The organism is Serratia ureilytica (assembly GCF_017309605.1).
Taxonomy (GTDB): domain Bacteria; phylum Pseudomonadota; class Gammaproteobacteria; order Enterobacterales; family Enterobacteriaceae; genus Serratia; species Serratia ureilytica.
On sequence record NZ_CP071320.1, the window covers coordinates 172559 to 400626 of the forward strand.

Here is a 228068-nt window from a genome sequence, read left to right on the forward strand (position 1 = left end):
GCCGGTTTTGGGCGAGGCGTAGCCGATGCTCCAGTGCCCCTCGGCGAGATCGGCGGGATGAAGAGGATGGCCGAATTCGCTCAGGTAGGCGGGGCTGGCGCAGTTGATCAGCGCGATATGGCCGAGCGGGCGCATCACCAGGCTGCTGTCGTGCAGATCGCCGACGCGCACCGCGCAGTCGACCCCTTCCTGCACCAGATCGATGGCGCGATCGGCGGAGCCGAGCACCAGCTGCAGATGAGGGTGGCGCCGCAGCAGGCTGGGCAGCGCCGGCGCGATCAGCCGACGGGCGATGCGGCTCGGCACATCGACGCTGAGCCGCCCGGAGGCCTGCCGTTGGCTGGCCTGAAACGACTGATCGATATCTTCCACCTCGGCCAGCAGCGGGCGCAGCCGTTCGAGCAGCTGTTCGCCGTCGGCGGTCAGCCGCACTTGCCGTGTGGTGCGGTGCAGCAGGCGCACGCCCAGCTGCGTTTCCAGTTGCTGAACGGCGGCGGACACCGAGGCGCGCGGCACCTCCAGCGCATGGGCCGCCCGGATAAAGCTGCCCATCTCCGCCACCTGCACGAATACGCGGTATTGATTGAATCTGTCCATCTCGTTGACCTGCTGTTCCTTGGCGCCGTTTCTGACAGAGAGTGTAGCCGCATGGCGCGGTTGCGCGCGAGCAGGTGCGGGGGCGATAGGTGCCCCCGCCGGGTTTATTTGGTGGTGTAGCCGCCGTTGATCAGGATGGTTTGGCCGGTTATCCACCAGCCGTCGCTGACCAGATGACGGATGAACGGCACCACGTCTTCGATATCGGTCAGGCCGGTTTGGCTGAATGGCGACAGCGCCGCCGCCGTCTTGTGGTAGGCCACGGCGTCCGCGCCTTCCGCCGGGTAGAAGAACGGGGTATCCATCGGGCCGGGGCCGACCGCCGTCACGGAGATGCCGCGCTCGCCGAACTCCTTGGCGGCGGCGCGGGTGAAGTGCTCCACCGGCGCTTTGGTGCCGGCGTAAGCGGCGTAGAACGGCGTGAAGGCGCCGAGCAGCGAGGTGACCAGCGTGCAGATTTTGCCGTTGTCGTTAAGGTGCTTACCCGCTTCTTTCAGGAAGAAGAACGCGGTTTTGGCGTTGACCGCAGTCATCTCGTCGTACTCGGCTTCGCTGATGTCGATCAGCGGCTTTTTCAGCACCTTGCCGACGGTATTGATGGCGATATCCGGCTTGCCGACGGCGGCGACAGCATCGGCGAACAGCTTCTCGACCGCGCCCGCCGTGGTCAGATCGGCCTGCAGCGCGACGCCTTGCGCCCCGGCGGCCTGAATGGCGGCGACGGTTTTCTCCGCCTCGGTTTTGGAGGCGGCGCTGTTGTAGTGGATCGCCACCGCTTTGGCGCCTTGCTCAGCCAAATCGCGCGCGATCAGCCCGCCGAGGTTCTTGGCGCCGCCGGCGATCAGGACGGTTTTTCCCTTGATTGAATGGTTTGCCATAACAGTTTCCTTGGATAAGCGTAACGGAAACCTGAGTCTAGCCAGCGTGGGGGGAAAGATCAGCGGCGTGGCGCGGGATAGACTATCCATAAAAACAGCCTAATCGAAAACGGGCGGTTATCGCTTATAACGCCCCGGCAGGTGACTTTTCGGCACAGGGCGGTAAATTTTATCCACTGCTCAGGCCAGTTTGCGTTTCATTAACCTACAATGATGGATATGGGCCTCATCATTTCTCCTCTGAGTAGAACCATGCCGTGCAAATCTCATCGTGCGGTGCGGCAACGTCTTCGGAGGCGGTGGGTTATGGGCGTGGCCCGTGCAGGCAAAAAAAGGGGATGAGAGCGGTAAGCTCCAGCAGAGTATCGGGTAATGAGGTAGGGCGGTTGGACCCGGCGGATGGCCGCGGATAACAACGCCTTGAGGGGGCAATCATGATCAGTACCGTCGCGCTGTTTTGGGCCTTGTGTGTGGTGTGTGTGGTTAACATGGTGCGGTATTACTCTTCTCTGCGCGCGCTGCTGGTGGTATTGCGCGGCTGTGACCCGCTGCTGTACCAATATGTCGACGGCGGGGGTTTCTTTACCGCCCACGGCCAACCCAGCAAGCAGCTGAGGCTGGTGCGTTATATTTTCGCGCAGCGCTATGTCGAGCACCACGATCCGGAGTTTATTCGCCGCTGCGAGCGGGTGCGCGGGCAGTTTATGCTGACTTCGGCCCTGTGCGGCCTGGTGGTCATCTGCCTGATAGCGATGATGATTTGGTATTAATGCCTTTCTGTTTCCCTTGATGCAGGCAAAAAAAAAGGCGACCATGCGGCCGCCTTCCTCATGATGCTTGTCGCTTAGATCAGCTTCAACGCGACCCAATACAGCGCACCGGAAAGCAGAATCGAGATTGGCAGGGTGAGCACCCAAGCCAACAGGATGTTCTTCACGGTTTTGCTCTGCACACCGCCGCCGTCCACGATCATCGTCCCGGCAACCGCCGAAGAGAGAACGTGGGTGGTGGAGACCGGCATGCCGGTATAACTCGCCACGCCGATCGACAGCGCCGCGGTCATCTGGGCCGATACGCCCTGGGCGTAGGTCATGCCTTTCTTGCCGATCTTCTCGCCGATGGTGGTGGCTACGCGTTTCCAGCCCACCATGGTGCCGAGCGACAGCGCCAGCGCGACGGCGACGATGATCCACATCGGCGCGTACTCGACGGTCTGCAGCAGATCCTGACGCAGGTTCTTCAGGAAGCGCTGGTCGGCGGATGAGGTTTCCGGCAGCTTGGCGACTTTATCCGCCGTGTCGGTCACGCACATCAGCAGGCGGCGCAAATGGCTGCGCTGCTCAACCGTCAACTGATCGTAACTTTGCAGGTTGGTCAGCATGCCCTGAGCCAGCTCGATCGCCGGCATGGCGCGCGAACTGTCGCAGTGGAACTCGGCCGGTTTGCCAGGCGTGGCTTCGTCATCCGGGCTTGGCACCAGCGGCGTCAACGACACCGCATGCGACAGCGCGTCGCCGTGCTGCTGGTAATATTGCTGCAGGTGGGTCACGGCGTCACGCGTACGGGTGATGTCATAACCGGTTGCATTCATATTGACCACGAAGCCGGCCGGGGCAACGCCGATCAGCACCAGCATGATAAGGCCGATGCCTTTCTGACCGTCGTTGGCGCCGTGCGAGAAGCTGACGCCAATCGCCGACAGGATCAGCGCGATACGGGTCCAGAACGGCGGCTTGCGTTTGCCGTCGACCTTTTCACGTTCCGCTGGGGTCATGTGGATACGCTGGCGTTTCTTGGTGCCACTCCAATAGCGGCGCAAGGCGAACACCATCACTCCCGCCACCATCATGCCGACCAGCGGCGAGAACAGCAGAGAAAGGAAAATGCCAATCATTTTCGGGACGTTAAGCGCATCCACGACCGAAGTGTGGGTCATCAGGGCGTTGGTTAAACCGACACCGATGATTGCGCCTATCAGCGTATGGGAACTGGACGCCGGCAGACCGAAATACCAGGTGCCGAGGTTCCAGATGATTGCCGCCAACAGCATGGAGAAGACCATGGCTAATCCGTGTGCTGAACTGACGTTCAACAACAGATCGGTAGGCAACAAGTGGACGATGGCGTAAGCAACACTCAAACCGCCGAGCATTACGCCAAGAAAGTTGAACAAACCTGCCATCACGACCGCAAGTTGCGAGCGCATGGCGCGGGTATAAATAACTGTAGCGACCGCATTGGCCGTATCATGAAAACCGTTGATGGCTTCATAAAACAACACGAACAACAATGCGAGAATTAACATCAGGCCGGTATGGAAATCCAGGCCAGCGAACAAATGCAGCATAAGCGTTACGCCAGTTTGTGGACATGAACGCCGCGCATTATCAGTGACAACCGGTGCCGGGGAAAAGGAAAATATGACGTTTTTTTGATTTGGACATGACGAAATGGTGGCGTGTCTATAACAAAAATATGGAATATCAATGCGTTAATCTGCTCTGACCTCTGTAATATTTTCTTACTATGGCGTTGGCGGCGCGGGGGCTTTACAATCTGCCGCCGTGAATTTGGCGGTGACCGGCGGCGAAACGGCGTAATATGGCGCTCTTTTGTCGCGATTGTGGTTTTGATAAGTGAGGCTCAGGTGGAACAGTTTGATGTCGTAGTGATTGGGGCGGGCGCCGCCGGCATGTTTTGCGCCGCGCAGGCGGGGCAACTCGGTTGCCGCGTGTTGCTGCTCGACAACGGCAAAAAACCGGGCCGCAAGATCCTGATGTCCGGCGGCGGGCGCTGCAACTTCACCAACATGTACGCCGAACCGGCGGCCTATCTGTCGAACAACCCGCATTTTTGCAAGTCGGCGCTGGCGCGCTACACCCAGTGGGACTTCATCGATCTGATCAACCGTTACGGCATCGCCTACCATGAAAAAACGCTGGGGCAGCTGTTCTGCGACGATTCGGCGCAGCAGGTGGTGGATCTGCTGGTCAAAGAGTGCGAGCTGGGCCAGGTGACGATGCGCCTGCGCAGCGAAGTGCTGGGCGTGGAGAAAACCGAGAACGGCTACGCGCTGGCGCTGAATGGCGAAAAAGTAAGTGCTCGCTCACTTGTGGTGGCCAGCGGCGGATTATCCATGCCGGGGCTGGGCGCCTCGCCGTTCGGTTACAAGCTGGCGGAGCAGTTCGGCCTCAGGGTGCTGCCGACGCGCGCCGGGCTGGTGCCGTTTACCCTGCATAAGCCGCTGCTGGAGCATGTGCAAACGCTGTCCGGCGTGTCGGTGCCGGCGGTGATCACCGCCGAGAACGGCGTCAGCTTCCGTGAAAGCATCCTGTTCACCCATCGCGGCCTGTCCGGCCCGGCGGTATTGCAGCTGTCCAGCTACTGGCAACCGGGTGAGTATGTGAGCATTAACTTACTTCCTGAGCTGGATCTGGCGGGCTTCCTTGATGAACAGCGCCTGCAGCACCCGAACCAAAGCCTGAAAAACACCCTGGCGCTGCACTTGCCGAAGCGGCTGGTGGAATGCTTGCAGACCCTGGGACAATTGCCGGAGGCGACGCTGAAGCAGCTGAATGCGCCGCAGCAGGCGGCGCTGGTGGATCTGTTGCAGAACTGGCGCGTGCAGCCGAACGGCACCGAGGGTTATCGCACGGCGGAGGTGACGCTCGGCGGCGTCGACACCAACGAACTTTCTTCCAAGACGATGGAAGCCCACAAGGCGCCGGGGCTCTATTTTATCGGCGAAGTGGTGGACGTGACCGGGTGGCTGGGCGGTTACAACTTCCAGTGGGCCTGGAGCTCGGCCTGGGCCTGCGCCCAGGCGCTGGCGGCGCAGGGGCGGTAAAACGCCGCTTGGCCTTGAAACGCGCCGGGTCACATCGACCCGGCATTGAGCTGACTCATTAATTTAATTTTAGTATCGCCGTCGAGAAAACTCGCCTCCAGCGCCTGTCGGTTGCTGCGGTTAAAATCGTCATCCTGCCAGCCGAAGGCGTCATGCAACAGCTGGTACTCCTTGTTCAGCGTGGTATCGACGACGGTGCGCGCATCGGTATTCACGTTTAGCCGCACCCCCCACTTTTTGAGCCGATCTATCGGATGATCGTCGATGCTGTCGAACAAATTGCAGGTGAGATTGCAGCTGGGGCAGATCTCGAGCAGGACGCCGGTGGCTACCAGGCGCTCGACGAGCGCAGGGTCCTCGATGCTTCTGACGCCGTGGCCGATGCGTGACACCTGCAGCCTATCTAGCGTCTCCCGCACGCTGTCGGGGCCTTTCGCCTCACCGGCGTGGGCGATGACGTTGCCGCCGGCGGCACGCACGGCGCGAAAGGCCGCCACATGGTGGGTCAGCGGGTAACGCGCTTCATCGGCGGCCAAATCCAGCGCCACCACGCCGCTTCCCTGATAATCGATAACCAGCTTCGCCGTTTGCAGGCTGGCGGCCGCGTCGAAATGCCGCAGCGTGCATAGGATAAGCCCGGCGGCGATGCCGTAAGCCCGCGAGGCGTTATGCATGGCCGCCAGCACCGTCTCGACCACCGCTTCACCGCTTAACCCCAGCCGGGTATGCAGCAGCGGCGCGAAGCGCAGCTCGGCATAGATGACATTATCCGCCGCCAACTGCGCGAATAAGTCCTCGACGGCCAGCGTTATCGCCTGGCTTGTCTGCAATAGATCTATTTGCGGCGCTATCTTGCTTAGAAAGTCCCCCAGATCGGCGCATCGTTTCGGCGCGACAAATTGCCGATTAAATGCCGTTCTGGTTATTTGCGGGTCGACCTTTTTTAAATAGTGGTAGCTTAAACAGGTATCCAAATGGACGTGTAATTCCACTTTCTTCAATTTTCTTGGATCGAATTTCATGCGGGTCACTTATTTCATTAACGGCTGAGATAACAACGAGAACAGTTTTTCTTTAAACAGGCCGGGCTTAATGCGGGTAATCACGCGCGCATTGGCCGGTTCGCCGGTAAGCTGAGTGGAATCGATGACGTAATGGCCGTAAGACCTCTCACTTTTATATTCTACCCATGAATACGCCTCCAGACTGGTCTCGACGATATCCGGATAGAGCGCCACCGCCATGGTGGTCGGATCGGGCAAATCAAACCCTTTGCGTTCGGTGCGCCGTGCGTTGAACGCCATCAGCGCGCGATTGCAGCGCACGGCAAAGCGTCCCAGTTCGCCGAGGTTATTCAATCGTTCTATATCGCGTTCGTCGATAAACGCTTCCCCCATGCCGATCTCCCAGCCGACGAGAGTGAGCGGCAGCCCGGCAGTGAGCACCAGATGCGCAGCCTCGGCGTCGGCGTAAAAATTAAATTCGGCCAGCGGGGTGATATTGCCTGGCGTCAGTCCGGAACCGCCCATGACATACACGCGCTTCACTTTTTCGGCCAGCGCGGGCGCTTTCAGCACCGCCATCGCGAGATTGGTCAGCGGCCCCAGGGTGACGATTTCCAGCTCGCCCTTGAGCCGTGCGGCGCAGTCGATGATGGCGTCCACGGCATGAACGGGTTCTACGGCCAAGCGTGGGGTCGGCAAGGCCATGTCGCCCATGCCGTCTTCACCGTGAATATGGTGCGAGTGATAGCGCGTGCGAAACAGTGGTTTCGCCATGCCGGCGTAAACCGGAGGAGCATAGGTTCCCGCTTTTTCCACGCAAATGAGCGCATTTTTGACGCAGTGTTCTAGCGGGCAGTTTCCGGCGACCGCGGTGATCGCTTCCACTTTCACGCCAGGTTCGCGCAACGCCATCAGCAGCGCAACGGCATCGTCGGAAGCGGTATCGGTGTCTATCAGAATGTGTCGCATGGCAATCTCCTCGTAGGGGGTACGGAGAAAATACCCAGGCGGCCCAAGGCAAAAAAGGTCAGATGTCCTTTTTCGTTCTGAAGCGCGTCGGCTATGCTGAACGCAGTCGAAAGCGAGGAGGCAAGACGTTTAAGGATGAACCTTGGGAGTGAATCGCCTTGAAAACGGTCGGTGACAGCAAGCTAAAAGAAGCGTTCATTGAGGTTCACGATCTGCAAACGGCGCTTTCGCCCACGCTGCTCGCCGCACTGCGCCTGGTGAGCGTCGAAGCCGGCGAATACCTGGTGACGCAAAGCGATCGTTTGACCCACCTGTTTTTTCTCGTGCAGGGAAAATTGCAGGTTGAGAATTTTGATGTGAATGGCGCGCACATTGTCTTTTCCTTCGAAACGGATTTCTCGGTAATTGGCGATCTGGAGCTGTTCTCCCAGGCGCAGCGCACGCTGTTCAGCACCGTGCAGGCGGTGACCGACGCGCTGCTCCTCGCGGCACCGATAGAGGTCATCAACAATCACGCCCTGAGCGACCCGGCGTTTCTCACCTTTATCTGCCGGCAATTGAGCAATAAGCTGCTGCATTCCTCCTTGCTGCATGCGAACGGCGTTTTGACGGCGGAATATAAACTGCGAAAATTTTTATTATTCAAGATAAAGAGCGAAGGGGAATTGATTGAGCTGGAAAACCGGGAGGCGCTGGCGGCGAGATTGGGCATCTCCGTCAGACAGCTGAGCCGCGCGTTGGCGCAGCTCGCGGCGGAAGGCATCATTCAGTTTAAAAACAAATCACTGCGGGTGACGGATCGCCAACGGCTGTCTGCTATCGAAGGTAACCAAAGCGGTTAATCGAGCGCCGGCCCTTTCAATTCCACGCGATTGCCGTCCGGATCGCTGAAATAGATGGACGGCCCGTCGCCTTCCGCGCCGTAGCGCGATTCGGCGGGATCCGCGTCGATCCCCTGCGATCGCAGGTAGGTCAGCAACGCGTCTTCGTTGAACGGATCGATGCGCAGGCAAAAGTGATCGACGTTCTGCTGTCTGGCATCGGGCGGCATGCCGCCTTTTCTTCCTAGCATGCCGTTGACGTCCACCAGATCGATCATGGAGGCGCCGGTGCGCAGGTGCACCAGCCCCAAATCCGGCCGCTGTTTGGCGATATCACAACCGATGACCTGGGTATAAAAACGCAGGCTGTTCTGCATATCGCGCACGCGCAGAACCACATGATCCAACTGTTGCAGGTTGAAAGGGCGCACGGTCATCTCCTCAAATGAACATCTCCTTTACAGCATAAGCGGCGATGGCGGATTTATCCTGTTTCGCGGCGTTGCCGCTTCGCGCGGCCAAACCAAAAAAAAACGGCCGATGGGTGTAGCCATCGGCCGTGGGGCTTGAGTGTTCAAGCGTTAACGAGGGAAGTTACCGCTCAGCGCATCCAGGCCGCCCTGGTAGATGCCGCTGAACAGGGCGATGGCCTCGTCGTCACTGATGTTGACCGGCGTGAAGCTGCCCGACCATTCCACGCGCGCCACGTTGGCGTCGTCGGTGGCGTGCACTGACAGGGTGGACAGGTAATTCACCACCGGGAACGGCGCCTGCATGATGGAGTAGCTGTAGCTGCGTTGACGGTTATCGAACGCTTCCAGCCGCTCGATGACGGTGCCGCCGTCGGCGGTGGTCAAAGTGCGCACGCGGCCGCCTTGCGAAATGACGCTTTTCGGAATGAACGGCAGCCAGTCAGGCAGGGCATCGAAGCCGCCGATCAGTTGCCATACGGTGTCGGCGGATGCCGGGATGTCCATTGAGACGGATGTAGTAGCCATTTTCTTTCTCTCTCTCTTAATATCGGTTTCGGGTACAGGGTTACATTGCCAGCGTATCTACGACGCCGCCGTCGACGCGCAGCGCCGCGCCGGTGGTGGCCGAAGACAGCGGAGACGCGAGGTAAACGGCCAGGTTGGCCACTTCATCGACGTCCGCCGCGCGCTGAATGATGGAGCTTGGGCGTTCGGTTTTAACGAACTCGTCGGCCTGATCGCGGGCGCTGCGACCGGATTTGGCCGCCGCATCCGCCAGCATGTCTTGCAGGCCTTCGGTAAAGGTCGGCCCCGGCAGGATGGCGTTGACCGTCACGCCGGTGCCGGCGAGGCGTTTCGCCAGGCCGTGGGACACCGCCAGGTTGGCGCTTTTGGTGACGCCGTAGTTGATCATGTCCGCCGGGATGGCGACGCCGGATTCGGACGACACGAAAATAATGCGTCCCCAACCCTGCTCGGTCATGCTCTGCGCATAGTGGCGCGCCAGCCGCACGCCCGAGAGGACGTTGACGTTATAGAAGTGCATCCACTCGCTGTCGGGCACGGTAAAGAAGTCGTTATCGTTGAAAATGCCCAGGTTGTTGATCAGCACGTCGGCTTTCGGTTCCGCGGCGAACAGGGTAGCAGCCCCGTGTTCCGTCCCGAGATCCGCGACCACGCCGCGCACCTGCGCGCCGGGCACGTTGGCGCTGATGTCGGCGATGGCGTTATCGACCCCGGCTTTCTGACGGCCGACGATCACCACGGTGGCGCCCGTTTTGGCGAGCCCGCGCGCGATGCCGAGGCCGATGCCGGAGGTGGAGCCGCTGACGACGGCGACTTTGCCTGAAAGATCCAGTTTCATCATGTATCTCATCGAGTTAATGGGGGTAATGGGGCCATGCGGCCCCATAAAACTTAACGAATCGGCAGCGGCGCGTTGTCGGCCACCAGTTTCTGACGGCGCATTTCGGCCCAGAATTCAGCCGGGATAACGGCGTCCAGCGCGGCCAGATCTTCGGCCATGCGGCCAGGGCGGCTCGAACCGGGGATCACGGCGGCGACCGCCGGGTTAGCCAGCGAGAACTGCAGCGCGGCGGCTTTGACGTCGACCTGGAAGCGAGCGGCGATCGCTTTGATTTGCGCCACTTTCGCCAGCACCGCCGGGGATGCTTTCTGGTATTCGTAGTGCTCGCCACCGGCCAGCACGCCGGAGTTGTAAGGGCCGCCGACGACGATGTCGACGTTGCTCGCCAGGGCTTCCGGCATCAAACGTTGCAGCGCGCGTTCATGATCCAGCAGGCTGTAACGGCCGGCCAGCAGGAAGGCGTCCGGCTGCGTTTCGCTCAGGCCCAGCGCCAGTTCGCAAGGCTCGACGCGGTTGACGCCGAGGCCCCAGGCCTTGATCACCCCTTCTTCACGCAGACGGGTCAGCGCGCGGAAAGCGCCGGTGCGGGCGATGTTGAACTGTTCAATCCAGTTGTCGCCGTAGAAATCCTGGGCCGGATCGTGGATCCAGACGATATCCAGGCGGTCGGTTTTCAGGCGCTTCAGGCTGTCTTCGATGGAACGCAGCGTGGCGTCGGCGGAGTAGTCGTTGACTATTTTGTTCTTCAAGCCGTGTTCGAACAAACCGCCTTTCTCGCCCAGATCGCGGGCGGAAGTGTCTTCTTCTTCGTCCAGCATGATGCGGCCCACTTTGGTGCTCAGCACATACTCATCGCGTGGGTAGTGCGACAGCACTTCACCCATGCGGATTTCCGACAGGCCGGAACCGTAGAGCGGCGCGGTGTCGAAGTAGCGGATGCCCAGATCCCAGGCGCCGCTGACGGTGGCTTGCACGTCGTCTTGCGGGATGTTGCGGAACATATTGCCGAGCGGTGCGCCGCCCAAACCGATCTTGCCGGGTAAAATATTTCTGATGCTCATGTCAGGTCCTCAATACGTTATCTTTTCAGGGAAATTGGGGGGCGCACAGTGCGTCTGCCCCGTCACGAGGCTAAAGATAGCGTGGCAAGTTGTGACTTGATAGGACATAATTTGTCTAAGTTAAGTCCTTTGAGGTCTCACATGATCGATTTACGTCAGTTGAAATACTTCGTCGCGGTGGCGGAAGAGGAGCACGTCGGCCGCGCTGCCGAACGGCTGCACATTTCCCAGTCGCCGCTGAGCCGGCAGATTTCCCAGCTTGAGGAACGTCTCGGATTGATGCTGTTTGAGCGCAATCAGCAGCGCATTCGCCTGACCGCTGACGGCCAGACGTTTCTGGCCGAAACCCGCGCGCTGTTGACGCACGCCAACCGGCTCGAATCGCTCGGACGCCGCCTGGGGCGGGGTGAAGACGGTGGGCTGTGCATCGGCTATATCGAAAATGCGATGCACTCCGGCGTCTTGTCGAACGCCTTGCGGTCGCTGCGGGTGTCCCGGCCGGATGTGCACATCGTGCTTTACAGCCAGCCTTCTTCCATGCAGTTGGAAGGGCTGCGGCAGCGTAGCCTGGACGTGGCGCTGGTCAATACGGCGCCGGATCGCGACGATCAGGATTTGGACTATACGCAGGTGTTGGACGATCGCATGTTGCTGGCCCTGCCGCAGACGCATCCGCTGGCGGACAGGGAAACGCTGCAGCCGGCGGATCTCACCGATCAGGCCTGGATCTCGGTGATCCACAAAGAGGATGCCCATTCGCGCGACGATTTCGTGGCGGCCTGCGTGAAGGCCGGGTTCGATCCGGATATTCGGCTGGAAGCGGGCGAGCCGCTGACGGCGCTGGGGCTGGTCGCCGCCGGGTTGGGGATGACGCTGATCCAGCACAGCCTGCGGCATAACGCGCCGCAGGGCGTGGTGCTGCGCGAGCTGCCCTGGATGCAATACACCACGCAGCTGTGGGCAGTGTGGCACAAGGCCAACCTGCGCCCGCTGGTCACCCACTTTCGCGAAGTGATGTCGGCCGGGCCGGCCTGCCACTGATCGCGCGGCGGCGTCCGGCCCGGATGGCGCCCACTACGGCGCAGCGCGCAGGGCCGCGACGATCGCCGCCAGGTCGGCGCGCTGCTCGTCTGCCAGCGCGGGCTGCGCCTGCGCGGCATTCTCCGCCAGCAGGGTTTGCAGGCCGATCAGCCAGTCATAAATATAAAACGCGGTATTCTTGGTCGGCGTCGGCGCCAGCCGGGTTAGCCGCTGCTGGCCACTCCAGTCCACCGCCGGCTGCGGCGGCGGGGTAAAGATCGGCTGGCCGGGATTGACGCGGCTCTCGGGGCGCGTGGCCGTGTCGCGCCGCTGGAAGCCGAGCCAGGCGACGAAGTCGCCCAGTAGCGCCAGCGCCTGGCTGATCTGCCGATCTTCACCCTGTTCCGGCAAGCTCCCGGCGCACAGCGCGCGCTCCAGTTCGTCGTCGAGCCGCAGGCGGCAGGCGGCGCCGATCAGCGCATCGACCAGCAGTTCGAGGTGCGGCCTGTCGACGCCGAGCAGATCCAGCAACCGGCGGCTGTCAGGCAGCGCGCGCAGATGGTTGACCCAGTCGGCGAAGATCCGCGCGGCGAAAGGCGATGCGGGCTGCTCGCCGGGCGCCGCAGGGTCTTGCGCACCGAACAGATCGATATCCAGCCCAAACGGCGAAGTCGGCGTCGTCTGGGACGGCGTCGTATGCTGCTGTTGCTGATAAAGCTGGCGCAGCGTATCGCGCTGGGGCAGCAACCGTTCCAGCAGTTCGCCGTGGCGGCCGGCCTGCGCCTGCAACGCGCGCAACAGCTGCTGGGCGCGTTGCTGCGCCGCGTGCGGATCGGAGACGGAGAGCCAGTTGCCGAGCAGGCTTTCCGTCAGTTCGCGCTGCAACTCTTCACGCTGTTCGAGCAAGCGCGCTTGTTTGTGGGCCGGGCGCGCCTGTGCAGCCAGGTAGTTCACCATCCGGCGGCAGTCCTGTTCATCCAGCGCCAGCAGCGTGGCCCAGCTGTCGCCGGGCTCGCCGACCTGACGCTGGACGGCATCGTCGGGCCGCGCTTTGCCTTCCTGACGCAGGTCGAACGGCGTGATCGCCCAGATTAAACCGGGCTTGCGGCGCTGGCGCAGCGCCGGGGTTTCCCCCTGGGTGTGGTTGACCCAATCGGCGAGCGCCTGGCCGACGCGCGCGGTGTCCTGCGGCGTGGCGGCGGCATCGGTCACCAGCAGCAGGCTGGCGTGCAGGCCGTCGGCGCAACGGGCCAGTAAATGGGCGCGCTTCGCCTGCTGCAGACGCTGCGCCGGCTCCGCCTGCGGACAGATGCGGCTGCCGGGCAGGTCGATCAGCGCCACGTCGGCGGGCAAGCCTGCCTGCGTCGTCTGCGGCAGCAGGGTGGTCAATTCTGCGGTCAGCCAGGCCAGATCGCTCAGTGCGATCTCCCGTTCATCGCCGTTTTCGGTCATGACGGCGATCGTGGCGTTTTCCGGTGCGGCGCTTGCGGTCAGCAGCGCCAACGCACGGCGCGGGGCATGAACCCGTCTGCTGCCGTCGAGCGCCTGCAACGCGTGCGCCAGCTGGCGGTAACGCGCCGTCAGCGTCGCTTCCTCTCCCCACAGCGGCGCAAACAGGCGCGCGCGGTCATCGATGCTCAACTGCGGCGCCAGCGTCACCGCCTGCGGCCAGAAGTGCCTGTCGAGCGTGGATTGCTCTTTGTCGCCGTGGCGGCGCAGGCTGTCCCACAGCGCCAGTACGGCATTGCCGTCGAGGCCATCGATGGCGACCGCCTGTCGGTGGCGCGTCAGCGCTTGCAGGTGGTCGGCGATGGCGCGGGCGTCCCAGTCCGGGCGGAAGCCGCTCATCGCGGCGGCGTCAATCGTCATGGCCAACCACTGCGCTTCATCGAGCAAGGCGAGGGCGATCGGATAATCGGCGGGCCCCGCCTCGGCCGCCGTGCAGTAGCGCACCGCGAGCGAAAGGTCCGCGTCGAAGCGCTTCGCGCCGGGCGCCAGCGCCGCCAACAGATGGGCTTTGGCGGCGGCGTTGTGGCCATATAAACCGATGGCGACCTGCGCAGACTGTGTGTTTTCCAACAGTGCGGCGCGGTTATGGCAACGCCGCAAACGCTGTATCAGCCGATCGGCTTCCCGCTCCAGGCGGGCGGAGTGACGGCGTGCGGCGTCCACCCAGTCGATCGCCTGCAAAATGCCGGCGCTGAGCGCGTTATTCGGAGCCGCTGGGGCGAGGGTTTGCGTGTTCATCGTGGGTAAATGCTCCCGCTGTCTATCCAGTAGTGGGTCGCACCGGAGGCGCTGGCAGCCAGGGTATTGAGTTTCAGTTGCAGGTGGTGCGCCGGGACGGGGCTGCCGTCGGCCAGCAGCGCCTGGGCGATCTTGACGCTCTCGGCGCCCTGCTCGGCGCTGGCGGTGATGGCCAGCCGCAGGCCGATCACCGCGTCGCCGGCCAGCTTGCGCGCCAGCTGGGCGTCATTGATGGTCAGCGTATAGAGCGGCGAGGCCGGCCAGCGTTCGTTGTCCAGCTGGCGGAAGCCCAGACGCAGCGGGCCGCGCAGCTGGAAGCTGCCGGCGGGATCGAGCGCGAAATCGGCGCGATCCAGATCGATGTCGCGGTAATAGACGTTATCGTCCGCCAGCATGTTGTTGCCGTCCAGCATGCCCAGATAGCGAATGGTGGAGTAGGGCTGGAAATCGCCGACGTTGAAGTAAAAGCTCTCCAGCCGCAGATCGATCGCCAGCAGGCACAGCATGGCGCCCACGGCAGCGGTGGATTTCGGGTTGTCGATGCGGCCGCGTTTGTTGAATGGGTACCAGCTGCGGGTGTGGTAGCCCTCGAGCGGCAGAATGCGGCTGGCGGGCAGCGGCTGCAGATGGCGCAGCAGCGCCTGCACGCCGGGGAAGCGCGCCGGGCGGCCGGTCAGCAGCAACACGTCGCAGGTGTACAGCGCCACCACTTCGGCCAGCAGGCGCAGACAGCGGCCGATGCCGATGCGATCGGACAAGAAAGCGGCGTGCAGGTCGGCCAGACGGATCACCAGCGGGGTGTGCAGGATATCGAAGGCGTCGCTGTCGGCTTCGCGCTGCACTTCGCCGTTGATAAACGCCAGCACCTGCGGCGTCGGCCGCTGCGGCAGCAGATCGCCGAGGCCGGCGGCGATTTCCGCGCGGCTGTCCAGCGGATCGTACTGCTCATAGGCGGCGAGCAGCGCGCGTCCGGCGGGCATGAAGATCTGCAGCGCGGCCTGTTGACGCAGGGTGGAAAGCCCGTCCATGCGCCCTTCGTTGCCGAACAGTTTGTCCATCAGCGCCGCGGCGGCGTTCACGCCGGCGGCCTCGAAAGCCTGTTGCACGGCGGGCAGAACAAATTGCTGGATGATATCCAGCAGGATGTCGTCGCCGGCGACCTTAAAACCTTCGCGGAACAGCAGGCGCGGGTTGATTTTGATGTTGTTGCCCACGCCGTCATCGAGCGAGTAGTGCGTGATCGCCAGATCGGTGGTGCCGCCGCCGATGTCGATGGAGGCGATGCGCAGCGTTTTTCCGGGCTGTTCACCCGGCGCCAGCGGCCGATCGGGCCGCGCCATGGCGGCGAAGAAGGCGTCGGTGCGGCCGGCGAAGTTCACCTGGGTTTCGTTGTACAGATAGACCATCTGGCCGCAGGTGGCTTCGTCCCACTCGATCTGCACCTGCGGCGCCGGGAAGCGAGTGTGCGCGCCGTCGAACGGCGCATCCTGCGGGTGCCAGCCGAGGGCTTTCCACACCAGCCCGATCGCTTCCTGCATGCGGCGGCGGAAGATCTCCCGCTCCGGCTTCGGCATCGCCGACGGCAGCGTCAGGATGATGGCGCGTAAACGGCGCGGGGCGGCGGCGTTCGGCATGCGGCTGCGCTGGGCGATGCTGTTGATCTGCATCAGCGCCTGCGCCAACAGCTCGCTCAGCATCAGGCTCATCACCGCGCTGCGGCTGTAATGGGCGGCGAACACCGGCAGCCGTTCGGCCGTCGGCAAGGCGGACAGCGGCACGCCCTCGTCGTTGATCAAGGTGGTCAACGGCGCGGCGGCGGCCATCGGCTCGTGCCGCTCGTTGAAGCGCCAGCCGGGCGCATAGCGCTCTTCGTCCCACAGATAGCGGCGCGGGCTGGAGATGCCGGTGGTGCCTTCATGCCCTTCGCGTCGCTGCGCCAATTGCGCGGCTTCACGGCCGATGCGGGTGATGGACGGCCATTGGAAGGCGTCGTCGCGTCCGCTCTGGAAGGACAGATGCGGCTTGCCGAACGCGGCCCGAGAAAACTCCACCCGGCTCTCGAACAGTTCGTTGTAGACGCAGTGCGGTTCGGACAGCGAACGCAGCTGCAGCTCATAGGTTTGCTTCAGGCCGTTGCTCTCTTCCGGATGGTCTTCGACCAGCACGCCGCAGGTGTGAGAATTGCCGACGTCCAGCACCAGATCGACGTCGATCGCCGGCTGTTGCAGCGTCGCCGCCGCCATTTTTATCTGCGGCACCGTCAGCTGATGGCCGAGCATGTGCAACAGGTTGAGGTAGTGCGCCTGATACTCGAAGGTTTTCAGCCCGGCGTTGATCTCCGCCTCGGCGCGCTGTTCCCGCTCGGCGGCGCGCTGGCTGAACGCCTCGCACAGCCAGCCATCCACCCAGGTAAGATCGAGGAACTCGCCCAGTTCGTGGTTACGGTGCGCCAGCGCGAAGCTCAGATCGGCGCCGAGATCGCTCTCGCCCGGCGCCAGCGCTTCCTGGCCGGGCACGGCGGCGCGGGTATCGAAGGCCAGCACCACCCGCAGCAGGTTGCCGTCCTGATCCGGTTCATCCAGTTGCACCACCTGCAGGCGAGCCCAGTTATCCGGGCCCGACAAAAATATCCCCGAGGCGGTATAGCGCAAGAACGGCAACGGCAGCCAGAGCTTATCCAGCAGGCGCAGCGACTGCTGCAGCGGGTAGCTGAACTCCGGCCGCACCACTTCGGCGGCTTGCCCGCCCTCGGCCGGCAGCTGATATTTGCCGCTCTCGGCCTCCCATTGCAGGCGCAACAGCGGGCCGCTGGCGGTCTTGCGCACGAATTTGCCGGGAAACTCGGCGTCCAGCCGCGGGGTCAGGGCAAAGTCCATAAACTGAATGCCGCTGTCCTGAATCAGCGTAATGCCGTGTTTGTAGTCCGTAAGGGGTGCCAGCATCATTTACTCTCGCGCTTGAACGTCATGGGATAGGTGGTGTCCGCATCGTAGCGGCCGGTGCATTCCGCGGTCCCGGTCTCGCCCTGGCGGCAGACGATTTCCGGGATCTGGTAGCGGCTGCCGTCGCTGCAGCGCGCTTTGGTGCGGCTGTTGATCACCAGATTGCCGGACTGCATCAGCCCGGCCTCGACCGCCACCCGGCAGGTGACGCCGTCGCCGTAGGCGATGACAGCGCTGCCTTTGCCCGCGTTCAGGCGGTATTGCAGGCTGGGGCGCTTGCCGGTGATCGGATCTTTCAGCGCCACCGTGGCGCGCCATTTGCCGTTAAGGAAACGGGTGGAGCCGGCCTTCACCGCCTCGGGCGGCAGCACCAGCGCATTTTTGTCCGCCGGCTGCGGGATGATCGGCGCCGGGGGCGGCGGCATCAGCGTGGCGTGCGCCAGCGGCAAGCGCAGCTCAGGCAACGGCGCGGCGGTTTTTTCCGGCGGTGCCGGATGGCGCACCTCAGCCGGCATCGCCGGTTGCGGCGGCGGTGAGCGGTGCAGCCAGGCGGCCAGCGCCGCGCTGCCTAGCAGCAGTACCGGCAACAACCACAGCGCGTGGCGTCGACGCGGGCGAACAACGGCGGGGGATTCGGCGTGCGCCGTCGGGGCGGGCACCGGTTCAGGCTCGGCGGCCGGGGGCGGTTTTACCGGTTCGACAACGGCCGGTTTGCGCGGCGCGGCGGCGATCGGCGCCGGTTTTTCCACTTCCGATTCGAGCGGGCGCAGGCAGGCTAACGGATCGTCCGGGCTCTGCGCCTGCGGTTTGATAAAGCCCCAAAAGGTCAGCACCGGTCGGTCGTCTACCAAGTAGACGTGGTTGGGATCGGGAATATGCATCGCTTTGGCCAGCAGCGCGCCGAACAGGCGGTGGCTGGGATGAGCGGTCGCCTGGGTCTGCTCCGTCAGGCTGCGGAAGGTCGCCAGACAGTGTTCCAGGTGGCGCACCGCCTGCGCGCGCTGGGCGTCGCTGGCCGCCAGCCAGGAGGTGACCTTGCCCGGGAAGGGCGCATACCAGTCGATGCGGGTGCCGCTTTCGTTCGGCTGGGGGATCGCCAGACAGTCGGCGGCCTGCGGCTGCCGGCGAAGACGCAGGGTTTCCCGCAGCTGCTGCGCGCAGGCGTAGATCGGTTGCCCGTTCTCGCCTAAAGCGAGCACATCATCCAAACTGCCACTGCGTAAGAAGGGTTTCACCACGGCACCGCACCTTGTCCTGTTCTGCAAAAACGCATAAAAGTCCATGATACCCCGCAGGCAGTGCCGTCAAACGGCCAAGGACAGCCCGAAAAACGCCCTTCTCTGGCGTTAGCGGCGCGCTTTGGCAACCGGCACAGTGAAAATCTCGCTATCTGGACCTGTCTGTGAACCGCTTTATCTGAAAAATAGAACGCAGCCCCGGCAAGCGACGCCGGGGAACGATGTTCTCTTTCACTATGACCTCGCCTCGCGGGTTGCCGATTTCGGTATGCCTCAGGCGTGCGGAGCATTCGCATGATGGACAGTCAGTCTGAAAAAACGCTTGTTGTTACCCCTGCTCATCCCGCCGTCGGGCATTCGGCTCAGGGCTGGATGAACGGTTTCCTCGGCATGATTATCTTCAGCGGCTCGTTGCCCGCCACCCGGGTGGCGGTGCTGGAGCTCGATCCGCTGTTTCTGACGGCGATCAGGGCGGCGATCGCCGCTTTGCTGGCCCTGTGCGCGCTGCGGATCACTCGCCAGGCGCGGCCGACGCGGGCCGATTTGCCGCCGTTGCTGTTTGTAGCGCTCGGCGTGGTCATCGGTTTTCCGCTGCTGACGGCGCTGGCGCTGCAGCACACCACCTCGGCGCATTCGCTGGTGTATATCGGCCTGCTGCCGCTGGCGACCGCCGGTTTTGGCGTCTTGCGCGGCGGTGAGCGCCCCAAGCCCGCTTTTTGGGCTTTTTCGGGCATTGGCGCCGCGCTGGTGGGGGCGTTCGCGCTGAGCCAGGGGAGCGGCGGCGCCTGGCAGGGAGATGCGCTGATGGTCGGCGCGGTGCTGCTGTGCGGTTTGGGTTATGCCGAAGGCGCGGTGCTGTCGCGCCGGATCGGCGGCTGGCAGGTGATCTCCTGGGCGCTGGTGGCGGCGTTGCCGTTGACGCTGGCGGCCGCATGGTGGGCGGCGCCGGCCGCTTGGCCCGTCGTCAGCGGCGCCGCCTGGCTGTCGCTGGCTTACGTCTCGGTGTTCAGCATGTGGATCGGCTTTATCTTCTGGTATCGCGGCCTGGCGCAGGGCGGCATCGCCGCCGTCGGGCAATTGCAGCTGCTGCAGCCGTTCTTCGGCCTGGCGCTGGCGGGCTGGCTGCTGCAGGAAACCGTCCAGCCGATGATGATCGCCGTGATGGCCGGCGTGGTGGTTTGCGTGTTCGGCGCCAAGCGCTTTTCTCGCTAGGCCCCGTTGCGGGCGCAGGTGCGGATCACCTCGCCGAGTCGTTCTACCGCCTGCTGCACCTGGCGGTCATCGTAACCGCCCAACCCCAGCACCAGACCCGGCTCACCGTGGCCGGGCGCATACATCGGCGATACCGCCCGCAGCGCCAATCCGGCTTCGTTGGCCTGCTGGGCGACCTGCACGTCGTCGAGATCTTTCCTCAGCCACAGCACCATGTGCATGCCCTGATCGCAGGGCTGCACCCTCCCCAATTCGGCCGGGATGCGCGCGTTGATCGCCTCGATCAGCACCCGGCGTTTCTCGGCGTAGACGCCGCGCATTTTGCGGATATGCCGGTCGAGATACCCTTCGGCGATAAAGGCGGCCAGTACGTGTTGATCTGCGCTGGGCGGGTGACGATCCATCAGGATCCGGGCGCCGCAAAAGGCGTCGACCAGCGGCGGCGGCACGATGGCGTAACCCAATCGCAGCGAAGGGAACAGCACCTTGCTGAAGGTGCCGAGATAGAGCGTCCGCTCGGGCGCCAACCCTTGCAGCGAAGGGAACGGGTGGCCGGCGTAGCGCATCTCGCTGTCGTAATCGTCTTCCACGATCCAGGCCTGCCGTTCTCTGGCCCAGGCCAGCAGGGCGCTTCTTTTCGCCATGCTCATCGGCATGCCCAGCGGATATTGATGAGACGGCGTGACAAAAGCGGCTCGGGCGTCGGCGGCCAGGCGCACGCCGGCGGCGACGTCGATGCCGTCGTCGGCGACAGGCACTCTGATCATGTGTCGATCGCGAAACAGGCTGTTAAAAAGGGCGGTGATGCCGGCGTAGGCGGGGTCCTCGACCCAGGCGCTGTCGCCGGCGTCCAACAGGATCTGCGCGGCCAGATACAGTCCCTGCTGGGTGCCGGCGGTGATGAGGATTTGCTGCGGCGTGCAGTTTACCGAGCGGGAACGGCGCACATAATCGCAGATGGCTTCGCGCAGCGGCAGGGCGCCCAACGGATCGCCATAGCCGGATGGGGCGCCGGGGCCGCGCGCCCGGATGCGGTTGCCGAGCCGCCGCCAGATATCGTCGGGCGCGGTATCGCCGATCGGGACCGACACGGTGAATGGCACCGACGGCAGCGCCCGCACCTGGGCGGCAAAACGCGCCAGATGCTGCGCCTGTGAAGAAAGCGGCACGGCTGTGGCCGGAGCGGTTTGCACCGTGGCGTGTGGCGTGCGGCGCGGCGCCTGATAGTGGGCGACCCGGGTGCCGGAGCCGGGCTGCGGTTCAAGAAAGCCTTCCGCCGTCAGCTGAGCAAACGCCTCCAATACCGTGCCGCGCGCCAGATTCAGCGCCGCCGACAGCCGGCGCGTCGAAGGCAGCAGATCGCCCGCTTTCAGATCGCCTTTGTGGATGGCCCGGCGCAGTGCCTGCGCCAGTTGGTGGCTTAGCTGCCCCGCCTGGCGGTCAATCTCGCCGAGGGCGGGGACGTCAACGACTTGGGCTGTTCTGGGCATGCATTCCGGCTCGCTGTGCAGTGCAAAAATGAGTATTCAGAGTAAACCACTCTGTCGGCACTCGCGAGTCCGTTGTCAGTCAACTCAGCCCGCGCTGATTCAGCAGCACCTTATTCAGCTCGCTGTTTTTACGCACGTTGAGCTTGCGCATCGCCGAACGCTTATGGGCGCTGATGGTTTTCTGGCTGCGCTGCAGCAGGCCGGCGATGCTGCAGGCGGACATGCCGCTGCTCATCAAACCCAGCACCTTTTTCTCGCAGTGGCTGAGCGCGGCGATGCGGCAAGCCTGGCATTTCCACTGGCCGGCGGCGTGCAGCGCCACCCACGGATGCAGGATGAACTTTTCCAACGCCATCTGCAGCTTGAGGCGAATGGCGTAGGCCGAATCGCGCCGATGGATGCTGAACAGCGGCGGCAGGTTTTTCACCTGTTGCTGGGTCGCGTCGTCGAGGATCAGCAGGGTCAGCTGCCGCTGGCGCGGAACGCCGTGAGGGCTTTGATAACAACAGGCGCAGCCCCAGCGCTCTTCCGGCGTGCGGAACACGATTTCGATGTTATCCAACGCCTGCAGCGCCAGCGGCGAGAACTGCGGGTACCGGCGGTGGCATTCGTTCAGGGAGTGCAGATAGTCCTGCAGCAGCAGACGCAGCCCCTGCTGGTAGAAGTTATCGCTGTCGAACAGCGTGAAGCGAATATCTGGCATGGGTGACTCCTTAAAAAGCCGTGGCGCCGCGCCGGAGCAAACGGTGACGGCCCATCGCCGGCGTTCGCGCGCCGGTCGTTTTCCTGATTTCCCTGGGACGGTGCGAGGCTTATTGGTACGCCAGCACAAAATTGGCGATGGACGTGAATTCGCCTTCGGTAATGCTTTGGTTTTGAATCGCGCTGGGCCGCCCTTGCACATAGGCGGTGAAGTTCAGGCTGTTGGGGCCGTTTTGCAGCGCGACGGCGCTGGTGGCCTTATTCAAATCGATGTCTGCGCCCTGATGATCGAACAGGGCGATGGCGGCGCCGTTCGCGCCGTTGTTGATCGCCAGCTTGCCCGGCATCTCTCCGTCTTCGGTGCCGCTGAAGGTCACGCTGACGGATTTGAACACCGTGGTCTTGCAGTCGGTCAGCTTGATGCTGAACGGCACCGGCGTGGTATGGCCGTAGCGGTACAGGGTTTTGACGATCACCGTGCCCATCTCCACCAGCTGATCGGCGGACTGCGGTTCGATATTGCACGGCCGGCTCACCACGGTGCCGTGGAACTGCACCGGCGCGCCGATAAGCTCGGTGTTCGCCGCCGCCGGCATGGCGGCAAACCACCAGGACGCGCAGCTGAGCAGCGCTAAAGCGCGTAGACGCATTTTCCGTTCCTCCCTCGGTTACTGGAATGCCGCCACGATGGTGGCCGACGCGTTGAATTCCCCTTCGCCGATCTCCGCGCCGCCGTTGGCGAACGGCGCCGCCACCAGGTTCCAGGAGCCGCCGTTGCCGATGTTCGGCACCGGGTAAAACTCGTTCGGAATGACCAACTGGCCGTTGTGCGTCAGCCGGATGCCGAGATCGTTCTTGTCGGTTTTGAACACCTCGTTGCTGAAGGCGGCCGCCGTGCCCGACACCGCCAGCTTGATGTTCAGCGTGCCGTCCTCGAAGCTGCCGCCCTCGCACTGGAAGCGCACCGGAATGCTTTGCGGATAGTTCGAGCCGTTGAGATCGCTGCCGCCGATCTCGCCGAACTCCACGTTGATCAGCTGGCCTTCGTTCACCACGCATTTATCCGGCACGTAAAGGATCGCGGACTGGATAAACACCTGCGCCATCGGATTGGGGCCGAAACCGCCGTCGGTCGAGCCGAGGCGGCCGAACATCTCGATGATCTGCCGATCGTTAATCTCGACGCCGTTGATGATCTTTTTGCGCACCCGGAAGGTGATGCGGCCTTTTGAACCGCTTTCATAGTTGTTGACCTGCACATAGGGCGGTGAGCAACTGTGATTGGGATACTCGTTGGATTCGTTGTAAAAAGGCACCGTGACATAGGCCTTCTTATTACCTGCAATCCACACTTCGGCTTTTAAATCCAGGAAGTCGTTCAACTGCAAGAAGCCGTTGCCGTAGTCAGAGGGGGGCAGCGCCGAATCCGACTTGTAAAAGTGCGGGCTTCGGGGGATCGGCGTATCGCAGTAGGCCTTGCCGGTATAGGTACCGCCTAATGAATAGGGAAACTGTTTGGTGAACCCCACCTGGTTGGTGATGTTGCTTTGATTCAGATCGATATAGAACTGTTTGGGGCCGCCGTCCGGCGTGACGTAGCCGTTGGCCCAGGCGGCGGGGGCCGCCAGCGCGATCGCCAGCGGCAGGCAGAGTTTGGTCAGTTGTGTTTTCATCGCGTTCTCGAGCCTCACAGGTAAATCACCTGAATGTGCGCCACGGCAGCGAACCCGGCCGCCATCACCGCCCGCTGGGTGGATTCCACGCTGGCGCTGAACCACAGGGTGTTGCTACCGGGTTGCAGAATGTAAGGGCGGCTGCGTTGATTCAGCTCCAGCGCCTGGCCTTGTTGGTCTTGCAGCCGCAGGCCGATGCCCTGCACGCCGCCGTTCAGCTTCAGCAGCGATGGGTTATCGACATCGCTTTCGCCGAGAAACACCAGCGTGGCGGCCTGCTCTCCCTGCAGGTAGAGGCGGCCGGCGTCGCCGTTGCGCGGGCCGGCCGGGTTATCCGCCAGCGCGCGCGCGCCCAGCAGGCAGTTGCGGAACGAGAGGCGAAAACGCACCGGCGCGCTGCGATCGCCGGCGTTGCGGAAGTCGCGTGCGCTGACGTCGCCCAGATCGACGGATTGATCCCGGCTGTCCGGCGTCAGGCTGCAGGGAGAGCTGAGCAGGCCGCCGTGAAAGCTGACGGTGCCGGTGGTGCCTTCGATCACGCCCAGCGGCGTTGCCGCCATCGCGCCGCCGCCGCACAGCAGTGCGCCGAGCAGCAGCGGGCGCAGTCGATCGGTGAATTCAGCCATGCTGGACCTCCTTATTTTTTCTCGGGCACGGCGGTGCAAACGCCGCCATTGCAGACGAAGCGCAGCTCCGGATGGCCGCCGTAGTCGTTGATGTAGGTGATGACGAAGCTGTTCATGCCGGTCTCTTGCAGCTTGAGGCTTTCGCTGGATTTCGGCTTCAGCATCAGCGGCTGAAAACCGCCGATCGCGCCGCCGCCCTGTTTTTGCGTCTGCCGCGTCATGCCGGTCAGGGTGATGTAAAACGGCGTCGGGTTGTCGACGGTGATGGCGCCGCCGCTTTTACGGAACACCAGCTTTTCCTGCCACACCTGGCCCTTGGGCGCGACGATGGCTTTCGGCCGATAGAACAGTTTGATCTGCGTTTGCAGCGCCAGCTGCATCACGTTGGTTTTGGTGCTTTTCGGCGGAATTTCGCGCAGGTTGAAGTAGAACACCGACTCGCGATCCTGTGGCAGGCGATCCGCCTCCGGCGTCTTGGTGATGCGCACCACGCTGCGCTCGCTTGGTTCCACGCGCTGCAGCGGCGGCAGCACCACCAGCGGCGAGGTGATTTTCTGGTGCTGCTCGTTCTCAAGCCAGGATTGCGCCAGGAAGGGCAGCTCTTTGTTTTCGTTGACGATATTCAGGCTGATCGATTTGGCGTCGCTCACATAAACGGCGCGCGTGCGATCCAGCGATATCGCCGCGTCGGCGGTGGGCAGTACGGCGCTCAGGGCCAGGCCGGCGGCGGTCAGTAGCGTTATCGGGTGTTTGTTCATGTCATCATTTCTCAGCGTTACGGATTACAGGGTGGCGCACGGCAGCAGCAGCTGGTCCAGCGGCTTGGCGGCGCCCGGGATCACGATGCGGCAGCGGCGTTGGCCTTCCCAGGCGACGTCCAGTTTTTCCTCCGGCTGCACGCCGGTCAGGTAAACCGAGCCGCCGTCGTTGACCACCGCGACCTCGCGGCCTTTCTCGCTCAGCACCGCGGCGCCGAACGGCGGTTCGCTGCCGTCCGCGAGGCGAATGGTGGCCAACAGCTTGCTGCCTTTCACCACCTCGAAGTGGCGGTAACCGATGGCGCCTTCGGTCAGCGTGCCTTGCACCACGGCGCGAGTGGCCTCGACGTCGTCCGCCAGCTTGTTGACGTCGATGCGGGTGTCGGTGTTGTAGTAGCTGGTGATGTCGGAAATCACCGCCAGCCCGAAACGGTTGCTGTAGGCGCGGCCGTTGTTGATCGGCACGCCGGCGATGCCGTCGGTGTCGAGCATCATGCGGCTGCCGCCGTTGCTCGAGTTCTGATGCGCCGCGATGCCGTGCCGGGTCGCAGTGAGGCCGCCGCGGAACGAGCCACCGATCGACGAGTAGCTGTCCTGCTGGTAAGAGGCGCTGGCGTTCAGCGAGCCAAACGAGGCGTTGTGGGTGTAGTACCCGCGCGCCAGCGATTTGCCGGACTGATTAAAGCCGCCGCTGACCTGCCAGGTATTGTCCGGATCGCTGTAGTCGTTGTACGACGCGGTCTGCGTGACATCGCCGTTGTTGGTTTGCAGCGCATAACCGACGCGCCGACGGTCGCCGATCGGCACGGTGAAGTTGAGCATCACGCTGTCGTCGGTGCGGCCCTGGTAATAGGTGCGGTAAGCCGACAGCGAGGCGGTGATGTTGCTGATATCGCCGACGCTGAACAGCTTGCTGGCCGACAGCCCGTAACGGTCCTGGGTTCGCGCATCCCAATAGGTCTGGTGCGAGTAGGTCAGGTAGGCGGTGATCGCCTTGGCGCTGTCTTCCGCCATAAAGGTTTTGCTGGCGGTGATGGTATACAGCTCTTTCTGGCGGCCGTTGTAATTCTTGTCGTAATCGCCGTAACGCTCCTGCAGGTACTGCGACATGTTCATGAACTTGCGCTGCGAGAAGCGGTAGCCGGCGAAGGTGATCTGGCTGTTCAGCTCATCGAACCGTTTGGCGTAGTTGAGCTTGAACGACATGCCGCTGGCGGTCGGCTCGCCGGGCAGACGGGCGATCGACTGGGTGACGTCCAGCGACATGGCGCCGAACACGTTCAGATCGCGGCCGAGGCCGAGCGCCCAGGCGTTATAGTCGCCGCCGAGCAGCGCCCCGCCATACAGCGACCAGGCGTTGCTCAGCCCCCAGGAGAAGTCGCTGGCGGAAAACAGCGGGCCCTGGGTGCGGTGGTCGTAGGCCGAGGTTTTGCCGAGCGCCACGTTGTAGCGCACGTAGCCCGGGCGGGTCAGGTACGGAATGGTGGCGGTATCCACCTGGAAGGTCGAGACGGTGCCGTCCTGCTCTTCCACCTTGACGTCCAGCTTGCCGCGCACCGAGCTGTTGAGATCCTGAATGGCGAACGGCCCGGCGGGCACGGTGGTTTCGTACAGCGTGCGGCCTTCCTGCGAGACGGTGATCTTGGCGTTGCTCTTGGCGATGCCGCGCACTTCCGGCGCGTAGCCCTGCAGGTTCGGCGGCAGCATGCGCTCGTCGCTGGCCAGATTGAGGCCGGTGAAGCGATAGGCGTCGAACACCCCGGAGTCGAGATAAATCTCACCCAGCGTCAGCTTGGCGGCCTGCATCGGCAGCGCGCGGTAGGCGTAGATCTGGTTCCAGTCGAAGCCGGTGCTGCGATCGCCGGCCTGCTGATTGTAATTGGCCTGGTAGTCCGCGCGCAGGCGCCAGGGGCCCAGGTTGGCGCCCAGCGTGCCGTAGCTGCTCAGGTTCTGGGCGGTGTTGTTGTTGTGATTCTGCTTGCCTAACTGGCCGCTCAGGTTGTAGTCCAGCAGCAGGCCGGGAATGCCGTCGTCCCACTGCTCGGGCGGCGTCCAGTCGGGATCGGAGTATTTCATCCACGCCTGCGGGATGGTGATCGCCAGCACGCCGCCGCCGATGCGATCGGAGACGGTCGCGCCTTTGATGCCGCGAATGTCGGCGCACTGGTTGTCGTGCCACAGGGTGACTTTTTTGGCCGCTTCTTCTTTCAGCGCCATTTTTTCCACCAGATCAGGCGGCAGGCACACCTGGCTGCCGCTCTTGTTATCCGGCGACGGGAAATACTGAATGCTGCGCTGGGGCAGCGTTTTCTGGTTGATCTTGATGTCCAGCAAATAAGCGCCGGGCATGACGTAGTCGGCATCGGAGAAACGCGAAAGATCCACTTTGCTGCGCTCGCCGATATCCAGGACGTCGGTATTGAATTCCGTGGCGGAAAATGCCGGACGCACCCAGAGGAAAGATAGAATGACGAGAAGAGGTAGGTGTTTCCGTGTCAGTAATGACGTCATAGCATAATCACTCATGGCAAGTCCGCGCCCAATAGCAGGTCATCCGTGCGACCTGAATACGTAATGCTGTGCAGCGCCCGCCGGCGCTAGAGATAAGACAGGGTGAATTTGGCCAGAGAGCTGAAGCCGCCCGCCCGCGCCTTATCGGGATGCAGGCGCAACTGCGCGCCAAAGTGCAGCGTGTTGTCGCCGGCGACGATCTGGTAATCCGCCGTTGTGCTGCCGAGCGGGATCGGGGTGCCGGCATCGGTCAACAGCTCGATAGCCACGCCTTGCGCCTCGCCGTAAACGCCCAGCAGGGAAGGATCCCGGCTGTCGGCGGTGCCGTCGAAGGTGACGTTGGCCGCGCGATAGATGAAGTCAGGCTTCACCTGGCTGGCCAGTTCGCAGTTCACCAGTTTGATCGTGAAATGACGGCGGCTGCCGATCAGCACCGATTGCCCGTCCTGCGAGGCATCGGTCATGGCGATCAGACCGAAATCGACGGTTTGATCCAGGCTGTCGCTGGCGATGCCGCACGGCGTTTCAACGATGGTGCCGCCCAGGCTGACTTTGCCGTGGCCCTGATTTTTCACTGCCGCCGCCGCGCTGCCTACGCTGAGCGCGATGAGCAACAGGCCGCAAAGGCGGATAGTCATGCTGGCGTCTCCCTGTCTTGCCCTGTTCCCTTGCCGCTCTCGTCGGCATGCAATCAAGCGGGGGATGCCCTGAGACATCCCCTGTGGGGTATTACAGGTAAGCCAGGGTGAAGTTGGCCACGCTGGTGAAGTCGCCCGGCACCACGGCGGCGGAGGCGCTGCTGCCCTGCAGGTAAGCGGCGAATTTCAGCGAGTTGTCGCCGTTGTTCAGGCCCTGACCGTCGGTCGCCGTGCCCAGTTCCACTTCCTTGGAGTGCAGGTTGTCGTAGATCACGATGCCGGCGCCGGTTGCCGTGCCGCTCAGGGCCAGCAGTTTGTTGTTGACCGGATCAGGCGTGCCGGTAAAGGTCACCTTGACGTTTTTCATGGTGGAGATGGAGCAATCTTTCAGTTCGATGTTGAAAGGTTGCATGCTGGATTTACCCTGGTTAGCCAGGATGCGGCTGCTGATCTGGCCCATTGGTACGGTTTGGTCAACGGATTCCGGCGCGACGCTGCATGGCGCATCGATAATTTCGCCGGTAAAGGTGACTTTACCGCTGCCCTGATTAGATGCGGCGTGAGCAACAGATGCAGAAGCGAAAGCAATCACGGTTGCCAGCATTAATTTATTCAGTTTCATTTCTCAGGTTCCTGTAGAGAGTTTTTAAATAAAAAGAACAGCACATCTAAATCCCCCGCAGCGGCGGCAACGTCATGTCGCCGGCCGTACGGTTGGAGCCAGATCCTTTTGCTCTGGGCAATACGCCAACATCCGTTATTTATGAGAAATAACGAGATTGGGAAAATCGACAATGGATTTTCTGGTAAATAAAATACGAGTTTTACGTGTGGCGTGTTGCTGGGAATATTCTTGCAAATAATAGTATTGCTTGGAAATAGATTTTATTAAATTAAGTCAAATTCAGAATATAAAACCAAAAGGAAAAAGAAATATATTTGCTTTAAAACCAATAGATCGTATACAAATATTATCCAGTATAAATCACTGTATAAATAACGATATGCGAGATATTAGATCGGGGGAAATAGGCTGATACCTACAATTCGCCATATTGTTTTGCTAATATCGCCCTGAGGCAGCAGATGATGAATTTCCCTTTAGAAACAAAATATAAAACATAATCTATTGTTTTTATTGTTGTTTCGTGGTTTTCTTCTCCTAAGGGATTGGTTTTTTTATTCGTGTTTAGCCCGCGTTTAGGTCTAATTCATTAACAATTAAATAACAATGTCATCGGTAGTGAATTATTCTATCGCACTGCGGTATAGGGATTTTTCACTGCCTAACCCATTTTGATTAATCAAATTAAGGCATGTGCTGTTGCCGTTCGCCACATAATGATGACCTAAGTGACAATTAAAGGATTATAAACGGAATGATAACGATGATTAATGCTTGCGGCGGCCGCCGCACGGTAGTTTCTGCTATATTTTTACTGTCTGTCATGTCGCTGTCAGGCTGCGTGGGCGGTAGCAAGACAAACCTGAATTCCGTGAAAAAACTTTCACAGAACAATCCTAATGATAAATCCGATGAACAACGTATCGCGCTTTGCCAGCAACGGGTTAACTCATTAAAAAATATTAATCCGCAGAGTTACCAAAAACGCATTGCCTATTTTAACGGTCTGCTTTCCAACGCTTCCGGATATGCCGGCGTGCGCGGCAATGTGGATGAAAGCACCCGTAAAGCGATTGATGCTCTTTATCAATATAAAACCGAGAAATTCTGCGCCGACGTTGAACATGAGCTGATGTCCGATCTGTCCAACCGGGTCGAGAATCTGTAGCCATGAAGCGATGCGCGCAAAGATGGGCGATGGGGCTTTGGCTGTTGGCGCTGAGCGGCGCCGTTTGCGCCGCTGACGACGGCATTCCCGCCCTGTTGAAATTTGCCGAACAGCGGCAGGCTCCGCCGGCCGCGCTCAAGGAGGAAACCGCGCGTAAACCGGCGCCCGCACCGGCCGCCAAACCGGCCGCCGTCGCGGGGGCAGACGGCGCTCGTTTAACTTCTCTGAAGCACTCTGTACAACAGCAGGCGGAGAAAATCCGTCAGCTGGAGCGCCAGTTGGCGGCGGCTCAGGCCGCCGCGGCGCCGAAAAGCGAGCGGACCGATGTCGATATTCGGCCGCTGGCCGATGCCCTGAAGGCGTTGCGGCAGGCCGTTGCGCCGTTGCCTGAGGTCACCGCGCTGGCCGCTTCGCTCACGCGGGCCGAACAGCGCAGCGCAAGCTTGACGGCGCAGTTGGCACAGCAACGACAGCGGGTAGACACCTTGCTGGCTGAGCGGCGGCAGGCGGCTGAGGCCCCGGTGCTGGCCAGCGAGGCGGACAAACAGGCGTATGCCGCCGGCGTGTCTCTGGGGCGCGACATTTTGCATCTGCAGCAGGAGAACCGGCGCGCGGGGCTGGAGGCAGACCGGCAGCTTTTGCTGGCCGGCATCGCCGATACCCTGGCCGGGCGGTTGCGGCTGGATGAGGCCGCCATCGACGGCGCGCTGCGCGCGGCTCAGCAGCGTTTGCAGCAGACACAGGCTCCTCCGCTGGACGGCAAGGCCTATCTGGCCGATTTCGCCCGCCAGGAAGGGGTAAAGCGGGATGCACTCGGTTTCTACTACCGGGTGGACTATGCCGGCAGCGGCGCGATCGGCGCCGACGATCGGGTGGATATCGTGGTGCGCGAAAGCCTGACCGACGGCCGGGTGGTCAAAGATATGGAGCTGGCGGGGACAGTGATCTCGCAGCCATTGACGCGCTATCCGCCGCTGTTTCGCGCCGCTATCGAGAAGCTGCAGCGCCACGGCTCGATCACGCTGGCGGTGCCGCCGGCGCTGGCGTACGGCAAGCAGGGCAGCCCGCCGGCGATCCCCCCGAATGCCACCATGATTTACACCCTGCGCATCGCTGACGTGCAGCCGTGAGCGGGGTGCTCAGCAGTAACCACTCAGGAGGAATGCTATGGCCAAGGCGCCGAAAACGTTTGAAAGCAGAAAATCGCTGATGCTGAATGTGTTGCAAGGATTGTGCAGGGAGCGTGTGGAAGGATCTGGGGGCCACCATCCCCCGCCGGAACAGTGGCCGAAGACGCGCGAGCTGGCGGATAAATGCGGCGAAAATATTTATACCACCCGCACCCTGCTGCTGGCGCTGGAAAAGGAGGGCAAGGTTCACTGCACCCACCGCAGCATCAACAATTCTCTCCGCTGGTACAGCTGCGACGAACAGGCAGCGATAAAAAAAGAGTGATTCGACCCTGGCGGTCGCTTTTGACTATTCCTACAGCTAATCATTAATTAAATTTATCATTTGACGGGGCGTTTCGCTCCGTCAATCCTCCCTCTTCGTTCGCTGCCATCCGTACAGGCATTGCTAAGATGTTTTTTGCAGCCATATACTTATCGCTCAGACGGGAACAGGTGTAGGGAGCCGGCATCGTAATGAAGGAAAAGAAAGACATACTGAGATTGGATGATATTCATTATCAAATAGACCGCCAGGTGATCCTGGACTCCGTCTCTTTCACGTTGGGTGAGGGCGAGTTCAAACTGATCACCGGGCCTTCCGGCTGCGGAAAAAGCACGCTGCTGAAAATCATCTCTTCCTTAATGAATCCGACCAGCGGAAGCCTCTATTTTGACGGCCAGGCGATCGACGAGATGTCGCCGGAGGCGTATCGCAAGCAGGTCTCTTATTGCTTCCAGACGCCGGCGCTATTCGGCAATACGGTTTACGACAATCTGGCGCTGCCGTATCAGATCCGCCAGGAACCGCCGGCCGAGCGAAAAATGAAGGCCGATCTGGCGCGTTTCGGCCTGCCGGAGGCGATGCTGACGAAAAGCATCAATGAACTGTCCGGCGGGGAGAAGCAGCGCGTGTCCCTGATCCGCAACCTGCAGTTTATGCCGCGGGTGCTGTTGCTCGATGAGATCACCAGCGCGTTGGACGAGGAAAATAAGCGCAACGTCAACGAAATCGTGCATCAGCTGGTGGCGGAACACCGGCTGGCGGTGCTGTGGGTGACGCACGATACCGAAGAGATAGCGCATGCGGACGAGGTGATCACCCTGCGCGCGCACGGCGCCGAGCCACAGGAGCAACAGCATGAATCAGCATAATATCACCAACGAATCCTTGGGCTTGTCGATGGTGCTGGTGGTGGTCGCCATCCTGATCAGCCACCGGGAAAAGCTGGCGCTGGAAAAGGACATCATCTGGAGCATCTGCCGCGCGGTGGTGCAGCTGATCATCGTCGGCTACGTGCTGAAGTATATTTTCGACCTGGATAACGCCGTTCTCACCGTGTTGATGGTGCTGTTCATCTGCTTTAACGCGGCCTACAACGCCAAGAAACGCAGCAAGTACGTCGAACACGCGTTCGTGACGTCGTTTATCGCCATCACCACCGGCGCGGTGCTGACGCTGGCGGTGCTGGTATTGACCGGCTCCATCGAATTTACGCCGATGCAGGTGATCCCCATCTCCGGGATGATCGCCGGCAACGCCATGGTGGCGGTGGGGCTGTGCTATACCAACCTCGGCCAGCGTTTCAAAAGCGAGCAGCAGAAGATTCAGGAGATGCTCAGCCTGGGGGCGACGCCCAAGTTCGCGTCGGCGGCGCTGATCCGCGACAGCATCCGCGCTTCGCTGATCCCGACCGTCGACTCGGCGAAAACCGTTGGGCTGGTCAGCCTGCCGGGCATGATGTCCGGGCTGATCTTCGCCGGCATCGATCCGGTGAAAGCGATCAAATATCAGATTATGGTGACCTTCATGCTGCTTTCCACCGCCAGCCTGTCGACCATCATCGCCTGCTATCTGGCCTACCGTAAGTTTTACAATGAGCGCCATCAGCTGGTGGTCGGCAACCTGAAGTAACGCCATGAAAAACGGCCTCCGCGGAGGCCGTTTTGTTTACCCTTGCAGCAGGGCGATGCTCTGGCGGATTTCCCGTTCGATATCCGCCTCGCTCCAGCGGTCCAGCTGTGAAGAGAACGGTTCGAAAGCATAGACGCCGGTGTAGCCCAGGCGTTCCAGGTTCTGCACCTGGCGGCGGCTCTCCAGCCGATCGCCCTCGCTCAGCATGATGCGCTCTTCGTCGCTCAGCGCGCTTTTATCCCGCCCGTCCTCCACGCCGGACAGATGCACCAGGCCGATCTGCGCCACCTGGATCTGCGCGTCGAAGTCGGCCTGCGCCACATCGCTCAGATAGTGGTGGAACGTATCGAGCACGATGCGGTACGGCGCGCCCGAGTCGCGGATAAGCGCCTGGGTCAGCAGCGACGATCGCAGCGAGCTGATGCCGAAGCCCAGCGGTTCGACGTATCCCTGTACGCCATAGCGGGCAAACAGCGGCGCCAGCAGCCGCAACGCCGCGAGGGTGTCGTCCCGTTTTTGCTGCTCGCTGCGCGTGTCGTCGGCGCTGCAGTGCGGGCATAGCACCAGCGCCCGGCTGCGGATGGCCTGCGCCTGCGCCAGCATCGCTTCGGCGCGCTGTTGCAGCGCCGCCGGGTCATCCATCAGATTGAACCTGCCGAGGGCGTTGATCGTGACGATCTCGATGCCGTATTGCGCGGCGAGCGCGTTGAGCTGCGCGTCGCTCAGATCGTCGGTCACCTTGCCGCTGGGCATGTCGTTGCGCAGCTCAACTTTGCTGAGCCCGCAGCGTTTCACCAGGCGGAAAAAATTGTCCAGATCGAGATTCGGCGCGATCTTGCGGTTAATGCAGAAGCGGTCCAGCGCAATGTTCATGGGCATGACTCCAGCGGTCAGGGTTGAGAGATCAGGATTTGCCGTTTTCCAGCGGCAGCGGCTTGCCTTCGGGCTGGGATTGGCGGTGGCGTTTGGCCAACACCACCTGCTCCATTTTTTCCAGCGAGACGCCTTTGGTTTCCGGGATATAGCGGCCGATAAACCAGTAGCTGAACAGGCAGCAGGCGGCGAAGATCCACATCGGGAAGGCGCCGTGGAAATGCGAGAACAGGTAAGGGTGATCGTTGATCATCGGGAACGACTGCGACACCGCGAAGTTGGCGACCCACATGCAGCCGACGGCGATGCTCATCCCCTGTGCGCGCATGCGGTTCGGGAAGATCTCCGACACCAGCACCCAGGCGCCGACGCCCCAGGAGAGCGCATAAAACACCATGAAGAACAGCATGCCGAACAGCGCGAAATAGCCGGTGGCCTGGGTGTAGAGCGCGTACGAGGTGAGCAGCAGGCCCGCGATGGCGCCCAGCGTGCCGTAACGCATCAACGGAATGCGGCCCATGCGATCCATCAGCATGGCGCCGATGACCGAACCGACCAGCTGCAGCACGCCGATCCAGATGGTCTGGAACAGCGCTTCCTGCGCGTTTTCGGTGACGGTTTTCAGCACCACCGGCGCGTAGTACATCATCACGTTAACGCCGGTGACCTGTTGCAGCATGGCGATCATACAGCCGACGAACAGGATGAAACGCACCCGCACATCGCCGTAGTTCAGCTTCCGGTGCTGCTGCTGTTGATCCTGCTGCAGCGAGTCTTTGATTTCTTTCAGCAGATTCTGCGCGTGGGCGGCGTTGGAGACTTTGGTCAACATCGCCAGCGCCTGATCGTCGCGGCCCATCATCACGTTCCAGCGCGGCGATTCAGGAATGACGAACACCAGGATGCAGAACAGAATGCAGGGGATCACGCCCGAGGCGAACATCCAGCGCCAGCCCATTTCCACCAGCCAGGCTTCGCTGGCGAGGCTGGCGATTTTGAAGTTGACGTAGAAAATCACGATCTGACCGAAGACGATGGCGAACTGCTGCATGCTGAGCGCCCGCCCGCGCATGTCTTTCGGCGACACTTCCGACATGTACATCGGCGACACGGTGGCGGCGATGCCGACCGCCAGCCCGCCGATGATGCGGTAAATGACGAACCAGGTGAAGGTCGGGGCCAATGCGGCGCCGACGGCGGACACGGTGAACAGCAGCGCCGCCAGCATCAGCGCCTTTTTACGGCCCCAGCGCGCCGCCAGCGGCCCGGCGGCGAAGGCGCCGACCACGCAGCCGATCACCACGTTGGAGACGGCCCAGCCGGTTTCGGCCGGGCTGAGATTGAAATAGGTTTTCAACGCTTCGATCGCGCCGGAGATCACGGCGGTGTCGTAGCCGAACAGAATGCCGCCCAGGGCGGCGATGCCGCAAATTCGCAATATGTAACCGGTATTGTGCTTACGCTGATATGACATGTGTTGCTCCGATTTTTATCCTGGCTTCCGTCCGCACGGTTGGGGTGTCGGGAAGAGGGCGAGCGGAAGGGTGTGAACCGTGCCTGTCATCAAGGCGATGTCGTTGATAAATGCTGGAACAAACAAGAACATTTATTTCATAATTAGTGAATAATGGAATATTGATTTTTAGATCCAGTTCAAAAAAAACCGTCGCGAGCGATCCGGGCGCCTTGGGCGCTCGGAGGGAGGCGGTAACGGCCGCAGGTCAGGCGCAGTGCGGATTTTCTGTAGCAAAGTCAGTGTGCATTAGCGATGGACTCTCCTGCGAAACCGCGCCTTGATTGGCGCGGTAATGAAAGCGCCAACCCGATCGACACCGCAAAATTGCGACCTCACGCACTAAAAACAAATTTTTCAAAACAATTTATTTGAAACTTTTTTTTCAATGAAATAGAGTTTGCTGCATCCGGTCAGGATGTAGCCGGCTTGCCGACGGGGTTTGGCGAGCGGGACGATTAACGCCGCGCCGCCTGCGTGTGGCCAGGCGACAGCGGACTTGAAAAGAGGGCGTGACATGAAAACCGTGGGTAATTTTATTGACGGGCAGGTGTGCCTGAGCAGCAGCAATCAAACCGTCGACGTGCACAACCCGGCCAGCGGGCAGGTTGAGCGGCGCGTCACGCAGAGCACTGCTGCCGAAGTCAAGCAGGCCATCGACGTGGCCCACCGGGCGTTCGCCGACTGGTCGCGCACCACGCCGCTGCGCCGCGCGCGCATCATGTTCAATTTCAAGGCGTTGCTGGAACAGCACCGCGACGAGTTGGCCGAGCTTATCGTCAGTGAGCACGGCAAAGTGTATTCGGATGCGCTGGGCGAACTGACGCGCGGCATGGAAGTGGTCGAATTTGCCTGCGGCATCCCGCATCTGATCAAGGGCGAGTACTCATCTGATGTCGGCAGCGGCGTCGACAGCTTCTCGCTGATGCAGCCGCTGGGCGTGGTGGCGGGCATTACCCCGTTCAACTTCCCGGCGATGGTGCCGATGTGGATGTTCCCCATCGCGCTGGCCTGCGGCAACACCTTTATCCTCAAGCCGCCGGCGCTGGTACCTTCGGCCTCGGTGCGCTTGGCGGAACTGTTGAAGGAAGCCGGTTTGCCGGACGGCGTGTTCAACGTGGTGCACTGCGCCAATGAAGACGCAGCGCAGCTGTGTACCGATCCGCGCATTCAGGCGGTGAGCTTCGTCGGCTCCTCCACCGTGGCGGAACATATCTATACCACCGCCAGCGCGCACGGCAAGCGGGTGCAGGCCTTCGGCGCGGCGAAGAACCAGGCGATCGTCATGCCGGACGCCGATCTGGACGCCACGGTCAACGCGCTGATGGGCGGCGCGTTCGGCTCTGCCGGCGAGCGCTGCATGGCGTTGCCGATCGCCGTGGTGGTTGGTGACGACACTGCCGATAAACTGATCGCCAAACTGAAGCCGCTGATCGCGCAGCTGCGCGTCGGGCCGGGCTTGCAGCAGGGCGGCGAAGAGAATGAAATGGGGCCGCTGGTGTCGTCCGCTCACCAGAAAAAGGTGCTGGGCTACATCGATTTGGGCGTGGAAGAAGGCGCCACCCTGGTGGCCGACGGCCGCAACTATCAGGTGCCGGGCTATCCTGAAGGCTACTACGTCGGCGGCACGCTGTTCGACCATGTGACGCCGAACATGCGCATCTACCGCGAAGAGATTTTCGGGCCGGTGCTGGGCATCGTACGGGTGCCGGACTACCGCACCGCCATCGACACGGTGAACGGCCACGAATTCGGCAACGGCAGCGCCATCTTCACCGGCAGCGGCCACTATGCGCGCCAGTTCGTGCAAGACGTGCAGGCCGGAATGGTCGGCGTCAACGTGCCGGTGCCGGTGCCGATGGCGTTCCACAGCTTCGGCGGCTGGAAGCGCTCGGTGTTCGGCGCGTTGAACGTGCACGGCACCGACGGCGTGCGCTTCTACACGCGCATGAAGACCGCCACCGCGCGCTGGCCGGCCGGGCAGCAGACGGTGTCCGAATTCAGCATGCCGACGCTGGGCTAAGCGCTTTCACACTCAGGCCAGGCCGTTGCTCCTTCGGGGCAACGGCCTTTGCACTGCGAGTTAACAGGAGAATCGAAATGTCTTCACTGCTTGCCAAATGTCAGACGCCGAACGCCGAGGGGCGTATCCAGCACGTGACGCCGGAAAATGCCGGTTGGTGCTATGTCGGCTTTGACGTTTACCGCCTGGCCGCCGGGCAGTCGCTGCAGCTGGAATGCGGCGACAAGGAACTGTGTCTGGTGCTGGTGGCCGGTATCGCCTCCGTCGCCACGCGGCGCGCCGAATACCCGCATATCGGCAAACGCATGAGCCCGTTCGAACGTACGCCGCCTTACGCGGTGTATGTGCCGCACCACGATCGCATCGACGTGCGGGCGGAAACCGATCTGGAGCTGGCGGTGTGCAGCGCGCCCGGCGGCGGCCACCTGCCTTCACGGCTGATCACGCCGGCGGATATCGGCGTGGAGCGGCGCGGCAAGGGGCGCAACCAGCGGCTGGTGCACAACATTCTGCCGGACAGCGAGCCGGCCGACAGTCTGCTGGTGGTGGAGGTTTACACCGACGAGGGCAACACCAGCTCCTACCCGAGCCACAAGCACGATCAAGAAGACTCGCCGGACGAAACCTATCTGGAAGAGACGTACTATCACCGCATTCAGCCGGAGCAAGGGTTCTGCATGCAGCGCGTCTATACCGACGACCGCACGCTCGACGAGTGCATGCCGGCCTACAATCGCGACGTGGTGAAAGTGCCGCGCGGTTATCACCCGGTGGCGACCCTGGCGGGTTACGACAACTATTACCTCAACGTGATGGCCGGGCCGGTGCGGCAGTGGAAGTTCACCTGGGAAAAAGACCACGCCTGGATTAACGGCGACGGCTACCCCGCCGCGCAATAGGCGCTTGAGGCCCGGCTTGCCGGGCTTTTTTGTCAGCTTTACTCGTCCCGGGCGTTATTCAGCGCCAGTGAGACCGCCAGCGTCTGCGCCAGGCACATCGAAGCCACCTGCGAGCGGAATCCGTCCACCTGCGCTTCGCGCACCACGAAACAGACGTCACTGAAGGCGGCCAGCGGGCTGACCTGGCTGTCGGTGATGGCGATCTGCTGCGCGCCGCGCTTGGCGCCCAATTCCACCAGTTCCACCGCCTCGCGGGCGTACGGCGAATAGCTGATGGCGATCACCACGTCCTTCGGTTTCACCATGCTCAGCTGTTCGGTGAACATCCCGCCCAGGCCGTCGATCAGAAACGCGCGGCGCTCCAGATGGCGCAGCGCATAGGTGAGGTAGGAAGCGACGCTAAACGAGCGGCGCAGGCCGATCACGTAGATGTTTTCGGCGTTGTTGAGCAGCTCGACGGCGCGATCCAGCTGCTCGGGGGCGATCTGCATCGCCAGCTGCTGCAGCGCCTGCGCGTTGACCATGGTGAACACGTTGAGAATCTCCGCCGGTTTCTCCGGCGCGACGTTGTCGTCGGTGGAGGTTTGGCGGAACAGGCGCGCGCGCTCGGTATAGTTCACCGTCTCTTCCATCAGATGCTGACGGAACACCTGCTTCATTTCGTTGAAGCCGCTGAAGCCGAAGGCGTTGGCGAAACGGATCAGCGTGGAGGGCGGCACGCTGGCCTGTGCGGCGATGGAGGCAACGGTATCGAAAGCGATGCTGTTACTGTTATCCAAAATGTAGCGCGCCACCTGCTTCAAACGCTTGCTCAGCGTTTCATAACGGTGGCGGATCTCGTCCTGTAACAGCGAAAGTTGAGTTGGGTTGTTCATCCATTCGGCTCGCAGTGGGGTGAAGGCGCATTGGCCTGACGCCTGAAATATTGACAGGGTATTTTAACAGACGGAGCGGAAATTTCATTTCCTCAAAAAGCGATTTATTCGATCGCACATTGCGCGACTTCACAGAAAATGGGCAAAAAAATCCCCTTAAAGCGGCGAAATGGCCTTAAGGGGACGTGAACCTGCTGTTGCTGTCAGTGCGCGCCGCCCGCCTGCGGACGGTACTGGCGCCAGAAACCGATCAGCGTCAGGTATTTTTGTTTCACCTGCTCGATCAGGGCCGCGTCGTCGATTTCCCCCTGTAGCCAGCGGCGCGAAGGTTGGCCGAAAATGGTGCGGCCGACGGCGAAACCTTTCACCCAGCGCGCATCCGCGGCGGCGGCAAAGCCCGCCTTCAGCACCGCCTCCGGGGAGTCGAGCCCCAGGATCAGCACGCCGCGGCAGTCGGGATCGCAGGCGTCGATCAGCGCGCCGACCCGCTGCCAGTTTTCCGCGCTCAGCGGTGGCAGTTTCCACCAGTCCGGCTGAATGCCCAACTGGTAGAAGTGTTCAATCATCTCCAGGTAATAGCGCTCGTCCTTGTCGGCATTGCCGTCCGGCAGGATCACCTCCAGCAGCAGCTCATGGCCGGATTTGCAGCAGCCGCGGTAGACGTCGGCGATCAGCGCATCCTGTTCGCGGCGCAGTTCCGCCGCGTCGTGCGGGTGATAAAACACCAGGCACTTCACCACGTGCTCCTGCGGCCAGTCGATCAATTGCGAGCCGATATTGCCGTGCTCCAGGCGCAGCGGGCGCGAGCTGGGCAGCTCCACCGGCCGGCCGATCCACCATCCCTGGCCGGTGATCTCGTTCAGCGCCGCCTGCCCGTAGGTGGTGTCGGCCAGAATGCCGCTGTTGCCGTTGAGCCCGGCCTGCGCGGCAGCTTGTTGCGCCGCGGTGAGCAGCAAGGTCTTCAGACGCGGGATGCGTTCCTCGCCGACGCCGGCTTCGCGCGCCATGTCCGCCAGCTGCTTGCGGTGATCGAAGGCGAACACGCACAGTTCCGGCCACTGTTGCTTGCGGGTGGTGACCCGGTGCAGGTGGTTCAGGCGCGCGTCGCGGTCCGGGCGCGTGACCTGGTGTTCACGCTGCAGGTAGTCGTCCAGCTCCCGTTTGGTCGGCATGGCCGGCGCGCAGCCGTGGCGCGAGACCACCAATGCGCCGCAGGCGTTGGCGTAGCGGCAGGCCTGATCCCAACCCTCATCGTTCAGATAGCCGCGCAGCAGACCGGACATAAAGGCGTCGCCGGCCCCCAGCACGTTCAGCACCTCCACACGCACGCCGGCGTGCAGCTTCACCTGCGCCCAGTCGTCGGCGATGTCATCTTCGAACACTGAGCAGCCCTGCGCGCCGCGCTTGCACACCAGCGTGGCCGCGGTCGTCCGGCGCACGTTTTTCAGCGCCGTCAGCGTATCGGTGCTGCCGCCGGCGATATGAAATTCCTCTTCGGTGCCGACGATCAGATCGAATTGGTGCAGCACTTCCTGCAGCTCGCGGGTCACCTGTGCCGATTCCACAAAGCGGGTTTCGCCGTCGCCCAGCGACGTCAGCCCCCACAGCACCGGGCGATAATCGATGTCGAGCGCGGTGCGCAAACCGTGGCGGCGCGCGTATTCCAGCGCCTTCAACACGGCGGCGCGGGTGTTCGGGTGCGACAGGTGCGTGCCGGTGATGGCCAGCGCGCGCGCGCTGGCGATGTAGGTTTCGTCGATGTCGTCCGGCGTCAGCGCCATGTCCGCGCAGTTTTCGCGGTAGAAGATCAGCGGGAAGGTTTCCTGATCCTTGATGCCGAGGATCACCAGGCCGGTTAACCGGTGTTTGTCGGTGATCAGACAGCGGGTATCGGCCCCGACGCGCTGCAGCTCTTCACGCAGAAAGCGGCCCATGTGTTCATCGCCGACGCGGGCCAGCATGCCGGATTTCAACCCCTGAATGGCGGTGCCGTAGGCCACGTTGCCGGAAGAGCCGCCGAGGTATTTGGCGAATGTGCCGGCGTCTTCCAGACGCGCGCCGATCTGCTGAGCATAGAAATCGACGGCGATGCGCCCGAGACAAATGACATCAAGCTGTTTTTCTTGTGTAGCCATACCCGTTTCCTTCTGTTTAAGCAAAACTCCGGCGGCGGCCCGAGCGTGGCGCCTTGCAGGAAGAATGGGAACAGTATGGGGAATGAAAATTTCAATTTCAATATGGAATGAAATTTACACCCCAAAAATGTGATGCGTTTAAAACATCGACGGAGGAGCGGAAAAAGCGGATTAAGTCGCCATGAGAGGGTGGCGGAGGGCGTGTGGCAAAGAGGCGCCGGGGCAGGATGAAAGACGGTCGCCCTGCGTGCTGATGGCATTCCCCGGCCGGTGCGCGGCGCTAAGCCGGTAAAGGCCAAACCACGAGATGAAACGGGCTTTTCATCTAATATGCGATCTTTATCGCAAAATGAAATGTTTCTTCTGTAATGTGATTTTATGAAAAATATATTTGTTTATAATCGCTTCACGTTTCAGGTTGTCGACTTCGTGAGCAGCGGGCATCGCCTGCTCAAGATAATAGCTGCCGCCGCGTAACACAAACACGGGATTGTCGGCTCGGCGCGAGCCCTTTCCGGGGCGGCCCTCAATCTAAAGGGTGAGTAAATGGGCAAGATCAGGCTAACCATGGCGCAGGCGCTCGTCAGATTTCTCGATAACCAGTATCTGCTGGCCGACGGGGTGGAAACCAAATTCGTCGCGGGCATTTTCGCGATTTTCGGCCACGGCAACGTACTGGGGTTGGGGCAAGCGCTGGAACAGGATAGTGGCGATCTGCGGGTGCACCAGGGCCGCAACGAACAGGGGATGGCCCACGCGGCGATCGGCTTCGCCAAGCAGAAATTGCGCCGGCAGATTTACGCCTGCACCTCCTCGGTCGGCCCCGGCGCCGCCAATATGATCACCGCCGCGGCTACCGCCACCGCCAACCGCATCCCTTTATTGCTGCTGCCAGGCGACGTTTACGCTTCCCGCCAGCCGGATCCGGTGCTGCAGCAAATCGAACAGTCTTACGATCTCAGCATCAGCACCAACGACGCGTTCCGCGCGGTGAGCAAGTACTGGGACCGTATCGTGCGGCCGGAGCAGCTGATGAGCGCCTGCATCAACGCGATGCGCGTGCTGACCGATCCGGCGGAAACCGGCGCGGTGACGCTGTGTCTGCCGCAGGACGTGCAGGGGGAAGCCTACGACTACCCCGACTATTTCTTCCAAAAACGCGTACACCGGCTCGATCGCCGCCCGGCGACCGATGGCATGTTGGCGGACGCCTTGGCGCTGCTGACGGCCAAACGCAAACCGCTGCTGGTGTGCGGCGGCGGCGTGAAGTACTCGCAGGCCGGGCGGGCGCTGCGCGAATTCGCCGAGCGCTTCGGCATTCCGTTCGCCGAAACCCAGGCCGGCAAAGGCGCGGTGCCGAGCGATCATGAATTCAATCTCGGCGGCATCGGCGAAACCGGCTGCCTGGCGGCCAACACGCTGGCTCGACAGGCCGATCTGGTGATTGGCGTCGGCACCCGTTACACCGATTTCACCACCTCGTCCAAATGGCTGTTCCAACATCCGGACGTCAGCTTCCTCAATATCAACGTCAGCGCCTTTGACGCCGGCAAGCTCGACGGCGTGCAGGTGCTGGCGGACGCCCGCGAGGGCCTGAGCGAACTGAGCGCGCTGCTGGCGCAGGCTGATTATCGCGCCGGCTGGGGCGACGCCATCGCCGCGGCGCGCGGCGCCCAGCGTGAAGAGACCGAGCGGGTTTACGCGGTGGAATACAGCGGCGCAGGCTTTGTGCCGGAAATAGACGATCACCTCGATCGCGAACGGGTGTTCGCCGAATTTATCGCTCAGACCGACTCGGCGATGACGCAAAGCCGGGTGCTGGGGGTGCTGAACCGCGAGCTGCCGCCGGACAGCGTGATTGTCGCCGCCGCCGGCAGCCTGCCGGGCGACCTGCAACGGGTGTGGCACAACCATGGCGAGCACGGTTACCACGTGGAATACGGCTACTCCTGCATGGGGTACGAGGTGAACGCCGCATTGGGGGTCAAGCTGGCCGAGCCGCAGCGCGAGGTGTACGCGATGGTGGGCGACGGCGCCTTCATGATGCTCCATTCCGAGCTGGTCACTTCGATTCAGGAAGGCTGCAAGATCAACGTGGTGCTGTTTGACAACATGACCAACGGCTGCATCAACAACCTGCAGATGGAACACGGCATGGACAGTTACACCACCGAATTCCGCTTCCGCAATCCAGAGGGCGGCAAGCTCGACGGCAAACTGGTGCCGGTCGATTTCGCCATGCTGGCGGCGGCTTACGGCTGCAAAACCTATCGCGTCACCACCGAGCAGCAGCTGCTCGACGCGCTGGCCGACGCCCGCAGGCAAACCGTGTCCACGCTGCTCGACATCAAAGTGCTGCCGAAGACCATGGTGCACAAGTACCTCAGCTGGTGGCGCGTGGGCGGCGCTCAGGTGGCCGACAGCGAGAAAATCGTCGCAGTGGCGCGCAAGCTGCAGGAAAACATCGATAAGGCGCGCGATTACTGATTCGTTTTCGAACACAACACACTTTCCAGAGGGTAGCGAAAATGACTTTGAACATTGGGGTTATCGGCACCGGCGCCATCGGCCGCGATCATATCCGTCGCTGCAGTCAAGTTTTGCAGGGCGCCCGCGTCGTGGCGGTGAACGACATCAATCGCGACAACGCCGCCAAGGCGGTGAACGATCTGCAGCTGGATGCGCGGGTGTATGACAGCGGCCACGATCTGATCAAGGCCGCCGACGTGCAGGCGGTGCTGGTCACCTCCTGGGGGCCGAGTCACGAAGAATTCGTGCTGGCGGCCATCGCCGCCGGCAAACCGGTGTTCTGCGAGAAACCCCTGGCGGTGACCGCGCAGGGCTGCAAAAACATCGTCGATGCCGAAGCGAAGTACGGCAAGCGGCTGGTGCAGGTCGGCTTTATGCGCCCCTATGACCAGGGCTATCGCGCGCTGAAACAGGTGCTGACCAGCGGCCAGATCGGCGAACCGCTGATGTTGCACTGCGCGCACCGCAACCCGACGGTCGGCGAGGCTTACACCACCGATATGGCGATCACCGACACCCTGATCCACGAAATCGACGTGCTGCGCTGGCTGCTCGACGACGACTATGTGTCGGTGCAGGTGGTGTTCCCGCGCAAGAGCCCGAAGGCGTTCCCGCATCTGAAAGATCCGCAGATTGTGCTGTTCGAAACCGCCAAAGGCACCCGCATCGACGTCGAGATTTTCGTCAACTGCCAGTACGGCTACGACATTCAGTGTGAAGTGGTGGGGGAAACCGGCATCGCCAAACTGCCGGAGCCGTCCTCGGTGCAGTTGCGCAGCGGCGCCCGCCTGTCGACCGAAATTCTGACCGACTGGAAGGATCGCTTTATCGACGCCTATGACGTCGAGCTGCAGGGGTTCATCAACGACGTGGCCGCGGGCCAACTGACCGGGCCTTCCGCCTGGGACGGCTACGCCGCCGCCGTGACCGCCGACGCCTGCGTGACGGCCCAGCTCAGCGGCGAGATCGTACCGGTGACCCTGCCGGCGCGCCCGGCGTTTTACAACAAGCCATCGGCTTGAACCCCGTACCCACGATTGCAGAGGAGTGACCATGAAGATCGCTTTTGATGTCGACGTTATCCGGGATTTGGGCGTGACCAAAATGGTTCAGCAGGTGGCGGACTGGGGCTATAAGTACATCGAGCAGTCGCCGCACCCGCAGATCAACCCGTTTTACAAGCATCCGAAGGCCAGCCGCGAAATCATGGCGGAGTATAAAAACGCCCTGAAAGCGACCGGCGTGGAAATATCCTCATTTATCGTGGTGTATCGCTGGTCCGGGCCGGGGGAAGATCGCCGTCAGGCGGCGGTCAAAAACTGGCGACGGATGATCGAAATCGCGGTGGAGATGGGCGTGCAGGTGATCAACACCGAGTTGGCCGGTAACCCCAACGAGCCGGAGATCTGCGAGGAGCTGTGGTATCGCTCGATGGAGGAGCTGCTGCCGATCGTCGAGCGTGAGGGCATCCGTATGGAGATCCAGTCGCATCCGTGGGACTTCTGTGAGCTGAGCAACGAAACCGCCGATCTGGTGAAATCGCTGCGCAGCGACCACGTCAAATACCTCTACAGCGTGCCGCACACCTTCTACTACGACAAGGGGCAGGGCGACGTGGCCGGCATGCTGAAGTACGCCGGGGACGATCTTTCCCACGTGCTGATCGCCGACACCATGAACCACACCAAGCACTGCCGCTATATCGTCAACCCGCCGGGCGTTGACGCCGCGGTGCACCAGCATGTCGGCATCGGCGAAGGCGAGGTGAATTTCGATGCCCTGTTCCAGACGCTGCGCGACATGGAATTCGCCAACCGCAGCTTCAAGGTCGGCGGCGAATCGATCATCTGCACCTCGCTGTTCGGCTATCCGGAAAAGATGCCGAGCCAGGCGGTGGCGACCAGAGAGCGCATCGAAAGAGAGCTGTTGGGCAACTAATCTTATTCGGCTCGCCGGCGGCGTTTGCACCGGCGGCCCTCCAAGGACCGAGGCAGACCATGAATAAAGACAACGTGAAATTGGCCATTGCGCCGATCGGCTGGACCAACGACGATATGCCCGATCTGGGCAAGGAAAACACCTTTCAGCAGTGCGTCAGCGAAATGGCGCTGGCTGGCTTCACCGGCAGCGAAGTGGGCAGCAAATATCCGCGCGATCCGGCGGTGCTGAAGCCGATGCTGGATATTCGCGGCATCCAGATCTGCAACGCCTGGTTCAGCACCTTTTTCGCCGATGGTCAGAAAGACAAAACCATCGATGAATTTATCAACCACATGAATTTCCTGCATGCCATGGGCGCCAGGGTGATCGGCTGTTCTGAACAGAGCAAGAGCATTCAGGGCACCACCAAAGGCGTGTTCGAAGAGAAGCCGTACTTCAGCGATGAAGAGTGGCGGCGGGTGGCCGACGGTTACAACGAGCTGGCGAAGATCGCCGCCGGCAAAGGCATGCAGGTGTGTCTGCATCACCACATGGGCACCGGCATTCAGACCACCGCCGAAATCGATCGCTACATGAGCATGGTCAACGACGACGTCTACCTGCTGTTCGATACCGGCCACGCCTACTATTCGGAAGGCAGCCAGCAGGCGATGATGGCGATCCTGGAGAAGTATCTGCCGCGCATCAACCACGTCCATCTGAAGGACGTGCGCGATGAGGTGGTGGCGGAAGTGAAGGCCAACAAGCTGAGCTTCCTCGACGGCGTGAAGAAGGGCACCTTTACCGTGCCGGGTGATGGCGTGATCGACTTCAGGCCGGTGTTCAAGCTGCTGGACGAGCGCGGTTACAAGGGATGGATGGTGGTGGAAGCCGAGCAGGATCCGGCGCTGGCCAACCCGTTCGAGTATGCTGTGAAAGCGCGCCGCTATATTCGGGAAACCGCCGGCATTTAAGCGGTAAGGGGCAATAAAACTCGAGGGGCGCCGCCAGCGCCCCTTTTTGATGGCGGCGCGTTAGCCGCCGAGCGTTCGCCAGGTGGCAACCTGGCTGCCTGGCCACGGTGTGGCGGCATACACGCCACGGGCGATCGCCCGAGCGAGGGTGTCCGCCGCCAGCGCGCCGATTTGCAGCACCGCCAGTTCGCGGCTGCCCTGTACTTCGCGCTGCCCGGTGGACAGGGCGAACACCACGTCGCCGTCAAACGGGCTGTGCAGCGGGCGAATAGCGCGCGCCATGCCGTCTTGCGCCATGATGGCCACCCGTTTCAACTCCACGCGCGTCAGCGCCAGATCGGTGGCGATGCAGGCCAGGGTGGTGTTCTTTCTGCCGCCCTGCGGCTCTTGCACCATCCAGTCTTCGCCCTGAGCGCGTAGTTGCGCCAGCGCCGCCGCGCCGCCGTTGCCGAATTCACCGTCAATTTCATAGGGCGTCGCCCAGAAGGCGCGGGTGCCGGGCGCTACCACCGCACCCAGGCTGTTGACCGCCACCAGCGCGCCGACGGTAGCGCCGTTGGCGGCGACGATAGACGCCGAACCGAGGCCGCCTTTCAGCTTGCCCATGCCGGTCATGGCGCCGTAGCCGGCGCCGACGGTGCCCAGCGGAAAGTCCAATCCAGCCTTGCCGACCGCGTCGATGCCCAACTGGCGATACGGCGGCGTGAGCTGCCAGTTTTTGTCACCGCCGTTGGCCAGATCGTACAGGCAGGCGGTGGGCACGATCGGGGAGACCGGCACGCCGGGCGCTGGGCGCAGCGCGTAGCCTCGGCCCTGTTGCCCCAGCCAGGCCGCGACGCCGTCCGCCGCCGCCAGGCCGTAAACTGAACCGCCGCTGAACGTCAGCGCATCGATGGTTTGCACCAGATTGTCTTCGCCCAAGGCGTCGGTTTCCCGGGTGGCGGGGCCGCCGCCGCGCACGTCCACGGCGGCCATCGCCGGGCTGTCCGGCAGGATCACCGTCGCGCCGGTGCGCACCCGGCTGTCTTGCGCCACGCCGACCTTCAGGCCCGGCACATCGGTAATCAGGTTGCGGGCGCCAGGGCGCCCGGTGGCGGAAGTTGGCATAGCGGCACCTAATGGGGTGAGGGGAGAGAACATGCCGGCGGCGGCCGTCAAGCCGGCCAGCGCTTGTAAAAAGGTTCGGCGGTTGATGTTAAGGGGCCGGCGCAGCGGCCCCTGCGGGGGGATGAGATCACGCATCTGCGCGTGGCTGCCCGGAGCGCAGACGCGCCATATGGTAGGCATCGACCAGCACGCCGTCGCGCATGGCATAGGCGCGGCTGGTGCCCTCTATCTCAAAGCCGAATTTGCGGTACAGCGCGATGGCCGCCGGGTTATCGGTGAACACCGTCAGTTCGATGCGCTCGATGGCCGCCCAGTTGTCGCACAGGTCGAGCATCGCCTGCATCAGGCGGCTGCCGACGCCTTTACCGTGGTAGCGCGGATCGACGCCGATGCCGAAGGTGGCGACGTGGCGGCGGCGAACGCGCTGATTCAGCATCACAACCAACTGGCCGGCAAGCTGCCCGTCGATGATGGCGGCCAGGTTATGCGTGCCCGGTTCGGGATTGGCGAGGCGTTTCTGCCAGGACTCGACGGACGGTAGCGGGAGCTGCAGCGTATCGCGGTAGACGGGCGTCTGAGAATAAAGATGATGCAGGGCCTGCGCATCCGTTGTTTCCACGTGGCGTATCACGATCTCGCTCATCTTGCTGCTCATCTCGCTGCTCCTGTCGCTTACCGGTTGAATAACCTATGAATTTATCCGTTTACTGCCTTGAGTCAATATTATTTAAACGGGTCAAAAAAAACGCTTTACAGGTGCGAATGATAATGATTATTATTGCGATGCGTTCCGGGGAGGGCATCAACCCTTGATACTCTCGCTGCGAAGGCACGACATTGCTCACATTGCTTCCAGTGTTTACTTAGCCAGCTCGGGTGCTGGCTTTTTTTTTGCCATTTTTCAGCCGTTCCCGCTTTCAACAAATCCGCTGCCCATCCGCCGTTTCATTTCATCGAAATTTTTGAACAGAGGCATGAGTTTTTTACGCTTTCTTATTCTGCTGGCAGGACTAGACTGTAAAAAAACATTGAGGAGAGTTGAATATGATTTATGTACGTAAAGCGGAAGACCGCGGCCACGCCAATCATGGCTGGCTGGATAGCTGGCACACCTTCTCATTTGCCGATTACTACGATCCGAACTTTATGGGGTTCTCGGCGCTGCGGGTGATCAACGAAGATGTGATCGACGCAGGGCAGGGGTTCGGTACTCACCCGCATAAAGACATGGAAATCCTGACCTACGTGCTGAGCGGCACGGTGGAACACCAGGACAGCATGGGCAACAAAGAGCAGATCCAGGCCGGCGAATTCCAGATCATGAGTGCGGGCACCGGCGTGCGTCACTCCGAGTACAACGCCAATCAGGATCGTCCGTTGCACCTGTACCAGATTTGGATCATCCCGGATCAGGTCGGGCTGGAGCCGCGCTACGAACAGCGCATGTTCGACGCGCCGCAGGGCCGTCAGCTGGTGCTGTCGCCGGATGCGCGTGACGGCTCGCTGAAGGTGTTCCAGGACATGACGCTGTCGCGTTGGGCGCTGAATAAAGGTGAGCAGGCGGAATACGCGATCGACGCCGGCCGCCGCATTTGGATCCAGGTGGTGCGCGGCAAGGTCTCGGTCAATGGCCAGGCCGCCGGCATCAGCGACGCGTTTGCGGTGTGGGATGAATCGGCGCTGACGATTCAGGCCGACGAAGAGAGCGAAATCCTGCTGTTCGATCTGCCGCCGGTGTGATTAAGCGGTAAATATCAAGGGCTCACGGTGTGAGCCCTTGAAGTGAGTGATTCGCCTGCCGACGTTGCCTGACTTAATGCCGGCAAAACATATAAAAACAAGGAAAATCAATTTATTGATTTTCGGCTGCTCGTCACAAAGGGGGAGAAACCACGCTTTTTCCCCTTTGTCTGCGTATGAAGGGCTCACGGTGTGAGCCCTTTTTGCGTTGGCCGTCGCATAACCGACAATATCGGCGCGCCGTTTTTTTTGCTAAAATGACTGCCCATTCACGGTTAGTCAGTTCATTGATAATGAAGAAAAAACGGCCGGTACTCCAGGATGTGGCGGACAAGGTGGGCGTGACCAAGATGACGGTGAGCCGTTATCTGCGCAATCCCGACCAGGTTTCCGCCGCCCTGCAGCAAAAAATCGCCGTCGCGCTGGATGAGCTGGGCTACATCCCCAACCGCGCGCCGGACATTCTCTCCAACGCCACCAGCCGGGCGATTGGCGTGCTGTTGCCGTCGCTGACCAACCAGGTGTTCGCCGAAGTGCTGCGCGGCATCGAAAGCGTGACCGACGCGCACAACTACCAGACCATGCTGGCGCACTACGGCTATCTGCCGGAGCGTGAAGAAGAGCGTCTGACCTCGCTGCTGTCTTACAATATCGACGGTTTGATCCTGTCCGAGCGACACCACACGCCGCGCACCCTGAAGATGATCGAGGTGGCGGGCATTCCGGTGGTAGAGCTGATGGACTGCGTCTCGCCGTGCATCGATCTGGCGGTGGGCTTCAACAACTTCGAGGCGGCGCGCCAGATGACGCAGCAAATCATCGCGCACGGCCACCGTCACGTGGTCTACTTCGGCGCCCGTCAGGATGAACGTACTATCATCAAACAACAGGGGTATGAGCAGGCGATGCGTGAATCCGGCCTGGAGCCGTACAGCATCATGACCGCGCGGTCTTCCTCCTATTCCGCCGGCGGCGAGCTGCTGCGCCAGGCGCAGCGCGATTATCCGCAGATCGACAGTATCTTCTGCACCAACGATGACCTGGCGATCGGCGCGGCCTTCGAGTGCCAGCGACAGGGGCTGTCGATCCCGCAGGACATGGCGATCGCCGGTTTCCACGGCCATGACATCGGTCAGGTGATGGTGCCGAAGCTGGCCAGCGTGCTGACCCCGCGCGAGCGCATGGGGCAGATCGGCGCCGAGCGCCTGCTGGCCCGGCTGCGCGGCGAAACGGTGTGCCCGCGCATGGTGGACGTCGGTTTCACCGTGATCCCAGGCGGCAGCATCTGAGCCATTTTAACGTTCTGTTTTAACACCCTTTCTTTTTGCAGCGCGTCCTGAGGCGCGCTGGTTATCCCGCCTGTAAGCCCGCCGCTCGTTGCCGACATAAGTTTGATCTCTGTCCCAGAACGCGAATTTTAGCCGCTTACCCGGTTCCGAGGCTTATGTTGTTACCGGTATCATGATACCGGTAACAACGAGTGGGCGGTCATCTTGCTGCAAGACTGAACCTCTGAATCAACAACACCTACAGCTCTTCTTAAACACCGGGAAAGAGCCTAAAAATAAAACAACCGCACGCTTTACGCCTATCGTAAAGAGAGTCGCGATAAAAGGTTGGAGAAAAACTATGCCATTAGTGATTGTTGCAGGCGGCGTAGCGCTGCTGCTGCTGCTGATGATCCGCTTCAAGCTGAACGGCTTTATCTCTCTGGTTCTGGTTGCTCTGGCGGTCGGGATTGCACAGGGGATGCCGGTCGATAAGGTCATCGGCTCCATCAAGGCCGGCGTGGGCGGCACGCTGGGCAGCCTGGCGCTGATCATGGGCTTCGGCGCCATGCTCGGCAAGCTGCTGGCGGACTGCGGCGGCGCACAGCGCATCGCCACCACGCTGATCGACAAGTTCGGCAGAAAACACATTCAATGGGCGGTGGTGCTGACCGGTTTCACCGTCGGCTTCGCGCTGTTCTACGAAGTGGGCTTCGTGCTGTTGCTGCCGCTGGTGTTCACCATCGCCGCCTCCGCGCGCATTCCGCTGCTGTACGTCGGCGTGCCGATGGCCGCTGCGCTGTCGGTGACTCACGGCTTCCTGCCGCCGCACCCGGGCCCGACCGCTATCGCCACCATCTTCCATGCCGACATGGGTAAAACCCTGTTGTACGGCACGCTGCTGGCGATCCCGACGGTGATCCTGGCCGGCCCGGTCTATGCCCGCTTCCTGAAAGGCATCGACAAGCCGGTGCCGGAAGGCCTGTACAACCCGAAAACCTTTACCGACGCGGAGATGCCGAGCTTTGGCGTCAGCGTCGCCACGTCGCTGGTGCCGGTGATCCTGATGGCGCTGCGCGCGGTGGCTGAAATGGTGTTGCCGAAGGGCCACAGCCTGCTGCGCTTCGCCGAGTTCTTCGGCGACCCGGTGATGGCGACCCTGATCGCCGTGCTGATCGCCATCTTCACCTTCGGCCTGAACCGCGGCCGCACCATGGATGAAGTGATGGGCACCATCACCGACTCGATTAAAATCATCGCCATGATGCTGTTGATCATCGGCGGCGGCGGCGCCTTCAAACAGGTGCTGGTGGACAGCGGCGTCGAGCAGTACATCGCCGGCCTGATGGAAGGCAGCAACGTTTCGCCGATCCTGATGGCCTGGTCGATCGCCGCCGCGCTGCGTCTGGCGCTGGGTTCCGCCACCGTGGCGGCGATCACCGCCGGCGGCATCGTCGCCCCGCTGATCGCCACCACCGGCGTCAGCCCTGAGCTGATGGTGATTGCGGTCGGTTCCGGCAGCGTTATCTTCTCGCACGTTAACGATCCGGGCTTCTGGCTGTTCAAGGAGTACTTCAACCTGAGCATCATGGAAACCATCAAATCCTGGTCGGTGCTGGAAACCATCATCTCGGTGTGCGGCCTGGTGGGCTGCCTGCTGCTGGCGACGGTCGTATAATCGTTATCCGACGCCCTGCGGGGCGTCGGCGTTCCAGAGTATCTTTATCAGTTGGGACGCATTTGGCGCGCTCGCGCCAGTTCCCATAAGGGCATGACACAATGAGTAATCCGCAGAATCACGTATTTATCCTGATGGGGGTGTCCGGCAGCGGTAAATCCGCCGTGGCCAGCGCCGTCGCCCGGGAAGCCGATGCCGCCATGCTGGACGGCGATTATCTGCATCCGCGCGCCAACATCAACAAAATGGCCGCCGGGCATGCGCTGGACGACAACGATCGCGTTCCGTGGCTGGCTGCGCTCAACGACGCCATCTTCGCCATGCAACGCACCAATCCGGTGTCGCTGCTGGTGTGTTCGGCGCTGAAAAAAAGCTATCGCGACCGCCTGCGCGAAGGGAATAGCAACCTGCATTTCCTCTACCTGAAAGGCGACAAAGCGGTGATCGAGGAGCGCCTGAAGCAGCGCAAAGGTCATTTCTTCAAACCGCAGATGCTGGTTTCGCAGTTCGCCACGTTGGAAGAGCCGGGCGAGCAGGAGCCGGATGTGCAAGCGATCGACATCAACCAGCCGCTGGACGGCGTGGTCGCCGATACGCTCGCCTATATTCGCCGCGTTACCGCCCGCTGAGCGCGGGCCGTTGTCGGCGCCGCCAGGCGCCTACAGCTTCATGTAAGCCCGCACGCCGTCCAGGAACATCTGGGTCGACAGCATCACCAGAATCAGCCCCATCAACCGCTCCAGCGCGCTGACGCCTTTGCTGCCCAGCAGGCGCAGGAACAGGTTCGACATCAGCAAAATGGCCGCAGAGAGGCCCCAGGCGATCAACAGCGCCGCCACCAGATGGGGCAGCTGATGTGGATACTGGTGCGACAGCAGCATCAATGCAGCCAGAATCGACGGCCCGGCCACCAGCGGGATCGCCAGCGGCACCAGGAACGGCTCCTCGCCGGCGGACAGCCCGGAGCTGTTTCCTTCCTGCGAGGGGAAAATCATCTTGATGGCGATCAGAAACAGGATGATGCCGCCGGAAATGGAGACGGTTTCGGTGCGCAGGTTGAGGAACGCCAGAATTTTCTCGCCGGCGAACAGGAAGATCAGCATCAGCAGCAGGGCGATCAGCAGCTCGCGAATCAACACCACGCGGCGGCGGCGCGGTTCCAGGTGTTTGAGCACCGACATGAAAATCGGCAGGTTGCCCAGCGGATCCATAATTAAAAACAGCAATACCGTAGCGGAAATCATCTCTGTCATGGTGACCTCGTGATCGGGAAAACGCCTCGGCCTTTTCGGCCGCGTCCTTGCCTATAAGAAGGATTGCTGAGAAATCCCCAGCCATCGAATAAATTCACTTTGCGCCCGCGCCGACATTTTGTAAGGTGAGGAGATATTGCACACAACTCGTTATCACCTAATAAGCCCTTATCCGGGCGGGACACAGATATTATGAAAAACGTTGGTTTCATCGGTTGGCGCGGAATGGTCGGCTCGGTTCTCATGCAACGCATGACGGAAGAGCGCGATTTCGACGCCATTCGCCCGGTCTTTTTCTCCACCTCGCAGCACGGTTCTGCCGCGCCGGCCTTCGGCGGCCAGCAGGGCACGCTGCAGGATGCCTATGACATCGACGCCCTGAGCGCGCTCGATATCATTATTACCTGTCAGGGCGGCGATTATACCAACGAAGTTTACCCTAAGCTGCGCGCCAGCGGTTGGCAGGGTTACTGGATCGACGCGGCCTCGTCGCTGCGCATGCAGGATGACGCCATCATCATTCTGGATCCGGTCAACCACGCGGTGATCCAGCAGGGCCTGGACAAAGGCATCAAAACCTTCGTCGGCGGCAACTGCACCGTCAGCCTAATGCTGATGTCCCTCGGCGGCCTGTTCGCCAACGATCTGGTGGAGTGGGCGTCGGTCGCCACCTACCAGGCGGCCTCCGGCGGCGGCGCTCGCCACATGCGCGAACTGCTGACCCAAATGGGCATGCTGCACGCCGATGTGGCGAAAGAGCTGCAGGATCCAGCCTCCGCCATTCTGGATATCGAACGCAAGGTGACCGAGGCGACCCGCAGCGGCAAACTGCCGACCGACAACTTCGGCGTGCCGCTGGCCGGCAGCCTGATCCCGTGGATCGACAAGCAGCTCGACAACGGCCAGAGCCGCGAAGAGTGGAAAGGCCAGGCGGAGACCAACAAGATCCTCAACACCGGCAGCGTGATCCCGGTCGATGGCCTGTGCGTGCGCGTGGGCGCGCTGCGCTGCCACAGCCAGGCGTTCACCCTGAAGCTGAAAAAAGACGTGTCGCTGCCGGAAATCGAGCAGATGCTGGCGACGCACAACGACTGGGTGCGCGTGATCCCGAACGACCGCGAGCTGACCATGCGCGAACTGACGCCTGCGGCGGTGACCGGCACGCTGAATACGCCGGTCGGCCGTCTGCGCAAGCTGAATATGGGGCCGGAGTACCTGTCGGCGTTCACCGTGGGCGACCAGCTGCTGTGGGGCGCGGCCGAGCCGCTGCGCCGCATGCTGCGCATCCTGCTGTAAACCCGCTCGCCAGTTCATCTGTTGTATTTCAAAGCCCGCTTATTGCGGGCTTTTTCATATGAGCGGAGTCATGTCGGTATGGTCTGAATGTGGTTACAAGTTAATCTTCCCTGTGATATTTATAAGCGCATTGGCAACATAGCGCAGGTATAGGGATATGATTTCCAACGAAGGATTACAGGTCGCGCTTTCACCCGTGCAGCTAGCGGCCGTGATGTCGGATAGCACGGTCACAGAAGGGGAAACCTGGGGTAATCGGCTCATGGGTGGACTGGGTTTAGCGGGGGGAGTCGTCGAACTTCTTGGGGCTGGGGTGATGTGCTATGCGCCTGACCCAACATTGTTAACCAAAGTGGGATGCGTGGTCGTTGGCACTCATAGCATGGATAGCATAAAAACCGCATCAAATCAGATCATTACCGGCCGATCATTGACTACAGACACTTACAAGTCGGCGGTTTTGCTGGCTCAGAGTCTGGGGGCCGACGAAGATATGGCTTACAACGTCGGTTTAACGGTAGATATTGCCGTTCCTTTGGTGTTTGCAACCGCTTTAGGCGCTGTACGCGTGGCTTCCGTTCGGGTGGGGCAATTAAAATTGCTTGAACACGAGTCTATAGCCGGTGCAAAAGGAGGTGGGCACACCATTGCTAAGCATGTTGCTAAAAGTTCAGAAGAGCTGCTGGAGCGCTTGGCAAAGAGTCCTGGTTTACAGTCAGCCTCGACATTTACAGATTTACGTACTGCTGAAGACGCGATTAGTCGGGCGTTGAAAGTGAATAACGCGCTTATTAAGCGCTGGGCGCAACAGCCTACTTCGGCCAACGTGCTTGAACTCACGCATAAGGTGGGTAAGCGGTTGGTTTTGGCTACAGGCAAGGAAGCACAATTCAATTAACGTCCAACAGCGTGCGGGTTGTCTTGCTAAAGAAAATTTACAACGGTAAGCCGTATTACATTTTAACCGCTTACCCCATTATCAGATAAGGGACCCTATGGGCTTTTCAGTCGCTAATCTCGGTACACTTGTGCGTGTTTTTTTTGGGCAAGATTATGATTTATTTGGAGAGTCTGTAGAAGAGATCCTGGCCTCTTATCGGGAGACGGAAAATACCGCGACAGTGAGAAAAACCGTCGATGAAGCACGAGCGTTGCTGGCGCAATATCCTGAGGAACAACAGCTTGAACTTGCTGTTGCTGAACTTGCTGATGGGGAGTTTGCACCAGCGCCATGGGGATACACAGCGCGATCGTTTCTTGAGAAGGTGATCTCTGCTTTGGAATAGGCGATACCTGCTGCTTCTGTACTTTGTTGTAAACCCATACTTCCTGGGGGCTGAGCGCTTTCAGCCCCCTAACGCCTTATTTTCCGCCTTTTTGTTCGCTGCGCGCCGCGTCGGGCAGCGTTATCGCAAGTCTCGTTTCATTGGGCTGTACCCCGCATCTCTTCTCGTCGGCCGCCGCATGCAGATGCCGTCAGGCTGGCAGTTTTCTTAATGAAGAATTTTCCTCACCAATGCCGAGCAGTTTTTAACAGACATTGGCTATGCTTAACGCAGGGGTGAACACTTTTTCACCATGACTGAAATATTTCAAAAAATAAGCATAAAGAGCGAAATTCAGGTCGGCAGAGTAAAGATTGGTCAATAACCGACCGCAATCACGCTTTAGAGTCCGAATGCATTGCATGATGACCAAAACGGCCAAGGAATAACCAACAAGCCGTGCTTAGATCATGCTGTTAATCTAAGGAAGAAGACTATGCCTGTACTTCCCGATCGTGACGTGATTGATCAGATCATCTCCGGCCATTATGCCGATCCCTTTGCTCTGCTTGGCATGCATGCGACCGATAACGGTCTGCAAGTGCGCGCGCTGCTGCCGGACGCCGGCGCAGTCTGGCTGGTGGAACAGCAAACCGGCCGGCGACTGGTGCAGCTGAACTGCGACGATCCGCGCGGTTTCTTCAGCGCCGTGGTGCCGCGGCGAAAAAATCCTTTCCGCTATCAGCTGCAGGTCAGCTGGCGCGATCATCAACAGATCGTCGACGATCCCTACCGGTTCGGCCCGCTGCTGCAGGATATCGACAGTTGGTTATTGGCCGAAGGCACGCATCTGCGCCCCTATGAACGGCTGGGCGCTCACCTCGTCACGCTGGATGGCGTCGACGGCGTCAGCTTTGCGGTCTGGGCGCCCAACGCGCAGCGCGTCTCGGTGGTGGGGGAATTCAACTTCTGGGACGGCCGCCGCCACCCGATGCGTCTGCGGCGTGAGAACGGCATCTGGGAGCTGTTCTTGCCCGGCGTGCGGGCCGGGCAGCTGTACAAATATGAAATCGTCGATTGCTATGGCAATACCCAACTGAAAGCCGATCCTTACGCCTTTGAGGCGCAGATGCGCCCGGATACCGCCTCGCTGGTGGCGCCGCTGCCGGAGGTGGTGCCGTCGACGCCGGCGCGCCGCCGCGCCAACGATTTTGACCAGCCGATCGCCATTTACGAGGTGCATCTCGGCTCATGGCGCCGCCACACCGATAACCACTTTTGGCTCAGCTACGGTGAACTGGCGGTGCAGCTGATCGACTATGTGAAGGACATGGGATTCACCCATATCGAGCTGCTGCCGGTCAACGAGCACCCGTTCGACGGCAGCTGGGGCTACCAGCCGCTGGGGCTGTATGCGCCGACCCGGCGCTTCGGCACGCCGGCCGACTTCAGGGCGTTTGTGGCGGCGGCGCATGAGGCGGGCATCAACGTGATCCTCGACTGGGTGCCGGGGCACTTCCCCAGCGACGCCTACGGCCTGGCGAATTTCGATGGCACTGCGCTGTACGAATACGCCGATCCGCGCGAGGGCTACCATCAGGACTGGAATACGCTGATTTACAACTACGGTCGCCACGAGGTGCGCAACTACCTGGCGGGCAACGCGCTGTATTGGCTGGAGCGCTTCGGCATCGACGCGCTGCGGGTGGATGCGGTGGCGTCGATGATCTATCGCGACTACAGCCGCGCCGACGGCGAGTGGGTGCCGAATTACTACGGCGGCAACGAGAATCTGGAGGCCATCGCCTTCCTGCGTTATACCAACCAGACTATCGGCCAGGCGCAGCCGGGCGCGGTGACGTTGGCGGAGGAATCCACCGACTATCCCGGCGTCACCCTGCCGCCGGACGCCAACGGCCTTGGGTTCCACTACAAATGGAACCTCGGCTGGATGCACGACACGCTCAATTACATGAAGTGCGATCCGGTGCACCGCAAGTATCACCACAACCAGATGACCTTCGGCATGCTGTACGCCTATACCGAGAACTTCGTGTTGCCTATCTCGCACGATGAAGTGGTGCACGGCAAAAAATCGGTCCTCGACCGTATGCCGGGCGACGCCTGGCAGAAATTCGCCAACCTGCGCGCCTATTACGGCTTTATGTGGGCGCATCCGGGCAAGAAGCTGCTGTTTATGGGCTGCGAATTCGCACAGGGGCGCGAGTGGAATTTCGATACCAGCCTCGACTGGCATTTATTGGAAGGGTTGGATAACTGGCATAACGGCGTGCAGCGGCTGGTGCGCGATCTGAACCACTGCTACCGGCAGCAGGCGCCGCTGTACGAGCGCGACTACCGGCCTGACGGCTTCGAGTGGCTGGTGGTCGACGATCACGACAACTCGGTGTTCGCGTTCGCGCGCTACGATTCGCAGGGCAATGAGCTGATCGCCATCAGCAACTTTACCCCGGTGCCGCGCTACCGCTACCGCATCGGCCTCTCGCGCGCCGGTGACTACCGCGAGATCCTCAATACCGATTCGCACCACTATCACGGCAGCAACGCCGGCAATCAGGGGCGGGTCTCTTCCGAAGCGGTCGGCAGCCACGGCCGCGACTTTTCCATCTGCGTAACGCTGCCGCCGCTGGCGACCATTTATCTGCTGCGGGAGGCGCCATGACGGAGCTGACGGCCGGCCTCGCCGCGCCGCTGGGCGCGCATTACGACGGCGAAGGCATCAACTTTACCCTGTACTCGGCGCACGCCGAGCGGGTGGAGCTGTGCCTGTTCGACGGCCAGCAGCGCGAAGTGCGCCTGCCGCTGCCGGCGCGCAGCGGCGATATCTGGCATGGCTACTTACCGGGCGGCAGGCCGGGGCAACGTTACGGTTACCGGGTCTACGGCCCGTTTGACCCGGCGAACGGACAGCGTTTCAACCCCAACAAACTGGCGCTCGATCCGGCCGCGCGCGCGGTGGAAGGGCCGGTGGCGGATCACCCGCACCTGCACGGCGGTTACGAGCAGCCGGACCCGCACGACAGCGCGGAGCTGATGCCGAAGTGCGTGGTGGTGGACGAACAGTATGACTGGCAGGACGATCGCCCGCCTGCCACGCCCTGGGGACAGACGGTGATTTACGAAGCGCACGTGCGCGGCCTGACGCTGCTGCATCCGCAGATCCCGCCGGCGCTGCGCGGCAGCTTCGCCGCATTGGGGCACCCGGCGATGATCGCCCACTTCAAACGCCTCGGCATCACCGCGCTGGAACTGCTGCCGGTGCAGCAACATACCTCCGAACCGCGCCTGCAGCGGTTGGGGCTGATCAACTATTGGGGCTATAACGTGCTGGCGCCCTATGCGCCGGACAACCGCTACGCCAGCCTGAGCACCGATGCCACGCCGCTGAACGAATTCCGCGATGCGGTCAAGGCGCTGCACAAAGCCGGCATCGAGGTGATCCTCGACGTGGTGTTCAACCACAGCGCCGAGCTGGATATGGACGGGCCGATGCTGTCGCTGAGCGGCATCGATAACCTGAGCTACTACTGGCTGACGCCCGAAGGGGACTATGTCAACGACACCGGCTGCGGCAACACGCTGCGGTTGGATCAGCCGCAGGGCGTGGCCTGGGTGATGGATTGCCTGCGTTTTTGGGTGCGGGAGTGCCACGTCGACGGCTTCCGTTTCGATCTGGGCAGCGTGCTCGGCCGCACGCCGGGGTTCGATCGCGATGCGCCGCTGTTCCAGGCGATGCTGGCGGACGATGTGCTGTCGCGCTGCAAGCTGATCGCCGAACCCTGGGACATTGGCCCCGGCGGCTATCAGGTGGGGGCGTTTCCCGGCCGCTTTGCCGAATGGAACGATCATTACCGCGATGACATGCGTCGTTTCTGGCTGCAGAGCGGCGTGTCGCTCGGCCAGTTCGCCCGGCGTTTTGCCGCTTCCAGCGATCTGTATAACCAGCGCGGGCGAGCGCCTTACGCCACCGTCAACATGCTGACCGCCCATGACGGTTTTACCCTGCAAGACGTGGTCAGCTTCAACGAGAAGCACAATCAGCCGAACGGCGAGGGCAACCGCGACGGCAGCGATCGCAATTTCAGCAACAACCACGGCGTGGAAGGCCTGGTCGCCGACGACGCCGTTGTCCAACGCCGCAGGGCCAGCCAACGGGCGATGCTCGCCACGTTGTTGCTGTCCCAGGGAACGCCGATGCTGCTGGCCGGCGATGAACAGGGACACAGCCAGCAGGGGAACAACAATGCCTATTGTCAGGACAACGCCACCACCTGGCTCGACTGGGCCACGGCGGACGACGCGCTGACCGATTACGTCGCGGCGCTGATCGCGCTGCGCCGCCAGATCCCCGCGCTGCAGCAGGACCGTTGGTGGCAGCAGGACGACGGCAGCGTGCAGTGGCTGAACGCGCAAGGTCAGCCGCTCGATGCGCAGCAGTGGGAGCAGGGCGAGCTGCGCATGCAGATCCTGCTGTCGCAGCGCTGGCTGCTGCTGGTCAACGCCACGCCGCAAACGACGGAGATGAGGTTGCCGGAAGGCGATTGGCAGGTTGTCGCCCCGTTCACTCAGGAAGACTCACGGGCGGTATTGCCCGCCTGGCACCAGGCCGCGCGCTCGCTTTGCGTACTGGTACGGAAATAATAAAAGGAGTCCGCTATGGTTAGGTTTGAAAATAAAGACCCCCTGATGTTGGCGCGCCAGCTGCCGATTAAATCCGTAGCGCTGATCCTGGCCGGCGGCCGCGGTTCACGTCTGAAAGATTTGACCTCCACCCGCGCCAAGCCCGCCGTCCACTTTGGCGGCAAATTCCGCATCATCGACTTCGCCTTGTCGAACTGCCTGAACTCCGGCATCCGCCGCATCGGCGTGATCACCCAATACCAGTCGCACACGCTGGTGCAGCACATTCAGCGCGGCTGGTCGTTCCTCAACGAGGAGATGAATGAGTTCGTCGATCTGCTGCCGGCCCAGCAGCGCCTCAGCACCGAGCATTGGTACAAGGGCACCGCCGACGCGGTGTACCAGAACCTGGATATCATCCGTCGCTACGAGGCCGAATACGTGGTGATCCTGGCGGGCGATCACATCTACAAGATGGATTATTCGCGCATGCTGATCGACCACGTCGAGAAGGGCGCTCAGTGCACCGTGGCTTGCCTGCCGGTGCCGCGCAGCGAAGCCGGCGAATTCGGCGTGATGAAGGTGGATGAAAGCGACCGCATCATCGAGTTTCTGGAAAAGCCCGCCGATCCGCCGGCGATGCCGGGCAACCCGGATATGTCGCTGGCCAGCATGGGCATCTATATTTTTAATGCCGCCTACCTGTTCCAACTGCTGGAAGAGGATATGTCGACCCCCGGCTCCAGCCACGATTTCGGCAAGGATCTGATCCCGAAAATCACCGCGCAGCAGGCGGCGTGGGCGCATCCGTTTACCTTGTCCTGCGTGACGTCCAACCCCGACTTGCCGCCTTACTGGCGCGACGTGGGCACGCTGGACGCTTACTGGCGCGCCAATCTCGATCTGGCGTCGGTGACGCCGGAGCTGGACATGTACGACCGCGCCTGGCCGATCCGCACCCACATGGAACCGCTGCCGCCGGCCAAGTTCGTGCAGGATCGCTCCGGTAGCCATGGCATGACCATGAATTCGCTGGTGTCCGGCGGTTGCATCGTCTCGGGCTCGGTGGTGGTGCATTCGGTGCTGTTCCCGCGCGTGCGAGTGAACTCGTTTTGCACCATCGACTCTACCGTATTGTTGCCGGACGTGAACGTCGGCCGTTCCTGCCGCCTGCGGCGCTGCATCATCGACCGCGCCTGCCATATTCCGGAGGGCATGGTGATCGGGGAAAACGCCGATGAGGACAGCAAGCGTTTCTATCGCTCGGAAGGCGGCATCGTGCTGGTGACGCGCGAAATGTTGTCAAAATTGTGAGTTAACGTGGGGGGCAGAACGATAGCCTGCCGCCCGATGAACGGTTCGATGGCTTGCGCAACGCGGCACACATAACAGCGGCAAGCCTGCTTTATTTCTTATCCAGAGGCCTTCGGCCGACTTTCAGGAGTGATAATGCAGGTCTTACACGTATGTTCTGAAATGTTCCCCCTGCTGAAAACGGGCGGACTCGCAGACGTGGTTGGCGCGCTGCCGGCGGCGCAAATCGCCGAAGGCGCCGATGTTCGGGTACTATTGCCCGCTTTCCCTGACGTACGCAACGGCATACCCGACACCGTGCTGGTGGCGGAGATAGACTCGTTCGCCGGCCGTGTCGGCCTGCGTTACGGCACCTACCATGGCGTGGGCATTTACCTGATCGATGCGCCCTGGCTGTATGACCGGCCGGGCAGCCCATACCACGATCAGTCCATGTACGCCTACCCCGACAACCACCGGCGCTTTGCGCTGCTGGGCTGGATGGCCTGCGAGCTGGCCAAGGGGCTGGATCGCTACTGGCGCCCGCAGCTGGTGCATGCCCACGACTGGCATGCCGGCCTGAGCTGCGCCTATCTGGCCGCCAACGGTCACCCGGCGCGTTCGGTGTTCACCGTGCACAACCTGGCCTATCAGGGCCTGTTCTCCGCCCATCACGTGACCGAGCTGTGGCTGCCGGCGTCGTTTTACGATGTCTATGGCCTGGAGTTCTACGGCCAGATGTCGTTCCTCAAGGCCGGGCTGTTTTATGCCGACCACGTGACCGCCGTCAGCCCGACCTATGCGCGCGAGATCACCCGGCCGGAGTTTGGCTACGGCATGGAGGGGCTGCTGCAGGAGCGGCAGCGGCAAGGCAGGTTGAGCGGCATCCTCAACGGCGTGGACGACAAGATTTGGGATCCGGCCCACGACCCGCGGCTGAGCGCCCGCTACGACGCCGACGATCTGAAAAGCAAGGTCAAAAACAAGCTGCATCTGCAAAAGGCCATGGGGCTGAAGGTGGACGAATCGCTGCCGGTGTTCGCGGTGGTGAGCCGATTGACCAGCCAGAAAGGCCTCGATCTGGTGCTGCAGGCGTTGCCCGAATTGCTGGCGCAGGGCGGGCAGTTGGCGCTGCTGGGCGCCGGCGACGCGGTGCTGCAGCAGGCGTTTCTGGCCGCCGCCGCCGACTACCCTGAGCAGGTCGGCGTGCAGATCGGTTATCACGAATCCTTCTCCCACCGCATCATCGGCGGCGCCGACGTCATTCTGGTGCCGAGCCGCTTCGAGCCCTGCGGCCTGACGCAGCTCTACGGCCTGAAATACGGCACGCTGCCGCTGGTGCGCCGCACCGGCGGACTGGCGGACACGGTCGTGGACTGCGCGCTGGAGAACCTGGCCGACGGCACCGCCAGCGGATTCGTGTTCGACGATTGCGACGCTGTCGCGCTGGGCAACGCCATCCGCCGCGCCATGGTGCTGTGGAGCCGGCCGAAACACTGGCGCCACGTTCAGCGCCACGCCATGAGCGTGGACTTCGGCTGGCCGGTGGCGGCGAAAGAGTATTTATCGCTTTATCAACGCTTGTAGTCCGCGATTCGCGTCTCGGGTTGACGCGCGGCGGGCAACCGTAAGGGTAGATTGTCGGGGCGCAGCGTACCGCGCCCATGTTCAGCGGGGCCAGCTATTCCGCGGCGGATGGCTGGGCTCCCCATTAGGGATTAAAAGCCATGACTTCACCGTTTAGTTACACCTCACCTACGGTCAGTGTGGAAGCGCTGAAACATTCCATTGCCTATAAGCTGATGTTTATCGTCGGCAAGGATCCGGCGATCGCCAACCGTCACGACTGGCTCAACGCCGTCCTGTTCGCGGTGCGCGATCGCATGGTGGAGCGCTGGCTGCGCTCCAACCGCGCCCAGCTGTCTCAAGACGTGCGGCAGGTGTATTACCTGTCGATGGAGTTTCTGATCGGCCGCACGTTGTCGAACGCGCTGCTGTCGATGGGCATTTATCAGGACATCGACAACGCGTTGAACGAGATGGGGCTGAACCTGGCGGAGCTGCTGGAGGAAGAGAACGACCCCGGGCTCGGCAACGGCGGTCTGGGCCGGCTGGCGGCCTGCTTCCTCGACTCGCTGGCGACGCTGGCGCTGCCGGGGCGCGGCTATGGCATTCGCTATGAGTACGGCATGTTCAAGCAGAACATCGTCAACGGCCAACAGATGGAATCGCCGGACTACTGGCTGGAGTACGGCAATCCGTGGGAGTTTCCGCGCCATAACACCCGCTACAAGGTGCGCTTCGGCGGCCGCGTGCAGCAGGAGGGGGCCAAGGCCCGCTGGCTGGAGACCGAAGAAATCGTGGCCATCGCCTACGATCAGGTGATCCCCGGTTTCGACACCGACGCCACCAACACGCTGCGGTTGTGGGGCGCGCAGGCCAGTAACGAGATCAACCTCGGCAAGTTCAATCAGGGCGATTACTTCGCGGCGGTGGAAGATAAAAACCATTCGGAGAACGTGTCGCGCGTGCTCTATCCGGACGATTCGACCTCCTCCGGGCGTGAATTGCGCTTGCGACAAGAGTATTTCCTGGTGTCGGCCACGGTACAGGATATTCTCAATCGCCATTGGCTGATGCACAAAACCTTCGACAACCTGGCGGACAAGATCGCCATTCACCTCAACGACACTCACCCGGTGTTGTCGATTCCGGAGCTGATGCACCGGCTGATCGACGAGCACAAGTTCAAGTGGCTCGACGCCTGGGAAGTGGTGGAGCAGGTATTCTCCTACACTAACCACACGCTGATGAGTGAGGCGCTGGAGACCTGGCCGGTGGACATGCTCGGCCGCATCCTGCCGCGCCATCTGCAGCTGATTTTCGAGATCAACGATCACTTCCTCAAAATGGTGCAGGAGGTGGCGCCGGGCGACAACGATCTGCTGGCGCGGGTCTCGATCATCGACGAAACCAACGGCCGTCGGGTGCGCATGGCGTGGCTGGCGGTGGTGGCCAGCCACAAGGTCAACGGCGTTTCCGCTCTGCATTCCGAACTGATGGTGCAGTCGCTGTTCGCCGACTTCGCCCGGCTGTTCCCGACTCGTTTCTGCAACAAAACCAACGGGGTGACGCCGCGTCGTTGGCTGGCGCTGGCCAACCCGCCGTTGGCGGCGGTGCTGGACGACTGCATCGGCCAAACCTGGCGCACCGATCTCAGCCAGCTGAGCGAGATCAAGGCCAACATCGATTACCCGAGCTTCCTGCAGGCGGTGCAGCGCGCCAAGCGGCAGAACAAGGAGCGGCTGGCGCTGTACATCGCCAAAACGCTCAACGTGGTGGTTAACCCGGATGCGCTGTTCGACGTGCAGATCAAACGCATCCACGAGTACAAACGGCAGTTGCTCAACGTGTTGCACGTCATCACGCTGTATAACCGTTTGCTGGCCGACCCTGATATCGAGCGCGTGCCGCGGGTGGTGATCTTCGCCGGCAAGGCGGCCTCGGCCTACTATGCCGCCAAGCAGATCATCCGCCTGATCAACGACGTGGCCAAAGTGATCAACAACGATCCGCGCGTGCATACCCAGTTGAAGGTGGTGTTCATTCCGAACTACGGCGTCAGCCTGGCGCAGATCATCATCCCGGCGGCGGATCTGTCGGAACAGATCTCGCTGGCGGGCACCGAAGCCTCGGGCACCAGCAATATGAAGTTCGCGCTGAACGGCGCGCTGACCATCGGCACGTTGGACGGCGCCAACGTCGAGATGCGCGAGCACGTGGGGGAGGAGAACATCTTTATCTTCGGCAATACCGCCGAGCAGGTCGAGGAACTGCGCCGCAACGGTTACAACCCGCGACAGTACTACGAGCAAGACCCAGAGCTGCATCAGGCGCTGACGCAGATCGCCACCGGCATGTTCAGCCCTGAGGAGCCGAAGCGCTATGGCAATTTGTTCGACTCGCTGGTGAACCTCGGCGACCACTATCAGCTGTTGGCGGATTACCGCAGCTATGTGGACACGCAGGACAAGGTGGACGAGGTGTATCTCAATCAGGACGAGTGGACGCGGCGCGCGGTGCTGAATATCGCCAATATGGGTTACTTCTCATCCGATCGCACCATTCAGGAATATGCGGATGAAATTTGGCACATTAAGCCGGTGAAGCTGTAAAGCGGACAGAAAAAAAGCAAAGGGCCGGATAACCGGCCCTTTTTCGTTACGCTGCGGCTCAGGAAGCCAGCGACAGCGCTTTCGTTTTCGCGTGTTCCGCCAGCCAGGCTTTCACGCGCGCCTGCTGCGCTTCGTCCAGCCACATGCCCAGCTTGGTGCGGCGCCAGATAGCGTCGTCCAGCTCCACGACCCACTCTTTCTCGGTCAGGTAGCGCAGTTCGGCTTCATACAGACCGTGGCCGAAATCTTCGCCCAGATCGGCGAGGCCGTTGGCGCCGGCCAGGATCAGCTCGCTCTGGCTGCCGTAGGTGCGGGCATAGCGGCGCGCCAGGGCTTCCGGCAGCCAGCCGTGCGCACGGCGCAGTTTGGCCGCGTAACCGTCGCGGTCGCCGTCGATGTCACCGCCCGGCAGCGTGGCGTTTTTGGTCCACGCCGGGCCGCAGCCTGGGTAGTAGTGGGCCAGTTTTTCCATCGCATGTTCGGCCAGCTTGCGGTAGGTGGTCAGCTTGCCGCCGAAGACCGACAGCAGCGGCGCCTTGCCTTGCTCGTCGTGCACGTCCAGCGTGTAATCGCGGGTGATCGCCTGCGGTGAATCGGATTCGTCGTCGCACAGCGGACGCACGCCGGAGTAAGTCCAGACGATGTCGTCGCGGCCCAGCTGCTTCTTGAAGTGATCGTTGTACACTTTCAGCAGATAAGCGATTTCGTTCTCGTCGATCTTCACGTCTTTCGGATCGCCTTTGTACTCCACGTCGGTGGTGCCGATGATGGAGAACTCGTCATTCCACGGGATCACGAACACGATGCGGTGGTCTTCGTTCTGCAGAATGTAAGACTGCGGCTGATCGTGCACGCGCGGCACCACGATGTGGCTGCCTTTGATCAGACGGATGCCGTAAGGCGATTTCAGCTTCAGGCCGTCGTCGAAGAAGTTTTTCACCCACGGGCCGGTGGCGTTCACCAGGCCTTTGGCGCGCCAGGTGAAGGTTTTGCCGCTGTCGATATCGACCGCTTCCACCATCCACAGGCCGTTTTCGCGCCATGCGCGGGTCACTTTGGTGCGGGTGCGCACTTCGCCGCCGCGTTTTTCCACTTCCTGCGCGTTCAGCACCACCAGGCGAGCATCGTCGACCCAGCAGTCGGAATATTCGAAACCGCGCTTCAGTTCAGGCTTCAGCACCGATTCTGGTCCAAAGCGCAACCCCTTGCTGCCCGGCAGGCTGGTGCGTTTGCCCAGGTGATCGTACAGGAACAGGCCGATACGGATCATCCAGGCCGGACGCAGGTGCGGCTGGTGCGGCAGGCGGAAACGCATCGGGAACGCGATGTGCGGCGCCAGTTTCAGCAGCACTTCACGTTCGGCCAGCGCTTCGCTCACCAGACGGAATTCGTAGTGTTCCAGGTAGCGCAGGCCACCGTGGATCAGTTTGGAACTGGCGGAAGACGTAGCACAGGCCAAGTCTTGCGCTTCCAGTAGCAGTACCGACAGCCCGCGCCCGGCAGCATCCGCCGCGATGCCGGCACCGTTGATGCCGCCACCGATAACGATCAAGTCTTTGGTTTCCACGTCATCTTCCTCCAGATGTTCGAAATGGCTCTTTCATGTTCGTTTTCGCTCATGATTGTAATCAAAAACCAACAAGCAAGCCAAGACTTAACCAAACAAAAACATTTAGGCGTGATAGAGGTAACAGTTTGGTGATGATAGTCACACAAGTAGCATGGATATGGCGCGGGCGCGCAAACGGCTGTCGGTGAGGGGGTTAAAGGGATGAAACGGGGCGGCGGCGCGCCCCGCAGGTTAAGGCCGAATCAGCACAGCTCCAGCTGCACGTCGTACTGTTCGATGATTTTCATCACGCTCGGCGGCGGCAGCTGGTCGGTAAACAGGTAGTCGATCAGGTTCATGTTGCCCAGGTTGACCATGGCGTTGCGGCCGAATTTGGAGTGGTCGGTCACCAGCATCACGCAGCGGGAATTTTCGATAATCGCGCGTTTGGTGCGCACTTCGTGATAGTCGAATTCGAGCAGTGAGCCGTCCATATCGATGCCGCTGATGCCGAGAATGCCGTAATCGAGACGGAATTGGGAGATGAAGTCCAGGGTGGCTTCGCCCATGATGCCGCCGTCGCGGGTGCGCACTTCGCCGCCGGCCAGGATCAGGCGGAAGTCTTCCTTGGCGGTCAGCAGGGTGGCGACGTTAAGGTTGTTGGTGACCACGCGCAGGTTCTTGTGGTTCATCAGCGCATGGGCCACCGCCTCCGGCGTGGTGCCGATATCGATGAACAGCGTGGCGCCGTCCGGGATCTGGCTGGCGACGCGCTGCGCGATGCGGGCTTTCTCTTCCGACCACATCACCTTGCGATCGTTATAGGCAGCGTTGACCGAGCTGGAAGGCAGCGCCGCGCCGCCGTGGTGACGCTGGATCTTGTTCTGGTCGGCCAGGTCATTCAAATCGCGGCGAATCGTTTGCGGGCTGACGTCAAAATGCTCGACCAGCTCTTCCGTGCTGACGTAACCCTGCAGGCGCACCAGCTCGATAATTGCGTCATGACGCTGTGTTTGCTTCACGATAATCCCCTAAAACGCCCGCTATGCCCGCTGGGCATAGCTCCCGGCTGTTATTGTTCGTTGTGTGCGCGATGACGCGTATCCCAAAATGCCATCAATAACCCTAACACTAAACCGGCTACGTGTGCCGCGTTGGCGATCGACATTCCTAAAATATCGAAATATCCGGCCACCAGCCACAGCACCGAGAACACCATCAGGCCGCGCGGCAGCATCAGGCCGCGCTCCGGCGCCCGTTCGCCCGACAGCCAGACATAGCCCATCAGCGCATAGACCACGCCTGACAGCCCGCCGAACAGCGCGCCGCTGAACAGCGATTGCGCCCAGCCGCTGAAGAACGCCGACACCACCGCCAGCACGAACAGCTTGCCGGCGCCGAGGCGTTTTTCCATCTGGCCGCCGAGATACCACCACCACATCAGGTTAAACAGGATATGCAGCAGGGAGAAATGCAGGAACGCATGGCTGATCCAGCGCCACAGCTGGGTGTATTGGCTGCTGTCCTGCGGCCAGGAGAGCCAGTACATCACGGTATCGTCACCGAGCGCCTGCATCAGAATATAGACTGCGATGCACAGCACCATCACGCCGAGCGTCAGCGGCCCGGCTTTGCTGCGCAGGGTGTGCAGGTAGGACTCGCTCTGATAGTGCAGGCCGGCGTCGGTATGGCCGGTCTGCCAGCTGGCGGCCTGATAACGGCGGTTGAGCGGATCGACCAGAAACTGCTGCAGCTCGTGTTGCACCTGCTCGAGATGACCTTCGTCGGCCAGCCAGATTTCCGCCGCCTCGCCGCTGTTGCGCAGCTCAAGCCGGATGCCCTGGGTCGCCATATAGTCGACAAAGGCCAGCGCCAGGCGCGGGTTGGATACGGCGATTACTCTAACCATTGCTCTTCCGTCGTAAGTGAATGATTTTGGCCGCCGCTTGCGCGCCGGCGACCCTGACGGCCGATTATAACGTCGAAATCCTGAGCGCTGGCAAACGGATCTGCGAAAAACCCGCGAAAACGCGCATAAAAACGAAGGGGAAGCCCGCCGACGCACGGCGGGCGGCGGGGATCAGGCAGAGGTTTCCACGTCTTGCGGATACTGACGGGCCCAGGCCTCGAAGCCGCCGTCGATGCTGTAGACCGCGTCGAACCCCTGGTGCAGCAGGTATTGCGCCGCGCTGCGGCTGCTGTTGCCGTGGTAGCACATCACCATCACCGGCCGCTCGAAGTCGTTTTGTTGCATAAAGGCCGACAGGGTGGCGTTGGTGAGGTGAAAGGCGCCCGGCGTATGCCCGGCTTCAAAACTTTGCGGATCGCGGATGTCGACCAGGGCGGCGCTGCCCTCTTTCCAGCGGGTGTAAGCCTGTTCAACGTTGATCGCTTCGAACTGTTCCATACTGCTGACTGCCTCATTATTGGGGGACGCCGCTATTGTAACCAACTCTGCGGCGTTTAAGACCAGAGCAAGGTTGTGGTTTTCTCACACCAGCAGCACTTCCACCCCTTGTTGACGCAGTTGCTCAACGATCGCCGAATCGGCGGCGCGGCCGGTGATCACCATGGCGATTTGCTCGGTGCGGCTGAACAGCATGCCGGCGCGTTGGCCGACTTTGCTGCTGTCGACCAGCACCACCAGTTTACCGACGTAGTTGAGCATCTTCTGTTCCGCCATCGCGGTCAGCATATCGGTTTTATACAGGCCGTCAGCGGTGAGGCCGATACCGCTGGTGAACATCCAGTGCCCGGCGTACAGGGTGGCGTCGCCGTCCTGGGGCGCCAGAGTAATCGACTGGGTTTTGTTGTACTGGCCTCCCATGATCACCACGCTGTCGTGTTCCTGCTCGATCAGGTAATTGGCCAGTGGCAGATAATTGGTGATCACCTGAACCGGCTTGCCGCAAATTTCACGGCCCAACAGAAATGCGGTGGAGCCGCAATTGATCACCACGCTTTCACCCGGCTGACAGAGCTGTGCCGCAGCCGCCGCAATACGCATTTTTTCGTCCAGATGCTGGGTTTGGTGGATATTGAGCGGCGTCCAGGCCGGGCGCGGAGTTTGTGTGGCTTCGGCGCCGTTGCGCACTTTGCGCAATTTGCCGATTTCATTCAGTTTGTTGATGTCCCGGCGCGCTGTAGCCGGAGAGATATCAAACGCCGCGATGACGTCCGCCACGGAGATTTGCCCCTTGCGCTGCAAGAGATCGAGAATGGCGTTGTGGCGTTGGGACTCTGTCATGCGGGCTCCGTCGGAGAGAGAAAACGTCGTTGCCTATGATTATATGCGCGCCGTTTGACGATTTGAATCATTCCCGTTCAAAAGCGCGCATCCGTATGCAACACCGGTTGATTACAAGAAAGACTTGAAGGGCAGATCGGGTTCGAGGGTGAAGCAATCATCGAAACCGCGCGGGTAGTGGTACTCCAGATTGTCTTTATCCTGCGGCCAGATGAACTTGCCGCCAACCTGCCAGATAAACGGTTTAAAACCGTATTTGAGCCGGTCTTTCTTCATTTCCCACAGCACGCGAATTTCTTGCGGATCCGCCTGGAAATTCGACCATATGTCATGGTGGAAGGGGATAACGACCTTGGCGTTCAGCGATTCCGCCATGCGCAAGATGTCGGCGCTGGTCATCTTGTCGGTAATGCCGCGCGGGTTCTCGCCGTAGGAACCGAGGGCGACATCGATCTGATGATCGTTGCCGTGCTTGGCGTAATAGTTGGAGTAGTGGGAATCGCCGCTGTGATAAAGGTTGCCGCCCGGCGTTTTGAACAGGTAGTTGACCGCCCGCAGGTCCATGCCGTCCGGCAGAACGCCCGCTGCTTTTTGTTCCACCGGCAGTGTGATGAGCGCCGTGCGATCGAAGGCGTCCAGCGCATGAATTTCAATGTCTTTGATTTTTATCACGTCGCCAGGTTTGACGGTGATGCAGCGCTCAGGCGGCACACCCCAACCAATCCAGATATCCACGCAGCTTTGCGGCCCGATAAACGGAACGGTGGCGGCGCAATTTTGCAACACCGCCGCGGCGACGTTCACATCGATGTGATCGTTGTGGTCGTGCGTGGCCAAGACGGCGTCGAGCTGGGTAATCGCGAAGGGATCCAGTACGAATGGGGTCGTGCGCAGGTTAGGCTGTAGCTTGCGCACCCCCGCCATTCGCTGCATTTGGTGGCCGGTTTTCATCAGTGGGTTGCCGTGGCTTTGCTTGCCGGTACCGCACCAAAAGTCGACGCACAGATTGGCGCTTTCTTCGGATTTGAGCCAGATACCGGTACAGCCCAGCCACCACATGGCGAAGGTGCCGGGCGCAACTTTCTCCTGCTCTATCTCTTCGTTCAGCCAGGTGCCCCATTCGGGAAAGGTGTTCAATATCCAGGATTCGCGGGTGATGTCGTTGACTTTACTCATGGGTCGTTCCTCGTTGGCGGTGATAATGCAATCACAAATAATCATTTAAAGATTTTATGTGATTTGTTTTGATCGAATCTAGCACCGTTTTTTTCAACTGACAACGATCGAAATACACGTTAACACCGCCGGATTTACGTGCTGCGCCATCCTTTTATCTCCTTTTTGTTTGATTAACTGCTATTAAATTCAATGAGTAATAAAATGTAAGCCGTCTAATTCATTGAATGTTAGTGGAATTGATTTTTAACTTGCGAGGTTGTTCACAAATAATCATTTATGATCTTTTTGTGATTTCTTGTGATTGGTATGGTGAAGGCGTTACCTGCATGCCAACCTTTTCGGGAGAGCCGTATGGAAACTCTTTACACCATCTTCACCGTCTTTTTTAACCAGGTGATGACCAATGCGCCGCTGCTGTTGGGGCTGGTTACGCTGCTGGGTTACACGTTGCTGCGCAAAAGCGCGGCGGTCATTATCAAAGGCACGATCAAAACCATTATCGGTTTCATGTTGCTGCAAGCCGGTTCCGGCATCCTGACCGGCACGTTCAAACCGGTGGTGGCGAAGCTGTCCGAGGTGTACGGCATCAACGGGGCGATTTCAGATACCTATGCCTCGATGATGGCCACCATCGATCGGATGGGGGAGGCCTATAGCTGGGTCGGCTACGCGGTCTTGCTGGCGCTGGCGCTGAACATACTCTACGTGTTGTTGAGGCGCATTACCGGCATCCGCACCATCATGCTTACCGGCCATATCATGTTTCAGCAGGTGGGGTTGATCGCGGTATTTTTCTACATTCTGGGCTACGGCATGTGGACAACGGTATTGTGCAGCGCGCTGTTGGCTTCACTGTATTGGGGCATCACGTCCAACATGATGTTCAAACCGACGCAGGCGGTGACGGAAAACAGCGGTTTCTCCATTGGGCACCAACAGCAGTTCGCTTCGTGGCTGGCGTATAAGGCAGCGCCGTATCTCGGTAAAAAAGAGGACAGCGTGGAAGATCTGAAGCTGCCTGGGTGGCTGAACATTTTCCATGACAACATCGTTTCCACCGCCATCGTGATGACGCTGTTCTTCGGCATCATTCTTTGCTCGTTCGGCTTGGATACCCTGCAGGCGATGGCCGGTAAAACCCACTGGAGCATCTATATCCTGCAAACCGGGCTGATGTTCGCGGTGGCGATTTTCATCATCGTGCAGGGCGTGCGCATGTTCGTCGCCGAATTGACCGAGGCCTTCAATGGGATTTCCCAACGCCTGATCCCCGGTGCGGTACTGGCCATCGACTGCGCCGCCATCTATAGCTTCGCGCCCAACGCCGTGGTGTGGGGCTTTATGTGGGGCACCATCGGCCAATTGATCGCCGTCGGCATCCTCCTGGCGTGCGGCGCTTCCATCATGATCATCCCCGGTTTCATTCCCATGTTCTTCTCTAACGCCACCATCGGCGTGTTCGCTAACCACTTTGGCGGCTGGCGCGCGGCGATGAAGATCTGCCTGGTGATGGGGATGATAGAGATCTTGGGCTGCGTGTGGGCCATCAAGCTGACCGGGCTGAGCGCCTGGATGGGAATGGCGGACTGGTCGATTCTGGCGCCGCCGCTGATGCAAGGGCTGAGCTTCGGCCTGTGGTTTATGGGCGTGGTGATCGCCATCGCGCTGCTGTACATGTTCTTCGCCGGGCGCACCCTGCGCGCGGAGGAAGATGCTGAAAAACAATCGGTTGAACCAGCGTCACGTTAATAGGAGTGCAGATTATGACGGTACGAATCCTGGCGGTGTGCGGTTGCGGACAAGGCAGTTCCATGATCATGAAAATGAAAGTCGACCAATTTTTAACGCAGCAAGGCGTGGATCATTCGGTCAACAGCTGTGCGGTGGGGGAATACAAATCCGAGTTGAGCGGGGCTGACATCATCATCGCTTCCACCCATGTCGCGGATGAGATCGTCGTCAGCGGCAACAAATACGTGGTCGGGGTGCGCAATATGCTCTCGGCGGCCGACTTTGGTCCGAAGCTGATGGAAGTCATCGGCGCGCATTTTCCGCAAGATTTGAAGCAGTGAGGAGCGAGTCATGAAGCTGAGCGATTCGTTGGCGCAGAACAACGCTATTCACCTGCAGGCGGAGGCTGCCGACTGGCGTCAGGCGGTGCGGCTGGGGGTCGATCTGCTGGTGGCCGCCGGCGTGGTGGAGCCTCGCTATTTCGACGCCATTCTGGCCGGCGTCGAACGGCACGGCCCTTACTTCGTGTTGGCGCCCGGCCTGGCGATGCCGCATGGTCGGCCGGAGGAAGGGGTGCTGAAAACCGGCTTCGCCTTGGTCACCTTGAAAACGCCGGTGTGCTTCGGCGATGAGGACAACGATCCGATAGATATCTTGATCACCATGGCGGCGGTGGACGCCAAAACGCATCAGGAGGTGGGCATCATGCAAGTGGTTAACCTGTTCGAAGATGAGGCGAACTTCGATCGCTTGCGGGCCTGTCGCCGGGCGAGCGAGGTACTGGCGTTAATCGACAAAACGTCCGCGGCGGCGGCGAATTGAAGGAGACATGCAATGAAAACGCATTTACCGATGCTGCAAGTGGCGCTGGATAACCTGTCCATGGCCGCGGCTTACAATACGACGCGCCTGATCGCGGCCGAAGTCGACATCATTGAGGTCGGCACTATTTTGTGCGTGGCGGAAGGCGTACGGGCCGTGCGCGATCTGAAAGCGCTGTATCCGGATCGCATCGTGTTGGCGGACGCGAAAATCGCCGATGCGGGGCAAATTTTGGCGCGGATGTGCTTCGAGGCACACGCCGACTGGATCACGGTGATCTGCTGCGCTGACATCAATACGGCCAAGGGCGCGCTGCAGGTGGCGCATGAGTTCGGTGGCGACGTGCAGATCGAACTGACGGGATTTTGGACCTGGGAACAGGCGCAGGCGTGGCGTGAGGCGGGTATTGGTCAGGTGGTGTATCACCGCAGCCGTGACGCGCAGGCGGCGGGCGTCGCCTGGAGCGATGACGATATCCGCGCGGTTCATCGCCTGAGCGAGATGGGTTTCAAGGTGACGGTTACCGGCGGATTGTCATTGGCGGATTTGCCTCTGTTCCGGGGCATTCCCATCCATGTTTTTATCGCCGGGCGCAGCATTCGCGATGCCGCCGATCCGGTCGCGGCGGCGCGGGAATTTAAACGCGTCATCGCCCAACTGTGGGGCTGAGGAGCGGTTATGTTGCAAAAATCCGTACCGTTGGGCATCTACGAGAAGGCGTTGCCGCCGGGCGAGGATTGGCTGACGCGCTTGCAACTGGCGGGGGAGTTGGGATTCGATTTCGTTGAAATGTCGATCGATGAAAGCGACGGCCGTCTGGCGCGGCTGGATTGGAACAGCGAGCAGCGACTGGCGCTGATCGGCGCCGTTGCGGCCAGCGGTGTGCGCGTCCCTTCTTTGTGCCTTAGCGCCCATCGGCGTTTTCCGTTGGGCAGTGAAGACGACAGGACGCGCGAGCGGGGGCTGGAGATCATGCGCAAGGCCATCCGGCTGGCGCAGGATACCGGCATACGGGTGATCCAACTGGCCGGATATGACGTTTATTACCAACAGGCTACTGCGCAGACCCGCGCCCGGTTCCGCGCCGGCTTGGCGCAGGCGGTGGAGATGGCCAGCCGCGCGCAGGTCATGCTGGCGATGGAAATCATGGATTATGCGCTGATGAATTCGATCAGCAAGGCGCTGGGTTATGTCCACTACCTGAATAACCCATGGTTTCAGCTGTACCCGGACATCGGCAATTTGTCTGCCTGGGACAACGATGTGCAGATGGAGCTCGTAGCCGGACGCGGGCATATCGTAGCGGTGCACGTTAAGGATACGCGGCCGGGAGAGTTTAAGAACGTGCCGTTCGGCGAGGGCGTGGTCGATTTCACCCGCTGCTTCGAAACGCTGCTTGCGAGCGGCTATCGCGGCCCCTATCTGCTCGAAATGTGGAGCGAGAAGGCGCCCGACCCGCTGCAGGCGGTGCGGGAGGCGCGTGCCTGGGTGGTTGAACGCATGGCAGAGGCCGGGTTGGAAATAGGGAGCTAACATGCTGGAACAACTGAAATGGCAGGTCTACAAAGCCAATATGGCGCTGCCTGAGCACGGGCTGGTGACCTATACCTGGGGCAATGTCAGCGGCATCGATCGGGCCAGCGATCTGATGGTGATAAAACCCAGCGGCGTGCCTTATGAAACGATGCGGGCGGAAGATATGGTGGTGGTGAATGCGCGAGGGGAGGTTGTTGAGGGGCAACTGCGGCCTTCATCCGATACGCCGACGCATCTGGCGCTGTACCGGGCATTCCCACAACTCGGCGGCGTCGTGCATACGCACTCCACTCACGCCACCGCCTGGGCCCAGGCGGGTGAGGCGATACCGGCGTTTGGCACCACCCATGCCGACTATTTTTCCGGCGACATTCCTTGCACCCGCGCGCTGACGGCGGAAGAGGTGGCGGGGGAATATGAATTGAACACCGGGCAGGTGATTATCGAAACCCTGTGCGGGCGCGAGCCGTTGCACATTCCCGGCATTCTGGCGTATCAGCATGGCCCGTTTAGTTGGGGCTGCTCGCCGGATGAGGCGGTGCATAACGCGGTGGTGCTCGAGGAGGTGGCTAAGATGGCGTGGATCAGCCGGGGCATTAACCCCGGCCTGCGCCGGATCGATGAACACCTGTCGGCGAAACATTTCAGTCGCAAACATGGCGCCGGCGCTTATTACGGCCAGCGCTGACTATCAGGCGCCGTACCCCATCATCTTCAGCAGCTGCTGCGCTTGCTGCACCGCTTCCTGGCGATGGGCCACGCCCAGCTTCTGGTATAGATTGCGGATATGGGTCTTGATGGTGGTGGCCGCTACATCCAACTCACCGGCGATCTGGTCGTTGCTGTAACCGGAATAGATCAACCCCAGCACCTGCCATTCGCGTTGGGTCAACGGACTGGTGCGGATCAGTTCCGGCACCTGCGGATGGGTCAGCAGCTTATCGACGAAGTTCTCGTCGAAATGCGCGAATTTGTGCCGATGATGCTGGTTGATGTCGCGCAGGATGCGCTGGGCGCGATGCTGTTCCAGCTCCGGCAGCGTGTTGAGCTGGATCAGCTGGCGCAGCTGCTGCGCCATCGCTTCGCCTTCGATGACGAAGTGGCTGATAAAGCCGGTGCGGTTGGCCAGCGACAGCGCTTCGATCAGCGCCTGCTGCGCTTCGCCCTTGCGCTCTTGCAGCCAGTAGAGCTGGTTGCTGAGCAGCAGATTGCGGTTGAGATCGCTCACCAGCCGCAGGCGGCGGGCGTTCTCGTTCAGCTCATCCAGCACCACCCCGGCCTCTTCATACTGGCCGAGCAGGATTTGCACCCGCGCGATGTTGCGCCATTGGCCCTGCGTGAAGTGGTTGTCCGCCATGCCGGGCTTTTCGGTGTGGCGCAGCCACTGGGCGGCGGCGGTGATGTCGCCGGTCATCTGCCAGTGGATCACCCGCGACTTGTCGGTGTTGGTCAGCCAGTCGCGATGATAGTGGGCGCCGTGCAGCAGGGTTTCGCAGCGCTGCAGATGGGTATTGGCGTTGTCCAGATCGCCGCGCGCCAGCGAGCATTTGGCCAACATGGCGATGCACTGCAGCTGCTGCTGCGGTTGGTAGTTGGCCAGAATTTTCAGCCCGGCGCGCGCCGCGTCTTCCGCTTCGTCCAAGCGCGACCATGACCACAGGATCTGGGCGCGGATGCGCAGCAGAAATTCGTGCATCGGCAGCTGTTCCAGGTGCTGCTCGCGGATCAGTTCGAACGCCTTATCCTGGGTTTCGTAAGCGGCCTGCAGGAAGCCTTGGGCGATAAGGATTTCGCTCTGCTGCAGCAGCGCCCAGAGCGCGTAATGGTTGGCCTGATGACGACGCGCCATCTGCTCGGTCTGCTGCATCATCGGCAGCGCGCGCGCCAGTTCGCCCTTGCAGTGGTGCACTTCGCCGGTCACCGAGGTGGCGACGATGCGGCTGTAGTAGCTGGACAGCGGCAGGAATTTCAACGCTTCGGTCGCCAGCCGCTCGGCTTCTTCCGGTTTGCCGGCGTTGATCGCCACCTGGGCGCGCAAGGCGTCGAACTCGGCGTGCAGCGTTTGGTCTATCTCGATTTTCTGTTCGCGCATGGTGCGCTCGGCGCGCTCCAGCAGGGTGTTGACCTCGCTGTAACGGTGCTGGCTCTGCGCCAGCCAGGCCTGCAGCAGCGCCAGCTTGGGGTTTTGGATCAGGCGCTCATACGGCAGCGCGTTGAGGCACTCCTCCAGCAAGGCCAGTTCGCTGTGGTGGAACAGCGACCAGGCGTGTTGCAGCAGGATATCGCGCAGCATGCTGACGTCGCTGGCCGCCAGCGCGTGGTGAATGGCCTCCGCCGGATACCCCAGCGCCAGCCAGCCTTCGGCGGCGGCGCGGTGCAGCCCCGGCAGCTCCAGCGCTAGCTCCCACTGGCAACGCTGGCGCAGGAAAGAGGCGAACAGCGGATGGAAGTTGAACCATTCGCCGGTGTCGTCCATGCGGTGGATAAACAGCCCCTGGCGCTCCAGCTCCTCCAGCCGCTGCTGGCCGTTGTCTTCGCCGGTCAGCCGCACGATCAGCGCGTCGTTCATTGAGCGCAGCACCGAACAGCGCAGCAGGAAGGCGCGCGCATCGGCATCGACGTGATCCAGCACTTCGTCCACCAGATAGTCGGACAGGTGACTGGCGTTCAACCCCGCTAGCCGCTTGGCCGACAGTTGAGCGGACGAAGCGGATTGGCGGGCCGACAGCGCGATCAGCTGCAGCGCGGTGGCCCAGCCTTCGACTTCGTCGCACAGGCGGCTGCTGTCCTGCTGTTCCATCGGCGCCGCCAGGCGGCAATCGAAGAACTGTTTGGCTTCCTGATGGGTGAACGCCAGCTGCTGCGTGCCCATTTCCAGCAGCTGATCGCGCACCCGCAGGTTGGCGATGCCGAGCGGCGGCAGGGTGCGCGAGAGCAGGATCAGCGTCAGGTTTTCCGGCTGATGGCGCAGGAAAAAGCGCATGGCTTCGTGAATGGCGTCGTTGGTGATCAGGTGATAGTCGTCGATCACCAGGTACAGCGGCTGATGCCAGTCGGCCAGCTCGATAAACAGCTGGGCGAACAGCGCCGACAGGCTGGCGTACTGGTGCTTCTGGCTCAGCGCTTCGCTCTTGACGCAGCGGCCGCCGCTGGCCTGCTGCAGCGCCGCGATCAGGTAGCTGGCGAAACGCTCCGGCTGGTTGTCGCTCTCATCCAGGGAATACCAGCCCAGATCGGCCTTGCCGGCCGCCCATTGGGCGATCAGCGTGGTTTTCCCGTATCCCGCCGGGCAATTGACCAGTGTCAGACGATAGTTGCCCGCGCTGGCCAGTTTGGCCAGCAGGCGATCGCGGATCACGGTATTTTGCAGCCGTACCGGGCGGCTCAGTTTTGATGGGATCAGCATAGTATTCCAGGATATAAATCGCGGTTCCCGCCGGGATTGGAGTGGCGCTAATTATTTTATGGTTCGTAATTAATAGCTCCCCCTAACTTCTGCCAACCCTAAACGTATTGCAACAAGCTTCCGCATCGGCTTGGAGTTAAGTTGCTATCGATCACACTTTTTTACGTTTGGCGTCGGAGTACGGCGATGCGGTTGCGGATCGCATTTCCGGCCATGGACAAAACTTCAGCAGCGCGAATACTTGTGCTAACGTCATGGTTAACGTTCTCAGTGCTCGCCGCACGCGTTGGCGGGCTTTTTTGCATCGTTGCAAGGGAGTCAAAAAGTGCCTGAGATCACAATTCCAGCTACGCCCCAATCCTCCTCCCCAGCTAATCCCCAGGCGGGATGATGCCGTCAGGCTTTCTCACCGGCACGATAGCGGCAATTTGACCCACTTACTGGATAGAGAGTTTTCCTTATGTCACAGCCTACGCTCAAGAAGGATGCTTTTCTGGCGGCGCTCGCCCGTCAGTGGCAACGGTTCGGCCTCAGTTCCGCGCAGCAAATGACGCAACATCAATGGTGGGAAGCCGTCAGTGCGGCGCTGGCCGAGCAGTTGGCCGCACAGCCGGCGCCGCGCAAAAGCGCCAAACCGCTGCGTCACGTGAACTACATCTCGATGGAGTTTTTGATTGGCCGGTTGACGGCGAACAACCTGATCAACCTGGGCTGGTACGACACCGTCGAGCAGGCGCTGGCCGAGCAGAACGTCAAGCTGGCGGATCTGCTCGAGCAGGAAACCGATCCGGCGTTGGGCAACGGCGGGCTGGGGCGTTTGGCGGCCTGCTTCCTCGACTCGATGGCGACGGTGGAACAACCGGCCACCGGCTATGGGCTGAACTACCAGTACGGGCTGTTCCGCCAGTCGTTCCAGGGTGGGCAACAGCAAGAGGCGCCGGATAACTGGCAACGCGAGAGCTATCCGTGGTTCCGCCACAACGCCGCGTTGGCGGTGGACGTGGGCATCGGCGGCAAGCTGGAGAAGCAGGCCGACGGCCGCGAACTGTGGCGCCCGGCCTTCACCCTGCGCGGCGAAGCCTGGGATCTGCCGGTGCTGGGGTATCGCAACGGCGTGGCGCAGCCGCTGCGTCTGTGGCAGGCGACCCATCAGCATCCGTTCAACCTGGGCGATTTCAACGACGGCAAATTCCTGCAGGCTGAGAAGCAGGGCGTAGAAGCCGATAAGCTGACCAAGGTGCTTTACCCGAACGACAACCATCAGGCCGGCAAACGCCTGCGCCTGATGCAGCAGTATTTCCAGTGCGCCTGCTCGGTGGCGGACATTTTGCGCAAGCACCATCAGGCCGGCCGCAAGATTGAAGAACTGCCGAAGTATGAAGTGATCCAACTGAACGACACCCACCCGACCATCGCCATTCCGGAAATGCTGCGCATTCTGCTGGACGAGCATCAGCTGGAGTGGGAGGCGGCCTGGGCGATCACCAGCAACACCTTCGCCTACACCAACCACACTTTGATGCCGGAAGCGCTGGAGCGCTGGGATGAAAAATTGGTGCGCAGCCTGCTGCCGCGCCATTTCTCCATCATCAAACAGATCAACGCCAGGTTTAAAAAATTGGTGGATAAGCACTGGCCGGGCGACGAGGCGGTGTGGGCCAAGCTGGCGGTGCACCACGACAAGCAGGTGCGCATGGCCAACCTGTGCGTGGTCAGCGGCTTTGCGGTTAACGGCGTGGCGCAGCTGCATTCGGATCTGGTGGTGAAGGATCTGTTCCCTGAATATCACCAGCTGTGGCCGAACAAATTCCATAACGTCACCAACGGCATCACGCCGCGCCGCTGGCTGAAACAGTGCAACCCGGCGCTGTCAGGCCTGATCGACGAGACGCTGAAGGTGGAGTGGGCGGGCGATCTCGACGCGCTGCGCGGGCTGGAGAAATTCGCCGACGACGCGGCGTTCCGCCAGCGTTATCAGCAGATCAAACGCGACAACAAGGTGGCGCTGGCTCATTACGTGCACGGTGTGATGGGGCTGACGCTCGATCCGGACGCGATCTTCGACGTGCAGATCAAACGCCTGCACGAGTACAAACGCCAGCACCTGAACCTGCTGCACATCCTGTCGCTGTATCGCCAGCTGCGCGACAACCCGAACCTGGACATCGTGCCGCGCGTCTTCCTGTTCGGCGCCAAGGCGGCGCCGGGCTACTACCTGGCGAAGAACATCATCTACGCCATCAATCAGGCAGCCGAGAAAATCAATAACGATCCGTTGGTGAAAGATCGCCTGAAAGTGGCGTTCATCCCGGACTACCGCGTGTCGGTGGCCGAACTGATGATCCCGGCGGCGGATATCTCCGAGCAGATCTCCACCGCCGGCAAAGAGGCCTCCGGCACCGGCAACATGAAACTGGCGCTGAACGGCGCGCTGACGGTCGGCACGCTGGACGGCGCCAACGTCGAAATCGCCGAGCAGGTGGGCGAAGACAACATCTTTATCTTCGGCAATACCGTGGAGCAGGTGAAGGCGATAGTGGCGAAGGGCTACGATCCGCTCAGCTACCGCAAGAAGGACAAGCACCTGAAGGCGATTTTGGATGAACTGGCGAGCGGCGCTTTCAGCCATGGCGACAAGCACGCGTTCGACATGATGCTGCACAGCCTGCTGGAAGGCGGCGATCCCTATCTGGTGCTGGCGGACTTTGCCTCGTACTGCCAGGCGCAGCGCCGGGTCGATGAGCTGTATCGCGATCGGGACGAGTGGACGCGGCGGACTATCCTTAACACCGCGCGCGTCGGCATGTTCAGCTCGGATCGCTCGATCCGCGATTACCAGCAGCGCATCTGGCAAGCCAAACGTTAAGGAGAGCGAATGGATCGCAAGCGTATCGATCAGGCGGCAGCGCAGGCGGGGATCGCTGCCGATTTCATCAATGCTCACGGCAAACGGCAGGCGATTGAGCCGCAGACCAAGCGCAAGCTGCTGGCGGCCATGAAGTGGGCCGATGATGCGGTGCAGGATACCGCGCCGCCGCCGTTACCGGCGGTCAAGGTGTTCTATCAGGGTGCGCCGTTGGCGCTGACGCCGACGGGCGAAGGCGAATACCTGTGGGCGCTGCAGCGTGAAGACGGCGAATGCCTGCAGGGGCGCGTCGGCGCGCGCAAGACCCTGACGCTGCCCGGCGAGCTGCCGGCGGGTTACCACCAATTGACGTTGAGCCAGGGCGCACGGCAGTGGTCATGCCGAGTGATCGTCGCGCCGAGGCGCTGCTTCGAGCCGGACGCCTTGTTGACCGGCAAAAAGCTGTGGGGCGCCTGCGTTCAGCTGTATACGCTGCGCTCCGATCGCAACTGGGGCATCGGCGATTTCGGCGATCTGCGCCTGATGGTGGAAGAGGTGGGAGAACGCGGCGGCGCTTTCGTCGGCCTCAACCCGATCCATGCGCTGTACCCCGCCAACCCGGAGAGCGCCAGCCCTTACAGCCCCTCGTCGCGCCGCTGGCTGAACCTGGCGTATATCGACGTCAACGCGGTGGAGGATTTCCAGCGCAGCGACGCGGCGCAGCGCTGGTGGCAGAAGCCGGCGACGCAGAAACAGCTCGCCAAAGCGCGCGCTGCGGAGTGGGTGGATTACACCGCCGTGATGCAGCTGAAACTGGCGGCGCTGAAGCTGGCGTTTCCGGTATTTCAGGCGCGCAAGCCAAACGACGCGCAGCGTCAGGCGTTCGAGCAATTCGTGACGGACGGCGGCGACAGCCTGTACCGGCAGGCGGCCTTCGACGCGCTGCATGCCCATTTGGCGGCGGATGACATCAGCCAGTGGGGCTGGCCGGCCTGGCCCGAACGTTATCGGCAGGGGGATAGCGAAGCGGTGCGGCAGTTCTGCACTGAACACCAGGAAACGGTTCGTTTTTACCTGTGGCTGCAGTGGCTGGCGGCCACCCAGTTCGCGCAGTGTTTTGACCAGAGCAGGCAGCAGCAGATGCCGATCGGCCTGTATCGCGATCTGGCGGTCGGGGTGGCGGAAGGCGGGGCGGAAACCTGGTGTGACCGCGAGCTGTACTGCCTGAAAGCGTCGGTCGGGGCGCCGCCGGATATTCTGGGCCCGCTGGGGCAAAACTGGGGCCTGCCGCCGATGGATCCGCATGTGATGGCGGCGCGCGGGTATCAGCCGTTCATCGATCTTTTGCGCGCCAACATGACCAGCTGCGGCGCGCTGCGTATCGATCACGTCATGGCGCTGCTGCGGCTGTGGTGGATCCCGTATGGCGAAACCGCCGATCGCGGCGCCTACGTCAAATATCCGGTGGACGATCTGCTGGCGGTGCTGGCGCTGGAAAGCCAGCGCCATCGCTGCATGGTGATCGGCGAGGATCTCGGTACGGTGCCGGTGGAAATCGTCGGCAAGCTGCGCGACAGCGGCGTCTATTCCTACAAAGTGCTCTATTTCGAAAGCGACGGCGAACACCATTTCCGCGCGCCGCAGGCCTATCCGGTACAGGCGATGGCGACCATCACCACCCACGATCTGCCGACGCTGCGCGGCTACTGGCAAAGCGACGATCTGACGCTCGGCAACCGGCTGGGTCTCTACCCGGACGCGGAAATCCTGCGGGCGCTGTTCGCCGATCGAGAACGCGCCAAGCAGGGGCTGCTGGATGGATTGCATCGTTATGGCTGCGTGCCGCAGAAGGTGGGCAAGAAGGCGGCGCTGCTCGGCATGAGCCCGCTGCTCAACCGCGGCCTGCAGCGTTATGTCGCCGACAGCGCCAGCGCCTTGCTTGGCCTGCAGCCGGAAGACTGGCTGGACATGGCCGATCCGGTCAACATCCCCGGCACCAGCGATCAGTACCCTAACTGGCGGCGCAAGCTGACCCGGACGTTGGAGGAGATGTTCGCCGACCCGCGGATAAACCGGCTGCTGAAGGATTTGGACAAGCGCCGACGCAAGGTGTCGGTGGGGTGACGATGAGGTGTCGTTGTATTAGGTCAAAGGATGAGAACTTTAGTCCCATCCAAATGACGGATACCCGAATTAATTGGCGTTGCAGCTAGGCGGCAAGTGCGTAAAACCCCAGGAGCTTACTTAAGTAAGTGACTGGGGTGCGCGCATGCGGCCAACAACGCTGCAACTTCAAGTAAGAAGGGTATCAGTAGTAGGAGTGCTCGCCGCGCTGGTGCTCGGTCAAATCACGCACGCCCTTCAGCTCCGGGAACTTCTGCAGCAGCTCTTTCTCGATGCCTTCTTTCAGCGTGACGTCGACCATCGAACAGCCGTTGCAACCGCCGCCGAACTGCAGAATAGCCATGTTGTCGTCGGTGATCTCCATCAGCGTTACGCGGCCGCCGTGGCCCGCCAGCTGTGGGTTGATCTGCGACTGCAGCACGTATTCCACGCGTTCCATCAGCGGCGCGTCGTCATCGACCTTGCGCATCTTGGCGTTCGGCGCCTTCAGCGTCAGCTGAGAACCCAGCTGGTCGGTCACGAAGTCGATTTCGGCGTCTTCCAGATACGGCGCGCTCAGTTCATCGACATAGGCGGACAGTTTGTCGAACTTCAGTTCGGTATCCGTCGCTTCTACCGCGTCCGGCGGGCAATAAGAGACACCGCATTCGGCCGTCGGCGTGCCCGGGTTGATCACGAATACGCGGATTTGGGTGCCTTCTTCTTGATTTGCCAGCAGTTTGGCAAAGTGTTCCTGTGCAGCATCTGTTATACGGATCATAGCATTAGCTCAATAGTTGACTTCTATAGTCGGTTATAATACGCCCATTGCCGTGGCACTACAACGTGCGGCAAACGCACCATATCTGCACCGAGGCGGCGCCTTGCCGCCGCAGCAGCGCCGCGATCTCCGAGACGGTGCTGCCGGTGGTCACCACGTCATCCACCAGGGCGATATGCCGGCCGGCGACCGGCACGGTACAGGCGAACGCGCGCTGCAGATTGCGTCTGCGGGCAGAGGCGCTCAGCCGCTGTTGCAGAGCGGTTTTGCGCACCCGGCGCAAGGCGGCGGGCCGGTAGGCGCAGCCCAGCCAGCGCGCCAGCGGCCGGGCCAGCAGATCGCTCTGGTTATAGCCACGGCGCCAGCAGCGTGTTGCATGCAAGGGTACCGCCAAAATCAGGTCGGGTCTGTTCAGATACTGCTCTCTGCGCGCCTGCTGCCAGCGCAACAGCATCAGGCGCGCCAGCGCCGGCGCCAGCTCGGGCGCGCGGTGGAACTTGAACCTTTTTACCAAGCCGCTGAGCGGCGTCACGTAGTCGCCGACGAACACCAGCCGTTGCCAGGGCGGTGGCCGTTGCAGGCAGCGGCCGCAGGGCGTGCGCGTCTCCCCGGCGGGCAGCCCGCAGCGCGGGCAACACGGCGGTCTGGCCGGCAGGTGACGCAGGCAGCAGCTGCAGAGGCCATGACGCATCAGGCTCAATGGCTGTCGGCATAGCCAACAGCGGCTGCGGATTGATAGCATAGTGTCTCCGAGACGGGTAAGCATGAAAGGACAATAACCAATGACAGCGCTGTACTGGCAAACAATAGGTGAAGGTGAACGCGATCTTGTGCTGCTGCACGGCTGGGGATTGAACGCCGAAGTGTGGAGTTGCATTCAGGCGCGGCTGACGCCGCATTTTCGCCTGCACCTGGTCGATCTGCCGGGGTACGGCCGCAGCCAGGGGTTCGGCGCCCTGTCGCTGGCGCAGATGACGGAAATCGTGCTGGCGGCTGCCCCGCCGCAGGCCTGGTGGCTCGGCTGGTCGCTCGGCGGGCTGGTGGCCAGCCAGGCGGCGCTGATGCAGCCGCAGCGGGTCAGCGGGCTTATCACCGTGGCCTCCTCGCCGTGCTTTGCCGCCCGCGATGAGTGGCCGGGGATCCGTCCGGACGTGCTGAGCGGTTTCCAGCACCAGCTAAGCCTGGATTTCCAGCGCACCGTCGAGCGTTTTCTGGCGCTGCAGACGCTGGGCACCGAGAGCGCGCGTCAGGATGCGCGCCAGCTGAAAGCGGTGGTGCTCAACCAACCGACGCCGAGCGTCGAAGTGTTGAACGGCGGGTTGGAGATCCTGCGCACCGCCGATCTGCGCGCGCCGCTGGCGGAGTTGAATCTGCCGCTGCTGCGGATCTACGGCTATCTGGACGGGCTGGTGCCGCGCAAGGTCGCCGAGCTGCTCGACGCCGCCTGGCCGAACTCCACGTCGCAGATCGTGGCTAAAGCCGCCCATGCGCCGTTTATCTCTCATCCCGATGAATTTGTGACGATGATCGAAGCGTTTATTGCAGCACATTGAATGCAGCGTGAAAACGCACGATAGAGCGCGAAAAAAAACGCTGCCGGGTGGATAAAAGACAAAGCTGTTCAATACTTAGTGAGTCAATGCGTTGGCTGCAAAATGAAAAGACCGCGTGCGGCGATTTTCATTTTGGCGTTTCGTCTCTGGGAAACAGGCCCCGTCAGGGAAAGCAACGAGGCCTGAGGATGTCGCGGCAGCCTGCAGTACTACGCATGGATCCTGGACGGCTTTCATAACAGATAAATTATCCATTGAGAGGTTAGTGTCATGAAATCATTGAAGATGATTATTGCAGCGGCAGTGCTGGGTTCGGTGTCTTTCGGCTCCATGGCGGCAACCCTGCTGACCAAGGAAGATCTGGATAAGAATCCGGGTAAATACGAGAAGATCGGCACCGTGACCACCACGGCGGAAACCACGTCGCCGATGGATGCCAAGGAAGAGCTGTCCAAACTGGCGGACGAAAAGGGCGGTCAATACTACGTGATCCTGGCGGGCCGCGAACACGGTAAATTCAGCGCCATCGCCGAAGTTTACAAAGACAAGCAATAAGCCTTGAACGGCAAGGGGGCGCCCGCAGCGGCGCCCCTGAACGTCAGGCCTTCAGCCGGTAGAACACCGTGCTGCACCCCTGGCCCTGCGGGCAGCTTTTGCAGCCGCCGCTCAGACAGGCGCCGTCATCCTGTTCGATGCGTTCCACTTTCCCCATCGCCGTCAAACGGTCCAGCATCGCCTGCACCAGCGGCAGCGGCGTCGCCAGCGATTGGCTGAGCTGCTGCGCCTGAGCGCTGCCGCGCAGCGCCAACGCATCGCGCACCTGCAGCAGCCCGGCCATCAGTGGCAGCTCCCTTTGGCGCCCTGACAGCAGGCCGCCGGCGTGGCGTTGCCCAGGCGAACCGTGACGCGGCTGCGCGCCCGGCGCAGGCCGAACAGCACCAGCAGGTTTACCAGCACCACCGCCAGGATCGCCGTCAGGCTGTACTGCGGATGTTGGTTGAAGGTGGCCGCCTGATAGAACAGCGTCGCCAGCGAGTAGGCGACGTTCAGCCCCCACAGGATTGAGAAGGTCATCCAGCCGCGGCTCGATTCACGGGCGATGGCGCCCATCACCGAGACGCAAGGCACGTACAGCAACACGAAGATCAGGTAGCTGTAGGCGGAAATGCCGGAGCCGAATTTGCTGCTCATCACGCCCATCGAGCCGACGCCCATCTCGCCGTCGCCCTTGCTGGCTTCGATCGGGTTGGAGAGCACGCTCAGGCTGAAGGTGTTTTTCAGCCCGTCCCAGGTTTCCTGCAGCGCCCCGCCCAGTTCATCGAGCAAGTTGAAGTTGGCGGCGTCGAACGCCTCTTTGTTGATGTGCTCGGCGGTATACAGCGTGTTCAGCGTGCCGACCACCACTTCTTTCGCCATCGCGCCGGTCACCAGCCCGACGGTGGCCTGCCAGTTATCGCTGTGGACGCCCATCGGCTGCAGCAGCGGCGTCAGCACCTTGGAGACCGAGGCCAGCGCGGAGTCGTTGATGTTGTCGACCGTCTTGCCGCTGAACGAGAAGCTGTTCAGGCCGCCGATGAACATGCTGGCGACCACGATCACCTTGCCGGCGCGCAACACGAAGCCTTTCAGCCGCTGCCAGGTTTGCAGCAGCAGGCTTTTCAGGTGCGGCACGTGGTAAACCGGCAGCTCCATCACGAACGGCGAGGCTTCGCCGCGCATGAGGGTGTATTTCAGCACCAGGCCGGTCAGGATCGCCACCGCGATGCCGAGCATATACAGCGAGAACACCACCCCAGCGCCGTCCTGGCCGAAGAAGGCGGCGGCGAACACCGCGAAGATCGCCAGACGGGCGCCGCAGGACATGAACGGCGCCATCATGATGGTGATCAGGCGCTCGCGCTGGGCGTCCAGCGTACGGGCGCCCATGATGGACGGCACGTTACAGCCGAAGCCGACGATCAGCGGCACGAAGGATTTGCCCGGCAGCCCGAGCGCCTGCATCAGGCGATCCATCACGAACGCCGCGCGCGCCATGTAGCCGGAGTCTTCCAGGAACGACAGGAACAGGTACATCATGCCGATCTGCGGCACCAGCGGTAGCACGGTGTTGATGCCGCCGCCGACGCCCTGCGCCAGGAAGACGGTCAGCCAGTCGGGGAAGTGCAGGGTGTAACCGAGCCACTGAATGCCCTGAATGAAGATCGCCGCCGAGCCGATATCGAAGATCGGCTGCAGCGCGCCGCCGATATTGATCGCCAGCAGGAACATCAGGTACATCACCAGCAGGAAGATCGGTACGCCCAGCCAGCGGTTGAGGATCACTTTATCCAGCATGTCGGTCAGGCGGTTGGGCATCGCCTGCTGCGAGTTGCTGACTGCGTCGCACAGGGCGGCGATGGACTGGTAGCGTGCGTCGGCGATCACCAGCGCCGGGTCCTCCTGCTGCTGCTGTTGCAGCGCCTGAATGGCCGCTGGCAGCCGCGCCACGGCGGGGCCGGCCAGACGGTGGCTGTAGATGTCGCCCTCCAGCATCTGCAACGCCAGCCAGCGGCGCTGCGCCGCCGGCAGCGTTTGCGGCATGGCGTCGCTCAGCGTGGCGACCTCTTTCAGCAGCAGCGGCGGGTAGTTCACCAGCGCCTGCTGTTCGTTGATGCGATGATTGTCGATCATTTGTTTCAGCACGCCGATGCCATCGGCGCGGGTGGAGACCATCGGCACTACCGGGCAACCGAGGCGCGCCGACAGAGCGGCGACGTCGATATCGATATGCTGGCTTTTGGCGATGTCGAGCATGTTGAGCGCCACGATGCAGGGAATGCCCAGCTCCAGCAGCTGCAGCGTCAGGTAGAGGTTGCGTTCCAGGTTGGAGGCATCCACCACGTTGATCAGCAGATCGGCGTCGCCGCTCAAAATGTAGTGGCAGGCGATCTGCTCATCGAGCGACGTCTGCTCCGAAATGGTGGTCAGGGAGTAGGTGCCGGGCAAATCGACCAGCCGCACGTCGGACTGCGGGGTGGTGAAATGGCCTTCCTTGCGTTCGACCGTCACGCCCGCCCAGTTGCCGACCCGCTGGCGCGCGCCGGTCAGTTGGTTGAACAGCGTGGTTTTGCCGGAGTTCGGGTTGCCGATTAAGCCGATGGTGAGTTTTTTCATAGTTCTGCGTGTCGTCTTCAAGGAGAACAGCGCCGGCGCAAAGGCGCACCGGCAAACGGAGGGCGCGCCGGCTCAGGGCTGGCCGTCGAGCTGCAGCAGCGCCAAATCCTTCCTGCGCAGCACCAGGCTGACGCGGCGGGTTTTAATTTCTATCGGATCGCCCAGCGGCGCGACGCGCACCACGTCGAACGAAGAGCCGGGCAGCATGCCGAGCGATAACAATTTTTGGCGGTAGGCCGGCGCAATCTCGCTGGAAAAGCCGACAATCTTATATGTGCGTTTAGGTTGAAGCTGCATGTCATTAACCTTCCGGGTGCCGATGAGCATCGGGCTGATGATAATTGGACGTTGCCGGCGAAAATGCCACGCCGTCGGCGGTATTCATCCATAAGGTCATGCAATAAAGTGAGCGAAAATAATAGTAATTATCATTATCGCGTTCAATACAAAAAGTAAGGGTATTGTAACCAATTATTTTGGCGGCGGCCGCTTTTTGGCTGGTCCCCTTGATAATCCCCGTTTTACCACCGCTTATACGCGGCGACAAATGAGAATGGTGAGTTAAATCAGTTATGTATTTGTAGCCAGGGTTTCTCGTTTGCAAATGGCGATGGCGTTTTTTCCTTTTTTATTTCTGGTGAAAGGCAATTCAATAACATTATTCCGCCGTAATGCGAGCGGTAACCATTTGTGTTTCTCTCACAATTCGCGAGATGAAAAATGCGTGTTAACGAAGTTGTTAATAAATGGCTGCAGGAGGCATTTTTGTTGCCTGAATAATGGGAGGGCGGTCACGCAGGAACGGGAAATAAAAAGATGATGGTTTATTGAGACGGGTCAAGAAATGCCGCAAGTTTTATTCATCAGAAAGGGCGGAGCAGGCTCCGCCCTGTTGGCTCTGGCTTAGCGTTTCTTGCCGAACGCCGCTGCCAGCGCGTCGCCCATGGCGCTGTTGCCGGCCGGCGTCGCATTGCGCGGTTTGGCCTTGTTGCCGCCTGCCGAACGGTTGGCGTTGTCGCGCGCCTGTGCAGGCGCGTTGCCGCCGCGGCGCGGCGAGCCTTCGCCCGGTTGCTCATCCAGGCGCATGCTCAGCGCGATGCGTTTCCGCTGCAGATCGACTTCCATCACCTTCACTTTGACGATGTCGCCGGCCTTCACCACGGTGTGCGGATCTTCGACGAACTTGTCCGCCAGCGAGGAGATGTGCACCAGACCGTCCTGATGCACGCCGATATCCACGAAGGCGCCGAAGTTGGTGACGTTAGTGACCGACCCTTCCAGGATCATGCCCGGCTGCAGATCGTTGAGGGTTTCCACGCCTTCGGCAAAGGTGGCGGTTTTGAACTCAGGACGCGGGTCGCGGCCCGGCTTCTCCAGCTCTTTCAGGATGTCGGTGACCGTCGGCACGCCGAACTTGTCGTCGGTGAAATCGACCGCTTTCAGGCTGCGCACCGCCGAGGCGTTGCCCATCAGATCCTGCAGCGCCTGCTCGGTGGCGGCCAGAATGCGCTGCACCACCGGGTAGGCTTCCGGGTGGACGGTAGAGGCATCCAGCGGGTTGTCGCCGTGGTTGATGCGCAGGAAGCCGGCGCACTGTTCGAACGCTTTCGGCCCCAGACGGCTGACTTTCAGCAGCTGTTCACGGTTGCTGAAGCGGCCGTTCTCGTCGCGCCAGTTGACGATATTCTGCGCCATCATGCGCGTCAGGCCGGCCACGCGGGTCAGCAACGGCACCGAAGCGGTGTTCAGATCGACGCCGACGGCGTTCACGCAGTCTTCCACCACCGAGTCCAGCTTTTTCGCCAGCTGGCTCTGGCTGACGTCGTGCTGATACTGGCCGACGCCGATGGATTTCGGGTCGATCTTCACCAGCTCCGCCAGCGGATCCTGCAGACGACGGGCGATGGACACCGCGCCGCGCAGCGACACGTCGAGATCCGGGAACTCCTGCGCCGCCAGTTCGGACGCGGAATACACCGACGCGCCCGCTTCGCTGACGATCACTTTTTGCGCCCGGACGTCGCTGAACTGCTTTTGCAGGTCGAGATAGAAACGCTCGGTTTCACGCGAAGCGGTGCCGTTGCCGATCGCCACCAGCTCCACGTTGTGTTTGATGCACAGCGCCGCGACGATGGCGGCGGCTTTGGCCGCTTGCCCGGTGTGCGGATAGACGGTGTCGGTGGCCACCAGTTTGCCGGTCGCGTCGACCACGGCGACTTTCACCCCGGTGCGCAGGCCCGGATCGAGGCCCATGGTGGCGCGCATGCCGGCCGGCGCGGCCATCAACAGATCATGCATGTTGCGGGCGAAGACGTTGATCGCTTCATCCTCCGCGCGTTCGCGCACCGTGCCCATCAGTTCGGTTTCCAGGTGCAGCAACACCTTGATGCGCCAGGTCCAGTTGACCACCGCCTTGCGCCAGGCGTCGGCCGGAGCGTTGTTCAGGCGCAGATTGAGGTGATTGATGATGATCAGCTCCGCCTGGCTTTCGCGCGGCGCTTCCTCAAACTGCGGATCGGCGTTCAGCGCCAGCTGCAGCACGCCTTCGTTGCGGCCGCGGAACATCGCCAGCGCGCGGTGCGAAGGCACCTGGGAAATCGGTTCGTGGTGATCGAAATAGTCGCGGAACTTGGCGCCTTCGTCTTCCTTGCCCTCGACCACTTTGGAGACCAGATGGGCGTTTTTCCACAGGTAGTCGCGCACCTTGGCCAGCAGCGCGGCGTCTTCGGCGAAGCGCTCCATCAGGATATAGCGCGCGCCGTCGAGGGCGGCTTTCACGTCCGCCACGCCCTTCTCGGCGTCGACGTAGCGTTCAGCCAGCTGTTCCGGCTGCTGTTGCGGATCCTGCCACAGCGTGTCCGCCAGCGGTTCCAGACCGGCTTCGATGGCGATCTGGCCACGGGTGCGGCGCTTGGGTTTGTACGGCAGGTAGAGGTCTTCGAGTTCGGTCTTGCTCAGCGTGGCGTTGATCGCCCCCGCCAGTTGTTCGGTCAGTTTGCCCTGTTCATCGATCGACTTCAGGATGGTCTGACGACGATCTTCCAGTTCACGCAGATAACCCAGGCGGGTTTCCAGCTGGCGCAGTTGGGTGTCGTCCAGGCCCCCGGTGACTTCCTTACGATAGCGTGCAATAAAGGGCACGGTATTACCTTCATCCAGCAGACGGATGGCGGAGTCGACTTGCTCCGGCCGGGCCTGCAGTTCTGTTGCAATAATGCGGCTCAGTGGGTCATTCATAGGTCTGGTATCTGTATTGAGAACGGTGAATAAACAGGGGACAGTTATACGGATTGATCGCGGAAAATGCCAGCGGAGCGGGCCGCCGCCGCGCGGCCGCGGCGTGGAGAACAGCTCAGGCGGCGGCGTTGGCGGCGGTTCGGAAAAAGCTGAAAGCTTACTTCGGGTAGTTTATCTCGTTAACGTACCACTGCGCCTCGCCCAGCGGGGTATTGACGGTGGCGACGTCCCCGACCTCTTTTTTCAGCAGGGCGCGCGCCATCGGCGCATCGATGGAGATGTAATCCTTGCGGCCGAAAATCTCGTCGTAGCCGACGATGCGAAAACGTTTGATCTCGCCGTCGTCATTCTCCACCTCCACCCAGGCCCCGAAGAACACTTTGCCTTCCTGCTGAGGGGAGTAATCGACGATCTTCAACTGCTCCAGGCATTTGGTCAGATAGCGGACGCGGCGATCGATCTCGCGCAGCCGCTTCTTGTTGTATTGGTAATCGGCGTTTTCGCTTCTGTCGCCCAGGCTGGCGGCCCAGGTCACTTTCTTGGTCACCTCGGGGCGTTCTTCGCGCCAGAGGTAATCCAGCTCTTGTTTGAGCTTGTCATACCCTTCACGGGTTATCAGTTGAGTTCTCATCGTGATTTATCTTTATGGGGCCACCGCCACAGTGTACGTGAATGCGGAGGGCTTTAAAAATGGCGCGCGGGCCTGCGCCTTGTCGCACGGTTTTTATTCAGTTTGCGCAGCTTTTAACAATCGGGAGTATGCTTAGCGATAGCGGAAAAAGAATGTGACGAAAGGAGGATATCTGGCGAGAGAGACAAGGAATTTTGGCGCACAACCCAACACATTGAAGGTATTACCGCATGGAATTTAAAGATTACTACGCCACGATGGGCGTTGAGCCCAACGCCGATCTGAAAACCATCAAAACGGCCTACCGCCGGCTGGCGCGTAAATATCACCCTGACGTGAGCACCGAAGACGACGCCGAGAGCAAGTTCAAGGAACTGGCCGAAGCCTATGAGGTACTGAAGGACGACGAGCGCCGCGCCGAGTACGATCAGATCCGGCTGCATCGCAACGATCCGAACTTTGGCCGCCAGGCGCGCGGCGATCACGGCGGCTATCAGCAGAGCGCCTCATGGCACGGCGGCGGCGCCGACGCGCAAGACTTCTCCGACTTCTTCGAGAGCATGTTCGGCGGGCGGGCGGCGGGCGGGCACCGTTCCGCTTCGCACTCGCACGGCGGGCATGGCTTCCGCGGCCAGGATCTGGAGATGGAGGTGCCGCTGTTCCTCGAGGAAACGCTGCATGGTCAAAGCCGCGAGATTTCCTACAAGCTGCCGGTGTACGACGAACTGGGGCGGCAGGTAAGCGAAGCCAGCAAGACGCTGAACGTGAAAATTCCGGCCGGCGTGGGCGACGGCGAGCGCATTCGCCTCAAGGGGCAGGGCGTTGCCGGCGTGGGCGGCGGCCAGAACGGCGACCTGTATCTGGTTATCCGCCTCGCGCCGCACCCGTTGTTTGAGATAGACGGCCACAACCTGAGCATCGTGGCGCCGCTCGCTCCGTGGGAAGCGGCGCTCGGCGCCAGCATTGAGGTGCCGACGCTGACCGGCAAAATCGCGCTGACCGTGCCGGCCGGCAGCCAGAGCGGCAAACGGCTGCGGGTCAAAGGCAAAGGGCTGGCGGGCAAGAAAGAGCCCGGTGACCTGTACGTTATTCTCAAGGTGGTGATGCCGCCGAAGCCGAACGAGAAGGCCAGCGCCCTGTGGCGGGAACTGGCTGAACAGGCGGCATTCAACCCGCGCGCGGAATGGGAGTAAAGCAGATGATGAAAAAAGAGATCACTTTCACCGTGGTGGAATTGTGTCAGAGGGTGGAGATTTCAGAGGACGAGCTGGTCGAGATCGTCGGCCTGGGCGTTATCGTGCCGCTGGAGCCGGCGCAGCCGCGCTGGGAGTTTGATTATCCGGCGCTGAGCCATCTGCAGCGCGCACGCAGGCTGCGGGCGGAGCTGGATCTGGACTGGCCGGGGATCGCCATGGCGCTGACGCTGCTCGACCGGGTTGATGCGCTACAGCAAGAGAACCGGCAGCTGCGCAGGCAGCTGGCGCGTTTCCTGCAAACTTCCTGACCCGAGAGCTGAACGCCACCGGGCGCTTCCCGGTGGCGAAATTGCACAAAATTGGGCCGTCGCCCCACATTGCGCCGATAAAGGGCGAAATTTTGACGAACCCCCGTCGACATTCACTGAAAATTGTTGATAAATGGGGAAAAGAATAAGCTTTGTAACAATTTCGTCTAGAATACATACCATTAAACGCTGTCTCAAATGGCAAGGTTTTCTAACAATATTCGAGTCAGGCAATAAAGCCTTTGGGAGTAATACCATGCAAGAGAATCATAAGATCCTGGTTGTCGATGATGACATGCGCCTGCGCGCGCTTTTAGAACGTTATTTAACCGAGCAGGGCTTCCAGGTTCGCAGCGTTGCCAACGCTGAGCAAATGGATCGCTTGCTGACTCGTGAATCCTTCCATTTGATGGTGCTCGATCTGATGTTGCCGGGCGAAGACGGCCTGTCCATCTGCCGCCGCCTGCGCAGCCAGAGCAACCCGATGCCGATCATTATGGTCACCGCGAAAGGCGAAGAGGTCGATCGCATCGTGGGCCTGGAAATCGGCGCCGATGACTACATTCCTAAACCGTTCAACCCGCGTGAGCTGTTGGCTCGTATCCGCGCGGTGCTGCGCCGTCAGGCGAACGAACTGCCGGGCGCGCCTTCGCAGGAAGAAGCGGTGATCGCTTTCGGCAAATTCAAACTGAACCTCGGCACCCGCGAGATGTTCCGCGAAGACGAGCCGATGCCGTTGACCAGCGGCGAGTTCGCGGTACTGAAGGCGCTGGTCAGCCACCCGCGTGAACCGCTGTCGCGCGATAAGCTGATGAACCTGGCGCGTGGCCGCGAATACAGCGCCATGGAACGCTCCATCGACGTGCAGATCTCTCGTCTGCGCCGTATGGTTGAAGAAGATCCGGCGCATCCGCGTTATATCCAGACCGTGTGGGGTCTCGGCTACGTCTTCGTCCCGGACGGCAGTAAGGCATGAGGCGATTGCGCTTTTCACCGCGTAGCTCGTTTGCCCGAACCCTGTTGTTGATCGTCACCTTGCTGTTCGTCAGCCTGGTGACGACCTATCTGGTGGTGCTGAACTTCGCCATCCTGCCCAGCCTGCAGCAGTTCAACAAGGTATTGGCCTACGAAGTGCGTATGCTGATGACCGATCGGCTGCAGCTGGAGGACGGCACGCTGCTGGAGGTGCCGCCGGCGTTCCGCCGTGAGATCTACCGCGAACTGGGCATCTCTCTCTACACCAACTCGGCGGCGGAGGAGAGCGGCCTGCGCTGGGCGCAGCACTACCAGTTCCTCAGCCAGCAGATGGCGCAGCAGCTCGGCGGGCCGACCGATGTGCGGGTGGAGGTGAACAAGAACTCCCCGGTGGTGTGGCTGAAAACCTGGCTGCAGCCCGATATCTGGGTGCGCGTGCCGCTGACGGAAATCCACCAGGGCGATTTCTCGCCGCTGTTCCGCTATACGCTGGCGATTATGCTGCTCGCGATCGGCGGCGCCTGGCTGTTTATTCGTATTCAAAACCGCCCGCTGGTGGAGCTGGAACATGCGGCGCTGCAGGTGGGCAAGGGCATTATTCCGCCGCCGCTGCGCGAGTATGGCGCTTCCGAAGTGCGGTCGGTGACTCGCGCATTCAATCAGATGGCGTCGGGCGTCAAACAGCTGGCGGATGACCGCACTTTGCTGATGGCCGGAGTCAGCCACGACCTGCGCACGCCGTTGACGCGCATCCGCCTGGCGACGGAGATGATGAGCGCCGAAGACGGCTATCTGGCCGAGTCGATCAATAAAGACATCGAAGAGTGCAACGCCATCATTGAGCAGTTCATCGATTATCTGCGCACCGGGCAGGAAATGCCGACCGAAAGCAGCGATCTGAACGCCATTTTAGGCGAAGTGGTCGCGGCCGAGAGCGGCTATGAGCGGGTGATTGAAACCGCGCTGTCGCCGGGCGAGCTGATGATGAACGTGCATCCGCTGTCGATTAAACGGGCGGCGGTGAATATGGTGGTGAACGCGGCGCGTTACGGCAACGGCTGGATCAAGGTCAGCAGCGGCCGTGAGCTGCAGCGCGGCTGGTTCCAGGTGGAAGATGACGGCCCGGGCATCAAGCCGGACGAGTTGAAGCACCTGCTGCAGCCGTTCGTGCGCGGTGACAGCGCGCGCAGCACCAGCGGCACAGGCCTGGGGCTGGCGATCGTGCAGCGTATTATCGACGCGCATGATGGCGAACTGGATATCGGCACCAGCGAGCGCGGCGGGCTATTGATCCGCGCTTATATTCCGTTGCCGATGGAGAAAAAAGAGTCGACCAACGGCCATCAAACGGCCAGGGAAACCGCCTGACCTCTGATGTGGGCCGCGCCGCTGCGGCCCCGTCAGGACTTTCTGCTCATCACGTAGTATTCCGCCGCATCCTCATGCAACCGGCGGCCGGTCGGCGCCTGCCACGGATCGATTAATTCGATGCCGCAGTGGAGGAAGTCTTTGGTATTGCGGGTGGCCAGGGCGGCGCCGTAATGCAGGCAGGTGGCGGCGATTTGGGTATCGGGCACGCTCATCGCTTTACCCAACAGCCGATTCCTTGCCGTCAATTCCGCGTATTGCATCGCGCACAGCCCATCAAACGGCAATATCTGCCCCTCGAACTTCAATTCAATGGCGTCCGCCAATTTCAGCTTGAGATCCCGCTGGCGTTTGCCGTCAGGCATGCAGGCCACGCCGCTGAACAGTTCGGCGAGGACAATGGCGCTGAGATAGAGCTCGTCATTGTCCTTTTCATTTAACCAGTTAATGACGTTGTAGTACGGGCTGGGACGCAGCGTTTCTGAAATGACGTCGGTGTCGATAATGATCATGCGTTGTCATCTTCATCATCAAAGGTGACGATGCGTGGCGGCACGGCGTCACGCGGTGGGATCTCCAGCTCAACGCCGCCGAATTCGGCGAAGTGCTGATGCATCCAGGTACCCAATCCATAGCGCGGCGGCTTTTTCACCAGCGCCTGTTTCAGGATCATGCGCGCTTCCTCTTCCATGGAATGGCCGTTTTTCGCCGCTGAGATACGCAGCAGCTCTTTGATTTCGTCGTCCAGATTTCTGACGGTGATAGTAGCCATTGAAACCTCCTTTGCTATCAATGATTGCATTGACTTATTCTCTCGTCTCACCGATTAAAAAGCAATCAATTGAAATAAAAAAAGGCGCGGGATCCGCGCCTTAGCTGAAGAGGTAACGCTACCGAATTACAGCTTCGGGCCGGCGCTGACCAGCGCGGCGCCCGCAGGCGTGTCGGTGTATTTGTCGAAGTTGGTGATGAAGCGCTCGGCCAGATCCTGCGCTTTTTCCTGCCACTGCTCGAGGCTGGCGTAGGTGTTGCGTGGATCGAGGATCTCCGGGTTCACGCCAGGCAGCGCGGTCGGCATCGCCAGATCGAAGATAGGCAGGGTAACGGTTTCCGCCTTGTCGATTTCACCGCTCAGGATGGCGTCGATGATGCCGCGCGTATCTTTGATCGAGATGCGTTTGCCGGTGCCGTTCCAGCCGGTGTTGACCAGGTAAGCCTGGGCGCCGGCGGCCTGCATGCGTTTCACCAGCACTTCGGCGTACTGCGTCGGGTGCAGCGACAGGAATGCGGCGCCGAAGCAGGCGGAGAAGGTTGGCGTCGGCTCGGTCACGCCGCGCTCGGTGCCGGCCAGCTTGGCGGTGAAGCCGGACAGGAAGTGGTACTGAGTCTGGTTGGCGGTCAGGCGCGATACCGGCGGCAGCACGCCGAAGGCGTCGGCGGTCAGGAAGATCACCTTGGTGGCGTGACCCGCCTTGGACACCGGCTTGACGATGTTCTGGATATGGTAGATCGGGTAAGAAACGCGGGTATTCTCGGTTTTCGAACCGTCGTTGAAGTCGATGCTGCCGTCGGCCAACACGGTGACGTTTTCCAGCAGCGCATCGCGTTTGATGGCGTGGTAGATGTCCGGCTCGGCTTCTTCAGACAGCTTGATGGTCTTGGCGTAGCAGCCGCCTTCGAAGTTGAACACGCCGTCGTCGTCCCAGCCGTGCTCGTCATCGCCGATCAGCTGACGCTTAGGATCGGTGGAGAGGGTGGTCTTGCCGGTGCCGGACAGGCCGAAGAACACCGCCACGTCGCCTTTCTCGCCCACGTTGGCCGAGCAGTGCATCGAGGCGATGCCTTTCAGCGGCAGCAGGTAGTTCATCATCGAGAACATGCCTTTCTTCATTTCGCCGCCGTACCAGGTGCCGCCGATCAGCTGCATGCGCTCGGTCAGGTTGAAGGCGACGAAGTTCTCCGAGTTCAGGCCTTGCTGCTGCCAGTTCGGGTTAGTGCATTTGGCGCCGTTCATCACCACGAAGTCCGGTTCGAAGTCTGCCAGCTCTTCGTCGCTCGGGCGGATGAACATGTTTTTCACGAAGTGCGCCTGCCAGGCCACCTCGGTGATGAAACGCACTTTCAGGCGCGAGTCGGCGTTGGCGCCGCAGAAGGTATCCACCACGAACAGGCGCTTGCCGGACAGTTGCTCGGTGACCAGGTGTTTCAGATCGGCCCAGACTTCCGGGCTGAGAGGTTTGTTGTCGTTTTTGCCTTTGCCCTGATCGGCCCACCACACGGTATCGCGGGTGATGTCGTCGCGGACGATGTATTTGTCTTTCGGCGAACGGCCGGTGAAGATGCCGGTATCGACGGAGACGGCACCCAGCTTGGTGACTACCCCACGCTCAAAACCTTCCAGAGATGGGTCTGTTTCTTCCTTAAACAGCAGTTCATAGCTCGGGTTGTGAACGATTTCGCTGACGTCGTGAATGCCGTAAGCGGCCAGATCCTGAGGGGTTATACCTTTAACGCGCATGTTACTACTCCTTGGTCACAGAATTTCTGGCGGCAATTGTAGGGATCTAACGGTGCGTAACCGCGATGGGTATCAAATATTTAACGTTTTAGGCGGTATTTCGTTACGATCTGAGAGATAGCACACGGAAAAAAGCAAACGTGCAAACGGCGGGGCTTGGCGGGCGCCGGGCGCGCCCGCCGAGAGGGTGTGACTTAGTGCAACCGGTCGCTTTCGCCGGCGTTGCCCGCATACAACGCGGCAACATCAACCGGGTCAAAGACATAGTGGCTGCCGCAGTAGTCGCAGTGCATGTCGATATTGCCGTCCTGCTCCAGCATGTCCGCCACTTCGTCGGTCGGCAGCGTCAGCAGCGCGTCGGCGCAACGCTGGCGTGAACAGGTACAACGGAATTGCACGTCCTGCGGTTCATACAGGGTGACTTCTTCCTGATGATACAGACGGTACAGCACCTCGTTGGCCGGCAGGCCGAACAGCTCTTCGCTTTTGACCGTGTTGGTCAGTTGCACCAGGTGATCGAAATCATCGAGGTTGCCGTCTTGCGCCGGCAGCACCTGCAGCAGCATGCCGGCCGCCGCGGCATTGCCTTCCGCTTCGCCGGTGCGGATGAACAGGCGGGTCGGCAACTGTTCAGACTGGCGGAAGTAAGCTTCCAGGCATTCGGCCAGCGTTTCCCCTTCCAGACCGACCACGCCCTGATAGCGTTCGCCTTCCGTTGGGGAAATGGTGATGACCATGACGCCGTTGCCGATCATCTGATGCAGGGTGCTGTCGTCAGCGATAGGCGCCTGGGTGCGCGCAACGCCGCGCATCTCCTGGCGGTTGTTGCCGTTGATCACCGCCAGCTTCAGCGGGCCGTCGCCTTGCAGCTGAACGGTGATGTCGCCGTCGAACTTCAGGGTTGCGGTCAGCAGACTGGTGGCGACCAGCAGCTCGCCCAGCAGTTTTTGCACCGGTGCCGGGTAGTCGTGGTTGTTCAGGATCTGCTGATAGGTTTCGCTGACGGTAACCAGCTCGCCGCGCACCGCGTAGTTTTCAAACAGGTAACGGTGCAATTGGTCATGGTTGGACATAATCTTCTCTCATTGCGGTGAGGGGTTATTCCTGCTCACCAAATTTAAATTTCATCAGGTCGCGCCGCTCCTTTTTGTCCGGACGTCGGTCCGGATGCGGCATGGTCAACGCGTTCATCTTGCGCGCCAGCGCCATTTTTTCGCGGTTGGCGATGCTGGCTTCGGTTTCCTGATACATTTGCTGCGCCTCGTTGGCACCGCGGCGTTGGCTGGTCAGCGCCAGCACGATCACCGTACGTTCTTCGTTGCCCTGCCGCAGTTTGAGCTCGGCGTTGAGCTCGACAATCTTGCTCGGCTTGCCGCGCTGGCCGTTGTAATGCACCTTGCCGCCGTCGATCATTTCGCGCGCCAGCGCGCGGGTCTTGTAGAAGCGTGCGGCCCACAGCCACTTATCCAGTCGGACCGCGTCGTCGCGCGTCGCTTTTTCCTTCATGCTTCCCCCTTGGCCAGCGCCGGTATCAGCAGGCGGTAGTCGCGCATCGACGGATGGCGCTGGAAGCTTTTCTCCGCCGTGCTGGAGTCCGGGTTTTGCACGCCCAGGCAGTAACGAATGCCGAAAGTGCGCGCCGCGTCGAGGATCGGCTCGCCGTCGTCGACAAACAGCGTGCGCTGCGGGTTGAATCCGGTGTGCTGTTGCACTGCCTGCCACAGACGCTGATCTTCTTTCGGATAACCAAATGTGTGGGTGGAAAACAATAAATCAAGGTGCCGATCGAGGCCGGTATGCTCGATTTTCACCGCCAGGCTGTGCGGATGGGCGTTGGTCAGCAAAATGGTTTGCAGGCCGGCGTCGCGCAGCGCCCGTAAAAAAGGCTCGGTGTCTTCGCGCAGCCGGGCGCGGCTGCCCACTTCGCTGGTCATGCGGTAAATGTCCAGATCCAGCCGCTCGCTCCAGTAATCGAAGCAATACCAGTTCATGGTGTGCTGCACCGCCTGATATTCCCGCTCGATGATGTGGCGGGCTTCGTCGAACGGAATGGCGCGCCTTTCGCTCAGCGCCTGCGGCACCAGGCTGAGCCAAAAGTGGCTGTCGAACTCCAGATCCAGCAATGTGCCGTCCATGTCCAGCAGCACGGTATCGATCTGCGGCCAATCAAACTCGGGAACCATAAAAACTCCACGGGCGGACCGACGGGCAGTCCGCAGATGAGAATAATAGCGTTAGCGTAGCATAAGCGGATGACAGGGCCGAAGCCCCGGTATCAGGTTCAGGCCATCGGCCGCATCGACATCGGATTGAGCTGCGGGTTGAAGCAGCTGTCGTAGTAACGCTGGATATCGGCGACGCGGTGCTGATTGATGCGCCGACGCTGCACCAGCCGCCAGGCGTTATAACCCAGGCTGACCACTACGGCCAGCAACAACAGGCTGGTGCCGAGATAGCGCCACAGGGTGATCATGTCCGGTTCGCTGTGCAACGCCACGTGGCGAGTGCCGTTGGCGTCAACGCTGAGGCTGGTGATCACGCCCTGCGCCTGGAATGGGGTATGCAGCAGCAGGTTGGACTGGCGCTGCAGCTCATTCCACTGGTCGAGCGCGTTGTATTCGCTTTGCGGCGTCTGCGGCTGGGGGTGACTGACCCACTGGCGGCCTTCGTCGCTGCGGATCAGGAAACCACCTGGCGGCGGGCTGTTAAGCGCAGCGGCGGCCAGTCGCGTCTCATTGAAGATGAACGACGAGGTGGCCACTTTGGTCAGGTTTTCCAGCGATTCGGCGCTGACCGGACGAAGCAGGACGTTGACGCCTTGCAGCGCGCCGGATTTGGCGCGTTTCACCAGGCTGCTCCAGTTTTTCGCGTTGCCCAGGTTAACCAGCGCGTTTTTCAGCCGTACGCAGTCGTTTTCCGTCTGGCACAGATCCTGCGTTTTCAGCACGATATCGGAGAAATCGTCCAGCAGGATCATGCCGGATTTCTCGATGGCGCTGGCCAGCTGCGGGTTGACCTTCTGATCGGCGCCGCTCGGATGCAGCTGACCGCTGACCGTCGCCAGCAGGGCTGTCGCTTTGTCTATGACTTCCGATTCCGGCTGCGGCAGCGGGGCGGCGGTGTTCCAATAGATGCCGGAGCAGTCGAACGGCGCAAAATTGACGGCGCCGCCGCCGTTGGCCGGCGGCGGGACATAGCACATGCCGCTGCCGCGCACTTTCAGCGTGTCGCCGATGCGCAGCGGCGTGGCCTCCAGCGCCTGTACGCTGGTCACTTCCACTTTTTGCGCGCCTTGCAGCCAGGCCATGCTGAGGGTCAACGGCAGGTTGAGCGGGATATAGATCAGCAGCAGCAGCAGAACCAGCGCCGAGCTGGCGACCAGCACCGCATTGCGGCCCCACTGCTGCAACGGGAAATTCTTCACTTCGTCATGCAGCGACAGGAAACGCCCCTGCCGCACCACCTGACGGTTGAGATAGACGTCCACATCGGTGGTTTTGCCCAGATCCTGCGTCAGGTACGGTTGCCAGTGCGGCGGATAGATCAGATCGATAATGCCGAGCGAAATATTGCTGATCTGCCCCTGGCCGGATTCGCCGAACAGGCCCCAGCGCTTTGGCGTGCCGCGCAGGCAGTGGATCTCTTTCAACTCGCGCGACGCCGGGCGGCGGAACAGGTTCCACCCTCCCCAGGCGATCATCAGCACCGCCACGAAAATCATCCAGGGGATCACCAGCACCGGGCTGATCAGGCTGAAGAACAGCAGCAGCAGCGCGGCGGAGATGATGACGGCTTCACGGATGCCGTTCGGCCGGTTCAGCGCATGCTCTTCCGGCGTTTCCTTGCGAATGTTCACCAGCTCGACATGCTCGCTCTCTTCCTTGCGGATGGAGGCGTTTTTGGTCGGCGCGGCGGTCACGACCGGCGGCTGCGGCCGGTCGTGGATATGATCTTTCAGCGAGTGCCCGTTGAGCGAAATCACCAGCGGCAGCGTCTGGGTTCGGATCACTTCCACATGGTTGTCGGCGGTGATGTAGGGTTCCCAAAATGGCGGCAGATGTACCTCTTCGGCATCGAGGTAATAGCGCCATTTATTGGGATCGTCGCTGGCCAGCCCGTAACGGGTGATGGCGTGCGTCACGGGATAAACGTTATCGCTTTGCGGGGTGAGCGCCAGTTTGGCTGCGGGCAGCGTAGCGCCGCCGCCGGGCAACAGTTTGTTGCTCAGCTTGTTTTGTTGATTAAGGTAGAACTCGACCGCCGCGCGTTCTTCGTCGGTCAGTTTGCGGTGGGCGGGTTTGATAAACGGCAGCGTGCGCGCCAGCGCCGTCGGGTGGCGGGCCTTGAACCACAGGTACAGGCCGGCGGCAATCAGGCAGACAAGCACTAAGGCCAATATCAACACTATTGTGCTCATGCAATCCCCATCTCACACCCGTGAATTTCGCCAACCTGATGAAAAGCTGAATATTATACGGAGTAAACCGCCAGGAGGCACCCAGAACTAATGAGGGAACAAACAGATTTTCGCTTTGGATCTCATTCCTTCATGAAGCAAGGTCATTTTATCACTGATTCTTGCCTGCGTGATACTAGCAACCGGCCCCTGCTGTCGATATCGGCATTATCCTATTTTCATGCGCGCTGTTTGCTGAATCAGTGCAGAAAATCGCCCGCGGCTGGCGACGCTTGTTAAAAGAAAGTAAATTACTGTTCATGCGCGTTGCGGCCGAGCTTGCCCTTAACGCACAATGTGATCAAGATCGAATTTGGTCAGCGTTTGAGCGCCAACGAGCCGTGCGTTACGCCAATCATTTTTTCGGTTGCCCTGTCCGCGCCTGGGCAACCTCTTTGAGGCAATCATGGATAAACACCTGCAAAAACCTAAAATTCTGAAAGTGGAAACGGTCGCGCGTTCGCGTTTGTTCAACGTCGAGTCGGTCGATTTGGAATTCAGCAACGGTGTGCGGCGGGTGTATGAGCGCATGCGGCCTTCGGATCGCGAAGCGGTGATGATTGTACCGGTGATTGGCGATGACCTGCTGCTGATCCGCGAATATGCGGTGGGCACTGAATCCTATGAGCTGGGCTTCCCGAAAGGGTTGATCGATCCCGGCGAGGGGGTGCTGGAGGCGGCCAACCGCGAGCTGATGGAAGAAGTGGGATTCGGCGCCAGACGCTTTGATTTCCTCAGCAAGCTGACGATGGCGCCATCCTACTTTTCCAGCAAAATGAATATTGTGCTGGCGCACGATCTCTACCCGCAGAGCCTGGAAGGGGACGAACCGGAACCCCTGCCGCAGGTGCGCTGGCCGATCGCCAACATGATGGCGCTGCTGGCGGAACCGGATTTCCGTGAGGCGCGCAACGTCAGCGCGCTGTTCCTCTCCGAGGCGTTTCTGCGCGCTTCGCGCTGAGACGCTTCGCGCCGCATAAAAAAAGGGCCAGATTTCTCTGGCCCTTTTCGATCAGAACAGCTCGTGGCTTTCGCCGCCCGGATCGGTCAGCGTGGTGCCGGTATCGCGCGATGGGTAGTCCGTCGGCTGCGTTCCTTCGATAAAGTACTCGGAACGGCTGCCGCCGCCACCGCCAGAGAGCTTGCCGCTGCTCTTGTCGATGGTGACGCTGATGATGCCCGGAGGCGGCGTGACTTTCTGCTCCGGAATGCCTTCCAGCGCGATCTTCATGAAGTCGTCCCACGCCGGCTGGGCGCTCTTGGCACCGCCTTCGCCGCCGGAAATCTGATCCGGGATGGCGCCGGACACCGTCGAACGGCCCAGATCGCGGCGGTGATCGTCGAAGCCGATCCACACCGACGTCACGGTATCCGGGCCATAGCCGGAGAACCAGGCGTCTTTGGAACTGTTGGTGGTACCGGTTTTGCCGCCGATATCATGACGTTTCAGATCGCGCCCGGCGCGCCAGGCGGTGCCCATCCAACCCGGTTCACCGAAGATGTTGCTGTTCAGCGCGTCGTGGATCAGGAAGGCCAGCGGCGTGCTGATCACGTGCGGCGCATACTGTTGGTCGCCGTCCTGCTGCACCTGAGCCGGGGTTACCTGCTCCAGCTGCGGCATCGGCACCGTGCTGTTGCTGCCTTCCTGCGAGGTGGCGACGTTTTCGATGTTGTCATCGGACAGCACGGCCGAACGGTGAGTATCACCGTAGATCACCGGCAGGTTGCAGCTGCTGCAAACCACTTTAGGTTTGGCTTCGAACACCGTATTGCCGTTGTCGTCTTCAATTTTGGTGATGAAGTACGGATCGACCAGGTAACCGCCGTTCGCCAGCACCGCGTAACCGCGCACCAGCTGCATCGGGGTGAAGGAAGCGGAGCCCAGCGCCAGCGATTCGGTATGCACGATGTTCTGTGCCGGGAAGCCGAAGCGCTGCAGATATTCCGCCGCGTAGTCGACGCCCATCGCACGCATCGCGCGCACCATCACCACGTTCTTCGACTGCCCCAGCCCTTGACGCAGACGAATCGGGCCATCGTAGGTCGGCGGCGAGTTCTTCGGCCGCCAGTCGGTGCCGGCGCCGGCATCCCAACGGGTGATCGGCAAGTCGTTCAGGATGGTGGCCAGCGTCAGGCCTTTATCCATCGCGGCGGTATACAGGAACGGTTTGATGTTCGAGCCCACCTGACGCAGGGCCTGCGTGACGCGGTTGAACTTGCTCTGGTTGAAATCGAAGCCGCCGACCAGCGCTTTCACCGCGCCGTCGTTCGGGTTGATGGAAACCAGCGCCGAGTTGACGTCCGGCACCTGCGACAGCCACCAGGCCTCGTTCACTTTACGCACCCAGACCTGCTGGCCTGGCTGCACCACGTCGGTGACGCGTTTCGGCGTTGGGCCTTGCTGAGTGTCTGAACGGTATGGCCGCGCCCAGCGCATGGTGGCCATCGGCAGGGCAATGCTGCTGCCGTCGGCCAGCATCGCCGTCGCTTCCTGCGGGTTGGCGGCGGTGATGACCGCCGGCGCCAGCGGGCCGTAGTTCGGCAGGTTTTTCAGCGAGTCGACAATCTGTTTGCGATCCCAGGCCGCTTCGCCGACTTTCCACAGCACGTTTGACGGGCCGCGATAGCCGTGGCGCATGTCATAGGCCAACACGTTATTGCGCACCGATTCCTGCGCCGCCAGCTGCAGCCGTTTGGTCACGGTGGTGTAAACCTTATAACCGTCGGTATAGGCGTTTTCACCGTAGCGCTTGATCATTTCCTGACGCACCATCTCGGAGAGATACGGGGCGGAGAAGCTGATTTCCGGCGCATGGTAGTTGGCGACCAGATCTTCAGAACGCGCCTGATCGTACTGCGCCTGCGTGATGTAGTGTTCGTCCAGCATGCGCGACAGCACTACGTTGCGACGGGCAACGGCGCGATCGTGCGAATAGAGCGGGTTGAAGGTGGACGGCGCTTTCGGCAGGCCGGCGATGGTCGCCATCTCGCTCAGGGTGAGCTGGCTGACGTCCTTGCCGAAATAGACCTGCGCGGCGGCGCCCACGCCGTAAGCGCGATAACCCAGGTAGATCTTGTTCAGATACAGCTCAAGGATTTCATCTTTGGTCAGCATCTGCTCGATGCGTACCGCCAGAAAGGCTTCCTTGATTTTACGCATCAGGGTGCGTTCCGGGCTTAAGAAGAAGTTACGCGCCAGCTGTTGGGTAATGGTGCTGGCCCCCTGGGAAGCGTGGCCGGAGACCAACGCGATGGAGGCCGCGCGGAAGATGCCGACCGGATCGACACCGTGGTGATCATAGAAGCGGCTGTCTTCGGTGGCGATAAATGCGTGCACCATCACCGGCGGAATTTGATCCAACTTCAGCGGAATGCGGCGCTTCTCGCCGTACTGGGCGATCAGTTCGCCATCGGCGCTGTAAACCTGCATCGGTATCTGCAGCCGCACGTCTTTCAGCGTTGCGACGTCGGGCAGCTGCGGCTCGACATATTTGTACAAGCCGAAAATCGAGGCTGCTCCCAGCACGATGCAACATACTGCAAGGATTAGTAAATACTTTACGAACTTCACCTGAGATTTCCCATTTCTAAGTCATTTGGGCAGTTTATAAACAACCGCGCGGTAGTATAAAGGCAAGCCTGCGACATGGATATGTTCTTTTATCATCGGATGTTATGGAGGCTTGTGAAACATGTTCCCTCAAGCATGGCAGGTGGGGCTGGATATACAAATCGACTGCGTGCGGGCGCTGGCGGTCCAACGCCGCCGCAACGGCTGGCAACTGCGTCACTGGTGGCAACAGACGCTGCCGCAGGCGGTTTTACGCGACGGCTGCCTGGCACCTTCCGAAGCCCTGATCCGGGCGCTGCGGCAATGGCGCGTCCAACTGCCGCGACATATTTCCTTACGCATTGCCCTGCCGGCGCAGCGGGTGTTGCAACAGTGCATGGCGCAGCCGGACGCGCGGCTGCGCGAGCCGGAACGCAGCGACTATATCGTTGGCCACGGCGTGAAGCAGTTCCCACTCGACGGCCAGACGCTGGCGCTCGACTATCGCGCCGCGCCGGCGGAGGGGGCGGCGCTGCTGTTGACCGCCGCGCGGCGGCAGGAGCTGCAGCAGTGGCTGCACTGTCTGCGCCAGGCGGGCCTGCATCCGCAAGCGGTCGATATTACGCCCTGCGCGCTGCGGATGATGGCGACGGCGGCGGGCGTGCCGCACACCGCAGGGCTGATGCATCGTCTCGAGCGAGAATGGCTGTGGGTGGCGCCGGCCGACGGCGCGTTCGCGTTCGGGCTGACGCCGGGCGACGATGACGCGCAGGCGCTGCGGGCGCTGCAAGCCCAGACGCCGGCGGACGATGATCGACCGGTCTATGCCGGCAGCGTGCTGGCAGGAGCCTTGCCCGTCGGCTGCCTTTCCTGGTCGCCGCTCAGCGCCTTCACGCAGCTGCGTCCGCCGTTGCCCGTGCATCCCTCAGCGTTCGCGTTGGCCGGCGGTCTGGCGCTGCGCGAGGAGGACCGCTGATGTACCAGGTCAACTTTTTGCCCTGGCGGCAACGTCGCGATCGGCGGCGCGGCTGCTTCTGGCTGGGCGTGTTGCTGTTGCAGATAACGGTGCTGTTGCTGGCAGGGGGCCTCGTCGCCGGTCAACTGCGTCATCAACAGGCGCAGCGTCAGGAGCGGCTGGCGCTGTTGGAAGAAGAGCTGGCGGCAGTGACGCTGCTCGTCCGTCAGCAGCAGCAAGAGCGGGCGCAACGGGCGCGATACAGCGCCCTCGCTGAACGGCAGGCGCGCAATGCCCAACATAACCGGCGTTATTTGCAACTGCTGCAGCAACTCTCCTCCTGCCTCCCCCCACCGCTGTGGCTCACGGCGTTGGACAGCGATGCGGCGAACGGCCTGCGGCTGCGTGGATTGAGCCGTTCTCCTGCCGCCATTTCGCAGTTCGAACGGCGGCTGGCGGGGATGCCCGCGTTACCGCGGCTGCGTTTGGCGGAGGTGGCGCAACGCGACGACGGCCTGTACGCCTTTCATCTGGTGGCGCAATGGGGGCGTGATGGATAACCGTTTGCCATCTGGGCTGCGCTTCTTGCTGGGCCTGTCGGGCCGGCGATTGCTGGCCGCGCAATGGCTGGGCATCGGCACGTTGGCGTTGTTGGGTGGGGGCTGGATGCTGCAAGACGAATGGCGTCAGCGGGAAAGTGCGACAGAGCGGCAACAGCGCTTGCTGCAACAGATCGCCGTGGCGCAGCGTCAACTGGACGAGGCGCCGGTCGCCCTGATACCGCCGACGCCGCTCACTCCGGCCGCCACCGGCGATCTGACGAACGGGCTGCAACGTGCGGGGGGCGCCTTATTGCGCTGGCAGCGGCAGGAAAAACCGCCGCGGCAAACGCTGAGCTTGCGCATTGACTACCCCGGTTTGTTGGCGCTGCTGGAGGCGCTGCCCGCCGATTTGCGTCTCGAACAATTGAGCGTGGAGACGCCGCCGCAGGGCATGACGGCGCGGTTGGTTTTACAGGATGCCGCCGAGGAGCTGGCCGATGAGTAAAAGATCCGGCCGTTGGTGGTGGCTGCTATGGCCGTGGGCCTTATGCGCCGAACCGCGCGACCCGTTTGCGCCGCCTCCGATGCCTGCTTGCGCCCAGACAGAGACATCCCCGGCGGGCTGGCGATTGAAAGGCGTCATCGGGCAACCGATGCAGCGCTATGGCTGGGTGGTGACGCCGGCGGGGCAATGGTTGCGCCTGCGGCCGCAACAACGGGTGCTTGCCGAGCGCTGGCAGGTGACGCAGGTGCAGGCGCGCAGCCTGACGTTGAAGGCGCTGACGGCCGAACCGGAGTGCCCGACGAGCCGCGACGACATATCGCTGATGATCGACGACAAGGATGACAAATCATGAAAGGACGCGCTGGACTGGGCTTGGCGCTAGGGTGTTTGGCGCTCGGCACCGCGCAGGCTCAGGATAAACAGATAATCTCATTGGAGTTTCAGGATGCGCCGGTCACGGTCATCCTGCAGGCCTTGGCGGATTATCGGCAGATGAACCTGATCGCCGCGCCGGGCGTGAGCGGCAATCTGACGCTGCGGCTGGAGGATGTGCCCTGGCCCCAGGCGCTGGCGCTGACCCTGCGTATGGGCAAACTGACGATGACGCGGGAGGGTAACGTGATGCTGATCTCCCCGGAGCCGGATGCGCGGGAAAAAAGACAGCAGCAAGAGGCGCTGGCGCAGCGGCAACCCTTGCACAGCCTGACGATGACCGTGCAAAACGGCGATGCGGCGGAAATTGCCGAAAGCCTCAACGCCCAACGTGGCGCGTTGCTGAGCGAGCGTGGCAGCGTGTTGGCGGATAAACGCACCAATACGCTGCTGCTGCGCGACACCGCGCCGATTGTGGCGCAGTTGAAAAAGCGGATAACGGAAATGGATGCGCCGCTGGCACAGGTGCAACTGGCGGCGCATATCGTGACCATCAACAGCGAAAGCCTGCGTGAGCTCGGCGTGCGTTGGGGATTGGCGCCCGACGACAGGCCGGCGCGGCCGCTGCGGCCGGGCAATATCGGCGTTAACCTGCCGTTGGAGCGCAGCGCGGTGAACGCCGGTTTCCATCTGGCGCGCATCAGCGGGCGTTTGCTGAGCCTGGAGCTGACGGCGCTGGAGCAGGAAAATCAGGTGGAGATCATCGCCAGCCCGCGTCTCCTGACGGCGCATTTGCAAACCGCCAGCATCAAGCAAGGGACGGAGATCCCTTATGAAGTGTCCAGCGGCGCCAGCGGTGCGACCGCCATCGAGTTTAAAGAGGCGGTGCTGGGCATGGAGGTGACGCCGAAGGTGTTGCCGGACGGGCGCATCACGCTGACGCTGCAGATCAGCCAAAATATGCCGGGGCGCGCCATCAGCCGGGGCGCGGGTGAAGCGCTCACCATCGATAAACAGGAGATTAAGACGCAGATCACGGTGAAAAACGGCGAAACCCTGGTGCTCGGCGGCATTTTTCAACGGCATCGCGGCAAGACGGCGGACAAGGTGCCGGGACTGGGGGATGCGCCGCTGCTGGGGGGCTTGTTCCGGCAGAGCGGCGCACAACAGAAAAAACGCGAGCTGGTGATCTTTATTACGCCAACCCTGATTAAGGGATAAGCGGCGGCCTGTCGGCCGGGCGGCAAATCGCCTAAAGTTGATGAGCAGATACACTTTTTTATCCCCTTGGGGGGATCTGCGTTTGACGCTGCGGCCGATTTAGCTTACAAGGGTTACCGAATTGAGCACCGAGGTTTTTTGTTAGCGCCAAGACGCCGTTAAAAACATATGGTTTCCCTCCCGCGGCGTGGATTGCGATTTATTCGGTTGCCAAACTACCAAGAGTGTTGAGATAATTTTTCGTCTGATCTCGCACTATCGCTCATGAGGTTTCAGTTTAGGTCCCGCCGCTGATTTGATTGGCGGGGCGGGTTAACATTAACGAATTGTCTTAGTAATACCGAAAAACATGGCAGAGAAACGCAATATCTTTCTGGTTGGGCCTATGGGTGCCGGCAAAAGCACTATTGGCCGTCAGTTAGCTCAGCAACTCAATATGGAGTTCTTCGACTCCGATCAAGAAATTGAGCGACGTACCGGAGCTGACGTGGGCTGGGTATTCGACGTGGAAGGGGAAGAAGGTTTCCGCGATCGTGAAGAAAAAGTCATTAATGAACTGACGGAAAAACAAGGGATTGTGTTGGCGACCGGCGGCGGTTCGGTGAAGTCGCGCGAAACGCGCAACCGTCTGTCCGCGCGCGGCGTGGTGGTTTATCTCGAAACCACGATCGAAAAGCAGTTGGCTCGTACCCAGCGTGATAAAAAACGCCCGCTGCTGCAGGTTGATTCTCCGCCGCGTGAAGTGCTGGAAGCTTTGGCGAAAGAGCGCAATCCGTTGTATGAAGAGATTGCCGATGTCACCATTCGCACCGACGATCAGAGCGCTAAAGTGGTTGCCAACCAGATCATCAACATGCTGGAAAGCAACTGATTGCTGATTTTCGCGTTCGCCGTCGGCCAATGCGGAAAACTGATTTGTGTTCCCCGCCGTTGCGGGGATCAACCACCGCCGTACCATACAGAGAACTAAGCGCGACATGGAGAGAATTACTGTAACGCTTGGGGAGCGCAGCTACCCGATTACCATCGCCGCCGGATTGTTTGACGATCCGGCTTCTTTTATGCCGTTAAAGGCGGGTGAACAAGCGATGTTGGTCACCAACCAGACCCTGGCGCCGCTCTATCTGGAGCGTGTCCGGCAGGTGCTGGAGCAGAGCGGCGTCGTGGTGGATCAGGTGATTCTTCCCGATGGTGAGCAGTACAAATCTCTGGCGGTGTTGGAGCAGGTGTTTTCGGCGCTGCTCGAAAAACCGCACGGGCGCGATACCACGCTGATCGCGCTCGGTGGCGGCGTTGTCGGCGATCTGACCGGCTTTGCCGCCGCGTGCTACCAACGCGGCGTGCGCTTCATTCAGGTTCCCACCACGCTGCTGTCGCAGGTGGACTCCTCCGTGGGCGGCAAGACCGCCGTCAACCACCCGCTCGGCAAAAACATGATCGGCGCTTTCTATCAACCCGCTTCGGTGGTGGTTGATCTGGATTGCCTGAAAACGCTGCCGACGCGTGAACTCTCTTCCGGCCTGGCCGAAGTCATCAAATACGGGATCATTCTCGATCGCGAGTTTTTCGTCTGGTTGGAAAATAACATCGATGCGCTGATGGCGTTGGATATGCAGGCGTTGGCCTACTGTATTCGCCGCTGCTGCGAGCTGAAGGCCGAGGTGGTGGCCGCAGACGAACGCGAAAGCGGTCTGCGCGCCCTGCTGAATCTGGGCCATACTTACGGCCATGCTATCGAAGCCGAGATGGGCTACGGCGTGTGGCTGCACGGTGAGGCGGTGGCTGCGGGCATGGTGATGGCGGCGGAAACCGCGCACCGTCTCGGCCAGTTCTCCGTTGAAGACATCGAGCGCATCAAAGCGCTGCTGCTGCGCGCCGGCTTGCCGGTCTGCGGGCCGCAGGAAATGACGCCGGAATCCTACTTGCCGCACATGTTGCGCGACAAGAAAGTGCTGGCGGGGGAACTGCGTTTGGTGTTGCCGACCGCGATCGGTGCGGCGGAAGTGCGCGGCGGCGTAGGGCATGAGCTGGTGCTGGCGTCGATCGCCGCCTGCTTGCCTGAGCGGAAGCGTAATTAAATCGGACTAAGTAACAGTGGCTTAGCCGCCATTAGCATCTATATTAATACAGTGAGCAGAGCACGACGGGTGTCGCTTTGCCATCATCGGGTTAATCCGCCCGTGCCACGGTAGGTCTACGGTGGTGGGCTTTTGCCTCTAGTTGGAGGGTTTCAGATGGACGAGTTTAAACCGGAAGACGATCTCAGACCTGATAGCAGCGATCGTCGTCCTACGCGTTCGCGCAAGCCGGCCGCCGCGCCGCGCTTCGCCGTTTCGCGCCAGCATTTGATGATTGGCATCGGCATTTTGGTGCTGCTGCTGCTGATTATCGGCATCGGTTCAGCCCTGAAGGCGCCGACCAAACATGAAGCGGCTCAGGAGAGCGGCGCGCAAAACGGCGCGGCCCGCGATATCAACCTGTCCGGTTCTTCGTCGCTGACCACCGCCAATAACGGCGTGCCGGGCGGCACGACGGATACCCACGATAATAACGGCGTGAGCGCGACTCAGCCGCAGCAACCGCAGAACGTCAGCGTTCCGCCGATCTCCGGCACGCCTACCGAAGCGCAAACGCAGCCTCAGCAAGGCGGTGCGCAGCAGCGCGTCGATTTGCCGGGCAACATGGCGGATGCGCTGTCGCAGCAGCAGGGGCAGGTTGACGCCGCTACGCAGGGCATGACCGGCGCAGCGTCGACGTTGCCGACCGCACCGGCCACGGTGATGAGCGGCGCCGCAGCGCGCGAAGCGACGCGTCCTGTGCAGGGCACTGCCCCGCAACAGCATAAAACGCCGGCGAAAACCGCCGCCGCCAAACCGACCGCAACGCAGCATAAATCACCGACTACGGTGTATACGCCGCCGGCCAAGCCGTCTTCCACCGCGAAAGCGGGAGCGGTCGCCAGCAGCGGCAGTTCTGTGCAGTCTGCGCCGGGCAGCCACTATACCTTGCAGCTGAGCAGCGCTTCGCGTTCCGATACGCTGAACGCCTACGCCAAACAGCAGAAGCTGCAGAATTACCTGGTGTATGCCACCAAGCGTGACGGCAAGCCGTGGTACGTGCTGGTGAGCGGCAACTATGCGTCTTCTGCTGAAGCGAAGCGCGCCATTGCTTCGTTGCCGGCCGATGTGCAGGCGAAAAAACCATGGGTTCGACCTGTACACCAAGTGCAGCAAGATCTTAAAAAATAAATCATTTAAATTTGTGCGCTGATGTGCTGTCTGAAACAGAGTACAATCCGCCGCTCTGAATTGTATAAGTAGCTAATTGACGGCATGAAGAAAAACCGCGCTTTTTTAAAATGGGCTGGTGGAAAATACCCGCTGGTAGATGAGATTCGTCGCCATCTGCCGGCGGGAGACTGCTTAATCGAGCCCTTCGTGGGTGCGGGATCCGTCTTTCTGAATACGGATTACGACGCCTACATTCTCGCCGACATCAATAGCGATCTTATCAACCTGTATAACATCGTTAAGCTGCGCACGGATGACTTCGTGCGCGATGCCCGCACGCTTTTCGCCGATGAATTCAATAACTCGGATCAGTTTTACCTGCTGCGAGAAGAGTTCAATACTAGCACCGAGCCTTACCGCCGGGCGCTGCTGTTCCTGTACCTGAACCGTCACTGCTATAACGGCCTGTGCCGCTATAACCTGCGCGGCGAGTTCAATGTGCCGTTTGGCCGGTACAAGAAACCGTACTTCCCGGAAGAAGAGCTCTACTGGTTTGCTGAAAAATCGCGCAATGCCACTTTTGTCTGTGAGCATTACCGCGATACCATGGCGAAGGCTGCAGCCGGCGCCGTGGTGTATTGCGATCCGCCTTATGCGCCGCTGTCGGCGACGGCGAATTTCACCGCTTACCACACCAACAGCTTCAGCATCGCCGATCAGCGGAGCCTGGCGCATCTGGCGCATCAGCTCTCGGTAGAGAGCCGGGTGCCGGTATTGATTTCCAATCACGATACCGAGCTGACGCGCGACTGGTACCAGCATGCTGCGCTGTATGTGGTGAAAGCGCGCCGCACGATCAGCCGCAATATTCTCGGCCGCAGCAAAGTGAACGAGCTTTTGGCGCTGTATCGCTAAGCCGGGGCACCCCGGCGCATAACAACTCGACCCTACGTTTGGAGAAGCGGATGAAAAAGTTTTTGATTGCCCCGTCCATTCTGTCGGCAGATTTTGCCCGGTTAGGTGAAGATACCGCTAACGTGCTGGCCGCAGGCGGCGACGTGGTGCACTTCGACGTCATGGACAACCACTACGTGCCCAATCTGACCATCGGTCCGATGGTGTGCGAAGCGCTGCGCAACTACGGCATTACCGCGCCGATTGACGTGCATCTGATGGTCAAGCCGGTGGACCGCATCGTGCCTGACTTCGCCAAGGCCGGCGCGTCTTATATCTCTTTCCACCCTGAAGCCTCCGAACATGTCGATCGCACCATTCAGCTGATCAAAGAGCACGGCTGTAAGGCCGGCCTGGTGTTCAACCCGGCGACCCCGCTGAGCTATCTTGATTACGTGATGGATAAAATCGACGTGATCCTGCTGATGTCGGTCAACCCGGGCTTCGGCGGCCAGTCGTTCATCCACGGCACGCTCGACAAGCTGCGCCAGGTGCGCAAGCTGATCGACGACAGCGGCCGCGATATCCGTCTCGAAGTCGACGGCGGGGTGAAGGTGGACAACATCGCCGAAATCGCCGCCGCGGGCGCCGATATGTTTGTCGCCGGTTCCGCCATCTTTGGCCAGCCGGACTACCGCAAGGTGATCGACGAAATGCGCAGCGAGCTGGCGAAGGTTTCCCATGGCTGATTTCGGCGCGATCCGCGCACTGGCCTTCGATCTTGACGGTACGCTGGTCGACAGCGCGCCGGGCCTCGCGGCCGCCATCGATATGGCGCTGGAAGAGAGGGGGCTGCCGCAAGCGGGTGAAGAGCGAGTTGGCACCTGGATCGGCAACGGCGCCGACGTGCTGGTGCAGCGCGCGCTGCGCTGGGCGGAAGCGGAAGACACGCCGGAGCAGTGCAGCCGGCTGCGTGAGCGCTTCGATCATTTCTACGCGCAGACTGTTGACAGCGGCAGCCGCCTGTTCCCGCAGGTGCAAGAGACGCTGGCCCGCCTGGCCGCGCACGGTTACCCGATGGCATTGGTGACCAACAAGCCGACGCCGTTCGTGGCGCCGCTGCTGGCATCGCTGGGCATTGGCGAGTATTTTTCGCTGGTGATCGGCGGCGACGACGTGACGGAAAAGAAACCTCACCCGGCGCCGTTGTATCTGGTGCTCGGCAAGCTTGGGTTGCGAGCGCATGAACTGCTGTTCGTCGGCGATTCGCGCAACGATATTCAAGCCGCTCAGGGCGCCGGTTGCCCGAGCGTCGGTTTTACCTACGGTTATAACTACGGCGAATCGATCGCCCTGAGCCACCCCGATCGGGTGTTGGAGCGCTTCGCCGATTTGTTGCCCGCTCTTGGGCTGTCATCTTTAGAGAATCAGGAAATTTAAACATGAGTAAGCCCATCGTATTTAGCGGCGCGCAGCCGTCCGGCGAACTGACCATCGGCAACTACATGGGGGCGCTGCGTCAGTGGGTGCAGATGCAGGACGACTACGACTGCATCTACTGCATCGTCGATCTGCATGCCATCACCGTGCGCCAGGACGCCGAAAAGCTGCGCAAAGCCACGCTGGATACGCTGGCGCTGTATCTGGCCTGCGGTATCGATCCGGAAAAAAGCACCATCTTCGTGCAGTCGCATGTGCCTGAGCACACGCAGCTGAGCTGGGTGCTGAACTGCTACACCTATTTCGGCGAACTGAGCCGCATGACGCAGTTCAAAGACAAATCCGCACGCTACGCGGAGAACATCAACGCCGGGCTGTTCAGCTATCCGGTGCTGATGGCGGCGGACATCCTGCTGTATCAAACCAATCAGGTGCCGGTGGGCGAAGACCAGAAACAGCACCTGGAACTGAGCCGCGACGTGGGCCAGCGTTTCAACGCGCTGTACGGCGACGTGTTCAAAGTGCCGGAGCCGTTTATTCCTAAATCCGGCGCGCGCGTGATGTCGCTGCAGGAACCGACCAAGAAGATGTCCAAGTCGGACGATAACCGCAACAACGTGATCGGCCTGCTGGAAGATCCGAAAGCGGTGACCAAGAAGATTAAGCGCGCAATGACCGACTCGGAAGAGCCGCCTGTCGTGCGTTACGACGTGGTCAACAAGGCGGGCGTCTCTAACCTGCTGGATATTCTCGCCGGCGTGACCGGCAAGAGCATCGCGCAGCTGGAAGCCGAGTTCGAAGGCCAAATGTACGGCCACCTGAAAGGCGCGGTGGCGGAAGCCGTCTCCGGCATGCTGGCTGAGCTGCAGGAGCGTTACCACCGCTTCCGCAACGACGAAGCCTACCTGCAGCAGGTGATGCGCGACGGCGCCGCCAAGGCTCGCGCACGCGCGCAGGAAACCCTGGCGAAGGTTTATCAGGCCGTCGGTTTCGTACCGCCGCAGGCGTAACGCCGGCGCAAATAAAAAAAGCGGCCTTGGGCCGCTTTTTTTACGTCGGTATCACGCCATTTGCGCCAGGCCGGCGGGCGGGGCTTCGCTGGCGAACCAATTGAGCTTGCTGCGCAGGCTGACCACGCTGCCGACGATGATCAGGCTGGGGCTGGCGGCCTGCAGGGACAAGGCGCCCAGTTGGCCAAGCTCGCCTTCGATCACCCGCTGACGACAGGAAGTGCCGTTTTCCACCAGCGCCACCGGCGTGGCGGCCGGCAGCCCGTTCGCGATCAGCCGGCGCTGGATCTCCGCCGCCTGCGACAGCCCCATATAGAACACCAGCGTCTGTTGCCCGGCGGCCAGCGTCGCCCAGTCCAATCCACCGTCGGCCTTGGCGTGGCCGGTCACCAGACGCACGCTCTGCGCGTGGTCGCGGTGGGTGAGCGGGATGCCGCTGTAGGCGGAACAGCCGGAGGCGGCGGTGATGCCCGGCACCACCGAGAACGGCACGTCGGCGTCCGCCAGCGTTTCCAGCTCTTCGCCGCCGCGGCCGAAGATAAAGGGATCGCCGCCCTTCAGGCGCACCACGCGTTTGCCTTGCCGCGCTTGCTGCAGCAGGATGTGGTTGATCTGCTCCTGCGGCACGCAGTGATGGCCGGCGCGTTTGCCAACGAAGATGCGCTCGGCGTCGCGACGCACCAGCGTCATGATCGCTTCGGAGACCAGCCGGTCGTAAACCACCACGTCGGCCTGCTGGATCTGTTGCAGCCCTTTCAGCGTCAGCAGGCCGGCATCGCCCGGCCCGGCGCCCACCAGCACCACTTCACCGCGATCCTCCGGCCGTTCGCTGAACAGCTGTTCGAGCTGGCGTTCGGCCAGAGCCGCGTCGTCATTGGCCAGCGATTGCGCCAGCCGATCGTGAGCGAACAGCCGCTCCCAGAAGCGGCGGCGCGCGCCGAGGCTGCTGAAGCGCTGTTTCACCCGTTGACGCAGCGATCCGCCGAGCTGCGCCAGCTTGCCGAGGTGTTGCGGCAGCAGCGCTTCCAGCTTCTCGCGCAGCAGCCGCGCCAACACCGGCGCTTTGCCGCCGGAGGACACCGCCACCACGATCGGCGAACGATCGATGATCGACGGCATGATAAAGCTGGCGCGTTTCGGGTCATCGACCACGTTGCAGAACACCCGCTGCTGGTTGGCGCACTGGTACACCCGCGCGTTGACCTCCAGCCGGTCAGTGGCGGCGATCACCAACCATTTTTCCGTCAGCAGGGCCGGGCTGAATTCGCCCTCGGCCAGCGTCAACAGGCCTTCTGCCGCCCACTGGTGGAACTGCGGGCTGAAGGCCAGGGCGTTGACGGTCAGCGCCGCGCCGGCGTCCAGCAGCAGGCGCGCCTTGCGTTCGGCGATCTCGCCGCCGCCGACCAGCAGGCAGGCTTTGTGTTGCAGTTGGCAGAAGATAGGCAGGTAATCCATCGGCACTCCTCGGGGTAATCAGTGTGGGGGCGAAATGCGCCCCCGAAAACTCAGGCGGTCTGGCGTGCAGCGGCTTTCGCCGCCTGCGGGCGTTCGGCGCGCGGCGTGGCGTACCAATACCCCAGGCCCATCAGCACCGAGCCGGACAGGATATTGCCCAGCGTCACCCACAGCAGGTTGTGGCCGATGCCGGCGAGGGTGTAGGCCTCGCTGTGGTTGCCGAACCAGGAGAGGGCGAACAGCGTCATGTTGGCGACGGAGTGTTCGTAACCCGAGGCGATAAAGGCCAGCAGGCACCACCAAATGGCGATGAACTTGGCGGCGCCTTCTACGCGGATCGCCATCCAAATCGCCAGGCAAACCAGCCAGTTGCACAGCACCCCCTTGAAGAACAGCACTTCGGCCGGCGCGGTGGTTTTCGCCAGCGCGGCGCTGTGCACCAGGCTGGTATCCACCGGCAGCAGGCTGCCGCCGCCGTAGTAATACATCAGCGCCACCAGCACCGAGCCGAGCAGGTTGCCGAGCCAGGTTTGCGGCAGCACCGCCCACATCTGGCTTTGGCGGATGGTGCCGGCCTTGACGCCGAGCGTCAGGAACATCGTATGGCCGGTGAACAGCTCGGAACCGGCGATGATCACCAGCGTCAGCGCGATGCCGAAGGTGGCGCCCATCACCAGCGGTCGCACGCTTGGGTCGACCAGGTTGCCGAGGGTGAAGATCAGGATGATGCCGAGGCCGACGTAGGCGCCGGCCATCGCCGAGCTGATCCAGAAGCCGAGCGGGCTCTCCTTCGCCAGCCGGACGATGCGCGCCGCGTTGGCGGCGCATTTATTGATCGTGTCGGTAAACATGTTGCCTCCCGAAAGGTTATGCCGCGACTTGCACGATGCCGTCGACCACCCGGCTGGTGAAGCTGGCGACGGAACGGCTGTCGTCTTCCAGACAGTGGCCGTCGTACAGGCGGAAATGTTGTTTCTTCAGCGGGCTGGCGACCCACAGCTCGCCCTGATGCTCGGCGATGAGGCCGCGCGACAGCACGCTGGCCTGGGCGAACGGGTCGATATTGCTGATGGCGAACACCTGCTCGTCGGCATAGGGGCGGAACACCGCCACCTGCCGATCGCCGATCAGGGCGCACACGCCGGTGCCGGGCAGAATGTCGGCGACGGGACAAACGGTAATCCACTGGCTCATGCGTGGCTCTCCTCGGTATCGATCAGGGTGACGGGAATGCGCTCGTCCGGGCGCGCCGGGCGGTGCTGGTCGCGTTCGGCCACCACCTGTACATTCGGATCGCGCAGCGGGCTGTTGATGAAGTGGGCGAAGCGCAGCTGCGTTTCCGGATGCTCGACGGTCTCTTTCCACTCGCAAATCACCGCGTCGCGCAGGCGGGCGATCTCCGCTTCCAGTTGGTCGTTGATGCCGAGCTTGTCGTCGACGATCACCTTGCGCAGGTAGTCGATACCGCCTTCCAGGCTTTCCAGCCACACCGAGGTGCGCTGCAGTTTATCGGCGGTGCGGATATAGAACATCATGAAGCGGTCGAGATAGCGCACCAGCGTCTCGCGATCGAGGTCGGCGGCCAGCAGGTCGGCGTGGCGCGGTTTCATGCCGCCGTTGCCGCAGACGTACAGGTTCCAGCCGTTCTCGGTGGCGATGATGCCGACGTCCTTGCCCTGCGCTTCGGCGCATTCACGGGTGCAGCCCGAGACGCCGAACTTCATTTTGTGCGGGGTGCGGATGCCTTTGTAGCGATGTTCCAGCGTGACGCCGAAACCGACGCTGTCGCCGACGCCGTAGCGGCACCAGGTGCTGCCGACGCAGGTTTTCGCCATGCGCAGCGCCTTGGCGTAAGCGTGGCCGGTTTCAAAGCCGGCGGCGAGCAGCTTGCGCCAGATGGCCGGCAGATCGTCTTTCTGCGCGCCGAACATGCCGATGCGCTGCGAGCCGGTCATTTTGGTGTAGAGATTGTACTCCTTGGCGATCTGGCCAATGGCCAGCAGGCCGTCCGGGGTGATTTCGCCGCCGGCGGAGCGTGGGATCACCGAGTAGGTGCCGTCTTTCTGGATATTGCCGAGGAAGTTGTCGTTGGTATCCTGCAGCGGCGTATGCTGCGGCTTGAGGATGTATTCGTTCCAGCAAGAAGCCAGCAACGAGCCGACGGTGGGTTTACACACTTCGCAGCCGTAGCCTTTGCCGTATTTGGCCAGCAGCGTCTCGAACGACTTGATGCCTTCGACGCGGATCAGGTGGAACAGCTCCTGGCGCGAATAGGCGAAGTGTTCGCACAGGTGGTGGTTGACCTCGATGCCTTGCTTGCTCAGCTCGGCGTTCAGCACTTGGGTGAGCAGCGGGATGCAGCCGCCGCAGCCGGTGCCGGCCTTGGTTTCGGCCTTCAGCGCCGCTACGGTGTGGCAGCCTTTGTTGACTGCCTGGATGATGTCACCTTTGCTGACGTCGAAGCAGGAGCAGATCTGCGCGCTTTCCGGCAGCGAATCCACGCCGATGGCCGGTTTGCTGCCCGCGTGGGCCGGCAGGATCAGGCCGTCCGGGTTTTCCGGCAGTTCGATGCCGTTCAACGCCAGCTGCAGCAGGTTGCCATAATCGCTGGTGTCGCCCACCAGCACCGCGCCCAGCAGGGTTTTGTTGTCGGCGCTGACCACGATGCGTTTGTAGACTTCTTTGCTTTCATCCAGATAAACGTAGCTGCGGGCGCCCTCGGTGCGGCCGTGGGCATCGCCGATGCCGCCGACGTCCACGCCCAGCAGCTTCAGCTTGGCGCTCATGTCGGCGCCCTGGAAGCCGTTTTCGCGGCCCAGCAGGTGATCGACGGCCACCTGCGCCATTTTGTAACCCGGTGCCACCAGGCCGAAGGTGCGATCGCGCCAGGCGGCGCACTCACCGATGGCGTACACGTCCGGATCCGACGTCTGGCAGCTGTCGTTGATGGCGATGCCGCCGCGGCGGCCAATCTCCAGCCCGCACTGACGCGCCAGCTTGTCCTGGGCGCGGATGCCGGTGGAGAACACGATGAAATCGACTTCCAGCAGGCTACCGTCGGCGAAATGCAGGGTTTTGCGCGCCGTGCCGCCGCCGTTGACGATCTCCTGGGTATTTTTGCCGGTGTGTACCTTGACGCCCATGCGCTCGATCTTGCGGCGCAGCTGGTCACCACCCATCGGGTCGAGCTGTTCGGCCATCAGCACCGGAGCGAACTCGATCACGTGCGTTTCCACCCCCAAGCTTTTCAGCGCGCCGGCGGCTTCCAGCCCCAACAGTCCGCCGCCGACTACCGCACCGCGTTTGCTGCGGCGCGCGCAGGCTTCGATGGCGTTCAGGTCTTCGATGGTGCGGTAAACGAAGCAGTCCTGGCTATCCGAGCCTTTAATCGGCGGGATCCACGGATAGGAGCCGGTGGCCATGATCAGCTTGTCGTAATAGACGGTGCGGCCGGTGTTGGAGTGGATCACCTTCTCGTCGCGATTGATGGTGATGGCGCGCTCGCCGACCAGCACCTTCACGCCGTGTTTTTCGTAAAAGCCTTCGCGCACCAGCGACAGCTCTTCGGCGGTGTGGTGCGAGAAGTAGGAGGAAAGGTGCACGCGATCGTACGCGATGCGTGGCTCTTCGCAAAATACGGTGATTTCGAACTGGTCTTTGTCTGCTTTATCCAACAGATCTTCGATGAACCGGTGGCCGACCATGCCATTGCCGACGACGGCAAGTTTGACTCTGCTCATTATTGCCTCAAAATTCTGGTTTCCTAGGCTTACCTTATCTCTCCCGATGGGCAATTTATTGATGCAAATCAATCACACCCTTATATACCTCTAACGTGGTATATGGATGATTTTTCACGTTTTTTGATAAGTTGCGGATTTTATTCACCTTTAGCTGAAGCGAGTCAGTTTGCATGCAAATTACCCCGCAGGGAGTAAACGCAGGGGGTAGGCAGGCAACGGCGACTTTGTCAGCGCGATCCGCTGCCAGTATGATGAAGAAAACCAGCGCAACGGCAGAGGTGAAGGGTGGCGAAACGTCCATTGAAGTTTATCGACAACCTGTGTTTAAGCGGGCATGAAGGGTTGTGGCAACTGGCGATCGAACAGGGGCGCATCGCGCATCTGGTGCCGCAGCCGGAAGGGCAGGAGTGGCGCAGCGACGTGTTGGATGCGCAGGGCGGGCTGGCGTTGCCGGCGTTCGTCGAACCGCATATTCACCTGGATACCACGCAAACCGCCGGTCAGCCGGCCTGGAACCAGTCCGGCACGCTGTTCGAGGGCATTGAGCGCTGGGCCGAACGTAAAGCGTTACTGACCCATGAAGACGTCAAACAGCGCGCCTGGCAAACGCTCAAGTGGCAGATCGCCAACGGCGTGCAGTATGTGCGCACCCACGTCGATGTTTCCGATCCCACGCTGACCGCGCTGCGTGCCATGCTGGAGGTGAAGCAGGAGGTGGCGCCCTGGGTGACGCTGCAGATCGTCGCCTTCCCGCAGGAGGGGATCCTTTCCTATCCTAATGGCGAAGCGCTGCTTGAAGAGGCGCTGCGGCTGGGGGCCGACGTGGTGGGTGCCATTCCGCACTTCGAATTCACCCGCGAATACGGCGTGGAGTCGCTGCATAAGGCGTTCGCGCTGGCGCAAAAATACGATCGGCTGGTGGACGTGCACTGCGATGAAATCGACGACGAGCAATCGCGCTTCGTCGAGACCGTGGCGGCGCTGGCGCTGAAGCTGGAGATGGGGGCGAAAGTTACCGCCAGCCACACCACGGCGATGCACTCTTACAACGGCGCTTACGCCTCGCGGCTGTTCCGCCTGCTGAAAATGTCCGGCATCAACTTCGTCGCCAACCCGCTGGTGAACATTCACCTGCAGGGACGTTTCGACAGCTACCCGAAACGGCGTGGCGTGACGCGGGTGAAGGAGATGCTGGAGGCAGAGATCAACGTCTGCTTCGGCCATGACGACGTGTTCGATCCCTGGTATCCGCTCGGCACCGCCAACATGCTGCAGGTGCTGCATATGGGGCTGCACGTGTGCCAGCTGATGGGCTATGGCCAGATCGACGATGGGCTGAAGCTGATCACCCACCACAGCGCGCGGACCCTTAACCTGAGCGACTACGGCCTGGCGGCCGGCAACAGCGCCAACCTGGTGATCCTGCCGGCGGAAAGCGGCTTCGACGCAGTGCGCCGCCAGACGCCGGTGCGTTATTCGATTCGCCAGGGAGCGGTGATCGCCGAAACGCGGCCGGCGGAAACCACGCTGCATTTGCAGCAGGATGAGACGGTGGATTTTCGGCGTTAGTCGATGATTGCCTGAAGCCGTGCCAGCGCGTCGGCGATGACTTCGCCAGGAGCACGTTCAACGAATTGCGCGCTGCGCCCGGCCAGATCCATCATGCGAACCTGGTTGATCAAGATGACGCCCTGCGTTGCGGTGCCGCTCCCGCTCAGGCTGACGGTGAAACCCGCTGTACGGGCAAAATTAGCCCCTTGTGAAATAGGGGCAACTAGCACCATGCCCAGCGCATTAAACTCGCGGGGAGAAAGCACCAGTGCCGGACGAAAGTCGCCTTGCTGCTCACGGCCAACCACGGGATTCAGGCTGACCCGGATAAGATCTCCGCGCTGAAAAACGGGGCGCTTCACCATACTTCTTTCCCCGCCGGCGGCATGTGTTCCCAGTTGTCGTCTGCGGCGGCCGGCGCTTCACCGTCACAGCTATCGAGCAATTGCTGCAGTGAATAGCGTTTCTTAACCGGTTTAATGACCAACGTTCCATCGATGACCTGCATGTCCATTTCCTGACCTACCTGGAGTTCCAGCTCGTTCATTAGCGCTGAGGGCACCAGCATTCCTGCGCTGTTGCCCCATTTTTTGATAAAGACTTTCATGAGCAATCCCTCTCCATTGTTCATGTATAAACAATGTATAATTAAGTGTGAAAAATGTACATAAAAAAGGGCGCCTTGCGGGCGCCCTTGGTGCATTTAATAAAAAGAAATCAGTGCGTCACGTGACCGTGGCTGCGGTGCTTGGTTACGAAGCCCAGCAGCAGACACATCACGAACACTGCCAGGTACAGGCCGTTGGCGGTGGTTAGCGCTGCGTGCGCGCCGCCTTTCGCCACGATCGGGCCGGTGACCACGAAGGTCAGCATGGTGCCGATGGTGCCGCAGGTCAGGATAAAGTTGACCAGCTTCGGTGAGGAGACCTTGGTCTGCAGCGAGCCGAGGGTGATCAGCGTGGTGTAGATGGCGCTGGAAACGAAGCCCAGGGCCATGATGTAGTAGCCCAGGTGCTCCGGGTTGTCGGTGCTGACGAAGAGGTACATCGCGCCGGTAGCCAATGCGGCCAGCACGGTAACGATGCGCTGCAGATCGAAGAAGCGCAGGATGAAGCTGAACACCCACATGCCGACCATGTAAGAGGTCCAGAAGTCGCTCACCAGCTTACCGGCCTGGCCGATGTCCATGTTGAACGACTTGGTGGCGTACTCAGGCACCCACTGAATGAAGCCCAGCTGGCCGAGGATGTAGCACAGTGCGGCGATCGACAGGAACAGCACGCCGATGCCCCATTTTTCTTTTTCGACCGGCTGACCGGCGTCGGCGCCTTTCTTGCCCAGCACCGGGAATTCGGAGCACAGGGTCAGCACGAAGATCCCCACGTACAGCAGGCCGATGCAGGCATAAACCCAGTACCAGCCGATGTGGCGGGCCAACAGCATCGCGGCGACGATCGGGAAGATCATCCCGGCCATGCTGAAGAAGGAATCGGTGAACAACAGGCGTGAACCGCGCTGGCGGCCGGCATACATGTGGGTGATCAGGAAGGTGCCGATCGACATGGTGATACCGCTAACCACGCCAAGGATAAACATGCACAGCGAGAACATGGTCAGGCTCTTGCCGAGCATCAGCCCTGCCACCGCCAGCACCATCAGGACAAAGCCGAAGATCAGCTGACGCTTCAGCGGGATGATTTCCATCAGCCAGGCATTGAGGAAGATCGAAATCAAAATGCCGGCGTTGAGGAAAGTAAAGGTGTTACTCATGCTGGAAACCGGCAGATTAAAGTACTCTGCAATGTTTCCCATCACCATCCCTGTGACGATCACTAAAGCACCGGTCAGCGCGTACGAAAAGAAGCTGATCCAGGTAAGCCGTATGCGGTTACTGTCATTCATTATATAGGCCTGAATATGTCTGTTAGAGGTTTTAAAACTGGCATAAGGCCGCTGGCTTTTCCTGGCAAACGCAGAAAAAAGTCCCGTTCAGGCCACCAGGGGGCGGATCCTAGCACAGACAACGGGATTTTTTGTGATGGTTGTCGATTTTTTGATGCAACCCATGAAGGGATGATACGCATTATTGTGATCTATTTGCGTACCGTCACAATGGAATCACGGTTGATGATCGTCGGCTCAAAACGGTGCGTCGGGGTGGCGGGATCGATCAACCTGCGCGCCGCGTATTGCGCCATCTCGCTGATGGGAAAGTGTACGCTGCTCAACGCCGGGCGGACGAAGGGCGCGCGTTCGCCGCTGTCGTAGCAGATCAAGGAGATATCCTGCGGCACCCGCAGGCGGTGCTCGTTGATCGCCAGCAGGGCGCCGATCGCCATCTCTTCGTTGCAGCAGTAGATGGCGCTGGGCGGCGCGGCCTGCCGCAACAGGCGATCGGCGCAGCGGTAACCGCTTTCCAGATCGTAAACGCCCTCCAGACAGGCCACCGGCTCGATATTCGCCGCCTGCATCGCCTCTTCAAACCCTTGCAGCCGCAGGCGGCTCGACGGCCGCTCGCGCGGCCCGCTGATGCAGGCGATGCGCCGGTGGCCGGCGTCGAGCAGTTGCTGGGTCGCCATGCGGCTGGCGAGCGGATGATCGAAGGTGACGCAGCGGTCTTCCAGCCCCGGCACCAGACGATCGAGCAACACGAAATGACGTTGCTCCGCCGCCAGCTGGCGCAGCCGATCGTCGCTGAGAAAACGCACGTGCAGGATCACGCCGTCGCAGCGCAGGCTGAACAGCCGCTGCACCGCCTGCCATTCGTTTTCGGCGCTGTTGCGGCCCTGGGTCACCAGCAGCTGCTTGCCGTGGGATTCGGCCTCGGTTTGCACGAAGTCCATCAGCGCGCCGAAGAAGCCGCCGCGATACGACGTGGTGACCAACCCGAGGGTATTGCTATGGCTGGAGGCGAGCGCGCGGGCCGCCGGGTTGGGGGTGTAACCGAGCTGGGCGACGGCGCGCTCAACCTTCTCGCGGGTCGGCGCTTTGACGTTGCTGTCGCCGTTCACTACCCGCGATACGGTGGCGCGCGATACGCCCGCCAGCGCCGCGACATCTTCCAGTGTCACCATCGTCCAACTCCTGATTACGGCTAAAAAAATGGGTTCGGCGCGCCGAACCCCTGTCATACCGCGCGCAGGTGCTTACCTGAACTGCGGCAAATACGGCGCGTTTATCGTCAACACCTCGTCCAGCAACGGCTGCGCCAGATTGGCGTTGCCCACCAGCGGGTTGGCGATCAGCGCTAGCAAGCCGCTGCGGCGATCGCCGTGCACCGCGGCCTCGATGGTCAGGCGTTCGTAGGCTTTCACCTGCTGCGTCAGCGCCTGCATCGGTTCCGACAGCGGGCCGAAGGTCAGCGGATGCGCGCCCTGAGCATCGACGATACAGTTGATTTCTATCACAGCATCGTCCGGCAGGCCATGGATTGCGCCGCGGTTTGCGGTGTTGACCACTAATTGCGTGCCGAGATTATTATGGATAGCACGGATCAGCTCCAGCGCAACTTCGGAATAGAAAGAACCGCCGCGGAAGCTGAGCTGCTCCGGCTTACTGTTCAACAGCGGATCGGCATACAGCTCGAACAGCTCTTTTTCTACCTGCATCACCTGCTCGGCGCGGGTGCCGCGCTCGCCGGCGGCGGCCATCTCTTCCGCCAGCATCTCGCGGGTCTGGTAAAAATAGCGGTGGTACGGGCAGGGGATGGCGCCGAGCGCGCGCAGGAAGTCCGGCTGCCAGGGCTCTTCCTTGATGTTGTTCATGGTCAGCGCCGCGCCGTCACACAGCATGTCGATCACGTTGCCGGTGACGTCGCGCCCCTGCTGCGTGACCTGATGCACCCAGACCATGTGGTTCAAACCGGCAAACCGCAGCTGCACGTCGGCGTAAGGCGCCTGCAGCATGTTGGCGATCATGTGATGCATGCTGATCGGTACGTTGCACAGGCCGATGATCTTCGCTTTGGTAAAGCGGGACACCGCCTCGGTGACGATGCCGGCCGGGTTGGTGAAGTTGATGATCCAGGCGTCCGGCGCCAGCTTTTCCACCCGACGGGCGATATCCAGCATTACCGGAATGGTGCGCAGCGCTTTGGCGAAGCCGCCGACGCCGGTGGTCTCCTGGCCGAGCAGCTGATATTTGAGGCCCAGCCGTTCGTCGGCGGCGCGCGCCGGCAGTTGCCCGACGCGGAACTGGGTCAGCACGAAAGCGGCGCCGCGAATCGCTTCGTCCAGCGCGAAGTGCACGCTGACCTTCACCTGTTCCAGCCCGTGGCGCGCCAGCATGCGGCGGGTCAGGGCGGCGATGGTTTCCACTTTTTGGCGGCCTGGCTCGACGTCTACCAGCGCCAGTTCGGTGACCGGCAGCTCATCGATGCGTTGGATCAGCCCATCGACCAGTTCGGGAGTGTAGCTGCTGCCACCGCCAATCACCGCGATTTTGAGCGTGCTCATGAGCGGCCCTCCGTTTGCGACTGACGGCGATAGAGCTCGATCATGTCGTCGGCCAGATCCTGGATCACCATGGCGTTCATCAGATGATCCTGCGCATGTACCGTGATCAGGTTGATCGCCAGCTTGCCGCAGCCTTCGTCCAGGCCGATCAGCTCGGTCTGGATCAGGTGCGCCTTCTTCACCCACTCTTTGGATTCGACCATGTGTTTGGCCGCGGCGGCGAAGTCACCGGCGCGCGCTTGCCGCAACGCCATCAACGCATTACTGCGCGCGCTGCCGGAGAACACCAGCAGTTCCATGATGGTGCTTTCAAACTCGGGGCTGACTTCAGTCATCAATTCACTCACGTCATTTCTCCAGGGGGTTGCGCGGCGACGCCGCCGTGGGATACCTCAGTATCCGTTCTTTTTATAATGAGAGCGCTCTCATTTATATAGGGTAACGGCAACGGGTGTGCAAACTGGGAGGCAGATCGCAAAAACCGACCCAGGGTGGCGCGGGGCAAAAAATGCGTGACGCGGTTGGCAAAAAAGCCTTCTGCGCCCATACTTTCCGCAGCAAAATTCAGGGCCACCTAGGATATGTCCCGTAATTGGGTAAATATAGGTAAATGGCTGGCACTTGCCGATACAGCTCTTTAGAATCAAAGCGCTTTTCCGTTGTTTGTCTCTCAGAGAAAGGACCCGTTAATGTTCAAACGTACTTTAGTGACCTTCGTCGCGCTGTGTTCCCTGACAGCGATGGCGCCAGCGGCGCTCGCCGCCGGTGAAACTCATGTCATGCTGACCACCTCGGCAGGGAATATCGAGTTGGCGCTCGACAGCCAGAAGGCACCGGTTTCCAGCCAGAACTTCGTCGACTACGTGAACAGCGGGTACTACAACAACACCATCTTCCACCGCGTGATCCCGGGCTTTATGATCCAGGGCGGCGGTTTCACCGCTGACATGCAGCAAAAATCCACCAAGGCGCCGATCAAGAACGAAGCCGACAACGGCTTGCGCAACCTGCGCGGCACCATCTCGATGGCGCGCACCGCCGACAAGGACAGCGCCACCAGCCAGTTCTTCCTGAACGTGGCGGATAACGCCTTCCTGGATCACGGCCAGCGTGACTTCGGCTACGCGGTGTTCGGCAAAGTGGTGAAAGGCATGGACGTGGTGGACAAAATTGCCCAGGTGCCGACCGGCAACGTCGGCCCTTACCAGAATGTGCCGACCAAACCGGTGGTGATTCTGTCGGCCAAGGTACTGCCGTAAGTTTTTTGGCCGATCCCGCCGGGATCGGCCGCTCCTTCCTCCCGAAGCCTTGCCTTCATCACTGTTTTCTCCCGCGCCCCATGCTCTAATCGGCAGACAATAATCAGACCGGAAATCCGGCGTTCGCCCTTTGTTGTCTCTGGATGAGTTGCTGCCATGTATGAATTTAACCAGGTGCTGTTGCTGCTGCAGCAGATGTGCGTCTATCTCGTTATCGCCTATCTGCTGAGCAAAACCCCGCTGTTCATCCCGCTGATGCAGGTGACCATTCGCCTGCCGCACAAGCTGCTGTGTTACGTGATTTTCTCGGTGTTCTGCATCATGGGCACCTATTTCGGGTTGCACATTCAGGATTCGATCGCCAATACCCGCGCGATAGGCGCGGTCCTGGGCGGCTTGCTGGGCGGGCCGTCGGTAGGCTTTCTGGTCGGGCTGACCGGCGGGCTGCACCGGTATACGCTCGGCGGCATGACCGACGTGGCCTGCGCGATCTCCACGGTGTCGGAAGGTCTGGTCGGCGGTATCGTACACAGCATCGCCATGCGCCGCGGGCGCATCGAGCTGCTGTTCAATCCGCTGTTCGTCGGCGGCGTGGCGCTGGTGGCGGAAGTGTTGCAGATGGCGATCATTCTGGCGGTGGCGCGTCCTTACAACGAGGCGTTGCAGCTGGTGGAACACATCGCGCTGCCGATGATGATCGCCAATACCGTCGGCGCGGCGATGTTTATGCAAATCCTGCTGGATCGGCGCGCGATGTTCGAGAAATACACCAGCGCTTTCTCTTCCAAGGCGCTGAAAATCGCCGAGCGCACCGAGGGTATCCTGCGGCAGGGCTTCGATCAGGAAAACAGCATGAAGGTCGCCCGGGTGATTTATCAGGAACTGGGTATCGGCGCGGTGGCGATCACCGATCGCGACAAGCTGTTGGCGTTTATCGGCATCGGCGACGATCACCACCTGCCGGGGACGCCGATCGCCTCGGTGCATTCGCATCGCGCCATCGACAACAACGAGGTGGTGTACGCCGACGGCAACCAGCTCTCTTACTGCTGCTCGATCAATCCGGCCTGCAAGCTGGGATCGACGCTGGTGATCCCGCTGCGCGGCGAAAACCAGCGGGTCATCGGCACCATCAAGCTGTACGAACCGAAAAGCCAGCTGTTCAGCACTATCAACCGCACGCTGGGCGAAGGCATCGCCAGCCTGCTGTCGGCGCAGATCATGGCCGGACAGTACGAGCGCCACAAGCAGCTGTTGGCGCAGTCGGAGATCAAGCTGTTGCATGCGCAGGTCAACCCGCATTTCCTCTTCAATGCGTTGAATACGCTGGTGGCGGTGATCCGCCGTGATGGCGAGCGCGCCTGCGAGTTGGTGCAATCCCTTTCGACCTTCTTTCGCAAAAACCTCAAGCGCTCGGATGATGAAGTCAGCCTGGCGGACGAGATAGAACATGTGAACGCCTACCTGCAGATCGAGAAAGCGCGTTTCGCCGATCGGCTGGAGATTGCGGTATCGCTGCCCGAGGCGCTGCTGGCGGCGCGGCTGCCGGCGTTTTCGCTGCAGCCGATCGTCGAGAACGCCATCAAGCACGGCACCTCGCATCTGTTGGGCGTAGGCCGCATCGAAATCGGCGCCTGCTGCGAAGGCGAGCATCTGCTGCTGCAGGTGACGGACAACGCCGGGCTGTTCCAGCCGAAACCGAACTGCAGCGGGCTGGGTATGAATCTGGTGGATAAACGCATTCGCGTGCGCTACGGCGAAGGCTATGGCGTGCAGGTGGATTGCCGGCCGGACGCCTATACCCGCATTACGCTCAATGTTCCCATGGAGAGGGCCGCCTGATGTTAAACGCACTGATTGTTGACGATGAGCCTTCCGCGCGCGACAACCTGCGCCATCTGCTGGAGGCCGAAGCGGGGATCACGATCATCGGCGAATGCGCCAACGCCATCGAAGCCATCAGCCAGATCCACCGGCTGCAGCCGGACGTGGTGTTTCTCGATATTCAAATGCCGCGTATCAGCGGGCTGGAAATGGTCGGCATGCTGGATCCCAATCGGATGCCGCACATCGTGTTTCTGACCGCCTACGACGAATATGCGGTGCAGGCGTTCGAGGAGCACGCCTTCGACTATCTGCTGAAGCCGGCGGAGCCGAAGCGGCTGAACAAGACGCTGCAACGCCTGCGGCAGCGCAGTGCACCGCAGGACGTGACGACGCTGGATGAGAGCGCCGGCTACCTGAAATACATTCCCTGCACCGGCCACAGCCGCATCTATCTGCTGCGGTTTGACGAGGTGCTGGCGATACGTTCCAAACTGAGCGGGGTATTCGTGGTGCGCAGCGACGGCATGGAGTGTTTCACCGAGTTGACGCTGCGCACGCTGGAAAGCCGTACGCCGCTGGTGCGCTGCCATCGGCAGTATTTGGTCAACCTGGAGCAGGTGCGCGAGATCCGCTTCGAAGAAGGCGGCGCGGCGGAGATGATCATGTCCGCCGGCGATCCGGTGCCGGTCAGCCGGCGCTATTTGAAAGCGCTGAAGGAGCAACTGGGGCTGCGGGGGTGACGCAGGTCTTAGGGGGATTCTGAAAAGACAGGCATCATGGGCGTCCCGACGGCGCCCTTTTTGTTTGTCCTTGACGGGGTTACGCGGCACTTATAGCTTTATTGCATCAACAGGCGCGTTTCGCGCCGCGTCAGCGTCAAAGGAACAGAAAATGAGTGAACCACGGATTATCGCCAAGGCGATGAAAGACGGAAAACCGGAACAGGATCTGGTGATTTTGCCGGCGTTGGCCAACCGCCACGGGTTGATTACCGGGGCAACCGGCACCGGCAAGACGGTGACGCTGCAAAAAATGGCCGAACAGTTCTCGCGCATCGGCGTGCCGGTGTTCCTGTCGGACGTGAAGGGCGATCTTTCCGGCATCGGCGCCGAGGGCGTGCCTTCCGAGAAGCTGCAGGCGCGCCTGGCAGCGATTGGCGTCACCGACTGGCAGCCGCAGGCCTGCACCATTATCCCGTGGGATATTTACGGCGAAAAGGGCCACCCGATCCGCGCCACCATTTCCGATCTCGGGCCGCTGCTGCTGGGGCGCCTGTTGGATCTGAACGAGGTGCAAAGTGGCGTGCTGCAACTGGTGTTCAAAATCGCCGATGACAACGCGCTGCTGCTGTTGGACATGAAAGACCTGCGCGCCATGGTGCAGTTCGTCGGCGATAACGCCAAACAATTCCAGACTCAGTACGGCAACATCTCTGCCGCGTCGATCGGCGCCATCCAGCGCGGGTTGCTGACGCTGGAAGAGCAGGGCGCCAACCAGTTCTTCGGCGAGCCGATGCTGGACATCAACGATCTGATGAAAACCGACGCCAACGGTCATGGCGTGATCAACCTGCTGGCGGCGGACAAGCTGATCAATCAGCCGAAGCTGTATTCAGTGTTCCTGCTGTGGCTGCTGGCCGAGCTGTTTGAACATCTGCCGGAAGTGGGCGACCCTGAACAGCCGAAGCTGGTGTTCTTCTTCGATGAAGCGCACCTGCTGTTCAACGACGCGCCGGCGGCGCTGTTGACCAAGATCGAACAGGTGGTGCGCCTGATCCGCTCCAAAGGCGTCGGCATTTACTTCGTCACCCAGAACCCGCTGGATATCCCGGACAGCGTGCTGGGCCAGTTGGGCAACCGCGTACAGCATGCGCTGCGCGCCTTTACGCCGCGCGATCAGAAGGCGGTGAAAACGGCGGCGCAAACCCTGCGTGCCAATCCGGCCTTCGATGCCGAAACGGCGATCACCGAGCTGGGCGTGGGTGAAGCGCTGGTGTCATTCCTCGACGAAAAGGGCCGGCCGAACGTGGTGGAGCGGGCGATGGTCATCGCGCCGGAATCCAAGATGGGCATGCTCGGCGCGGAAGGGCTGAACAGCGCGATCAACAAGTCGCCGCTGTATGGCCGCTATGAAGACATGATTGACCGCGAGTCCGCCTACGAGAAGCTGTCGTCGGGCGGCTTCGCCACCGTCGGCACTGCGCAGCAGGGGCAGCAACCGCAGGCGCAAGCGCAGCAACAGACGGGCGGCGGCCTGATGGACGGATTGAACGAGCTGCTGTTCGGTTCCACCGGCCCGCGCGGCGGCAAACGCGACGGCATCGTCCAGACCGCCGCCAAGAGCATGGCGCGCGATCTCGGCCGGCAGATCCTGCGCGGCGTACTGGGCTCGATCACCGGCGGCCGTAAAAAGTAAGCGGAAATTATCGTCGGCAGCGGCGGGTTAAATCAGTAAACTATGGCGGCGTTTTTCTCTGCCGGACCTAACATGCTGCTGCTGATCGATAACTACGACTCCTTTACCTATAACCTTTACCAGTACTTCTGCGAGTTGGGCGCCGAGGTGGTGGTGAAGCGCAATGATGAGCTGCAGCTGGCCGATATCGAGCGGCTGGCGCCGCAGCATCTGGTGATTTCCCCCGGCCCTTGTACCCCGAACGAAGCGGGCATCTCGCTGGCCGCCATTCGTCATTTCGCCGGCAAGCTGCCGATCCTCGGCGTGTGCCTGGGGCACCAGGCGCTGGGGCAGGCGTTCGGCGCCGAGGTGGTGCGCGCCCGCGCGGTGATGCACGGCAAAACCTCGGCGATTCGCCATCTGGGCGTCGGCGTGTTTCGCGGCCTGAGCGATCCGCTGACCGTGACGCGTTACCATTCGTTGGTGCTGAAAGCCGATACGCTGCCGGATTGCTTTGAAGTGACCGCCTGGAGCGAACGCGACGGCGTGCGCGACGAGATCATGGGTATCCGCCACCGCACGCTGGCGCTGGAAGGGGTGCAGTTCCACCCGGAAAGCGTGCTCAGCGAGCAGGGCCATCAGCTGTTGGACAATTTTCTCAGGCGTTAATCCCTTCGCATTTTTTTCGCCCGTCAGGCGTTTTGCATTTGCGCTTTAGTGTTTTTTTATGCATATTTCGTGATTACATTTTCATTATAACATCGCGATAGCGCTGAAAAACCTTCAGGGTGGAGCCGAAAATGACTGACAAATCCGCAGTGAGCCGCAGCACCTTTGACCAGGTGATCCTGCCTGTTTATGCACCCGCCCAGTTTGTGCCGGTGCGCGGCCAAGGCAGCCGGGTCTGGGATCAGCAGGGAAAAGAGTACATCGATTTTTCCGGCGGCATCGCGGTGACGGCGCTGGGGCACTGCCATCCGGCGCTGGTCGAGGCGCTCAAACGCCAGGGCGAAACCTTGTGGCATACCAGCAACGTCTTCACCAATGAACCGGCGCTGCGCCTGGCGAGCAAATTGATCGACGCCACCTTCGCCGATCGGGTGTTCTTCGCCAACTCCGGCGCAGAGGCCAACGAGGCGGCGTTCAAACTGGCGCGTCATTACGCTATCACCCGCCACAGCCCCTATAAAACCAAAATCATCGCCTTCTATAACGCGTTTCACGGCCGCACGCTGTTCACCGTGTCGGTGGGCGGGCAGGCCAAATATTCCGACGGGTTCGGGCCGAAGCCGGCCGACATCGTGCACGTGCCGTTCAACGATCTGGCGGCGGTGAAAGCGGTGATGGACGACCACACCTGCGCGGTGGTGATGGAGCCGATTCAGGGCGAGGGCGGCATTACGCCGGTCGACGCCGACTTCCTTAAAGGCGTGCGCAAACTGTGCGACCAACATCAGGCGCTGCTGGTGTTCGACGAAGTGCAAAGCGGCATGGGGCGCAGCGGCAAACTGTTCGCCTATATGCATTATGGCGTGACGCCGGACATTCTCACCACCGCCAAGGCGCTGGGCGGCGGTTTCCCGGTCAGCGCCATGCTGACCACCGAAGACATTGCGTCGGTGATGCAGGTGGGCACCCACGGCACCACCTACGGCGGCAACCCGCTGGCCTGCGCGGTGGCGGAGGCGGCGCTGGACGTGATCAATACGCCGGAGGTGCTGAGTGGCATTGAGCAGCGTCATGCGCTGTATGTGCAGGTTTTGCAGCATATCGGCGATAAATACGGTATTTTCACCGCGATTCGCGGCATGGGGCTGCTGATTGGCGCCGAGCTGACGCCGCATTATCACGGCAGGGCGCGCGACTTCCTCACCGCCGCCGCCGCGCGTGGGTTGATGATCCTCAATGCCGGGCCGAACGTGATCCGTTTCGCGCCGTCGCTGGTGGTGGAGCTGCAGGATATCGAGGCCGGCATGGCGCTGTTCGAGCTGGCGGTGCAGGATGTGATCAACGCCTGAAGCCCGCGCGGCATATAACGGGGCGCGGCATGCCGCGCCCTTATTGATCGCGCAGTTTGCGCTTGAGCCAGATGCCGTGGTGCGGGCGCTGGCGCCAGGCCAGCGACGAAATGGTGTGCATCACGCTCAGGTGCGACAAAATGCGCCGCAGATGGCGCTCCATCTCGGTAACGGGCATGTCCGGATGCAGATCCGGCGGCTGCATGATGCCGCTGTTGCCGCTGCTCGGGCCGTCGTATTCCAACCGCTGCTGGCAGCTTTGCAGCGCGATTTCACAGGTCTGCAGATACTCTTCCGCCAGTTTCGGCGTCAGCATGTAGTGCTCGCGTGCCAGAATGGTCATGGCGTTCAGGTGTTCGACGATGAACTGGCTGTGAGTGACCCACAGCCGCATGTCCGCCAGATAGTTTGACGCGAACCCCGGCTCTTGCATCGCCTGATTGAGCGAGGTGAACAGCGCGTTGTGTGCCTGGTTGACCTGCATGCGGGTATAGGCCAACGCGGTGGCGTCCGGTTCCGGTTGCTTCAGCATCAGCCGCAGCGCGGCTTGATCGTTCTCCAGCGCCTGATGGGCATTCTTGCGCAGCAGCCCGCTTTGCCACTGCGGCCACAGCCAAATGGTGCCGCCGAACGCCAGCACGCAGCCGATCAGCGTATCGATCAGGCGCGGTACCAGAAAATGCGAGCCGTTCAGCGCCAGCAGCTGCAGGGTGTAAACCGCCGTGACCGTAAAGCCAATCACCGACAGCCCGTAGTTCTTGCGCGAAACCAGGTAGGCCAGCAGCGTGATCACCAGCATGATGCTCAGCGTTTCTCCCTCCGGCAACTGCAGCTGCAGCAGCCCGGCTGCCAGCAATAGCCCGGCAATCGTGCCCAGCGCACGGTGCTGAATACGCACCCGGGTGGCGTTATACCCGTTTTGGCTCACCAGCATGATGGTGAGCAGGATCCAGTAAGGCTTCGGCAGGTTGAATACCGCACCCAGGCTGCTGCCGACCGCCAGCGTTACGCCCAGCCGCGCGGCGTTGCGCAGGGCGGTGGATTTGAACGACAGATAGCTGACCAGCGCCGGCCAAAACGGCAGGCGGTGCTGGCCGGGCATCAGGTCGCGGCGGTACAGCGGATGCTGGGTGCGCAGCAGGCGGGCGATGCGGCTGAAGTGGTAATAACAAAACTGGCCGACCGGATTATCGGGATGCTGCGCCGCCATTTTTTCCAGCGCCGCCAGCTCGTGGGTCATGGAGAAGCGCTTCGAATATTGATGATAGAGAATATCGTGCGCCACCACGCGCAGCCGGCCGGCGATCACCTGAGCATTGCGGCGAATGATCGCTTCGGCCTGGCTCTGCTCCACCAGTTTTTGCACCTCTTCCGGCAGATGCAGGCTGACGGTGATGTGCTCCTGCAGGTCCATCGCCACCTGAAAGGCGCGCTGCAGGCGCTTTTGCTCGAGATTGTTGGCGTGCGGCAGGAAATTAAGCTGTTGGTACAACAGGCTGATCAGGTCCATCACCTTTTGCTGGCGCACCAGCAGCGGCGGCAGCGCGGTCTGCGGATCGGTGTGCTGGGTCAGCAGCGAGTATTTGGCTTCGAAATAGTCCGCCAGTTCCAGATAGAGCTGGCTCAGCGTCTCGCGCATCGGCTGCTCTTTCCACAGCTTGAACCAGAACCAGGTGAATAAGCCATACCAGGCGGTGCCGATCGCGTACAGCAGCGGCGCCTGCCAGATAGGCACCGTGCCGGCCGTGCTGAGGGCGAAGATGGCGGCCACCAGCGCCGCCGGCAACAGCCGGGCGTGCAGCGGGCTGATTTCGCCGGTGACGCCGAGCAGCAGCGCCAGGCCCAGCATCAGCGCCGGCAGCGGCACGTGCCACAGCAGGGCCTGTTGCAGCAGCACGCTGCTGAAGGCGAACAGCGAACCGCCGACGATCAGTCGTTTAAAGAAGCGCTTATGCGGCGTATCCAGCCCGGCGATATTGCAGCAGGCGGGCACGAGGGAGAACATCAGGCCGAGCTGCAGCTGGCCTATCAGCAGGCCGAACAGCACCGGCAGGCACAACACCAGCGTTTGTCGCAGTGCGTAGTTGATTTCCGGGTGGTAGATCAGGCGGCGCCACATGGCAGAGAGCAGACAAAAAAACGGCGCAGACTGCGCCGTTTTTTCAGGGATTAACGGGTGCCGTAGACGACAATGGTTTTGCCGTGGGCGGAAATCAGGTTTTGATCTTCCAGCATTTTCAGAATACGGCCAACGGTTTCACGCGAGCAGCCGACGATCTGGCCGATCTCCTGACGGGTGATCTTGATCTGCATGCCGTCCGGGTGAGTCATGGCGTCGGGTTGCTTCGCCAGATTCAGCAGGGTTTGCGCGATGCGGCCGGTAACGTCCAGGAAGGCGAGGTTGCCCACTTTTTCGGAGGTGACCTGCAGGCGGCTCGCCATTTGGGCGGACAGACGCATCAGGATGTCCGGGTTCACCTGGATCAGCTGGCGGAATTTCTTGTAGGAAATTTCGGCCACTTCACAGGCGGTTTTCGCGCGAACCCAGGCGCTGCGCTCCTGGCCTTCTTCGAACAATCCGAGCTCGCCGATGAAATCCCCCTGGTTGAGGTAGGACAGGATCATCTCTTTACCTTCTTCATCCTTGATCAGCACCGCGACGGAGCCTTTCACGATGTAGTAAAGCGTTTCGGCCTTTTCACCTTGGTGAATCAGCGTACTCTTCGATGGATATTTGTGGATATGGCAATGAGACAGGAACCATTCGAGAGTAGGGTCTGTTTGCGGTTTGCCGAGAACCATTCGCTGTTATCCTCTGTTGTTATCGCTGCCTTGTGTCACAGGGGTCAGAGTTCCCTGTAAAACCCGCCTGTAGCCGCAGTTATGAGCGAGGGCTACCGGCAAGTTTTGAGGCGTGTCATAAAAATACGCTGTCGCTCTAGCATATTAACTTGCCGTAAGCGCTGCAAGCTACATTCTGTTAACATACCGGTAAAGGAGCCTTTCTCTGGGCGTTTCCCTGAAATTCAGTGTCCCGGAAAGATTTATTGCGGCTCTGTTTGTAGCACAGAGTAAGGCGGGTGTCTCGTGTTGTCTCGCTTCAGCATGATTAGCATCAGGTTACGTTGCCTGTTTCTATGCGAAAGCGTACTCTGATTTTAAGAAATCAACCGGAGTGACGAGAATGCAGGCAAGAGTTAAGTGGGTGGAAGGGTTAACGTTTTTGGGTGAATCGGCCTCCGGCCACCAGGTGCTGATGGACGGCAACGCCGGCGATAAAGCGCCCAGCCCGATGGAAATGGTGCTGATGTCGGTGGGCGGCTGCAGCGCGATCGACGTGGTGTCCATCCTGCAAAAAGGGCGCAACGACGTGCGCGACTGCGAGGTGAAGCTGACCTCCGAGCGCCGTGCAGAAGCCCCGCGGTTGTTCACCCATATCAACCTGCACTTCATCGTCACCGGCCAGGATCTGACCGACAAAATCGTAGAGCGAGCGGTGAACCTGTCGGCGGAGAAGTACTGCTCGGTGGCGCTGATGCTCAACAAGGCCGCCACGGTGACCCACAGCTTCGAGATCCGCCAGCCGGCGTAATCGAGACGGAGCGCGGCCCGCCGCCGCGCTCAACGCGTTTATTCGATCTTCTTGCCTTCCAGCAGCCGCTGCACCAGCGGCGCCATGATCAGCTCCATCGCCAGCCCCATCTTGCCGCCCGGCACCACTAACGTATTGATGTGCGAGATAAACGAGCCCTGCAGCATCGCCAGCAAATAGGGGAAGTCAATCTGATCCAGCCCGCGGAAGTGGATCACCACGAAGCTTTCATCCAGTGAGGGAATGGCTTTGGCGGCGAACGGGTTGGAAGTATCCACCGTCGGTACGCGCTGGAAGTTGATGTGGGTGCGCGAGAACTGCGGCGTGATGTAGTTGATGTAGTCTTCCATCGAACGCACCACCGAGTCCATCACCGCCTCGCGGGAGTGGCCGCGTTCGCCGGTATCGCGGATCAGCTTCTGTATCCACTCCAGGTTGACGATCGGCACCACGCCGACCAGCAGATCGACGTGGCTAGCCACGTCATGGTGTTCGGTGACCACACCGCCGTGCAGCCCCTCGTAGAACAGCACGTCGGTCGGCGCCGGCAGCGGCTCCCACGGGGTGAAGGTGCCCGGCACCTGATTGTAGGGTACCGCTTCGTCGTAGGTGTGCAGGTACTTGCGCGAACGGCCGGTGCCATTTTTGCCGTACTCGATAAAGCTCTGCTGCAGCAGACCGAAGTCGTTGGCCTCGGGGCCGAAATAGCTGATGTGTCTGCCCAGATCGCGCGCCTTGCGGATCGCCGCGTCCATTTCCGGCCGGGTGTAGCGGTGGAAGCTGTCGCCCTCCAGCTCGGCGGCGCGAATGTTGAGCTGTTGGAAGATTTTGCGGAACGCCACGCTGGTGGTGGTGGTGCCGGCGCCGCTGGAACCGGTCACCGCGATAACGGGATGTTTGGCAGACATGGTGGTTGTCACTCCGTGTTGAATGCGCCGGCGTCAGGGGATTATTGTGGCTCTTGTTGACGCTCTCTATGTCAGGAAAAAATGGCGCGCGCTGGTTTGCAATGTCCCATTGTTACCTGATTTTTTCCGTCAGTCATAGAACCGGGCGCCACTAAATTTCTTCCTGCCCGGCGCGGATCTGACCGCGCGGCATGATGTTGACGCTCTCATGCAGTTCCGACCACACCAGCACCACCTCGCCGTTTTTCAGCTGGCGGCGCACGTCCTCCACCTTCTGCTCCAGCGATCGTTCGTGCTCGCCGTAATCGGTGCCTTCACGCAGCACAAAGGATTCGATCAGGCTGTTCAGGGTGTCGGTTGCCAGTTCTTGCCAGGGAATGATCACGTCGGGATGTCCAGAGAAGGGGAAAGCCAGGCCGGAATGCGATGCTCCAGCCACATGTGCGGTTTTTTCAGCGTGCCGCCGACAAAGCCGACGTGGCCGCCGAACTCGGTCAGCTGATATTCGATATTGCGCGGCAGGCCGGCGACGTCGGGGATCACCTCATGGGTCATGAAGGGATCGTCCTTCGCATGGATGATCAGCAGCGGCGTTTGGATCGCCGGCAACAGCGGCAGGGCGCTGCAGCGGCGATAATAATCGGTGGCGTCGCTGAAGCCGTGAATGCGCGAGGTGATGGCGTCGTCGAATTCGCGGATGCGCCGCAACCCGTTCAGCTGTGACAGCTTGAGCGGCAGGGTGTCCGGGTAGTGCAACAGCTTGCGGGTGGCGTTTTGTTTCAGCTGCCCCAACAGGTAGCGCTGATAGACGCGGGAGAAACCTTGCTCCATGCGATAGGCGCAGGGCTCCAGCATCAGCGGCGCCGAGACCACCACCGCCGCCTGCAGCAGGCTGTCGGCGCCTTGCTGCGCCAGATAACAGGCCAGCATGTTGCCGCCGAGCGAAACGCCTACTGCCGCGGTTGGCACCTCGCCGTAGCTGTCGTGCAGCCAGCGCAGGAAGAAACGCGCGTCTTCGGTTTCGCCGGAGTGGTAGATGCGCTGTTTGCGGTTGGGCACGCCGCTGCAGCCGCGAAAGTGCATCACCACCCCGAGCCAGCCACGTTCGCGCCAGGCGTTGAGCAGGCCATGCGCGTAGGGGCTGTAGAAGCTGCCCTCCAGACCGTGGAACAGCACCGCGCGCGGTTTATCGCGCGCCTGCGCCGGATCCTCGCTCCAGGCGAGATCGACGAAATCGCCGTCGGGCAATTCCAGCCGTTGCCAATGCGGTTTCAATAACACGCGGCGGCGCACCAGCCGCGGCAACAGCGTTTGCAGGTGCGGGTTACTGGCCCCGGTCAGGGGGCGAAAGACGTCATGCATAGGCGGAGTAAAAATGTTGTTGGCGACTATTGTGAGATCCCAGGCGCACTGTTAGCTTCAATACCAATAACTGACAATGATACTGCAAAAAAGCGCCTTGGGTGAGGAGCACCCGTGCCATGGAACCGAGTTTATTCCTTTCGATGCTGGGCTTCCTGTGGGTCGCCGCCATCACGCCTGGCCCCAATAACCTGCTGCTGACCACCTCCGGCGCTCATTTCGGCTTTATGCGTTCGCTGTGGCTGATGATCGGCATCATGCTCGGCATGCAAAGCATTTTGCTGCTGGTGGCCTTCGGCGTCGGCAGCCTGATCCTGGTTTACCCGTCGCTGCACCTGATCCTGAAAATCCTCGGCAGTTTGTACCTGCTGTGGCTGGCGTGGAAAGTCGCCACCGCCGCCTATGAAAAGCTGGAAACCGACGTGGCGCCGCCGCAGCCGGTGCGGCTGTATCAGGGCTGGCTGTTGCAGTTCCTCAACCCGAAAGCCTGGCTGATGGCGCTGGGCGCGGTGGCGAGCTTCAGTCTGGCGGGCGATAAGTACAACGGTTCCATTGCGGCGATCGCGCTGGGCATTTTGGCGGTCAACATCGTCGCCGGCGTTATCTGGCTGGCGTTCGGCACGGTGATCGGCCGCCTGCTGCGCAGCAAAAAGGCCTGGATTATCTTCAACGTTTCCATGGGGCTGCTGACTGCAGCCTGTGTATTACTGATTTGGCATTAAGGAGCGGAACGATGGCGGAAAACTATTATCACGTGGTCGCCTTTACCGGTGAGGGGCTGCGCGGCAACCCGGCCGGGGTCTGCCTGCTGACGCAGCCACTGCCGACGGAGCGGCTGCAGGCGATCGCCAACGAGATCGGCCTGCCGGAGACCAGCTTTGTCTGGGATGACGGCGACATGACCGCCATTCGCTGGTTTACCCCGGAGCGTGAGGTCGATCTTTGCGGCCATGGCACGCTGGCGGCGGCGCATGTGATGTTCAGCGCGGTTAACCCGGCGCTGAAGGATATTCGCTTCAGATCGGCCGGCGGCGAGCTGTTCGTCAAGCGCGATGAGCGGGATGGGGAGCGGCTGGTGCTTGATTTCCCCGCCAGGCCGCCGCAGAAAGTCGCCGAACCGGCGGGCCTCGCGGCGCTGCTGGGCGTGCAGCCGCAGGAAGTGTGGCAGGCGAAAGCGCTGCTGGCGGTGGTGGAAAATGAGGCGCAGGTGCGCGCGCTGCGCCCGGACATCCCGGCGCTGATCGCATTGGCCGGCCGCGCGGTGATCGTCACCGCGCCGGGTGACACCGTGGACTTCGTTTCGCGCTATTTCACGCTCGACGGCGGCGAGGATCCGGTGACCGGTTCCGCGCATTGTACGTTGATGCCTTACTGGACGGCGCGTCTCGGCCGCCATCGGCTGCACGCCCGGCAGATTTCGGCGCGCGGCGGCGAGCTGTTCTGCGAACTGCAAGGGGACCGCACGCTGCTCGGCGGCTACGCTCACGTGTTCTTGCGCGGGACGATCGTGCTGTGATTCGCTTTAATATTACCTAAGGTAATAAAGAAGACTTTTTTATTCTTTTATCGCCCGTCATCGCTCAGATAAAACTGTCAGCAACTGAACAGATTTTTATCAACGGAGCGGAACATGGCGGGCAAACTCTTTTCTTTACGCAACGCGGCGCTGCTGGCGCTGTCGCTCAGCGCTGCCAGCGCCTATGCGGTGGACGTCACCGTGGCGTACCAGACGTCGGCGGAGCCGGCCAAGGTGGCGCAGGCGGAAAACAGCTTCGCCAAACAGTCCGGTGCGACCGTCGACTGGCGTAAGTTCGACAGCGGCTCCAGCGTGTTGCGCGCGCTGGCCTCCGGCGACGTGCAGATCGGCAATATCGGCTCCAGCCCGCTGGCGGTGGCCGCCAGCCAAAAACTCCCCATCGAAGTGTTCCTCATCGCCTCGCAGCTCGGCAGTTCCGAAGCGCTGGTGGTGAAGAATGACATCAAAAGCCCGCAGGATCTGATCGGCAAGCGCATCGCGGTGCCGTTTATTTCTACGACTCATTACAGCCTGCTGGCCTCGCTCAAACATTGGGGCATCAAGCCTGAACAGGTGAAGATCCTCAATCTGCAGCCGCCGGCCATCGCCGCCGCCTGGCAGCGCGGCGACATCGACGGCGCCTACGTCTGGGCGCCGGTGGTCAACGAACTGGCCAAACAAGGCAAGGTGTTGACCGACTCCGCGCAGGTGGGCGAATGGGGTTCGCCAACCCTGGACGTGTGGGTGGTGCGCAAAGACTTTGCCGAGAAACATCCCGACGTGGTGACCGCCTTTGCCGCCAGCGCCCTGCAGGCGCAGAAGGCCTACCTGGCGGCGCCGGAACAGTGGCTGAAAGATCCGAGCCATCTCAGCACCTTGGCGCGCTTGAGCGGCGTGCCGGAAGCGCAGGTGCCGGAGCTGGTGAAGGGGAACCGTTATCTGCCGGTTGCGGATCAGGTCGCCCAACTCGGCCAGCCGGTGGACAAGGCAATCCGCGATACCGCCGAGTTCCTCAAGCAGCAGGGCAAGATCCCGCAGGTCGACAGCGATTACAGCGCTTATGTGACCGACCGTTTTGTGAAACAGGTGCAGGCTGCGCCGCAGTCGTAAGGAAGCAGGATGCTAAACGTCAGCCATCTTTCAGCAGAATATCAGGGGCGGCCCGCGCTGCGTGACGTGTCGTTCCAGATCGCCGCCGGGCAACTGGTGGTGGTGCTCGGCCCGTCGGGCTGCGGCAAAACCACGCTGCTGAATTTAATCGCCGGGTTTATCGAGCCTTCAGCTGGCAGCATCACGCTGGATGGAACGTCCGTTCATGGCCCAAGCGCCGAACGGGGCGTGGTGTTCCAGCATGAGGGTTTACTGCCGTGGCGTAACGTGGTGGACAACGTCGAGTTCGGCCTGCAGCTGGCTGGCGTCGGCAAGGCGCAGCGCCGCCAGGTGGCGGAGCAGATGTTGCAGCGCGTCGGTCTGGCCGGTTACGAGCGGCATTTCATCTGGCAGCTTTCCGGCGGCATGCGCCAACGCGTCGGCATCGCCCGCGCCCTGGCCGCCGATCCGCGTCTGCTGTTGCTGGATGAACCGTTCGGCGCGCTGGACGCGTTCACTCGCGAGCAGATGCAAGAGCTGCTGCTGACCATCTGGCGCGATACCGGCAAGCAGGTGCTGCTGATCACTCACGATATTGAAGAGGCGGTGTTCCTCGCCAGCGAGCTGTTGCTGCTGTCGCCGGGGCCGGGGCAGGTGGTGGAGCGGCTGTCGCTGAACTTCGGCCAACGCTATGCCGACGGCGAAGCCTGCCGCTCAATTAAGTCCGATCCTGAATTTATCGCGCAGCGCGAATACGTGCTGGGCAAAGTTTTCCAACAGCGCGAGGCCTTGTTATGAGCCTGCATTCCACGTTAAAGGCCGCGGCGCAGCCGCAGGGCAAAGCGACGCGCCGTTTCAGCGTGCCGCGCAACGTTTGGCTGAGCGGCGCCACGCTGTTGACGGTGTTGATCGTCTGGTGGGGCGTGACGGCGCTGCAGCTGATCAGCCCGCTGTTCCTGCCGGCGCCGCAGCAGGTATTGCATCAGCTGATCACCATCGCCAGCCCGCAAGGCTTTATGGACGCCACGCTGTGGCAGCATCTGGCGGCCAGCCTGGGACGCATTTTGGTGGCGCTGCTGGCGGCGGTGATCGTCGGCATTCCGGTGGGCATCGCCATGGGGCTGAACGACACGGTGCGCGGCATCCTCGATCCGCTGATTGAGATCTATCGTCCGGTGCCGCCGTTGGCGTATTTGCCGCTGATGGTGATTTGGTTCGGCATCGGCGAAACCTCGAAGATCTTGCTGATTTATCTGGCGATTTTCGCGCCGGTGACGCTGTCCGCCGTGGCCGGCGTGCGCAGCGTGGCGCAGGTACGGGTGCGCGCGGCCCGCGCGTTGGGTGCGACGCGTTGGCAGGTGCTGCGTTTCGTGGTGCTGCCGAGCGCGCTGCCGGAGATCCTGACCGGCATTCGCATCGGGCTGGGCGTCGGTTGGTCGACGCTGGTGGCCGCCGAACTGATCGCCGCCACGCGCGGCCTGGGATTTATGGTGCAATCCGCCGGTGAGTTTCTGGCGACCGACGTGGTGCTGGCCGGCATCGGCGTGATTGCGGTGATTGCATTTGGGTTGGAGCTGGGGCTGCGCGCCCTGCAGCGCCGATTGACCCCGTGGCATGGAGTACAGCAATGAACGAACGTCTGAATATCACCCCACTGGGGCCTTACATCGGGGCGCTGGTGGAAAACGTCGAGTTGGCCCGGCCGCTGGGCGACGGCCAGTTTGAACAGCTTTATCATGCGCTGCTCAAGCATCAGGTGCTGTTCTTCCGCAACCAGCCGATCACGCCGCTGCAGCAGCGCGATCTGGCCGGCCGCTTCGGCGATCTGCACATCCATCCGGTCTATCCGCACGCCACCGACGTGGAAGAGATCATCGTGCTCGATACCCACGACGACAACCCGCCGGACAACGACAACTGGCACACCGACGTGACCTTTATCGAGAACCCGCCGCTGGGGGCGATCCTGGCGGCCAAGACGCTGCCTGCCACCGGCGGCGATACGCTGTGGGCCAGCGGCATCGCCGCCTATGAGGCGCTGTCGGCGCCGTTCAGAACGCTGCTCGCGGGGCTGCGCGCGGAACATGACTTCACCAAGTCGTTCCCGGAGCACAAGCATCGCGGCAGTGAAGAAGAGCATCAGCGCTGGCAACTGGCGGTGCAGAAAAACCCGCCGCTGTTGCATCCGGTGGTGCGTACCCATCCGGTCAGCGGCCGGCAGGCGCTGTTCGTCAATGAAGGGTTCACCACGCGGATCGTCGATCTGGCGCCGAAGGAGAGCGACGCTTTACTGAATTTCCTGTTTGCTCACATCACCAAACCGGAGTTTCAGGTGCGCTGGCGTTGGCAGGAGAATGACGTGGCGATCTGGGATAACCGCGTGACGCAGCACTACGCCAACGCGGATTATCTGCCGCAGCGGCGCATCATGCACCGCGCGACCATTCTGGGGGACAAGCCCTTTTACAAGGCGTAACAACGGTTAGGCGTCGAACGCCTGCGTTAACTGCTCCAGCTGTTCCTGCGCATCCAGCCAGGTCATTTCCGTCTCTTCGAGCGCGGATTTGGCCTGGCTTTGCTTTTGCAGGCAGTCGGTCAGTTCGGCCTTGCGGCTGATGTCGTACAGTGCGGAATCCGCCAACTGCTCTTCCACCGCCGCCAGTTCGGCGCCCAGTTTTTCCATCTGCTGTTCCAGCTTGGCGATCTGCTTGCGCAGCGGTTGGGTTTGCGTACGGAACTCCGCCTCGCGGCGTTTTTGATCCTTGCGCGCCTGCGCGCTGTTGCTGCCGCTCTCTTTTTCCGGCGCGTCCTGTTGGCTTTCCTGGCGCTGCAGATCGATCAGCCACTGCTGATAATCGTCGAGATCGCCTTCGAAAGGCTCGACCTGGCCATCGTGCACCAGGTACAGATCGTCGGTGGTGGAGCGCAGCAGGTGACGGTCGTGCGAGACCACCACCAATGCGCCTTCGAAATCGATCAGCGCTTCGGTCAGCGCCTGGCGCATGTCGAGATCCAGGTGGTTGGTCGGTTCATCGAGCAGCAGCAGGTTCGGGCGCTGCCAGACGATCAGCGCCAGCACCAGCCGCGCCTTCTCGCCGCCGGAGAAGCGTTCGGTGATTTCACTGACCTTGTCGCCCTGGAAGCCGAAACCGCCCAGATAATCGCGCAGCTGTTGCTCCAGTACCCGTGGCGCGATGCGGCTCAGGTGCTGCAGCGGCGATTCGTCGGCGCGCAGGAATTCCAACTGGTGCTGAGCGAAGTAACCCAGCTTGATGCCTTTCGCCAGGCCGATCTCGCCGCTCAGCGGCTCCAGGGTGCCGGCCAGCAGTTTGATCAACGTCGATTTACCGGCGCCGTTGCGGCCGAGCAGGCCAATGCGTGAGCCGGGCACCAGGTTCAGTTTGATGGACTTCAGGATCACCTTGTCGCCGTACCCGGCGCTGACTTTTTCCATGCGCAGCAGCGGGTTCGGCAGGCTTTCCGGCGGCTGGAAGCTGAAGGTGAACGGGTTGTCGACGTGCGCCGGGGCGATCAGCTCCATGCGTTCCAGCATCTTGATGCGGCTCTGCGCCTGCTTGGCCTTGGTCGCCTGCGCGCGGAAACGGTCGATATAGCTTTGCAGGTGCGCCACTTTTTCTTGCTGGTGCTGATACAGCGACTGCTGCTGCGCCAGTTTGGTGGCGCGTTGGCGTTCGAACGACGAGTAGTTGCCGGTGTACTCGTTCATCGTCTGCTGTTCGATATGCAGGATCTTGTCGACGATCGGATCGAGGAAGTCGCGGTCGTGCGAGATAAGCACCAGCGTGCCGGGATAGCTTTTCAGCCAGCGCTCCAGCCAGATCACCGCATCGAGATCCAGGTGGTTGGTCGGTTCGTCGAGCAGCAGCAGATCGGAACGGCACACCAACGCCTGCGCCAGGTTAAGACGCATGCGCCAGCCGCCGGAAAAGTCGCGCACCGGGCTTTGCAGTTGTTCGTTGGAGAAGCCGAGACCGTGCAGCAGGCTGGCGGCGCGGGAACGAATGGTCCAGGCGTCGATGGCGTCCAGCTTGCCGTGCAGGGTGGCGATGGCGTGGCCGTCGTTGCGGTCGTTGGCGGCCTGCAGTTCGGCTTCGAGCTGGCGAAACTCGCGGTCGCCGTCGATAACATACTCGATCGCCGACACGTCCAGCGCCGGCGTCTCCTGGTTGACCCAGGCCAGCGCCCAGTTGCCGGGGAAGGTGAAGCTGCCGCCGTCCGCCGCGATCTCGCCCTTCAGCAGCGACAACAGCGTGGATTTGCCGCAGCCGTTTTTGCCGACCAGGCCGACCTTCTGACCAGGATTAACCGTCGCCGTGGCGTTGTCCAGCAGGACGCGGATGCCGCGTCGGATTTGTAGCGAGGAGAATACAATCATAAAGCGCCGTATGTTCAGAGTATGTTAAATTATCATTAAGGTAACAGAACGCGCACCGCGCGCTGTTTTTGTCTTTGCGATGCATGGTAACGGAAAACCGCTACCCTGACGACGCTTTGGAGGGGAATGATGTCGCAGCCGCCCAAGGTCTTGCTGCTGTATGCCCATCCGGAATCCCATGACTCGGTGGCGAACCGGGTTTTGCTTCGACCGGCGCAGCAGTTGGAACATGTCACCGTGCACGATCTCTACGCGCACTACCCTGATTTTTTTATCGATATTCATCACGAACAACAGCTGCTGCGTGAGCATCAGGTCATCGTGTTTCAGCACCCGCTGTATACCTACAGCTGCCCGGCGCTGCTGAAGGAATGGCTGGATCGCGTGCTGGCGCGCGGCTTCGCCAGCGGCGTGGGCGGCAATGCGCTGGCGGGCAAATACTGGCGTTCGGTGATCACCACCGGCGAGCCGGAAGGCGCCTACCGCACCGGCGGTTATAACCATTATCCGATGGAAGATATCCTGCGGCCGTTCGAGTTGACCGCCGGGATGTGCCATATGCACTGGTTGACGCCGTTCGTGGTCTATTGGGCGCGGCGGCAAAAGCCGGAGGTGCTGCGCAGCCACGCAGACGCCTACGGGGAGTGGCTGAGCCACCCGCTGCCGCACGGGGGGCGGTGATCATGGAAGGATCGACCTTACTGACCGCCATTTTACTGTTCCTGTTTGCCGCGGTGGTGACGGTGCCGATCGCCCGTCGCCTGGGGATCGGCGCGGTGCTGGGTTATCTGATCGCCGGCATCGCCATCGGCCCGTGGGGATTGGGTTTTATTCGCGACGTTGACGAGATCCTGCACTTCTCCGAGCTGGGCGTGGTGTTCCTGATGTTCATCATCGGCCTGGAGCTGAACCCCAGCAAGCTGTGGGAGCTGCGGCGCTCGATTTTCGGCGCCGGCGCCGGCCAGGTGCTGATCACCGCGGCGGTGCTGGGCGCATTGCTGTACCTGACGCACTTCGCCTGGCAGGCGGCGGTGATCGGCGGCGTTGGCCTGGCGATGTCTTCCACCGCCATGGCGCTGCAGCTGATGCGCGAAAAGGGCATGAACCGCAACGAAGGCGGGCAGCTGGGTTTCTCGGTGCTGCTGTTCCAGGATATGGCGGTGATCCCGGCGCTGGCGTTGATCCCCATTCTGGCCGGCGCCGGCGGCACCAGCGACGACTGGGCGAAGATCGCGCTCAAGGTGGCGGCGTTCGGCGGCATGCTGATCGGCGGCCGCTTCCTGCTGCGGCCGCTGTTCCGCTATATCGCCGCTTCCGGCGTGCGCGAGATCTTTACCGCCGCGGCGCTGCTGCTGGTGCTCGGCTCGGCGCTGTTTATGGAGACGCTCGGCCTGTCGATGGCGCTCGGCACCTTCATCGCCGGCGTGCTGCTGGCGGAGAGCGAATACCGCCACGAACTGGAGATCTCCATCGAGCCGTTTAAAGGGCTGCTGCTGGGGCTGTTCTTTATCTCGGTGGGCATGGTGTTGAATATCGGCGTGCTCTACACCCATCTGGCCGAGGTGTTGATCGGCGTGTTGGCGTTGGTGGCGGTGAAATCCGGCGTGCTCTACGGCGTATCGCGCCTGTTCGGCCTGCGCAGTTCGGTACGCCTGCAGTTCGCCGGCGTGCTCAGCCAGGGCGGTGAGTTCGCCTTCGTGCTGTTTTCGGCGGCGGGCGCCCAAAAGGTGCTGCAGCCGGATCAACTCTCTTTGCTGCTGGTGGTGGTGACGCTGTCGATGATGACCACGCCGCTGTTGATGCAGGCCATCGATCGCATTTTGGCGCGCCGCTATAACGCCAAAGACGAAGACGAGGAGACGCCGTACGTGGAAGATGACGATCCGCAGGTGATCATCGTCGGCTTCGGGCGTTTTGGCCAGGTGATCGGCCGCCTGCTGATGGCCAACAAAATGCGCATTACCGTACTGGAACGCGACGTCAGCGCCGTCGGCGTGCTGCGTCGCTACGGTTACAAGGTCTATTACGGCGACGCCACCGAGCTGGAGCTGCTGCGCGCGGCAGGCGCAGAGAAGGCCAAGTCGATCGTGATCACCAGCAATGAGCCGGAAGACACCATGGCGATCGTGCGGCTGTGCCAGCAGCACTTCCCGAACCTGAGCATCCTGGCGCGCGCGCGCGGCCGCGTGGAGGCGCATGAGCTGCTGCAGGCGGGCGTAAAACAGTTCAGCCGCGAGACCTTCTCCAGCGCGCTGGAACTGGGGCGCAAGGCGCTGATGGAATTGGGCATGCACCCGCATCAGGCCTTTCGCGCCCAGCAGCATTTCCGTCGTCTGGATATGCGCATGCTGCGTGAGCTGATGCCGCCGCATCAGGGCGACGTGGCGCAAATTTCTCGCGTGAAAGAGGCGCGGCGCGAGCTGGAAGAGCTCTTCCATCGCGAAATGCAAAAAGAAAGTCGCCAGTTTGACGGCTGGGATGAATACGAATAAGCGGGAGCATAACGATGTCTGCAACACGTAAGAGATTTATCGCCGGAGCGGTGTGCCCGAGCTGTAGCGCCATGGATACGCTGGCGGTATGGCGGGAGGATCAGGTGGAAGTGGTGGAGTGCGTCAAGTGCGGCCATCACCAGCGCCAGACCGAACAACAGGTGGAAAAACACGTTCGACCGCAAGAGCAGGTGATCGGCATTTTTCAGCCGAAGTAGCGTTTTTTTATCCCGGAGGGTACAGCGAGGCAGATTTCCGTTACAATCTGTCCGGAAAAGGCGCGCATCCCGATAACGGTGCGCGTCCTAGTAGCCAACGGTAGGAGATATCATGAAAGTAGCAAAAGACTTGGTGGTCAGCCTGGCTTACCAAGTACGTACAGAAGACGGTGTTTTGGTTGATGAGTCTCCGGTGAGCGCACCGCTGGACTATCTGCACGGGCATGGTTCTCTGATCGCAGGTCTGGAAAAAGCGCTCGAAGGCCACGACGTTGGCGATCGTTTTGACGTTCACGTCGGCGCGAACGACGCGTACGGCAACTACGACGAAAACCTGGTGCAGCGCGTACCGAAAGACGTCTTCATGGGCGTTGACGAACTGCAGGTCGGCATGCGTTTCCTGGCTGACACCGATCAGGGCCCGGTACCGGTTGAAATCACTGAAGTTGACGGCGACCACGTTGTGGTTGACGGCAACCACATGCTGGCCGGCCAAAACCTGAACTTCAACGTGGAAGTTGTCGCGATCCGCGAAGCGACCGCAGAAGAACTGGCGCACGGTCACGTACACGGCGAGCACGATCATCACCACGAGCACGGTGAAGGCTGCTGCGGCGGTCACGGCCACAGCCACGATCACGACCATGGTCACGACCACGGTAAAGGCGGTTGCGGCAACGGCGGTTGCGGCTGCCACTAAGCAGAACGCAATCCCGAGACGAGAGGGCAGCCATTGGCTGCCCTTTTTTATGCGCGGCGCCCCTCAATAGTGCGGCGGAGGGGTTTCTTCCGATTGCGAGGCGATCATCGAGGTTTGGGTCGAGCGCAGTTTGTCGGTCAACATGCGCAGGTGCTCGCGCATCTTCAGCATTTCCATCTGATGCTGGGTGACGGTCTGGTTAAGCTCTTCGATAGTGAGCTCTTGAAAAGCCTGACGGCTTTCCAGTTCTTCAAGCCGCTGTAGCAGGCTTTGAATGTCGGCGTTGTGCATGAGGCTACCTCTGACGCGATAAAATCCTGATTCGGCGCTATGGTAACAGCTGGCGTCGGGTTTGCCCGCGCTATTTCTTTGGGCGGCGCGCAACGTTGCGATCGGCAGTGTAAAGTGCTGAAAAGCTGCACGCCTGATTCGCCGTTTTTTGCTAACCTCGCCGAATATTCTGCAAGAAAAATCTGATTTATCATGTGAGTAGCACGCAGCGGGAAACTTCTTGGCAAAGCGGGAGTCACACTTTGACTCGATTGGTTACCTGTGCGACTGTTTTGTTTTGTTTCAGGCAGCTATAGTAGCCCGGTTATCTTACCTAATGATTGTTTGGGGCATTGCTTCAGACACTGGAGAAATGGATGAAATCTTTGTTTAAAGTCACGCTTCTGGCAACCACCATGGCTTTTGCTCTGAATGCGACCCAGGTCATGGCAGCCGATGCCGCTAAACCGGCGGCAGACGCGGCAGCAGCGCCAAGCACCGGCAAGTTCAAAAACGACGACGAGCAAGCGGCTTACGCACTGGGCGCCTCTCTTGGCCGTTACATGGACAACTCTCTGAAAGAGCAAGAGAAGCTGGGCATCAAGCTGGACAAAGATCAGCTGATCGCCGGCGTTCAGGACGCTTTCGCTAACAAGAGCAAGCTGAACGACGCCGACATCGAAAAGACCCTGCAGGGCTTTGAAGCGCGCGTGAAGGCTTCCGCTCAGGCGAAGATGGAGCAGGACGCCAAGGACAACGAAACCAAAGGCGCCAAGTATCGCGACAGCTTCGCTAAAGAAAAAGGCGTGAAGAAAACCGAATCCGGCCTGCTGTATCAGGTAGAGAAACCGGGCGCGGGTGAAGCGCCGAAAGACAGCGACACCGTGGTGGTGAACTACAAAGGCACCCTGACCGACGGTACCGAGTTCGATAACTCCTACACCCGCGGTGAGCCGCTGTCATTCCGTCTGGACGGTGTGATCCCTGGCTGGACCGAAGGCCTGAAGCACATCAAGAAAGGCGGCAAAATCAAGCTGGTGATCCCACCGGCGCTGGCCTACGGTAAAACCGGCGTTCCGGGCATCCCGGCTAACTCCACGCTGGTCTTCGACGTCGAGCTGCTGGATGTGAAAGCGGCGCCGAAAGCCGACGCTAAAGCCGAAAAACCGGCCGACGCCAAAGCCGACGCCAAAGCGAAATAATCTCGTCGCTCTGTTTGCCACCGCCGCGGATGCCCTCCGCGGCGGTTTTCATTTCGGCAGCCGCTACCGCTCTCTCCATTGAACGCTTGACGCCTGCCGGGCATCGGGCTTAACGTCAATACCACGCGCAAACGCAAGGACTTTGCTCCGGCCGCTTTGCTAGACTAATAATTCTGACTTATCAGTCATGCGTCTGCCCCTTAGGGCGTGTACCTAAAATTGTTCCCGGCCGCCTCGCCCGCGGATGTCATCGCGCCGTTTTATGCCGCTCTCAGCCAGCCGCGCTGCAGCGCGCCGACGACGGCAGCGATCCGGCCCGAGCGGTTTTAGCTGCGCCCCCTGGCACAGGCGATCTATGAGGGTGGTATCTTCGATGTCGAATTCGCTTTTATCCAGCGAAGCCAGCGAACTTGATTTGCTGAATGAACGTCCGTTTACTCAAACGGATCATGAAATCCTGAAATCCTATGAAGCGGTGGTCGACGGGCTGGCGATGTTGATCGGCGGCCACTGCGAAATCGTATTGCACGCGCTGGAAGACTTGAACAGCTCGGCGGTGCGCATCGCCAACGGGGAACACACCGGGCGCAAAATCGGCTCGCCGATCACCGACCTGGCGCTGCGCATGCTGCACGACATGGCCGGCGACGACAGCAGTGTGTCGAAAGCCTACTTTACCCGCGCCAAGAGCGGCGTATTGATGAAATCGGTGACTATCGCCATTCGCAATCGCGAGCAGCGGGTGATTGGTTTGTTGTGCATCAACATGAACCTCGACGTGCCGTTCTCGCAGATCATGCAAACCTTTATGCCACCGACAGCGCAGGACGTGCCGTCGTCGGTGAACTTCGCCTCTTCCGTCGACGATCTGGTGGCGCAGACGCTGGAGTTCACCATCGAAGAGGTGAACGCCGACCGCTCGGTGTCCAATAACGCCAAGAATCGACAGGTGGTGCTCAATCTCTATGAGAAAGGCATCTTCGACATCAAGGATGCGATCAACCAGGTGGCGGATCGTCTGAATATCTCCAAACACACCGTCTATCTGTACATTCGCCAGTTTAAAAGCGGCGACCTGGTGGGAAGCGACCGTTGATGCTCGACTATTGTCTGTTGGTTACCGGCCCGGCTTATGGCACGCAGCAGGCCAGCAGCGCCTATCAATTCGCTCAGGCTTTACTGGCGAAAGGGCACCGTCTTTCCAGCGTCTTTTTCTACCGTGAAGGGGTGTTGAACGCCAACCGGTTAACCGCGCCCGCCAGCGACGAATTCGATCTGGTGCGCGGCTGGACGCAGCTCGCACAGCAACACGGCGTAGCGCTCAACGTCTGCGTGGCCGCCGCGCTGCGTCGGGGCGTCACCGACGAACAGGAAGCGCAGCAGCAGGGGCTGGCCGGCGCCAACCTGCAGCCCGGTTTTACCCTGAGCGGGCTGGGTTCCCTGGCCGAAGCGTCGCTGAGTTGCGACCGTCTGGTGCAGTTCTGAGGAAATGATGAAACGAGTCGCTTTTGTTTTCACCCACGGGCCGCATGGCGGCGCCGGCGGCAGGGAAGGGCTGGATGCGCTGCTCGCCACGTCGGCGCTCAGTGAAGATTTGGGGGTGTTTTTTATCGGTGATGGCGTGTTGCAGCTGTTGCCGGGCCAGCAACCGGAAAAGATTTTGGCGCGCAATTATATCGCCACTTTCGGCGTACTGCCGCTGTATGACGTGGAGCGGTGTTATCTGTGCCAGGCTTCGCTGCAGGAACGCGGGCTGAGTCAGGTGACCGATTGGGTGCTGGATGCCGAGGTGCTGGCGCCGGACGAACTGCGCCGTGAATTGGCCGGCTACGACGCCGTAATGACGTTTTAGGAACTTCTGATGTTGTATACCCTGAGCAATTCGCCAAACCAATGTGACCTGCCCGCGCTGTTGCGCCTGACCGCGGAGGGCGACGCGCTGCTGCTGCTGCAGGATGGCGTGCTCGCAGGCCTTGTTGGTAGCGCCCATCTTGAATCGCTGCTCGCCGCCCCCATATCCCTTTATGCGCTGCAGGACGACCTGGAAGCCAGGGGATTGGCTGGTCATTTTTCGCACAAAATCACTGTCGTCGGCTATAATCACTTCGTTGAATTAACCGAACAACACCGCAGCCAAATGGCCTGGTGATGACGGTGATGTTGTATATTTCTTGACACCCATACTGGTCAGCCCTAAAATTCTGCGTCCTCGTACTTTGCCAGTAGTGCATACGAGGGGATTTATCACATGTTTACGAAGCTAGTACGAAGCAAAAACCAGGAGCTTTTTTAATGGCAACAATTAACCAGCTGGTTCGCAAACCACGCTCTGTGAAGGCTGCTAAAAGCAACGTTCCAGCGCTGGAAGCCTGCCCGCAGAAACGTGGCGTATGCACCCGCGTATATACCACTACCCCGAAAAAACCAAACTCCGCACTGCGTAAAGTTTGCCGTGTGCGTTTGACCAACGGTTTCGAAGTGACTTCCTACATCGGTGGCGAAGGCCACAACCTGCAGGAACACTCCGTAATCCTGATCCGTGGCGGTCGTGTAAAAGACCTGCCAGGTGTGCGTTACCACACCGTCCGTGGTGCACTTGACTGCTCCGGTGTTAAAGACCGTAAGCAAGCTCGTTCCAAGTACGGCGTGAAGAAGCCAAAGGCTTAATGGTTCTCCGTTAAGTAAGGCCAAACGTTTTAACTTTAATGTCAAAATAAACTCGTAGAGTTTTGGACAATCCTGAATTAACAACGGAGTATTTCCATGCCACGTCGTCGCGTAATCGGCCAACGTAAAATCCTGCCAGATCCTAAGTTCGGATCTGAGCTGCTGGCCAAATTTGTAAATATCCTGATGGTAGACGGTAAAAAATCTACTGCAGAAGCAATCGTCTATACCGCGCTGGAGACCCTGGCTCAGCGTTCTGGTAAAGATCACCTGGAAGCTTTCGAAGTCGCTCTCGACAACGTTCGCCCGACTGTAGAAGTTAAGTCGCGTCGCGTTGGCGGTTCTACTTATCAGGTACCAGTTGAAGTCCGCCCGGTTCGTCGTAATGCTCTGGCAATGCGTTGGATCGTTGATGCTGCACGTAAACGCGGTGATAAATCCATGGCTCTGCGCCTGGCGAACGAGCTGTCTGACGCAGCAGAGAACAAAGGTTCTGCTGTTAAGAAGCGTGAAGACGTTCACCGTATGGCCGAAGCCAACAAGGCGTTCGCCCACTACCGCTGGTAATCATCTGGCTGTAGTCATGCTAACCAAGCGGGCGCGTCAAATCGGCCCGCTTGGGTTAACTGAACTTGAACGCCCTAGGAATAGAGGAATCAAATGGCTCGTACAACACCCATTGCACGCTACCGTAACATCGGTATCAGTGCTCACATCGACGCCGGTAAAACCACCACTACCGAACGTATTCTGTTCTACACCGGTGTAAACCACAAAATCGGTGAAGTTCATGACGGCGCTGCCACCATGGACTGGATGGAACAGGAGCAGGAGCGTGGTATTACCATCACTTCTGCAGCGACGACTGCCTTCTGGTCTGGTATGGCCAAGCAGTTCGAACCGCACCGCGTAAACATCATCGACACCCCAGGGCACGTTGACTTCACCATCGAAGTAGAACGTTCCATGCGTGTGCTGGATGGCGCGGTAATGGTTTACTGTGCTGTTGGTGGTGTTCAGCCACAGTCTGAAACCGTATGGCGTCAGGCTAACAAATACAAAGTGCCACGTATCGCGTTCGTTAACAAAATGGACCGTATGGGCGCTAACTTCCTGAAAGTTGTTGGCCAGATCAAAACTCGTCTGGGCGCTAACCCTGTTCCTCTGCAGCTGGCTATCGGCGCAGAAGACAAATTCACCGGCGTTATCGACCTGGTGAAGATGAAGGCGATCAACTGGAACGAAGAAGACGCAGGCGTTACCTTCGAATACGAAGACGTCCCGGCTGACATGATGGAACTGGCTGAAGAATGGCGCCAGAACCTGATCGAATCCGCTGCGGAAGCTTCCGAAGAGCTGATGGAAAAATACCTGGGCGGCGAAGAGCTGACCGAGGCAGAAATCAAGTCCGCTCTGCGTCAGCGCGTGCTGAACAACGAAATCATCCTGGTTACCTGTGGTTCTGCGTTCAAGAACAAGGGCGTACAGGCGATGCTGGATGCGGTAATCGAATACCTGCCGGCGCCAACTGACGTTCCTGCGATCAACGGTATCCTGGACGACGGTAAAGACACCCCGGCTGAGCGTCACGCAAGTGATGACGAGCCGTTCTCTGCTCTGGCGTTCAAAATCGCTACCGACCCGTTCGTAGGTAACCTGACCTTCTTCCGCGTGTACTCCGGCGTTGTTAACTCCGGCGACACCGTGCTGAACTCCGTTAAGGCTGCGCGCGAGCGTTTCGGCCGTATCGTTCAGATGCACGCCAACAAGCGTGAAGAGATCAAAGAAGTTCGCGCAGGCGACATCGCCGCTGCGATCGGTCTGAAAGACGTGACCACCGGGGACACCCTGTGTGATCCAGACTCTCCAATCATCCTGGAGCGTATGGAATTCCCTGAGCCGGTAATCTCTATCGCCGTTGAACCAAAAACCAAAGCTGACCAAGAGAAAATGGGTCTGGCTCTGGGCCGTCTGGCAAAAGAAGACCCGTCATTCCGCGTATGGACTGACGAAGAGTCTAACCAGACCATCATCGCCGGTATGGGTGAACTGCACCTCGACATCATCGTTGACCGCATGAAGCGTGAATTCAACGTTGAAGCTAACGTGGGCAAACCTCAGGTAGCTTACCGCGAAGCGATTCGCGCGAAGATTACCGATGTTGAAGGTAAGCACGCCAAGCAGTCTGGTGGTCGCGGTCAGTACGGTCACGTTGTGATCGACATGTACCCACTGGAGCCGGGCTCTAACCCGAAAGGTTACGAGTTCATCAACGACATCAAAGGCGGCGTAATTCCTGGCGAATACATCCCTGCCGTTGATAAAGGCATCCAGGAGCAGCTGAAGTCTGGTCCGTTGGCTGGTTACCCGGTAGTAGATATGGGTATTCGTCTGCACTTCGGTTCTTACCACGACGTTGACTCCTCTGAACTGGCGTTTAAACTGGCCGCATCTATCGCCTTTAAAGAAGGCTTTAAGAAAGCGAAACCAGTTCTGCTTGAGCCTATCATGAAGGTTGAAGTTGAGACTCCAGAAGAGAACACCGGTGACGTTATCGGTGACTTGAGCCGTCGTCGCGGCATGCTGCGCGGTCAGGAATCTGAAGTGACTGGCGTTAAGATCCACGCTGAAGTACCGTTGTCCGAAATGTTCGGCTACGCAACTCAGCTGCGTTCTCTGACTAAAGGTCGCGCATCATACACCATGGAATTCCTGAAGTATGATGATGCACCGAACAACGTCGCTCAGGCCGTAATCGAAGCCCGTGGCAAATAAGCCGCAGGGTTAAAACCAAAGTCCCGTGCTCTCTCCAGAAGGGGAGAGCGCTATAGTAAGGAATATAGCCGTGTCTAAAGAAAAATTTGAACGTACAAAACCGCACGTTAACGTTGGTACTATCGGCCACGTTGACCACGGTAAAACTACCCTGACTGCAGCGATCACCACCGTTCTGGCTAAAACCTACGGCGGTTCTGCACGTGCTTTCGACCAGATCGATAACGCGCCAGAAGAAAAAGCTCGTGGTATCACCATCAACACCTCTCACGTTGAGTATGACACCCCGACTCGCCACTACGCGCACGTTGACTGCCCAGGGCACGCCGACTACGTGAAAAACATGATCACCGGTGCTGCTCAGATGGACGGCGCGATCCTGGTAGTTGCTGCGACTGACGGCCCAATGCCTCAGACCCGTGAGCACATCCTGCTGGGTCGTCAGGTTGGCGTTCCTTTCATCATCGTATTCATGAACAAATGCGACATGGTTGATGATGAAGAGCTGCTGGAACTGGTAGAAATGGAAGTTCGCGAACTGCTGTCCGCGTACGACTTCCCAGGCGACGACCTGCCAGTGATCCGCGGTTCCGCGCTGAAAGCGCTGGAAGGCGAAGCTGAGTGGGAAGCGAAAATCATCGAACTGGCCGAAGCCCTGGACAGCTACATCCCAGAGCCAGAGCGTGCTATCGACAAGCCGTTCCTGCTGCCAATCGAAGACGTATTCTCCATCTCCGGTCGTGGTACCGTTGTTACCGGTCGTGTTGAGCGCGGTATCATCAAAGTTGGCGAAGAAGTTGAAATCGTTGGTATCAAAGACACCGTTAAGTCTACCTGTACTGGCGTTGAAATGTTCCGCAAACTGCTGGACGAAGGCCGTGCTGGTGAGAACGTAGGTGTTCTGCTGCGTGGTATCAAACGTGAAGAAATCGAACGTGGTCAGGTACTGGCTAAACCAGGCTCCATCAAGCCGCACACCCAGTTCGAATCTGAAGTGTACATCCTGAGCAAAGATGAAGGTGGTCGTCACACGCCATTCTTCAAAGGCTACCGTCCACAGTTCTACTTCCGTACTACTGACGTGACCGGTACCATCGAACTGCCAGAAGGCGTAGAGATGGTAATGCCAGGCGACAACGTGAACATGGTTGTAACCCTGATTCACCCAATCGCGATGGACGACGGTCTGCGTTTCGCAATCCGTGAAGGCGGCCGTACTGTAGGCGCTGGTGTTGTTGCTAAAGTTATCGCTTAATCGCGAATAATTTTTCGACACAAAAAAGGGCACTTCGGTGCCCTTTTTTTATGCAATTTGTACAAATCTTAATTGAAATAAAAACCATTCCTATTTAGACTCAATGCATTGGTTAAGAAGTGAGTCTCTCTATGTATGTATGTCTGTGTAATGCGGTGACTGACAAAGCGATCCGTAATGCGGTGCGTCAGCACAATCCCCATACCATGAAGCAACTGCGTGAACTTGTGCCGATTGGTACCGATTGTGGAAAGTGCATTCGTCAGGCAAGACAGATTATGGTGGAGGAACGCGGAACTATCATCCCAATGCATGAAGTTGCCTAACAAAGGGTAAGGTTATTTTTGACTCTTGGCTTACAGGTTCTACACTTTTAGAACTGGCCAGGAGGAGTTACCTATGAAAGGCGATAAAAAGATCATTGCTCACCTCAATAAACTGCTTGGCAACGAGCTGGTTGCCATCAATCAATATTTCCTGCACGCCCGAATGTTCAAGAATTGGGGCTTAATGCGCCTCAACGACAAGGAATATCACGAGTCGATCGACGAAATGAAACATGCCGATCGCTACATCGAGCGTATCCTGTTCCTGGAAGGGATACCGAATCTGCAAGATCTCGGCAAGCTGAATATCGGCGAAGACATTGAAGAGATGCTGCGTTCCGATCTGGCGCTGGAGCTGGCGGGCGCCAAGAACCTGCGCGAAGGCATCGCCTATGCCGATTCGATCCACGATTACGTTAGCCGCGATTTGATGATTGATATCCTGGCCGATGAAGAAGAGCATATCGACTGGCTGGAAACGGAGCTGGATCTGATTGCCCGTCTCGGTATTCAGAACTATGCCCAGGCCCAGATTTTAGAGCGCAAAGAGTAAACCTTCCGTCCATTCGTCATAGTCTCTCCTGCCGGCGGCCGTTTTCTCGGCGGGGCAGGGGAGAGTGTTCCCGCCAAGCCTAATTCATACCCTGTTTACCGTGTTAACACGCCAACTGCCACTGAACGCGCAAAAATGACGATTTCCTGAGCATATTTCCAACTGCAGCTTGCTTCCTGGGCCATTTTGCGTATAATGCGCGGGCTTACCTAATCTTGGTAAGCCTGATTTTAGCGAATCAGTCGATTGGCAGGCCTTTTTTGCCTTTCGAACAATACTCCCGATATGGGGGTTATATGTTGACGATTACACTCCCCCATCAATCGAAATGGGTGTGAGGAGTAATTATTTACGTTTATAAATAATTGGAGCTCTGGTCTCATGCAGAACCAAAGAATCCGTATCCGCCTGAAAGCGTTTGATCATCGTCTGATCGATCAATCAACCGCGGAAATCGTCGAGACTGCAAAGCGCACTGGTGCGCAAGTCCGTGGTCCGATCCCGCTGCCAACTCGCAAAGAGCGCTTTACCGTTCTGATCTCTCCGCACGTCAACAAAGACGCGCGCGATCAGTACGAGATTCGCACTCACAAGCGTCTGGTTGACATCGTTGAGCCAACCGAGAAAACCGTTGATGCTCTGATGCGTCTGGATCTGGCTGCCGGTGTAGACGTGCAGATCAGCCTGGGTTAATCAGGTCATTGAGCGATTGAGAGGTTGAAACAATGATTGGTTTAGTCGGTAAAAAAGTGGGTATGACCCGTATCTTCACTGAAGATGGCGTTTCTATCCCAGTAACCGTAATTGAAATTGAAGCGAACCGCGTGACTCAGGTTAAAAGCCTGGACACCGACGGTTACCGTGCCGTTCAGGTTACCACTGGTAGCAAAAAAGCTAACCGTGTAACCAAGCCGGAAGCGGGCCATTTCGCTAAAGCTGGCGTTGAAGCTGGCCGTGGTCTGTGGGAATTCCGCCTGGAAGAAGGTCAAGAATTCGCTGCAGGTCAGGAAATTAGCGTAGAAATCTTCGCTGACGTTAAAAAAGTCGATGTTACCGGTACTTCTAAAGGTAAAGGTTTTGCTGGCACTGTTAAGCGCTGGAACTTCCGTACCCAAGACGCTACCCACGGTAACTCCTTGTCTCACCGCGTTCCGGGTTCTATCGGTCAGAACCAGACTCCGGGCAAAGTGTTCAAAGGCAAGAAAATGGCTGGCCACCTGGGTGATGAGCGCGTAACCGTTCAGAGCCTGGACGTAGTACGTGTTGACGCTGAGCGCAACCTGCTGCTGGTTAAGGGTGCTGTACCGGGCGCAACCGGTGGCAACCTGATCGTTAAACCAGCTGTGAAGGCGTAAGGGGATAGCAATGGAATTAGTATTGAAAGACGCGCAAAGCGCGCTGACTGTTTCCGAAACTACCTTCGGTCGTGATTTCAACGAAGCGCTGGTACACCAGGTTGTTGTTGCTTATGCAGCAGGTGCCCGTCAAGGTACCCGTGCTCAGAAGACCCGTGCTGAAGTAACTGGTTCCGGCAAAAAGCCATGGCGTCAGAAAGGCACCGGCCGTGCGCGTTCAGGTTCTGTAAAGAGCCCGATCTGGCGTTCAGGCGGCGTGACCTTTGCTGCTAAGCCACAGGACCACAGTCAGAAAGTAAACAAAAAGATGTACCGCGGCGCGCTGAAAAGCATCCTGTCCGAGTTGGTACGTCAAGATCGTCTGATCGTTGTCGAGAAGTTCTCTGTAGAAGCGCCTAAAACTAAGCTGCTGGCACAGAAACTGAAAGATATGGCTCTGGAAGACGTGCTGATCGTGACCGGTGAACTGGATGAGAATCTGTTCCTGGCAGCTCGCAACCTGTACAAGGTTGACGTGCGCGATGTAGCAGGTATCGATCCGGTTAGCCTGATCGCCTTCGACAAAGTGGTTATGACTGCTGATGCTGTGAAGCAAGTTGAGGAGATGCTGGCATGATCCGTGAAGAACGTTTGCTGAAAGTGCTGCGTGCACCGCACGTATCTGAAAAAGCATCCGCTGCGATGGAAAAAAGCAACACCATCGTTCTCAAAGTTGCCAAAGACGCGACCAAAGCAGAAATCAAAGCTGCAGTGCAGAAACTGTTTGAAGTCGAAGTCGAAGACGTGAACACCCTGGTTGTTAAAGGGAAAGTGAAACGTCACGGTCAGCGTGTTGGTCGTCGTAGCGACTGGAAAAAAGCTTACGTCACCCTGAAAGAAGGCCAGAATCTGGACTTCATCGGCGGCGCAGAGTAAGTCGGAGGAGTAAGAACAATGGCAATTGTTAAATGTAAACCTACATCTCCGGGTCGTCGCCACGTTGTTAAAGTGGTTAACCCTGAGCTGCACAAGGGTAAACCTTATGCCCCGCTGCTGGAAAAACTGAGCAAAAGCGGTGGTCGTAACAACAATGGCCGTATCACCACCCGTCATATCGGTGGTGGCCACAAGCAACATTATCGTCTGGTTGACTTCAAGCGCAACAAAGACGGTATCCCTGCTGTGGTTGAGCGTCTGGAGTACGATCCGAACCGTTCCGCGAACATCGCGCTGGTTCTGTACAAAGACGGCGAACGCCGTTACATCCTGGCGCCGAAAGGCCTGAAAGCTGGTGACCAGATTCAATCTGGCGTTGATGCTGCAATCAAAGCGGGTAACACCCTGCCGATGCGCAACATTCCAGTTGGTTCAACGGTTCACAACGTAGAAATGAAACCAGGCAAAGGCGGCCAGATGGCTCGCTCCGCTGGTGCCTACGTTCAGATCGTTGCTCGTGATGGTTCCTACGTAACTCTGCGTCTGCGCTCCGGCGAAATGCGTAAAGTTCCAGCTGATTGCCGCGCCACCCTGGGTGAAGTCGGTAACGCTGAACACATGCTTCGCGTTCTGGGTAAAGCAGGTGCTGCACGTTGGCGTGGTGTTCGTCCTACCGTTCGCGGTACGGCGATGAACCCGGTAGATCACCCGCACGGTGGTGGTGAAGGTCGTAACTTTGGTAAGCACCCGGTAACTCCGTGGGGCGTTCAGACCAAAGGTAAGAAGACCCGTAGCAACAAGCGTACTGATAAGTTCATCGTACGTCGCCGTAGCAAAAAATAATTAGAGGATAAGCCATGCCACGTTCTCTCAAGAAAGGTCCTTTTATTGACCTGCACTTGCTGAAGAAGGTAGAGAAAGCGGTGGAAAGCGGTGACAAGAAGCCTTTGCGCACTTGGTCCCGTCGTTCAACGATCTTTCCTAACATGATCGGTTTGACCATCGCTGTCCATAATGGTCGTCAGCACGTACCAGTGTTCGTTTCCGATGAAATGGTCGGTCACAAACTGGGTGAATTCGCGCCGACTCGTACTTATCGCGGCCATGCGGCTGATAAAAAAGCTAAAAAGCGCTAAGGTAGGAGGAAGAGATGGAAACTATCGCTAAACATCGCCACGCTCGTTCTTCTGCTCAGAAGGTTCGCCTTGTTGCTGACCTGATTCGCGGTAAGAAAGTGTCGCAAGCTCTGGAAACTCTGACCTACACCAACAAGAAAGCTGCTGGTCTGGTTAAGAAAGTGCTGGAGTCTGCCATTGCTAACGCAGAACACAACGATGGCGCTGACATCGATGATCTGAAAGTTACGAAAATCTTCGTAGACGAAGGCCCAAGCATGAAGCGCATTATGCCGCGTGCAAAAGGTCGTGCAGATCGCATCCTGAAGCGCACCAGCCACATTACTGTGGTTGTGTCCGATCGCTGAGACTCTGGAGACTAGCAATGGGTCAGAAAGTACATCCTAATGGTATTCGCCTGGGTATTGTCAAACCTTGGAACTCTACTTGGTATGCGAATACCAAAGAATTCGCTGACAACCTGGACAGCGACTTTAAAGTTCGTCAATTCCTGACTAAGGAACTGTCGAAAGCTTCCGTTTCTCGCATCGTTATCGAGCGTCCTGCGAAGAGCATCCGTGTGACCATTCACACTGCTCGTCCAGGCATCGTTATCGGCAAGAAAGGTGAAGACGTCGAAAAACTGCGCAAGGTCGTAGCGGACATCGCTGGCGTTCCTGCACAGATCAACATCGCCGAAGTCCGTAAACCGGAACTCGACGCTAAATTGGTTGCTGACAGCATCACTTCTCAGCTGGAACGTCGCGTTATGTTCCGTCGTGCTATGAAGCGTGCAGTACAGAACGCAATGCGTCTTGGCGCTAAAGGTATCAAAGTTGAAGTAAGCGGCCGTCTTGGCGGCGCTGAAATCGCACGTACCGAATGGTACCGCGAAGGTCGTGTTCCATTGCACACTCTGCGTGCGGACATCGACTACAACACATCTGAAGCGCACACCACTTATGGTGTAATCGGCGTTAAGGTATGGATCTTCAAAGGTGAGATCCTGGGTGGTATGGCTGCAGTTGAACAACCGGAACCGGCTGCTCAACCTAAAAAGCAGCAGCGTAAAGGCCGCAAGTAAGGAGAGTCGCTGATGTTACAACCAAAGCGTACAAAATTCCGTAAGGTGCACAAGGGCCGCAACCGTGGTCTGGCGCAAGGTACGGATGTTAGCTTCGGCACTTTCGGTCTGAAAGCTGTTGGCCGTGGCCGTCTGACTGCTCGTCAAATCGAAGCAGCTCGTCGTGCAATGACTCGTGCAGTTAAGCGTCAAGGCAAGATCTGGATCCGTGTATTCCCGGACAAACCGATCACCGAGAAGCCGCTGGAAGTGCGTATGGGTAAAGGTAAGGGTAACGTGGAGTATTGGGTTGCCCTGATCCAGCCTGGTAAGGTCCTGTACGAAATGGACGGCGTGCCAGAAGAGGTTGCCCGCGAGGCATTCAAACTGGCAGCAGCGAAACTGCCGATCAAAACCACCTTTGTAACTAAGACGGTGATGTAATGAAAGCACAAGAGCTGCGTGAAAAAAGCGTTGAAGAGCTGAATGCCGAGCTGCTCAACCTGCTGCGTGAGCAATTCAACTTGCGCATGCAGGCGGCCAGTGGCCAGCTGCAACAAACTCACCTGTTGAAACAAGTGCGTCGTGACGTCGCACGCGTTAAGACTTTACTGACTCAAAAGGCGGGTGTGTAAATGACTGAAGTTATCCGTACCCTGCAGGGTCGTGTTGTTAGCGATAAAATGGAGAAATCCATCGTTGTTGCTATCGAGCGTACTGTGAAGCACCCAATCTACGGGAAATTCATCAAACGTACGACCAAGCTGCACGTACATGACGAGAACAACGAATGTGGTACCGGCGACGTGGTTGAAATCCGCGAATGCCGCCCACTGTCCAAGACCAAGTCCTGGACGTTGGTTCGCGTTGTAGAGAAAGCGATTCTGTAATAGAGTAGCTGGCTCTCACTTAATAAACGGCTCAGAAAATGAGCCGTTTATTTTTTCTACCCATACCAAGTAAGCGGTGTTATAATGCTGCGCCCTCGGTTATGGGGCTTTTCAACGGCCTAATTTTTACTTGGGTCTTTAAAGTAGTAGTTGACATTAGCGGAGCACTAAAATGATCCAAGAACAGACTATGCTGAACGTCGCCGACAACTCCGGTGCACGTCGCGTAATGTGTATCAAGGTTCTAGGTGGCTCGCACCGTCGCTACGCAGGCGTCGGCGACATCATCAAAATTACCATCAAGGAAGCAATTCCTCGCGGTAAGGTGAAGAAAGGCGATGTTCTGAAGGCGGTAGTGGTGCGCACCAAGAAGGGTGTACGTCGCCCGGACGGTTCTGTCATTCGCTTCGATGGCAATGCATGCGTTATTTTGAACAATAACAGCGAGCAGCCAATCGGTACGCGTATTTTTGGGCCGGTAACTCGTGAACTGCGTAATGAGAAGTTCATGAAAATTATCTCTCTGGCACCAGAAGTACTCTAAGGAGCGAACATGGCAGCGAAGATCCGTCGTGATGACGAAGTTATCGTGATTACCGGGAAAGACAAAGGTAAGCGCGGTAAAGTAAAAAATGTCCTGTCTGCTGGCAAGGTCATTGTTGAAGGCATCAACCTGGTTAAGAAACACCAGAAGCCGGTTCCGGCTCTGAACCAACCAGGCGGCATTGTTGAGAAAGAAGCTGCAATTCAGGTTTCTAACATTGCTATCTTCAACGCGGCTACCGGCAAGGCTGACCGTGTAGGCTTTAGATTCGAAGACGGCAAAAAAGTCCGTTTCTTCAAATCTAACAGCGAAACTATCAAGTAATTTGGAGTAATACGATGGCGAAACTGCATGATTACTACAAAGACGAGGTAGTCAAACAACTGATGTCTCAGTTTGATTACAACTCTGTCATGCAAGTCCCTCGGGTCGAGAAGATCACCCTGAACATGGGTGTTGGTGAAGCGATTGCTGACAAGAAACTGCTGGATAACGCAGCAGCGGACCTGGCAGCTATCTCCGGTCAAAAACCGTTGATCACCAAAGCCCGCAAATCCGTTGCAGGCTTCAAAATCCGTCAGGGCTATCCGATCGGCTGTAAAGTAACTCTGCGTGGCGAACGCATGTGGGAGTTCTTTGAGCGTCTGATCTCCATTGCTGTTCCACGTATCCGTGACTTCCGTGGCCTGTCCGCCAAGTCATTCGATGGCCGTGGCAACTACAGCATGGGCGTGCGTGAGCAAATCATCTTCCCAGAAATCGACTACGACAAAGTCGATCGCGTTCGTGGTTTGGATATTACCATTACCACTACTGCGAAATCTGATGATGAAGGCCGCGCGCTGCTGGCTGCTTTTAACTTCCCGTTCCGCAAGTAAGGCAGGGTTACTGATGGCTAAGCAATCAATGAAAGCACGCGAAGTCAAGCGCGTGAAATTAGCTGACAAGTTCTTTGCAAAACGCGCTGAACTGAAAGCTATTATCTCTGATGTGAACGCATCCGATGAAGATCGTTGGAATGCCGTTCTCAAGCTGCAAACTCTGCCGCGTGATTCCAGCCCGTCTCGTCAGCGTAAACGCTGCCGCCAAACTGGCCGTCCACATGGTTATGTGGGCAAATTCGGGTTGAGCCGTATTAAGCTTCGTGAAGCCGCTATGCGCGGTGAAGTACCAGGCTTGAAAAAGGCTAGCTGGTAATTACCAATTGAATCACGGGAGTAAAGACAGATGAGCATGCAAGATCCGATCGCGGATATGCTGACCCGTATCCGTAACGGTCAAGCCGCGAACAAAGTTGCGGTCACCATGCCTTCCTCCAAGCTGAAAGTGGCAATTGCCAACGTGCTGAAGGAAGAAGGTTTTATTGAAGATTTCAAAATCGAAGGCGACGCCAAGCCTGTTCTGGAACTGGTACTGAAGTACTTCCAGGGCAAAGCTGTGGTAGAAAGCATTCAACGTATCAGCCGTCCAGGTCTGCGCATCTACAAGAAAAAAGATGAGCTGCCAAAAGTTATGGCCGGTTTGGGTATCGCTGTTGTTTCTACCTCTAAAGGTGTTATGACCGATCGTGCAGCTCGCCAGGCTGGTCTTGGTGGCGAGATTATCTGCTACGTAGCTTAATTCGGGAGGAAAGAATGTCTCGTGTTGCAAAAGCACCCGTCGTCATTCCTGCCGGCGTAGAGGTAAAACTCAACGGTCAGGTTATTTCGATTAAGGGTAAAAACGGCGAGTTGACTCGTACTATCCACGACGCCGTTGAAGTGAAGCAAGAAGCTAACGCACTGACTTTCGCTCCGCGCGAAGGTTTTGCTAACGCATGGGCCCAAGCGGGTACCACGCGCGCTCTGCTGAACGCAATGGTTGTTGGTGTTACCGAAGGCTTCACCAAGAAGCTTCAACTGGTAGGTGTTGGTTATCGTGCTGCCGTTAAAGGCAACGTGGTGAATTTGGCCCTGGGCTTCTCTCACCCTATCGATCACCAGCTGCCGGCAGGTATCACTGCTGAATGCCCAAGCCAAACTGAAATCGTGCTGAAAGGCGCTGATAAGCAGGTAATTGGCCAGGTAGCAGCAGATCTGCGCGCTTACCGTCGTCCTGAGCCTTACAAAGGCAAGGGTGTTCGTTACGCCGACGAAGTCGTGCGTACCAAAGAGGCTAAGAAGAAGTAAGGTAACACTATGGATAAGAAATCTGCTCGTATCCGTCGTGCGACCCGCGCACGCCGCAAGCTCCAAGAGCTGGGTGCAACCCGCCTGGTGGTACATCGTACCCCGCGTCACATTTACGCACAGGTGATTGCTCCAAACGGTTCTGAAGTACTGGTAGCCGCTTCTACTTTAGAAAAAGCTATCGCGGAGCAACTGAAGTATTCCGGTAACAAAGACGCAGCAGCAGCCGTAGGTAAAGCTCTGGCTGAGCGCGCGTTGGAAAAAGGGATTGCGAAAGTATCCTTTGACCGTTCCGGTTTCCAATATCATGGTCGAGTCCAGGCACTGGCAGATGCTGCCCGTGAAGCTGGCCTTCAGTTCTAAGGAAGAGGTTTAAGATGGCTCACATCGAAAAACAAGCTGGCGAACTGCAGGAAAAGCTGATCGCGGTAAACCGCGTATCTAAAACCGTAAAAGGTGGCCGTATTTTCAGCTTTACCGCACTGACTGTAGTTGGTGATGGTAACGGTCGCGTTGGTTTTGGCTACGGCAAAGCACGCGAAGTTCCAGCAGCGATCCAGAAAGCGATGGAAAAAGCCCGTCGCAACATGATGAACGTCGCGCTGAACAGCGGCACCCTGCAGCACCCTGTTAAGGGCGCTCACACGGGTTCTCGCGTGTTCATGCAGCCTGCTCATGAAGGTACCGGTATCATCGCGGGCGGTGCAATGCGCGCCGTTCTCGAAGTTGCTGGGGTGCACAACGTATTGGCTAAAGCTTATGGTTCCACCAACCCGATCAACGTGGTTCGTGCAACTATCGACGCTCTGGCGAATATGAAGTCTCCTGAAATGGTCGCTGCTAAGCGTGGTAAATCCGTTGCCGACATTCTGGGGTAATTGACCATGGCTAAGACTATTAAAGTTACACAAACTCGCAGCTCAATTGGCCGTCTGCCGAAGCATAAAGCTACTCTGCTCGGTCTGGGTCTGCGTCGTATTGGTCACACCGTAGAGCGCGAGGATACTCCTGCTGTTCGCGGTATGGTCAACCTGGTTTCCTACATGGTTAAAGTTGAGGAGTAACAGATGCGTTTAAATACTCTGTCTCCGGCTGAAGGTGCCAAGCATGCGCCTAAGCGTGTAGGTCGTGGTATTGGTTCTGGCCTGGGTAAAACCGGCGGCCGTGGTCACAAAGGTCAGAAGTCTCGTTCTGGCGGTGGCGTACGTCGTGGTTTCGAAGGTGGTCAGATGCCTCTGTACCGTCGTCTGCCGAAATTCGGCTTCACTTCACGCAAAGCGATGATCACGGCAGAAGTTCGTCTGTCTGAACTGGCTCTGGTTGAAGGCGATGTTATCGACCTGAACGCGCTGAAAGCCGCTAACGTAGTTGGTGTCCAGATCGAATTCGCGAAAGTTGTACTTTCTGGCGAAGTCGCTCGTCCGGTAACCCTGCGTGGTCTGCGTGTCACCAAAGGCGCTCGTGCTGCTATCGAGGCTGCTGGCGGTAAAATTGAGGAATAAGTAGCAGATGGCTAAGCAACCAGGATTAGATTTTCAAAGTGCTAAAGGCGGGCTCGGCGAGCTGAAGCGCAGACTTTTGTTTGTCATCGGCGCGCTGATTGTCTTCCGCATCGGCTCTTTCATTCCGATTCCTGGTATCGATGCCACTGTGCTTGCCAAATTGCTTGAGCAGCAGAGAGGCACTATCATTGAAATGTTTAACATGTTCTCTGGTGGTGCCCTCAGCCGTGCTTCTATCTTTGCTCTGGGGATCATGCCGTATATTTCGGCGTCGATCATTATCCAGCTGCTGACGGTGGTTCATCCGGCGTTGGCGGAAATCAAGAAAGAAGGGGAGGCTGGCCGTCGCAAGATTAGTCAGTACACCCGTTACGGTACGCTGGTATTGGCCATATTCCAGTCGATCGGTATTGCTACCGGTCTGCCGAATATGCCTGGTATGCAGGGCCTGGTGTTAAACCCAGGCTTTGCATTCTACTTTACTGCGGTTGTGAGCTTGGTCACCGGGACAATGTTCCTGATGTGGCTGGGTGAGCAGATTACTGAGCGCGGTATCGGCAACGGTATCTCGATCATTATCTTCGCGGGTATTGTAGCGGGGCTCCCGCCGGCAGTGGCCCATACTATCGAGCAAGCGCGGCAAGGCGACCTGCACTTCCTCCTGCTGCTGTTGGTTGCAGTATTGGTGTTTGCAGTAACCTTCTTCGTTGTTTTCATTGAGCGTGGTCAACGTCGTATCGTCGTTAACTATGCGAAGCGTCAACAAGGTCGTCGTGTTTATGCAGCACAGAGTACACACTTACCGTTGAAAGTGAACATGGCGGGTGTTATCCCGGCGATTTTCGCTTCCAGCATTATTCTGTTCCCGGCCACGATTGCATCATGGTTTGGGGGCGGTACCGGTTGGAACTGGCTGACTACGATTTCGCTGTATTTGCAGCCAGGGCAACCGCTTTATGTGTTACTCTATGCGTCTGCAATCATCTTCTTCTGTTTCTTCTACACGGCGTTGGTATTCAACCCGCGTGAGACAGCAGATAACCTGAAGAAGTCCGGTGCCTTCGTACCAGGAATTCGTCCGGGAGAGCAAACGGCGAAGTATATCGATAAAGTAATGACGCGTTTAACCCTGGTGGGCGCGATGTACATTACTTTCATCTGCCTGATCCCGGAGTTCATGCGTGATGCAATGAAAGTACCATTCTACTTTGGTGGTACCTCGCTACTGATCGTGGTTGTCGTCATCATGGACTTTATGGCTCAAGTGCAAACTCTGATGATGTCAAGTCAGTACGAGTCTGCATTGAAGAAAGCAAATCTGAAAGGCTATAACCGCTAGTCAGATTCGTTTGAGAAGTTACGGAGAGTAAAAATGAAAGTTCGTGCTTCCGTCAAGAAATTATGTCGTAACTGCAAAATCGTTAAGCGTAACGGTGTCGTTCGTGTGATTTGCAGCGCCGAGCCGAAGCATAAACAGCGTCAAGGCTGATTATCTCGCATATTTTTCTTGCAAAGTTGGGTTGAGCTGGCTAGATTAGCCAGCCAATCTTTTGTATGTCGCACTGCAACACTATTTGAGTATCCTGAAAACGGGCTTTTCAGAATGGTGTTGCTGTATAAAATAGTAGGAGTGCATAGTGGCCCGTATAGCAGGCATTAACATTCCTGATCATAAACATACCGTTATCGCCTTAACGTCGATCTTCGGTATCGGTAAAACCCGTTCACAGGCTATCTGTGCATCCACGGGTATTGCTGAAAATGTTAAGATCAGTGAGCTGTCTGAAGAGCAAATCGAAAAGCTTCGTGATGCAGTTGCCAAATACACCGTTGAGGGTGATTTGCGTCGTGAAATTACCCTGAGCATCAAGCGTCTTATGGACCTTGGTTGCTATCGTGGTTTGCGTCATCGTCGTGGTCTGCCGGTACGCGGTCAGCGCACCAAGACCAACGCTCGTACCCGTAAGGGTCCGCGCAAGCCGATCAAGAAATAATCGGGGTTATTGAATAATGGCAAAGGCACCTGTTCGTACACGTAAGCGTGTAAGAAAGCAAGTCTCTGACGGCGTGGCTCATATCCATGCTTCTTTCAACAACACCATCGTTACCATCACTGATCGTCAGGGTAATGCTTTGGGTTGGGCAACAGCCGGTGGTTCCGGTTTCCGTGGTTCTCGTAAGTCCACTCCGTTCGCAGCACAGGTTGCAGCAGAACGTTGTGCTGACGCAGTAAAAGAATACGGTATCAAGAACCTGGAAGTTATGGTTAAAGGACCTGGTCCTGGTCGTGAGTCTACTATCCGCGCTCTGAACGCGGCTGGTTTCCGCATCACTAATATTACTGATGTGACTCCGATCCCTCATAACGGTTGTCGTCCGCCGAAAAAGCGCCGCGTGTAACGCAGCTTTTAGGATTGTTGGAGAAAGAAAATGGCAAGATATTTGGGTCCTAAGCTCAAGCTGAGCCGTCGTGAGGGCACAGACCTGTTCCTTAAGTCTGGCGTTCGCGCGATCGATTCCAAGTGTAAAATTGAACAAGCACCTGGTCAGCACGGTGCGCGTAAACCGCGTCTGTCTGATTACGGTGTTCAGTTGCGTGAGAAGCAGAAAGTTCGCCGTATGTACGGCATTCTGGAGCGTCAATTCCGTAACTATTACAAAGAAGCAACCCGCCTGAAGGGCAACACCGGTGAAAACCTGTTGCAGCTGCTGGAAGGTCGTCTGGACAACGTTGTTTACCGTATGGGCTTCGGCGCTACTCGTGCAGAGTCACGTCAGCTGGTTAGCCACAAAGCAGTTATGGTAAACGGTCGCGTTGTTAACATCGCTTCTTATCAGGTATCTCCGAATGACGTAGTCAGCATCCGCGAGAAAGCTAAAAAGCAGTCTCGTGTTAAAGCTTCTCTGGAGCTGGCTGAGCAGCGTGAAAAGCCGACTTGGCTGGAAGTTGATGCTGCTAAGATGGAAGGCGTGTTCAAGCGTATGCCTGAACGTACCGATCTGTCTGCGGACATTAACGAACACCTGATCGTCGAGCTTTACTCCAAGTAAAGCTTAGTACCAAAGAGAGGACACAATGCAGGGTTCTGTGACAGAGTTTCTAAAACCGCGCCTGGTAGATATCGAGCAAGTCAGTTCGACGCACGCCAAGGTGACCCTTGAGCCTTTAGAGCGTGGCTTTGGCCATACTCTTGGCAACGCACTGCGCCGTATTCTGCTTTCATCTATGCCGGGTTGCGCGGTGACCGAGGTTGAGATTGATGGTGTACTGCATGAGTACAGCACCAAAGAAGGCGTACAGGAAGATATCCTGGAGATCCTGCTCAACCTGAAAGGGCTGGCGGTGAGAGTTCAAGGCAAAGACGAAGTTATTCTTACCCTGAATAAATCTGGCATTGGCCCTGTGACCGCTGCCGACATCACCCATGATGGTGATGTCGAAATCGTCAAGCCTCAGCACGTGATCTGCCACCTGACTGATGAGAACGCGGCTATCAGCATGCGTATCAAAGTTCAGCGCGGTCGCGGTTATGTGCCGGCTTCTGCCCGAATTCATTCGGAAGAAGATGAGCGCCCAATCGGTCGTCTGTTGGTTGACGCCTGCTACAGCCCTGTAGAGCGTATCGCCTACAATGTTGAAGCTGCGCGTGTAGAACAGCGTACTGACTTGGATAAGCTGGTCATCGAGATGGAGACCAATGGCACGATCGATCCTGAAGAGGCGATCCGCCGTGCGGCCACCATTCTGGCTGAACAACTTGAAGCTTTCGTTGACCTGCGTGATGTACGTCAGCCGGAAGTTAAAGAAGAGAAACCGGAATTCGATCCGATCTTGCTGCGCCCTGTTGACGATCTGGAATTGACTGTCCGCTCTGCTAACTGCCTCAAGGCAGAAGCTATCCACTACATCGGTGATCTGGTACAGCGTACCGAGGTTGAGTTGCTGAAAACGCCAAACCTGGGTAAAAAATCTCTTACCGAGATTAAAGACGTGCTGGCCTCACGTGGTCTGTCTCTGGGCATGCGCCTGGAAAACTGGCCGCCGGCAAGCATTGCTGACGAGTAACCGGATCACAGGTTAAGGTTTTACTGAGAAGGATAAGGTCATGCGCCATCGTAAGAGTGGTCGTCAACTGAACCGTAACAGCAGCCATCGCCAGGCTATGTTCCGTAACATGGCCGGCTCTTTGGTTCGTCATGAGATCATCAAGACGACCCTGCCAAAAGCAAAAGAGCTGCGTCGCGTTGTTGAGCCGCTGATTACTCTTGCCAAGACCGACAGCGTAGCTAATCGTCGTCTGGCATTCGCCCGTACTCGTGATAACGAGATCGTGGCAAAACTGTTTAACGAGCTGGGCCCGCGTTTCGCGAGCCGTGCCGGTGGTTACACTCGCATTCTGAAGTGTGGCTTCCGCGCAGGCGACAACGCGCCGATGGCATACATCGAGCTGGTTGATCGTGCTGAGTCTCAAGCAGAAGTAGCAACTGCAGAGTAATCTGTAGACGCGTAAAAAAACCGGGCTTGCCCGGTTTTTTTACGTCCAAATCCAGCCAAATGTGCTCAATTCCCCCGGCGAGCTTAAGATCCCCGCTCCTATCCGTTATGCTTAGACTCATTCAATAAGTTCACTGAGGCTGTCTGTTATGGGGTTGCTCGACCAATGGGCGGAACGTCATATCCTTGATGCCCAGAATAAAGGCGAGTTCGACAATCTGCCCGGCCAGGGACAACCGCTCGTGCTGGACGATGACAGCGCGGTGCCTGCTGAGCTACGCGCCGGTTACCGCCTGCTGAAAAATGCCGGATATCTGCCGCCGGCGCTGGAAGATCGCAAAGAGGCATTAACCGTTGCTCACTTACTGCAAGGGATCAACAGTGAGCATCCGGACTATGTCGATCTCAGCAAGCGCATGGCGCTGCTGGAACATCGGTTGCGTCACGCTGGAATGAGCACGGACTTCTTGCATGGCGAATATCAGCGTGCGCTGGACGGTAAACTCACCCGAGAGGAGAAGTAATGTTCAAGATAGGTCAGTTGGCCAAGCTTGCCGAAGTGACGCCGGATACCGTGCGTTACTATGAAAAGCAGGGCATGATGGATCACAATGTCCGTACTGAAGGCGGTTATCGGCTGTACACCGAGCAGGATCTGCAGCGGCTGCGTTTTATCCGCTATGCCAAGCAGTTAGGCTTTACTCTGGAAACGATCGCCGAGCTGCTGTCGATCCGGGTCGATCCGGAACATCACACCTGCCAGGAATCGAAGTCTATCGTTGATGCGCGCCTGAGCGAAGTGGAAAGCAAGTTGGCGGAGCTGACCCGGATGCGTGAATCGTTGAAACGGCTGAGCGATGCCTGCTGCGGTACCGCCCATACCAGCAACTACTGTTCGATCCTGGAAGCTTTGGAACAGGGCGCCAGCGATGACAAAGGCAAAAAAGGTTGCTGACGGCACTTTAATTTTTATATCGCCGGCAGTATTATCGCCCCGTTTTATCCCTCATATTTTACAGGAGCATTATCATGACGAAATATCGTCACACCAAAGGCCAGATTCAAGATAACGCCATTGAGGCGCTGCTGCATGACCCGCTATTCCGTCAGCGGGTAGAAAAGAATGTGAAAGGCAAAGGCAGCTATCGGCGTAAAGAAAAACACAACAAAGGCGGTAACTGGGAGGCCAGTGGCAAACTATCAAACGATAATTTACCACTGGCCTTCTGGTTTTAAGGCATTAAAAAAGCCACCTTCATCCGGTGGCTTTTTATTGGCATAACCAAACGCTGTCTTACAGTTTTGGCTGCTGTTGATGGCTCAGCAAATCACGGATTTCCGTCAGCAGTTTCTCTTCTGCAGTAGGTTCTGGCGGCGCTGCCGGAGCTTCTTCTTGTTTGCGTCGCATTTTGTTCATCAATTTAATCGCCAGGAAGATGGCGAAGGCGACAATCACGAAGTCAAATACGGTTTGGATGAATGAACCGTAGTTCATTACCACCGCCGGTACGGCGCCCTGAGCTTCACGTAATACCAGATGGAACTGTTTAAAGTCGACGCCGCCGATCAGTAAGCCCAGCGGTGGCATGATGATATCAGCCACGAAGGACGAAACGATCTTGCCGAATGCGGCACCGATAATCACACCGACGGCCAGATCGACCACGTTGCCACGCATGGCAAATTCGCGAAACTCTTTCAACATACTCATAGAACGCACCCCTTGCAGAATTAATAACTCAAGTTTAACAAAGCAATTTCCCTTTGCCACAAAAGGAGAGAAGTTTTATCTCCTCCCAAGGCAGAGAACAACCACGCGATTATAGACCATAGCCAAATAAATTCGTTCTACAAGAAGAATGGGCTCGGTTGGAACAGGCGTTCAACGTCCGGCACGAATTTCTTGTCGGTAATAAACATGATGACGTGATCGCCCTGTTCGATTTTGCTGTTGCCGTTGGCAATGATCACGTCGTCGCCACGCACGATCGCGCCGATGGTGGTACCCGGCGGCAGCTTGATGTCTTCGACGATGCGGCCGACCACTTTGGACGTGCTTTCATCCCCGTGGGCAATCGCTTCGATCGCTTCCGCCACGCCGCGGCGCAGCGACGAAACGCTGACGATATCCGCTTTGCGCACATGCCCCAACAGGGCGGAGATGGTCGCCTGTTGTGGTGAAATGGCGATATCGATCACGCTGCCCTGTACCAGATCGACATAGGCGCGGCGCTGGATCAATACCATTACCTTCTTGGCGCCCATGCGCTTAGCCAGCATGGCGGACATGATGTTGGCCTCATCGTCGTTGGTGATAGCGATGAAGACATCCACCTGCTCGACGTGCTCTTCGGCCAGCAGTTCCTGATCGGAGGCATCACCGTAGAACACGATGGTATCGTGCAGTTGCTCGGCGAGTTCGGCGGCACGTTGCTGATTCCGCTCGATCAGTTTGACGTTGTAGTCTTTTTCCAGCTTGGCGGCCAGGCCGGCGCCGACGTTGCCGCCGCCGACGATCATGATGCGCTTATAAGGTTTTTCCAGCCGTTGCAGTTCGCTCATCACCGCGCGGATGTGCTGTGAGGCGGCGACGAAGAACACTTCATCACCGGCTTCGATAATGGTCGAGCCTTGCGGCCGGATCGGCCGATCCTGGCGGAAAATAGCGGCGACGCGGGTGTCGATATGCGGCATGTGTTCGCGCATCGAAGAGAGCGCATTGCCGACCAGCGGGCCGCCGTAATAGGCTTTAACCGCGGCGATGCTGACCTTGCCTTCGGCGAAGTTGACCACCTGCAGCGCGCCGGGGTATTCAATCAGCTTGTAGATATAGTCGATGACCAGCTGCTCCGGCGAAATCAGATGGTCGATCGGCACCGCTTCCGGCAGGAACAGTTTCTCCGACTCGCGGATATATTCCGGCGCGCGGATACGGGCGATACGGTTGGGGGTATTAAACAGAGAATAGGCGATCTGGCAGGCGATCATGTTGGTTTCGTCGGAGTTGGTGACGGCGACCAGCATGTCGGCATCTTCTGCGCCAGCTTCGCGCAGCACCCGGGGGTGAGAACCATGTCCCTGAACCACTCGCAGATCGAATTTATCCTGCAGCTGACGCAACCGGCCGGAGTCGGTATCGACGACGGTGATATCGTTGTTTTCACCTACCAGGTTTTCCGCCAGCGTCCCGCCAACCTGCCCGGCACCAAGAATAATTATTTTCATCGTGTTCTCTGCTTCACACTGAAAGACTTAGGGCGCGTGGGCACCCTGAAGAATTACATTTTAATCAGCTTAGCGTAAAAGAAGCCATCGCCGTCCTCGGGATGCGGGATATTCTGCCGTCCCGGCCGCTGCGCATCGCCGGTTTCAACCAGCTTGGCATCGGCATGGCGCTGCAAGAACGCGGCGATCTGACTACTGTTTTCATCCGGCAGAATAGAGCAGGTTGCGTAAACCATCACGCCGCCTGATTTCAGATGCGGCCAGACGGCCTCCAGGATATCGGCCTGCAGGGCGGCGAGTTCGGCGATGTCGCGATCGCGGCGCAGCCATTTGATGTCGGGATGACGGCGGATCACGCCGGTGGCCGAACAAGGCGCGTCCAGCAGAATACGGTCGAACTGCTTGTCACCGCACCATTGCTGCGGTGTGCGGCCATCGCCCAGTTTAACCTCTGCGTGCAAACGCAGACGCTGCAGGTTTTCTTTCACCCGCGCCAGACGCTGTTCGTCGATATCGACGGCCATAACCTGTGCTTTCGGCGCCGCTTCCAGAATATGCGTGGTTTTGCCGCCGGGCGCGGCGCACAAATCGAGGATCTGTTCACCGTCTTGTGGATCCAACAGATCAACACAGCCTTGGGCTGAGGCATCTTGCACGGTGACCCAGCCGTCGGCGAACCCTGGCAGATCGGTCACGGCGCAAGGTGCCAGCAACCGCACGGCGTCGGCATAGTCTGCATGAGGCTCCGCGGCGATGCCGGCGTCGGTCAGCAGCTGCAGGTAAGCCTCACGGGTGTGATGCAGGCGGTTGACGCGCAGCCACATCGGCGGCTTCTGGTTATTGGCGTCGACGATCTGTTGCCAGTTGGCGGGATAAGCCTGTTGGATGCGTTTCAGCAACCAGCTCGGGTGCAGGTAGCGGCTGTCATTGTTGGCGGCGCGCTGCAGAAGTTCTTCCTGCTGGCGCTGGAATTGCCGCAAGACGCCGTTAATCAAACCTTTCAACTGTGGGCGTTTCAGCGCCACCGCACCTTCCACGGTTTCTGCGAGTACGGCGTGCGCCGGGATACGGGTATACAGCAGCTGATACAAGCCGACCATCAGCAAATAGTGAAGTGTACGTTGCTTGCCGGTCAGCGGTTTGGCCATTAATTGCTGAATGCACCATTCGAGCTGCGGCAGTACGCGTAACGTGCCGAAGCACAGTTCCTGCAGCAACCCGCGGTCTTTATCGCTGATGGAGGTTTGCAGCGCCGGCAGAACAGTACTCAGTGACTGCCCTTGATCCAGCACCTGGCCGATGGCTTTGGCAGCGATGCTGCGGAGATTGTAATTATTTTTCATAGGCTGAAGCTGATAACGATCGGCATTAAGAAAATAACGGCCCGGCGATGAACGGCCGGGCAGTGGGGTGACTTACAGCCGGTTACCCGGGGTAAACCATTCACGACGTGAATTTAACAGGTCTTGCGCCGACATCGGTTTCTTGCCGGCGGGCTGCAATTGGATCAGATTGAGGATACCGTCGGCGGTCGCCACCTGAATGCCGTGCTTGTCGGCATGGACAACGGTGCCCGGCTCCGCGTTGGCGCTTTCCGCCATTACGCTGGCCTGCCACACTTTCACCGGTTGCTCATCGATGGTGAAGTAGCTTATCGGCCAAGGGTTGAAGGCGCGGATGCAACGCTCCAGCTGTGCGGCGGACAGTGTCCAATCCAGGCGAGCTTCTTCTTTGCTCAGCTTCTCGGCGTAGGTGACCTGCGACTCGTCCTGCACTTCGCGGGTGGCGCTGCCGTCGGCCATTTGGCGCAGCGTCGTCAGCATGCCCTGCGGGCCGAGCTGCGCCAGCTTGTCGTAGAGGCTGGCGCTGGTATCGCTGCTCTCAATCGGGCAGGCGATTTTGTGCATCATGTCACCGGTATCGAGACCGACATCCATCTGCATGATGGTCACGCCGGTTTCGCTGTCACCGGCCCAGAGCGAACGCTGGATCGGCGCCGCGCCGCGCCAGCGGGGCAGCAGCGAACCATGTACGTTGATGCAGCCAAGACGCGGCATATCCAGCACCGCTTGCGGCAGAATCAACCCGTAGGCAACCACCACCATCACGTCGGCGTTGAGATCCGCCACCAGACGCTGGTTCTCTTCAGGGCGCAGCGATTTAGGCTGAAATACCGGCAATTGGTGTTGTTCGGCCAGCATTTTGACCGGGCTGGGCGTTAGCTTGTTGCCGCGGCCTGCCGGACGGTCGGGTTGAGTGAATACGCCGACAATCTGGTGCTCAGATGACAACAGCGCGTCAAGATGACGCGCTGCGAAGTCTGGTGTTCCGGCGAAAATAATCCGTAAAGAGTCAGACACGTTGATTTCCTGATCGGTTAGGCGCGGGCTTGAAGCTTGGCCATTTTTTCCAGTTTCTGACGAATGCGCTGACGCTTGAGCGGCGACAGGTAATCGACGAACAGTTTACCCATCAGGTGATCCATCTCGTGCTGGATGCAGATCGCCAGCAGATCGTCCGCTTCCAGCTCGAAAGGTTTGCCTTCGCGATCCAGCGCGCGGATCTTCACCTGCGCGGCGCGCGGCACCAGCGCACGCTGCTCGGGAATGGAAAGACAGCCTTCCTCGATGCCGGTTTCGCCGCTTTTTTCCAGCAGCTCCGGGTTGATCAGCACCAGGCGCTGATCGCGATTCTCGGAGACGTCGATCACGATAATGCGCTGATGGATATCCACCTGAGTCGCAGCCAGGCCAATGCCTTCCTCTGCGTACATGGTTTCAAACATATCATCCACGATGCGCTGGATATCTGCATTGACTTCTTTTACCGGCGCTGCGACTTTGCGCAGACGCTCGTCTGGGAAATGTAATACCTGCAAGACTGACATATATCTTTAGATCTGTATCCGAGTAATGAACGAGGTTTAACCTCTATTCTAGACATTTCCCGACCTGATTGACAGCATTGCGCACCAATTGCTCAGATTGGCAATACCACCGTTTTTGCTGAGGGAACAGACGATGCGGCCGGAAGAGATCGCTTTACGGATGCGGGGAGTCACGGGGCTACAGACCGTCGTGGCCAGTCGGCTCGTGCGACAGTTATCGCAAATGAGTGGCGAGCCTCGCCGCGTGTTGCATGAGCTGGGATTGAACGAACGGCAGCAGGCACAGTTCAACCGAGTGGATCCCGTCTATCTGGCGGCCACCTTGCGTTGGCTGGAGGAGCCGGCGCACCGTATGCTGAACTATGGGGCGCCCGGCTATCCTGAAAACCTGGCTCAGATCGACGACGCGCCGCTGTTTCTGCTGATCGAGGGCGATCCTCGGGTGCTGTTGCAACCTCAGCTCGCTATGGTCGGCAGCCGGCAGTTCAGCCATTACGGCGAGCGTTGGGCGAACCATTTCGCCGAGGAGTTGGCGCGTTGCGGTTTCACCATCACCAGCGGTTTGGCGATCGGCATCGACGGCATTTGCCATCGTGCGGCGCTGGCGGCCGATGGCTGCACGATTGCGGTGTTGGGCAGCGGGCTGGGCAATATCTATCCGCGCCGGCACCGCCGGCTCGCGGAGCAGATAGTCGAGCAGGGCGGCGCCGTGATTTCAGATCATTTAGTCACCGATTTGCCTCTGGCCGACCATTTCCCACGCCGTAACCGCATTATCAGCGGGCTCAGCCTGGGGGTTCTGGTCATAGAAGCTTCGCTGCGCAGCGGTACCCTGGTGACGGCTCGCTACGCGTTGGAGCAGGGGCGTGAGGTATTCGCCTTGCCTGGGCCATTAGGAAACCCGATGAGTGAGGGGACGCATTGGTTAATCCAGCAGGGCGCGCATCTGGTCACCGGGCCGAAAGATATCGCCGAATTGCTGGGAAGCGGCCTTCAATGGCTGTCACTGAACGAAAATACAACTATTTGTGCGTCGCAAGCTGAAGTTGAATTGCCATTTGGCGATGTGTTGGCTAACGTAGGAGATGAGGTGACACCTGTTGACGTCGTCGCTGAACGTGCCGGCCAACCTGTGCCAGTGGTGGTAATCAAGTTACTCGAGCTGGAGTTAGCAGGGTGGATCGCAGCTGTACCCGGCGGCTATGTCCGAATAAGGAGGGCAAGCCATGTTCGACGTACTCATGTACTTGTTTGAAACTTATATCCACAATGAACCAGAGATGCGCGTCGATCAGGATCAACTGACCGATGATCTCGCTCAGGCGGGGTTTCATCGGGATGATATCTACAACGCGTTGAATTGGCTTGAGAAGTTGGCTGACCTGCAAGAGGGTCAAAATGCCCCTTACTTTATGGATGCCGATCCGCTGGCAATGCGGATCTACACCGAAGAAGAAGGTGCACGTCTGGACGCCGGCTGCCGTGGTTTTCTCCTGTTCCTGGAACAGATTCAGGTATTGAACCTCGAAACCCGTGAAATGGTTATCGACCGCGTTATGGCTTTGGATAATGCGGAATTCGATCTCGAAGATCTGAAATGGGTCGTGTTGATGGTGCTGTTTAATATCCCCGGATATGAAAGCGCCTATCAGCAAATGGAAGAACTGTTGTTTGAAGTGAACGAAGGTTATCTGCATTGAGCCGATAACGCGCATAGAAGACGTTATGACAAAAAACGCGATTTTTGCCGCCAGGCAAAATGAACCCTGTCCGGAATGCGGGGCCGAACTGGTGATCCGTAGCGGTCGCCACGGCCCCTTCCTCGGCTGTTCCCAGTACCCTGAATGCCAATATATTCGGCCGCTGAAAGCGCAGGCCGATGGACATATCGTTAAGGTCTTGGATGGGCAACAGTGCCCGAAATGTCAGGCGACGTTGGTGCTGCGCCAGGGGCGCTATGGCATGTTTATCGGCTGCAGCGATTATCCGCAGTGCGATCACACTGAAGTGATCGATAAGCCTGACGAAACCGCCATTACCTGTCCGCAGTGCGGCCAAGGCAAACTGCTGCAGCGCAAGTCGCGTTACGGCAAAGTTTTTCATTCCTGCGATCGTTACCCGGAATGCCAGTTTGCCCTCAATGTTAAACCTGTCGCCGGTGAGTGCGCCTATTGCCATTATCCGCTGCTGATGGAAAAGCGCACGGCAAAAGGCCCCGTCCTGTGCTGTGCCAGCAAGCTGTGCGGAAAACCCGTCGCGACTACAGAATAATCACATCATGAACTCAGAATTAAGCCCGAACCTTTTATCTATCATCGATGCTTTGCATCAACAGCAGGTGATTGCGTATCCCACCGAAGCCGTATTCGGCCTGGGTTGCGATCCCGACAGCGAGCAGGCGGTCAATGCATTGCTGGCGCTGAAACAGCGGCCGTGGGAAAAGGGGCTGATTTTGATCGCCGCCGACTATGCACAGCTTAAACCTTATATCGACGACAGTGCGCTCAGCGAACAGCAGCGCACGACGATGTTTGCCAGCTGGCCTGGGCCGGTAACCTGGGTTTTGCCCGCTCGGCCGGAGACGCTGCGTTTGCTGACCGGACGCTTCAGCTCGCTGGCGGTGCGCGTCAGCGATCATCCGTTGGTGCAGCAGCTGTGCCGGCAGTATGGCAAGCCGCTGGTGTCGACCAGCGCCAATCTCAGTGGGCTGGAGCCATGCCGCAGTGCGGATGAGGTTACGCGGCAGTTCGGCGAAGCTTTCCCGGTATTGCGCGGCAAGGTGGGTGGCCGTCTTAATCCTTCCGAAATCAGAGACGTTCTGACCGGCGAACAGATCCGTCAGGGCTAGAGGTAATGGGCATGGAGAAGTTTGCGGTATTTGGCAACCCTATCGGCCACAGCAAGTCGCCGCGAATTCATGCGCTGTTTGCTGCCCAGACCGGCATTGAACATCCTTATGGGACGGTGTTGGCGCCGTTAGACGGTTTTGAAACCAGCCTGCAGGCGTTTATCCGCGCCGGAGGGCTGGGGGCGAACGTCACGGTGCCTTTCAAGGAGCGTGCTTATTCGGCCGCTTCTGAGCTGAGCGAGCGCGCAGCGATGGCCGGTGCGGTCAATACCCTGAAGGTATTGCCGAATGGCGAGCTGTTGGGGGATAACACCGACGGCATCGGGTTGCTGACCGATCTACAGCGTCAGCAATTGATCCGGCCGCAGGATCGCATCCTGCTGATGGGCGCCGGCGGCGCAGCGCGCGGCGTGATCCTGCCGCTGCTGTCTTTCGGCTGTCGGCTAACGATCACCAACCGCACCTTCAGCCGAGCTCAGGCGTTGGCAGACGCTTTTCGGCATCTGGGGGAGATCTCGGCGGCGCCGATGGATCAATTGGATCAGCAAGCGTTCGAACTGGTGATCAATGCGACGGCGTCCGGCATCAGCGGAGAGATCCCGGCGTTGCCGGCGGGCGTAGTTAATGCACACACTCGTTGCTATGACATGTTCTATCAGCAGGGCGCTACGCCATTCCTGGCCTGGGCGCAGCAGCAGGGGGCAACGGAATATGCCGATGGGCTGGGCATGCTGGTGGGGCAGGCGGCGCATGCTTTCCTGCTTTGGCATGGAGTGATGCCAGAGATTGAGCCGGTATTGCGCCAGTTGCGCAGCGAACTGGCGGCATAAATCCTGCCCCGTTCTCTTTATTTATAGAGAACGGGGTTCCCGTCAGATGTCTTCCGACAGGTACTCATCTTTCCAGCGTACATAGTTGTTCGAAGAATAAAGCAATCCTTCCAACTCGGCGGCGGTCAACGGCCTAACCTGGCGTGCCGGGCTGCCCATATAGAGATAGCCGCTGACCAGGCGTTTGCCCGGCGGCACTAAACTGCCGGCACCAATCATCACGTCGTCTTCTACTACTACACCGTCCAGCAGGATCGATCCCATACCGACCAGCACCCGGTTGCCGATGGCGCAGCCGTGCAGCATCGCTTTATGGCCTACGGTCACGTCTTCTCCAATCAACAGGGGATAACCGTCGGGGTTATGTTCGGAGCGGTGAGTCACATGCAGTACGCTGCCGTCCTGTATATTGCTGCGCGCGCCGATCTTTACCGCATTGACGTCGCCCCGAATGGCGACCAGCGGCCAGATGCTGACGTCATCCGCCAGATCGACGTCGCCGATCACCACGCTGGAAGGATCGATCAAGACGCGTTGACCGAGTTTGGGGGTGTATTGAAGATAAGAACGTACTGCATCGGACATGGTGCTTGCCTCACGTCGGGATCATATTTACCGGCAATACTAGACTCTGACGATGGAATTACAACCAATCGCAGCGCCGGATCCTGCGGAAAATGGCCCTGATCGCACAAGATCCACTCGGAAGGGCTGAAAAGTGTGCAAACAGAAAGAAAAGATCAAAAAAGGGGTTGTGCAAAAAACTCGGATCCCTATAATGCGCCTCCATCGACACGGCGCAAGTGATTCACTTCACACAGCGGCCGGGAAGAAAGAGAAAAAATCCTGAAAATTAGGGTTGACTCTGAAAGAGGAAAGCGTAATATACGCCACCTCGAGTTAGCAAGCGAAAGCGCCTAACTCACTGCTCTTTAACAATTTATCAGACAATCTGTGTGGGCACTCCACAAGACGATATCCAGCATCTTCGGATGCAAAAAAATATCAAGTCTTGAAGAGTGACTAACTGAAGTAAAATTCATGCAGTAAATCTTTGAGCATCGCTTCTCGAGTGGAAGCAAATCAAGCTTTTAATTGAAGAGTTTGATCATGGCTCAGATTGAACGCTGGCGGCAGGCTTAACACATGCAAGTCGAGCGGTAGCACAGGGGAGCTTGCTCCCCGGGTGACGAGCGGCGGACGGGTGAGTAATGTCTGGGAAACTGCCTGATGGAGGGGGATAACTACTGGAAACGGTAGCTAATACCGCATAACGTCGCAAGACCAAAGAGGGGGACCTTCGGGCCTCTTGCCATCAGATGTGCCCAGATGGGATTAGCTAGTAGGTGGGGTAATGGCTCACCTAGGCGACGATCCCTAGCTGGTCTGAGAGGATGACCAGCCACACTGGAACTGAGACACGGTCCAGACTCCTACGGGAGGCAGCAGTGGGGAATATTGCACAATGGGCGCAAGCCTGATGCAGCCATGCCGCGTGTGTGAAGAAGGCCTTCGGGTTGTAAAGCACTTTCAGCGAGGAGGAAGGTGGTGAACTTAATACGTTCATCAATTGACGTTACTCGCAGAAGAAGCACCGGCTAACTCCGTGCCAGCAGCCGCGGTAATACGGAGGGTGCAAGCGTTAATCGGAATTACTGGGCGTAAAGCGCACGCAGGCGGTTTGTTAAGTCAGATGTGAAATCCCCGGGCTCAACCTGGGAACTGCATTTGAAACTGGCAAGCTAGAGTCTCGTAGAGGGGGGTAGAATTCCAGGTGTAGCGGTGAAATGCGTAGAGATCTGGAGGAATACCGGTGGCGAAGGCGGCCCCCTGGACGAAGACTGACGCTCAGGTGCGAAAGCGTGGGGAGCAAACAGGATTAGATACCCTGGTAGTCCACGCTGTAAACGATGTCGATTTGGAGGTTGTGCCCTTGAGGCGTGGCTTCCGGAGCTAACGCGTTAAATCGACCGCCTGGGGAGTACGGCCGCAAGGTTAAAACTCAAATGAATTGACGGGGGCCCGCACAAGCGGTGGAGCATGTGGTTTAATTCGATGCAACGCGAAGAACCTTACCTACTCTTGACATCCAGAGAACTTTCCAGAGATGGATCGGTGCCTTCGGGAACTCTGAGACAGGTGCTGCATGGCTGTCGTCAGCTCGTGTTGTGAAATGTTGGGTTAAGTCCCGCAACGAGCGCAACCCTTATCCTTTGTTGCCAGCGGTTCGGCCGGGAACTCAAAGGAGACTGCCAGTGATAAACTGGAGGAAGGTGGGGATGACGTCAAGTCATCATGGCCCTTACGAGTAGGGCTACACACGTGCTACAATGGCGTATACAAAGAGAAGCGACCTCGCGAGAGCAAGCGGACCTCATAAAGTACGTCGTAGTCCGGATTGGAGTCTGCAACTCGACTCCATGAAGTCGGAATCGCTAGTAATCGTAGATCAGAATGCTACGGTGAATACGTTCCCGGGCCTTGTACACACCGCCCGTCACACCATGGGAGTGGGTTGCAAAAGAAGTAGGTAGCTTAACCTTCGGGAGGGCGCTTACCACTTTGTGATTCATGACTGGGGTGAAGTCGTAACAAGGTAACCGTAGGGGAACCTGCGGTTGGATCACCTCCTTACCTAAAGATATTAGTTCGAGTGGCGTGCTCACACAGATTGTCTGATGAAAAAGTAACGAGCAAAAGCGTCATAAAAGTACGGTGTCGTGTCCCCTTCGTCTAGAGGCCTAGGACACCGCCCTTTCACGGCGGTAACAGGGGTTCGAATCCCCTAGGGGACGCCAAGCTTCCGACCCACCCGGTGAAAGCGGCGGTCTCAAGTGTCTGACGATACACCATATCTTAAAGATGACTTCCGAGTCATGTTTAAGATATTGCTCTTTAATAATCTGGAACAAGCTGAAAATTGAAACATGACGGCTGAAATTTATCCCTCCGTAGATGTATTGGGATAAAGAGTAACCTGTCATAGAGTCTCTCAAATGTTTGCAGCGCGAACGATGGAAACATCTTCGGGTTGTGAGGTTAAGTGACTAAGCGTACACGGTGGATGCCTAGGCAGTCAGAGGCGATGAAGGGCGTGCTAATCTGCGAAAAGCGTCGGTAAGGTGATATGAACCGTTACAACCGGCGATACCCGAATGGGGAAACCCAGTGTGTTTCGACACACTATCATGTCATGAATACATAGTGGCATGAGGCGAACCGGGGGAACTGAAACATCTAAGTACCCCGAGGAAAAGAAATCAACCGAGATTCCCCCAGTAGCGGCGAGCGAACGGGGAGGAGCCCAGAACCTGAATCGGCTTGTGTGTTAGTGGAAGCGTCTGGAAAGTCGCGCAGCAAAGGGTGATAGCCCCGTACACTAAAATGCACAGGTCGTGAGTTCGATGAGTAGGGCGGGACACGTGACATCCTGTCTGAATATGGGGGGACCATCCTCCAAGGCTAAATACTCCTGACTGACCGATAGTGAACCAGTACCGTGAGGGAAAGGCGAAAAGAACCCCGGCGAGGGGAGTGAAATAGAACCTGAAACCGTGTACGTACAAGCAGTGGGAGCACCTTCGTGGTGTGACTGCGTACCTTTTGTATAATGGGTCAGCGACTTATATTTTGTAGCAAGGTTAACCGTATAGGGGAGCCGTAGGGAAACCGAGTCTTAACTGGGCGATTAGTTGCAAGGTATAGACCCGAAACCCGGTGATCTAGCCATGGGCAGGTTGAAGGTTGGGTAACACTAACTGGAGGACCGAACCGACTAATGTTGAAAAATTAGCGGATGACTTGTGGCTGGGGGTGAAAGGCCAATCAAACCGGGAGATAGCTGGTTCTCCCCGAAAGCTATTTAGGTAGCGCCTCGTGAACTCATCTTCGGGGGTAGAGCACTGTTTCGGCTAGGGGGCCATCCCGGCTTACCAAACCGATGCAAACTCCGAATACCGAAGAATGTTATCACGGGAGACACACGGCGGGTGCTAACGTCCGTCGTGAAGAGGGAAACAACCCAGACCGCCAGCTAAGGTCCCAAAGTCATGGTTAAGTGGGAAACGATGTGGGAAGGCATAGACAGCCAGGATGTTGGCTTAGAAGCAGCCATCATTTAAAGAAAGCGTAATAGCTCACTGGTCGAGTCGGCCTGCGCGGAAGATGTAACGGGGCTAAACCATGCACCGAAGCTGCGGCAGCGACGCTTAGCGTTGTTGGGTAGGGGAGCGTTCTGTAAGCCGTTGAAGGTGGCCTGTGAGGGTTGCTGGAGGTATCAGAAGTGCGAATGCTGACATAAGTAACGATAAAGCGGGTGAAAAGCCCGCTCGCCGGAAGACCAAGGGTTCCTGTCCAACGTTAATCGGGGCAGGGTGAGTCGACCCCTAAGGCGAGGCTGAAAAGCGTAGTCGATGGGAAACAGGTTAATATTCCTGTACTTGGTGTTACTGCGAAGGGGGGACGGAGAAGGCTAGGCTAGCCGGGCGACGGTTGTCCCGGTTTAAGCGTGTAGGGGGTGTGACCTGGTAAATCCGGTTGCATACTAACCCTGAGGCGTGATGACGATGCACTACGGTGCAGAAGTAGTTGATGCCCTGCTTCCAGGAAAATCCTCTAAGCTCCAGGTAACATTAAATCGTACCCCAAACCGACACAGGTGGTCAGGTAGAGAATACCAAGGCGCTTGAGAGAACTCGGGTGAAGGAACTAGGCAAAATGGTGCCGTAACTTCGGGAGAAGGCACGCTGGCATGTAGGTGAAGTCCCTCGCGGATGGAGCTGAAGCCAGTCGAAGATACCAGCTGGCTGCAACTGTTTAATAAAAACACAGCACTGTGCAAACACGAAAGTGGACGTATACGGTGTGACGCCTGCCCGGTGCTGGAAGGTTAATTGATGGGGTCAGCCGCAAGGCGAAGCTCTTGATCGAAGCCCCAGTAAACGGCGGCCGTAACTATAACGGTCCTAAGGTAGCGAAATTCCTTGTCGGGTAAGTTCCGACCTGCACGAATGGCGTAATGATGGCCAGGCTGTCTCCACCCGAGACTCAGTGAAATTGAACTCGCTGTGAAGATGCAGTGTACCCGCGGCAAGACGGAAAGACCCCGTGAACCTTTACTATAGCTTGACACTGAACATTGAGCCTTGATGTGTAGGATAGGTGGGAGGCTTTGAAGCGTGGACGCCAGTCTGCGTGGAGCCATCCTTGAAATACCACCCTTTAATGTTTGATGTTCTAACTCGGCCCCGTGATCCGGGGTGAGGACAGTGTCTGGTGGGTAGTTTGACTGGGGCGGTCTCCTCCCAAAGAGTAACGGAGGAGCACGAAGGTTAGCTAATCACGGTCGGACATCGTGAGGTTAGTGCAAAGGCATAAGCTAGCTTGACTGCGAGAGTGACGGCTCGAGCAGGTACGAAAGTAGGTCTTAGTGATCCGGTGGTTCTGAATGGAAGGGCCATCGCTCAACGGATAAAAGGTACTCCGGGGATAACAGGCTGATACCGCCCAAGAGTTCATATCGACGGCGGTGTTTGGCACCTCGATGTCGGCTCATCACATCCTGGGGCTGAAGTAGGTCCCAAGGGTATGGCTGTTCGCCATTTAAAGTGGTACGCGAGCTGGGTTTAGAACGTCGTGAGACAGTTCGGTCCCTATCTGCCGTGGGCGTTGGAAGATTGAGAGGGGTTGCTCCTAGTACGAGAGGACCGGAGTGAACGCACCACTGGTGTTCGGGTTGTCATGCCAATGGCATTGCCCGGTAGCTAAGTGCGGAAAAGATAAGCGCTGAAAGCATCTAAGCGCGAAACTTGCCTCAAGATGAGTCTTCCCTGGGCCTTTAAGGCCCCTGAAGGAACGTTTAAGACTAAGACGTTGATAGGCTGGGTGTGTAAGTGCAGCGATGCATTGAGCTAACCAGTACTAATGATCCGTGAGGCTTAACCTTACAACACCGAAGGTGTTTTTAGAGAGATTTTCAGCGACGTTCCGAGATTGGTTCTGATGGCTTCACGGAAGTGAGGCGGTTGGAATGAAACAGAATTTGCCTGGCGGCAATAGCGCGGTGGTCCCACCTGACCCCATGCCGAACTCAGAAGTGAAACGCCGTAGCGCCGATGGTAGTGTGGGGTCTCCCCATGCGAGAGTAGGACACTGCCAGGCATCAAATTAAGCGTGCTGATATGGCTCAGTTGGTAGAGCGCACCCTTGGTAAGGGTGAGGTCCCCAGTTCGACTCTGGGTATCAGCACCACTTTATTTAAAGTGGGTTTAGAAGTTCGGCAGAAAAAAGAATTTGCTTGGCGGCAATAGCGCGGTGGTCCCACCTGACCCCATGCCGAACTCAGAAGTGAAACGCCGTAGCGCCGATGGTAGTGTGGGGCCTCCCCATGCGAGAGTAGGACACTGCCAAGCATCAAATAAAACAACAAGCCTCATGCGAAAGCATGGGGCTTTTTGTTTTGTCTGTTATCTGGCGTTCTGCTCGAGCATGGGCATGCGAAAGGCCCGTTCCCGACGGGCCTTAACGCCGCTTGCGGCGGCCCCGCAGGGGAGAGTCTCAGGATGAGACGAATACTGTAGGACACTGCCAAGCATCAAATAAGCCAAGAGGCCATCCGAAAGGATGGCCTTTTTGCTTTCCGTGCCTCTCATCCTCCCTGCCAAGATCCTGACGCAGATCGCGCAATGAAACATTTTCACCTTTCCGCTGAACGCTCGACATCGACGGAAAAAAACGCTATCTTCGGGCATCTAGAAGTCTAAACGTATAAATGGATGTGTGAGGGTTAAGCAATGCCGATTCGTGTTCCTGATGAGTTACCTGCGGTCAATTTCTTGCGCGGTGAGAATGTCTTCGTGATGACATCCTCGCGGGCAAAAACACAGGAAATCAGGCCGCTGAAAGTGCTGATCCTCAACCTGATGCCAAAGAAGATCGAAACGGAAAACCAGTTTTTGCGCCTGCTGTCCAACTCGCCGCTGCAGATTGATATCCAGCTGCTGCGCATCGACAGCCGCGAATCGAAGAACACGCCGGCCGAGCATCTGAACAACTTCTACTGCGACTTCGAGGATATTCAGAACGAGAACTTCGATGGCCTGATCGTCACCGGCGCGCCGCTGGGGCTGGTCGATTTCTGCGATGTTGCCTACTGGCCGCAGATCGAGCGTGTGATCGACTGGGCTAAGAACCACGTTACCTCCACGCTGTTCGTGTGCTGGGCGGTACAGGCGGCGTTGAATATCCTGTACGGCATTCCCAAGATGACGCGCGAAGTGAAGCTCTCCGGCGTTTATCCGCACCAAACGCTGCAGCAGCATGCGTTGCTGACGCGCGGCTTCGACGAAAGCTTCCTGGCGCCGCATTCGCGCTATGCCGATTTCCCGACCGAGGTGATTCGCCAATATACCGACCTGGACATCCTGGCCGAATCCGAGCAGGCCGGCGCCTACCTGTTCGCCAGCAGGGATAAGCGACTGGCGTTCGTCACCGGCCATCCGGAATACGATACAATGACGCTGGCGGGAGAGTATTGTCGCGACAACGAAGCTGGCCTCGATCCTGCCGTACCGCTCAACTACTTCCCCGATGACAACCCCGCACTGACACCGAAAGCCACCTGGCGCAGCCATGGCCACCTGCTGTTTTCCAATTGGCTCAATTATTACGTCTACCAGATCACGCCTTACGATCTGCGCCATATGAATCCGACTCTCGACTGATCTTTTCTGCCTGCCGGCGGCTGAATCGAGGCCGCCGCACTGCTCATCCTCTGCACGATCCTCTTTTTACCCGTCAATTCTCCCAAAAAACCATTGCCTAACAACGCGTTAGTCCGTCTTTGCAATTCTATTGGAACCGATTTCCTTACCTGTTGATCGTGTTATTTATCCTAACCAATTGATAATAAAGTGTTAATAAAATATTTAATAATAAAATGGAAATGGTTTTTGATTTTTATTTTTTGTTGGGTATTCTTAACGCTATCGGGATGAGATCTGACCAGTTTAGGATCGTTTCATCCGCCCTGATCCACAGTGATTTCTGATGAAAATGCGCCGGTCGCCCGGGTGCAACGATGGGAAGGAGCAAGGTCATGACGCAACAGATAGCAGGCACGGAGTTAAGGTTTACGCAGGGTTTCGCCGCTGCGGAGCGCCAGGTGTTAACGGATGAAGCGGTTGAATTTCTGGCGGAACTGGTGGGGAAATTCACGCCACGTCGCAATGAGCTGTTGGCGGCGCGTGCCCGCTGGCAACAAAATATCGATCGCGGCGAATTGCCTGGGTTTATTTCGGAAACCACTTCCATTCGTGAAGGCAATTGGCAGATCCGCGGTATTCCGCAAGACCTGCGCGATCGCCGGGTAGAGATCACCGGGCCGGTCGAGCGCAAGATGGTGATCAATGCGTTGAACGCCAACGTAAAAGTGTTTATGGCGGACTTCGAAGACTCGCTGGCGCCAAGCTGGGACAAAGTCATCGACGGTCAAATCAACCTGCACGATGCGGTTAACGGCACCATTTCCTACACCAATGAAGCCGGCAAAATCTACCAGCTGAAACCGAACCCGGCGGTATTGATCGCTCGCGTACGCGGTCTGCATCTGCCGGAGAAGCACGTGCTGTGGCGTGATGAGGCCATTCCCGGCGGCCTGTTCGATTTCGCGCTGTACTTCTACCACAACTATCGCCAGCTGCTGGCCAAGGGCAGCGGCCCGTATTTCTACCTGCCGAAAACCCAGTCCTGGGAGGAAGCTGCCTGGTGGAGCGATGTCTTCAGCTTTACCGAGGATCGTTTCGATCTGCCGCGCGGCACCATCAAGGCGACCGTGCTGATCGAAACTCTGCCGGCGGTGTTCCAGATGGACGAGATCCTGTATCACCTGCGCGATCACATCGTCGGTCTGAACTGCGGCCGCTGGGATTACATCTTCAGCTACATCAAAACGCTGAAGAACCACGGCGATCGCGTGCTGCCGGACCGTCAGTCGGTGACCATGGAAAAACCTTTCCTCAGCGCCTATTCGCGCCTGTTGATCAAAACCTGTCATAAGCGCGGCGCCTTCGCCATGGGCGGCATGGCGGCGTTTATCCCGAGCAAAGACGCCGAAAAAAACGCCTGGGTGCTGAACAAGGTACGGGCGGACAAAGAGCTGGAAGCCAACAATGGCCACGACGGCACCTGGGTGGCGCACCCGGGCTTGGCGGACACGGTGATGGAGGTGTTCGGCAACGCATTGGGCGATCGTCAAAACCAGCTGGACGTGCTGCGTGAGCAGGATGCGCCGATCAGCGCCGCGCAACTGCTGGAACCGTGCGACGGCGAACGCACCGAAGCGGGGATGCGCGCCAATATCCGCGTGGCGGTGCAGTACATCGAAGCCTGGATCTCCGGTAACGGCTGCGTGCCGATTTACGGTTTGATGGAAGATGCGGCGACGGCGGAGATCTCCCGTACGTCTATCTGGCAGTGGATCCACCACGAGAAGAGCCTGAACGACGGGCGCCCGGTCACCAAGGCGCTGTTCCGCCAGATGTTGCAAGAAGAGATGTTGGTGGTGCGTGAAGAAGTAGGGGAAGCGCGCTTTAACGCCGGCCGGTTCGAAGAGGCGGCGCGCCTGATGGAGCGCATCACCACGCAAGATGAATTAATCGATTTCCTGACGTTGCCCGGCTATGAGCTGCTGGCCTGAACTTTCCCAATCAACCCTACATGACTGAAAGGATAAAAATTATGTCTACCTCTCGCTCTCAACAGATCCAGCAGCTGGAACAGGAATGGAAATCGGCCCGTTGGGAAGGCATCACTCGCCCTTACAGCGCCGAAGACGTGATCAATCTGCGCGGTTCGGTCAACCCGGAATGCACCCTGGCGCAAAACGGCGCCGCCAAACTGTGGGCGTTGCTGAACGGCAAGGCGCGCAAAGGCTACGTGAACTGCCTGGGCGCGCTGACCGGCGGCCAGGCGCTGCAGCAGGCCAAAGCCGGCGTCGAGGCTATCTACTTGTCCGGTTGGCAGGTGGCGGCCGACGCCAACAGCGCAGCGGCCATGTACCCTGACCAATCGCTGTATCCGGTGGACTCGGTGCCGAAGGTGGTCGAGCGCATCAACAACACCTTCCGCCGCGCCGATCAGATCCAATGGGCGAACCAGATTGAGCCGGGCAGCAAAGGGTACACCGATTATTTCCTGCCGATCGTCGCTGATGCGGAAGCCGGCTTCGGCGGCGTATTGAACGCCTTTGAGCTGATGAAAGCGATGATTACCGCCGGGGCCGCCGGGGTGCACTTCGAAGATCAGCTGGCGGCGGTGAAGAAATGCGGCCATATGGGCGGCAAAGTGCTGGTGCCGACGCAAGAAGCGATCCAGAAACTGGTCGCCGCGCGCCTGGCGGCCGACGTGCTCGGCGTGCCGACGCTGGTGATCGCCCGTACCGACGCCGATGCGGCCGACCTGCTGACCTCTGACTGCGATCCGTATGACAGCGCCTTCGTCACCGGCGAGCGTACGGCGGAAGGCTTCTTCCGCACCCATGCCGGCGTCGAGCAGGCGATCAGCCGCGGTCTGGCTTATGCCCCTTACGCCGATATGGTGTGGTGCGAAACCTCAACGCCGGATCTGGATGCCGCCCAGCGCTTCGCCGACGCCATCCACGCCAAATACCCAGGCAAGCTGCTGGCCTACAACTGCTCGCCGTCGTTCAACTGGAAGAAGAACCTCGACGACCAGACCATCGCCCGCTTCCAGCAGGCGCTGTCGGACATGGGCTACAAGTATCAGTTCATCACGCTGGCGGGCATCCACAGCATGTGGTTCAACATGTTCGACCTGGCGCACGCCTATGCGCAGGGCGAAGGGATGAAACACTACGTCGAGAAGGTGCAGCAGGCGGAGTTCGCCGCGGTGGAGCGCGGTTACACCTTCGCGTCGCACCAGCAAGAGGTGGGCACCGGCTACTTCGACAAGGTCACCACCATCATTCAGGGCGGCGCCTCTTCGGTCACTGCGCTGACCGGTTCGACGGAAGAACAGCAGTTCTGATGCGGCAAGCTTGAAGACGTTTCACCCGGAGCCTGCATGCGCAGGCTTCTTTTTCTGGCGGGGGTAAGGATGGCGGCAAAACTGGAGTTGTTGATCGCACAGACGATCCTGCAGGGCTTCGATGCGCAGTACGGCCGCTTTCTGGAAGTGACCGCCGGCGCGCAGCAGCGCTTTGAGCAGGCGGATTGGCCGGCGGTGCAGCAGGCGATGAAAAAGCGCATCCATCTGTACGACCATCACGTCGGTCTGGTGGTGGAGCAGCTTAAATGCATCACCGGGCAGAAATATTTCGACGCCGACTTCCCCAGCCGGGTCAAAGCGGTCTATATCGACCTGCTGCCGGACTACCCGCGTTTTGAGATCGCCGAAAGCTTCTTCAACTCGGTCTATTGCCGGTTGTTCAAGCATCGCGATCTGACGCCGGACAAGCTGTTCGTCTTCAGTTCGCAGCCGGAACGGCGTTTTCGCGACATTCCGCGTCCGCTGGCGCGCGATTTTACCCCCAATGGCGATCTGCCGGCGATGCTGCGCAGCATCTTGAGCGATCTGCCGCTGCGGTTGCCGTGGGAGGATCTGACACGCGACATTCGCTACATCAATCAGGCGCTGCAACGCGCCTTCAGCCCACAGCAACTGACGGGGGCGACCTTCCAGATCGCCAACGAGCTGTTCTATCGCAACAAGGCCGCCTGGCTGGTCGGCAAGTTGCGCCTGGCCGACGGCGTTTACCCGTTCCTGTTGCCGATTCACCACAGCGAATCGGGCGCGCTGTTTATCGACGCCTGCCTGACCGGCAAGGCCGAGGCCAGCATCGTCTTCGGTTTCGCCCGCTCTTATTTCATGGTCTACGCACCGCTGCCGGCGGCGATGGTGGAGTGGCTGCGCGAGATCCTGCCGGGCAAGACCACCGCCGAGCTGTACATGGCGATCGGCTGCCAAAAACACGGCAAAACCGAATGCTATCGCGAATACCTGACCTTTATGGCGCACTCACAGGAACAGTTCATCATCGCGCCGGGCGTGAAAGGCATGGTGATGCTGGTGTTCACCCTGCCGTCCTTCGATCGGGTGTTTAAAGTGATCAAGGATGAGTTCGCCCCGCAGAAAGAGGTGACGCAGGCGCAGGTGATGGCTTGCTATCAGCTGGTGAAAGAGCACGATCGCGTCGGGCGCATGGCGGATACTCAGGAGTACGAAAATTTCGTCGTCGACAAGGCGCGTCTCAGCCCTGAGCTATTGGCGGAGCTGCGGCGTGAAGTGCCGGGCAAGCTGGAAGATCTCGGCGATCGCATCGTGATCAAACATCTGTATATGGAACGGCGCATGACGCCGCTGAACCTGTATCTGGAGCAGGCCAACGACCAGCAAATGCGCGATGCGATTGAAGAGTACGGCAATGCGATCAAGCAGTTGGCCGCCGCCAATATTTTCCCCGGCGATATGCTGTTCAAGAACTTCGGCGTGACGCGCCACGGGCGTGTGGTGTTCTACGACTACGACGAGATTTGCTACATGACCGAGGTCAACTTCCGCGACATTCCGCCGCCGCGTTATCCGGAGGACGAGCTGGCCAGCGAGCCGTGGTACAGCATCGCGCCCAACGATGTGTTCCCGGAAGAGTTCCGCCACTTCCTGTGCGGCGATCGGCGCATTCGGCAGGTGTTTGAAGAGTTGCACAGCGATCTGTTTACCGCGGAGTATTGGCGCGGGTTGCAGCAGCGCATCCGCGAGGGGCATGTGGAAGACGTGTTCGCTTATCGCAAGAAGCAGCGGTTCAGCCAGCGCAGCGGGGCGGCGCTGCCGGCCGCCACCGCTGCGATGTAAATCAGGCCTGGGCGCCCGCGACGGCGGCGCGCGCCAGTTCGGTAATGCGCGCGTAGTCGCCGCTTTCGAGCGCGTCCGCCGGCACCAGCCAGGAGCCGCCGATGCACAGCACGCTTTTCAGCGCCAGATAGCTGCGGTAATTGTCCGGCGAGATGCCGCCGGTCGGGCAGAAACGCACCTGCGGGAATGGGCCGCCGATCGCCTGCAGCGCTTTTACGCCGCCGTTGGCTTCCGCCGGGAAGAATTTAAATTCGCGCAGGCCGTAATCCATGCCCTGCATCAGCTCGGAAACGGTGCTGATGCCCGGTATAAGGGGAATGGAACCGGCGGTGGCGGCTTTGAGCAGCTCGTCGGTCAGCCCCGGGCTGATGGCGAACTGCGCGCCGGCCTCGGTCACTTCCCGCAGCTGCTGCGGATTGATCACCGTACCGGCGCCGATGATCGCTTCCGGCACCTCTTGGGCGATGGCGCGAATGGCGTCCATGGCGCAGGCGGTGCGCAGCGTCACCTCCAGCACCCGCACGCCGCCGGCGACCAGCGCTTTCGCCAGCGGCACCGCATGTTCCAGCTTGTTGATCACGATGACCGGCACCACCGGCCCCGCCGTCAGGATCTGCTCGGCGCTTGTTGTCCACTTGTTCATGCTGACGTTCTCCTCTGTGGCCGCCGCCAGGCGGCGATGCGGCCAGGCTATCGATTAAAATTTGATGCAGCAGGCGCCCTGCTCGGCGCCTGACAGCTGGCTGCGCAGCGCGCCGAACAGCTCGCGGCCGCAGCCGATGTGTTCGGCGCTCAGATCGGGTTGGCAAGGCGTGCGCCGCGCCAACTCGTCAGCGTCGACCAGCACCTGCAGCTCGCCGCTGCGGCCGTTGACGCGGATCGGATCGCCGTCGCGCACTTTCGCCAACAGGCCGCCGGTATAGGCTTCCGGGGTGACGTGAATGGCGGAAGGCACCTTGCCGGAGGCGCCGGACAGGCGGCCGTCGGTCACCAGCGCCACTTTGAAGCCGCGATCCATCAACACGCCCAGCGGCGGCATCAGCTTGTGCAGCTCTGGCATGCCGTTGGCCTGCGGCCCCTGGAAGCGCACCACCACCACGCAATCGCGATCCAGCTTGCCGGCTTCGAACGCCGGCACGATATCGTGCTGGCTGTCGAACACCACCGCCGGTGCTTCGATGATCTGGTTATCGGCGGGCACCGCCGAAGTTTTCATCACTGCGCGGCCCAGATTGCCGGCCATCACTTTGGTGCCGCCATGATGTTCGAACGGCTGGGCCACGCTGGCGATCACGCTGGCGTCGAGCGAGCCGGCCACGCCTTCGCGCCATATCAATTGGCCGTTGTCCAGCCACGGTTCCTGGGTGTAGCGGCGCAGGCCGAAACCGGCCACGGTGTGCACGTCTTCGTGCAGCAGGCCGTGTTGCAGCAGCTCGCGCACCACCAGCGGCACGCCGCCGGCGGCCTGGAATTGGTTGATGTCGGCCGGGCCGTTCGGGTAGATGCGGCACAGCAGCGGCACCGCCTCCGACAGCTCCGAGAAATCGTCCCAGGTGATGATGATGCCCGCCGCCCGCGCCATCGCCACCAGATGCATGGTCAGGTTGGTGGAGCCGCCGGTGGCCAGCAGCGAGACGATGCCGTTCACCACCACTTTCTCGTCCACCAGGCGGCCGATCGGCAGGTAGTTGCCGGCGGTATCGGTCAGTCGGGTCACCTGGCGCGCGGCGGCATCGTTCAGCGCGTCGCGCAGCGGCGTGTCCGGATGGACGAAGGAGGCGCCCGGCAGATGCAGACCCATCACTTCCATCACCATCTGGTTGGTGTTGGCGGTGCCGTAGAAGGTGCAGGTGCCGATGCCGTGATAAGAGGCCGCCTCGGCCTCCAGCAGCGCCAAACGGTCGGCCTTGCCCTCGGCGTACAGCTGGCGCACGCGCACTTTTTCCTTGTTCGGCAGGCCGCTGCTCATCGGGCCGGCCGGCACGAACAGCGCGGGCAGGTGGCCGAAGGAGAGGGCGGCCATCACCAGCCCCGGCACGATCTTGTCGCAGATGCCGAGGAACAGCGCGCCGTCGAACATATTGTGCGACAGGCCGACGGCGGCCGACATGGCGATCACGTCGCGGCTCATCAGCGACAGCTCCATGCCGTCCTGCCCCTGCGTCACCCCGTCGCACATCGCCGGCACGCCGCCGGCCACCTGGCCCACGGCGCCGACCGCCTTCAGCGCCTGCTTCAGCCGCTGCGGGTAGTGTTCGTACGGCTGGTGGGCCGACAGAATGTCATTGTAAGCGGTGATGATGGCGATATCGCTGCGCACCATGTTTTTCAGCGACGCCTTGTCATCGGGCTGACAGGCGGCGAAGCCGTGGGCCAGGTTGCCGCAGGCGAGCTGCGCGCGGTGGACGGTTTGGGAGCGGGCCGCCTCGATACGCGCCAGATAGGCGGCGCGGCTGGCCTGGGAACGGTCGATGATGCGCTGTGTGACACGGGACAAGGTTGGATTAATCATGCCTTCCTCACATTGCTGTTGTTATAGTCGCCGCCTGTGGCGGTGCCCCCGGGGGTGATTTGCAGCCCTGGTGTGCAAGGCCGGGGGCGATTTAGGATTTAAAACATCGTGAATGCAATCATGCCGATGGCGCCGCCGACGCTGCCCAGAATGGTTTCCATCACCGTCCAGGTTTTCAGCGTTTGCAGTTCGTTGGCGCCGGTGAATTTGCCGAACAGCCAGAAGCCGGCGTCGTTGACGTGGCTCAGCACGATGGAGCCGCCGGCGATGCAGATGGCCAGCGCGGCCAGTTGCCCGCCGTTCAGACCGAGCTGACTGGTGACCGGCAGCACCAGACCGACGGTGGTCAGGCAGGCGACGGTGGCCGAGCCCTGAATCACCCGCACCATGGCTGACAGCGCGAAGGCGGCCACGGCGATCGGCAGGCCGGCGCCGATCATGGCGTCACCCAACGCCGGCCCGACGCCGGAATCCACCAGGATCTGCTTGAACACCCCGCCGGCGCCGGTCATCAGCAGGATGATCCCGGCCGGCTGCACCGCAGCGGAACAGATGGCCAGCGTCTGTTCGTTGCTCATGCCGCGCGGCTTCGCCAGACCGTAAATCACGATCAGGCAGGCCAGCAGGATGGCGGTGAACGGGTGGCCGATAAACTCCAGCCACTGCTGCAGCTGCGAGCCGGGGGTGACCAGCCGCGCGCCGATGGTTTTCATGCCGACCAGCACCAGCGGGCACAGCACCAGCGCCAGGCTGAAGCCGAACGACGGGAGATTGCCCTTGGTCAGCGTCGGCTCGTTCTCTTCCGGCGGCATTGGCCAGTTGACGAAACGGCTGATAAAGCTGCCGTACAGCGGGCCGGCGATCAGCATGCCGATCACCGCCGCCACCAGGCCGATGGCGATCATCCAGCCGAAATCGGCCTTCATCTGCGACGCCAGCAGCATCGGCACCGGCCCCGGCAGCAGGAAGGAGGCGGCGGCGGCCACGCCGGCGAACAGCGGGATGGCCAGCTTGACGATATTGCCGTCGGTGCGGCGTGCCACGGCGAACACGATGCCGATCAGCAGCACCACCGCCACGTCGAAGAACAGCGGCAGCGCGCAGATCAGCCCGGCGATGCCGAGCGCGTAGTGCGCCTTGCTTTGTCCGAATCGTTTCAGCAATTGCGCCGCAATTTGGTCGAGTGCGCCGACCTCATGCAGGATCTTGCCGAACATCGCCCCGAGCGCCACCACGATCGCCAGGAAGCCCAACGTGTCGCCCATGCCTTTTTGCATGGTGTCGGCGATGTGTTCCAGCGGCATGCCGGAGAAAATGCCGGCGGCGATGGACACCAGCATCAGCGCGACGAAGGCGTGCATGCGCGCCTTCATCACCAGGAATAACAGCAGTAAAACCGAGCCGACTGCGGTACCGACCAGCGTTACGGTACTCACGCGCACACGTCCTGCGGCAGGAAGCTCTGGATATGGCGCACGGTATCGGCGATCACCGCGTCCAGCGGCTGATTGATGTCGATCGCCATCACGTCGTTCTCGTCGGCGCCCGGTTGCTCCAGCGCGGCGAACTGGGTGACCAGCATCTGCGGCTTGAAGAAGTGGCCGTTGCGCGCCGCCAGGCGGGATTCGATCACCGGGAACTCGCCGTGCAGATAGATGAATGACAGGTTGCCGTTGCCGGCGCGCAGGCGGTCGCGATACTGCTTTTTCAACGCCGAACAGACGATGATCGACACGTTGTTGGTGCGCTGCATGGCGAAGGCGGCGTCGTTGAGCGCGGCCAGCCACGGGGCGCGATCGTCGTCGTTCAACGCTTCGCCGGCGGCCATCTTCAGGATGTTGCTGCGCGGGTGCAGGAAGTCGCCGTCGAGGAAGCCGGCAGAGAGTTGGCGGGCCGCGGCGGCGGCGACGGCGGACTTGCCGCTGCCGGAAACGCCCATAACGACGTAAATGCGATTTTGATTGTTGGTCATGTCTTGGCTCCAAAACACCGGGTGACGTTACCTTCGTTCAGCTTGATTGTTACCGGTAACATGTTATCGGTAACATTGTCGAAGGAAGTTTGAGCGGTTGCAATGGGCTTTCGCCGTGAGGATCGTTAACTGTGATCGGCTTCAAGCTTTTTTCCTGTGCGCTAAACAGGATGCCGACAGCCTGTTACATGCTGACAACAGAGCATGGCAGGGGAGCAGGGGCGCACTGGGGCGCCCCTCGGATGAGCAGGATTAGCGCACGCCGCCGTAGGCCAGGCTGATCTCTTTCGCCGCGTGGATCACCAGCGCGCCCAGCTCGATCACACGATCGTCGGTGATGCGCGACACCGGGCCTGAGATGGAAATGGCGGCGAAGGCTTCGCGGTGCTCGTCGAAGATGCAGGCCGCCACGCAGCGCAGGCCGAGCGCGTGCTCTTCGTCGTCAAAGGAGAAGCCCTGTTTGCGGATCTGCGCCAGCCCCTCTTTCAAGTTGTGCGGCGTCAGGGTATGCGGCGTGTAGGTGTGCATGCCTTTCTTGTGCAGCAGTTTGGTCACCTGATCGTCCGGCAGGGTGGCGAGGAACGCTTTGCCGGCACCGGAGGCGTGCATCGGCAGTTTGCCGCCGATCGGCGCCGACATGCGCATCAGCGCCGTGCACTGCACCTGATCGATGATGATCGCCTGGTACTCGCTGGTATCCAGCACCGCCAGGTTGACGGTTTCGCCGGATTCCTCCATCAGGCGGCGCAGCGTCGGATGCACCATCGCCAGCAGGTTGCGGCTTTGCAGGAAGCTGCTGCCGACCACAAAGGCGTGCGAGCCGATGGTCCACAGGCCGAGATCGCCGACCTGGCGCACGAATCCCTGCTGCTGCATGGTGGTGAGCAGGCGGTGAGTGGTGGAGTTCGGCAGGCCGGCCTGCTGGGCCAGATCGGTCAGCGCCACGTTGCCCTGGGCTTCCGAAATGTATTCCAACAGTTTCAGGCCACGGGTCAACGATTGTACCTGACCGGTCGCCGCACTGGCGGCGGGGGCTGCTGCGCGGGGCTTCTTGCCGCGCTTGGCGGGAGCAGGGGTGGCCATGGGTGAGATTCCTTTTTCCGTATGATGGAATTCATTTTCGTTTTTTGTCGATGAATTGCAAGCCGCCGTCAGCTCATCGGAGGTGTTGGCGCACAACCTGAAAAACTCTCAATTGTCGCCTGGCCCTTTGTCCTTACAAGCTGTGCTAGGATGACTCGTTGGTTTTTGCGGCAGTTGAGCAATGGGCTGGATGGCAATGGAAGGGGTTACAGTGACGAATCGAGTAGAACAACTGCGCCGCCAGTTAGCGCAGCGCATTTTGGTGTTGGACGGCGGCATGGGCACCATGATCCAGAGCTATCGCCTGGACGAGCGCGATTTCCGCGGTGAGCGTTTCGCCGATTGGCGCAGCGATCTGAAAGGCAATAACGATCTGCTGGTGCTGACCAAGCCGGAAGTGATTACCGCCATTCATTACGCCTATCTCGAGGCGGGCGCCGATATCCTTGAGACCAATACCTTCAACTCCACCTCCATCGCCATGGCCGACTACCACATGGAGTCGCTGTCGGCCGAGATTAACTATCAGGCCGCCTGCCTGGCGCGCGCCTGCGCCGACGAATGGACGGCGCGCACGCCGGAAAAACCGCGCTACGTCGCCGGGGTGTTGGGGCCGACCAACCGCACCGCGTCCATCTCGCCGAACGTCAACGATCCGGCGTTCCGCAACATCTCGTTCGATGAACTGGTGGCGGCTTACCGCGAATCGACCCGCGCGCTGGTGGAAGGCGGCGTCGATCTGATCATGATCGAAACCATCTTCGACACCCTCAACGCCAAGGCCGCCGCTTTTGCGGTGGAAACCGAATTCGAAGCGCTGGGGGTGGAACTGCCGATCATGATTTCCGGCACCATCACCGACGCCTCCGGCCGCACCCTGTCCGGCCAGACCACCGAAGCGTTTTACAATTCACTGCGCCACGTCAAGCCGCTGACCTTCGGCCTGAACTGCGCCCTGGGGCCGGATGAGCTGCGTCAGTACGTCGCCGAGCTGGCGCGCATCTCGGAGACCTACGTCACCGCACACCCGAACGCCGGTTTGCCGAACGCCTTCGGCGAGTACGATCTGGATGCGGCCGAGATGGCGCGCCAGGTCGGGGAGTGGGCGCAGGCCGGCTTCCTCAATATTATCGGCGGCTGCTGCGGCACCACGCCGGAACATATCGCCGCGATGGCCAAGGCGGTCGAGGGCGTGCCGCCGCGCCGGCTGCCGGATATCCCGGTCGCCTGCCGCCTGGCCGGTCTGGAGCCGTTGACCATCGACGCCAACACCCTGTTCGTCAACGTCGGCGAGCGCACCAACGTCACCGGCTCGGCGCGTTTCAAACGCTTGATCAAAGAAGAGAAATACAACGAGGCGCTCGACGTGGCGCGCCAGCAGGTCGAGAGCGGCGCGCAGATCATCGACATCAACATGGATGAGGGGATGCTCGACGCCGAAGCGGCGATGGTGCGCTTCCTCAACCTGATCGCCGGCGAGCCGGATATCGCCCGGGTGCCGATCATGATCGACTCCTCCAAGTGGTCCGTTATCGAGAAAGGCCTGAAGTGCATTCAGGGCAAGGGCATCGTCAACTCGATCTCGATGAAGGAGGGCGAAGAGGCCTTTATCCACCACGCCAGGCTGGTGCGCCGCTATGGCGCCGCGGTGGTGGTGATGGCGTTCGACGAAGTGGGCCAGGCGGACACCCGCGAGCGCAAGTTCGAGATCTGTCGCCGCGCCTATAAAATTTTGACCGAACGCGTCGGTTTCCCGCCGGAAGACATCATTTTCGACCCGAACATCTTCGCCGTCGCCACCGGCATCGACGAGCACAACAACTACGCCGTCGACTTTATCGAAGCCTGCGCCGACATCAAAACCCACCTGCCGCACGCGATGATCTCCGGCGGGGTGTCCAACGTGTCGTTCTCGTTCCGCGGCAACGATCCGGTGCGTGAAGCGATCCACGCGGTATTCCTGTATCACGCCATTCGCAACGGCATGGACATGGGCATCGTCAACGCCGGGCAGCTGGCGATTTACGACGATCTGCCTGGCGAGCTGCGCGAGGCGGTAGAAGACGTGATCCTCAATCGTCGCGAGGACGGCACCGAACGCCTGCTGGAACTGGCGGAAAAGTACCGCGGCAGCAAAGACGGCGAAGCGGCGGTGCAGCAGGCGGAATGGCGCGGCTGGCCGGTGGAGAAGCGGCTGGAATACTCGCTGGTGAAGGGCATCACCGAGTTTATCGAACTGGACACCGAAGAAGCGCGGCAGCAGGCCGAACGCCCGATCGAAGTGATCGAAGGGCCGCTGATGGCCGGGATGAACGTGGTCGGCGATCTGTTCGGCGAGGGCAAGATGTTCCTGCCGCAGGTGGTGAAATCCGCCCGCGTGATGAAGCAGGCGGTGGCCTACCTGGAACCGTACATCGAGGCCAGCAAGCAGCAAGGCACCTCCGCGGGCAAAATCCTGTTGGCGACGGTGAAAGGCGACGTGCACGACATCGGCAAGAACATCGTCGGCGTGGTGCTGCAGTGCAACAACTATGAAATCGTCGATCTTGGCGTGATGGTGCCGACGGAGAAAATCCTGCGCACCGCGCGCGAGGAGAATGTCGACATCATCGGCCTGTCGGGGCTGATCACGCCGTCGCTCGACGAGATGGTCAACGTGGCCAAAGAGATGGAGCGCCAGGGCTTTACGCTGCCGCTGCTGATCGGCGGCGCCACCACCTCCAAGGCGCACACCGCGGTGAAAATCGAGCAGAACTACAGCGGCCCGACCACCTACGTGCAAAACGCCTCGCGCACCGTGGGCGTGGTGTCGGCGCTGCTGTCCGCCACCCAGCGCGACGAGTTTGTGGCGCGCACCCGCAAAGAGTATGAAACGGTGCGCATTCAACACGCGCGCAAAAAGCCGCGCACGCCGCCGGTCGATTTGCACAAGGCGCGCGCCAACGCCATGGCGCTGAACTGGGCCGACTATCAGCCGCCGGCGCCGCGGCAGCTTGGCGTGTTTCCGGTGTCGGCCGGCATCGAGACGCTGCGCCACTATATCGACTGGACGCCGTTCTTCATGACCTGGTCGCTGGCGGGCAAATACCCGCGCATCCTCGAGGATGAGGTGGTGGGGGAAGAGGCCAAGCGCCTGTTCCATGACGCCAATCAGATGCTGGATCGGTTGGCCGCCGAGCGTAGCCTCAACCCGCGCGGCGTTTACGGCCTGTTCCCGGCCAACCGCGTCGGCGACGACGTGGAGGTATACCGCGACGAACGGCGTGACGAGGTGCTGGCGGTGAGCCGCCACTTGCGGCAACAGACGGAAAAAACCGACTTCCCGAACTACTGCCTGGCGGACTTTGTGGCGCCGAAAAGCAGCGGCAAAGCCGACTACTTCGGCGCCTTCGCGGTGACCGGCGGGCTGGAGGAAGACGCGCTGGCGGCGGCGTACGACGCGCAGCACGACGATTACAACAAAATCATGGTCAAGGCGCTGGCGGATCGTTTGGCGGAGGCTTTTGCCGAATACCTGCACGAACAGGTGCGCAAGCTGCACTGGGGCTATGCCGCCGACGAGAGCCTGAGCAACGAGGAGCTGATCCGGGAAAACTATCAGGGCATCCGGCCGGCGCCGGGCTACCCGGCCTGCCCGGAGCACACCGAAAAAGCGACCATCTGGCAGCTGTTGGACGTCAACCGCCACACCGGTATGGAACTGACGGAGTCCTTCGCCATGTGGCCGGGGGCGGCGGTATCCGGCTGGTACTTCAGTCACCCCGAGAGCAAGTACTTCGCGGTGGCGCAGATCCAGCGCGATCAGGTGGAAGACTACGCGGCGCGTAAAGGGATGAGCGTGAGCGAGGTCGAGCGCTGGCTGGCGCCAAACCTCGGCTACGACGCCGACTGACTTTCCTCTTTAAGGGCGCAGCGATGCGCCCTTGTCATTTACAGCGCTTCCACATCGATGTGCAGCGCGTCGTACCGCCAATACTCCAGGTCACAATCGATCACCCTGTCGTGCTGATCGCGATTCACCCGCGTAATGAACAGCGCCGGGCTGCCGTAGGTCACCTTCAGCATGGCGGCGGCCTGCTGCGGCAGCAGGGTGGGCAGCATGTCGAAACGCACCCGGCCGTAGTGAATGCCGTAGCGCGCGGCGTACAGCGCGGTCAGCGACTGGGTCAGATCTTCGTCCAGAATGCCGGGGAAATAGGCCGGATTGAGGTAGTGCTCGCAGTACAGCACCGCGCGTCCGTCGATGTAGCGCAGCCGGCGAATGCGATAGGCCTCGGCGCCGGGGAGCAGCGCCAGGCGGCCGGCCAGCGGCGCGTCAAGCGTGACGACCGCGCTGTCGATCGCTTCGGTATGGGCGGCGCGTCCCTGTTGCTGCGCCATGGCGTGAAAATGGCTGCGCTGCAGCGGGTTGTAGATAAGACGTGGAGGCGAGATGAACCAGCCGCGCCGCACCTGACGGTAGATGACGCCCTGCGCCTCCAGCTGGCCTAGCGCCTCCTGCAAGGTAATGCGGGTGGTGGCGAACTGTTCGCTCAGGGCGCGTTCGGAGGGCAGCTTGCCGCCTACGGCAAACTCGCCCGCGGTGATGCGGGCGTTCAGCGTTTGGCAGATGGTGGCGACGGTCGTCGGTACTTCACTCATACAGCGGGTGTCCCGTTTCAGTGCGTTTGGCCTTCCTTAAGGTAGACCAGCGTCGCGTTTTCGCCGTTGCAATGGGTGATAAAACTGTCGCTTTTTTAAGCTGACATATAATTATCACATTCGTCCGTTAGATTGGTTTGGTCCTTGCTGGACTAGTCCAGCCATCCCCACACTACCACCTGGAGCATCAGTTATGAAACGTTTGTGCGCTTCTGTGTTAACCAGTGCCATCGTGTTATCCAGCCAGATGAGCTGGGCCGCAGATACCGATCTGGCGGCGCTGGAGCAGGCCGCTAAAAAAGAAGGCGAAGTCAACAGCGTCGGCATGCCGGACAGCTGGGCCAACTGGAAAGGCACCTGGCAAGATCTGTTGAGCAAATACGGCCTGAAGCATGTCGATACCGACATGAGCTCCGCACAGGAGATCGCCAAATTCGATGCGGAAAAGAACAACGCTACGGCGGACATCGGTGACGTCGGCGCGGCCTTCGGCCCGGTGGCGGTGCAGAAGGGCGTAACGCAGCCCTACAAACCCTCTACCTGGGATCAGGTGCCGGACTGGGCGAAAGACAAAGACGGCCACTGGGCGCTGGCTTACACCGGCACCATCGCCTTCATCATCAACAAGCAGCAGGTGAAAGACATCCCGCACAGCTGGGCCGATCTGCTCAAGGGCAGCTATCAGGTCACCATCGGCGACGTCGGCACCGCGTCGCAGGCGGCCAGCGGCGTGCTGGCGGCCACCTACGCCATGGGCGGCAACGAGAAAAACCTCAAGCCGGGCCTGGAATTCTTCGGCAAGCTGGCCAAGGCCGGCCGCCTGAGCCTGAGTAACCCGGTGATCGCATCACTGGAGAAAGGGGAAGTGCAGGTTGGCGTGGTGTGGGACTTCAACGGCCTGAACTACCGCGATCAGATCGACAAAACCCGTTTTGAAGTGCTGATCCCGTCGGACGGCTCGATCACCTCCGGCTACACCACCATCATCAATAAATACGCCAAGCACCCGAACGCCGCCAAGCTGGCGCGCGAATACATCTTCTCCGACGCCGGCCAGATCAACCTGGCGCGCGGCTATGCCCGCCCGATCCGCGCCGAACATCTGACGCTGCCGGACGACGTCAAGGCCAAGCTGCTGCCGGCCGAGCAGTACAAGAATGCGCACCCGATCGCCGATCCGGCGACCTGGGAACAGAGCGCCAAAGCGCTGCCGCGTCTGTGGCAGGAAAACGTCATTATGTTTATGCAGCAGTGAGTTAACGCACCATGAAAACGATCCTCGTGCTGCTGGACGGCCTCAACTACCGGGTGGCGCACGACGCCATGGGGTATCTGCAGGCCGAATGCGCGGCGGGACGCGGGCGGTTGTACCTGCTGGAGAGCGAGTTGCCCTCGCTCTCCCGGCCGCTGTATGAATGCATCCTCACCGGCGTCACGCCGGTGGAGAGCGGCGTGGTGCACAACCACGTCTCGCGCCTTTCTCATCAACAAAGCGTGTTTCATTACGCGCGCGCCGCCGGGCTGACCACCGCCGCCGCCGCGTATCATTGGTTCAGCGAATTGTATAACCGTACGCCGTTCGACGCCGCGCGCGACCGCCACACCGACGCTCCCGAACTGCCGATTCAGCACGGCCATTTCTATTATGACGACGGCTATCCCGACAGCCATCTGTTCGACGACGCCGAAAGCCTGCGCCAGCGTCATCAGCCGGACTTCCTGCTGATCCACCCGATGAACATCGACGACGCCGGGCACCGCTTCGGCCTCTCTTCGCCGCAGTACCGCAACGCGGCGCGCCGCGCCGACGGCTCGCTGTCGCGCTACCTGCCCGAGTGGCTGGCGGCCGGTTATCAGGTGCTGGTTACCGCCGACCACGGCATGAACGACGATCGCAGCCACGGCGGGGTGTTGCCGGAAGAGCGCCAGGTGCCGCTGTTCGTGTTCGGCGCGGGCTTCAGCCTGGACGACGCCGATCCGCAGCAAACCGAGCTGTGCGGCACGATCTGCGATCTGTTGCAGGCGCCGCACGACAAGCCGCGCAGCCGGGCGCTGCTGGCGCAGGATGCGCGATGAACAGCAAAACCAAATGGATCGCCGCGCTGTGCCTGCTGCCGTTTATCGTGCTGTTCGGCGCGTTTCAGATCGCCCCGCTGGTGTGGATCGCGGTTCACAGCTTTTTCAGCGAGAGCAGCGGCTGGGGATGGGGCAACTATGTCGATATCCTCACGTCGCCGTTCTACCTGCAGGCCTTTCAGTTCTCGCTGGAGATCTCGCTGTGGTCGAGCGTCTACGGCTTGCTGATTGCATTAGTGGGCAGTTACTCACTTCGCCAGCTCGGCCAGACCCGCTTTCATGACTTCGTGATGTCGTTCACCAACATGACCAGCAACTTCGCCGGGGTGCCGCTGGCGTTCGCCTTCGTCATTCTGTTGGGGTTGAACGGCTGCCTGACGCTGCTGCTGCGCAAATACGGTTTGATGGAGAGCTTCAACCTCTATTCCAAGAGCGGCCTGATCGTGCTGTATACCTACTTCCAGATTCCGTTGGGCGTGCTGTTGCTGTATCCGGCGTTCGATGCGCTGCGCGCCGATTGGCGCGAGTCGGCGGCGCTGCTCGGCGCCGGCCCCTGGCGCTACTGGCGGCATATCGGCCTGCCGGTGTTGGCGCCGGCGCTGATGGGCACCTTCGTCATCCTGCTGGCCAACGCGCTGGGCGCCTACGCCACGGTGTACGCGCTGACCACCGGCAACTTCAACGTGATCCCGATCCGCATCTCAGCGCTGGTGGCGGGGGACATCTCCCTCGATCCGAACCTGGCCAGCGCGCTGGCGATGCTGCTGGTGGCGATGATGGCGTTTATCACGGTGATCCACCAATGGATGCTGCGCAGGAGCTACCTCAATGCGCGCTCATAATCGGATGGAGAATGCTCATGTCGCGTGTTGAACGCCTGTACCACCGCACGGTGACCGGCCTGCTGCTGTTGATTCTGCTGCTGCCGCTGGCTGCGACGCTGGTTTACGCGCTGGCCACCCAGTGGGGCGCCACCATTTTGCCGGACGGTTTTACCCTGAAGTGGCTGACGGCGCTGTGGAGCGATTCGCGCTTTTTGCTAGCGCTGTGGCACTCGCTGCTGATCTGCTTTGGCACGTTGCTGCTGTCAGTGGTGGTGATCCTGCCGGCGATGTTTGTGATCGCTTACTACTTCCCCAAGCTGGACGCGGTGATGAACGTGCTGATCCTGCTGCCGTTCGCCGTGCCGCCGGTGGTGTCGGCGGTGGGGCTGATGCAGCTGTTCGCCGCCGATCCGCTGCCGCTGCTCGGCACCCCCTGGATTTTGGTGGGCTGCTATTTCACCATCGCGCTGCCGTTTATCTACCGCGCCATCAGCAACAACATGCAGGCGATCAACCTGCGCGATCTGATGGACGCCGCGCACCTGCTCGGCGCCAGCACCTGGCAGGCGGCGCTGTGGGTGGTGCTGCCGAACCTGCGCAAGGGCGGAACGATCGCCGTGCTGCTGTCGTTTTCGTTCCTGATCGGCGAGTTCGTGTTCGCCAACCTGCTGGTAGGCAGCCAGTATGAAACGCTGCAGGTCTATCTGTTCAATATGCGCAACGGCAGCGGGCACTTTACCAGCGCACTGGTCATCTCCTATTTCGCCGTGGTGCTGCTCGTCACCTGGCTGGCGAACCTGCTGAATAAAAACAAGGGCTAACCCGATGGCTTATCTCAACGTCACCCGCCTGAACAAACACTATGGCCAGACCCAGGTGTTTCAGGATATCGATTTCACCGCCGAAGAGGGGGAGTTCGTCACCCTGCTGGGGCCTAGCGGCTGCGGCAAATCGACGCTGCTGCGCTGTCTGGCCGGCCTGACCCCGGTCGACAGCGGGCAAATTTTGCTGCAGGGCCAGGATCTGGTGCCGCTGGCGCCGCAAAAGCGCGGCATCGGCATGGTGTTTCAAAGTTATGCGCTGTTTCCCAATATGACGGTGGAAGGCAACGTGGCCTTCGGCCTGAAAATGCAGAAGCTGGCGGCCGGACAGATCGGCCAGCGGGTGCAGGAGGCGCTGGCGCTGGTGGAGCTGACCGATCTGGCGAAGCGCTATCCGCATCAGCTGTCGGGCGGCCAGTGTCAGCGCGTGGCGTTGGCGCGATCGCTGGTCACTCGCCCGCGTCTGCTGCTGCTCGACGAACCGCTGTCGGCGCTGGATGCGCGTATTCGCAAACACCTGCGCGAGCAGATCCGGCGCATTCAGCGCGAGCTGAACCTGACGGCGATCTTCGTCACCCACGATCAGGAAGAGGCGCTGACCCTGTCGGATCGCATCGTGCTGATGAACAAGGGGCAGATCGTGCAGAGCGGCGATGCGGAAACCCTGTATACCCAGCCGGCGGATGCCTTCGCCGCCGGGTTTATCGGCAACTACAACCTGCTGAGCGCCGAACAGGCCGGCCGCTTGACCGGGCGCAGCTATGTCGGCAAGGTGGCGATCCGCCCCGAATCGATCGGCCTGTTGCCGGCCGGACAGGGGATCGGCGGGGTGATCCTGGGTCACAGTTTGCTCGGGAATGTGGTACGGTATCGGATTCAGGTTTGCGAGGTAGAATTGCTGGTTGACGTGCTCAACCGTTCGGTGGCCGACCTGCGGCCCGACGGCGCGGAAATTGGGCTACACTTGGAACCTGTTGTATTGCGGGAAGTTGCATGACTTCGCAGCGCGGCGCCGGGGCCTTCTCGCCGCCGCATTAACCCTTCTCTTCTGCGGTCTGCCGCCCGCCCGCTGTCCTGCCAGACCCACGCCCGGCAGGCGGGACCGCGCGCTGTATCCGTCATCCTTTGGCTCGCCTCTCTGCGTCGCGTGACAAGCATCGGGTATCAGCCTCCTTTGGCCGGGCGTTAATGGAGCGTATCTTCCGTGCTGACCCTTCTTCACCTGCTTTCGTCCGTGGCGCTGTTGGTGTGGGGCACCCACATCGTGCGCACCGGGATCATGCGGGTTTACGGTGCCAATCTGCGGCGCGTGTTGAGCGACAGCGTTGAGAAAAAACCGCTAGCGTTCGTTTCCGGCATCGGCGTGACCGCGCTGGTGCAAAGCAGCAACGCCACCGCGCTGCTGGTGACCTCTTTCGTCGCGCAGGGGCTGGTGGGGCTGGCGCCTGCGCTGGTGATCATGCTGGGCGCCGACGTCGGCACCGCGCTGATGGCGCGCGTGCTGACCTTCGATCTTTCCTGGCTGTCGCCGCTGCTGATCCTGGTCGGCGTCTTCCTGTTCCTCAGCCGCAAGCAAATGCGGATCGGCCAGATCGGACGCGTCCTGATCGGCCTTGGGCTGATCGTGCTGGCGCTGGAGCTGATCGTCGCCGCCGCCACGCCGATCACCCAGGCGGCCGGGGTGAAAGTGCTGTTCTCGTCGCTGACCGGCGACGTGATGCTGGATGCCCTGACCGGCGCGCTGTTCGCTATCGTCAGCTATTCCAGCCTGGCGGCGGTACTGCTGACCGCCACTCTGACCGCATCCGGCGTGATTTCGCTGAAGGTGGCGCTCTGTCTGGTGATCGGCGCCAACCTCGGCAGCGGCCTGCTGGCGATGATCAACGCCAGCGGCCAGAACGCCGCGGGGCGGCGCGTGGCGCTCGGCAGCCTGCTGTTCAAGCTGGTGGGCTGCATACTGGTGCTGCCGTTCGTCTCCTATCTGGCGGATTTGATGGCTCAACTGCCGGGCGGCAGCGAAGAGCTGGTGATCTATTTCCACGTGTTCTACAACCTGATCCGCTGCCTGGTGATGATCCCGCTGGCCGGGCCGATGGCGACGCTGTGCGAACGGCTGATCGTCGACGAAGCGGCCGACGATCCGCGCATGCGGCCGCGCCATCTGGACGCCAGCGCGCTGGACACGCCGACGCTGGCGTTGGCCAACGCGGCGCGCGAAACGCTGCGCATGGGCGACGTGGTGGAACACATGATGATCCTGCAACGTGAGGTGCTGCACGGTAAGCAGGGGGTCGATAAAGAGGTGCGGCGCCTCGACGATGACGTCGACGTGCTGTACACCGCCATCAAGCTGTATCTGGCGCAGATCCAGAAGGAAGATCTGGGCGAGGAAGACTCGCGCCGCTGGGCGGAGATCATCGAAATGGCGCTCAACCTGGAACAGGCGGGCGACATCATCGAGCGCATGGCCGGCGACGTGGGCGCCAAGTCGCACGCCGCGCGCCGCGCCTTCTCGGCGGAAGGGTTGGCGGAGCTGGACGGGCTGCACGAACGGCTGATCGGCAATCTGCGCCTGGGGCTGTCGGTGTTCCTGTCCGGCGACGTCACCAGCGCCAAGCGCCTGCGCCGTTCCAAGCACCGTTTCCGCATTCTGGATCGCCGCTACGCGCACGCGCACGTCGATCGTTTGCACCAGCAAAACGTGCAGAGCATCGAGACCAGTTCGTTGCATTTGGGATTGTTGGGGGACATGAAGCGCCTGAACTCGCTGTTCTGCGCCGTGGCTTACAACGTGTTGGATCAGGATGCTAAGGACGACGATCGCGACTGGGAAGACACCCCGAGCACGCTGTAAAAAAACGCCCCCGGTTTTAACCGGGGGCGTTGCGTTGGGGCACGTTATTTGCCGCTGAACACCCCGGCTTTGGCGTCCGCTTGCTGAGTTGAAGCATGGCCGCTGGCGAACGGCACGTTGCCGTCGACGCTTTGCTTCGCCGCGCCGCCTAGCAGCCCGCCGATCGTGGCGGCCGCATCGACGCGGCCGCCGCCCTGATAGCGCTGGCCGCTGACGTCCTGCTGGCTGACCTTGCCGCCGCCCAGTTCCACCTTGCCCTGCTGGCTGCGGATCTCGCCGCCGGTCAGTTGGGTTTGGCCGCCGACCTGCAGCGCCACGCCGTTCTTGCCGGTAATCGCCGACTGCTCGCCAACCGCGTTGTTGTTCACCACGTCGGCATTGACCTTGAGGTGCCCCTGGCGACCGGCCGGCCCGGTGATGCTGTCTTTCACCGCGCCGCCGACGGTGCGTGCGCCGCGATCCCACAGCGGGCCTTGCGGTTTTTCACCGGCCGGCGTTGCCGGCAGCGTGACTTTGCCGTCGGCCTTGCTGAAGCTGACCGCGCCGGTGGTGTCCTGCTGCGGATCGAGGCGACGCGCCACGCTGTTGTACTTGTCGGTGGTGGCGTCGGCCACTTTGTTCACTCCGGCCTCCAGTTTCTCTTTCACCTTACCGGCGTAACGCGGTGTGCCGACCTTCGACAGCTTGGAGGTGATGCTGCTGCCCGGATCGTTGCTGTGGCTCAGGCCGGCATCCACATCGACCTTCACACCGTTCTCAACGTCTTTGCGGCTTTCAACGTGCAGATTGCCGCCCACCTTGCCTTGTACGCTGTCGGCATCGACGCGCGCCCCGGCGAGACGGGTGTCTTTGCCGCTGTTGATCGCCACGTCGCCCGCGGTGATGCCGGTGTTGGCGTGGATGGTTTTATCCTGCTGTTCCACGCCGACCTTCAGACCGGCGCCCAGCGTGTGGGTATCTTTGCCAGTGTTCGGGTCGACCTTGCCGCCGGCGTCCTTGTTGAAGGTTTGGCCGCCTTTGGCGTTGGCTTTGATGCCCAGGCTCCAGTTGTCCTTATGCTGCTCGTTTTTGGCGGACTCCAGCAGGATGCCGCCGTTTTTCGCCTCGAGCGCGGCGCTGCCGCCGCTGACTTTGGCGCCCTGCAGATGCAGCGCGTCATCGCCTTTGCCGTTGGCGGACAGGGTGACCTTGCCGTCTGAGGCGATAGTGGCGCCCTGACGCTCGGTCGTGGACTCATTCACCTTGGCGATGTCGAAGGCGCCACCGGCGGAGAGGTTGCCGCCGGTTTTTTCCTTGCTGTCGCTGCTGCCGGCGCCCAGATCGATATTGCCGGACAGCTTGCTTTCCTTACGCGTTTGGGTCGATTCCGCCGCCTGCAGTGCGACCTTGTTACCCGCGCTCAGGCTGACGTCGCCCTGGCTCTTGACGTTGGTGCCCTGCAGCGTCAGATCGCGGCCCGCCTTCAGCTCAACGCCCTGTTGGCCACTGACGTTGCCGACCTGCGCGGTGCTGCTGCTGCTTTCGCCGTTGTGGGTGCCGCCGCCGAACCCGGCGCCGAAGTTTTTACTGTCGGCGGTGAAACCGCCCTTGGCGGAGGCTTTGACGTTAAAGCCGCTGTGGCTTTCGCTCTGCTTGTCGCTGGCCTGATCAAGGCGGATATCGCCGCCGGCGTTGACGGCGGTTTTACCGCTGCCGCCGTTCAGCGCGGTGCCCTGATAGACCGCGTCTTTTTTCACGTTGACGTTGATGCCGTTGGCCGCGTCGATCGAGCCGGTCACCGCCTGGCTGGCGCTGCTGTTGCTGCGCTGGGTGCCGCCTTCGCCCTTGGCGTCCACGGTCAGATCGCTGCCGGTGGAGGTGTAGACGCGCACGCCGGCGCTGCCGCGGGTATCGCGGCTCTGCTCTTCCTGACGATTTGTCGCAGCTTCGCTGCGGTGGCTGTCCGCCGTCAGCGTGACCGCGCCTTTGCTCGCCTGATATTGCGTGCCCTGATCGCGCACTTCGCCTTTGGCGTTGATGCCGATGCTGCCGGCTTTCACCGAGCTGACCACCGCCTGCGAGCTGCTGCTGCGTTTTTCGCTGCTGCCGCCCTGTGCGCCGATATCCAGGCCGACGTTAGGCGCGCCGATGCCGCCGATGTCGTTGATGACGCCGGTGGCGTCCAGCTTGGCCGCCTTGCCGACCGCGCGTTCGACCGGACGGGTCACGGCGCTGTAATCGACGTTGGCGCCGATGTTCACGCCGACGTCGGTTTTGGTGGTGGTGCTGCTGGTGGTGTCGGCAGCGGCCAGGTGATCGACGTCCGCGGCGTTTTCTTGATAGGCGCCGCCGACGCTGTGCTGTGCGCCTTGCTGGGTCAGCTTGTCACGGGCGTTGACAGTCAGGTTGCCTTTGACGTCGCTGCCGGAGGTGACGGCCTTGCTGCTCTGCGCCTGCGTTTTGCTGTTCTCGTAACCGGCCTCTACGCCGCTGCCGAGCTTGTCGATGCCACCGGTGTAGTAGAAACCGCCACCGACCTTGGTCTGCTCGGTGTTCGAGGTGGTTTTGTCGTCGGCCGCCAGGAACGAAACCTTATTGCCGCTGACGCTGGCGTCGCCTTTGTCGGCGACCAATTTGGAGCCGCTGAAGGTCACGTCCTTATCCGCTTCGAGCTTCACGCTGCCGCCGCTGAGGGTGGCGCCACGGTTCTCGGTGCGGGTAGTTTTCTCGCTGTCGCGGGTGTGTTCGATGCGTACACCGGCGCGGTATTGCTTGTCGCCGGCTTCTTTGGCGTAGCCGTTGACGGTAAGCGCGGTCTTCTGCTCGTCGATGTTCTGCTGCTGCTCGGCGGCCTTGACGTTGATGTTGCCGGTCTGTGAGGTGACGTTCAGTTCGCCGCCGCTGGCGACCTGGCTGCCGATCACGTCGGTATCCTTACGGCTGACCAGCTTCAGGTTGGTGTCGGACTTCAGTTCGCTGGCGGTACTGCTCTGGTAGCTGTTGTCTGCCTTGTGCGAGCTGCTGGTGATGTTGAACACGGTGCCGGTGCGCGCGTCGATTTTGTCCACGGTGGTGCTCAGCGCGTTGTCGATGCGCAGGCCGCCGTGGGTGGCGGTGACTTCGCCACCTTTCTGGCCGCGCGCCTTGCTGCCGGTGATGGTGACGCCCTGCTGGCCGTTCAGGCGCAGGGTGCCGCCGCTGGTCAGTTCGGAAGCGTGGCTGACTTCGCGGCGGTTGCTGTTGTTCTTGTTGTCGCCGCCGCCGATGCCGCCCCAGGAGGTTTTGTCATCGCGCACCGCTTTGGCGTTGGCGGTTTTCTGCACCCCGATCTGGATCTGGTTGTCTGCGTCGATCGTCAGATCGCGCTGGGCGTGGACCCTGGCGCCCTGGGTTGCGACATTGCGGCCGGCTTTCAACGTCAGTTCGCCCTGGCTGCGCAGTTCGCTGGCCTTCAGGCTTTCGCTTTCGTCGCTGCTGCTCCAACTGCCGGTGCGCAGGCTGGAAGTGTGATTGCGCTGGTAGCCGCGTTCGGTGGACTTATCCTTCTCCACCAGCCCGGCGAGGTGCACGTCGCGTGCCGCTTTGATGCTCAACGCCCGGTCGGCGCTGACGTTGGCGCCCAACAGTTTCACATCTTCCTGGGTGCTGATGAGTTTGGCGTTGCCGCTGGCGGCGACGGTGCTGCCCGCCTGTTGTTGTTGCTCATGCTCGCGGGTGACGTCGTATTGCCAGGAATAGAACCAGCGGTCGTCGGTGTGACCCTGAGTCTGCTTCAACTGCTGACCGTCGAGCGTCAGCTTGCCGCCCTGGAGGGTGATGTCTTCGCCGCGAATATCGGTGGCGGTAAGGTGTGCGTGGTTATCCGCCACCAGACTGATGTTTTTGCCTTTCAGCTCGGTGCGGGTCAGCTTCTGGCTGCTGCTGCGATCGTTGACATAGATGCCGCCTCGGTAGTTCTGGTAGTTGTCGCCGCCGTTGCGGTTGCTGCTGGCATCCTCAACGCGGCTTTCGCTGCGAATATCGTAGGCCTTCACCTTGAGCTCGTCGCCGGCGGCCAGCGTGCCGGCCAGCTTCACGCCGCTGCCCTGCGCGGTGTTGATGATGTTGATGCGCCCGGCCTGCATGCTGCCGAGGTAGTAGCTGTCCAGCGCGGTCGTCGGTTGTTCGCTGGCCAGCACCTTGCCGTCGCGCGCCACGCGGTTAAGGCCGCTGATGGCGTTGATCGCCGCCGGCGTCACGCTGCCGTTGCGATGGGTGAAGTCTTGTACGATCACGTCACCACGGCTGTCGATCTTCGGTGCGATCAGATCCAGCACGCCGCCGGCGTTCAGTGTGCCGCTGAGGCTCAGGGTATTGCGGTTGCCCAGGGTGCTGTAGCCCTGCAGCAGGCCGTTCTCCACCAGCGGGTTGCCGACCACCAGCGAGGAGCGGCTGGTGTTGATGAACCCGCAGCCCTGGCAGCTGATGCCGTTCGGGTTGGCGAGCACGTAGTCGGCCGCCATGCCGAAGATCTCTTGCTGGCCGTGCAGCAGAGAAGGGTTACGGCCGATCACTTCGTTGAGGATCACGTTGGCTTCACGTCCGCCCAGATTGGGGTTGGCGCCCAGCTGGCCCGCCAGCTGCGACAGTCCCGCCTCGCGGGAGTTGTTCAGCACCGCGCCGGGCTGGTTGACGTTGAAGTCCTGATACTGGTTGTGCGACAGCCCGTTACCGTTCGGCGCGACGATGTCGACCACCTGGGCACCGGTCGCGGCGGTGGAAACGCCGGGGCCGTTGGCGCCGTTGGCCGCGACGATCTCACCGGCGTAGGCGCCGGCGGAAGCGGCGAGAATTATCGCCAGCGCGGCGGCCAGTTTGCCTGCCGCCGAAAGTCTGAAGTTATTATTTTTCATCCATGTATCTCCGTATATTGCCGTGGGGTCCTGCAAAACTGCTGATTAAAAGGTGTAAGAAAAGCGCGCCAGCACCTGAACGGGATCTTCAGGCGTGGCGTGGTTCGACAAAATCCAGCCGCGGCTGACCTCCAGATCGACCAGCGCCTGCCGGTAGCGTAACGTGGCGCCGCTGCTCACCCCGGCGCTGCTGCGCCAGCCCGAGTTGTCCTGACGCGGCAGAATGCGGCCGACGTCGGCGCCAAGGCGCGGCGTCAGCGTGGCGGCACCTAAATTGAAGCTGCGCGACAGCGTGTTCTGCAGATACCAGCCGTTGTCGCCGGACTGGGTGCTGCGGCTGAAGCCGCGCACGGCGCTGCGATCGGTGAGGCTAAGCCACTCCACGCCGGGCAGCGGGTCGCGGCTGTATTGGCCGTAGAACAGGTTGTTGAGCTGATAGGTGGCGTCACCCAGCTTGAGGCGCTGGCTCAGGTTGGCGAACAGCTTGCCCTTGGTGAATTGACTGTCGAGGTGTACCGAACTCGGGTGGCGATCGGCGCCCAGCCAGGGCAGGCCCTGCTCGACGCTGAGGTTGGCGCTGAATACCCCATGGGGCAGAATTTGCAGGTGGCTGGCGCTCAGCTCGGCCAGGGTCAGCGTTGGGCTGCTGACCTCAAGACGCACGCTTTCGAAGTAGTTGTCTATGCGCTTGTAGGTCAACTGGCCGCTCAGGCTGTCTATCTGATCGTGGTCGCGATAAAACACGTAGTCGCTGCGCAGCCCGTACTGTTGAGTCTGACCGTGCAGTTTGACCACGTTGTGCGGCAGCTGCTGGTGGTTCTCATAGGACGAGAAGCTGGCGAACCCGCTGAAGGTGAACGCGCCGTACGGCAGCGAATAGAGCAGGGTGTAGGCGCGATTGTAGCGGTGAGCCGGGTTTTCCAAGGTGCTGTTGGCGTTCAGGCTGACGAAGTCCGACAGGCCGAACGGGCTGTCCAGCGTGGCGGTGGCGCGCGCCAGCCACTGGCCGGTGCTTTTCTGGCCGTAATTATCCGTGCCGGCGGTAATCAGCCAGGGCTTGGCGTGCTGATTGCGCAAACGAATGACCGAACCGCCAACCTGGCGGCCGGGTAATATATCCAGCTTGGTGGTATTCGATTGCAAACGATTGGCCTGATCCAATCCTTGATCGAGTTCGGTTAATTTCAGCGGCTTGCCTTCCAACCCAGGAAATAATAATCGGCTGTTGACCCAGCGATCGCCGCCTTCTATTTTCTCGATAAATCCTTCGGTCACGCTCAGCCCCAATTCCCCCTGCGAATTAGGGCGAACAATTTGCACGCGCGCGGTGATATAGCCTTTTTGCACATAAAGGCGCGTTAATTCGCGGGTCAGGCGATTGATATCGTTGCTGCTGATGCAGTTTTCCGGCAGCGCGCTCAGGGCCGACAAATCGGCCGGCGAGAGCAGGGTAATGCCTTGCAGGTAAACGCCGGCGATCGGCAGGCACTGCGCGGATTGCGGCAGGGCGGGCGCGGCCGGTTCCGGCTCCGCCAGCAGGCGCTGTTGCTTCAGTTGCTGATAGCGGCGCTGTTCAATCAGCTGGTTGACTTCACGCGTGCTGTCTTGCAGCGCGCGGCGTGATTCCCCCATCGACATATCCCGCATCATGTGGGCATCCGGCAGGGTTTCAGCGGAAAGGGCCGTGCTGACCAGCAGCATCAAGGCGGTGATTTTTTTTATCATTGTAATCCATTATGAGAGGCTGCCGGGGCAGCCAGCCCAATCCATGAGGTTAACCACGGGCGACCGACGGCCGGCCCGAAATAATGAGCGACATGCACATTGCGAGATATCTTGATTTGCCGCAGCAAATAAGACGGTGGGTATAGATCTAAATAATAATTAGGCTGCTTCTTTTATGGCGGGCAACCCTGGTGACTTAATTAATTAAAAAAGTGGAGCATCTCTTCCTCTTGCCAACATTATCGGCATGGATAGGAAGAATCTGAATTTTTATTTTTCACGGATGATAGGGGATGAGGGGAATTATGACAATCCGACCAGTGGGAAATACGAAATTTCGCAGAGAAGAACGGGGACGCAATTGTTTGCGTCCCCGCAGGTGGTTTATTTTTTCTTGATGGGGCGGCCGGACCAATAACCCGCCAGCAGCGAACCGGAGAGGTTGTGCCAGACCGAGAACAGCGCGCCCGGCAGCGCGGCCAGCGGCGAGAAGTAGATTTTGCCCAGCGTGGCCGCCAGCCCGGAGTTCTGCATGCCGACTTCAATCGCCAGCGTGCGGCAGGTGGATTCGTCGAAGCCGAACAGCTTGCCGCCCCAGTAGCCGCTCAACAGACCGATGCCGTTGTGCAGGATCACCGCGACGATCACCACCAGGCCGACCGAGGCGATGTGGCTTTGGCTGCCCGCCACCACCGCGCTGATGATCGCCAGGATGCACACCATCGACAGCGCCGGCAGCAGCGGTTCAATGCGCTTCACCGTTTGGGTCAGGGTATGGTGGACGATCAGGCCCAGGCCGATCGGGATCACCACGATCTGCAGGATGCTGAGCAGCATGCCCATGATATCGACGCTGATTTCGGCATCGACGTACAGGCGGGTCAACAGCGGCGTGGCGAACACCCCCACCAGCGTCGAAACTGCCGAGATGGTCACCGACAGCGCCACGTCCCCCTTGGCCAGGTAGATCATCACGTTGGACGCGGTGCCGCTGGCCACGCTGCCCACCAGCACCATGCCGGCGGACAGATCCGGCGGCATGCGGAACAGCATCGCCAGGATCCAGGCCGCCAGCGGCATGATCAGATAATGCAGGAAGATGCCTGCCGCCACCGGGCCGGGGCGCGCCAGCACGCGTTTGAAGTCGTCGAGCCGCAGCGTAACGCCCATGGCGAACATGATCAGCATCAGCAGCGGGCTGACGTAGGGGCCGATGCCGGTAAAGGTGCTCGGCGTGTAATAGGCGGCGACGGACAGCAGTATCGCCCAGAGGGGGAATAAGCGCGTGAGTATTGCCAGCATGCAGGTTTTCCTTAGCCAGATTGAGAACGGTGGGGGTGGTTGTGTTTTTTGCGGGTTCAACAAGCTGAACCCCTGCCGGTTTTGAACGGATTTTTTAGACGCAGGGGCGCAGCATGCTGCGCCCGCAATCAGGGATAATGACTTATTCGAACAGGTTGTGGTGCAGGGTGCGCACCACCTGCTCGGCTTCTTCGCCCGGCACCAGGAAGCACAGGTTATAGCTGCTGGCGCCGTAGCAGATCAGGCGGATGTTGAACGGATCGAGCACGCCGAACACCTCTTTGCCCACGCCGCAGGCCCGCGACAGCTGGTTGCCGATGATCGCCACCAGCGCCAGGTTTTCTTCCACTTCCACCCGGCACAGCGACGACAGCTCGGTCAACAGCGAGGTGGTCAGCAGGCTGCCGCCGACGGAGGTGGCGCCGGTGGTGTCCATGGTCAGCGCGATGCTGACTTCCGAGGTGGTGATCAGATCGACGGAGATATTGTGGCGCGCCAGAATGTTGAACACCTCGGCCAGGAAGCCGCGCGCGTGCAACATGTTCAGGCTGTGCAGCGTCAGCAGCGTTTGCTTGCGGCGCAGCGCCAGCGCGCGGAACAGCGGCGGGTTTTCGGTGGTGTTGCACACCAGCGTGCCGCCGGCCGCCGGATCCTTGCTGGAGCCGACGAACACCGGAATATCGCTGCGCACTGCCGGCAGCAGGGTGGCCGGATGCAGCACTTTGGCGCCGAAGGTGGCCATTTCCGCCGCCTCTTCGAAACCGATTTTATCGATGCGCTTGGCTGCCGGCACCACGCGCGGATCGGTGGTGTAGATGCCCGGCACGTCGGTCCAGATATCCACCCGGCCGACGCCGAGCGCCTCGCCGAGCAGCGCGGCGGTATAGTCGCTGCCGCCGCGGCCGAGCGTGGTGGTGCGGCCTTTCGGTTCGCTGCCGATAAAGCCCTGGGTGACCACCAGCGCCTCTTGCAGACGCGGCCGCAACTGCGCCTGCGCCAGTTCGCTGAGCGCGGCGCTGTCCGGCACGGCGCGGCCGAAGTGATCGTCGGTGCGCATCACTTTACGCACGTCGAACCATTCGGCCTGCACGTTGCGGGCGCGCAGGATTTCAACGAACAGCAGGGTGGACATCAGCTCCCCATGGCTGACCAGCTCGTCGGTCAACGCCGTCGAGGTGGCCAGCGACGCGGCCTCCGACAGCATGGCGATGTTTTCCAGCAGGCGGTCTATCTCGTCGCGGATCACCGCAGGTGCCGCGAGGCGATCGAGGATGGCGTACTGGATGCGACGAATTTCATCAAGCTGGTAGTTGCGCTTCTCGGCCTCGCAACCTTCGGCCAGGGCGACCAGCAGGTTGGTGACGCCCGCCGAGGCGGACAACACCACCAGGCGGACCTGCGGGTTGGCCAGCACGACGTCGGCGCTGCGGTTCATGGCTTCAAAGTCGGCGACGCTGGTGCCGCCGAACTTGGCTACCACGGTGGAATTCTGGGGTACTGCTTGGTTCATGTAGAAACCTCGTGTCAGGGATGCCCGTTTGGGGGCACTGTAATTCCATAGCCTTGGCACAAGGGGAGAGCGGTAAACAGGGGGCAGGCGTAGAGGTCAGGCTACGATACACCCAGAAGCGCCCCACCTTGTCGATCGCCCTGCGGGCGATCCCCTGGTGACAACCCAGGGGATTCAGCCCCTGTAGTCGATACGATAATGGCCGGCCATTACCCTACCTCGGCGTCGCTCCCCCTCGGGTGCCGTCAACGGAGAAACGGCTCCTCTGACACTCTACCTGGGCGACGCGCCTCTTCTGGCTTGCGCACCGGGTGCGCAAGTAGGCTGTTAGGAATAGCCGGTTATCGTCATTATGTCAACGTACAGACGGTGAGGGATTTTCATCTTGCACCAGCGCGATAAGCGTACAGGGCATCGCAGGCGTGGAACCGGCGCCAATCGGTTGCAGAGAACCGTCTTCCTTTTGGCTGAATAACGGGATAACGCCCTGATGTTTTTCCAAATACTCCAACCAACCGAAATTTTCGTTCAATTTGGTCGCTTTGATGGTGGCCCCCCTGGCGAGCAGGCTGCTCAGACGGCCGTAGGTGGCTTCCTGATTAAATAAAATTTCGTGCCGGCGGAAACGCGAACTTTCTGCGCTGCCGCCGCGCCCTTTCAACGGCGCCCCCGAACGAATGGCGAACACGTGATCCTCGCCGAAGAGGTGGCCGAAGTGATAGACGGCCAGCGCGTTTTGGTGACGATTGGGCGACAGCGCCAGCACCTGGGCGATATTGCTCAGATCGAGATAGTTCTCGGCGTGTTCGGAGTAGGCGTGGCCATAGTAGGCCGGAATGCCGTCCATGCGCGCCTGACGGTAGTATTCCCAGCTGCTGTCGGTGACGATCACCGGCACGTTCAGCTTGATCAGCGCCTGCGCCAGCATGCGCGCCACGCTGTTGGCGCCGACGATCAGCACGCCGCGCGGTTTCTGCTGCTGCACCCGCAGCCAGCGCGCCATCATGCCGCTGGTCAGGCTTTGCAACACCACGGTGCCGATGATGATGGCGAACACCACGGTCACCAGCCGGTCGGCGCCCTGATAGCCGCTGCGCTGCAGCGTCAGCGCGAACAGCGAGCTGACCGCCGCGGCGACGATGCCGCGCGGGGCGATCCAGCACAGCAGCAGCCGATCGCGCCAGTGCAGGGAAGAGCGCCAGGTCGACACCGCGATGCACAGCGGCCGGGCGATGAACTGCACCGCCAGCAGCAGCAGCAGCAGCGGCCAGCCCATGTTCCACAGCGCCTGGATGTCGAGCCGCGCCGCCAGAATGATGAACAGCGCCGAGATCAGGATCGCCGACAGCTCCTCTTTGAACGCCAGAATATCGCTGGTATCCACGTCGCGCATGTTGGCCAGCCAGATGCCCATGACCGTGACGGTCAGCAAACCGGATTCGTCGGCGATGGCGTTGGAAACGCCGAAGGCGGTCAGCATGATCGCCAGCACCGCCAGGTTCTGCAGGTAGCGCGGCAGCCAGACGCGGCGCAGCGCCAGGCCGAGCAGGTAGCCGAACAGCGCGCCGGCGATCAGGCCGACGGCGGCGGTCACGCCCAGCGTCCAAAACAGGTGGGTATAGGATTCCGCATTCTGCTTCAGCACGATGAACTCGAACACCAGCAGGGTGAAGATGGCGCCGACCGGATCGATGACGATCCCTTCCCAGCGCAGCACCTGGTTGATATTGGCGTTCGGCCGCACGACGCGCATCAGCGGGGCGATCACCGTCGGCCCGGTCACCACCGTCACCGCGCCGATCAACGCCGCCAGCTCCGGCGGGAAATCCAGCAGCCACCAGCTGGCGAGGCTGATGACCAGAAAGGTGACCAGCATGCCGACGGTGACCAGATTGCGCACCACGCCGCCAAGGCCGCGAATTTCCTCGAAACGCAGCGTCAGCGCCCCTTCGAACAGGATGATCGCCACCGACAGCGACACCAGCGGAAACAGCAGATCGCCAAACAGCAGATCCGGCTGCACCAGATGCACCGTCGGGCCGAGCACGATGCCGAACAGCAGCAGCGGCAAGATGGCCGGCAGGCGCAGCAGCCAGGCCAGCCACTGCGCCAGCAGCGACGCCAGGCCGATAAGCACCAACATGAGTGGGGCGGATAATTCCATAAGCGAGATCCCTTTCAAATGACGAAATAAGCGACGATGACACAGCCTGATGACAATTCGGCAACCCCGATAACAGGCCGTTAGCCAAAAGTATAGAGTGAAAGCTGAAACGAGGCGGCAATGCGTTGACAGTTAGCGCCTATCGCAAGAAAAGCGATCATAATCACAGTCGAACAGGCTACAATCGGACAAACGCGTCATTTTTATTCTCAAGCCTAAGAGTGTTGCTATGAAAAATATCAATCCTAGTCAAACCGCTGCTTGGCA

The 228068-nt window shown here is 60.0% G+C and carries 215 protein-coding genes, 2 tRNA genes, 4 rRNA genes, 1 pseudogene and 1 riboswitch (2 of these 223 running past the window's edge); of the genes and pseudogenes, 138 read left to right on the plus strand and 84 right to left on the minus strand.

Annotation, left to right across the window (positions count from 1 at the left end):
- Both J0X03_RS00790 and J0X03_RS00795 read right to left on the minus strand, forming a co-directional pair.
- A protein-coding gene (locus tag J0X03_RS00790; RefSeq protein ID WP_069100175.1) for a LysR family transcriptional regulator crosses the window boundary here: on the minus strand, positions 1-597 show its 5' portion. The gene continues 312 nt to the left of window position 1, outside the view; the window shows 597 of its 909 coding nt (coding positions 1-597); the start codon lies at positions 595-597; its stop codon lies beyond the left edge, outside the window.
- A gap of 104 nt (positions 598-701) precedes the next feature.
- Positions 702-1475, minus strand: a complete 774-nt coding sequence (locus J0X03_RS00795; RefSeq protein ID WP_069100174.1) for an SDR family oxidoreductase — start codon at positions 1473-1475, stop codon at positions 702-704.
- A gap of 434 nt (positions 1476-1909) precedes the next feature.
- On the opposite strand from J0X03_RS00795, the gene uspB reads away from it, so the two are divergent.
- Positions 1910-2245, plus strand: coding sequence for a universal stress protein UspB (gene uspB, locus J0X03_RS00800; RefSeq protein WP_004930978.1), 336 nt, complete (start codon positions 1910-1912; stop codon positions 2243-2245).
- 74 nt (positions 2246-2319) lie between these two features.
- Here uspB and pitA read toward each other — a convergent pair whose 3' ends face one another.
- Positions 2320-3822 carry an inorganic phosphate transporter PitA gene (pitA, locus tag J0X03_RS00805; protein WP_033645348.1) on the minus strand — a complete coding sequence of 501 codons (1503 nt, stop codon included), beginning with the start codon at positions 3820-3822 and terminating at the stop codon, positions 2320-2322.
- A gap of 300 nt (positions 3823-4122) precedes the next feature.
- On the opposite strand from pitA, the gene J0X03_RS00810 reads away from it, so the two are divergent.
- Complete coding sequence (locus J0X03_RS00810) at positions 4123-5322, plus strand: BaiN/RdsA family NAD(P)/FAD-dependent oxidoreductase (RefSeq protein ID WP_033645347.1); 1200 nt, start codon at positions 4123-4125, stop codon at positions 5320-5322.
- A 29-nt stretch (positions 5323-5351) separates the two neighbouring features.
- On the opposite strand, the gene add is transcribed toward J0X03_RS00810, so the two are convergent.
- Together add and J0X03_RS00820 are read right to left on the minus strand one after the other, a co-directional pair.
- A complete protein-coding gene (gene add / locus J0X03_RS00815) occupies positions 5352-6344 on the minus strand; it encodes an adenosine deaminase (protein ID WP_069100681.1) in 993 nt (330 codons plus the stop codon).
- Between the two features lie 9 nt (positions 6345-6353).
- Complete coding sequence (locus J0X03_RS00820; protein ID WP_033645346.1) at positions 6354-7295, minus strand: nucleoside hydrolase; 942 nt, start codon at positions 7293-7295, stop codon at positions 6354-6356.
- Positions 7296-7453: 158 nt separating this feature from the next.
- On the opposite strand from J0X03_RS00820, the gene J0X03_RS00825 reads away from it, so the two are divergent.
- On the plus strand, positions 7454-8137 hold the full coding sequence (locus J0X03_RS00825) for a Crp/Fnr family transcriptional regulator (RefSeq protein ID WP_033651780.1): 684 nt from the start codon (positions 7454-7456) through the stop codon (positions 8135-8137).
- Here J0X03_RS00825 and J0X03_RS00830 read toward each other — a convergent pair.
- From J0X03_RS00830 to J0X03_RS00845, 4 genes are all read right to left on the minus strand, one after another.
- Positions 8134-8553 carry a VOC family protein gene (locus J0X03_RS00830; protein WP_160204678.1) on the minus strand — a complete coding sequence of 140 codons (420 nt, stop codon included), beginning with the start codon at positions 8551-8553 and terminating at the stop codon, positions 8134-8136. The two genes, J0X03_RS00825 and J0X03_RS00830, sit on opposite strands and share 4 nt — an antisense overlap.
- Positions 8554-8697: 144 nt before the next feature.
- Positions 8698-9114: an SRPBCC family protein gene (locus J0X03_RS00835; protein WP_047026516.1), complete on the minus strand. Its 417-nt coding sequence runs from the start codon at positions 9112-9114 to the stop codon at positions 8698-8700.
- A gap of 40 nt (positions 9115-9154) precedes the next feature.
- Positions 9155-9952, minus strand: coding sequence for an SDR family NAD(P)-dependent oxidoreductase (locus J0X03_RS00840; protein ID WP_047573388.1), 798 nt, complete (start codon positions 9950-9952; stop codon positions 9155-9157).
- Between the two features lie 53 nt (positions 9953-10005).
- Positions 10006-11016 carry an aldo/keto reductase gene (locus J0X03_RS00845; RefSeq protein ID WP_047026514.1) on the minus strand — a complete coding sequence of 337 codons (1011 nt, stop codon included), beginning with the start codon at positions 11014-11016 and terminating at the stop codon, positions 10006-10008.
- A 141-nt stretch (positions 11017-11157) separates the two neighbouring features.
- On the opposite strand from J0X03_RS00845, the gene J0X03_RS00850 reads away from it, so the two are divergent.
- Positions 11158-12057, plus strand: a complete 900-nt coding sequence (locus tag J0X03_RS00850; protein WP_033645340.1) for a LysR substrate-binding domain-containing protein — start codon at positions 11158-11160, stop codon at positions 12055-12057.
- 33 nt (positions 12058-12090) lie between these two features.
- On the opposite strand, the gene J0X03_RS00855 is transcribed toward J0X03_RS00850, so the two are convergent.
- The 3 genes from J0X03_RS00855 to J0X03_RS00865 are packed head-to-tail and all read right to left on the minus strand — an operon-like array spanning position 12091 to position 18463.
- Positions 12091-14283, minus strand: a complete 2193-nt coding sequence (locus J0X03_RS00855) for a virulence factor SrfC family protein (RefSeq protein WP_069100669.1) — start codon at positions 14281-14283, stop codon at positions 12091-12093.
- Positions 14280-17225, minus strand: a complete 2946-nt coding sequence (locus tag J0X03_RS00860) for a virulence factor SrfB (RefSeq protein ID WP_201750834.1) — start codon at positions 17223-17225, stop codon at positions 14280-14282. Before J0X03_RS00860 ends, J0X03_RS00855 begins: the two co-directional genes overlap by 4 nt.
- Positions 17225-18463 carry an SrfA family protein gene (locus J0X03_RS00865; RefSeq protein WP_197806651.1) on the minus strand — a complete coding sequence of 413 codons (1239 nt, stop codon included), beginning with the start codon at positions 18461-18463 and terminating at the stop codon, positions 17225-17227. The genes J0X03_RS00860 and J0X03_RS00865 overlap by 1 nt, the downstream gene beginning before the upstream one ends.
- A gap of 297 nt (positions 18464-18760) precedes the next feature.
- Between J0X03_RS00865 and J0X03_RS00870 the strand changes: the two genes are divergently transcribed.
- Positions 18761-19675 (plus strand): DMT family transporter, encoded by a 915-nt coding sequence (locus J0X03_RS00870; RefSeq protein WP_033645389.1) that lies wholly within the window; start codon positions 18761-18763, stop codon positions 19673-19675.
- Here J0X03_RS00870 and pdxR read toward each other — a convergent pair.
- The 9 genes from pdxR to J0X03_RS00915 all read right to left on the minus strand — a co-directional run bounded on the left by pdxR (position 19672) and on the right by J0X03_RS00915 (position 28695).
- Complete coding sequence (gene pdxR, locus J0X03_RS00875; RefSeq protein ID WP_160204675.1) at positions 19672-21165, minus strand: MocR-like pyridoxine biosynthesis transcription factor PdxR; 1494 nt, start codon at positions 21163-21165, stop codon at positions 19672-19674. The two genes, J0X03_RS00870 and pdxR, sit on opposite strands and share 4 nt — an antisense overlap.
- Positions 21166-21244: 79 nt before the next feature.
- Complete coding sequence (locus tag J0X03_RS00880) at positions 21245-21868, minus strand: LuxR C-terminal-related transcriptional regulator (RefSeq protein WP_033645336.1); 624 nt, start codon at positions 21866-21868, stop codon at positions 21245-21247.
- A 109-nt stretch (positions 21869-21977) separates the two neighbouring features.
- Positions 21978-22517 (minus strand): fimbrial protein, encoded by a 540-nt coding sequence (locus J0X03_RS00885; protein ID WP_033645335.1) that lies wholly within the window; start codon positions 22515-22517, stop codon positions 21978-21980.
- 18 nt (positions 22518-22535) lie between these two features.
- Positions 22536-23540 carry a fimbrial protein gene (locus J0X03_RS00890; RefSeq protein ID WP_033651772.1) on the minus strand — a complete coding sequence of 335 codons (1005 nt, stop codon included), beginning with the start codon at positions 23538-23540 and terminating at the stop codon, positions 22536-22538.
- A gap of 14 nt (positions 23541-23554) precedes the next feature.
- Positions 23555-24166: a fimbrial protein gene (locus J0X03_RS00895; RefSeq protein WP_033645333.1), complete on the minus strand. Its 612-nt coding sequence runs from the start codon at positions 24164-24166 to the stop codon at positions 23555-23557.
- 11 nt (positions 24167-24177) lie between these two features.
- Positions 24178-24924 (minus strand): fimbrial biogenesis chaperone, encoded by a 747-nt coding sequence (locus J0X03_RS00900; protein WP_033645332.1) that lies wholly within the window; start codon positions 24922-24924, stop codon positions 24178-24180.
- 24 nt (positions 24925-24948) lie between these two features.
- Positions 24949-27450 carry a fimbria/pilus outer membrane usher protein gene (locus J0X03_RS00905; protein WP_033645331.1) on the minus strand — a complete coding sequence of 834 codons (2502 nt, stop codon included), beginning with the start codon at positions 27448-27450 and terminating at the stop codon, positions 24949-24951.
- Positions 27451-27521: 71 nt separating this feature from the next.
- Positions 27522-28073: a fimbrial protein gene (locus J0X03_RS00910; protein WP_149542628.1), complete on the minus strand. Its 552-nt coding sequence runs from the start codon at positions 28071-28073 to the stop codon at positions 27522-27524.
- A 91-nt stretch (positions 28074-28164) separates the two neighbouring features.
- Positions 28165-28695 (minus strand): fimbrial protein, encoded by a 531-nt coding sequence (locus J0X03_RS00915; protein ID WP_033645329.1) that lies wholly within the window; start codon positions 28693-28695, stop codon positions 28165-28167.
- A gap of 757 nt (positions 28696-29452) precedes the next feature.
- Here J0X03_RS00915 and J0X03_RS00920 point away from each other — a divergent pair.
- The 5 genes from J0X03_RS00920 (at position 29453) to fetB (ending at position 32950) form a co-directional block, all read left to right on the plus strand.
- Entirely contained in the window at positions 29453-29866 is a 414-nt protein-coding gene (locus tag J0X03_RS00920) for a hypothetical protein (protein ID WP_033651770.1), read from the plus strand.
- A 29-nt stretch (positions 29867-29895) separates the two neighbouring features.
- On the plus strand, positions 29896-30996 hold the full coding sequence (locus J0X03_RS00925) for an FKBP-type peptidyl-prolyl cis-trans isomerase N-terminal domain-containing protein (RefSeq protein ID WP_230358742.1): 1101 nt from the start codon (positions 29896-29898) through the stop codon (positions 30994-30996).
- Positions 30997-31033: 37 nt separating this feature from the next.
- Positions 31034-31321, plus strand: coding sequence for a FaeA/PapI family transcriptional regulator (locus tag J0X03_RS00930; protein ID WP_004930885.1), 288 nt, complete (start codon positions 31034-31036; stop codon positions 31319-31321).
- A 191-nt stretch (positions 31322-31512) separates the two neighbouring features.
- A complete protein-coding gene (gene fetA, locus J0X03_RS00935; RefSeq protein WP_033645325.1) occupies positions 31513-32190 on the plus strand; it encodes an iron efflux ABC transporter ATP-binding subunit FetA in 678 nt (225 codons plus the stop codon).
- Entirely contained in the window at positions 32177-32950 is a 774-nt protein-coding gene (fetB, locus tag J0X03_RS00940; protein WP_033645324.1) for an iron efflux ABC transporter permease subunit FetB, read from the plus strand. Before fetA ends, fetB begins: the two co-directional genes overlap by 14 nt.
- Before the next feature lie 36 nt (positions 32951-32986).
- Here the strand turns inward: fetB and J0X03_RS00945 are convergent, their stop codons facing one another.
- Together J0X03_RS00945 and J0X03_RS00950 are read right to left on the minus strand one after the other, a co-directional pair.
- A complete protein-coding gene (locus tag J0X03_RS00945; protein ID WP_160204674.1) occupies positions 32987-33823 on the minus strand; it encodes a TIM barrel protein in 837 nt (278 codons plus the stop codon).
- A 31-nt stretch (positions 33824-33854) separates the two neighbouring features.
- A complete protein-coding gene (locus tag J0X03_RS00950; protein WP_069100672.1) occupies positions 33855-35297 on the minus strand; it encodes a sugar porter family MFS transporter in 1443 nt (480 codons plus the stop codon).
- Between the two features lie 556 nt (positions 35298-35853).
- On the opposite strand from J0X03_RS00950, the gene J0X03_RS00955 reads away from it, so the two are divergent.
- Together J0X03_RS00955 and iolB are read left to right on the plus strand one after the other, a co-directional pair.
- Positions 35854-37359 carry a CoA-acylating methylmalonate-semialdehyde dehydrogenase gene (locus J0X03_RS00955; protein WP_160204673.1) on the plus strand — a complete coding sequence of 502 codons (1506 nt, stop codon included), beginning with the start codon at positions 35854-35856 and terminating at the stop codon, positions 37357-37359.
- A gap of 77 nt (positions 37360-37436) precedes the next feature.
- Positions 37437-38258 (plus strand): 5-deoxy-glucuronate isomerase, encoded by an 822-nt coding sequence (gene iolB / locus J0X03_RS00960; RefSeq protein ID WP_160204672.1) that lies wholly within the window; start codon positions 37437-37439, stop codon positions 38256-38258.
- A gap of 38 nt (positions 38259-38296) precedes the next feature.
- On the opposite strand, the gene J0X03_RS00965 is transcribed toward iolB, so the two are convergent.
- The gene (locus J0X03_RS00965) at positions 38297-39133 is read right to left on the minus strand and encodes a MurR/RpiR family transcriptional regulator (RefSeq protein WP_004930856.1); all 837 of its coding nucleotides are present in this window, start codon (positions 39131-39133) and stop codon (positions 38297-38299) included.
- 203 nt (positions 39134-39336) lie between these two features.
- A complete protein-coding gene (locus J0X03_RS00970) occupies positions 39337-41268 on the minus strand; it encodes a bifunctional 5-dehydro-2-deoxygluconokinase/5-dehydro-2-deoxyphosphogluconate aldolase (RefSeq protein ID WP_096242666.1) in 1932 nt (643 codons plus the stop codon).
- Between the two features lie 546 nt (positions 41269-41814).
- Here J0X03_RS00970 and iolD point away from each other — a divergent pair.
- Genes iolD through iolE form a run of 4 tightly spaced genes read left to right on the plus strand, consistent with a single transcriptional unit; the run spans position 41815 to position 46691 of the window.
- Entirely contained in the window at positions 41815-43755 is a 1941-nt protein-coding gene (gene iolD / locus J0X03_RS00975; RefSeq protein ID WP_033651763.1) for a 3D-(3,5/4)-trihydroxycyclohexane-1,2-dione acylhydrolase (decyclizing), read from the plus strand.
- Positions 43756-43796: 41 nt separating this feature from the next.
- The gene (gene iolG, locus J0X03_RS00980) at positions 43797-44819 is read left to right on the plus strand and encodes a bifunctional inositol 2-dehydrogenase/D-chiro-inositol 1-dehydrogenase (protein WP_149542625.1); all 1023 of its coding nucleotides are present in this window, start codon (positions 43797-43799) and stop codon (positions 44817-44819) included.
- A 31-nt stretch (positions 44820-44850) separates the two neighbouring features.
- Entirely contained in the window at positions 44851-45735 is an 885-nt protein-coding gene (locus tag J0X03_RS00985; RefSeq protein ID WP_033645316.1) for a sugar phosphate isomerase/epimerase family protein, read from the plus strand.
- A gap of 59 nt (positions 45736-45794) precedes the next feature.
- Positions 45795-46691, plus strand: coding sequence for a myo-inosose-2 dehydratase (gene iolE, locus J0X03_RS00990; RefSeq protein ID WP_033645315.1), 897 nt, complete (start codon positions 45795-45797; stop codon positions 46689-46691).
- A 60-nt stretch (positions 46692-46751) separates the two neighbouring features.
- On the opposite strand, the gene J0X03_RS00995 is transcribed toward iolE, so the two are convergent.
- Together J0X03_RS00995 and J0X03_RS01000 are read right to left on the minus strand one after the other, a co-directional pair.
- On the minus strand, positions 46752-47933 hold the full coding sequence (locus tag J0X03_RS00995) for a P1 family peptidase (RefSeq protein WP_033651760.1): 1182 nt from the start codon (positions 47931-47933) through the stop codon (positions 46752-46754).
- Complete coding sequence (locus J0X03_RS01000; RefSeq protein ID WP_033651759.1) at positions 47926-48441, minus strand: GNAT family N-acetyltransferase; 516 nt, start codon at positions 48439-48441, stop codon at positions 47926-47928. Before J0X03_RS01000 ends, J0X03_RS00995 begins: the two co-directional genes overlap by 8 nt.
- Before the next feature lie 401 nt (positions 48442-48842).
- Between J0X03_RS01000 and J0X03_RS01005 the strand changes: the two genes are divergently transcribed.
- The 4 genes from J0X03_RS01005 (at position 48843) to gntK (J0X03_RS01020) (ending at position 53113) form a co-directional block, all read left to right on the plus strand.
- The gene (locus J0X03_RS01005; RefSeq protein WP_033651758.1) at positions 48843-49538 is read left to right on the plus strand and encodes a pirin family protein; all 696 of its coding nucleotides are present in this window, start codon (positions 48843-48845) and stop codon (positions 49536-49538) included.
- 293 nt (positions 49539-49831) lie between these two features.
- Positions 49832-50827: a gluconate operon transcriptional repressor GntR gene (gene gntR, locus J0X03_RS01010; protein WP_004930833.1), complete on the plus strand. Its 996-nt coding sequence runs from the start codon at positions 49832-49834 to the stop codon at positions 50825-50827.
- A gap of 340 nt (positions 50828-51167) precedes the next feature.
- Positions 51168-52484, plus strand: a complete 1317-nt coding sequence (gntT, locus tag J0X03_RS01015; protein WP_016930400.1) for a gluconate transporter — start codon at positions 51168-51170, stop codon at positions 52482-52484.
- A gap of 101 nt (positions 52485-52585) precedes the next feature.
- The gene (gntK, locus tag J0X03_RS01020) at positions 52586-53113 is read left to right on the plus strand and encodes a gluconokinase (protein ID WP_160204671.1); all 528 of its coding nucleotides are present in this window, start codon (positions 52586-52588) and stop codon (positions 53111-53113) included.
- 30 nt (positions 53114-53143) lie between these two features.
- Here the strand turns inward: gntK (J0X03_RS01020) and J0X03_RS01025 are convergent, their stop codons facing one another.
- Positions 53144-53737, minus strand: a complete 594-nt coding sequence (locus J0X03_RS01025) for a YhgN family NAAT transporter (RefSeq protein WP_025159894.1) — start codon at positions 53735-53737, stop codon at positions 53144-53146.
- 192 nt (positions 53738-53929) lie between these two features.
- Here J0X03_RS01025 and asd point away from each other — a divergent pair, with 192 nt between their 5' ends.
- From asd to glgP, 8 genes and pseudogenes are all read left to right on the plus strand, one after another.
- A complete protein-coding gene (gene asd / locus J0X03_RS01030; protein ID WP_016930397.1) occupies positions 53930-55033 on the plus strand; it encodes an aspartate-semialdehyde dehydrogenase in 1104 nt (367 codons plus the stop codon).
- Between the two features lie 493 nt (positions 55034-55526).
- Positions 55527-56020: pseudogene (locus J0X03_RS24290) on the plus strand (RNase A-like domain-containing protein).
- 8 nt (positions 56021-56028) lie between these two features.
- A complete protein-coding gene (locus tag J0X03_RS01040; protein ID WP_033645311.1) occupies positions 56029-56319 on the plus strand; it encodes a contact-dependent growth inhibition system immunity protein in 291 nt (96 codons plus the stop codon).
- Between the two features lie 475 nt (positions 56320-56794).
- Positions 56795-58981 (plus strand): 1,4-alpha-glucan branching enzyme, encoded by a 2187-nt coding sequence (glgB, locus tag J0X03_RS01045; protein ID WP_033645310.1) that lies wholly within the window; start codon positions 56795-56797, stop codon positions 58979-58981.
- Positions 58978-60960 carry a glycogen debranching protein GlgX gene (glgX, locus tag J0X03_RS01050; protein WP_060660162.1) on the plus strand — a complete coding sequence of 661 codons (1983 nt, stop codon included), beginning with the start codon at positions 58978-58980 and terminating at the stop codon, positions 60958-60960. Before glgB ends, glgX begins: the two co-directional genes overlap by 4 nt.
- Positions 60961-60975: 15 nt before the next feature.
- Positions 60976-62253 (plus strand): glucose-1-phosphate adenylyltransferase, encoded by a 1278-nt coding sequence (glgC, locus tag J0X03_RS01055; RefSeq protein ID WP_004930810.1) that lies wholly within the window; start codon positions 60976-60978, stop codon positions 62251-62253.
- Positions 62254-62388: 135 nt separating this feature from the next.
- The gene (gene glgA / locus J0X03_RS01060) at positions 62389-63819 is read left to right on the plus strand and encodes a glycogen synthase GlgA (RefSeq protein WP_033645308.1); all 1431 of its coding nucleotides are present in this window, start codon (positions 62389-62391) and stop codon (positions 63817-63819) included.
- Positions 63820-63959: 140 nt separating this feature from the next.
- Complete coding sequence (glgP, locus tag J0X03_RS01065) at positions 63960-66407, plus strand: glycogen phosphorylase (RefSeq protein WP_033645307.1); 2448 nt, start codon at positions 63960-63962, stop codon at positions 66405-66407.
- Between the two features lie 58 nt (positions 66408-66465).
- Here glgP and glpD read toward each other — a convergent pair whose 3' ends face one another.
- The 6 genes from glpD to ulaG form a co-directional block, all read right to left on the minus strand.
- Complete coding sequence (gene glpD, locus J0X03_RS01070) at positions 66466-67974, minus strand: glycerol-3-phosphate dehydrogenase (protein WP_004930801.1); 1509 nt, start codon at positions 67972-67974, stop codon at positions 66466-66468.
- Positions 67975-68219: 245 nt separating this feature from the next.
- Complete coding sequence (locus tag J0X03_RS01075) at positions 68220-68978, minus strand: DeoR/GlpR family transcriptional regulator (protein WP_004930797.1); 759 nt, start codon at positions 68976-68978, stop codon at positions 68220-68222.
- 50 nt (positions 68979-69028) lie between these two features.
- The gene (glpG, locus tag J0X03_RS01080) at positions 69029-69865 is read right to left on the minus strand and encodes a rhomboid family intramembrane serine protease GlpG (RefSeq protein ID WP_033651754.1); all 837 of its coding nucleotides are present in this window, start codon (positions 69863-69865) and stop codon (positions 69029-69031) included.
- Between the two features lie 171 nt (positions 69866-70036).
- A complete protein-coding gene (glpE, locus tag J0X03_RS01085; protein WP_004930790.1) occupies positions 70037-70363 on the minus strand; it encodes a thiosulfate sulfurtransferase GlpE in 327 nt (108 codons plus the stop codon).
- Positions 70364-70447: 84 nt separating this feature from the next.
- Positions 70448-71203 carry an HTH-type transcriptional regulator UlaR gene (gene ulaR / locus J0X03_RS01090; protein ID WP_033651753.1) on the minus strand — a complete coding sequence of 252 codons (756 nt, stop codon included), beginning with the start codon at positions 71201-71203 and terminating at the stop codon, positions 70448-70450.
- 111 nt (positions 71204-71314) lie between these two features.
- Positions 71315-72379 (minus strand): L-ascorbate 6-phosphate lactonase, encoded by a 1065-nt coding sequence (gene ulaG / locus J0X03_RS01095; RefSeq protein ID WP_033645303.1) that lies wholly within the window; start codon positions 72377-72379, stop codon positions 71315-71317.
- Between the two features lie 354 nt (positions 72380-72733).
- Here ulaG and ulaA point away from each other — a divergent pair, with 354 nt between their 5' ends.
- From ulaA to J0X03_RS01125, 6 genes are read left to right on the plus strand one after another with little or no spacing between them, the layout of a single operon-like run.
- Positions 72734-74131, plus strand: coding sequence for a PTS ascorbate transporter subunit IIC (gene ulaA / locus J0X03_RS01100; RefSeq protein ID WP_033645302.1), 1398 nt, complete (start codon positions 72734-72736; stop codon positions 74129-74131).
- A 14-nt stretch (positions 74132-74145) separates the two neighbouring features.
- Entirely contained in the window at positions 74146-74454 is a 309-nt protein-coding gene (gene ulaB / locus J0X03_RS01105) for a PTS ascorbate transporter subunit IIB (protein WP_033645301.1), read from the plus strand.
- Between the two features lie 10 nt (positions 74455-74464).
- The gene (gene ulaC, locus J0X03_RS01110) at positions 74465-74935 is read left to right on the plus strand and encodes a PTS ascorbate transporter subunit IIA (protein ID WP_033645300.1); all 471 of its coding nucleotides are present in this window, start codon (positions 74465-74467) and stop codon (positions 74933-74935) included.
- Between the two features lie 12 nt (positions 74936-74947).
- Entirely contained in the window at positions 74948-75604 is a 657-nt protein-coding gene (locus tag J0X03_RS01115) for a 3-keto-L-gulonate-6-phosphate decarboxylase UlaD (RefSeq protein WP_033645299.1), read from the plus strand.
- Positions 75605-75613: 9 nt separating this feature from the next.
- On the plus strand, positions 75614-76468 hold the full coding sequence (locus J0X03_RS01120) for an L-ribulose-5-phosphate 3-epimerase (RefSeq protein WP_033645298.1): 855 nt from the start codon (positions 75614-75616) through the stop codon (positions 76466-76468).
- 4 nt (positions 76469-76472) lie between these two features.
- The gene (locus J0X03_RS01125; RefSeq protein WP_033651798.1) at positions 76473-77159 is read left to right on the plus strand and encodes an L-ribulose-5-phosphate 4-epimerase; all 687 of its coding nucleotides are present in this window, start codon (positions 76473-76475) and stop codon (positions 77157-77159) included.
- Positions 77160-77162: 3 nt separating this feature from the next.
- On the opposite strand, the gene malT is transcribed toward J0X03_RS01125, so the two are convergent.
- The gene (gene malT, locus J0X03_RS01130) at positions 77163-79877 is read right to left on the minus strand and encodes an HTH-type transcriptional regulator MalT (RefSeq protein ID WP_069100677.1); all 2715 of its coding nucleotides are present in this window, start codon (positions 79875-79877) and stop codon (positions 77163-77165) included.
- Between the two features lie 460 nt (positions 79878-80337).
- Here malT and malP point away from each other — a divergent pair, with 460 nt between their 5' ends.
- Positions 80338-82743 carry a maltodextrin phosphorylase gene (gene malP, locus J0X03_RS01135; protein WP_096242658.1) on the plus strand — a complete coding sequence of 802 codons (2406 nt, stop codon included), beginning with the start codon at positions 80338-80340 and terminating at the stop codon, positions 82741-82743.
- A 9-nt stretch (positions 82744-82752) separates the two neighbouring features.
- The gene (gene malQ / locus J0X03_RS01140) at positions 82753-84846 is read left to right on the plus strand and encodes a 4-alpha-glucanotransferase (protein WP_089195266.1); all 2094 of its coding nucleotides are present in this window, start codon (positions 82753-82755) and stop codon (positions 84844-84846) included.
- 184 nt (positions 84847-85030) lie between these two features.
- Here the strand turns inward: malQ and nfuA are convergent, their stop codons facing one another.
- A complete protein-coding gene (gene nfuA / locus J0X03_RS01145; RefSeq protein WP_004930777.1) occupies positions 85031-85606 on the minus strand; it encodes a Fe-S biogenesis protein NfuA in 576 nt (191 codons plus the stop codon).
- A 58-nt stretch (positions 85607-85664) separates the two neighbouring features.
- Positions 85665-86348, minus strand: coding sequence for a DNA utilization protein GntX (gene gntX, locus J0X03_RS01150; RefSeq protein ID WP_069100680.1), 684 nt, complete (start codon positions 86346-86348; stop codon positions 85665-85667).
- A gap of 40 nt (positions 86349-86388) precedes the next feature.
- Between gntX and bioH the strand changes: the two genes are divergently transcribed.
- Positions 86389-87159 (plus strand): pimeloyl-ACP methyl ester esterase BioH, encoded by a 771-nt coding sequence (gene bioH, locus J0X03_RS01155; protein WP_042785508.1) that lies wholly within the window; start codon positions 86389-86391, stop codon positions 87157-87159.
- A 270-nt stretch (positions 87160-87429) separates the two neighbouring features.
- Entirely contained in the window at positions 87430-87714 is a 285-nt protein-coding gene (locus J0X03_RS01160; RefSeq protein ID WP_004930765.1) for a YdgH/BhsA/McbA-like domain containing protein, read from the plus strand.
- Positions 87715-87757: 43 nt separating this feature from the next.
- On the opposite strand, the gene J0X03_RS01165 is transcribed toward J0X03_RS01160, so the two are convergent.
- From J0X03_RS01165 to greB, 5 genes are all read right to left on the minus strand, one after another.
- A complete protein-coding gene (locus J0X03_RS01165; protein WP_004930758.1) occupies positions 87758-87997 on the minus strand; it encodes a FeoC-like transcriptional regulator in 240 nt (79 codons plus the stop codon).
- Positions 87997-90312 (minus strand): Fe(2+) transporter permease subunit FeoB, encoded by a 2316-nt coding sequence (feoB, locus tag J0X03_RS01170; RefSeq protein ID WP_033645292.1) that lies wholly within the window; start codon positions 90310-90312, stop codon positions 87997-87999. The genes J0X03_RS01165 and feoB overlap by 1 nt, the downstream gene beginning before the upstream one ends.
- 72 nt (positions 90313-90384) lie before the next feature.
- Positions 90385-90609 (minus strand): ferrous iron transporter A, encoded by a 225-nt coding sequence (feoA, locus tag J0X03_RS01175; protein WP_033645291.1) that lies wholly within the window; start codon positions 90607-90609, stop codon positions 90385-90387.
- A gap of 606 nt (positions 90610-91215) precedes the next feature.
- Entirely contained in the window at positions 91216-93549 is a 2334-nt protein-coding gene (locus J0X03_RS01180; RefSeq protein WP_046687930.1) for a Tex family protein, read from the minus strand.
- A 157-nt stretch (positions 93550-93706) separates the two neighbouring features.
- Complete coding sequence (gene greB / locus J0X03_RS01185) at positions 93707-94180, minus strand: transcription elongation factor GreB (protein WP_033645289.1); 474 nt, start codon at positions 94178-94180, stop codon at positions 93707-93709.
- Positions 94181-94410: 230 nt separating this feature from the next.
- Here greB and cbpA point away from each other — a divergent pair, with 230 nt between their 5' ends.
- The 4 genes from cbpA (at position 94411) to envZ (ending at position 98027) form a co-directional block, all read left to right on the plus strand.
- Positions 94411-95373, plus strand: a complete 963-nt coding sequence (gene cbpA / locus J0X03_RS01190; protein WP_033645288.1) for a curved DNA-binding protein — start codon at positions 94411-94413, stop codon at positions 95371-95373.
- A gap of 5 nt (positions 95374-95378) precedes the next feature.
- Positions 95379-95684 carry a chaperone modulator CbpM gene (locus J0X03_RS01195; protein WP_004930739.1) on the plus strand — a complete coding sequence of 102 codons (306 nt, stop codon included), beginning with the start codon at positions 95379-95381 and terminating at the stop codon, positions 95682-95684.
- 256 nt (positions 95685-95940) lie between these two features.
- On the plus strand, positions 95941-96660 hold the full coding sequence (ompR, locus tag J0X03_RS01200) for an osmolarity response regulator transcription factor OmpR (protein ID WP_004709363.1): 720 nt from the start codon (positions 95941-95943) through the stop codon (positions 96658-96660).
- Positions 96657-98027: a two-component system sensor histidine kinase EnvZ gene (gene envZ, locus J0X03_RS01205; RefSeq protein ID WP_033645286.1), complete on the plus strand. Its 1371-nt coding sequence runs from the start codon at positions 96657-96659 to the stop codon at positions 98025-98027. Before ompR ends, envZ begins: the two co-directional genes overlap by 4 nt.
- 32 nt (positions 98028-98059) lie before the next feature.
- Here envZ and J0X03_RS01210 read toward each other — a convergent pair whose 3' ends face one another.
- The 7 genes from J0X03_RS01210 to J0X03_RS01240 form a co-directional block, all read right to left on the minus strand.
- On the minus strand, positions 98060-98539 hold the full coding sequence (locus tag J0X03_RS01210; protein WP_033645285.1) for a type II toxin-antitoxin system VapC family toxin: 480 nt from the start codon (positions 98537-98539) through the stop codon (positions 98060-98062).
- Complete coding sequence (locus J0X03_RS01215) at positions 98536-98799, minus strand: FitA-like ribbon-helix-helix domain-containing protein (protein WP_004930730.1); 264 nt, start codon at positions 98797-98799, stop codon at positions 98536-98538. The genes J0X03_RS01210 and J0X03_RS01215 overlap by 4 nt, the downstream gene beginning before the upstream one ends.
- Positions 98800-98925: 126 nt before the next feature.
- Complete coding sequence (gene pckA / locus J0X03_RS01220; RefSeq protein WP_015379308.1) at positions 98926-100545, minus strand: phosphoenolpyruvate carboxykinase (ATP); 1620 nt, start codon at positions 100543-100545, stop codon at positions 98926-98928.
- A gap of 194 nt (positions 100546-100739) precedes the next feature.
- A complete protein-coding gene (gene hslO / locus J0X03_RS01225; RefSeq protein ID WP_033645284.1) occupies positions 100740-101618 on the minus strand; it encodes an Hsp33 family molecular chaperone HslO in 879 nt (292 codons plus the stop codon).
- A 25-nt stretch (positions 101619-101643) separates the two neighbouring features.
- Positions 101644-102051: a ribosome-associated heat shock protein Hsp15 gene (gene hslR / locus J0X03_RS01230; RefSeq protein ID WP_033645283.1), complete on the minus strand. Its 408-nt coding sequence runs from the start codon at positions 102049-102051 to the stop codon at positions 101644-101646.
- Positions 102048-102728 (minus strand): GMP/IMP nucleotidase, encoded by a 681-nt coding sequence (yrfG, locus tag J0X03_RS01235; RefSeq protein ID WP_025304546.1) that lies wholly within the window; start codon positions 102726-102728, stop codon positions 102048-102050. Before yrfG ends, hslR begins: the two co-directional genes overlap by 4 nt.
- A 98-nt stretch (positions 102729-102826) precedes the next feature.
- A complete protein-coding gene (locus J0X03_RS01240; RefSeq protein WP_160204670.1) occupies positions 102827-104962 on the minus strand; it encodes an intracellular growth attenuator family protein in 2136 nt (711 codons plus the stop codon).
- A gap of 445 nt (positions 104963-105407) precedes the next feature.
- Between J0X03_RS01240 and nudE the strand changes: the two genes are divergently transcribed.
- Entirely contained in the window at positions 105408-105962 is a 555-nt protein-coding gene (nudE, locus tag J0X03_RS01245) for an ADP compounds hydrolase NudE (protein WP_033645281.1), read from the plus strand.
- A gap of 51 nt (positions 105963-106013) precedes the next feature.
- Here nudE and mrcA read toward each other — a convergent pair whose 3' ends face one another.
- The gene (gene mrcA / locus J0X03_RS01250) at positions 106014-108572 is read right to left on the minus strand and encodes a peptidoglycan glycosyltransferase/peptidoglycan DD-transpeptidase MrcA (protein ID WP_033645280.1); all 2559 of its coding nucleotides are present in this window, start codon (positions 108570-108572) and stop codon (positions 106014-106016) included.
- A 121-nt stretch (positions 108573-108693) separates the two neighbouring features.
- On the opposite strand from mrcA, the gene pilM reads away from it, so the two are divergent.
- The 12 genes from pilM (at position 108694) to trpS (ending at position 118720) form a co-directional block, all read left to right on the plus strand.
- Entirely contained in the window at positions 108694-109527 is an 834-nt protein-coding gene (gene pilM, locus J0X03_RS01255) for a type IV pilus biogenesis protein PilM (RefSeq protein ID WP_033645279.1), read from the plus strand.
- A complete protein-coding gene (locus J0X03_RS01260) occupies positions 109527-110066 on the plus strand; it encodes a PilN domain-containing protein (protein ID WP_033645278.1) in 540 nt (179 codons plus the stop codon). The genes pilM and J0X03_RS01260 overlap by 1 nt, the downstream gene beginning before the upstream one ends.
- Positions 110059-110553 (plus strand): hypothetical protein, encoded by a 495-nt coding sequence (locus J0X03_RS01265; protein ID WP_046687925.1) that lies wholly within the window; start codon positions 110059-110061, stop codon positions 110551-110553. Before J0X03_RS01260 ends, J0X03_RS01265 begins: the two co-directional genes overlap by 8 nt.
- Positions 110546-110905: a HofP DNA utilization family protein gene (locus J0X03_RS01270; RefSeq protein ID WP_046687924.1), complete on the plus strand. Its 360-nt coding sequence runs from the start codon at positions 110546-110548 to the stop codon at positions 110903-110905. Before J0X03_RS01265 ends, J0X03_RS01270 begins: the two co-directional genes overlap by 8 nt.
- A complete protein-coding gene (gene hofQ, locus J0X03_RS01275) occupies positions 110902-112146 on the plus strand; it encodes a DNA uptake porin HofQ (RefSeq protein WP_046687923.1) in 1245 nt (414 codons plus the stop codon). Before J0X03_RS01270 ends, hofQ begins: the two co-directional genes overlap by 4 nt.
- A 349-nt stretch (positions 112147-112495) precedes the next feature.
- A complete protein-coding gene (aroK, locus tag J0X03_RS01280) occupies positions 112496-113017 on the plus strand; it encodes a shikimate kinase AroK (protein WP_004391482.1) in 522 nt (173 codons plus the stop codon).
- Positions 113018-113123: 106 nt separating this feature from the next.
- On the plus strand, positions 113124-114224 hold the full coding sequence (gene aroB / locus J0X03_RS01285) for a 3-dehydroquinate synthase (RefSeq protein ID WP_033651737.1): 1101 nt from the start codon (positions 113124-113126) through the stop codon (positions 114222-114224).
- 156 nt (positions 114225-114380) lie between these two features.
- Positions 114381-115394: an SPOR domain-containing protein gene (locus tag J0X03_RS01290; protein WP_033645274.1), complete on the plus strand. Its 1014-nt coding sequence runs from the start codon at positions 114381-114383 to the stop codon at positions 115392-115394.
- 84 nt (positions 115395-115478) lie between these two features.
- Positions 115479-116291, plus strand: coding sequence for an adenine-specific DNA-methyltransferase (gene dam, locus J0X03_RS01295; RefSeq protein ID WP_160204669.1), 813 nt, complete (start codon positions 115479-115481; stop codon positions 116289-116291).
- A 50-nt stretch (positions 116292-116341) separates the two neighbouring features.
- The gene (rpe, locus tag J0X03_RS01300) at positions 116342-117019 is read left to right on the plus strand and encodes a ribulose-phosphate 3-epimerase (RefSeq protein ID WP_019456160.1); all 678 of its coding nucleotides are present in this window, start codon (positions 116342-116344) and stop codon (positions 117017-117019) included.
- Positions 117012-117710: a phosphoglycolate phosphatase gene (locus J0X03_RS01305; RefSeq protein ID WP_033645272.1), complete on the plus strand. Its 699-nt coding sequence runs from the start codon at positions 117012-117014 to the stop codon at positions 117708-117710. The genes rpe and J0X03_RS01305 overlap by 8 nt, the downstream gene beginning before the upstream one ends.
- 2 nt (positions 117711-117712) lie before the next feature.
- Positions 117713-118720 (plus strand): tryptophan--tRNA ligase, encoded by a 1008-nt coding sequence (gene trpS, locus J0X03_RS01310; RefSeq protein WP_004930324.1) that lies wholly within the window; start codon positions 117713-117715, stop codon positions 118718-118720.
- Between the two features lie 51 nt (positions 118721-118771).
- Here trpS and cysG read toward each other — a convergent pair whose 3' ends face one another.
- The 4 genes from cysG to nirB are packed head-to-tail and all read right to left on the minus strand — an operon-like array spanning position 118772 to position 123915.
- Positions 118772-120175 carry a siroheme synthase CysG gene (gene cysG / locus J0X03_RS01315; protein WP_089192325.1) on the minus strand — a complete coding sequence of 468 codons (1404 nt, stop codon included), beginning with the start codon at positions 120173-120175 and terminating at the stop codon, positions 118772-118774.
- A 50-nt stretch (positions 120176-120225) separates the two neighbouring features.
- On the minus strand, positions 120226-121026 hold the full coding sequence (nirC, locus tag J0X03_RS01320; RefSeq protein ID WP_033636294.1) for a nitrite transporter NirC: 801 nt from the start codon (positions 121024-121026) through the stop codon (positions 120226-120228).
- Between the two features lie 16 nt (positions 121027-121042).
- A complete protein-coding gene (gene nirD / locus J0X03_RS01325; protein WP_038878129.1) occupies positions 121043-121369 on the minus strand; it encodes a nitrite reductase small subunit NirD in 327 nt (108 codons plus the stop codon).
- Complete coding sequence (gene nirB / locus J0X03_RS01330; protein ID WP_103101818.1) at positions 121366-123915, minus strand: nitrite reductase large subunit NirB; 2550 nt, start codon at positions 123913-123915, stop codon at positions 121366-121368. The genes nirD and nirB overlap by 4 nt, the downstream gene beginning before the upstream one ends.
- A gap of 303 nt (positions 123916-124218) precedes the next feature.
- Between nirB and J0X03_RS01335 the strand changes: the two genes are divergently transcribed.
- A complete protein-coding gene (locus J0X03_RS01335) occupies positions 124219-125487 on the plus strand; it encodes a cytosine deaminase (protein ID WP_202396408.1) in 1269 nt (422 codons plus the stop codon).
- Here the strand turns inward: J0X03_RS01335 and J0X03_RS01340 are convergent.
- From J0X03_RS01340 to J0X03_RS01365, 6 genes are all read right to left on the minus strand, one after another.
- A complete protein-coding gene (locus tag J0X03_RS01340) occupies positions 125484-125834 on the minus strand; it encodes a type II toxin-antitoxin system ChpB family toxin (protein WP_089197523.1) in 351 nt (116 codons plus the stop codon). The two genes, J0X03_RS01335 and J0X03_RS01340, sit on opposite strands and share 4 nt — an antisense overlap.
- Positions 125828-126076: an AbrB/MazE/SpoVT family DNA-binding domain-containing protein gene (locus J0X03_RS01345; protein ID WP_089197522.1), complete on the minus strand. Its 249-nt coding sequence runs from the start codon at positions 126074-126076 to the stop codon at positions 125828-125830. The genes J0X03_RS01340 and J0X03_RS01345 overlap by 7 nt, the downstream gene beginning before the upstream one ends.
- 110 nt (positions 126077-126186) lie before the next feature.
- Positions 126187-127371, minus strand: a complete 1185-nt coding sequence (gene tsgA / locus J0X03_RS01350; protein WP_033636290.1) for an MFS transporter TsgA — start codon at positions 127369-127371, stop codon at positions 126187-126189.
- A 191-nt stretch (positions 127372-127562) separates the two neighbouring features.
- Positions 127563-128543 (minus strand): LacI family DNA-binding transcriptional regulator, encoded by a 981-nt coding sequence (locus tag J0X03_RS01355; RefSeq protein WP_033645266.1) that lies wholly within the window; start codon positions 128541-128543, stop codon positions 127563-127565.
- 72 nt (positions 128544-128615) lie between these two features.
- A complete protein-coding gene (locus J0X03_RS01360; protein ID WP_046687917.1) occupies positions 128616-129923 on the minus strand; it encodes a 6-phospho-beta-glucosidase in 1308 nt (435 codons plus the stop codon).
- On the minus strand, positions 129920-130258 hold the full coding sequence (locus J0X03_RS01365; RefSeq protein ID WP_025304525.1) for a PTS lactose/cellobiose transporter subunit IIA: 339 nt from the start codon (positions 130256-130258) through the stop codon (positions 129920-129922). The genes J0X03_RS01360 and J0X03_RS01365 overlap by 4 nt, the downstream gene beginning before the upstream one ends.
- A 354-nt stretch (positions 130259-130612) precedes the next feature.
- Here J0X03_RS01365 and ppiA point away from each other — a divergent pair, with 354 nt between their 5' ends.
- The 6 genes from ppiA (at position 130613) to argD (ending at position 137421) form a co-directional block, all read left to right on the plus strand.
- The gene (gene ppiA, locus J0X03_RS01370) at positions 130613-131182 is read left to right on the plus strand and encodes a peptidylprolyl isomerase A (protein WP_060660178.1); all 570 of its coding nucleotides are present in this window, start codon (positions 130613-130615) and stop codon (positions 131180-131182) included.
- A 156-nt stretch (positions 131183-131338) separates the two neighbouring features.
- The gene (locus J0X03_RS01375; RefSeq protein ID WP_044029984.1) at positions 131339-133024 is read left to right on the plus strand and encodes a sensor histidine kinase; all 1686 of its coding nucleotides are present in this window, start codon (positions 131339-131341) and stop codon (positions 133022-133024) included.
- The gene (btsR, locus tag J0X03_RS01380; protein WP_160204667.1) at positions 133024-133749 is read left to right on the plus strand and encodes a two-component system response regulator BtsR; all 726 of its coding nucleotides are present in this window, start codon (positions 133024-133026) and stop codon (positions 133747-133749) included. Before J0X03_RS01375 ends, btsR begins: the two co-directional genes overlap by 1 nt.
- A 151-nt stretch (positions 133750-133900) precedes the next feature.
- The gene (locus J0X03_RS01385; protein ID WP_033645261.1) at positions 133901-135424 is read left to right on the plus strand and encodes a helicase HerA-like domain-containing protein; all 1524 of its coding nucleotides are present in this window, start codon (positions 133901-133903) and stop codon (positions 135422-135424) included.
- A gap of 72 nt (positions 135425-135496) precedes the next feature.
- Positions 135497-136072 (plus strand): aminodeoxychorismate synthase component II, encoded by a 576-nt coding sequence (locus J0X03_RS01390; RefSeq protein WP_033645386.1) that lies wholly within the window; start codon positions 135497-135499, stop codon positions 136070-136072.
- A 131-nt stretch (positions 136073-136203) separates the two neighbouring features.
- Positions 136204-137421, plus strand: a complete 1218-nt coding sequence (gene argD, locus J0X03_RS01395) for a bifunctional acetylornithine/succinyldiaminopimelate transaminase (protein ID WP_129993645.1) — start codon at positions 136204-136206, stop codon at positions 137419-137421.
- A gap of 40 nt (positions 137422-137461) precedes the next feature.
- Here the strand turns inward: argD and J0X03_RS01400 are convergent, their stop codons facing one another.
- Together J0X03_RS01400 and crp are read right to left on the minus strand one after the other, a co-directional pair.
- Entirely contained in the window at positions 137462-139540 is a 2079-nt protein-coding gene (locus J0X03_RS01400; protein WP_129993646.1) for a YccS/YhfK family putative transporter, read from the minus strand.
- Positions 139541-139590: 50 nt separating this feature from the next.
- Positions 139591-140223, minus strand: coding sequence for a cAMP-activated global transcriptional regulator CRP (gene crp, locus J0X03_RS01405; protein ID WP_004090925.1), 633 nt, complete (start codon positions 140221-140223; stop codon positions 139591-139593).
- Positions 140224-140605: 382 nt separating this feature from the next.
- On the opposite strand from crp, the gene J0X03_RS01410 reads away from it, so the two are divergent.
- A complete protein-coding gene (locus J0X03_RS01410; RefSeq protein ID WP_025304517.1) occupies positions 140606-141013 on the plus strand; it encodes an OsmC family protein in 408 nt (135 codons plus the stop codon).
- Positions 141014-141051: 38 nt separating this feature from the next.
- On the opposite strand, the gene J0X03_RS01415 is transcribed toward J0X03_RS01410, so the two are convergent.
- From J0X03_RS01415 to J0X03_RS01425, 3 genes are all read right to left on the minus strand, one after another.
- A complete protein-coding gene (locus tag J0X03_RS01415; RefSeq protein WP_025304516.1) occupies positions 141052-141921 on the minus strand; it encodes a phosphoribulokinase in 870 nt (289 codons plus the stop codon).
- Positions 141922-142072: 151 nt separating this feature from the next.
- Positions 142073-142306, minus strand: coding sequence for a YheU family protein (locus J0X03_RS01420; protein ID WP_069101032.1), 234 nt, complete (start codon positions 142304-142306; stop codon positions 142073-142075).
- Positions 142303-143283 carry a hydrolase gene (locus J0X03_RS01425; RefSeq protein ID WP_160204666.1) on the minus strand — a complete coding sequence of 327 codons (981 nt, stop codon included), beginning with the start codon at positions 143281-143283 and terminating at the stop codon, positions 142303-142305. Before J0X03_RS01425 ends, J0X03_RS01420 begins: the two co-directional genes overlap by 4 nt.
- A gap of 119 nt (positions 143284-143402) precedes the next feature.
- Here J0X03_RS01425 and J0X03_RS01430 point away from each other — a divergent pair, with 119 nt between their 5' ends.
- From J0X03_RS01430 to tauD, 6 genes are all read left to right on the plus strand, one after another.
- On the plus strand, positions 143403-144005 hold the full coding sequence (locus tag J0X03_RS01430) for a LysE family translocator (protein WP_033645257.1): 603 nt from the start codon (positions 143403-143405) through the stop codon (positions 144003-144005).
- Positions 144006-144016: 11 nt separating this feature from the next.
- A complete protein-coding gene (locus J0X03_RS01435) occupies positions 144017-144799 on the plus strand; it encodes a PhzF family phenazine biosynthesis protein (protein WP_033645256.1) in 783 nt (260 codons plus the stop codon).
- Positions 144800-144913: 114 nt separating this feature from the next.
- Positions 144914-145909 carry a taurine ABC transporter substrate-binding protein gene (gene tauA / locus J0X03_RS01440; RefSeq protein WP_004930383.1) on the plus strand — a complete coding sequence of 332 codons (996 nt, stop codon included), beginning with the start codon at positions 144914-144916 and terminating at the stop codon, positions 145907-145909.
- Between the two features lie 9 nt (positions 145910-145918).
- Complete coding sequence (gene tauB / locus J0X03_RS01445) at positions 145919-146686, plus strand: taurine ABC transporter ATP-binding subunit (RefSeq protein ID WP_033645255.1); 768 nt, start codon at positions 145919-145921, stop codon at positions 146684-146686.
- Positions 146683-147519 (plus strand): taurine ABC transporter permease TauC, encoded by an 837-nt coding sequence (gene tauC / locus J0X03_RS01450; protein ID WP_033645254.1) that lies wholly within the window; start codon positions 146683-146685, stop codon positions 147517-147519. The genes tauB and tauC overlap by 4 nt, the downstream gene beginning before the upstream one ends.
- A complete protein-coding gene (gene tauD / locus J0X03_RS01455; RefSeq protein WP_033645253.1) occupies positions 147516-148364 on the plus strand; it encodes a taurine dioxygenase in 849 nt (282 codons plus the stop codon). The genes tauC and tauD overlap by 4 nt, the downstream gene beginning before the upstream one ends.
- Before the next feature lie 6 nt (positions 148365-148370).
- Here the strand turns inward: tauD and J0X03_RS01460 are convergent, their stop codons facing one another.
- Positions 148371-150284, minus strand: a complete 1914-nt coding sequence (locus J0X03_RS01460) for an ABC transporter ATP-binding protein (RefSeq protein ID WP_160204665.1) — start codon at positions 150282-150284, stop codon at positions 148371-148373.
- Positions 150285-150413: 129 nt separating this feature from the next.
- Between J0X03_RS01460 and kefG the strand changes: the two genes are divergently transcribed.
- The 4 genes from kefG (at position 150414) to slyD (ending at position 153694) form a co-directional block, all read left to right on the plus strand.
- Complete coding sequence (kefG, locus tag J0X03_RS01465; RefSeq protein WP_028127618.1) at positions 150414-150965, plus strand: glutathione-regulated potassium-efflux system ancillary protein KefG; 552 nt, start codon at positions 150414-150416, stop codon at positions 150963-150965.
- A gap of 2 nt (positions 150966-150967) precedes the next feature.
- A complete protein-coding gene (kefB, locus tag J0X03_RS01470; protein WP_033651722.1) occupies positions 150968-152776 on the plus strand; it encodes a glutathione-regulated potassium-efflux system protein KefB in 1809 nt (602 codons plus the stop codon).
- A 14-nt stretch (positions 152777-152790) separates the two neighbouring features.
- Positions 152791-152994: a YheV family putative zinc ribbon protein gene (locus J0X03_RS01475; protein WP_015379274.1), complete on the plus strand. Its 204-nt coding sequence runs from the start codon at positions 152791-152793 to the stop codon at positions 152992-152994.
- 112 nt (positions 152995-153106) lie between these two features.
- A complete protein-coding gene (gene slyD, locus J0X03_RS01480; protein ID WP_004930407.1) occupies positions 153107-153694 on the plus strand; it encodes a peptidylprolyl isomerase in 588 nt (195 codons plus the stop codon).
- Positions 153695-153757: 63 nt separating this feature from the next.
- Here the strand turns inward: slyD and J0X03_RS01485 are convergent, their stop codons facing one another.
- Positions 153758-153985 (minus strand): SlyX family protein, encoded by a 228-nt coding sequence (locus tag J0X03_RS01485; protein WP_033645250.1) that lies wholly within the window; start codon positions 153983-153985, stop codon positions 153758-153760.
- Between the two features lie 356 nt (positions 153986-154341).
- Here J0X03_RS01485 and fkpA point away from each other — a divergent pair, with 356 nt between their 5' ends.
- From fkpA to J0X03_RS01695, 42 genes are all read left to right on the plus strand, one after another.
- Positions 154342-155166 (plus strand): FKBP-type peptidyl-prolyl cis-trans isomerase, encoded by an 825-nt coding sequence (gene fkpA / locus J0X03_RS01490; RefSeq protein ID WP_033645249.1) that lies wholly within the window; start codon positions 154342-154344, stop codon positions 155164-155166.
- 373 nt (positions 155167-155539) lie between these two features.
- Positions 155540-156262 (plus strand): helix-turn-helix transcriptional regulator, encoded by a 723-nt coding sequence (locus tag J0X03_RS01495; RefSeq protein WP_033645248.1) that lies wholly within the window; start codon positions 155540-155542, stop codon positions 156260-156262.
- Positions 156262-156651 (plus strand): sulfurtransferase complex subunit TusD, encoded by a 390-nt coding sequence (gene tusD / locus J0X03_RS01500; protein WP_033645247.1) that lies wholly within the window; start codon positions 156262-156264, stop codon positions 156649-156651. Before J0X03_RS01495 ends, tusD begins: the two co-directional genes overlap by 1 nt.
- 7 nt (positions 156652-156658) lie before the next feature.
- Positions 156659-157018, plus strand: a complete 360-nt coding sequence (gene tusC / locus J0X03_RS01505) for a sulfurtransferase complex subunit TusC (protein ID WP_033645384.1) — start codon at positions 156659-156661, stop codon at positions 157016-157018.
- A gap of 9 nt (positions 157019-157027) precedes the next feature.
- A complete protein-coding gene (gene tusB, locus J0X03_RS01510; protein ID WP_069101034.1) occupies positions 157028-157315 on the plus strand; it encodes a sulfurtransferase complex subunit TusB in 288 nt (95 codons plus the stop codon).
- A 143-nt stretch (positions 157316-157458) separates the two neighbouring features.
- The gene (rpsL, locus tag J0X03_RS01515) at positions 157459-157833 is read left to right on the plus strand and encodes a 30S ribosomal protein S12 (RefSeq protein ID WP_004930426.1); all 375 of its coding nucleotides are present in this window, start codon (positions 157459-157461) and stop codon (positions 157831-157833) included.
- Positions 157834-157929: 96 nt separating this feature from the next.
- Positions 157930-158400: a 30S ribosomal protein S7 gene (rpsG, locus tag J0X03_RS01520; protein WP_004956203.1), complete on the plus strand. Its 471-nt coding sequence runs from the start codon at positions 157930-157932 to the stop codon at positions 158398-158400.
- 93 nt (positions 158401-158493) lie between these two features.
- A complete protein-coding gene (gene fusA, locus J0X03_RS01525; RefSeq protein ID WP_033645245.1) occupies positions 158494-160608 on the plus strand; it encodes an elongation factor G in 2115 nt (704 codons plus the stop codon).
- A gap of 70 nt (positions 160609-160678) precedes the next feature.
- Positions 160679-161863: an elongation factor Tu gene (tuf, locus tag J0X03_RS01530; RefSeq protein ID WP_015376315.1), complete on the plus strand. Its 1185-nt coding sequence runs from the start codon at positions 160679-160681 to the stop codon at positions 161861-161863.
- 131 nt (positions 161864-161994) lie between these two features.
- Positions 161995-162189: a bacterioferritin-associated ferredoxin gene (gene bfd / locus J0X03_RS01535; protein ID WP_015379266.1), complete on the plus strand. Its 195-nt coding sequence runs from the start codon at positions 161995-161997 to the stop codon at positions 162187-162189.
- 73 nt (positions 162190-162262) lie between these two features.
- Positions 162263-162742 carry a bacterioferritin gene (gene bfr, locus J0X03_RS01540; RefSeq protein WP_004929784.1) on the plus strand — a complete coding sequence of 160 codons (480 nt, stop codon included), beginning with the start codon at positions 162263-162265 and terminating at the stop codon, positions 162740-162742.
- A gap of 381 nt (positions 162743-163123) precedes the next feature.
- Complete coding sequence (gene rpsJ, locus J0X03_RS01545) at positions 163124-163435, plus strand: 30S ribosomal protein S10 (RefSeq protein ID WP_001181005.1); 312 nt, start codon at positions 163124-163126, stop codon at positions 163433-163435.
- A gap of 32 nt (positions 163436-163467) precedes the next feature.
- Positions 163468-164097, plus strand: coding sequence for a 50S ribosomal protein L3 (gene rplC, locus J0X03_RS01550; protein WP_015379265.1), 630 nt, complete (start codon positions 163468-163470; stop codon positions 164095-164097).
- Between the two features lie 10 nt (positions 164098-164107).
- Complete coding sequence (rplD, locus tag J0X03_RS01555; protein ID WP_004929779.1) at positions 164108-164713, plus strand: 50S ribosomal protein L4; 606 nt, start codon at positions 164108-164110, stop codon at positions 164711-164713.
- Complete coding sequence (gene rplW, locus J0X03_RS01560; protein ID WP_004951179.1) at positions 164710-165012, plus strand: 50S ribosomal protein L23; 303 nt, start codon at positions 164710-164712, stop codon at positions 165010-165012. Before rplD ends, rplW begins: the two co-directional genes overlap by 4 nt.
- A gap of 18 nt (positions 165013-165030) precedes the next feature.
- On the plus strand, positions 165031-165855 hold the full coding sequence (gene rplB, locus J0X03_RS01565; RefSeq protein WP_004929775.1) for a 50S ribosomal protein L2: 825 nt from the start codon (positions 165031-165033) through the stop codon (positions 165853-165855).
- Positions 165856-165869: 14 nt separating this feature from the next.
- Positions 165870-166148: a 30S ribosomal protein S19 gene (gene rpsS / locus J0X03_RS01570; protein ID WP_004929772.1), complete on the plus strand. Its 279-nt coding sequence runs from the start codon at positions 165870-165872 to the stop codon at positions 166146-166148.
- A 14-nt stretch (positions 166149-166162) separates the two neighbouring features.
- Entirely contained in the window at positions 166163-166495 is a 333-nt protein-coding gene (rplV, locus tag J0X03_RS01575; protein WP_002223844.1) for a 50S ribosomal protein L22, read from the plus strand.
- A gap of 17 nt (positions 166496-166512) precedes the next feature.
- On the plus strand, positions 166513-167211 hold the full coding sequence (rpsC, locus tag J0X03_RS01580) for a 30S ribosomal protein S3 (protein WP_004929766.1): 699 nt from the start codon (positions 166513-166515) through the stop codon (positions 167209-167211).
- Between the two features lie 12 nt (positions 167212-167223).
- A complete protein-coding gene (gene rplP, locus J0X03_RS01585; protein WP_004929764.1) occupies positions 167224-167634 on the plus strand; it encodes a 50S ribosomal protein L16 in 411 nt (136 codons plus the stop codon).
- Positions 167634-167825, plus strand: coding sequence for a 50S ribosomal protein L29 (gene rpmC, locus J0X03_RS01590; protein ID WP_004929762.1), 192 nt, complete (start codon positions 167634-167636; stop codon positions 167823-167825). Before rplP ends, rpmC begins: the two co-directional genes overlap by 1 nt.
- Positions 167826-168080 (plus strand): 30S ribosomal protein S17, encoded by a 255-nt coding sequence (gene rpsQ, locus J0X03_RS01595; RefSeq protein WP_004929760.1) that lies wholly within the window; start codon positions 167826-167828, stop codon positions 168078-168080.
- 172 nt (positions 168081-168252) lie between these two features.
- Positions 168253-168624 carry a 50S ribosomal protein L14 gene (gene rplN / locus J0X03_RS01600; protein WP_000613954.1) on the plus strand — a complete coding sequence of 124 codons (372 nt, stop codon included), beginning with the start codon at positions 168253-168255 and terminating at the stop codon, positions 168622-168624.
- A 9-nt stretch (positions 168625-168633) separates the two neighbouring features.
- Positions 168634-168948, plus strand: a complete 315-nt coding sequence (gene rplX / locus J0X03_RS01605; RefSeq protein ID WP_004929758.1) for a 50S ribosomal protein L24 — start codon at positions 168634-168636, stop codon at positions 168946-168948.
- Between the two features lie 14 nt (positions 168949-168962).
- The gene (gene rplE, locus J0X03_RS01610) at positions 168963-169502 is read left to right on the plus strand and encodes a 50S ribosomal protein L5 (protein ID WP_004929756.1); all 540 of its coding nucleotides are present in this window, start codon (positions 168963-168965) and stop codon (positions 169500-169502) included.
- Positions 169503-169515: 13 nt separating this feature from the next.
- On the plus strand, positions 169516-169821 hold the full coding sequence (gene rpsN / locus J0X03_RS01615; protein WP_004929754.1) for a 30S ribosomal protein S14: 306 nt from the start codon (positions 169516-169518) through the stop codon (positions 169819-169821).
- 30 nt (positions 169822-169851) lie between these two features.
- Positions 169852-170244: a 30S ribosomal protein S8 gene (gene rpsH, locus J0X03_RS01620; RefSeq protein ID WP_004929753.1), complete on the plus strand. Its 393-nt coding sequence runs from the start codon at positions 169852-169854 to the stop codon at positions 170242-170244.
- Positions 170245-170258: 14 nt separating this feature from the next.
- On the plus strand, positions 170259-170792 hold the full coding sequence (rplF, locus tag J0X03_RS01625; protein ID WP_004929751.1) for a 50S ribosomal protein L6: 534 nt from the start codon (positions 170259-170261) through the stop codon (positions 170790-170792).
- Between the two features lie 9 nt (positions 170793-170801).
- Complete coding sequence (gene rplR, locus J0X03_RS01630; RefSeq protein ID WP_004929748.1) at positions 170802-171155, plus strand: 50S ribosomal protein L18; 354 nt, start codon at positions 170802-170804, stop codon at positions 171153-171155.
- A gap of 14 nt (positions 171156-171169) precedes the next feature.
- Complete coding sequence (rpsE, locus tag J0X03_RS01635) at positions 171170-171670, plus strand: 30S ribosomal protein S5 (RefSeq protein ID WP_004929747.1); 501 nt, start codon at positions 171170-171172, stop codon at positions 171668-171670.
- Between the two features lie 6 nt (positions 171671-171676).
- Positions 171677-171856 carry a 50S ribosomal protein L30 gene (gene rpmD / locus J0X03_RS01640; protein WP_048232028.1) on the plus strand — a complete coding sequence of 60 codons (180 nt, stop codon included), beginning with the start codon at positions 171677-171679 and terminating at the stop codon, positions 171854-171856.
- Between the two features lie 3 nt (positions 171857-171859).
- Complete coding sequence (gene rplO, locus J0X03_RS01645; RefSeq protein ID WP_004929742.1) at positions 171860-172294, plus strand: 50S ribosomal protein L15; 435 nt, start codon at positions 171860-171862, stop codon at positions 172292-172294.
- Positions 172295-172301: 7 nt separating this feature from the next.
- Positions 172302-173633 (plus strand): preprotein translocase subunit SecY, encoded by a 1332-nt coding sequence (gene secY / locus J0X03_RS01650; RefSeq protein ID WP_004929740.1) that lies wholly within the window; start codon positions 172302-172304, stop codon positions 173631-173633.
- Between the two features lie 33 nt (positions 173634-173666).
- Entirely contained in the window at positions 173667-173783 is a 117-nt protein-coding gene (gene rpmJ / locus J0X03_RS01655; RefSeq protein WP_002227352.1) for a 50S ribosomal protein L36, read from the plus strand.
- Between the two features lie 148 nt (positions 173784-173931).
- Positions 173932-174288 (plus strand): 30S ribosomal protein S13, encoded by a 357-nt coding sequence (gene rpsM / locus J0X03_RS01660; protein ID WP_004929734.1) that lies wholly within the window; start codon positions 173932-173934, stop codon positions 174286-174288.
- A 16-nt stretch (positions 174289-174304) separates the two neighbouring features.
- Positions 174305-174694 carry a 30S ribosomal protein S11 gene (gene rpsK / locus J0X03_RS01665; RefSeq protein WP_004929731.1) on the plus strand — a complete coding sequence of 130 codons (390 nt, stop codon included), beginning with the start codon at positions 174305-174307 and terminating at the stop codon, positions 174692-174694.
- A gap of 30 nt (positions 174695-174724) precedes the next feature.
- Positions 174725-175345, plus strand: coding sequence for a 30S ribosomal protein S4 (gene rpsD, locus J0X03_RS01670; RefSeq protein ID WP_004929729.1), 621 nt, complete (start codon positions 174725-174727; stop codon positions 175343-175345).
- Positions 175346-175370: 25 nt separating this feature from the next.
- Positions 175371-176360 carry a DNA-directed RNA polymerase subunit alpha gene (locus J0X03_RS01675; protein ID WP_002919219.1) on the plus strand — a complete coding sequence of 330 codons (990 nt, stop codon included), beginning with the start codon at positions 175371-175373 and terminating at the stop codon, positions 176358-176360.
- Between the two features lie 40 nt (positions 176361-176400).
- Positions 176401-176790, plus strand: coding sequence for a 50S ribosomal protein L17 (rplQ, locus tag J0X03_RS01680; protein WP_004929726.1), 390 nt, complete (start codon positions 176401-176403; stop codon positions 176788-176790).
- Positions 176791-176938: 148 nt separating this feature from the next.
- A complete protein-coding gene (locus tag J0X03_RS01685) occupies positions 176939-177313 on the plus strand; it encodes a DnaJ family domain-containing protein (RefSeq protein WP_046687911.1) in 375 nt (124 codons plus the stop codon).
- Complete coding sequence (zntR, locus tag J0X03_RS01690) at positions 177313-177744, plus strand: Zn(2+)-responsive transcriptional regulator (protein WP_016930321.1); 432 nt, start codon at positions 177313-177315, stop codon at positions 177742-177744. The genes J0X03_RS01685 and zntR overlap by 1 nt, the downstream gene beginning before the upstream one ends.
- A 74-nt stretch (positions 177745-177818) precedes the next feature.
- On the plus strand, positions 177819-178025 hold the full coding sequence (locus J0X03_RS01695) for an alternative ribosome-rescue factor A (RefSeq protein ID WP_004929720.1): 207 nt from the start codon (positions 177819-177821) through the stop codon (positions 178023-178025).
- Between the two features lie 58 nt (positions 178026-178083).
- Here J0X03_RS01695 and mscL read toward each other — a convergent pair whose 3' ends face one another.
- The 5 genes from mscL to def all read right to left on the minus strand — a co-directional run bounded on the left by mscL (position 178084) and on the right by def (position 182901).
- Complete coding sequence (gene mscL / locus J0X03_RS01700; RefSeq protein WP_033645241.1) at positions 178084-178500, minus strand: large-conductance mechanosensitive channel protein MscL; 417 nt, start codon at positions 178498-178500, stop codon at positions 178084-178086.
- Positions 178501-178637: 137 nt separating this feature from the next.
- Positions 178638-180014, minus strand: a complete 1377-nt coding sequence (gene trkA / locus J0X03_RS01705) for a Trk system potassium transporter TrkA (RefSeq protein ID WP_004929716.1) — start codon at positions 180012-180014, stop codon at positions 178638-178640.
- 53 nt (positions 180015-180067) lie between these two features.
- Positions 180068-181357, minus strand: a complete 1290-nt coding sequence (gene rsmB / locus J0X03_RS01710; RefSeq protein ID WP_033645240.1) for a 16S rRNA (cytosine(967)-C(5))-methyltransferase RsmB — start codon at positions 181355-181357, stop codon at positions 180068-180070.
- 72 nt (positions 181358-181429) lie between these two features.
- The gene (gene fmt, locus J0X03_RS01715; protein ID WP_033645239.1) at positions 181430-182374 is read right to left on the minus strand and encodes a methionyl-tRNA formyltransferase; all 945 of its coding nucleotides are present in this window, start codon (positions 182372-182374) and stop codon (positions 181430-181432) included.
- 17 nt (positions 182375-182391) lie between these two features.
- A complete protein-coding gene (gene def / locus J0X03_RS01720) occupies positions 182392-182901 on the minus strand; it encodes a peptide deformylase (protein ID WP_015379260.1) in 510 nt (169 codons plus the stop codon).
- 133 nt (positions 182902-183034) lie between these two features.
- Between def and dprA the strand changes: the two genes are divergently transcribed.
- From dprA to aroE, 5 genes are read left to right on the plus strand one after another with little or no spacing between them, the layout of a single operon-like run.
- Entirely contained in the window at positions 183035-184156 is a 1122-nt protein-coding gene (gene dprA / locus J0X03_RS01725; RefSeq protein ID WP_033652727.1) for a DNA-protecting protein DprA, read from the plus strand.
- Positions 184128-184601, plus strand: a complete 474-nt coding sequence (gene smg / locus J0X03_RS01730; protein WP_025160381.1) for a DUF494 family protein Smg — start codon at positions 184128-184130, stop codon at positions 184599-184601. The genes dprA and smg overlap by 29 nt, the downstream gene beginning before the upstream one ends.
- Positions 184602-184626: 25 nt before the next feature.
- Positions 184627-185172, plus strand: coding sequence for a DNA topoisomerase family protein (locus J0X03_RS01735; protein ID WP_019456195.1), 546 nt, complete (start codon positions 184627-184629; stop codon positions 185170-185172).
- Between the two features lie 7 nt (positions 185173-185179).
- Complete coding sequence (gene tsaC / locus J0X03_RS01740; RefSeq protein WP_047573468.1) at positions 185180-185749, plus strand: L-threonylcarbamoyladenylate synthase type 1 TsaC; 570 nt, start codon at positions 185180-185182, stop codon at positions 185747-185749.
- 11 nt (positions 185750-185760) lie between these two features.
- Entirely contained in the window at positions 185761-186579 is an 819-nt protein-coding gene (gene aroE, locus J0X03_RS01745) for a shikimate dehydrogenase (protein ID WP_089195515.1), read from the plus strand.
- Between the two features lie 42 nt (positions 186580-186621).
- Here aroE and J0X03_RS01750 read toward each other — a convergent pair whose 3' ends face one another.
- Positions 186622-187164, minus strand: a complete 543-nt coding sequence (locus tag J0X03_RS01750) for a gamma carbonic anhydrase family protein (RefSeq protein WP_033645236.1) — start codon at positions 187162-187164, stop codon at positions 186622-186624.
- Between the two features lie 507 nt (positions 187165-187671).
- Between J0X03_RS01750 and J0X03_RS01755 the strand changes: the two genes are divergently transcribed.
- From J0X03_RS01755 to aceK, 10 genes are all read left to right on the plus strand, one after another.
- Positions 187672-189213, plus strand: a 16S ribosomal RNA gene (locus J0X03_RS01755).
- Positions 189214-189301: 88 nt separating this feature from the next.
- Positions 189302-189377, plus strand: a tRNA-Glu gene (locus tag J0X03_RS01760).
- A 239-nt stretch (positions 189378-189616) separates the two neighbouring features.
- Positions 189617-192523: ribosomal RNA gene (locus tag J0X03_RS01765) — 23S ribosomal RNA — on the plus strand.
- A 99-nt stretch (positions 192524-192622) separates the two neighbouring features.
- Positions 192623-192738 (plus strand): 5S ribosomal RNA (rrf, locus tag J0X03_RS01770).
- 14 nt (positions 192739-192752) lie between these two features.
- A tRNA-Thr gene (locus J0X03_RS01775) sits at positions 192753-192828 on the plus strand.
- Between the two features lie 45 nt (positions 192829-192873).
- Positions 192874-192989 (plus strand): 5S ribosomal RNA (rrf, locus tag J0X03_RS01780).
- The 16S, 23S and 5S rRNA genes sit together here with 2 tRNA genes alongside, the layout of an rRNA operon.
- 381 nt (positions 192990-193370) lie before the next feature.
- On the plus strand, positions 193371-194300 hold the full coding sequence (metA, locus tag J0X03_RS01785) for a homoserine O-acetyltransferase MetA (RefSeq protein ID WP_033644374.1): 930 nt from the start codon (positions 193371-193373) through the stop codon (positions 194298-194300).
- A gap of 374 nt (positions 194301-194674) precedes the next feature.
- Positions 194675-196273, plus strand: coding sequence for a malate synthase A (aceB, locus tag J0X03_RS01790; RefSeq protein ID WP_046687907.1), 1599 nt, complete (start codon positions 194675-194677; stop codon positions 196271-196273).
- A 41-nt stretch (positions 196274-196314) separates the two neighbouring features.
- Positions 196315-197622, plus strand: coding sequence for an isocitrate lyase (aceA, locus tag J0X03_RS01795; RefSeq protein WP_033639246.1), 1308 nt, complete (start codon positions 196315-196317; stop codon positions 197620-197622).
- 69 nt (positions 197623-197691) lie between these two features.
- Positions 197692-199446, plus strand: coding sequence for a bifunctional isocitrate dehydrogenase kinase/phosphatase (gene aceK, locus J0X03_RS01800; protein WP_160204664.1), 1755 nt, complete (start codon positions 197692-197694; stop codon positions 199444-199446).
- Between the two features lies 1 nt (position 199447).
- Here the strand turns inward: aceK and J0X03_RS01805 are convergent, their stop codons facing one another.
- The 5 genes from J0X03_RS01805 to iclR form a co-directional block, all read right to left on the minus strand.
- On the minus strand, positions 199448-200089 hold the full coding sequence (locus tag J0X03_RS01805) for a bifunctional 4-hydroxy-2-oxoglutarate aldolase/2-dehydro-3-deoxy-phosphogluconate aldolase (protein WP_025304481.1): 642 nt from the start codon (positions 200087-200089) through the stop codon (positions 199448-199450).
- A 54-nt stretch (positions 200090-200143) separates the two neighbouring features.
- Positions 200144-201958, minus strand: a complete 1815-nt coding sequence (gene edd, locus J0X03_RS01810) for a phosphogluconate dehydratase (RefSeq protein WP_160204663.1) — start codon at positions 201956-201958, stop codon at positions 200144-200146.
- Positions 201959-202056: 98 nt separating this feature from the next.
- A complete protein-coding gene (gntU, locus tag J0X03_RS01815) occupies positions 202057-203394 on the minus strand; it encodes a gluconate transporter (RefSeq protein ID WP_025304479.1) in 1338 nt (445 codons plus the stop codon).
- On the minus strand, positions 203391-203930 hold the full coding sequence (gntK, locus tag J0X03_RS01820) for a gluconokinase (RefSeq protein ID WP_004936645.1): 540 nt from the start codon (positions 203928-203930) through the stop codon (positions 203391-203393). Before gntK (J0X03_RS01820) ends, gntU begins: the two co-directional genes overlap by 4 nt.
- 252 nt (positions 203931-204182) lie before the next feature.
- Complete coding sequence (iclR, locus tag J0X03_RS01825) at positions 204183-205013, minus strand: glyoxylate bypass operon transcriptional repressor IclR (RefSeq protein ID WP_004936648.1); 831 nt, start codon at positions 205011-205013, stop codon at positions 204183-204185.
- A 196-nt stretch (positions 205014-205209) separates the two neighbouring features.
- On the opposite strand from iclR, the gene metH reads away from it, so the two are divergent.
- On the plus strand, positions 205210-208905 hold the full coding sequence (gene metH / locus J0X03_RS01830; RefSeq protein ID WP_089195244.1) for a methionine synthase: 3696 nt from the start codon (positions 205210-205212) through the stop codon (positions 208903-208905).
- Between the two features lie 38 nt (positions 208906-208943).
- Here metH and J0X03_RS01835 read toward each other — a convergent pair whose 3' ends face one another.
- Positions 208944-209654 carry a UTRA domain-containing protein gene (locus tag J0X03_RS01835; protein WP_101452755.1) on the minus strand — a complete coding sequence of 237 codons (711 nt, stop codon included), beginning with the start codon at positions 209652-209654 and terminating at the stop codon, positions 208944-208946.
- Between the two features lie 193 nt (positions 209655-209847).
- Between J0X03_RS01835 and J0X03_RS01840 the strand changes: the two genes are divergently transcribed.
- The 6 genes from J0X03_RS01840 (at position 209848) to J0X03_RS01865 (ending at position 216229) form a co-directional block, all read left to right on the plus strand.
- Complete coding sequence (locus J0X03_RS01840) at positions 209848-210909, plus strand: ABC transporter substrate-binding protein (RefSeq protein ID WP_089195242.1); 1062 nt, start codon at positions 209848-209850, stop codon at positions 210907-210909.
- 11 nt (positions 210910-210920) lie between these two features.
- Complete coding sequence (locus tag J0X03_RS01845) at positions 210921-211730, plus strand: alkaline phosphatase family protein (RefSeq protein ID WP_160204662.1); 810 nt, start codon at positions 210921-210923, stop codon at positions 211728-211730.
- The gene (locus tag J0X03_RS01850) at positions 211727-212572 is read left to right on the plus strand and encodes an ABC transporter permease (RefSeq protein WP_033651199.1); all 846 of its coding nucleotides are present in this window, start codon (positions 211727-211729) and stop codon (positions 212570-212572) included. Before J0X03_RS01845 ends, J0X03_RS01850 begins: the two co-directional genes overlap by 4 nt.
- A gap of 17 nt (positions 212573-212589) precedes the next feature.
- Complete coding sequence (locus J0X03_RS01855; RefSeq protein WP_033644383.1) at positions 212590-213375, plus strand: ABC transporter permease; 786 nt, start codon at positions 212590-212592, stop codon at positions 213373-213375.
- Between the two features lie 4 nt (positions 213376-213379).
- Positions 213380-214372, plus strand: coding sequence for an ABC transporter ATP-binding protein (locus tag J0X03_RS01860; RefSeq protein ID WP_033644384.1), 993 nt, complete (start codon positions 213380-213382; stop codon positions 214370-214372).
- Between the two features lie 207 nt (positions 214373-214579).
- Positions 214580-216229 carry a Na/Pi cotransporter family protein gene (locus tag J0X03_RS01865; RefSeq protein ID WP_033644385.1) on the plus strand — a complete coding sequence of 550 codons (1650 nt, stop codon included), beginning with the start codon at positions 214580-214582 and terminating at the stop codon, positions 216227-216229.
- Between the two features lie 44 nt (positions 216230-216273).
- On the opposite strand, the gene J0X03_RS01870 is transcribed toward J0X03_RS01865, so the two are convergent.
- The 5 genes from J0X03_RS01870 to J0X03_RS01890 form a co-directional block, all read right to left on the minus strand.
- Positions 216274-221100, minus strand: a complete 4827-nt coding sequence (locus J0X03_RS01870; protein WP_160204661.1) for a hemagglutinin repeat-containing protein — start codon at positions 221098-221100, stop codon at positions 216274-216276.
- A gap of 45 nt (positions 221101-221145) precedes the next feature.
- Positions 221146-222825, minus strand: coding sequence for a ShlB/FhaC/HecB family hemolysin secretion/activation protein (locus J0X03_RS01875; RefSeq protein WP_033644387.1), 1680 nt, complete (start codon positions 222823-222825; stop codon positions 221146-221148).
- A 384-nt stretch (positions 222826-223209) separates the two neighbouring features.
- Positions 223210-224127 carry a ketopantoate/pantoate/pantothenate transporter PanS gene (panS, locus tag J0X03_RS01880; protein ID WP_033644388.1) on the minus strand — a complete coding sequence of 306 codons (918 nt, stop codon included), beginning with the start codon at positions 224125-224127 and terminating at the stop codon, positions 223210-223212.
- A 142-nt stretch (positions 224128-224269) separates the two neighbouring features.
- The gene (lysC, locus tag J0X03_RS01885) at positions 224270-225637 is read right to left on the minus strand and encodes a lysine-sensitive aspartokinase 3 (RefSeq protein ID WP_042785471.1); all 1368 of its coding nucleotides are present in this window, start codon (positions 225635-225637) and stop codon (positions 224270-224272) included.
- A 108-nt stretch (positions 225638-225745) separates the two neighbouring features.
- A riboswitch (Lysine riboswitch) is annotated at positions 225746-225940 on the minus strand.
- 52 nt (positions 225941-225992) lie between these two features.
- Complete coding sequence (locus J0X03_RS01890; RefSeq protein ID WP_160204660.1) at positions 225993-227801, minus strand: cation:proton antiporter; 1809 nt, start codon at positions 227799-227801, stop codon at positions 225993-225995.
- A 229-nt stretch (positions 227802-228030) separates the two neighbouring features.
- On the opposite strand from J0X03_RS01890, the gene pgi reads away from it, so the two are divergent.
- On the plus strand, positions 228031-228068 hold the 5' end (the start) of the coding sequence (gene pgi, locus J0X03_RS01895; protein WP_160204659.1) for a glucose-6-phosphate isomerase. Its footprint extends 1609 nt past the window's final position; the window shows 38 of its 1647 coding nt (coding positions 1-38); its start codon is at positions 228031-228033; its stop codon lies off the right edge, out of view.

Excerpts from the sequence above, each read along its gene's own strand:
- J0X03_RS01375 (WP_044029984.1), top strand. The coding sequence starts at position 131,339 with ATGTATGAATTTAACCAGGTGCTGTTGCTGCTGCAGCAGATGTGCGTC.
- ulaR (WP_033651753.1), bottom strand. The coding sequence starts at position 71,203 with ATGACAGAGTCCCAACGCCACAACGCCATTCTCGATCTCTTGCAGCGC.
- J0X03_RS01040 (WP_033645311.1), top strand. The coding sequence starts at position 56,029 with ATGGGCTTTTCAGTCGCTAATCTCGGTACACTTGTGCGTGTTTTTTTT.
- bfr (WP_004929784.1), top strand. The coding sequence starts at position 162,263 with ATGAAAGGCGATAAAAAGATCATTGCTCACCTCAATAAACTGCTTGGC.
- J0X03_RS01805 (WP_025304481.1), bottom strand. The coding sequence starts at position 200,089 with ATGAACAAGTGGACAACAAGCGCCGAGCAGATCCTGACGGCGGGGCCG.
- J0X03_RS01475 (WP_015379274.1), top strand. The coding sequence starts at position 152,791 with ATGTCTGCAACACGTAAGAGATTTATCGCCGGAGCGGTGTGCCCGAGC.
- J0X03_RS00920 (WP_033651770.1), top strand. The coding sequence starts at position 29,453 with ATGATAACGATGATTAATGCTTGCGGCGGCCGCCGCACGGTAGTTTCT.
- nirB (WP_103101818.1), bottom strand. The coding sequence starts at position 123,915 with ATGAGCAGAGTCAAACTTGCCGTCGTCGGCAATGGCATGGTCGGCCAC.
- J0X03_RS01120 (WP_033645298.1), top strand. The coding sequence starts at position 75,614 with ATGTTGCAAAAATCCGTACCGTTGGGCATCTACGAGAAGGCGTTGCCG.
- J0X03_RS00885 (WP_033645335.1), bottom strand. The coding sequence starts at position 22,517 with ATGCGTCTACGCGCTTTAGCGCTGCTCAGCTGCGCGTCCTGGTGGTTT.
- cysG (WP_089192325.1), bottom strand. The coding sequence starts at position 120,175 with ATGGATTACCTGCCTATCTTCTGCCAACTGCAACACAAAGCCTGCCTG.
- ompR (WP_004709363.1), top strand. The coding sequence starts at position 95,941 with ATGCAAGAGAATCATAAGATCCTGGTTGTCGATGATGACATGCGCCTG.
- tauD (WP_033645253.1), top strand. The coding sequence starts at position 147,516 with ATGAACGAACGTCTGAATATCACCCCACTGGGGCCTTACATCGGGGCG.
- rpsG (WP_004956203.1), top strand. The coding sequence starts at position 157,930 with ATGCCACGTCGTCGCGTAATCGGCCAACGTAAAATCCTGCCAGATCCT.
- rpsH (WP_004929753.1), top strand. The coding sequence starts at position 169,852 with ATGAGCATGCAAGATCCGATCGCGGATATGCTGACCCGTATCCGTAAC.
- J0X03_RS00850 (WP_033645340.1), top strand. The coding sequence starts at position 11,158 with ATGATCGATTTACGTCAGTTGAAATACTTCGTCGCGGTGGCGGAAGAG.
- dam (WP_160204669.1), top strand. The coding sequence starts at position 115,479 with ATGAAGAAAAACCGCGCTTTTTTAAAATGGGCTGGTGGAAAATACCCG.
- J0X03_RS00855 (WP_069100669.1), bottom strand. The coding sequence starts at position 14,283 with ATGAACACGCAAACCCTCGCCCCAGCGGCTCCGAATAACGCGCTCAGC.
- J0X03_RS01115 (WP_033645299.1), top strand. The coding sequence starts at position 74,948 with ATGAAAACGCATTTACCGATGCTGCAAGTGGCGCTGGATAACCTGTCC.
- envZ (WP_033645286.1), top strand. The coding sequence starts at position 96,657 with ATGAGGCGATTGCGCTTTTCACCGCGTAGCTCGTTTGCCCGAACCCTG.
- greB (WP_033645289.1), bottom strand. The coding sequence starts at position 94,180 with ATGAGAACTCAACTGATAACCCGTGAAGGGTATGACAAGCTCAAACAA.
- nudE (WP_033645281.1), top strand. The coding sequence starts at position 105,408 with ATGGATAAACACCTGCAAAAACCTAAAATTCTGAAAGTGGAAACGGTC.
- tauA (WP_004930383.1), top strand. The coding sequence starts at position 144,914 with ATGGCGGGCAAACTCTTTTCTTTACGCAACGCGGCGCTGCTGGCGCTG.
- aroB (WP_033651737.1), top strand. The coding sequence starts at position 113,124 with ATGGAGAGAATTACTGTAACGCTTGGGGAGCGCAGCTACCCGATTACC.
- tusC (WP_033645384.1), top strand. The coding sequence starts at position 156,659 with ATGAAACGAGTCGCTTTTGTTTTCACCCACGGGCCGCATGGCGGCGCC.
- J0X03_RS01005 (WP_033651758.1), top strand. The coding sequence starts at position 48,843 with ATGATTTATGTACGTAAAGCGGAAGACCGCGGCCACGCCAATCATGGC.
- fusA (WP_033645245.1), top strand. The coding sequence starts at position 158,494 with ATGGCTCGTACAACACCCATTGCACGCTACCGTAACATCGGTATCAGT.
- bfd (WP_015379266.1), top strand. The coding sequence starts at position 161,995 with ATGTATGTATGTCTGTGTAATGCGGTGACTGACAAAGCGATCCGTAAT.
- malQ (WP_089195266.1), top strand. The coding sequence starts at position 82,753 with ATGGATCGCAAGCGTATCGATCAGGCGGCAGCGCAGGCGGGGATCGCT.
- def (WP_015379260.1), bottom strand. The coding sequence starts at position 182,901 with ATGTCAGTCTTGCAGGTATTACATTTCCCAGACGAGCGTCTGCGCAAA.
- yrfG (WP_025304546.1), bottom strand. The coding sequence starts at position 102,728 with ATGGTTCCCGAGTTTGATTGGCCGCAGATCGATACCGTGCTGCTGGAC.
- malP (WP_096242658.1), top strand. The coding sequence starts at position 80,338 with ATGTCACAGCCTACGCTCAAGAAGGATGCTTTTCTGGCGGCGCTCGCC.
- malT (WP_069100677.1), bottom strand. The coding sequence starts at position 79,877 with ATGCTGATCCCATCAAAACTGAGCCGCCCGGTACGGCTGCAAAATACC.
- tauB (WP_033645255.1), top strand. The coding sequence starts at position 145,919 with ATGCTAAACGTCAGCCATCTTTCAGCAGAATATCAGGGGCGGCCCGCG.
- J0X03_RS00985 (WP_033645316.1), top strand. The coding sequence starts at position 44,851 with ATGAAGATCGCTTTTGATGTCGACGTTATCCGGGATTTGGGCGTGACC.
- add (WP_069100681.1), bottom strand. The coding sequence starts at position 6,344 with ATGAAATTCGATCCAAGAAAATTGAAGAAAGTGGAATTACACGTCCAT.
- J0X03_RS00835 (WP_047026516.1), bottom strand. The coding sequence starts at position 9,114 with ATGGCTACTACATCCGTCTCAATGGACATCCCGGCATCCGCCGACACC.
- glgA (WP_033645308.1), top strand. The coding sequence starts at position 62,389 with ATGCAGGTCTTACACGTATGTTCTGAAATGTTCCCCCTGCTGAAAACG.
- J0X03_RS01165 (WP_004930758.1), bottom strand. The coding sequence starts at position 87,997 with ATGGCCGGGCTGCTGCAGGTGCGCGATGCGTTGGCGCTGCGCGGCAGC.
- nirD (WP_038878129.1), bottom strand. The coding sequence starts at position 121,369 with ATGAGCCAGTGGATTACCGTTTGTCCCGTCGCCGACATTCTGCCCGGC.
- glgX (WP_060660162.1), top strand. The coding sequence starts at position 58,978 with ATGACGGAGCTGACGGCCGGCCTCGCCGCGCCGCTGGGCGCGCATTAC.
- rplV (WP_002223844.1), top strand. The coding sequence starts at position 166,163 with ATGGAAACTATCGCTAAACATCGCCACGCTCGTTCTTCTGCTCAGAAG.
- rplO (WP_004929742.1), top strand. The coding sequence starts at position 171,860 with ATGCGTTTAAATACTCTGTCTCCGGCTGAAGGTGCCAAGCATGCGCCT.
- rplN (WP_000613954.1), top strand. The coding sequence starts at position 168,253 with ATGATCCAAGAACAGACTATGCTGAACGTCGCCGACAACTCCGGTGCA.
- metA (WP_033644374.1), top strand. The coding sequence starts at position 193,371 with ATGCCGATTCGTGTTCCTGATGAGTTACCTGCGGTCAATTTCTTGCGC.
- rpsE (WP_004929747.1), top strand. The coding sequence starts at position 171,170 with ATGGCTCACATCGAAAAACAAGCTGGCGAACTGCAGGAAAAGCTGATC.
- rpsJ (WP_001181005.1), top strand. The coding sequence starts at position 163,124 with ATGCAGAACCAAAGAATCCGTATCCGCCTGAAAGCGTTTGATCATCGT.
- J0X03_RS00795 (WP_069100174.1), bottom strand. The coding sequence starts at position 1,475 with ATGGCAAACCATTCAATCAAGGGAAAAACCGTCCTGATCGCCGGCGGC.
- rplP (WP_004929764.1), top strand. The coding sequence starts at position 167,224 with ATGTTACAACCAAAGCGTACAAAATTCCGTAAGGTGCACAAGGGCCGC.
- J0X03_RS01875 (WP_033644387.1), bottom strand. The coding sequence starts at position 222,825 with ATGATAAAAAAAATCACCGCCTTGATGCTGCTGGTCAGCACGGCCCTT.
- ppiA (WP_060660178.1), top strand. The coding sequence starts at position 130,613 with ATGTTCAAACGTACTTTAGTGACCTTCGTCGCGCTGTGTTCCCTGACA.
- rplF (WP_004929751.1), top strand. The coding sequence starts at position 170,259 with ATGTCTCGTGTTGCAAAAGCACCCGTCGTCATTCCTGCCGGCGTAGAG.
- tsgA (WP_033636290.1), bottom strand. The coding sequence starts at position 127,371 with ATGAATGACAGTAACCGCATACGGCTTACCTGGATCAGCTTCTTTTCG.
- J0X03_RS00890 (WP_033651772.1), bottom strand. The coding sequence starts at position 23,540 with ATGAAAACACAACTGACCAAACTCTGCCTGCCGCTGGCGATCGCGCTG.
- uspB (WP_004930978.1), top strand. The coding sequence starts at position 1,910 with ATGATCAGTACCGTCGCGCTGTTTTGGGCCTTGTGTGTGGTGTGTGTG.
- fkpA (WP_033645249.1), top strand. The coding sequence starts at position 154,342 with ATGAAATCTTTGTTTAAAGTCACGCTTCTGGCAACCACCATGGCTTTT.
- J0X03_RS01735 (WP_019456195.1), top strand. The coding sequence starts at position 184,627 with ATGACAAAAAACGCGATTTTTGCCGCCAGGCAAAATGAACCCTGTCCG.
- aceK (WP_160204664.1), top strand. The coding sequence starts at position 197,692 with ATGGCGGCAAAACTGGAGTTGTTGATCGCACAGACGATCCTGCAGGGC.
- J0X03_RS01265 (WP_046687925.1), top strand. The coding sequence starts at position 110,059 with ATGGATAACCGTTTGCCATCTGGGCTGCGCTTCTTGCTGGGCCTGTCG.
- J0X03_RS01485 (WP_033645250.1), bottom strand. The coding sequence starts at position 153,985 with ATGCACAACGCCGACATTCAAAGCCTGCTACAGCGGCTTGAAGAACTG.
- asd (WP_016930397.1), top strand. The coding sequence starts at position 53,930 with ATGAAAAACGTTGGTTTCATCGGTTGGCGCGGAATGGTCGGCTCGGTT.
- nfuA (WP_004930777.1), bottom strand. The coding sequence starts at position 85,606 with ATGATCCGTATAACAGATGCTGCACAGGAACACTTTGCCAAACTGCTG.
- rplC (WP_015379265.1), top strand. The coding sequence starts at position 163,468 with ATGATTGGTTTAGTCGGTAAAAAAGTGGGTATGACCCGTATCTTCACT.
- ulaC (WP_033645300.1), top strand. The coding sequence starts at position 74,465 with ATGAAGCTGAGCGATTCGTTGGCGCAGAACAACGCTATTCACCTGCAG.
- secY (WP_004929740.1), top strand. The coding sequence starts at position 172,302 with ATGGCTAAGCAACCAGGATTAGATTTTCAAAGTGCTAAAGGCGGGCTC.
- zntR (WP_016930321.1), top strand. The coding sequence starts at position 177,313 with ATGTTCAAGATAGGTCAGTTGGCCAAGCTTGCCGAAGTGACGCCGGAT.
- J0X03_RS00945 (WP_160204674.1), bottom strand. The coding sequence starts at position 33,823 with ATGAACATTGCGCTGGACCGCTTCTGCATTAACCGCAAGATCGCGCCG.
- glgC (WP_004930810.1), top strand. The coding sequence starts at position 60,976 with ATGGTTAGGTTTGAAAATAAAGACCCCCTGATGTTGGCGCGCCAGCTG.
- J0X03_RS00995 (WP_033651760.1), bottom strand. The coding sequence starts at position 47,933 with ATGCGTGATCTCATCCCCCCGCAGGGGCCGCTGCGCCGGCCCCTTAAC.
- kefG (WP_028127618.1), top strand. The coding sequence starts at position 150,414 with ATGTCGCAGCCGCCCAAGGTCTTGCTGCTGTATGCCCATCCGGAATCC.
- hofQ (WP_046687923.1), top strand. The coding sequence starts at position 110,902 with ATGAAAGGACGCGCTGGACTGGGCTTGGCGCTAGGGTGTTTGGCGCTC.
- pckA (WP_015379308.1), bottom strand. The coding sequence starts at position 100,545 with ATGCGCGTTAAAGGTATAACCCCTCAGGATCTGGCCGCTTACGGCATT.
- J0X03_RS01260 (WP_033645278.1), top strand. The coding sequence starts at position 109,527 with ATGTACCAGGTCAACTTTTTGCCCTGGCGGCAACGTCGCGATCGGCGG.
- J0X03_RS01410 (WP_025304517.1), top strand. The coding sequence starts at position 140,606 with ATGCAGGCAAGAGTTAAGTGGGTGGAAGGGTTAACGTTTTTGGGTGAA.
- smg (WP_025160381.1), top strand. The coding sequence starts at position 184,128 with ATGTTCGACGTACTCATGTACTTGTTTGAAACTTATATCCACAATGAA.
- gntK (WP_004936645.1), bottom strand. The coding sequence starts at position 203,930 with ATGACCAACAATCAAAATCGCATTTACGTCGTTATGGGCGTTTCCGGC.
- J0X03_RS01000 (WP_033651759.1), bottom strand. The coding sequence starts at position 48,441 with ATGAGCGAGATCGTGATACGCCACGTGGAAACAACGGATGCGCAGGCC.
- J0X03_RS01360 (WP_046687917.1), bottom strand. The coding sequence starts at position 129,923 with ATGAGCACGCTCAAAATCGCGGTGATTGGCGGTGGCAGCAGCTACACT.
- hslO (WP_033645284.1), bottom strand. The coding sequence starts at position 101,618 with ATGTCCAACCATGACCAATTGCACCGTTACCTGTTTGAAAACTACGCG.
- J0X03_RS00910 (WP_149542628.1), bottom strand. The coding sequence starts at position 28,073 with ATGACTATCCGCCTTTGCGGCCTGTTGCTCATCGCGCTCAGCGTAGGC.
- gntR (WP_004930833.1), top strand. The coding sequence starts at position 49,832 with ATGAAGAAAAAACGGCCGGTACTCCAGGATGTGGCGGACAAGGTGGGC.
- tauC (WP_033645254.1), top strand. The coding sequence starts at position 146,683 with ATGAGCCTGCATTCCACGTTAAAGGCCGCGGCGCAGCCGCAGGGCAAA.
- J0X03_RS01215 (WP_004930730.1), bottom strand. The coding sequence starts at position 98,799 with ATGGCTACTATCACCGTCAGAAATCTGGACGACGAAATCAAAGAGCTG.
- J0X03_RS01240 (WP_160204670.1), bottom strand. The coding sequence starts at position 104,962 with ATGAGCACAATAGTGTTGATATTGGCCTTAGTGCTTGTCTGCCTGATT.
- J0X03_RS01870 (WP_160204661.1), bottom strand. The coding sequence starts at position 221,100 with ATGAAAAATAATAACTTCAGACTTTCGGCGGCAGGCAAACTGGCCGCC.
- J0X03_RS01210 (WP_033645285.1), bottom strand. The coding sequence starts at position 98,539 with ATGATCATTATCGACACCGACGTCATTTCAGAAACGCTGCGTCCCAGC.
- rplX (WP_004929758.1), top strand. The coding sequence starts at position 168,634 with ATGGCAGCGAAGATCCGTCGTGATGACGAAGTTATCGTGATTACCGGG.
- J0X03_RS00950 (WP_069100672.1), bottom strand. The coding sequence starts at position 35,297 with ATGTCATATCAGCGTAAGCACAATACCGGTTACATATTGCGAATTTGC.
- J0X03_RS00845 (WP_047026514.1), bottom strand. The coding sequence starts at position 11,016 with ATGAGCATCAGAAATATTTTACCCGGCAAGATCGGTTTGGGCGGCGCA.
- ulaA (WP_033645302.1), top strand. The coding sequence starts at position 72,734 with ATGGAAACTCTTTACACCATCTTCACCGTCTTTTTTAACCAGGTGATG.
- edd (WP_160204663.1), bottom strand. The coding sequence starts at position 201,958 with ATGATTAATCCAACCTTGTCCCGTGTCACACAGCGCATCATCGACCGT.
- btsR (WP_160204667.1), top strand. The coding sequence starts at position 133,024 with ATGTTAAACGCACTGATTGTTGACGATGAGCCTTCCGCGCGCGACAAC.
- J0X03_RS00965 (WP_004930856.1), bottom strand. The coding sequence starts at position 39,133 with ATGAACAACCCAACTCAACTTTCGCTGTTACAGGACGAGATCCGCCAC.
- J0X03_RS01290 (WP_033645274.1), top strand. The coding sequence starts at position 114,381 with ATGGACGAGTTTAAACCGGAAGACGATCTCAGACCTGATAGCAGCGAT.
- J0X03_RS01430 (WP_033645257.1), top strand. The coding sequence starts at position 143,403 with ATGGAACCGAGTTTATTCCTTTCGATGCTGGGCTTCCTGTGGGTCGCC.
- rpsQ (WP_004929760.1), top strand. The coding sequence starts at position 167,826 with ATGACTGAAGTTATCCGTACCCTGCAGGGTCGTGTTGTTAGCGATAAA.
- J0X03_RS01025 (WP_025159894.1), bottom strand. The coding sequence starts at position 53,737 with ATGACAGAGATGATTTCCGCTACGGTATTGCTGTTTTTAATTATGGAT.
- J0X03_RS01860 (WP_033644384.1), top strand. The coding sequence starts at position 213,380 with ATGGCTTATCTCAACGTCACCCGCCTGAACAAACACTATGGCCAGACC.
- J0X03_RS01270 (WP_046687924.1), top strand. The coding sequence starts at position 110,546 with ATGAGTAAAAGATCCGGCCGTTGGTGGTGGCTGCTATGGCCGTGGGCC.
- nirC (WP_033636294.1), bottom strand. The coding sequence starts at position 121,026 with ATGTTTACCGACACGATCAATAAATGCGCCGCCAACGCGGCGCGCATC.
- rpsL (WP_004930426.1), top strand. The coding sequence starts at position 157,459 with ATGGCAACAATTAACCAGCTGGTTCGCAAACCACGCTCTGTGAAGGCT.
- J0X03_RS01685 (WP_046687911.1), top strand. The coding sequence starts at position 176,939 with ATGGGGTTGCTCGACCAATGGGCGGAACGTCATATCCTTGATGCCCAG.
- fetB (WP_033645324.1), top strand. The coding sequence starts at position 32,177 with ATGAATCAGCATAATATCACCAACGAATCCTTGGGCTTGTCGATGGTG.
- rpmD (WP_048232028.1), top strand. The coding sequence starts at position 171,677 with ATGGCTAAGACTATTAAAGTTACACAAACTCGCAGCTCAATTGGCCGT.
- hslR (WP_033645283.1), bottom strand. The coding sequence starts at position 102,051 with ATGAAGGAAAAAGCGACGCGCGACGACGCGGTCCGACTGGATAAGTGG.
- pitA (WP_033645348.1), bottom strand. The coding sequence starts at position 3,822 with ATGCTGCATTTGTTCGCTGGCCTGGATTTCCATACCGGCCTGATGTTA.
- ulaG (WP_033645303.1), bottom strand. The coding sequence starts at position 72,379 with ATGAGTAAAGTCAACGACATCACCCGCGAATCCTGGATATTGAACACC.
- J0X03_RS01355 (WP_033645266.1), bottom strand. The coding sequence starts at position 128,543 with ATGGTGACACTGGAAGATGTCGCGGCGCTGGCGGGCGTATCGCGCGCC.
- glgB (WP_033645310.1), top strand. The coding sequence starts at position 56,795 with ATGCCTGTACTTCCCGATCGTGACGTGATTGATCAGATCATCTCCGGC.
- J0X03_RS00840 (WP_047573388.1), bottom strand. The coding sequence starts at position 9,952 with ATGAAACTGGATCTTTCAGGCAAAGTCGCCGTCGTCAGCGGCTCCACC.
- J0X03_RS00900 (WP_033645332.1), bottom strand. The coding sequence starts at position 24,924 with ATGAACAAACACCCGATAACGCTACTGACCGCCGCCGGCCTGGCCCTG.
- rplR (WP_004929748.1), top strand. The coding sequence starts at position 170,802 with ATGGATAAGAAATCTGCTCGTATCCGTCGTGCGACCCGCGCACGCCGC.
- rplD (WP_004929779.1), top strand. The coding sequence starts at position 164,108 with ATGGAATTAGTATTGAAAGACGCGCAAAGCGCGCTGACTGTTTCCGAA.
- J0X03_RS01195 (WP_004930739.1), top strand. The coding sequence starts at position 95,379 with ATGATGAAAAAAGAGATCACTTTCACCGTGGTGGAATTGTGTCAGAGG.
- J0X03_RS00820 (WP_033645346.1), bottom strand. The coding sequence starts at position 7,295 with ATGCGACACATTCTGATAGACACCGATACCGCTTCCGACGATGCCGTT.
- kefB (WP_033651722.1), top strand. The coding sequence starts at position 150,968 with ATGGAAGGATCGACCTTACTGACCGCCATTTTACTGTTCCTGTTTGCC.
- rpsN (WP_004929754.1), top strand. The coding sequence starts at position 169,516 with ATGGCTAAGCAATCAATGAAAGCACGCGAAGTCAAGCGCGTGAAATTA.
- glgP (WP_033645307.1), top strand. The coding sequence starts at position 63,960 with ATGACTTCACCGTTTAGTTACACCTCACCTACGGTCAGTGTGGAAGCG.
- rplW (WP_004951179.1), top strand. The coding sequence starts at position 164,710 with ATGATCCGTGAAGAACGTTTGCTGAAAGTGCTGCGTGCACCGCACGTA.
- J0X03_RS01695 (WP_004929720.1), top strand. The coding sequence starts at position 177,819 with ATGACGAAATATCGTCACACCAAAGGCCAGATTCAAGATAACGCCATT.
- mscL (WP_033645241.1), bottom strand. The coding sequence starts at position 178,500 with ATGAGTATGTTGAAAGAGTTTCGCGAATTTGCCATGCGTGGCAACGTG.
- aceA (WP_033639246.1), top strand. The coding sequence starts at position 196,315 with ATGTCTACCTCTCGCTCTCAACAGATCCAGCAGCTGGAACAGGAATGG.
- tusB (WP_069101034.1), top strand. The coding sequence starts at position 157,028 with ATGTTGTATACCCTGAGCAATTCGCCAAACCAATGTGACCTGCCCGCG.
- feoB (WP_033645292.1), bottom strand. The coding sequence starts at position 90,312 with ATGAAAAAACTCACCATCGGCTTAATCGGCAACCCGAACTCCGGCAAA.
- ulaB (WP_033645301.1), top strand. The coding sequence starts at position 74,146 with ATGACGGTACGAATCCTGGCGGTGTGCGGTTGCGGACAAGGCAGTTCC.
- gntK (WP_160204671.1), top strand. The coding sequence starts at position 52,586 with ATGAGTAATCCGCAGAATCACGTATTTATCCTGATGGGGGTGTCCGGC.
- J0X03_RS00970 (WP_096242666.1), bottom strand. The coding sequence starts at position 41,268 with ATGGCTACACAAGAAAAACAGCTTGATGTCATTTGTCTCGGGCGCATC.
- slyD (WP_004930407.1), top strand. The coding sequence starts at position 153,107 with ATGAAAGTAGCAAAAGACTTGGTGGTCAGCCTGGCTTACCAAGTACGT.
- rpmC (WP_004929762.1), top strand. The coding sequence starts at position 167,634 with ATGAAAGCACAAGAGCTGCGTGAAAAAAGCGTTGAAGAGCTGAATGCC.
- J0X03_RS00925 (WP_230358742.1), top strand. The coding sequence starts at position 29,896 with ATGGGGCTTTGGCTGTTGGCGCTGAGCGGCGCCGTTTGCGCCGCTGAC.
- argD (WP_129993645.1), top strand. The coding sequence starts at position 136,204 with ATGACTGACAAATCCGCAGTGAGCCGCAGCACCTTTGACCAGGTGATC.
- metH (WP_089195244.1), top strand. The coding sequence starts at position 205,210 with ATGGAAGGGGTTACAGTGACGAATCGAGTAGAACAACTGCGCCGCCAG.
- J0X03_RS01675 (WP_002919219.1), top strand. The coding sequence starts at position 175,371 with ATGCAGGGTTCTGTGACAGAGTTTCTAAAACCGCGCCTGGTAGATATC.
- pilM (WP_033645279.1), top strand. The coding sequence starts at position 108,694 with ATGTTCCCTCAAGCATGGCAGGTGGGGCTGGATATACAAATCGACTGC.
- aroE (WP_089195515.1), top strand. The coding sequence starts at position 185,761 with ATGGAGAAGTTTGCGGTATTTGGCAACCCTATCGGCCACAGCAAGTCG.
- J0X03_RS01840 (WP_089195242.1), top strand. The coding sequence starts at position 209,848 with ATGAAACGTTTGTGCGCTTCTGTGTTAACCAGTGCCATCGTGTTATCC.
- trpS (WP_004930324.1), top strand. The coding sequence starts at position 117,713 with ATGAGTAAGCCCATCGTATTTAGCGGCGCGCAGCCGTCCGGCGAACTG.
- J0X03_RS01415 (WP_025304516.1), bottom strand. The coding sequence starts at position 141,921 with ATGTCTGCCAAACATCCCGTTATCGCGGTGACCGGTTCCAGCGGCGCC.
- cbpA (WP_033645288.1), top strand. The coding sequence starts at position 94,411 with ATGGAATTTAAAGATTACTACGCCACGATGGGCGTTGAGCCCAACGCC.
- tusD (WP_033645247.1), top strand. The coding sequence starts at position 156,262 with ATGCTCGACTATTGTCTGTTGGTTACCGGCCCGGCTTATGGCACGCAG.
- J0X03_RS01400 (WP_129993646.1), bottom strand. The coding sequence starts at position 139,540 with ATGTGGCGCCGCCTGATCTACCACCCGGAAATCAACTACGCACTGCGA.
- J0X03_RS01385 (WP_033645261.1), top strand. The coding sequence starts at position 133,901 with ATGAGTGAACCACGGATTATCGCCAAGGCGATGAAAGACGGAAAACCG.
- panS (WP_033644388.1), bottom strand. The coding sequence starts at position 224,127 with ATGCTGGCAATACTCACGCGCTTATTCCCCCTCTGGGCGATACTGCTG.
- gntT (WP_016930400.1), top strand. The coding sequence starts at position 51,168 with ATGCCATTAGTGATTGTTGCAGGCGGCGTAGCGCTGCTGCTGCTGCTG.
- rplB (WP_004929775.1), top strand. The coding sequence starts at position 165,031 with ATGGCAATTGTTAAATGTAAACCTACATCTCCGGGTCGTCGCCACGTT.
- rsmB (WP_033645240.1), bottom strand. The coding sequence starts at position 181,357 with ATGAAAAATAATTACAATCTCCGCAGCATCGCTGCCAAAGCCATCGGC.
- rpsC (WP_004929766.1), top strand. The coding sequence starts at position 166,513 with ATGGGTCAGAAAGTACATCCTAATGGTATTCGCCTGGGTATTGTCAAA.
- J0X03_RS00895 (WP_033645333.1), bottom strand. The coding sequence starts at position 24,166 with ATGGCTGAATTCACCGATCGACTGCGCCCGCTGCTGCTCGGCGCACTG.
- J0X03_RS00905 (WP_033645331.1), bottom strand. The coding sequence starts at position 27,450 with ATGAGTGATTATGCTATGACGTCATTACTGACACGGAAACACCTACCT.
- J0X03_RS00930 (WP_004930885.1), top strand. The coding sequence starts at position 31,034 with ATGGCCAAGGCGCCGAAAACGTTTGAAAGCAGAAAATCGCTGATGCTG.
- bioH (WP_042785508.1), top strand. The coding sequence starts at position 86,389 with ATGACAGCGCTGTACTGGCAAACAATAGGTGAAGGTGAACGCGATCTT.
- fetA (WP_033645325.1), top strand. The coding sequence starts at position 31,513 with ATGAAGGAAAAGAAAGACATACTGAGATTGGATGATATTCATTATCAA.
- J0X03_RS01305 (WP_033645272.1), top strand. The coding sequence starts at position 117,012 with ATGGCTGATTTCGGCGCGATCCGCGCACTGGCCTTCGATCTTGACGGT.
- rpe (WP_019456160.1), top strand. The coding sequence starts at position 116,342 with ATGAAAAAGTTTTTGATTGCCCCGTCCATTCTGTCGGCAGATTTTGCC.
- tsaC (WP_047573468.1), top strand. The coding sequence starts at position 185,180 with ATGAACTCAGAATTAAGCCCGAACCTTTTATCTATCATCGATGCTTTG.
- J0X03_RS01425 (WP_160204666.1), bottom strand. The coding sequence starts at position 143,283 with ATGCATGACGTCTTTCGCCCCCTGACCGGGGCCAGTAACCCGCACCTG.
- aceB (WP_046687907.1), top strand. The coding sequence starts at position 194,675 with ATGACGCAACAGATAGCAGGCACGGAGTTAAGGTTTACGCAGGGTTTC.
- iolE (WP_033645315.1), top strand. The coding sequence starts at position 45,795 with ATGAATAAAGACAACGTGAAATTGGCCATTGCGCCGATCGGCTGGACC.
- J0X03_RS01495 (WP_033645248.1), top strand. The coding sequence starts at position 155,540 with ATGTCGAATTCGCTTTTATCCAGCGAAGCCAGCGAACTTGATTTGCTG.
- iolB (WP_160204672.1), top strand. The coding sequence starts at position 37,437 with ATGTCTTCACTGCTTGCCAAATGTCAGACGCCGAACGCCGAGGGGCGT.
- J0X03_RS00880 (WP_033645336.1), bottom strand. The coding sequence starts at position 21,868 with ATGCCAGATATTCGCTTCACGCTGTTCGACAGCGATAACTTCTACCAG.
- iclR (WP_004936648.1), bottom strand. The coding sequence starts at position 205,013 with ATGGCCACCCCTGCTCCCGCCAAGCGCGGCAAGAAGCCCCGCGCAGCA.
- rplE (WP_004929756.1), top strand. The coding sequence starts at position 168,963 with ATGGCGAAACTGCATGATTACTACAAAGACGAGGTAGTCAAACAACTG.
- J0X03_RS01390 (WP_033645386.1), top strand. The coding sequence starts at position 135,497 with ATGCTGCTGCTGATCGATAACTACGACTCCTTTACCTATAACCTTTAC.
- J0X03_RS00870 (WP_033645389.1), top strand. The coding sequence starts at position 18,761 with ATGGACAGTCAGTCTGAAAAAACGCTTGTTGTTACCCCTGCTCATCCC.
- gntX (WP_069100680.1), bottom strand. The coding sequence starts at position 86,348 with ATGCTATCAATCCGCAGCCGCTGTTGGCTATGCCGACAGCCATTGAGC.
- J0X03_RS00830 (WP_160204678.1), bottom strand. The coding sequence starts at position 8,553 with ATGACCGTGCGCCCTTTCAACCTGCAACAGTTGGATCATGTGGTTCTG.
- rpsS (WP_004929772.1), top strand. The coding sequence starts at position 165,870 with ATGCCACGTTCTCTCAAGAAAGGTCCTTTTATTGACCTGCACTTGCTG.
- J0X03_RS00915 (WP_033645329.1), bottom strand. The coding sequence starts at position 28,695 with ATGAAACTGAATAAATTAATGCTGGCAACCGTGATTGCTTTCGCTTCT.
- J0X03_RS01845 (WP_160204662.1), top strand. The coding sequence starts at position 210,921 with ATGAAAACGATCCTCGTGCTGCTGGACGGCCTCAACTACCGGGTGGCG.
- dprA (WP_033652727.1), top strand. The coding sequence starts at position 183,035 with ATGCGGCCGGAAGAGATCGCTTTACGGATGCGGGGAGTCACGGGGCTA.
- J0X03_RS01435 (WP_033645256.1), top strand. The coding sequence starts at position 144,017 with ATGGCGGAAAACTATTATCACGTGGTCGCCTTTACCGGTGAGGGGCTG.
- aroK (WP_004391482.1), top strand. The coding sequence starts at position 112,496 with ATGGCAGAGAAACGCAATATCTTTCTGGTTGGGCCTATGGGTGCCGGC.
- J0X03_RS01890 (WP_160204660.1), bottom strand. The coding sequence starts at position 227,801 with ATGGAATTATCCGCCCCACTCATGTTGGTGCTTATCGGCCTGGCGTCG.
- J0X03_RS01345 (WP_089197522.1), bottom strand. The coding sequence starts at position 126,076 with ATGAAAGTCTTTATCAAAAAATGGGGCAACAGCGCAGGAATGCTGGTG.
- pdxR (WP_160204675.1), bottom strand. The coding sequence starts at position 21,165 with ATGCCCAGAACAGCCCAAGTCGTTGACGTCCCCGCCCTCGGCGAGATT.
- J0X03_RS00955 (WP_160204673.1), top strand. The coding sequence starts at position 35,854 with ATGAAAACCGTGGGTAATTTTATTGACGGGCAGGTGTGCCTGAGCAGC.
- rplQ (WP_004929726.1), top strand. The coding sequence starts at position 176,401 with ATGCGCCATCGTAAGAGTGGTCGTCAACTGAACCGTAACAGCAGCCAT.
- rpsK (WP_004929731.1), top strand. The coding sequence starts at position 174,305 with ATGGCAAAGGCACCTGTTCGTACACGTAAGCGTGTAAGAAAGCAAGTC.
- J0X03_RS01855 (WP_033644383.1), top strand. The coding sequence starts at position 212,590 with ATGTCGCGTGTTGAACGCCTGTACCACCGCACGGTGACCGGCCTGCTG.
- lysC (WP_042785471.1), bottom strand. The coding sequence starts at position 225,637 with ATGAACCAAGCAGTACCCCAGAATTCCACCGTGGTAGCCAAGTTCGGC.
- rpsD (WP_004929729.1), top strand. The coding sequence starts at position 174,725 with ATGGCAAGATATTTGGGTCCTAAGCTCAAGCTGAGCCGTCGTGAGGGC.
- J0X03_RS01180 (WP_046687930.1), bottom strand. The coding sequence starts at position 93,549 with ATGAATGACCCACTGAGCCGCATTATTGCAACAGAACTGCAGGCCCGG.
- J0X03_RS00860 (WP_201750834.1), bottom strand. The coding sequence starts at position 17,225 with ATGCTGGCACCCCTTACGGACTACAAACACGGCATTACGCTGATTCAG.
- J0X03_RS01750 (WP_033645236.1), bottom strand. The coding sequence starts at position 187,164 with ATGTCCGATGCAGTACGTTCTTATCTTCAATACACCCCCAAACTCGGT.
- J0X03_RS01835 (WP_101452755.1), bottom strand. The coding sequence starts at position 209,654 with ATGAGTGAAGTACCGACGACCGTCGCCACCATCTGCCAAACGCTGAAC.
- glpG (WP_033651754.1), bottom strand. The coding sequence starts at position 69,865 with ATGGTTAGAGTAATCGCCGTATCCAACCCGCGCCTGGCGCTGGCCTTT.
- feoA (WP_033645291.1), bottom strand. The coding sequence starts at position 90,609 with ATGCAGCTTCAACCTAAACGCACATATAAGATTGTCGGCTTTTCCAGC.
- iolG (WP_149542625.1), top strand. The coding sequence starts at position 43,797 with ATGACTTTGAACATTGGGGTTATCGGCACCGGCGCCATCGGCCGCGAT.
- J0X03_RS01160 (WP_004930765.1), top strand. The coding sequence starts at position 87,430 with ATGAAATCATTGAAGATGATTATTGCAGCGGCAGTGCTGGGTTCGGTG.
- J0X03_RS01460 (WP_160204665.1), bottom strand. The coding sequence starts at position 150,284 with ATGATTGTATTCTCCTCGCTACAAATCCGACGCGGCATCCGCGTCCTG.
- glpE (WP_004930790.1), bottom strand. The coding sequence starts at position 70,363 with ATGGAACAGTTCGAAGCGATCAACGTTGAACAGGCTTACACCCGCTGG.
- iolD (WP_033651763.1), top strand. The coding sequence starts at position 41,815 with ATGGGCAAGATCAGGCTAACCATGGCGCAGGCGCTCGTCAGATTTCTC.
- J0X03_RS01365 (WP_025304525.1), bottom strand. The coding sequence starts at position 130,258 with ATGACTGAAGTCAGCCCCGAGTTTGAAAGCACCATCATGGAACTGCTG.
- crp (WP_004090925.1), bottom strand. The coding sequence starts at position 140,223 with ATGGTTCTCGGCAAACCGCAAACAGACCCTACTCTCGAATGGTTCCTG.
- J0X03_RS01340 (WP_089197523.1), bottom strand. The coding sequence starts at position 125,834 with ATGGTGAAGCGCCCCGTTTTTCAGCGCGGAGATCTTATCCGGGTCAGC.
- rpmJ (WP_002227352.1), top strand. The coding sequence starts at position 173,667 with ATGAAAGTTCGTGCTTCCGTCAAGAAATTATGTCGTAACTGCAAAATC.
- trkA (WP_004929716.1), bottom strand. The coding sequence starts at position 180,014 with ATGAAAATAATTATTCTTGGTGCCGGGCAGGTTGGCGGGACGCTGGCG.
- J0X03_RS01850 (WP_033651199.1), top strand. The coding sequence starts at position 211,727 with ATGAACAGCAAAACCAAATGGATCGCCGCGCTGTGCCTGCTGCCGTTT.